The organism is Geomonas anaerohicana, from assembly GCF_016458305.1.
Lineage (GTDB): Bacteria > Desulfobacterota > Desulfuromonadia > Geobacterales > Geobacteraceae > Geomonas > Geomonas anaerohicana.
Window position 1 is genome coordinate 57,672 of record NZ_JAEMHL010000001.1, and the last position, 229,265, is coordinate 286,936.

Annotated in this window: 200 protein-coding genes, 5 tRNA genes, 1 other RNA gene and 2 pseudogenes (1 of these 208 only partly in view); 100 read left to right on the plus strand and 108 right to left on the minus strand. The window is 62.8% G+C overall.

Annotated elements, in window-relative coordinates; genetic code table 11:
* The 4 genes from corA to JFN91_RS00255 all read left to right on the plus strand — a co-directional run.
* On the plus strand, nt 1–320 hold the end of the coding sequence (gene corA / locus JFN91_RS00240) for a magnesium/cobalt transporter CorA (RefSeq protein WP_199387226.1). 634 nt of this gene lie to the left of the window's left edge; 320 of the gene's 954 nt are visible here — the last part of the coding sequence; its start codon lies off the left edge, out of view; the stop codon is at nt 318–320.
* 113 nt (nt 321–433) lie between these two features.
* A complete protein-coding gene (locus tag JFN91_RS00245) occupies nt 434–1,663 on the plus strand; it encodes an OmpP1/FadL family transporter (RefSeq protein WP_199387227.1) in 1,230 nt (409 codons plus the stop codon).
* Nucleotides 1,664–1,898: 235 nt separating this feature from the next.
* Nucleotides 1,899–2,957 (plus strand): ABC transporter substrate-binding protein, encoded by a 1,059-nt coding sequence (locus JFN91_RS00250; RefSeq protein WP_199387228.1) that lies wholly within the window; start codon nt 1,899–1,901, stop codon nt 2,955–2,957.
* On the plus strand, nt 2,954–5,851 hold the full coding sequence (locus JFN91_RS00255) for an ATP-binding protein (protein WP_199387229.1): 2,898 nt from the start codon (nt 2,954–2,956) through the stop codon (nt 5,849–5,851). Before JFN91_RS00250 ends, JFN91_RS00255 begins: the two co-directional genes overlap by 4 nt.
* Nucleotides 5,852–5,877: 26 nt before the next feature.
* On the opposite strand, the gene JFN91_RS00260 is transcribed toward JFN91_RS00255, so the two are convergent.
* The 11 genes from JFN91_RS00260 to JFN91_RS00310 all read right to left on the minus strand — a co-directional run bounded on the left by JFN91_RS00260 (nt 5,878) and on the right by JFN91_RS00310 (nt 18,365).
* A complete protein-coding gene (locus JFN91_RS00260; protein WP_199387230.1) occupies nt 5,878–6,915 on the minus strand; it encodes a cytochrome-c peroxidase in 1,038 nt (345 codons plus the stop codon).
* A 270-nt stretch (nt 6,916–7,185) separates the two neighbouring features.
* Entirely contained in the window at nt 7,186–8,595 is a 1,410-nt protein-coding gene (gltA, locus tag JFN91_RS00265; RefSeq protein ID WP_199387231.1) for an NADPH-dependent glutamate synthase, read from the minus strand.
* On the minus strand, nt 8,592–9,440 hold the full coding sequence (locus JFN91_RS00270) for a sulfide/dihydroorotate dehydrogenase-like FAD/NAD-binding protein (RefSeq protein WP_199387232.1): 849 nt from the start codon (nt 9,438–9,440) through the stop codon (nt 8,592–8,594). The genes gltA and JFN91_RS00270 overlap by 4 nt, the downstream gene beginning before the upstream one ends.
* A gap of 202 nt (nt 9,441–9,642) precedes the next feature.
* A complete protein-coding gene (locus JFN91_RS00275; protein WP_328745190.1) occupies nt 9,643–10,551 on the minus strand; it encodes a DMT family transporter in 909 nt (302 codons plus the stop codon).
* A 216-nt stretch (nt 10,552–10,767) separates the two neighbouring features.
* The gene (locus tag JFN91_RS00280; protein ID WP_199387233.1) at nt 10,768–11,610 is read right to left on the minus strand and encodes an FAD/NAD(P)-binding protein; all 843 of its coding nucleotides are present in this window, start codon (nt 11,608–11,610) and stop codon (nt 10,768–10,770) included.
* A gap of 107 nt (nt 11,611–11,717) precedes the next feature.
* A complete protein-coding gene (locus tag JFN91_RS00285; protein WP_199387234.1) occupies nt 11,718–12,728 on the minus strand; it encodes a 4Fe-4S dicluster domain-containing protein in 1,011 nt (336 codons plus the stop codon).
* 213 nt (nt 12,729–12,941) lie between these two features.
* On the minus strand, nt 12,942–13,886 hold the full coding sequence (locus JFN91_RS00290; protein WP_199387235.1) for a 4Fe-4S dicluster domain-containing protein: 945 nt from the start codon (nt 13,884–13,886) through the stop codon (nt 12,942–12,944).
* Nucleotides 13,887–14,050: 164 nt separating this feature from the next.
* Nucleotides 14,051–14,554 carry a hydrogenase iron-sulfur subunit gene (locus JFN91_RS00295; protein WP_199387236.1) on the minus strand — a complete coding sequence of 168 codons (504 nt, stop codon included), beginning with the start codon at nt 14,552–14,554 and terminating at the stop codon, nt 14,051–14,053.
* A gap of 243 nt (nt 14,555–14,797) precedes the next feature.
* Nucleotides 14,798–16,795: a CoB--CoM heterodisulfide reductase iron-sulfur subunit A family protein gene (locus JFN91_RS00300; protein WP_199387237.1), complete on the minus strand. Its 1,998-nt coding sequence runs from the start codon at nt 16,793–16,795 to the stop codon at nt 14,798–14,800.
* 35 nt (nt 16,796–16,830) lie between these two features.
* Nucleotides 16,831–17,784 (minus strand): CoB--CoM heterodisulfide reductase iron-sulfur subunit B family protein, encoded by a 954-nt coding sequence (locus JFN91_RS00305; RefSeq protein WP_199387238.1) that lies wholly within the window; start codon nt 17,782–17,784, stop codon nt 16,831–16,833.
* A complete protein-coding gene (locus tag JFN91_RS00310; protein WP_183344161.1) occupies nt 17,781–18,365 on the minus strand; it encodes a 4Fe-4S dicluster domain-containing protein in 585 nt (194 codons plus the stop codon). Before JFN91_RS00310 ends, JFN91_RS00305 begins: the two co-directional genes overlap by 4 nt.
* Before the next feature lie 579 nt (nt 18,366–18,944).
* Here JFN91_RS00310 and JFN91_RS00315 point away from each other — a divergent pair.
* The 4 genes from JFN91_RS00315 to JFN91_RS00330 all read left to right on the plus strand — a co-directional run bounded on the left by JFN91_RS00315 (nt 18,945) and on the right by JFN91_RS00330 (nt 25,357).
* Entirely contained in the window at nt 18,945–20,654 is a 1,710-nt protein-coding gene (locus tag JFN91_RS00315; protein WP_199387786.1) for an ABC transporter ATP-binding protein, read from the plus strand.
* A 155-nt stretch (nt 20,655–20,809) separates the two neighbouring features.
* A complete protein-coding gene (locus JFN91_RS00320) occupies nt 20,810–22,681 on the plus strand; it encodes an ABC transporter ATP-binding protein (protein ID WP_199387239.1) in 1,872 nt (623 codons plus the stop codon).
* A 175-nt stretch (nt 22,682–22,856) separates the two neighbouring features.
* The gene (gene selB / locus JFN91_RS00325; protein ID WP_199387240.1) at nt 22,857–24,767 is read left to right on the plus strand and encodes a selenocysteine-specific translation elongation factor; all 1,911 of its coding nucleotides are present in this window, start codon (nt 22,857–22,859) and stop codon (nt 24,765–24,767) included.
* A 164-nt stretch (nt 24,768–24,931) separates the two neighbouring features.
* The gene (locus JFN91_RS00330; protein ID WP_199387241.1) at nt 24,932–25,357 is read left to right on the plus strand and encodes an endonuclease domain-containing protein; all 426 of its coding nucleotides are present in this window, start codon (nt 24,932–24,934) and stop codon (nt 25,355–25,357) included.
* A 183-nt stretch (nt 25,358–25,540) separates the two neighbouring features.
* Here JFN91_RS00330 and JFN91_RS00335 read toward each other — a convergent pair whose 3' ends face one another.
* From JFN91_RS00335 to JFN91_RS00360, 6 genes are all read right to left on the minus strand, one after another.
* A complete protein-coding gene (locus JFN91_RS00335) occupies nt 25,541–27,493 on the minus strand; it encodes a TraB/GumN family protein (RefSeq protein WP_199387787.1) in 1,953 nt (650 codons plus the stop codon).
* Between the two features lie 118 nt (nt 27,494–27,611).
* Complete coding sequence (locus tag JFN91_RS00340) at nt 27,612–28,430, minus strand: AAA family ATPase (RefSeq protein WP_199387242.1); 819 nt, start codon at nt 28,428–28,430, stop codon at nt 27,612–27,614.
* A 134-nt stretch (nt 28,431–28,564) separates the two neighbouring features.
* Entirely contained in the window at nt 28,565–28,744 is a 180-nt protein-coding gene (locus JFN91_RS00345; RefSeq protein WP_183344170.1) for a hypothetical protein, read from the minus strand.
* Complete coding sequence (gene hemH / locus JFN91_RS00350) at nt 28,741–29,697, minus strand: ferrochelatase (protein WP_199387243.1); 957 nt, start codon at nt 29,695–29,697, stop codon at nt 28,741–28,743. The genes JFN91_RS00345 and hemH overlap by 4 nt, the downstream gene beginning before the upstream one ends.
* A gap of 224 nt (nt 29,698–29,921) precedes the next feature.
* Nucleotides 29,922–31,478, minus strand: coding sequence for a bacteriohemerythrin (locus JFN91_RS00355; RefSeq protein ID WP_199387244.1), 1,557 nt, complete (start codon nt 31,476–31,478; stop codon nt 29,922–29,924).
* 168 nt (nt 31,479–31,646) lie between these two features.
* On the minus strand, nt 31,647–31,835 hold the full coding sequence (locus JFN91_RS00360) for a hypothetical protein (RefSeq protein WP_199387245.1): 189 nt from the start codon (nt 31,833–31,835) through the stop codon (nt 31,647–31,649).
* Nucleotides 31,836–32,085: 250 nt separating this feature from the next.
* On the opposite strand from JFN91_RS00360, the gene JFN91_RS00365 reads away from it, so the two are divergent.
* The 7 genes from JFN91_RS00365 to JFN91_RS00395 all read left to right on the plus strand — a co-directional run bounded on the left by JFN91_RS00365 (nt 32,086) and on the right by JFN91_RS00395 (nt 37,729).
* Nucleotides 32,086–32,964 carry an SCO family protein gene (locus JFN91_RS00365; RefSeq protein WP_236014855.1) on the plus strand — a complete coding sequence of 293 codons (879 nt, stop codon included), beginning with the start codon at nt 32,086–32,088 and terminating at the stop codon, nt 32,962–32,964.
* Nucleotides 32,965–32,993: 29 nt separating this feature from the next.
* A complete protein-coding gene (gene ctaD / locus JFN91_RS00370) occupies nt 32,994–34,613 on the plus strand; it encodes a cytochrome c oxidase subunit I (protein WP_199387246.1) in 1,620 nt (539 codons plus the stop codon).
* Complete coding sequence (locus JFN91_RS00375) at nt 34,610–35,209, plus strand: cytochrome c oxidase subunit 3 family protein (protein ID WP_199387247.1); 600 nt, start codon at nt 34,610–34,612, stop codon at nt 35,207–35,209. The genes ctaD and JFN91_RS00375 overlap by 4 nt, the downstream gene beginning before the upstream one ends.
* A 136-nt stretch (nt 35,210–35,345) precedes the next feature.
* Entirely contained in the window at nt 35,346–35,633 is a 288-nt protein-coding gene (locus JFN91_RS00380) for a cytochrome C oxidase subunit IV family protein (protein WP_199387248.1), read from the plus strand.
* A 10-nt stretch (nt 35,634–35,643) separates the two neighbouring features.
* Nucleotides 35,644–36,546 (plus strand): cytochrome c oxidase subunit II, encoded by a 903-nt coding sequence (gene coxB / locus JFN91_RS00385; protein ID WP_199387249.1) that lies wholly within the window; start codon nt 35,644–35,646, stop codon nt 36,544–36,546.
* 65 nt (nt 36,547–36,611) lie between these two features.
* Nucleotides 36,612–37,379, plus strand: coding sequence for a protoheme IX farnesyltransferase (locus JFN91_RS00390; RefSeq protein WP_199387789.1), 768 nt, complete (start codon nt 36,612–36,614; stop codon nt 37,377–37,379).
* Nucleotides 37,380–37,537: 158 nt separating this feature from the next.
* Entirely contained in the window at nt 37,538–37,729 is a 192-nt protein-coding gene (locus JFN91_RS00395) for a hypothetical protein (protein ID WP_199387250.1), read from the plus strand.
* 9 nt (nt 37,730–37,738) lie between these two features.
* Here the strand turns inward: JFN91_RS00395 and JFN91_RS00400 are convergent, their stop codons facing one another.
* From JFN91_RS00400 to tdh, 4 genes are all read right to left on the minus strand, one after another.
* Nucleotides 37,739–38,962, minus strand: coding sequence for a TonB-dependent receptor (locus JFN91_RS00400; RefSeq protein ID WP_199387251.1), 1,224 nt, complete (start codon nt 38,960–38,962; stop codon nt 37,739–37,741).
* A 13-nt stretch (nt 38,963–38,975) separates the two neighbouring features.
* Nucleotides 38,976–39,422 carry a type 2 periplasmic-binding domain-containing protein gene (locus JFN91_RS00405; protein WP_199387252.1) on the minus strand — a complete coding sequence of 149 codons (447 nt, stop codon included), beginning with the start codon at nt 39,420–39,422 and terminating at the stop codon, nt 38,976–38,978.
* Nucleotides 39,423–39,682: 260 nt separating this feature from the next.
* Complete coding sequence (locus JFN91_RS00410; RefSeq protein ID WP_199387253.1) at nt 39,683–40,873, minus strand: glycine C-acetyltransferase; 1,191 nt, start codon at nt 40,871–40,873, stop codon at nt 39,683–39,685.
* Nucleotides 40,874–40,913: 40 nt separating this feature from the next.
* The gene (tdh, locus tag JFN91_RS00415) at nt 40,914–41,957 is read right to left on the minus strand and encodes an L-threonine 3-dehydrogenase (RefSeq protein ID WP_215907236.1); all 1,044 of its coding nucleotides are present in this window, start codon (nt 41,955–41,957) and stop codon (nt 40,914–40,916) included.
* A 331-nt stretch (nt 41,958–42,288) separates the two neighbouring features.
* Between tdh and JFN91_RS00420 the strand changes: the two genes are divergently transcribed.
* The 3 genes from JFN91_RS00420 to cmoB all read left to right on the plus strand — a co-directional run bounded on the left by JFN91_RS00420 (nt 42,289) and on the right by cmoB (nt 44,875).
* On the plus strand, nt 42,289–43,074 hold the full coding sequence (locus JFN91_RS00420) for a substrate-binding domain-containing protein (protein WP_199387254.1): 786 nt from the start codon (nt 42,289–42,291) through the stop codon (nt 43,072–43,074).
* 101 nt (nt 43,075–43,175) lie between these two features.
* The gene (gene cmoA, locus JFN91_RS00425; protein ID WP_199387255.1) at nt 43,176–43,910 is read left to right on the plus strand and encodes a carboxy-S-adenosyl-L-methionine synthase CmoA; all 735 of its coding nucleotides are present in this window, start codon (nt 43,176–43,178) and stop codon (nt 43,908–43,910) included.
* Nucleotides 43,907–44,875, plus strand: coding sequence for a tRNA 5-methoxyuridine(34)/uridine 5-oxyacetic acid(34) synthase CmoB (gene cmoB, locus JFN91_RS00430; protein ID WP_199387256.1), 969 nt, complete (start codon nt 43,907–43,909; stop codon nt 44,873–44,875). The genes cmoA and cmoB overlap by 4 nt, the downstream gene beginning before the upstream one ends.
* A gap of 613 nt (nt 44,876–45,488) precedes the next feature.
* On the opposite strand, the gene JFN91_RS00435 is transcribed toward cmoB, so the two are convergent.
* Together JFN91_RS00435 and JFN91_RS00440 are read right to left on the minus strand one after the other, a co-directional pair.
* Nucleotides 45,489–45,653: a hypothetical protein gene (locus JFN91_RS00435; RefSeq protein ID WP_199387257.1), complete on the minus strand. Its 165-nt coding sequence runs from the start codon at nt 45,651–45,653 to the stop codon at nt 45,489–45,491.
* Between the two features lie 102 nt (nt 45,654–45,755).
* A complete protein-coding gene (locus tag JFN91_RS00440) occupies nt 45,756–46,133 on the minus strand; it encodes a response regulator (RefSeq protein ID WP_199387258.1) in 378 nt (125 codons plus the stop codon).
* A gap of 180 nt (nt 46,134–46,313) precedes the next feature.
* Between JFN91_RS00440 and JFN91_RS00445 the strand changes: the two genes are divergently transcribed.
* Complete coding sequence (locus JFN91_RS00445) at nt 46,314–46,493, plus strand: hypothetical protein (protein WP_199387259.1); 180 nt, start codon at nt 46,314–46,316, stop codon at nt 46,491–46,493.
* A 106-nt stretch (nt 46,494–46,599) separates the two neighbouring features.
* Here the strand turns inward: JFN91_RS00445 and JFN91_RS00450 are convergent, their stop codons facing one another.
* Complete coding sequence (locus JFN91_RS00450; protein ID WP_236014857.1) at nt 46,600–47,514, minus strand: M28 family peptidase; 915 nt, start codon at nt 47,512–47,514, stop codon at nt 46,600–46,602.
* 277 nt (nt 47,515–47,791) lie between these two features.
* Between JFN91_RS00450 and ovoA the strand changes: the two genes are divergently transcribed.
* Together ovoA and JFN91_RS00460 are read left to right on the plus strand one after the other, a co-directional pair.
* Nucleotides 47,792–49,897: a 5-histidylcysteine sulfoxide synthase gene (gene ovoA, locus JFN91_RS00455; RefSeq protein ID WP_199387261.1), complete on the plus strand. Its 2,106-nt coding sequence runs from the start codon at nt 47,792–47,794 to the stop codon at nt 49,895–49,897.
* A complete protein-coding gene (locus tag JFN91_RS00460; protein WP_199387262.1) occupies nt 49,894–51,051 on the plus strand; it encodes a MalY/PatB family protein in 1,158 nt (385 codons plus the stop codon). The genes ovoA and JFN91_RS00460 overlap by 4 nt, the downstream gene beginning before the upstream one ends.
* 174 nt (nt 51,052–51,225) lie before the next feature.
* Here the strand turns inward: JFN91_RS00460 and JFN91_RS00465 are convergent, their stop codons facing one another.
* Nucleotides 51,226–52,269 carry a GMP reductase gene (locus tag JFN91_RS00465; protein ID WP_199387263.1) on the minus strand — a complete coding sequence of 348 codons (1,044 nt, stop codon included), beginning with the start codon at nt 52,267–52,269 and terminating at the stop codon, nt 51,226–51,228.
* Nucleotides 52,270–52,438: 169 nt separating this feature from the next.
* On the opposite strand from JFN91_RS00465, the gene JFN91_RS00470 reads away from it, so the two are divergent.
* Entirely contained in the window at nt 52,439–53,692 is a 1,254-nt protein-coding gene (locus JFN91_RS00470; RefSeq protein ID WP_199387264.1) for an MFS transporter, read from the plus strand.
* Nucleotides 53,693–53,791: 99 nt separating this feature from the next.
* Here JFN91_RS00470 and JFN91_RS00475 read toward each other — a convergent pair whose 3' ends face one another.
* From JFN91_RS00475 to JFN91_RS00485, 3 genes are all read right to left on the minus strand, one after another.
* On the minus strand, nt 53,792–54,796 hold the full coding sequence (locus JFN91_RS00475; RefSeq protein WP_199387265.1) for a tRNA dihydrouridine synthase: 1,005 nt from the start codon (nt 54,794–54,796) through the stop codon (nt 53,792–53,794).
* 224 nt (nt 54,797–55,020) lie between these two features.
* Complete coding sequence (locus JFN91_RS00480) at nt 55,021–55,533, minus strand: FKBP-type peptidyl-prolyl cis-trans isomerase (protein ID WP_199387266.1); 513 nt, start codon at nt 55,531–55,533, stop codon at nt 55,021–55,023.
* A gap of 166 nt (nt 55,534–55,699) precedes the next feature.
* A complete protein-coding gene (locus JFN91_RS00485; protein WP_199387267.1) occupies nt 55,700–56,164 on the minus strand; it encodes a hypothetical protein in 465 nt (154 codons plus the stop codon).
* A 228-nt stretch (nt 56,165–56,392) separates the two neighbouring features.
* Here JFN91_RS00485 and JFN91_RS00490 point away from each other — a divergent pair, with 228 nt between their 5' ends.
* From JFN91_RS00490 to JFN91_RS00500, 3 genes are all read left to right on the plus strand, one after another.
* Nucleotides 56,393–57,040 carry a YceH family protein gene (locus JFN91_RS00490; RefSeq protein ID WP_199387268.1) on the plus strand — a complete coding sequence of 216 codons (648 nt, stop codon included), beginning with the start codon at nt 56,393–56,395 and terminating at the stop codon, nt 57,038–57,040.
* Between the two features lie 11 nt (nt 57,041–57,051).
* A complete protein-coding gene (locus JFN91_RS00495; RefSeq protein WP_199387269.1) occupies nt 57,052–57,354 on the plus strand; it encodes a DUF2288 family protein in 303 nt (100 codons plus the stop codon).
* Between the two features lie 283 nt (nt 57,355–57,637).
* Nucleotides 57,638–58,360 (plus strand): DUF1847 domain-containing protein, encoded by a 723-nt coding sequence (locus tag JFN91_RS00500; RefSeq protein ID WP_199387270.1) that lies wholly within the window; start codon nt 57,638–57,640, stop codon nt 58,358–58,360.
* Between the two features lie 29 nt (nt 58,361–58,389).
* Here JFN91_RS00500 and JFN91_RS00505 read toward each other — a convergent pair whose 3' ends face one another.
* Complete coding sequence (locus JFN91_RS00505) at nt 58,390–58,869, minus strand: class II SORL domain-containing protein (protein WP_199387271.1); 480 nt, start codon at nt 58,867–58,869, stop codon at nt 58,390–58,392.
* Between the two features lie 235 nt (nt 58,870–59,104).
* Entirely contained in the window at nt 59,105–59,302 is a 198-nt protein-coding gene (locus JFN91_RS00510; RefSeq protein ID WP_199387272.1) for a hypothetical protein, read from the minus strand.
* Between the two features lie 227 nt (nt 59,303–59,529).
* On the opposite strand from JFN91_RS00510, the gene JFN91_RS00515 reads away from it, so the two are divergent.
* From JFN91_RS00515 to JFN91_RS00530, 4 genes are all read left to right on the plus strand, one after another.
* Nucleotides 59,530–61,512, plus strand: coding sequence for an APC family permease (locus JFN91_RS00515; RefSeq protein ID WP_199387273.1), 1,983 nt, complete (start codon nt 59,530–59,532; stop codon nt 61,510–61,512).
* 116 nt (nt 61,513–61,628) lie between these two features.
* Nucleotides 61,629–63,161: a DUF4118 domain-containing protein gene (locus tag JFN91_RS00520; RefSeq protein WP_328745221.1), complete on the plus strand. Its 1,533-nt coding sequence runs from the start codon at nt 61,629–61,631 to the stop codon at nt 63,159–63,161.
* Nucleotides 63,151–63,855 carry a response regulator gene (locus tag JFN91_RS00525; protein WP_199387275.1) on the plus strand — a complete coding sequence of 235 codons (705 nt, stop codon included), beginning with the start codon at nt 63,151–63,153 and terminating at the stop codon, nt 63,853–63,855. The genes JFN91_RS00520 and JFN91_RS00525 overlap by 11 nt, the downstream gene beginning before the upstream one ends.
* Nucleotides 63,856–64,250: 395 nt before the next feature.
* Complete coding sequence (locus JFN91_RS00530) at nt 64,251–65,069, plus strand: flagellin N-terminal helical domain-containing protein (protein WP_199387276.1); 819 nt, start codon at nt 64,251–64,253, stop codon at nt 65,067–65,069.
* Nucleotides 65,070–65,261: 192 nt separating this feature from the next.
* Here the strand turns inward: JFN91_RS00530 and thpR are convergent, their stop codons facing one another.
* Entirely contained in the window at nt 65,262–65,798 is a 537-nt protein-coding gene (thpR, locus tag JFN91_RS00535) for an RNA 2',3'-cyclic phosphodiesterase (RefSeq protein ID WP_199387277.1), read from the minus strand.
* 119 nt (nt 65,799–65,917) lie between these two features.
* On the opposite strand from thpR, the gene serS reads away from it, so the two are divergent.
* The 6 genes from serS to JFN91_RS00565 all read left to right on the plus strand — a co-directional run bounded on the left by serS (nt 65,918) and on the right by JFN91_RS00565 (nt 68,113).
* Entirely contained in the window at nt 65,918–67,186 is a 1,269-nt protein-coding gene (gene serS / locus JFN91_RS00540; protein WP_199387278.1) for a serine--tRNA ligase, read from the plus strand.
* A 5-nt stretch (nt 67,187–67,191) separates the two neighbouring features.
* Nucleotides 67,192–67,277, plus strand: a tRNA-Ser gene (locus JFN91_RS00545).
* A gap of 39 nt (nt 67,278–67,316) precedes the next feature.
* Nucleotides 67,317–67,409 (plus strand) — tRNA-Ser (locus JFN91_RS00550).
* Nucleotides 67,410–67,456: 47 nt separating this feature from the next.
* Nucleotides 67,457–67,930 carry a DUF2155 domain-containing protein gene (locus tag JFN91_RS00555; protein WP_199387279.1) on the plus strand — a complete coding sequence of 158 codons (474 nt, stop codon included), beginning with the start codon at nt 67,457–67,459 and terminating at the stop codon, nt 67,928–67,930.
* A gap of 8 nt (nt 67,931–67,938) precedes the next feature.
* Nucleotides 67,939–68,015, plus strand: a tRNA-Arg gene (locus tag JFN91_RS00560).
* Nucleotides 68,016–68,036: 21 nt separating this feature from the next.
* Nucleotides 68,037–68,113: transfer RNA gene (locus JFN91_RS00565), tRNA-Arg, on the plus strand.
* Nucleotides 68,114–68,612: 499 nt separating this feature from the next.
* Here the strand turns inward: JFN91_RS00565 and JFN91_RS00570 are convergent.
* Nucleotides 68,613–70,178 (minus strand): sigma 54-interacting transcriptional regulator, encoded by a 1,566-nt coding sequence (locus JFN91_RS00570; protein WP_199387280.1) that lies wholly within the window; start codon nt 70,176–70,178, stop codon nt 68,613–68,615.
* Nucleotides 70,179–70,408: 230 nt separating this feature from the next.
* Here JFN91_RS00570 and JFN91_RS00575 point away from each other — a divergent pair, with 230 nt between their 5' ends.
* The 7 genes from JFN91_RS00575 (at nt 70,409) to JFN91_RS00605 (ending at nt 80,202) form a co-directional block, all read left to right on the plus strand.
* Nucleotides 70,409–71,038, plus strand: coding sequence for an NAD(P)H-dependent oxidoreductase (locus tag JFN91_RS00575; protein WP_199387281.1), 630 nt, complete (start codon nt 70,409–70,411; stop codon nt 71,036–71,038).
* A 42-nt stretch (nt 71,039–71,080) separates the two neighbouring features.
* Nucleotides 71,081–72,307, plus strand: a complete 1,227-nt coding sequence (locus JFN91_RS00580; protein WP_199387282.1) for an efflux RND transporter periplasmic adaptor subunit — start codon at nt 71,081–71,083, stop codon at nt 72,305–72,307.
* A gap of 24 nt (nt 72,308–72,331) precedes the next feature.
* Nucleotides 72,332–76,756 carry an efflux RND transporter permease subunit gene (locus JFN91_RS00585; RefSeq protein ID WP_199387283.1) on the plus strand — a complete coding sequence of 1,475 codons (4,425 nt, stop codon included), beginning with the start codon at nt 72,332–72,334 and terminating at the stop codon, nt 76,754–76,756.
* 18 nt (nt 76,757–76,774) lie between these two features.
* Nucleotides 76,775–77,437 (plus strand): TetR/AcrR family transcriptional regulator, encoded by a 663-nt coding sequence (locus JFN91_RS00590; protein WP_199387284.1) that lies wholly within the window; start codon nt 76,775–76,777, stop codon nt 77,435–77,437.
* A gap of 43 nt (nt 77,438–77,480) precedes the next feature.
* Entirely contained in the window at nt 77,481–78,761 is a 1,281-nt protein-coding gene (locus JFN91_RS00595) for an alpha/beta hydrolase (RefSeq protein ID WP_199387285.1), read from the plus strand.
* 14 nt (nt 78,762–78,775) lie between these two features.
* Nucleotides 78,776–79,540 carry an MlaA family lipoprotein gene (locus JFN91_RS00600; RefSeq protein WP_199387286.1) on the plus strand — a complete coding sequence of 255 codons (765 nt, stop codon included), beginning with the start codon at nt 78,776–78,778 and terminating at the stop codon, nt 79,538–79,540.
* A 239-nt stretch (nt 79,541–79,779) separates the two neighbouring features.
* Nucleotides 79,780–80,202 (plus strand): protease inhibitor I42 family protein, encoded by a 423-nt coding sequence (locus tag JFN91_RS00605; RefSeq protein WP_199387287.1) that lies wholly within the window; start codon nt 79,780–79,782, stop codon nt 80,200–80,202.
* 181 nt (nt 80,203–80,383) lie between these two features.
* Here JFN91_RS00605 and JFN91_RS00610 read toward each other — a convergent pair whose 3' ends face one another.
* The 8 genes from JFN91_RS00610 to JFN91_RS00645 form a co-directional block, all read right to left on the minus strand.
* Nucleotides 80,384–81,070 carry a cytochrome c biogenesis CcdA family protein gene (locus JFN91_RS00610; RefSeq protein ID WP_199387288.1) on the minus strand — a complete coding sequence of 229 codons (687 nt, stop codon included), beginning with the start codon at nt 81,068–81,070 and terminating at the stop codon, nt 80,384–80,386.
* Nucleotides 81,067–81,444, minus strand: a complete 378-nt coding sequence (locus JFN91_RS00615) for a thioredoxin family protein (protein WP_199387289.1) — start codon at nt 81,442–81,444, stop codon at nt 81,067–81,069. The genes JFN91_RS00610 and JFN91_RS00615 overlap by 4 nt, the downstream gene beginning before the upstream one ends.
* The gene (locus JFN91_RS00620; RefSeq protein WP_199387290.1) at nt 81,441–81,671 is read right to left on the minus strand and encodes a thioredoxin family protein; all 231 of its coding nucleotides are present in this window, start codon (nt 81,669–81,671) and stop codon (nt 81,441–81,443) included. Before JFN91_RS00620 ends, JFN91_RS00615 begins: the two co-directional genes overlap by 4 nt.
* A gap of 120 nt (nt 81,672–81,791) precedes the next feature.
* The gene (locus tag JFN91_RS00625) at nt 81,792–82,241 is read right to left on the minus strand and encodes an arsenate reductase ArsC (RefSeq protein ID WP_199387291.1); all 450 of its coding nucleotides are present in this window, start codon (nt 82,239–82,241) and stop codon (nt 81,792–81,794) included.
* A 15-nt stretch (nt 82,242–82,256) separates the two neighbouring features.
* Nucleotides 82,257–83,315, minus strand: coding sequence for an ACR3 family arsenite efflux transporter (gene arsB / locus JFN91_RS00630; RefSeq protein ID WP_199387292.1), 1,059 nt, complete (start codon nt 83,313–83,315; stop codon nt 82,257–82,259).
* 59 nt (nt 83,316–83,374) lie between these two features.
* Nucleotides 83,375–83,656: an ArsR/SmtB family transcription factor gene (locus JFN91_RS00635; RefSeq protein ID WP_456237436.1), complete on the minus strand. Its 282-nt coding sequence runs from the start codon at nt 83,654–83,656 to the stop codon at nt 83,375–83,377.
* Between the two features lie 179 nt (nt 83,657–83,835).
* Nucleotides 83,836–84,474, minus strand: coding sequence for a hypothetical protein (locus tag JFN91_RS00640; protein ID WP_199387294.1), 639 nt, complete (start codon nt 84,472–84,474; stop codon nt 83,836–83,838).
* Nucleotides 84,475–84,569: 95 nt separating this feature from the next.
* Nucleotides 84,570–85,022 (minus strand): ankyrin repeat domain-containing protein, encoded by a 453-nt coding sequence (locus tag JFN91_RS00645; protein WP_199387295.1) that lies wholly within the window; start codon nt 85,020–85,022, stop codon nt 84,570–84,572.
* 244 nt (nt 85,023–85,266) lie between these two features.
* Between JFN91_RS00645 and JFN91_RS00650 the strand changes: the two genes are divergently transcribed.
* From JFN91_RS00650 to JFN91_RS00665, 5 genes and pseudogenes are all read left to right on the plus strand, one after another.
* Nucleotides 85,267–86,205, plus strand: coding sequence for an LpxL/LpxP family acyltransferase (locus tag JFN91_RS00650; RefSeq protein WP_199387296.1), 939 nt, complete (start codon nt 85,267–85,269; stop codon nt 86,203–86,205).
* A gap of 131 nt (nt 86,206–86,336) precedes the next feature.
* Nucleotides 86,337–86,939, plus strand: a pseudogene (locus JFN91_RS22195) (alpha/beta hydrolase); the annotation flags it as partial.
* Between the two features lie 385 nt (nt 86,940–87,324).
* Nucleotides 87,325–88,806 carry a polysaccharide deacetylase family protein gene (locus JFN91_RS00655; RefSeq protein WP_199387297.1) on the plus strand — a complete coding sequence of 494 codons (1,482 nt, stop codon included), beginning with the start codon at nt 87,325–87,327 and terminating at the stop codon, nt 88,804–88,806.
* Entirely contained in the window at nt 88,803–90,011 is a 1,209-nt protein-coding gene (locus JFN91_RS00660) for a DUF2062 domain-containing protein (RefSeq protein ID WP_199387298.1), read from the plus strand. The genes JFN91_RS00655 and JFN91_RS00660 overlap by 4 nt, the downstream gene beginning before the upstream one ends.
* A 39-nt stretch (nt 90,012–90,050) precedes the next feature.
* Nucleotides 90,051–90,767 (plus strand): pentapeptide repeat-containing protein, encoded by a 717-nt coding sequence (locus JFN91_RS00665; RefSeq protein ID WP_199387299.1) that lies wholly within the window; start codon nt 90,051–90,053, stop codon nt 90,765–90,767.
* 95 nt (nt 90,768–90,862) lie between these two features.
* On the opposite strand, the gene JFN91_RS00670 is transcribed toward JFN91_RS00665, so the two are convergent.
* From JFN91_RS00670 to fabG, 23 genes and pseudogenes are all read right to left on the minus strand, one after another.
* The gene (locus JFN91_RS00670) at nt 90,863–91,189 is read right to left on the minus strand and encodes a hypothetical protein (RefSeq protein ID WP_199387300.1); all 327 of its coding nucleotides are present in this window, start codon (nt 91,187–91,189) and stop codon (nt 90,863–90,865) included.
* A gap of 178 nt (nt 91,190–91,367) precedes the next feature.
* Complete coding sequence (locus JFN91_RS00675; RefSeq protein WP_199387301.1) at nt 91,368–92,045, minus strand: acyloxyacyl hydrolase; 678 nt, start codon at nt 92,043–92,045, stop codon at nt 91,368–91,370.
* Nucleotides 92,046–92,456: 411 nt separating this feature from the next.
* Complete coding sequence (locus JFN91_RS00680) at nt 92,457–93,527, minus strand: beta-ketoacyl synthase N-terminal-like domain-containing protein (RefSeq protein ID WP_199387302.1); 1,071 nt, start codon at nt 93,525–93,527, stop codon at nt 92,457–92,459.
* A complete protein-coding gene (locus JFN91_RS00685) occupies nt 93,524–94,705 on the minus strand; it encodes a beta-ketoacyl-[acyl-carrier-protein] synthase family protein (protein ID WP_199387303.1) in 1,182 nt (393 codons plus the stop codon). The genes JFN91_RS00680 and JFN91_RS00685 overlap by 4 nt, the downstream gene beginning before the upstream one ends.
* Nucleotides 94,702–94,965 (minus strand): annotated as a pseudogene (locus tag JFN91_RS00690) (phosphopantetheine-binding protein); the annotation flags it as partial. The pseudogene JFN91_RS00690 and the gene JFN91_RS00685, both read right to left, overlap by 4 nt.
* Before the next feature lie 16 nt (nt 94,966–94,981).
* Nucleotides 94,982–96,436 (minus strand): B12-binding domain-containing radical SAM protein, encoded by a 1,455-nt coding sequence (locus JFN91_RS00695; RefSeq protein ID WP_199387305.1) that lies wholly within the window; start codon nt 96,434–96,436, stop codon nt 94,982–94,984.
* Between the two features lie 268 nt (nt 96,437–96,704).
* A complete protein-coding gene (locus tag JFN91_RS00700) occupies nt 96,705–97,061 on the minus strand; it encodes a hypothetical protein (protein WP_199387306.1) in 357 nt (118 codons plus the stop codon).
* Nucleotides 97,062–97,123: 62 nt separating this feature from the next.
* On the minus strand, nt 97,124–97,825 hold the full coding sequence (locus tag JFN91_RS00705; RefSeq protein WP_199387307.1) for a beta-ketoacyl synthase N-terminal-like domain-containing protein: 702 nt from the start codon (nt 97,823–97,825) through the stop codon (nt 97,124–97,126).
* Complete coding sequence (locus tag JFN91_RS00710) at nt 97,822–98,949, minus strand: beta-ketoacyl-[acyl-carrier-protein] synthase family protein (RefSeq protein WP_199387308.1); 1,128 nt, start codon at nt 98,947–98,949, stop codon at nt 97,822–97,824. Before JFN91_RS00710 ends, JFN91_RS00705 begins: the two co-directional genes overlap by 4 nt.
* A complete protein-coding gene (locus JFN91_RS00715; RefSeq protein ID WP_199387309.1) occupies nt 98,946–99,407 on the minus strand; it encodes an acyl-CoA thioesterase in 462 nt (153 codons plus the stop codon). Before JFN91_RS00715 ends, JFN91_RS00710 begins: the two co-directional genes overlap by 4 nt.
* Entirely contained in the window at nt 99,404–99,787 is a 384-nt protein-coding gene (locus JFN91_RS00720; RefSeq protein WP_199387310.1) for a hypothetical protein, read from the minus strand. The genes JFN91_RS00715 and JFN91_RS00720 overlap by 4 nt, the downstream gene beginning before the upstream one ends.
* Complete coding sequence (locus JFN91_RS00725; protein ID WP_199387311.1) at nt 99,780–100,457, minus strand: DUF3261 domain-containing protein; 678 nt, start codon at nt 100,455–100,457, stop codon at nt 99,780–99,782. The genes JFN91_RS00720 and JFN91_RS00725 overlap by 8 nt, the downstream gene beginning before the upstream one ends.
* Nucleotides 100,454–102,829: an MMPL family transporter gene (locus JFN91_RS00730; RefSeq protein ID WP_199387312.1), complete on the minus strand. Its 2,376-nt coding sequence runs from the start codon at nt 102,827–102,829 to the stop codon at nt 100,454–100,456. Before JFN91_RS00730 ends, JFN91_RS00725 begins: the two co-directional genes overlap by 4 nt.
* A 1-nt stretch (nt 102,830) precedes the next feature.
* Nucleotides 102,831–103,454 (minus strand): LolA family protein, encoded by a 624-nt coding sequence (locus JFN91_RS00735; RefSeq protein WP_199387313.1) that lies wholly within the window; start codon nt 103,452–103,454, stop codon nt 102,831–102,833.
* Entirely contained in the window at nt 103,451–103,918 is a 468-nt protein-coding gene (locus JFN91_RS00740) for a hypothetical protein (protein ID WP_199387314.1), read from the minus strand. The genes JFN91_RS00735 and JFN91_RS00740 overlap by 4 nt, the downstream gene beginning before the upstream one ends.
* 2 nt (nt 103,919–103,920) lie before the next feature.
* Entirely contained in the window at nt 103,921–105,516 is a 1,596-nt protein-coding gene (locus JFN91_RS00745) for an HAL/PAL/TAL family ammonia-lyase (RefSeq protein ID WP_199387315.1), read from the minus strand.
* A gap of 417 nt (nt 105,517–105,933) precedes the next feature.
* Nucleotides 105,934–107,247, minus strand: coding sequence for a phenylacetate--CoA ligase family protein (locus tag JFN91_RS00750; RefSeq protein ID WP_199387316.1), 1,314 nt, complete (start codon nt 107,245–107,247; stop codon nt 105,934–105,936).
* A complete protein-coding gene (locus JFN91_RS00755; RefSeq protein WP_199387317.1) occupies nt 107,244–108,056 on the minus strand; it encodes a lysophospholipid acyltransferase family protein in 813 nt (270 codons plus the stop codon). The genes JFN91_RS00750 and JFN91_RS00755 overlap by 4 nt, the downstream gene beginning before the upstream one ends.
* On the minus strand, nt 108,057–108,320 hold the full coding sequence (locus JFN91_RS00760; protein WP_199387318.1) for a phosphopantetheine-binding protein: 264 nt from the start codon (nt 108,318–108,320) through the stop codon (nt 108,057–108,059). It lies immediately after the preceding gene.
* 1 nt (nt 108,321) lies between these two features.
* Nucleotides 108,322–109,551 (minus strand): beta-ketoacyl-[acyl-carrier-protein] synthase family protein, encoded by a 1,230-nt coding sequence (locus JFN91_RS00765; protein WP_199387319.1) that lies wholly within the window; start codon nt 109,549–109,551, stop codon nt 108,322–108,324.
* Nucleotides 109,542–111,026: a phytoene desaturase family protein gene (locus JFN91_RS00770; RefSeq protein WP_199387320.1), complete on the minus strand. Its 1,485-nt coding sequence runs from the start codon at nt 111,024–111,026 to the stop codon at nt 109,542–109,544. The genes JFN91_RS00765 and JFN91_RS00770 overlap by 10 nt, the downstream gene beginning before the upstream one ends.
* Entirely contained in the window at nt 111,023–112,243 is a 1,221-nt protein-coding gene (locus tag JFN91_RS22350; RefSeq protein ID WP_199387321.1) for a beta-ketoacyl-[acyl-carrier-protein] synthase family protein, read from the minus strand. Before JFN91_RS22350 ends, JFN91_RS00770 begins: the two co-directional genes overlap by 4 nt.
* Nucleotides 112,244–112,279: 36 nt before the next feature.
* On the minus strand, nt 112,280–113,008 hold the full coding sequence (gene fabG / locus JFN91_RS00780) for a 3-oxoacyl-ACP reductase FabG (protein ID WP_199387322.1): 729 nt from the start codon (nt 113,006–113,008) through the stop codon (nt 112,280–112,282).
* Between the two features lie 365 nt (nt 113,009–113,373).
* Between fabG and JFN91_RS00785 the strand changes: the two genes are divergently transcribed.
* The 7 genes from JFN91_RS00785 (at nt 113,374) to JFN91_RS00815 (ending at nt 125,391) form a co-directional block, all read left to right on the plus strand.
* Nucleotides 113,374–114,159, plus strand: coding sequence for a sensor histidine kinase (locus JFN91_RS00785; protein WP_199387323.1), 786 nt, complete (start codon nt 113,374–113,376; stop codon nt 114,157–114,159).
* Between the two features lie 295 nt (nt 114,160–114,454).
* Nucleotides 114,455–114,814, plus strand: coding sequence for a hypothetical protein (locus JFN91_RS00790; protein ID WP_199387324.1), 360 nt, complete (start codon nt 114,455–114,457; stop codon nt 114,812–114,814).
* Nucleotides 114,815–115,533: 719 nt separating this feature from the next.
* Entirely contained in the window at nt 115,534–117,588 is a 2,055-nt protein-coding gene (locus JFN91_RS00795) for a TonB-dependent receptor plug domain-containing protein (protein WP_199387325.1), read from the plus strand.
* 14 nt (nt 117,589–117,602) lie between these two features.
* Complete coding sequence (locus JFN91_RS00800; RefSeq protein WP_199387326.1) at nt 117,603–118,169, plus strand: YfiR family protein; 567 nt, start codon at nt 117,603–117,605, stop codon at nt 118,167–118,169.
* Nucleotides 118,170–120,341 carry a putative bifunctional diguanylate cyclase/phosphodiesterase gene (locus JFN91_RS00805; protein ID WP_199387327.1) on the plus strand — a complete coding sequence of 724 codons (2,172 nt, stop codon included), beginning with the start codon at nt 118,170–118,172 and terminating at the stop codon, nt 120,339–120,341. It abuts the gene before it with no gap.
* Nucleotides 120,342–120,360: 19 nt separating this feature from the next.
* Nucleotides 120,361–122,610 (plus strand): GspE/PulE family protein, encoded by a 2,250-nt coding sequence (locus JFN91_RS00810; RefSeq protein ID WP_199387328.1) that lies wholly within the window; start codon nt 120,361–120,363, stop codon nt 122,608–122,610.
* Nucleotides 122,611–122,652: 42 nt separating this feature from the next.
* On the plus strand, nt 122,653–125,391 hold the full coding sequence (locus JFN91_RS00815; protein ID WP_199387329.1) for an MASE3 domain-containing protein: 2,739 nt from the start codon (nt 122,653–122,655) through the stop codon (nt 125,389–125,391).
* 99 nt (nt 125,392–125,490) lie between these two features.
* Here JFN91_RS00815 and JFN91_RS00820 read toward each other — a convergent pair whose 3' ends face one another.
* The 10 genes from JFN91_RS00820 to JFN91_RS00865 all read right to left on the minus strand — a co-directional run bounded on the left by JFN91_RS00820 (nt 125,491) and on the right by JFN91_RS00865 (nt 136,064).
* Entirely contained in the window at nt 125,491–126,009 is a 519-nt protein-coding gene (locus JFN91_RS00820) for a c-type cytochrome (protein ID WP_199387330.1), read from the minus strand.
* Complete coding sequence (locus JFN91_RS00825; RefSeq protein ID WP_199387331.1) at nt 126,006–126,296, minus strand: hypothetical protein; 291 nt, start codon at nt 126,294–126,296, stop codon at nt 126,006–126,008. The genes JFN91_RS00820 and JFN91_RS00825 overlap by 4 nt, the downstream gene beginning before the upstream one ends.
* Nucleotides 126,297–126,303: 7 nt before the next feature.
* A complete protein-coding gene (locus tag JFN91_RS00830) occupies nt 126,304–126,585 on the minus strand; it encodes a hypothetical protein (RefSeq protein ID WP_236014859.1) in 282 nt (93 codons plus the stop codon).
* Nucleotides 126,586–126,594: 9 nt separating this feature from the next.
* The gene (gene ccoS / locus JFN91_RS00835) at nt 126,595–126,942 is read right to left on the minus strand and encodes a cbb3-type cytochrome oxidase assembly protein CcoS (protein ID WP_199387332.1); all 348 of its coding nucleotides are present in this window, start codon (nt 126,940–126,942) and stop codon (nt 126,595–126,597) included.
* Nucleotides 126,943–127,082: 140 nt separating this feature from the next.
* Nucleotides 127,083–128,072: a cbb3-type cytochrome c oxidase subunit II gene (locus tag JFN91_RS00840; RefSeq protein WP_199387333.1), complete on the minus strand. Its 990-nt coding sequence runs from the start codon at nt 128,070–128,072 to the stop codon at nt 127,083–127,085.
* Complete coding sequence (locus tag JFN91_RS00845) at nt 128,069–129,454, minus strand: cbb3-type cytochrome c oxidase subunit I (RefSeq protein ID WP_199387334.1); 1,386 nt, start codon at nt 129,452–129,454, stop codon at nt 128,069–128,071. The genes JFN91_RS00840 and JFN91_RS00845 overlap by 4 nt, the downstream gene beginning before the upstream one ends.
* 156 nt (nt 129,455–129,610) lie before the next feature.
* Entirely contained in the window at nt 129,611–130,189 is a 579-nt protein-coding gene (locus JFN91_RS00850; RefSeq protein WP_236014861.1) for a cytochrome c3 family protein, read from the minus strand.
* Nucleotides 130,186–131,241: a hypothetical protein gene (locus JFN91_RS00855; RefSeq protein ID WP_199387335.1), complete on the minus strand. Its 1,056-nt coding sequence runs from the start codon at nt 131,239–131,241 to the stop codon at nt 130,186–130,188. Before JFN91_RS00855 ends, JFN91_RS00850 begins: the two co-directional genes overlap by 4 nt.
* Nucleotides 131,228–133,099: a quinol:electron acceptor oxidoreductase subunit ActD gene (locus JFN91_RS00860; protein ID WP_328745265.1), complete on the minus strand. Its 1,872-nt coding sequence runs from the start codon at nt 133,097–133,099 to the stop codon at nt 131,228–131,230. Before JFN91_RS00860 ends, JFN91_RS00855 begins: the two co-directional genes overlap by 14 nt.
* Nucleotides 133,100–133,163: 64 nt before the next feature.
* Entirely contained in the window at nt 133,164–136,064 is a 2,901-nt protein-coding gene (locus JFN91_RS00865) for a molybdopterin-dependent oxidoreductase (RefSeq protein WP_199387337.1), read from the minus strand.
* A gap of 191 nt (nt 136,065–136,255) precedes the next feature.
* On the opposite strand from JFN91_RS00865, the gene JFN91_RS00870 reads away from it, so the two are divergent.
* A complete protein-coding gene (locus JFN91_RS00870; RefSeq protein WP_199387338.1) occupies nt 136,256–138,046 on the plus strand; it encodes a thiamine pyrophosphate-requiring protein in 1,791 nt (596 codons plus the stop codon).
* Nucleotides 138,047–138,375: 329 nt separating this feature from the next.
* The gene (locus JFN91_RS00875) at nt 138,376–139,245 is read left to right on the plus strand and encodes an ADP-polyphosphate phosphotransferase (protein ID WP_199387339.1); all 870 of its coding nucleotides are present in this window, start codon (nt 138,376–138,378) and stop codon (nt 139,243–139,245) included.
* Between the two features lie 67 nt (nt 139,246–139,312).
* Here JFN91_RS00875 and JFN91_RS00880 read toward each other — a convergent pair whose 3' ends face one another.
* A complete protein-coding gene (locus JFN91_RS00880; protein ID WP_183344353.1) occupies nt 139,313–139,489 on the minus strand; it encodes a DUF1328 family protein in 177 nt (58 codons plus the stop codon).
* Nucleotides 139,490–139,722: 233 nt separating this feature from the next.
* Nucleotides 139,723–142,452: a DNA ligase D gene (gene ligD / locus JFN91_RS00885; protein ID WP_199387340.1), complete on the minus strand. Its 2,730-nt coding sequence runs from the start codon at nt 142,450–142,452 to the stop codon at nt 139,723–139,725.
* A gap of 146 nt (nt 142,453–142,598) precedes the next feature.
* On the opposite strand from ligD, the gene JFN91_RS00890 reads away from it, so the two are divergent.
* The 9 genes from JFN91_RS00890 to JFN91_RS00930 all read left to right on the plus strand — a co-directional run bounded on the left by JFN91_RS00890 (nt 142,599) and on the right by JFN91_RS00930 (nt 157,298).
* Nucleotides 142,599–142,778: a YlxR family protein gene (locus JFN91_RS00890; protein ID WP_199387341.1), complete on the plus strand. Its 180-nt coding sequence runs from the start codon at nt 142,599–142,601 to the stop codon at nt 142,776–142,778.
* Between the two features lie 25 nt (nt 142,779–142,803).
* Nucleotides 142,804–142,971, plus strand: coding sequence for a hypothetical protein (locus JFN91_RS00895; protein WP_199387342.1), 168 nt, complete (start codon nt 142,804–142,806; stop codon nt 142,969–142,971).
* 107 nt (nt 142,972–143,078) lie between these two features.
* Complete coding sequence (locus JFN91_RS00900) at nt 143,079–143,519, plus strand: ferritin-like domain-containing protein (RefSeq protein ID WP_199387343.1); 441 nt, start codon at nt 143,079–143,081, stop codon at nt 143,517–143,519.
* A gap of 322 nt (nt 143,520–143,841) precedes the next feature.
* Nucleotides 143,842–145,737 carry a malto-oligosyltrehalose trehalohydrolase gene (treZ, locus tag JFN91_RS00905; protein WP_199387344.1) on the plus strand — a complete coding sequence of 632 codons (1,896 nt, stop codon included), beginning with the start codon at nt 143,842–143,844 and terminating at the stop codon, nt 145,735–145,737.
* The gene (locus JFN91_RS00910; RefSeq protein ID WP_199387345.1) at nt 145,724–148,168 is read left to right on the plus strand and encodes a DUF3536 domain-containing protein; all 2,445 of its coding nucleotides are present in this window, start codon (nt 145,724–145,726) and stop codon (nt 148,166–148,168) included. Before treZ ends, JFN91_RS00910 begins: the two co-directional genes overlap by 14 nt.
* A gap of 13 nt (nt 148,169–148,181) precedes the next feature.
* Nucleotides 148,182–151,142: a malto-oligosyltrehalose synthase gene (locus JFN91_RS00915; RefSeq protein WP_199387346.1), complete on the plus strand. Its 2,961-nt coding sequence runs from the start codon at nt 148,182–148,184 to the stop codon at nt 151,140–151,142.
* Nucleotides 151,143–151,318: 176 nt separating this feature from the next.
* The gene (locus JFN91_RS00920) at nt 151,319–153,298 is read left to right on the plus strand and encodes an alpha-1,4-glucan--maltose-1-phosphate maltosyltransferase (protein WP_199387347.1); all 1,980 of its coding nucleotides are present in this window, start codon (nt 151,319–151,321) and stop codon (nt 153,296–153,298) included.
* Nucleotides 153,299–153,483: 185 nt separating this feature from the next.
* Nucleotides 153,484–156,843: a maltose alpha-D-glucosyltransferase gene (gene treS, locus JFN91_RS00925; protein ID WP_199387348.1), complete on the plus strand. Its 3,360-nt coding sequence runs from the start codon at nt 153,484–153,486 to the stop codon at nt 156,841–156,843.
* The gene (locus tag JFN91_RS00930; protein ID WP_199387349.1) at nt 156,840–157,298 is read left to right on the plus strand and encodes a CHRD domain-containing protein; all 459 of its coding nucleotides are present in this window, start codon (nt 156,840–156,842) and stop codon (nt 157,296–157,298) included. Before treS ends, JFN91_RS00930 begins: the two co-directional genes overlap by 4 nt.
* Before the next feature lie 147 nt (nt 157,299–157,445).
* On the opposite strand, the gene JFN91_RS00935 is transcribed toward JFN91_RS00930, so the two are convergent.
* From JFN91_RS00935 to ku, 5 genes are all read right to left on the minus strand, one after another.
* Nucleotides 157,446–158,408, minus strand: a complete 963-nt coding sequence (locus tag JFN91_RS00935) for a YihY/virulence factor BrkB family protein (RefSeq protein ID WP_199387350.1) — start codon at nt 158,406–158,408, stop codon at nt 157,446–157,448.
* Between the two features lie 177 nt (nt 158,409–158,585).
* Nucleotides 158,586–159,659: an SDR family NAD(P)-dependent oxidoreductase gene (locus JFN91_RS00940; RefSeq protein ID WP_199387351.1), complete on the minus strand. Its 1,074-nt coding sequence runs from the start codon at nt 159,657–159,659 to the stop codon at nt 158,586–158,588.
* Between the two features lie 91 nt (nt 159,660–159,750).
* Nucleotides 159,751–160,971: a zinc-dependent alcohol dehydrogenase gene (locus JFN91_RS00945; protein WP_199387352.1), complete on the minus strand. Its 1,221-nt coding sequence runs from the start codon at nt 160,969–160,971 to the stop codon at nt 159,751–159,753.
* 39 nt (nt 160,972–161,010) lie between these two features.
* A complete protein-coding gene (locus JFN91_RS00950) occupies nt 161,011–161,739 on the minus strand; it encodes an SRPBCC family protein (protein ID WP_199387353.1) in 729 nt (242 codons plus the stop codon).
* 287 nt (nt 161,740–162,026) lie between these two features.
* On the minus strand, nt 162,027–162,803 hold the full coding sequence (gene ku / locus JFN91_RS00955; protein ID WP_199387354.1) for a non-homologous end joining protein Ku: 777 nt from the start codon (nt 162,801–162,803) through the stop codon (nt 162,027–162,029).
* Between the two features lie 261 nt (nt 162,804–163,064).
* Between ku and JFN91_RS00960 the strand changes: the two genes are divergently transcribed.
* The 6 genes from JFN91_RS00960 (at nt 163,065) to JFN91_RS00985 (ending at nt 167,121) form a co-directional block, all read left to right on the plus strand.
* Entirely contained in the window at nt 163,065–164,690 is a 1,626-nt protein-coding gene (locus JFN91_RS00960; RefSeq protein ID WP_199387355.1) for an AsmA family protein, read from the plus strand.
* A gap of 39 nt (nt 164,691–164,729) precedes the next feature.
* Complete coding sequence (locus JFN91_RS00965; protein ID WP_183344385.1) at nt 164,730–164,882, plus strand: DUF3309 family protein; 153 nt, start codon at nt 164,730–164,732, stop codon at nt 164,880–164,882.
* A gap of 28 nt (nt 164,883–164,910) precedes the next feature.
* Nucleotides 164,911–165,096, plus strand: a complete 186-nt coding sequence (locus tag JFN91_RS00970) for a DUF6496 domain-containing protein (RefSeq protein WP_199387356.1) — start codon at nt 164,911–164,913, stop codon at nt 165,094–165,096.
* A 43-nt stretch (nt 165,097–165,139) separates the two neighbouring features.
* Nucleotides 165,140–165,703: a quinol:electron acceptor oxidoreductase subunit ActD gene (locus JFN91_RS00975; RefSeq protein ID WP_199387357.1), complete on the plus strand. Its 564-nt coding sequence runs from the start codon at nt 165,140–165,142 to the stop codon at nt 165,701–165,703.
* 101 nt (nt 165,704–165,804) lie between these two features.
* The gene (locus JFN91_RS00980; protein WP_199387358.1) at nt 165,805–166,317 is read left to right on the plus strand and encodes a hemerythrin domain-containing protein; all 513 of its coding nucleotides are present in this window, start codon (nt 165,805–165,807) and stop codon (nt 166,315–166,317) included.
* A gap of 420 nt (nt 166,318–166,737) precedes the next feature.
* Complete coding sequence (locus tag JFN91_RS00985) at nt 166,738–167,121, plus strand: response regulator (protein WP_199387359.1); 384 nt, start codon at nt 166,738–166,740, stop codon at nt 167,119–167,121.
* Nucleotides 167,122–167,142: 21 nt separating this feature from the next.
* Here the strand turns inward: JFN91_RS00985 and JFN91_RS00990 are convergent, their stop codons facing one another.
* From JFN91_RS00990 to JFN91_RS01000, 3 genes are all read right to left on the minus strand, one after another.
* Nucleotides 167,143–167,994, minus strand: coding sequence for an HDOD domain-containing protein (locus JFN91_RS00990; protein ID WP_199387360.1), 852 nt, complete (start codon nt 167,992–167,994; stop codon nt 167,143–167,145).
* A gap of 38 nt (nt 167,995–168,032) precedes the next feature.
* Complete coding sequence (locus JFN91_RS00995; RefSeq protein ID WP_199387361.1) at nt 168,033–169,928, minus strand: GspE/PulE family protein; 1,896 nt, start codon at nt 169,926–169,928, stop codon at nt 168,033–168,035.
* A 115-nt stretch (nt 169,929–170,043) separates the two neighbouring features.
* The gene (locus tag JFN91_RS01000) at nt 170,044–170,235 is read right to left on the minus strand and encodes a twin-arginine translocase TatA/TatE family subunit (RefSeq protein ID WP_015718486.1); all 192 of its coding nucleotides are present in this window, start codon (nt 170,233–170,235) and stop codon (nt 170,044–170,046) included.
* 173 nt (nt 170,236–170,408) lie between these two features.
* On the opposite strand from JFN91_RS01000, the gene JFN91_RS01005 reads away from it, so the two are divergent.
* Together JFN91_RS01005 and uvrB are read left to right on the plus strand one after the other, a co-directional pair.
* Complete coding sequence (locus JFN91_RS01005; RefSeq protein WP_199387362.1) at nt 170,409–170,855, plus strand: response regulator; 447 nt, start codon at nt 170,409–170,411, stop codon at nt 170,853–170,855.
* A gap of 45 nt (nt 170,856–170,900) precedes the next feature.
* A complete protein-coding gene (gene uvrB, locus JFN91_RS01010) occupies nt 170,901–172,889 on the plus strand; it encodes an excinuclease ABC subunit UvrB (protein ID WP_199387363.1) in 1,989 nt (662 codons plus the stop codon).
* A gap of 218 nt (nt 172,890–173,107) precedes the next feature.
* On the opposite strand, the gene JFN91_RS01015 is transcribed toward uvrB, so the two are convergent.
* Nucleotides 173,108–174,562, minus strand: a complete 1,455-nt coding sequence (locus JFN91_RS01015) for a poly(A) polymerase (RefSeq protein ID WP_199387364.1) — start codon at nt 174,560–174,562, stop codon at nt 173,108–173,110.
* Nucleotides 174,563–174,667: 105 nt separating this feature from the next.
* On the opposite strand from JFN91_RS01015, the gene JFN91_RS01020 reads away from it, so the two are divergent.
* The 5 genes from JFN91_RS01020 (at nt 174,668) to JFN91_RS01040 (ending at nt 177,610) form a co-directional block, all read left to right on the plus strand.
* Nucleotides 174,668–174,970 (plus strand): nitrous oxide-stimulated promoter family protein, encoded by a 303-nt coding sequence (locus JFN91_RS01020; RefSeq protein ID WP_236014862.1) that lies wholly within the window; start codon nt 174,668–174,670, stop codon nt 174,968–174,970.
* A 139-nt stretch (nt 174,971–175,109) separates the two neighbouring features.
* Nucleotides 175,110–175,904, plus strand: a complete 795-nt coding sequence (locus tag JFN91_RS01025) for an ATP-binding protein (RefSeq protein ID WP_199387366.1) — start codon at nt 175,110–175,112, stop codon at nt 175,902–175,904.
* 148 nt (nt 175,905–176,052) lie between these two features.
* Nucleotides 176,053–176,658 (plus strand): peroxiredoxin, encoded by a 606-nt coding sequence (locus tag JFN91_RS01030; RefSeq protein WP_199387367.1) that lies wholly within the window; start codon nt 176,053–176,055, stop codon nt 176,656–176,658.
* A 166-nt stretch (nt 176,659–176,824) separates the two neighbouring features.
* Nucleotides 176,825–177,235 (plus strand): exosortase system-associated protein, TIGR04073 family, encoded by a 411-nt coding sequence (locus tag JFN91_RS01035; RefSeq protein ID WP_199387368.1) that lies wholly within the window; start codon nt 176,825–176,827, stop codon nt 177,233–177,235.
* A 3-nt stretch (nt 177,236–177,238) separates the two neighbouring features.
* On the plus strand, nt 177,239–177,610 hold the full coding sequence (locus JFN91_RS01040) for an exosortase system-associated protein, TIGR04073 family (protein WP_199387792.1): 372 nt from the start codon (nt 177,239–177,241) through the stop codon (nt 177,608–177,610).
* Between the two features lie 256 nt (nt 177,611–177,866).
* Here JFN91_RS01040 and JFN91_RS01045 read toward each other — a convergent pair whose 3' ends face one another.
* On the minus strand, nt 177,867–178,106 hold the full coding sequence (locus tag JFN91_RS01045; protein WP_199387369.1) for a hypothetical protein: 240 nt from the start codon (nt 178,104–178,106) through the stop codon (nt 177,867–177,869).
* A gap of 277 nt (nt 178,107–178,383) precedes the next feature.
* Between JFN91_RS01045 and JFN91_RS01050 the strand changes: the two genes are divergently transcribed.
* The 8 genes from JFN91_RS01050 to JFN91_RS01085 all read left to right on the plus strand — a co-directional run bounded on the left by JFN91_RS01050 (nt 178,384) and on the right by JFN91_RS01085 (nt 187,449).
* Entirely contained in the window at nt 178,384–180,873 is a 2,490-nt protein-coding gene (locus JFN91_RS01050; protein WP_199387370.1) for a TIGR03960 family B12-binding radical SAM protein, read from the plus strand.
* A gap of 218 nt (nt 180,874–181,091) precedes the next feature.
* Complete coding sequence (locus tag JFN91_RS01055; RefSeq protein WP_199387371.1) at nt 181,092–182,582, plus strand: Rne/Rng family ribonuclease; 1,491 nt, start codon at nt 181,092–181,094, stop codon at nt 182,580–182,582.
* A 20-nt stretch (nt 182,583–182,602) separates the two neighbouring features.
* Nucleotides 182,603–183,781, plus strand: coding sequence for a formate-dependent phosphoribosylglycinamide formyltransferase (gene purT / locus JFN91_RS01060; protein WP_199387372.1), 1,179 nt, complete (start codon nt 182,603–182,605; stop codon nt 183,779–183,781).
* A gap of 181 nt (nt 183,782–183,962) precedes the next feature.
* Nucleotides 183,963–184,268, plus strand: a complete 306-nt coding sequence (locus tag JFN91_RS01065; RefSeq protein WP_199387373.1) for a Rieske (2Fe-2S) protein — start codon at nt 183,963–183,965, stop codon at nt 184,266–184,268.
* A gap of 119 nt (nt 184,269–184,387) precedes the next feature.
* On the plus strand, nt 184,388–184,696 hold the full coding sequence (gene rplU, locus JFN91_RS01070) for a 50S ribosomal protein L21 (RefSeq protein WP_015718499.1): 309 nt from the start codon (nt 184,388–184,390) through the stop codon (nt 184,694–184,696).
* Between the two features lie 73 nt (nt 184,697–184,769).
* Nucleotides 184,770–185,027, plus strand: coding sequence for a 50S ribosomal protein L27 (gene rpmA, locus JFN91_RS01075; RefSeq protein WP_183344437.1), 258 nt, complete (start codon nt 184,770–184,772; stop codon nt 185,025–185,027).
* Nucleotides 185,028–185,105: 78 nt separating this feature from the next.
* Nucleotides 185,106–186,122 carry a GTPase ObgE gene (gene obgE, locus JFN91_RS01080; protein ID WP_199387374.1) on the plus strand — a complete coding sequence of 339 codons (1,017 nt, stop codon included), beginning with the start codon at nt 185,106–185,108 and terminating at the stop codon, nt 186,120–186,122.
* Nucleotides 186,123–186,513: 391 nt separating this feature from the next.
* Complete coding sequence (locus JFN91_RS01085) at nt 186,514–187,449, plus strand: HD-GYP domain-containing protein (protein WP_199387375.1); 936 nt, start codon at nt 186,514–186,516, stop codon at nt 187,447–187,449.
* A gap of 158 nt (nt 187,450–187,607) precedes the next feature.
* Here JFN91_RS01085 and JFN91_RS01090 read toward each other — a convergent pair whose 3' ends face one another.
* From JFN91_RS01090 to JFN91_RS01165, 16 genes are all read right to left on the minus strand, one after another.
* Nucleotides 187,608–189,002, minus strand: coding sequence for an NADH-quinone oxidoreductase subunit N (locus JFN91_RS01090; RefSeq protein WP_199387376.1), 1,395 nt, complete (start codon nt 189,000–189,002; stop codon nt 187,608–187,610).
* A 77-nt stretch (nt 189,003–189,079) separates the two neighbouring features.
* The gene (locus JFN91_RS01095; protein ID WP_199387377.1) at nt 189,080–190,558 is read right to left on the minus strand and encodes a complex I subunit 4 family protein; all 1,479 of its coding nucleotides are present in this window, start codon (nt 190,556–190,558) and stop codon (nt 189,080–189,082) included.
* A 35-nt stretch (nt 190,559–190,593) separates the two neighbouring features.
* Complete coding sequence (gene nuoL / locus JFN91_RS01100; RefSeq protein ID WP_199387793.1) at nt 190,594–192,468, minus strand: NADH-quinone oxidoreductase subunit L; 1,875 nt, start codon at nt 192,466–192,468, stop codon at nt 190,594–190,596.
* Between the two features lie 14 nt (nt 192,469–192,482).
* On the minus strand, nt 192,483–192,791 hold the full coding sequence (nuoK, locus tag JFN91_RS01105) for an NADH-quinone oxidoreductase subunit NuoK (protein ID WP_199387378.1): 309 nt from the start codon (nt 192,789–192,791) through the stop codon (nt 192,483–192,485).
* Nucleotides 192,788–193,273, minus strand: a complete 486-nt coding sequence (locus tag JFN91_RS01110) for an NADH-quinone oxidoreductase subunit J family protein (protein ID WP_199387379.1) — start codon at nt 193,271–193,273, stop codon at nt 192,788–192,790. Before JFN91_RS01110 ends, nuoK begins: the two co-directional genes overlap by 4 nt.
* 158 nt (nt 193,274–193,431) lie before the next feature.
* Nucleotides 193,432–193,962 carry an NADH-quinone oxidoreductase subunit NuoI gene (nuoI, locus tag JFN91_RS01115; RefSeq protein WP_199387380.1) on the minus strand — a complete coding sequence of 177 codons (531 nt, stop codon included), beginning with the start codon at nt 193,960–193,962 and terminating at the stop codon, nt 193,432–193,434.
* A 134-nt stretch (nt 193,963–194,096) separates the two neighbouring features.
* Nucleotides 194,097–194,546, minus strand: coding sequence for an ankyrin repeat domain-containing protein (locus JFN91_RS01120; RefSeq protein ID WP_199387381.1), 450 nt, complete (start codon nt 194,544–194,546; stop codon nt 194,097–194,099).
* Nucleotides 194,547–194,591: 45 nt separating this feature from the next.
* Complete coding sequence (nuoH, locus tag JFN91_RS01125) at nt 194,592–195,581, minus strand: NADH-quinone oxidoreductase subunit NuoH (protein WP_199387382.1); 990 nt, start codon at nt 195,579–195,581, stop codon at nt 194,592–194,594.
* A gap of 190 nt (nt 195,582–195,771) precedes the next feature.
* Nucleotides 195,772–197,709, minus strand: a complete 1,938-nt coding sequence (locus tag JFN91_RS01130) for a 2Fe-2S iron-sulfur cluster-binding protein (protein ID WP_199387383.1) — start codon at nt 197,707–197,709, stop codon at nt 195,772–195,774.
* 83 nt (nt 197,710–197,792) lie between these two features.
* The gene (locus JFN91_RS01135) at nt 197,793–199,055 is read right to left on the minus strand and encodes a complex I 51 kDa subunit family protein (protein ID WP_199387384.1); all 1,263 of its coding nucleotides are present in this window, start codon (nt 199,053–199,055) and stop codon (nt 197,793–197,795) included.
* 181 nt (nt 199,056–199,236) lie between these two features.
* The gene (gene nuoE / locus JFN91_RS01140) at nt 199,237–199,710 is read right to left on the minus strand and encodes an NADH-quinone oxidoreductase subunit NuoE (protein ID WP_199387385.1); all 474 of its coding nucleotides are present in this window, start codon (nt 199,708–199,710) and stop codon (nt 199,237–199,239) included.
* Nucleotides 199,711–199,731: 21 nt separating this feature from the next.
* Nucleotides 199,732–202,116 carry an NADH-quinone oxidoreductase subunit B/C/D gene (locus tag JFN91_RS01145; protein WP_199387386.1) on the minus strand — a complete coding sequence of 795 codons (2,385 nt, stop codon included), beginning with the start codon at nt 202,114–202,116 and terminating at the stop codon, nt 199,732–199,734.
* On the minus strand, nt 202,113–202,514 hold the full coding sequence (locus tag JFN91_RS01150; protein WP_199387387.1) for an NADH-quinone oxidoreductase subunit A: 402 nt from the start codon (nt 202,512–202,514) through the stop codon (nt 202,113–202,115). The genes JFN91_RS01145 and JFN91_RS01150 overlap by 4 nt, the downstream gene beginning before the upstream one ends.
* Before the next feature lie 103 nt (nt 202,515–202,617).
* Entirely contained in the window at nt 202,618–204,003 is a 1,386-nt protein-coding gene (locus JFN91_RS01155; RefSeq protein ID WP_199387794.1) for a GspE/PulE/PilB domain-containing protein, read from the minus strand.
* 193 nt (nt 204,004–204,196) lie between these two features.
* The gene (locus tag JFN91_RS01160; protein WP_199387388.1) at nt 204,197–204,652 is read right to left on the minus strand and encodes a GreA/GreB family elongation factor; all 456 of its coding nucleotides are present in this window, start codon (nt 204,650–204,652) and stop codon (nt 204,197–204,199) included.
* A 132-nt stretch (nt 204,653–204,784) separates the two neighbouring features.
* A complete protein-coding gene (locus tag JFN91_RS01165; protein WP_328745311.1) occupies nt 204,785–205,231 on the minus strand; it encodes an acyloxyacyl hydrolase in 447 nt (148 codons plus the stop codon).
* A gap of 320 nt (nt 205,232–205,551) precedes the next feature.
* On the opposite strand from JFN91_RS01165, the gene JFN91_RS01170 reads away from it, so the two are divergent.
* Complete coding sequence (locus JFN91_RS01170) at nt 205,552–205,923, plus strand: hypothetical protein (RefSeq protein ID WP_199387390.1); 372 nt, start codon at nt 205,552–205,554, stop codon at nt 205,921–205,923.
* A 70-nt stretch (nt 205,924–205,993) separates the two neighbouring features.
* Here the strand turns inward: JFN91_RS01170 and JFN91_RS01175 are convergent, their stop codons facing one another.
* Nucleotides 205,994–206,470, minus strand: coding sequence for a peroxiredoxin (locus JFN91_RS01175; protein WP_199387391.1), 477 nt, complete (start codon nt 206,468–206,470; stop codon nt 205,994–205,996).
* 131 nt (nt 206,471–206,601) lie between these two features.
* On the opposite strand from JFN91_RS01175, the gene JFN91_RS01180 reads away from it, so the two are divergent.
* A complete protein-coding gene (locus JFN91_RS01180; protein ID WP_199387392.1) occupies nt 206,602–207,132 on the plus strand; it encodes a hypothetical protein in 531 nt (176 codons plus the stop codon).
* Here JFN91_RS01180 and JFN91_RS01185 read toward each other — a convergent pair.
* Entirely contained in the window at nt 207,129–207,884 is a 756-nt protein-coding gene (locus tag JFN91_RS01185) for a four helix bundle suffix domain-containing protein (RefSeq protein WP_199387393.1), read from the minus strand. The two genes, JFN91_RS01180 and JFN91_RS01185, sit on opposite strands and share 4 nt — an antisense overlap.
* Before the next feature lie 120 nt (nt 207,885–208,004).
* Nucleotides 208,005–209,204: a protoporphyrinogen/coproporphyrinogen oxidase gene (locus tag JFN91_RS01190; RefSeq protein WP_199387394.1), complete on the minus strand. Its 1,200-nt coding sequence runs from the start codon at nt 209,202–209,204 to the stop codon at nt 208,005–208,007.
* 151 nt (nt 209,205–209,355) lie between these two features.
* Here JFN91_RS01190 and JFN91_RS01195 point away from each other — a divergent pair, with 151 nt between their 5' ends.
* Nucleotides 209,356–210,249 carry a DnaJ C-terminal domain-containing protein gene (locus JFN91_RS01195; RefSeq protein WP_199387395.1) on the plus strand — a complete coding sequence of 298 codons (894 nt, stop codon included), beginning with the start codon at nt 209,356–209,358 and terminating at the stop codon, nt 210,247–210,249.
* A gap of 81 nt (nt 210,250–210,330) precedes the next feature.
* Here JFN91_RS01195 and JFN91_RS01200 read toward each other — a convergent pair whose 3' ends face one another.
* From JFN91_RS01200 to mfd, 3 genes are all read right to left on the minus strand, one after another.
* Nucleotides 210,331–211,290 (minus strand): peptidylprolyl isomerase, encoded by a 960-nt coding sequence (locus JFN91_RS01200; protein ID WP_199387396.1) that lies wholly within the window; start codon nt 211,288–211,290, stop codon nt 210,331–210,333.
* 97 nt (nt 211,291–211,387) lie between these two features.
* Entirely contained in the window at nt 211,388–212,326 is a 939-nt protein-coding gene (locus tag JFN91_RS01205) for a peptidylprolyl isomerase (RefSeq protein WP_199387397.1), read from the minus strand.
* A gap of 57 nt (nt 212,327–212,383) precedes the next feature.
* Nucleotides 212,384–215,857, minus strand: a complete 3,474-nt coding sequence (mfd, locus tag JFN91_RS01210; RefSeq protein ID WP_199387398.1) for a transcription-repair coupling factor — start codon at nt 215,855–215,857, stop codon at nt 212,384–212,386.
* A 208-nt stretch (nt 215,858–216,065) separates the two neighbouring features.
* On the opposite strand from mfd, the gene JFN91_RS01215 reads away from it, so the two are divergent.
* The 8 genes from JFN91_RS01215 (at nt 216,066) to JFN91_RS01250 (ending at nt 223,616) form a co-directional block, all read left to right on the plus strand.
* Complete coding sequence (locus JFN91_RS01215; protein ID WP_199387399.1) at nt 216,066–216,404, plus strand: hypothetical protein; 339 nt, start codon at nt 216,066–216,068, stop codon at nt 216,402–216,404.
* Nucleotides 216,405–216,527: 123 nt separating this feature from the next.
* A tRNA-Ser gene (locus tag JFN91_RS01220) sits at nt 216,528–216,618 on the plus strand.
* A 33-nt stretch (nt 216,619–216,651) separates the two neighbouring features.
* An RNA gene (gene ffs, locus JFN91_RS01225) (signal recognition particle sRNA small type) lies at nt 216,652–216,750 on the plus strand.
* Nucleotides 216,751–216,828: 78 nt separating this feature from the next.
* Entirely contained in the window at nt 216,829–218,574 is a 1,746-nt protein-coding gene (dnaX, locus tag JFN91_RS01230; RefSeq protein WP_199387400.1) for a DNA polymerase III subunit gamma/tau, read from the plus strand.
* A 48-nt stretch (nt 218,575–218,622) separates the two neighbouring features.
* A complete protein-coding gene (locus JFN91_RS01235; protein WP_199387401.1) occupies nt 218,623–218,937 on the plus strand; it encodes a YbaB/EbfC family nucleoid-associated protein in 315 nt (104 codons plus the stop codon).
* 142 nt (nt 218,938–219,079) lie between these two features.
* Nucleotides 219,080–219,673 carry a recombination mediator RecR gene (gene recR / locus JFN91_RS01240; protein ID WP_199387402.1) on the plus strand — a complete coding sequence of 198 codons (594 nt, stop codon included), beginning with the start codon at nt 219,080–219,082 and terminating at the stop codon, nt 219,671–219,673.
* A gap of 77 nt (nt 219,674–219,750) precedes the next feature.
* A complete protein-coding gene (nifJ, locus tag JFN91_RS01245; protein WP_199387403.1) occupies nt 219,751–223,302 on the plus strand; it encodes a pyruvate:ferredoxin (flavodoxin) oxidoreductase in 3,552 nt (1,183 codons plus the stop codon).
* Nucleotides 223,303–223,415: 113 nt separating this feature from the next.
* Nucleotides 223,416–223,616 carry a cold-shock protein gene (locus tag JFN91_RS01250; RefSeq protein WP_183344507.1) on the plus strand — a complete coding sequence of 67 codons (201 nt, stop codon included), beginning with the start codon at nt 223,416–223,418 and terminating at the stop codon, nt 223,614–223,616.
* A gap of 214 nt (nt 223,617–223,830) precedes the next feature.
* Here JFN91_RS01250 and JFN91_RS01255 read toward each other — a convergent pair whose 3' ends face one another.
* A complete protein-coding gene (locus tag JFN91_RS01255; protein WP_199387404.1) occupies nt 223,831–224,499 on the minus strand; it encodes a pentapeptide repeat-containing protein in 669 nt (222 codons plus the stop codon).
* A gap of 397 nt (nt 224,500–224,896) precedes the next feature.
* Between JFN91_RS01255 and uvrA the strand changes: the two genes are divergently transcribed.
* The 3 genes from uvrA (at nt 224,897) to JFN91_RS01270 (ending at nt 228,561) form a co-directional block, all read left to right on the plus strand.
* Nucleotides 224,897–227,734, plus strand: a complete 2,838-nt coding sequence (gene uvrA / locus JFN91_RS01260; protein WP_199387405.1) for an excinuclease ABC subunit UvrA — start codon at nt 224,897–224,899, stop codon at nt 227,732–227,734.
* A 17-nt stretch (nt 227,735–227,751) separates the two neighbouring features.
* Nucleotides 227,752–227,916 carry a hypothetical protein gene (locus tag JFN91_RS01265; RefSeq protein ID WP_199387406.1) on the plus strand — a complete coding sequence of 55 codons (165 nt, stop codon included), beginning with the start codon at nt 227,752–227,754 and terminating at the stop codon, nt 227,914–227,916.
* Nucleotides 227,917–227,991: 75 nt separating this feature from the next.
* Nucleotides 227,992–228,561 (plus strand): hypothetical protein, encoded by a 570-nt coding sequence (locus JFN91_RS01270; RefSeq protein WP_199387407.1) that lies wholly within the window; start codon nt 227,992–227,994, stop codon nt 228,559–228,561.
* The last annotated feature ends 704 nt before the right edge of the window (nt 228,562–229,265 follow it).

Sequence of the window (229,265 nt, forward strand, 5' to 3'; positions counted from 1 at the left end):
ACCAGAGCGAGACCCTGAGGGAGATCGCGCGCGACGTCGAGACCCTGATGTCGCACACCACCTTCCTGTTCGACAAGATCAACTTCCTGATGGACTCCACCCAGGGCTTCATCAACATCGAGCAGAACCAGATCATCAAGATCTTCTCCATCGCCGCGGTGGTCTTCCTCCCCCCTACCCTGGTGGCCAGCATCTACGGCATGAACTTCGAGTTCCTGCCCGAGCTCAAGATGCCGCTCGGCTACCCCTGGGCCCTGCTGCTGATGCTCATCTCCGGCTTCGCGCCCTACTGGTACTTCAAGCGCAAGGGATGGTTGTAACAAGCAGTCGATACTGTATGGCCTTGTCTGCTGTATACGAATAAATGGATGATTTACTCTCTGTAAGAAAAGTGCTATAAGACTGCCTAAGTCTAATTAAATGAGGCGGTCCTATGGCAAAGAGAGCGGTCCTGGCAGCGGCGGCAGCACTGGTACTTTCCTTTTCCTTACCCGAAGCCCGGGCAACCAACGGGGACACCCTGATCGGCGTGGCTCCGGCCTCCCGCGCCATGGGCGGCGCCGGCGTCGCGGCGCCGCAGGATGCCATCAGCGCCATCTTCGCCAACCCCGCCGCGGTCTGCATGGGCCCCTACTGCCCGGGGAGCGAGTTCGTCTTCGCCTCCACCGTCTACGATCCCTCCGTCAAGGCCACGGTAAGGGTCGGCCCCACCAGCACCACCGCCAAAAGCGACATGAGGCCCTTCGTCATCCCGGCGGTCGGCATGATTACCCCCATCAGTGACCGCCTGCGCTTCGGCCTGGGCATGTTCGGCATCACCGGCATGGGGGTCGATTACCGCAACAAGGGGATCGACCTCAACCAGGGCAATCCAGGCAGCGAGGGGGACATCTACACCCAGCTGCAGATCCTCAAATTCGCACCCAACATCGCCTTCCTGGTGACGCCTGACTTTTCCATCGGCACCTCGATGCACCTGCTCTACGGTTCGCTCGACCTCGGCCAGGGAACCGCGCACAACTACGGGTTCGGGGAGCAGTTCGGGGCGCTGTATCGCCTCGGCTCCTTCTCGCTGGGGGCGAGCTACACCACGCCCGAGAAGATCTCGCACAAAAACGTCACCGACTTCGGCAGCGGTCTGCAGAAGCGGGAGTTGAGCATGGAGTCGCCGCGGACCGCATCCGCAGGTGTCGCCTGGCGTCCCAACGACGAGCTCCTGGTCGAAACCGATGTGAAGTGGCTCAACTGGCAGGATGCCGAGGGGTACAAGGATTTCGACTGGAAGAACCAGTGGGTCTACGCCCTGGGGCTGCAGTACAAGGACCCCGAAGGCCTCACCCTGCGCCTGGGGTACAACTACGGCAAGAGCCCGGTCAGGCTGCACAAGGGGTTCGACGCCGCCGGGACCATCACGGTCCAGGGGAACACGCTGCCGACCCTTTCCTACGAGTACCTGCGCATGATCGGCTTCCCCGCCATCGCGGAGCATCATTTCACCTTCGGTGTCGGATACCAGTTCTCCAGCAGGTTTGAAGGCCATGTCGGCGGGATGTGCGCCCTCGACAACAGCATGAGCGAGACCGATTCCAGCGGCACCTTCGCTTTCGGGTCCAAGGTCAGGGAAACCTCCTACGATCTGGGCCTGATCTGGCACTTCATGTAACCGCGACCAACGCCGCTCTCCCGCCGGGGGGCGGCGTTGATTTTTCCCCACCACCACCGCACCTTCCCTTTGCACCGCCTCCCCGAACTTAAACCTCAAGTGCCATCTTTATTCGCCGATACATGAACCAGATTCATACTCTGTTTAGCCCCACCTTAAACTGACTCGACCCGCTCCGGTGCCTGATTTTGGACGAAGCTTGATGCTCCGCAGCCTGTTTTGAGAGAGCACTTTCATGCTGTTGACAGTACGTTGCCACATCCTCATTCTGCTCGTCCTGGTCCTCGTGCCGTGGGATCAAGCGAACGCGGCCCCCTCCCCTTCCGGCCAGCCGGCCGTGATCGAAGTCGGCGTGCAGCCTTTGGGATACCCGGCGGCCATGATCGGGGCGGCGCTGGAGCACGACGCCATCCTGAAGCGGGAACTGGAAGCGGCCGGCTACCTCCTGAAATTCGTCCCCTTCCGCAAGGGAAGCGAGATGGTACCTCTCATGGGTAACTCGCTGAGCGCCGCCATTGTGGGCGACATGTCGACCATCGGGATGGCGCTGCGGACCGGGATATGCGTGGTGGGGGTGGCGAAGAAGACCTTCACCTCCCTGGTGGGGCGCAACATCGCTCTGCTGGCGCAGTTGAAAAGAAAGCGGGTTGCATACGCGGAGGGATCGTCGGCGCACCATACCCTGCTGCAGGCGCTGGCGAGTGTTGGCCTTCTCGAACGGGATGTCACCTTGGTCCCCATGGATATCGACGCCATGCCCGCGGCCCTCGAGTCCGGCAAGGTGGACGCCTTTTCCGCCGGGGAGCCGGCACCGACCCTGGCGCTCACCAAAAACACCGAGGCGCGGGTGCTGTTCCGGGGCGCCAGCAGCGACTTCTTCGTGATATCGGCGCAGTTGGTACGCAATGACCCGCAGGCTGCATTGGCACTTGCCGCCGGATTGGTGCGCGCGCTGAACTGGATGCGCAAAAGCAACACCAATCTGCAGCAGGCTGCGCTCTGGGCGGAAACTGACCGCACGGCGTTGAGCCCGCGCCACCGGAAACTGGCGCAAGGCCATGTCATCGAGATCACGCGCCGCGAGATTCTCGATGTGCCGGCGGCGCCCGTTATCGTCCGACTCCCGGGACACCTTCCCCTAAAGGACGAGTTCGATTTCCTGAAGCGCCAGGGGAAGCTTCCGCAGGATGCCACGTACCAGAGGGTGGAGCATGCCTTTGCCTATGACGGACTGCAGCAGGTATTGAAGTCCCCCCAGCGCTACCGGGTGGGTGAGTTCGAGTACCGGCCATGAGCGCCGCGGGCCAGAGACCAACCAGGCTGTCGGGCATCCGCGAGCGGGTCATCGCCTATTTCAGCGTGCTTTCGGTGCTAGGGTGCGGCGCCCTGATCCTGGTACTGGTGTACGGGGCTCCATGGCTGGGGATCGTCGGTATCCACGGGCTCAAGGAGGCGGAGATCGTCCATGCCCTGGAGAACGCCGCCGATCACAAGAAGCAGTCGATCCTCACCTGGCTCGCCTCGCGCCGTACCGAACTGGCGGTGGTGGCCAATTCCTACGATTTCGTCGGTGCGACCGCGGCCCTGCTGGACCAGGAAGCCGCCTCGGCGATCCCTCCCCAGGACCGGGTCCGGTTCCTGTGCCAGCATCTGTCCACCCTCAAGCGGACCTCCCCCGATTGCTATGACAGCCTGGCGCTGATAGCGCCCGACGGCAAGATTATCGCCGCCAGCGAGTCGGATCAGATCGGGAGTCGCTACCGTTACGGCGAGTTCCTGAAAGTGGCTTTCACGGTGGGAGCTGCAGAGCAGATCGGCACCGCCTGGGGGAACGGCCATCCGGTGATCCTGATCTCGCGGCAAATTGTGATCCGGGACCGGGTCGGGCGGGAAACGGGGGAGGTGCCGGCGGTCCTGGTCAGCGTAACCAGGCCGCAACAGAGCCTGGAGGCGCTGGCGCTGCTGCCGGGAGTGGCCGATGCCGAAGGGAACCAGATGATCCTGGTCGGGGCACAGGGGGAGTTGTTGGCGTCGGTGCCGGAACACAAGCCGGACCTGCCGGCACAGGACCCGCTGCTGGCAAGACTGTCACGGCAGGCAATGACCATGACCGAGTCCTCCCGGCTGGAAACCCTCGACGACGGGCGCCAGATCCTCGCCGCGTACCGCTACGTGCCCCTGGGGGTGGCGCAGGGGTGGGGGATCGCTGTGGCGATAGACCACCAAAAGGCCTTTGCGCCGCTGGTCTCCACCACTGCGCGTGCCGCAATGTTCGGTCTGGTCATGATTGCCATCGCGCTGATTCTGGCGGGTTGGGGGGGAGGACGGGTGGCCGGGCCGATCCGGGAGCTGAGAAATACCGTGCTGGCCCTGGAGCGCGGCGACCTGTCGGCGCGCACGGAGGCAAAAAGCGGGGTGCCGCAGGAGATCGCGGATCTTGCCACGGCCTTCAACAGCATGGCCAGGCGCATCGAGGACTCGCACCAGGACCTGGAGCGGGAGGTGGCCGACAGGACCAGGGAACTGCGCCAGGAGAAGGAGAACGCGCGGCGCTACCTCGATTTGGCGGGTGCCATGCTGCTCCTGCTGGGAAGCGACGGATGCATCAGGATGATCAACAGGGCGGGAACCCAGCTTTTGGGCATGGTGCAGGGAGAGCCTCTCGGTCTGAACTGGTTTGACAACTTCATTCCTCGCGAACAGAGGAAGAAGATCCGTGAGATTTTTGATGCCCTGATGCGTGGTGAACAGCAACTCCTCGAGTTCTACGAGAACCGGATCCTGACCCGCGACAAGGGGGAGCGGCTCATCTCCTGGCACAACATCCTGATGCGGGACGAGGAGGGCAACATCCAGGGCGTGTTGTGCTCCGGCGAGGACGTCACCGACAGGCGGCAGGCGGAATTGGAGCGCGGGGAACTGGAGCGGCAGCTGCTCCACACCCAGAAGCTGGAGAGCCTCGGCGTGCTGGCCGGCGGCATCGCCCACGATTTCAATAACCTGCTCATGGCCATCGGCGGCAACGTCGAACTGGTGCGCCACGTGCTGGAGCCGGACAGTCCGGCCATCAAGTACTTGGAGAACGCACACCAGGCGACCAAGAGGGCAGGGGACCTGACCAGGCAGATGCTGGCTTACTCCGGGAAGGGGGGGTACAGCGTCAAGCTGGTGGACCTGAACCGGCTGGTGGGGGAGAACGTGGACCTGATGAAGGCATCCCTGCGCAAGGGGGCCACTTTTGCGGTCCAGCTGCAGCCGGGGCTGCCGCTCCTGGAGGCGGACCCGGGGCAGATGCAGCAGGTGATCGTGAACCTGGTCACCAACGCCATCGAGGCGGCGGGGGAGGGGGGAGCGATTACGGTTGCGACCGGGCTGGCCGACTACGGCGTGGCGCAACTGGCGCACAGCCGCCTGGAGCAAAAGCCGCAGCCGGGCAGATTCCTGTCGGTCGAGGTTGCCGACGACGGTTGCGGCATGGATCAGGCCACCCGCGAGCGCATGTTCGATCCGTTCTTCTCCACCAAGTTCACCGGACGGGGGCTGGGGCTGTCAGCGGTACAGGGCATCGTCAGGGGGCATGGAGGTGCCATCTTCGTGCATAGCGAACCCGGGGGCGGCACCAGGGTGCAGGTCCTTTTCCCGCTCGCTGCAGCAGCCGTCACTAGCATGAGCGAGGTGGCACAGGCGGAGCAGGGGAGGGGGGTAGCGCGAGGCAGCGTACTGGAACGGGCAGTGGCCAGGCAGGGGGACGTCAGGGAGCTTCCTTCGGGCGGCGCCGCGGCGCCCGCGGTGGTCGAAGAGCATGAGCCTGAGGGAACGATGGTACTGATCGTGGACGACGAGGAGATGGTGCGCCTGGTATGTCGGGCCATGCTGCGCGGGCTTGGGTACCGCACCATGGTCGCCTCGGACGGCCCCGAGGCAGTGGCCCTGTTCCGTGAGCATGCCGAGGAGATCGGGGTGGTGATCATGGACCTTTCCATGCCCCAGATGGACGGCATGACCGCCGCGGAACACCTGCGCAGCATCCGCCCCGACGTGCGCATCGTCCTCTCCAGCGGTTTCAGCGCGGCAGAAGAGGCGAGGCGCCTGTCCGGACACCAGGGCGCCCAGTTCATCCAGAAGCCGTACGACCTCGTGTCCCTGAAGCAGGTGCTGGGCCAGGTCGACCCTGACCCGTCACCATAACACTCACATCCCCCGCGTCCCTGCCCTCACTTGAGCTGAGGGTGGGGCGTGTCATCGGAACTTCCCGGCAGCAGCGGGTAGGAAAGCCTGGGTTGCCTTCCGGTCAACGCCTTCAGAAAAGCAACCGTGTCCTCCACTTCGCCATCCTTCAGCTTCACTCCCAGTTGAGCAGAGCCCATAACGGTCACCGCATCGTGCAGCTTCCAGACCTTGCCGGAATGGAAATAAGGCTGGGTCACGGCAACGTTGCGCAGGGAAGGGGCCTTGAAGACGTAGCGGTCGCTCTCCGTGTTGGTGACCATGAAACGGCCGGTATCGCCGGCAGGGCGGATCTCGGTAGTCGGAGCTTCCCTGACGCCGAAGGGGTAGTAGTCGAGGCCGCCCACGTTGGTGCCGGCATGGCACGGGGCACACCCCTTGTCCATGAAGATGCGCAGTCCCCGCTTCTCCCTGGCGCTCAAGGCGGCTGCGTCACCCTTCAGGAAGCGGTCGAACGGGGAGTCCGGGGTGAGCAGGGTCGCCTCGAACACTTCGATGGCCCGCGCCATGTTGTCAAAAGTGATGGGGTCGGTGGCCCGGGGGAAGGCGGCCTTGAACAGCGGCGCGTAGCCGGGGATGCTCTTCAGGGTCTTCACCACCAGTTCAGGATTGCTGTTCATTTCGACCGCCGCCTGCACCGGCCCCTTGGCCTGGGTCTGCAGGTCCTTGGCCCGGCCGTCCCAGAACTGTGCCGCGTCGAAGACTGCATTGAACACGGTGGGGGAGTTGCGCGGCCCCTTCTGCCAGCCGTGTCCCGTTGACGTCTCCTGGAGGTCGGCTCCGCCCAGCCCCACGTTGTGGCAGGTGTTGCAGCTGATGAGTTGCGAGGAGGAAAGGCGCGGATCGAAAAAGAGCTTCTTGCCCAATTCGAGCTTCGCCGCCGTGGCCGGGTTCTCCTTGAGGGGAGGGGCCTTGGTGGGGATCGGCTTGAACAGCTTGTTGGCGCGCGACATCAGGTCATCCGCGGCAAAGGCGGTGTGGCAGAGGCAAAGCGGCACGAGCAGCAACAAAAGCATCCTTTTCATGTGGCCTCCAGTTTAGCGGTGGATTGGCAAACCATTAAAAGGTACTTAGTGCGTGGACGCTGTCAACCAGGTAGGTGGGGGAGGGACGTTGCAGAAGGGACTGGCTCCGTTAGGTGCCAGTCCCTCTCGCGGGACGCTCCTATCAGCTTAGCCGCACCCCAAGTACTAAGGGGACAGGCACTTGGCAGAGCCAGTCCCCCTCCCGGGAATGAACCAAAAGAAAGGGGGCCTTGCGGCCCCCTTCGTTGTTTCACATCATCTGCGCAGGTATCAGCGCTTGAGGTACTCGTTGATGGCGGCTGCGGCGCGCTTGCCGTCCCCCATGGCCAGGATGACGGTCGCGCCGCCCCTGACGATGTCGCCGCCGGCGAAGACGCCGGGGATGCTGGTCTGCCCCTCTTCATCTGCCACGACGTTGCCCCACTTGTTCAGCTTGAGATCAGGCGCAGTGGCGGTAAGGAGCGGATTGGCGTTGGTGCCGACCGCGTTGATGACGATGCCCGCCGGGATGTCGAATTCCGACCCTGCCACCGGCTGCGGACGGCGGCGGCCGGAATCGTCTGCCGGGCCCAGTTCCATCTTCTGGCAGCGCAGCGCCGAGACCCAGCCGTCCTCGGTGTCGACGATGGCGATGGGGGCGGTGAGCATGACGAACTCGACACCTTCCTCCTTGGCGTGCTTGATCTCCTCGATCCTGGCCGGCATCTCCGCCTCGCCACGGCGGTAGATGATCATGGCGCGCTTGGCGCCCAGCCTCCGGGCGGTCCTGACGCAGTCCATGGCGGTGTTGCCACCGCCGATGACGGCGACCTCGTCCCGCTGCAGGATCGGCGTCGCGCTGTCTTCCCTGCGCCCGGCCTCCATGAGGTTGACGCGGGTAAGGAATTCATTGGCGGCGTAAACCCCTTTCAGGTTCTCCCCGGGGATGTTGAGCATGGTCGGGAGGCCGGCGCCGTTGGCGATGAAGACGGCGTCATAATCCTCGGTCAGCTCGGCGACCGTCAGGGTCTTGCCGATGATCACGTTGCACTCGATGGTCACGCCCAGCTCGGCAAGGACCGCCACCTCGCAGTCGATGATCTCCTTGGGGAGACGGAATTCCGGGATGCCGTAACGGAGTACGCCGCCGGTGTCGTGCAGCGCCTCGAAGATGGTTACCTGGTGTCCCATCCGCGCCAGTTCACCGGCCGCGGTGAGACCGGCGGGGCCGCAGCCGACCACGGCCACCGATTTGCCGGTCGGTTCCGGCTTCGCTTCTTTGAGCAGGCGGTCCGGGTGCAGCATGGCCCAGTCGGCCACGTAGCGCTCCAGGTAGCCGATGGCGACCGCGTCGCCTTTCTTGCCGCGCACGCACAATGCCTCGCACTGGGTTTCCTGGGGGCAGACCCTGCCGCAGACGGCGGGGAGGGCGTTGTCGCCACGCAGGATCTTGGCGGCCTTGGGGAGGTCGTCGCAGGCCAGGGCGTCGATGAATTCGGGGATGGACACCCCGACCGGGCAGCCGGCGACGCAGTTCCTGGTCTTGCACTGCAGACAGCGCTGCGCCTCGGAAAGCGCCTGGTCGGCGGAGAGCCCCAGGTTCACCTCTTCGAAATTGGTGCTCCGCTCGTCAGCCGGCAGTTCCGGCATGTGCACCCTATCTATAGCCATCCTCTCTTTGGGGGACAGGTCGTTGCTCACTTTGCTACCTCCTTAGCCAATTTGCAGCCCTCGGCTGCGTGCCTTGCCGCCTCTTCCTTGCGATAGCTGGTCAGGCGGTCGGAGAGGCCGTCGAAGTCCACCAGGTGCGCGTCGAACTCGGGCCCGTCCACGCAGGCGAACTTGGTCTCGGTGCCCACCTGGACGCGGCAGCCGCCGCACATCCCAGTGCCGTCGATCATGATCGGGTTGAGGCTCACGATGGTCTCGATGCCCGGCTCGCGGGTCAGGTTGGCCACTGCTTTCATCATCGGGACCGGGCCCACGGCGAAGACCGCCTGCGGTGCACGGGCCGGGTCAGCGATCATCTCGGAAAGGGGACCGGTGACGAATCCCTTGTAGCCCAGGCTGCCGTCTTCGGTAGTGATCAGCAGGTTCTTGGAAAGCGCACCCAGTTCGTCCGCCAGGATCACGTAGCGCTCCGAGCGCCCGCCGATGATGGTGGTGATCTCGTTGCCTGCCTCGGCCAGTGCCTTCACCAGCGGGAAAAGAACGGCGGTGCCGACGCCGCCTCCGACGCAAACGACCCGGCCCCAGTTGGTGATATGGGTCTCTTTGCCCAGGGGGCCGGCCACGTCACGAATGAAGCCGCCGACCGGGGTCGAGACGATCTTCCGGGTCGAGGCGCCGATGGCCTGTATGAACAGGGTGATGGTCCCGGCGGCCGGGTCCGCGTCGCCGATGGTCAGCGGGATCCGTTCTTCGCCCTGAGCCAGCCTGACCATGACGAACTGTCCAGCCTTCCTGGCCTTGGCGATCCGGGGAGCGACCAACACCATCTTGTGGAGGTTTTCCGCGAGAATCTCGTTGCTTACAACTTCGAACATTGGGTCACCTTCTTGGAGGAGAGTATGTGCTGCAGCTGTTTTAGCGTAGTGAATACGATATCAGCTGTGAGGGAAAAAGCGCAAGGAAGTATACGGAAAGTCAGGGGTAATGAACGAATGACAATGGACCGTTGGTAAGCGTCGACTGCCCGAAGGAGGGCACCCGCCCCCGGAGGGGGAGGGCTGGGGAGGGGGAAGAGGCTTATCCCTTCACCTTGTACGTCGCGCAGATGATCCCGGCGAAGATGAGCACGATGCCGGCCACGTGGAAGGATTGCAGTCGCTCACCGAGGAAGGCGACGGCCATGATGGTGCTGAATGCTGGCATCAGGTGCACGAACTGCCCGCCGACATGGGGACCGACCTGGCGCAGGCCGTGGTTCCACGCGGTGAAGGCGACCACGGAGGCGAGGATGCCGACATACAGGACGCTGAGGATGGTAGGGAGGTTCCAGGTCATCAGGTGCCCCTGGGAGATCTCGTACCCGTAGAACGGGATCAGCAGGACCAAGCCGCACACGGTCATGGAGAACAGGAACACGAACGGGTTCAGCCCCTGCGGGTAGCGCTTGATAGCGACGGAATAGAGGCCCCAGGCGATGGCGGCCAGCAGTACCAGCAGGTCGCCGCGGTTGAAGGTCAGGGTGAGGATGCGGGACGGGTCGCCGCGCAGGATGATGGCGGCGACGCCGACCAGGGACAACGCGATGCCGGCGTGCTGGCGCAGCATGACGCGCTGCCCGTAGAAAATGCGCGCAAACATGATGATGAAGATGGGGATGGCGGAATTGACCAGCGCCGCGTTGATGGCGGTGGTCCAGTGCATGGCCGTGTAGATCAGGAAGTTGAAGAGAGTGACGCCGAACAGGCCGGAGATGCCGACCAGCGGCAGGTTCGCCCGCACGATGGGCCACTGCTCGCGCAGGCGCGGCAGCACAACCGGTAGTAGCACAATGAGAGCCACCACCCAGCGCCAGAACACAAAGCCGGCAGGGGGAATCACGTTGTTCATGGCCCTGCTGATCACGAAGTTCCCGGACCAGATCAGGGCGCTTAGGGTAAGGAGGAGGTACGGCATCGCAATACCTGCTATGGCGAAGATTTCGTCCACATCCCCTTCGCCCTCAGGGAGAGGGCTGGGGTGAGGGCGGCGCCAAAGCGGAAAGACTCTCTCATTTTGCGCACTTGGTCAAGCAAATTGAACAGGGATAAAAGGGATAAAGACGGATGGAAAACAAACCCTCCCCCCGGAGGGGGAGGGCAAGGGGGAAGCTTTACAGCAAAGGGGACAGGCACCTGCGGAGCCAGTCCCCTTCACGTAAAGAGCTTAGAACTCCTGCGACATCGCCTTCACCTGGCGCGCGGTGAAGACCGGGCCGTCCTTGCAGACATAGACATTGCCGACGTTGCAGCGGCCGCACTTGCCGACGCCGCACTTCATACGGTTTTCCAGGGTGGTGTAGATGTTGTCGTCGGTGAAACCGAGGCGCTCCAGGACCGGGAGGGTGAACTTGATCATGATCGGGGGACCGCAGACCAGCGCGATGGTGTTCTCGGCGCTCGGCGCCGCCTCTTCCAGCACGGTGGGGACGAAACCTACCTTACCGTCGAAGTCCGGACCGGCGCCGCCGGGATCCACGCACTTCACCAGGCGCACGTCGTCGCGTTCCTGCCATTCCTTCAACTCGTGCTTGTAGACCAGGTCCGCTTCGGAGCGGGCACCGTAGACGATGGTGATGTCCTTGAACTTGTCGCGCAGGTCCAGGCAGTTCCAGATCACGGTTCTAAGCGGCGGCAGGGCGATGCCGCCCGCGATGAAGACCAGGCTCTTGCCGAAAAACTCCTCGATGGGGAAAGAGTTGCCGTAGGGGCCGCGCACGCCGACGGTGTCGCCGACTTCGAGCCTTCTCAGCGATTCGGTGACTCGCCCGACGCTCCTAAAGCAGCACTCGATGTACCCCTTGCGGGTTGGCGCCGAGGCGATGCAGAAGGTCGACTCGCCGAAGCCGAAGGAAGAGTACTCGGCGAACTGGCCGGCGCGGAAGCTGAAGTTCTCCCGGACCTGCTCGTCCTGGAAGACCAGGCGCAGCGTCCTGACGTCAGGCGTCTCGTCGACGATGGCTTCGATGGTAGCGAGGTTGGGGAGGTAGATGTTATCGGATTTGCACATAGGTCGTTTCTCTCGATAAGGCGTTTAACAGGGATAAAAGGGATGCAAGGGATAAAACCAATAGGCCTTTGTTGTTATCCCTTTTATCCCCTTTATCCCTGTTCGTTTTAGTCCTGCTTGCTGTTGATGGTCTCCAGGATTTCTGCGATGTCGATGCCGACCGGGCAGGCGCGGATGCAGCGGCCGCAGCCGGTGCAAAGGGTCTTGCCGAACTTGTCGTCGTAGTACTTGAACTTGTGCATGATCCGGTTCCGGTAGCGCTTGTTCTGCACGTCGCGCGGGTTGTGGCCGGAGGCGTGGTTGGTGAACTTGGCGAAGCCACAGGCGTCCCAGTGCTTGCGCCTGACGCCGTCGTCCGTGCTCCCCTCGTCGTTGATGTCGAAGCAGTGGCAGGCCGGGCAGATGAAGGCGCAGGCGCCGCAGCCGACACAGATGTCCGCGATCTTCTCCCAGAGCGGGTCCTCGAAGTGCTCTTCCAGCCACTTCTTGATCTTTACCAGGTTGAGTTTGGCGACAGCCTGGTCGACAAACGGTTTCGGCTCGGCGCCTGCCCCTTCCGAGAAGAGGTTCTGGTGCGCAGCCACCAGGGCCTGACCCTTTTCCGTCACCGCATTACAGGCGTAGGAGCCGTCCTTGAGCGGGGTCAGGAACAGGTCGCTCCCCGCCTCGGCATCCGGAGCCAGGCCGACTGCGCGACAGAAACAGGCGTCGTCACCCTTGGTGCAGGCGATCCCGACGATGGTGCTCTTGCGGCGGCGCTCCAGGTAGAACTCGTCCTTGTAGTCCCAGGACATTACCGCGTCCAGGATGGCGGGGGAGCCGGCGTCGCAGGGAGGGGCGCCGATCAGCACCGCCTCCGGGAATTTGGAGCGGTCCACGTCGTTCACCTTCATGGCACCGTTTTCCCGCTTGTAGGAGAGGATGTCCTCGCAGATCGGGAAGAACAGCTCCTTGGAGGAGCGGCGCGGCAGCGCGTCGAGGGTGAGGTCCGAGCCTGCCGTCAGCGGTTCATAAAGCACCACCGATCCCGACAGTTTCGGTCCCACCACGAGTTTGGCTTCCTTGACCAGGAGGTCGATCAGATTGCGAAGGTTCTGTTCCGTAATGATCTGCGGCATAAAGGTCTCTTTTGTTGGCCTTTTCCCCTCGCCCTCCGGGAGAGGGGCAGGGGTGAGGGCGCTGCTGACTGTTGTAATGCTGCTGTGTTTCTAGCTCCTCCCCCCGGAGGGGGGAGGTTGGGAGGGGGGAAGCGCTGCGTAACCTAAAGCCCCCTCCCTGTCCCTCCCCCTCCGGGAGAGGGGACGTGAGGCTACGGTTTCAGCTTCTTGTATCTACTTGATGAACGACTGGTCGTCGTTTTCCTTGTACTCGTTGAGCGGTCCCTTATCCACCGGCGTGAGCCCGGCCTCGAAATCGTAGAGTTCCTTCAGTTCCTGGGCCATACGGCGGTTCAACAGGTTGAGCGGGATGTCCATTGGGCAGACGCGCTCGCACTCGGCGCAGCCGCCGCAACGGCCGGCAAGGTGCATGGCGCGCACCAGGTGCCAGGCCATGTTCCCCGCGGGACGTGGCGAACTTTCCACCGCCTGCGGCCGGTTCTTGTCGCACAGGCACTGTTCGCAGTAGCAGAAGGGGCAGACCTGGCGGCAGGCCATGCAGCGGATGCAGCGCGAGAAGTGCTCCTTCCAGAACGCCCAACGCTCCGCCTGCGGCATCGCCTCGATGCGCGCCATCTCCTGTGCTTCCTCCGGGGTCAGATCGGCAAGTTCGGCGTGCGTCCCGGCGGCCACGTCGGCGCCTTCCGGCATGTGCACGGTACACTCCCGGCACTTGCGGGCGATGTTGGCCTCCGTCAGCGTGCCGGTCCGCTCCACGCCGAAGCCGTACACGCCGGGGCAGACTACGCCGATGATGAAGAGGTCCTCGCGCTGGAGCTGCGATTCCGTCATCAGTCCGGCCAGCGCGCGCATGTCGCATCCCTTGGCGACGATGCCGACCTTGCCCTGCTTCAGCACCCCTTTCTTGGCCTTGGTGAGGTAGACCGAGAGGTTGTTGACGCAGGCGGGCGAGAAGATGAGCTTTTCCGCTTCTTCCACCGTGGTGACCAGTGCGGGGCTCGCGGTCCCTTTGCGGCGGCCGGGGAGGTAGCCCACCACGCCGACCACCGTCTCATCCTTGAGGATCTTTACCGCTTCCTTGCGGATCGCCTCGGTGATTGCCTGGTAGTAATCCGGTTCAATGCAGGTCACCTGGTTCTTGTTTGCTTTAGCGTTCATGTCTGATCCGTTGGCGCCGCGGCAGATGCCGGACGCAAGTTGTGTCGGTTGGGAGCGGAATCCTCCCCCTCCCTAACCTCCCCCTCCGGGGGAGGGGACTATGGCGCTTCTTCTTGCTCCTCCCCCCGGAGGGGGGAGGTTGGGAGGGGGCTACCCCCAGCCAATCACCCGATGCTGTCGTAAGCCTCTTTGAGCTCCGGGGTGTTGATGGCGCCGGACCACTGCTCCTCGTGCTCGAGCTCCTTGAACTCGGGCATCGGCCCCATGGTGCGCACCCGTTCGGTCAGCTCGGTCACCACGTCGACCCACTTGCCCCCTTCGGCTGCCGAAACCCAGGAGAACTGGAGCCGGTTCAGGTCGACGCCCACGAAGTCCAAGAGGGCGCGGAACGCGGCGAAACGGCGCCGGGCGTGGAAGTTGCCGGCCATGTAGTGGCAGTCGCCGGGATGGCAGCCGGAAACGAGAACCCCGTCCGCCCCTTTCTGGAAGGCGCGCAGGATGAAGACCGGATCGATCCTCCCGGTGCAGGGGAACTTGAGCACCCGGACGTTGGGCGGGTACTGCATCCGGCTGGTGCCTGCGAGGTCCGCCCCCGCGTAGGTGCACCAGGTGCAGACGAAGGCGACTATCTTTGGTTCGAAATCGTGCTTGGTAACTTCAACGTGCATGGAAACCTCAAGATCCGTTCAACGTTCGACACGCTTATAGCCCTGACGGAACGGAGTGTTTGGTGACTTGTACCGGTGCCGTAGCCGTTTCAGATCATGCCCCTCGAACGTTGAACCTTGAACGGTGAACGGGTTTTAAAGCTCTGACGGAACGGAGTGTTTGGTGACTTGTACCAGTGCAGTAGCCGTTTTAGGTTGCCGTCCCTCGAACGTTGAACGTTGAACCTTGAACGGTTTCTGCCGTTAAAGCGCCTCTATCATCGCCATGATCTGCTCGTCGGTGTAACCGTCGAGTTCGATGGACTTGGACGGGCAGGTGGCCTGGCAGGTGCCGCAGCCGCCGCAGACGCCGGGGTTCACGTAGGCAACCTTCTTCACCAGGTTCCCCTGGCGGTCCCGGATTTCCTTCTCCTCGATGGCGCCGTAGGCGCAGACCTTCTTGCAGGCGAAACAGCCGACGCAGTACTTCTCGTTCACCTTGGCGACCACCGGGTCGCGCTCGAGCTTGTCCTTGGCGAAGAGCGTCATCACCTTGGCCGCCGCGGCGGAGGCCTGGCTCACGGTATCCGGGATGTCCTTCGGACCCTGGCAGGCGCCGGCGAGATAGATCCCGGCGGTGGCGCATTCGACCGGCTTCAGCTTGGCGTGGGCCTCGGAGTAGAAGTTGTACTTGTCGTAGGAGATGCCGAGCTTCTGCGCCAGCAGGTCGGCGCCGTCCTGCGGCTGCACCGCGGTGGCCAGCACCACGAGATCGGCCTCGATCTCGACCTGGACGCCGACCTGGATGTCGCTCCCCATCACCACGATCTTGTCGCCGCGCTGGTACATGCGGGACACCATCCCCCTGATGTAGACCGCTTCCTCTTCCTCGACGGCGCGGCGCCAGAACTCGTCGTACCCCTTGCCCGGCGTCCTCGCGTCCATGAAAAAGACGTAGGCCTGCCCGTCGTGCACCTTGTGGTGGTAGAGCATGGTGTGCTTTGCCGTGTACATGCAGCAGACCTTGGAGCAGTAGGAGATCCCTTTCTCCCTGGCGCGCGAGCCGACGCACTGGATGAAGACCACCTGCTTGGGTTCCTTGCCGTCCGAGGGGCGCAGGATCTTGCCGCCGGTCGGGCCCGAGGCGGAGGCGAGGCGCTCGAAGGTCATGCCGTCGATGATGTCGGGAATGGTGCCGTAGCCGAACTCGCCGTACCCCTGGATCGGGCTCCCTTCGGGCTTTCTGTCGATGGTGTAGAGCTTGAAGCCGGTGGCCACGACGATGGCGCCCACGTCTTCGACGGTGAAGGTGTCCTGCTGCTCGTAGTCCACCGCGCCCGGCCCGCAGACCTTGGCGCAGACGCCGCACTTGCCGCTTTGGAACATGGTGCAGTTCTCGCGGTCGATCACCGGCGTGTTGGGGACCGCCTGCGGGAAGGGGACGTAGATGGCCGGGCGCATGCCGTGCCCCTGGTCGAATTCGTTGGGGATTTTCTTCTTGGGGCACTTGGTCATGCAGATGCCGCAGCCGGTGCACTTGGACTCGTCCACCGAGCGCGCCTTGTGCTTCACGGTCACCTGGAAGTTGCCGATGTAGCCGTCCACCTTCTCGATCTCGGAGTACGTGAACAGGGTGATGTTCGGGTGGTTGGCCACGTCGACCATCTTGGGGGTCATGATGCACTGGGAGCAGTCGAGGGTCGGGAAGGTCTCGGAGAGCTGGGCCATGTGCCCGCCGATGGACGGCTCACGCTCGACCAGAACCACCCTGTGCCCGGCGTCGGCGATGTCGAGGGCCGCCTGGATGCCGGCGATGCCGCCGCCTATCACAAGGGCGCGCTTGGTGACCGGCACCGTGATCGGGGCGAGCGACTTCCCTTTGCGGACCCTTTCCACCATCAGCTTCACGATGTCCTTGGCCTTGGCGGTCGCCATGTCCCGGTCCTCGTGGACCCAGGAACAGTGCTCGCGGATGTTGGCCATCTCGCACAGGTACGGGTTGAGCCCCGCCGCCTCGGCGGCCTTGCGGAAGGTCTTCTCGTGCATGCGCGGGCTGCACGCCGCGACCAGCACGCCGTCCAGCTTGTGCTCGGCAACCGCCTTCTTCAAAAGGGTCTGCCCGGGGTCCGAGCACATGTACTTGTAATCGCAGGAGAAGGCGACGCCCGGGATCTCCCCCGCGGCCTTCGCAACCTGCTCCACATCCACCGTGCGGGAGATGTTCTCACCGCAGTGGCACACAAAAACGCCGATTCTGGACATAAGCTCCTCAATCCATGCGCTGCCGCCCGGGTGGGCTACAGCAGCTGTTTATCTCTCAACAGCGGTTTCGGGTCGGTGATGACACTCTCGAAACCGAGGCTCTCCGAGGCAACACCCATCGCCAGCGCCGCCAACTGGGTGACGTAGAAGATGGGGATGTCGCGCTGGTCGGGGGCGCTGCCGCCGTGCAGCTCGGAGCCGAAGATGTTGCCGAACAGGGTGGAGTCGGGGGCGCCGTAGGCTTCCTTGATCTCCTTCTGGCGGATGTCCAGGTTACCGTGGCACAAGGGGCAGGCGACCATGATGCAGTCCGCGCCCGCGATGCGCGCCGATTCCAGGATGGCGTTGGAAAGTTTGAGCACCACGCCCGGACGGGACAGGGTGAAGTTCGCGCCGCAGCATTCCATGCGGTGGCTCCACTTGACCGGCTCGGCGCCGAGGGCGCGCAGGACGTCCTCCATGATGCTCGGGTCCTCGCAGTCATCCAGTTCCGGCACCTCGGGCGGGCGGGTCAAGAGGCAGCCGTAGTAGGGAGCGACTTTGAGCCCCATGAGCGGCTTCTTCACGCTTTCCTCGAGCTTGGCGAGGCCGAACTCGCGGGCCAGGATCTCCAGGATGTGCTTGACCGGCTTGTTGAGCGCGGCGGGGCCGTCGATGGCGACCTCGACCTGCTTTCTCTTGGTGTCGTCCTCTTTCAGATGATGCTGCGTGGTCTTCAGGCGCGAGAAGCAGGCGGCGCAGGCGACGGCCAGGTCCCCCTCGACCTCTTCCGCCAGGGAGAGGTTCTTGGCGCAGAGTGACAGCGACAAAAGCTCGTCCACGTTGTGGGCGGGGGTAGCCCCGCAGCAGAACCAGTCCGGCACTTCCTTCAGCCCCACGTTGAGCGCCTTGAACAGCGCCCGGGTGGAGATATCGTATTCGCGCCCGGAAGCGTGCAGCGAGCACCCCGGGTAATAGGAATAACTAAGACGTTTCTTGCCAGGTGTCACAGCGCCTCCCCTTTCTTGCGCATCTCCTCGATCCGCTTGAAGATCCCTTCGATCTCCGCGATGTTCTTGTTCTTGGAATGGAACATCTTCAGCTTCCCTTTAGAGATCAGCTTAGGCCCGAGCATGAGGTCCTTCAGGAACTGCCCGCTCTTCATGTTGAAGGCGGCGCCCAGGCGCAGCTCGTACTGACGGCCGTAGGTGCGGATGTTCTCGATGAAGAGCCGGTTGGCGAGCTGCACGTAGCTTTCCTTGGAAGGACCGTCGGCGTCCCAGGAAAGTTTTCTCAGCGCGTCCATGATGGCGGCGAGATCGACCTTGTTGGGGCAGCGGGTGGTGCAGGTCTCGCAGGAGGCGCAGTACCAAATGGAGCGCCCCGCCAGGATGCGCTGCCCCTGCCCCAACTGCAGCAGACGCACCACCCGGTTGGGGGGATGCTCCATGAAGGTGGACATGGGGCAGCCGGCAGAGCATTTGCCGCACTGGAAGCAGCGCCGCACGGAACTGCCGGAGAGTGCCTCCACCTTCTTCACGAACCCGATGTTCATGGTCTCGTTGGAGAGGTGCATCAACTTGTTTTTCACTGCGGACCTCGTGACTGGTTCATGGTCGGGGACCATTTTGTTAATAAACAGTTCGAAATCATACGCCCATCGAAAGCGAAAGAGCAAGTGCTTTGTGGCCGATGGGTGTCATGCTGGAGAACGTTGTTTTAAAATGATAACAATTCGTGTCATACAAAAAATTGGAATGGACTATACGCCATTTTAAAACAAAAAAGCAAGCAATTGTTTTGCGTGGAACTGCGTGAAAAAGAAGAGCTTTTGTGAAAAAGTGCGGATAAATGGGCTTTTCCGAGCATCTTCAAAGCGGCAAAATTGCCCGAAAAAGTGAAATTTTAGAACAACAAGGCCCGCGTTATCGCTAGCCTCGGAAGTGCTTGATGTAGCGTTGGAAATAGTTAAAGAATTCCGATCCGGGTCAAATCTCGCTGCACAGTGGTTTGGCCGGGTCAAAAGAGTGTGTTTACGTTTTTTTAAAACAAGCGCCGTAAATCATTGGAATCGGCAAATACTTTGACAGGAAAAACGAAATGTAATAATACTGTCGGGGCGTTATCCGTGAGGTGGGCCATCGGCGAATTGAGAAGACTATACAGCTACATGCGCAATCGCCGGGGGGCTTACCTGCTTGGGGCCCTGCTGCTGGTAGGGACCAACCTGTGCGGACTCGCCATCCCGTGGCTTCTGAAACTGGCCATCGAGGCGCTGCAGGCTCCCGCCAAGGCCGGCTACACACCCGCCCAGTACGGGGCCATGATCGCTGCGGCCGCGGTGGCACAGGGGGTCATCCGTGTCTTTTCCCGCACTACGCTCCTCAATGCCGGCCGCCGCATCGAGTACGAACTGCGCGAGGACCTTTACGCCAAGCTGCTCACCCTCGATCGCACCTACTTCTCCAACTGGCGCACCGGCGACATCCTGTCCCGGCTGGCCAACGATCTCACCAACGTCAGGATGCTGCTCGGCTTCGGCGTCCTGAGCCTGCTCAACACGGTGGTGATCTACACCGCCTCGCTGATCCTGCTGACCCGGATCTCCCCGTTTCTCACCCTGTGCTCGGTACTTCCCTTCCCGATCATGATCCTGATCGTGAAGCAGATGAGCGCCTCGATGTTCCGGATCTCCAAGCGGACCCAGGAGGCGCTGGCCCGGCTCACCACGCGCGTCGAGGAGAACGTCTCCGCCGCGGCAGTGGTACGTGCCTACTGCCGGGAGGACGGTGAGATCGCAAGTTTCGGTGCCGTGTGCGACAGCTACAGCGATGCCAGCATGGCGATGGCCAAGATCCGCGGCATGATGTTGCCGGTAATGGCGGCAACCGGCGCCATCGGCACCCTTATCATCCTTTTCGTCGGCGGCAACCAGGTCATCAGCGGCAAGCTTACCCTGGGCGGTTTTGTCGCCTTCAACGGCTACCTCGCCATGCTGGTGTGGCCCACCATCATGTTCGGCTGGATCCTGAACCTGGTGCAGCGCGGAGCCGCGTCAATGACCCGGTTGGGCGAGATCCTGAACGCCCACGCCGAGGTGGTGGAGCCGGAGCAGCCCATCGACCCGGGGGCAATCGGCGGGGAGATCGAGTACCGCAACTTCAGCTTCAGCTACGGCAGCGCGGAGATGCTGCGCGGTATCGATTTGAAGATCGCGCGCGGGGCCCGCATCGGCATCGTCGGGGTGGTGGGGAGCGGCAAATCGACCCTGGTGCGCATGATTCCACGACTCTTCCCGGTGGCTGAGGGCTCTTTGTTCATCGACGGTATCGACCTGAACCGGCTGCCGCTCAAGCGCATCCGCGAAGCGGTCGGCTTCGTCCCCCAGGAAACCTTCCTCTTCTCGCGCACCATCGCCGAGAACATCGGCTACGGCAAACCGGGGGCGACCCGGGAGGAGATCGAGCACGCCGCCAGGATTGCCGGGCTTTCCGGTGATCTGACCCGTTTCCCGCAGGGGCTGGACACGCTGGTGGGAGAGCGGGGGGTGACGCTGTCCGGGGGACAGAAACAGCGTGTCTCCATTGCCCGGGCCCTCATCAAGGAGCCGAGCATATTGATATTGGACGATCCCCTTTCCGCGGTCGACGCCGACACCGAGGAGGAGATTCTCTCCGCGCTCTCCGGCTACTACGGCAAGAGGACCGTGCTGATCGTATCGCATCGGCTGTCGCCGCTGCGCAACTGTGACCGGATCATCGTCCTGGAGCAGGGGAGCATCGTAGAAGAGGGGAGCCATGCGGAGTTGTTGGAACTCGGCGGCCGCTACGCCGCCATCCACAGGGAAGAGCAGCTGAAGGCGGAGATAGAAAGACTTTAAAGGAAAAAAGCAATTTTTAACGCAAAGACGCAAAGGCGCAAAGAGAATCAAAACCTGAAACGACTTTAGGGTTTAAACCATTAAGATTTTAGATTTTCTTAGCGTCCTTGCGGCTTTGCGTTAAATATAAGCCTTTCAGGTTTTAAGGGAGCAGCATGCACTTCGGTGGGATATACGAGGATGAAACGGTAGGTAAGGTGTACGACCGGCGCCTGATGGGGCGCTTCTTCGCCTTCATCCTGCCCTATCGCCGCATGCTGGTGACGGCACTCCTCGTGCTCCCCCTGATCGCTGCATCCAAACTCGCCCAGCCCTGGATCATCAAGGTCGCCATCGACGAACACATCGTGAAGGGGCGCATGGAAGGACTGCCGGCCCTGGCGGCGGGCTTTCTTGCCGTCATCTTCGCGGAGTCGATCCTCATGTTCGCCCAGGTCTACCTGCTGCAGTGGGTCGGCCAGCGGGTCATGTACGATATCAGGGTCAAGCTCTTCAGCCACATCCAGCGCCTCTCCACCCGCTTCTTCGACCAGACCCCGGTCGGCAGCCTTGTCTCCAGGCTGACGAGCGACATCGAGGTGCTGGGCGAGATGTTCGCCGCCGGCATCGTGACCGTGGTCGGCGACATCCTGGTGCTGGCCGGCATCGTCGGCATCATGCTCTGGATGAACGTGCGGCTCTCGCTGGTCACCTTCTCGGTGCTGCCGGTGCTGATCTGGGTCGCCTTCGCGTTCCGCAAGTGGATGCGGCTCGCCTTCCGCCAGGTGCGCGCGCGCCAGGCGAACCTCTCCGCCTTTCTCGCTGAGAGCATCGGCGGCATGGCGGTGGTCCAACTCTTCAACCGCGAGCGGGAGGAGGCCGAGGAATTCCGCCGGCTCAACGCCTCGTACGTGGAGGCCAACCTCCCCGTTATCACTTGGGATGCCGCCCTCTACGCGGTGGTCGAATCCCTCTCCTCGGTGGCCGTCGCGCTCATCATCTGGTACGGTGGCGGCGAGATCGTCAAGGGGACGCTCTCCTTCGGTTCCCTGGTCGCCTTCATCCAGTACATAGAGAAATTCTTCTCCCCGATACGCGACCTCTCCGCCAAGTACTCGATCATGCAGGGGGCGATGGCCTCGCTGGAGCGCATCTTCGCCCTTTTGGACAATAATGACCGCGAGCCCGAACCGGTACCGTCCCCGGAAGCCGCAACTGGGACGGTAAGGACTGACAGCCGACTGACTCAAGCTCTCCCTCCCCCGGAGGGGGAGGAGTTGCGGGCCAGAATGCAGGCGTGCAAAGGATCTCCCGCGCACGCGCTGCAGAGCATCTGCTTCAACGACATCTGGTTCGCCTACAAAGATCGGGATTACGTGCTGAAAGGGTTCTCGCTGCAGATGAAGCGTGGCGAGAAAGTGGCGTTGGTGGGAGAAACCGGCGGGGGCAAGACCACCGTGACCAGGCTCCTGTCCCGGCTCTACGACGTCGAGCGCGGCTCCATCACCATCGACGGCACCGACATCCGGGAATTGCAGCTCCCGGCCCTGCGCAAGCGCATCGGCGTGGTGTTGCAGGATCCCTATCTCTTCTCCGGCACTATCGCCTATAACATTTCCCTGGGGGATCCCGATGCACTCAAAAGGGTGGAGCGGGCTGCGGCGGTTGTCGGCGCGGATCGCTTCATCCGGGAACTGCCCCACGGCTATGACGAGGAGGTGCGCGAGCGCGGCGTAAACTTCTCCGCCGGCGAACGTCAGCTGATCTCCTTTGCCCGAGCGGTCGCCTTTGATCCCGAGATCCTGGTGTTGGACGAGGCCACGGCCAGCGTCGACACCGCGAGCGAGCGGCTGATCCAGCAGGGACTCGAGGGGCTGATGCAGGGACGCACCACCTTGGTGGTGGCGCACCGGCTTTCCACCATCCGCGATGCCGATCGCATCGTCGTCATCCACCGCGGCGAGAAGGCCGAAGAGGGTACCCACGCCGAACTCATGGCCGCTCAAGGGCTCTACTACCGGCTGTACCAGCTGCAGTTCAAGGATTAGCCCGTCCGTATGCTCCCTCCCCCGGAGGGGGAGGGCAGGGGAGGGGGAAGTCCCTGTGACTATCCATCCCCCCTCCCGACCTCCCCCCTCCGGGGGGAGGAGTTGTTGAAAGACCGGTTGACCTTTCATTCAAAAATTGCGATATAAGAAGCACTTTTTTTCACGGAGCACCACCATGAAGCATCTCATTCTCGGCACCGCCGGACACATAGACCATGGCAAGACCTCGCTGGTGAAGGCGCTGACCGGCGTTGATACCGATCGCCTCAAAGAGGAGAAGGCCCGCGGCATCACGATCGAACTCGGCTTCGCGCACCTGGAACTCCCGGGCGACCTGCGCTTCGGCATCGTCGACGTTCCGGGCCACGAACGCTTCGTGCGCACCATGGTGGCCGGCGTGGGCGGCATGGACCTGGTGCTGTTGGTGATTGCGGCGGACGAGGGGATCATGCCCCAGACCCGCGAGCACCTGGAGATCTGCCAGTTGCTGGGCGTGAAGCGCGGTATCGTGGTGCTCACCAAGAAGGACATGGTGGAACCGGACTGGCTCGACCTGGTTACCGAGGAGGTGCGTGACTACCTCGCGGAAAGCTTCTTGGCCGGCGCCCCCATCATCAGTGTTTCCTCCCGCACCGGCGACGGCATCGAAAACCTGAAGGCGGAACTCACCAGGATGGCGAAGGAGATCGAGCAGAAGCGGGTCGACTCCCCCTTCCGGCTCCCGGTGGACCGCGTCTTTACCGTGACCGGCTTCGGCACCGTCGTAACCGGCACGCTCCTCTCCGGTGCCGTCACCGTCGGCGACGAGGTCGAGATCCTCCCCTCCGGCATCGCCTGCCGCGTGCGCGGCGTGCAGTCTTTCGGCTCCAAGGTCGAAAAGGGCGGGGCGGGCGAGAGGCTCGCGGTGAACCTGCAAGGTGTGGATCACACCGATGTGCAGCGCGGCGACGTGGTGGTTCCCAAGGGGCTCTACAAGCCGACCAGCGCCGTCGACGTGCGCCTCAACTACCTCGCATCGATGGGCAAGGAGTTAAAGCACCGCGCCGGTGTCCGTCTGCACTCGGCCACCTACGAGGTTCCTGCCAAGGTCATCCTGTTCGATCGCGATGCGCTGCAGCCGGGCGAAAGTGCCTACGTGCAGTTGCGCCTTGAGCACCCGGTACTGCTCTTGCCGGGCGACCCGTTCGTGCTGCGTACCTATTCGCCGCAGGCAACACTGGGGGGCGGCACCGTGCTGGACCCCGCGCCGCCGCGCCGCCGCCGCCGTTCCGCAGAGGCGCTCGCACTTTTGGAGGCGGCGGAATCCGGCGTGGACCAGGAGCGGATCCGGCTGCTGGTCGAGTCGTCGCTGCTCTCCGGCATCTCCATCCAGGAGATGGTGAACCGTTCCGGGATGTCGGGTAAGCGGATCGAAGCAGCGCTGGCGCCCCTGCTTTCCAGCGGGGCGGTGCTCCAGGTGGTCAAGGAGCCGCGCATCTTTCTCAGTAAGGATGCCTTTGCGCAGTTGAAGCAGAGGCTTTCCACCGAGTTGGAGGAGTACCTCCAGGAAAACCCGATGCAGGAAGGTATCGGCAAGGAGGAGCTGAAATCCCGGATTCCCAAGCGCAGCGATGCACGCTTCTTCGGGCCGGTGCTGGCGAGCCTGGAGAAGGACGGGCTGGCACTTTCCGACCGGGAGCTGGTGAAGCTCCCCGGGCGCAAGGTCGGTGTGACCCAGGACCAGGCCAGCGTGCAGCGCGCCCTCGAAGAGGCGCTGACCAAGGCGTGGTTCGAGCCTCCTACCTTGAAGGAACTTTGCGACCTGGTGGGCGCCACCGAGAAGCAGGTGCTCGATCACGCCAACATGATGTTCCGCGAGGGGAGGGTGGCCAAGATCAAGGGAGACATCTTCTACGCCCCCGGCGCCGTCAACGAGCTGCGCGACAAGCTGGTGGCGCATCTGAAGGAGAAGGGGGAGATCACCCCGCCGGAGTTCCGTGACATCACCGGCCTGTCCAGGAAGTTCATGATCCCGCTGCTGGAGTACTTCGACCAGGAGAAGCTCACCATCCGCATGGGGGACAAGAGGGTGTTGAGGAAGGGGTAAAGAGGCAGATTGAGACTGAGATTAAGATAAAGGAAAACGAAAAGGCCCTTCGGTTCGAGGGGCCTTTTTTTTGTCCGTTGCCGGAACTGACGTCTCAGTTATGCTTCTGTGCGTTCGTCTCAGCTCCCTCCCCCGGAGGGGGAGGGTTGGGGAGGGGGAAAAGCATGGACGCAGACAATCCCATATTCGACCCGCCGCCATTGCCAACTGAACTCCTTAAGGCTGCTCGCATGCTGCGCCAGCATATGACGGACGCGGAGCAACTGCTTTGGTTTTGTTTGCGCCGTAAGCAGATGGGTGGCTTCCGGTTCCGGCGGCAGCACCCGGTTGAGAAGTTCGTGCTGGATTTCTATTGTGCGGAAGCAAGACTAGCGGTGGAGTTGGACGGTGGGCAGCACAACCAGCCTCTCAATGCCTTACGTGATCGAGGAAGAACAGATTTCCTGGAGGCGCAGGGCATTTCTCTTCTCAGGATATGGAACCACGAACTCTTTGTGAACCTGGAAGGAGTGCTGGAAAGAATTTACGAGGTGTTGCTACAGAGGGTAGGAGTTAGTTACGGCAGGAACAAAAAACTTCCCCCTCCCTAACCCTCCCCCTCCGGGGGAGGGGACTTTGTGGGCTCGGCGATTGCGGATTGGATAGCAGCTGACATCTGCAGCTGTCGCCTTCATAAGCTTGGGCGTCCACAGCTCCCTCCCCCGGAGGGGGAGGGTTGGGGAGGGGGAAGACTTCTCCTCACATGGGAAGACTTCTCCTCAACAAGACGACTCCTACCAAATGTAATCCTTGGCGATATCCCGCTTGTCCCGCCCGTAGAGGATGTGGAAGGCACGCAGCTTCTTTAGGGCGACGGGGGACAGGCTCCCCAGCGGCAGGTAGATGATCCTCTTCCCCAGCCGCGCAGCGTGCTGTTTCAGGAAACTCCTGGGGGGCTTGGCCGCGGCGTAGACCACGTCCTTCTCCAGCGAATAGTCGAGCGCAGCCATCAGCAGGTGCTCCGCCTTGCCGAGCGCATACCTGTAGTCCGGGTCGTGCCAGACGTCCACCATCCGCCGCGGCGGGTAGCTCAACAGAAACCCACCGTACTCGCAGCGCGAAATCCCCGGCCCCACGATGTTGTCGGTAGGGGGCGTGGCGTAGAAGGCCATGTCGGACTCCTGCGCGTGCTCGCCAAGCCATGTCATGCAGTACGGGTACTTCGTCCCCTCCTTGTCCTCGTCGAGGATCACTACCACGCACCCAACGCCGCTCTTCAGCCGCTTGTTCTCCCGGACGTAGATCTTCCCTTCGTGAATGTTGCGCAGCGTCTCGCGCATGTCGATCCCGTCCAGAAGCGACGAGCTGAACGGCTCGGACTTGCTCGCCTCCTCGCTCAACTGCCGGGCCCCGATCCGCTTCAGGTTGCGGCCGTATTCCTCGATGTTGAGATCTTCGGGGGGGAAGGAGCAGATGTACGGGTCATCAAACCCCTCCAGCCAGTCGCCGGGCCGCTTTTCCTTCTTCCGGTTCATCATCTTGAGCCGCGAGAGCCCCTTGGCGCGCACCTGCTCGCGCGGGCGGAACCTGATCCTCTTGGTGGCGGACCAGAGCTCGGCGGCGGAAAGGCGCAGGGTGGGGATGTCGCTCGTCTCCTTCTGCCAGGGGGAATGGGCGGCCAGCCGGAAGAAGGCGTAGGCGAAGTTGTCGTCCAGGCAGCCGCGCGCGGCGGCGAGCATCTGGAACAGGTCGGGGAGCAGCATGCGCGACAACAGCGCGTAGTTACGGGCGAAACGGAAGAAGGCCCGCTTTTGCCAGAAGTGCACCTTGTCGCCGGTCTCCTGCCGGTAGTGCCGCGCCGCTTCCAAAAAGAGCCGCAGCATGATCTTCTGCCGGTCCGGCAGTTCCCCTTCCGGACCGATGCGGTGTGCGCTTCTCTGCACCGACTCGGCCAGCGCCTCCTCTTCCGGGATGCTCTGCTTCCCGCCCAGGATCAGCTCAAAGGCGTTGAAGCTCTTTCTCAGCGAAGGACCGCCGGGTGCAGGTTCGGGGGGGAGGGGAGAGCGCCTGGTCTCGTAGAGTGCGGACAGGAACGGGTACTCGGCCAGGACCTCGTGGCAGCATTCCGGGTGCAGGTTGAAGATGGTGATCCCCTCGCGGTGGGTGCGGGTGAGGGGCTGGGCCTGCGGCGCGTCGAAATCGCGCCGGATTCGCTCCAGGTGCGCCATGCCGCAGATGAAGAGGACGCGCTCGTGCTGCTGGGAAAGCTGCCGCAGGCGGTAGGCCATGCCCCGCTCCCGGCGCAGGTCCTCCTCTCCCGGCGGGATACCACGGTACAGCTTGGCGACTTCCCGGTAGAACGGCTCCAGGCCGATGCGCTGCACGGAGTAAGAATCGGGGAGTTGTTCCGGGTGAGAGGGGTAGGAGTCGAGGTCGATGTCGACCAGGTGCAGCGGGATCTGGCGCTCCAGGGCGAGGCGCGCTCCTTCGATCAGGGGATCGGCCGGTTCGATTATGAGGAAGACGGACTGGGCGGCGACGTGGTAGGCGAGCACCGAGATTTCCGGCAGGCGCCGCACGCCGCGCAGGAACTGCTGCTCCAGTGTTTGCGGGAGCTCCAGCGCGATGCAATCAGGCTTTACCGTATCGAACGCCTCCCGCACCAGGTGGGCGAACTCCATCCGGTAGTGCAGGATGGGGAGGGCGTGGACGTTGCCGAATTGTTCCAGGTAGAGTCGGTCGGGCATAGGTATGTCCAAAGCTCCTCCCCCCGGAGGGGGGAGGCTGGGAGGGAGGATCGTAAAAGGAAAGCCTCCCCCTCCCTGACCCTCCCCCTCCGGGGGAGGGAATTTGACCTCAAAAAAGTTACTTCAAATACCGGAGCGCCTCTTCCCCGAGGATCCGTTCCACCGCGAGCGGCAGCAGTTCGCGCGGGTCTTTTTCGGTGGCCGCCATCATCTTAAGCGCATAGCGCGCGATGTTGATGCCGTCCCGCACCGAATAGGGCTCGTCCGCAGCGTGGCCGCGCTGCAGGAACTGCACGACATAGTTGAGGATGGAACTGCCGGCGAAGGGAAGATTCTCTTTCAGGATCGCCAGCTCCTCCTCCGCCTCGGGGAAGTCGATGAAGAGCTGCGGCTGCAGGCGGGAATGGATGTACTCCGGCACTTCGAAGGTGGAGGAGTCTTCGTTCATGGTCACCACGATGCGGAAGTCCGGGTGCGCCTGGATCCTGAGGCCGGTGATGATCGATTCGACGTAGCGGCGGTCATCCAGAAGCGGCGCCAGCGACGCCCAGGCCTTCTCGCTCATCCGGTTCCCCTCGTCGAGGATCAGCACGCCGCCCGAGATCATGGCCGACACCAGTGAGGAGGCGGCATACTGGATGGTCCCCTCCGGGCCGATGACCGGCGTCACGATCAGGTCCTCCGGCCGGGTGTCCATGGTGGCCTGGAACAGGTAGACCTTGCGGCCCAGTCTCTTGGCGGCGGCGTAGGCGAGGGTGGTCTTGCCGACGCCGGGCTTGCCGATCAGGCGCGGGTTGAAGGGGATGTCGCGCTCGTCGATGACCATCCAGGCAGCCAAAAGCTGCCGGAGCAGTTCCTCGTCCCCGACCCAGCGCAGCGGTAGCTCGATGGGGTTGGCGAGGGTCAGGTTGATGCCGTCAATCGTGATCCGGTCCATAAAAGCTCCAAAAAACCAAACCTGTAACAAGGAGAACGTCTGAGAAAATCTGAGTAAAGACAGAAGCTGGAGAAAACCTAAAGATTCTTGTGGGTTTTCTCAGATGTCCTCAGATTTCCTCCTTGTTAATGGTTTCAGGTGTTCATTTCGTGCCCGTACATCATGACCAGCCGGGCACGGTTCTCGCGGCAGCTCTTGCAGAGCTCGCCGGCATCCTTGAAGAATTCCTCCGCCAGCCACTCTCCCGCCTCGCCGTACAGCGAATCCGGCTCGTTCTCGTCGTACTCGGTCTTGCAGATGCTGCAGGTTTTCATGCTTTTACCGTGGTCCTTACCAGGTCGGCCAGGCAATCCAGGAACATCGGGTCGGAATTGAGCGACTCGGTCCTGACGAAGCGCTTGATGCCGTGCGCCTTGGCCTCCTCTGCGTACTGGATGTCGATCTCGTAAAGGGTCTCGATATGGTCGGAGACAAAGGAAAGCGGCACCATCAACAGGTTTTCCTTCCCTTCCCTGCCCAGGCGCTGGATGGTCGCCTCGGTGGAAGGCTCCAGCCACTTCACTTTGCTCGCTTTGGACTGGAAGCAGAGCAGGTGGCTCGCCTCCCCTACCTGTTCCATCACCAGCCGCACGGTCTCCTGGATGTGCGCCAGGTACGGGTCGCCCTCGTCGATGAAGGACTGGGGGAGCGAGTGGGCGGAAAAAACGATCTGGACGTCTTTCGGGTCGGGGAAGGACTGCAGTCCCCGGATCACCTTGGCGGCCAGCGCCTTGATGTAGAGCGGATGGTTGTAGAAACGATCGATGTAGATGATCTCGAAATCGGCGTTGGCCTCCTTGAGCACCCGCTGCAGCTCGTTAACGCTGGAGCCGGTGGTCGCCCTGGAGTAGTGCGGGTACAGCGAGAGCGCCACCACGCGCTTGATCCCTTCGCGCTTGATCGCCGCCAGGGCATCGATGGTGGAGGGGCGGGAGTAGCGCATGGCGACGAAGGAGCGGAAGCGGTCTCCCAGCAGCGCCTGCAGTCCCGAGCCCTGGGCCTCGGTCAGCTCGCGGATCGGGGACTTGCCGCCGATCTGGCGGTAAAACTCCGTGACCTCCGGTGCGCGCTTGTTGACGATGCGCCGTGCGATGAAAGGCTGCAAAAAGGCCGGCCCGATCTTGATGATGTCACGATCCGTGAACAGGTTCATGAGGAAAGGGTGCACGGCATCGAGCGAGTCGGGGCCTCCCATCTGGAGCAGCAGGAGTGCGGTTTTGTCAGACATGGCAACCTCTTGGGCGAGAATAGTGGCCCAAGAAATGTAGCAGAAAACGAGGGGAAGTAGAACCGGTTTAATTCATTGGGAAGGGGGAACAGCAAAACAAATTAACAGGGATAAAAAGGATGAAAGGGATGAACGGCAAAAACCATACGGCCTGGTTTAAAACCCCAAGCTTTTATGGTTTGTGCAGTTATCCCCTTTATCCCTTTTATCCCTGTTAAACGCCTTTACCGGATGCCGGCCTTGGTGAGGTGGGGGGCGTAGCGCTTGTCGGTCCCCTTGATGTGGTTCACCAGCCAGTTCTGCAGGAACTCGATGACGTCGTGGGTGAGCACCGTTTCGCCGGAGTTGAATTTCGCCTGCAACTCGAGTACCTGGCTCACCAGGGCCTTGTGCTGCTGGACGTGCGCGGTCTCCTCAGGGTAGCCGGATTTGCGGAAGGCCTCTTCTTCGGCGGCGAAGTGGCTGCCGGTGTACTCGATCAGACGCTGCAGCACGGACCCGATGGCCTCCTTGCTGCGTTTATGCTGCATCGCTTGGGCCAGCTCGTTCACCATGGCGAACAGCTTCTTGTGCTGATCGTCGAAGGTGTTGATGGTGGTGGCGAAGCTCTGGTCCCAGACCATGGCGTCGGAAAGCTGGAAGTGGGAGACGAGTTCGTGCAGCTCGTCCACCTGCTGCACCAGCTTGCCGGTGGCCGCCTTGGTGTTGCGGGCGCTCTCAACGTTGCTGTTCACCACGGAGGTGATCATCTGGATGTTGCCGGTGATCTCGTGGGTGGTGGCGGTCTGCTCCTCGGCGGCGGTGGCAATCTGGGAGAGTTGCATGGTCAGGTCGTTGATCATGGCCAGGATCCCGTTCAGTGCCTCGCCGGAGCGGCAGGTCTCGGCGGTGCCCTGGTTCACCTGCTCCACCCCCTCGCCCATGGCGCCGACGGCGTCCCGCGTCTCGCTCTGGATCGACTTGATCATGGTGTCGATTTCTTTCGTGGCGCGGGTGGTCCGCTCCGCCAGGGCACGTACCTCGTCCGCCACGACCGCGAAGCCGCGGCCGGTTTCACCGGCGCGTGCCGCTTCGATGGCCGCGTTCAAGGCGAGGAGGTTGGTCTGGTCGGCGATGTCCTCGATGGTGCCGGCGATGGCGCCGATCTGGTCGGAACGCTCGCCAAGTCCTGCTACCGAGGTCGAGGTGGAAGTCACCCGCTGGGCGATGTTCTCCATGAGCCGCGCGCTGTTGCGGACGATCTCGGCGCCGGCGGTGGTCTCCGCGGTCGCCTTGTGGGCGTTTTCGGCGGCGTAGATGCAGTTGCGGGCGATATCGGCGGAGGTGGCGGACATCTCCTCGCTGGCGGTGGCAATGGTGGATGCCTGCATGGCGACGTCTTCGGCGGCGGAGGCCATGGCGTCGTTGGTGGCACTCACCAGCGCGACGGAGTCGCGAACCAGGTCGGTGACGGTGAAGAACTGGTGCATGGTCTTGTTCCAATCCCCCATCATGTTGTTGAAGGCGTTGGCGATGCGGCCGACTTCACCACCGGGGATACGCTCGACGCGACGGGAGAGGGTGCCTTGGGCGGCGGCCTCCAATGCGTCGGCAATCTCCCGCAGGACTCGGGATTCGGAACGGGCCACGTACCAACTGGCCAGTCCTGAAATCAAAAAGATGAAGGTTCCTGCCCCCACCATCGTCAGGATGTTGCCGCAGTTTCCCAAAGCAATGGTAGAGGTGACCGTCGCGCAGACTGCAATCAGGTTGATCGTGATAAGGCGGGCAGTGAAAGACATGAACGATCTCCTTTTCTAGGCTTTTCACACTCAAGGAGATTATCGTCTGCACAAGACAAAAACTTTAAAGGTATCGAGTTGTTTACAATTAAAATCCGCAACCGACCCTGCCGGAACGGGAGCCGAGGGCACCGTTTGTTCTTTCTGAGATAACCGGCTGGATGGTTGCTACCAGGAAGGGCGTCCGCTTTGGTGTTGACGATCCTGCACTGCGGCGAGGTTGGCGGCAACTTCGGGGTTGTTGATGTGCCGGTTTCTCTCCCTGTGTTGAACATTTTCCGACTGTTCGATCTGCATCACGAAACCGCAGGAGAGGATGATGGCTGCCATCACGATCTTGCAAGGAAAACTCTTCATAGCCGGCCTCCTTGTTGCCGGGCAAGCATCGGAGAGCCCCCCGGCCAGTCTGCCATATGAGAAAAAGCATTGGCACAGTCTAATGTATGAGAATATTAAGTCAAGCTTAATCTTCTGGTTCAGGGTATGTCACCGGCAACACAGGAAAAAAAAGAGGGCGCAGGGGGGGCTTGGGAAATAATTGCTCCTCATGTGGACAGTGGGGAAGATTGATTTATAATGAGCACTTGTTTTTCCCATGAGAGGTGCAATGGAAGCGATGAGTATCATTGGCGTTATCCGGCGTGCGGTGTTGTTGGGGGTGGCGGTCCTGCTGCTTTACCCGGCTGCCGTGCGTGCCCATAGCGAGGAGGACGCCGCCGCTCACCACGAGGGCGCGGCCCAGACGGATGCCAAGGTGGGCCTCGATGAGCGGCTGGGCGCCAAGATCCCGCTCGACCTGGTGTTCACCGACGAGAACGGGCGTCAGCGGCGCCTGCGGGACCTGGTCACCGGCCCCACCATCATCCTCCCGGTCTATTACTCCTGTACCAACGTCTGCAACTATCTGCAGGAAGGTCTGGCCAGGGTGCTTCCCGAGATCAAGCTGGAACCGGGGAAGGAATACCGGGTCATCTCGGTCAGCTTCGACGAGCGCGAGAACCCGCAGCGGGCGCTGAAGTCGAAGCACCTGTACCAGACGGTGATGAAGGGGAAGTTCCCGGAAGGAAACTGGACCTTCCTCACCGGCGACGCGGCCAACATACGCAGTCTCACCGATGCCGCCGGGTTCCAGTTCCAGCGCAAGGGCAACGACTTCGTACACCCCGTGGTGAGCTTCGTCGTCGCGCGTGACGGCATGATCGTGCGCTACCTTTACGGCACCCATTTCCTCGCCAAGGACGTCACGCTGGCGCTCATGGAAGCGCGCCAGGGACGCGTCGGTACCACCATAAGCAAGATGGTAAGCTACTGCTTCAGCTTCGACCCCAACAGCAAGAGCTACGAGTTCAACATCCTCAGGGTGAGCGCGACGGTGATCATCATCTGCGTGGTGGGCTTCATCATCTTCCTGGTCGTGGGCGGGAAAAACGGGAGAAACGGGAACGGCAATAACGGCAATAACAAGGGAAACAACACCAACGCCTAGAACGCAGGCGCTGCATGTTTGGGGGAAAAATGAGTCACGAAACGGCAATGGCGGAAGGCGGCTTCTGGCGGGATACCGGGAGGACCGGGATCGGCGCCTGGATATTCTCGACCGACCACAAGCGGATCGGGTTGATGTACCTTTACTGCGTGTTCGGCTTCTTCCTGGTCGGCGCGTTCCTCGGGCTTTTGATCCGGCTGGAGCTGATGGCGCCGGGACCGACCATCATGACCGCGCAGACCTATAACGCGATGTTCACTGTACACGGGGTGGTGATGATCTTTCTCTTCATCATCCCCGGAATACCGGCCTCCTTCGGCAACCTGGTGCTCCCCATACAACTGGGAGCGCGGGACGTCGCTTTCCCGCGGGTGAACCTCTTCTCCTGGTGGCTATACGCCATCGGCGCCGTCATCGTGCTGGTCTCGCTTTTCACCGGCGGCGGCGCCCCCGACACCGGCTGGACCTTCTACGTTCCCTTCAGCGCCCGGACCACCACCAACGTCTCGCTGGCCGTGTTCGGCGTCTTCGTGCTCGGCTTCTCCTCCATCCTCACCGGGATCAACTTCATCACCACCATCCACCGGATGCGCGCCCCGGGCATGACCTGGACCCGGATTCCGCTCTTCGCCTGGAGCCTGTACGCGACGGCCTGGGTGCAGGTGCTGGCCACTCCGATCATCGCCATCACCCTGCTGCTCGTGGTCACCGAAAGGATCCTGGGGCTCGGCCTCTTCGACCCCACCCGCGGCGGCGACCCGGTCATGTACCAGCACATGTTCTGGATCTATTCGCACCCGGCGGTCTATATCATGATCCTGCCGGGGATGGGGGTCATCTCCGACATCATCCCGGTCTTCTCGCGAAAGCCGATCTTCGGCTACAAGATGATCGCCTTCTCGAGCCTCGCCATCGCGGCGGCCGGCTCGGCGGTGTGGGGGCACCACATGTACACCTCGGGGATGAGCGACCTGGGCGTCCTGGTCTTCTCCTTCCTGACCTTCATCGTGGCCATCCCCTCGGCCATCAAGGTGTTCAACTGGGTCTCCACCATGTACAAGGGATCCATCTCGCTGGAAGCGCCCATGCTCTTCGCGCTCTCCTTCATCCTGCTCTTCTCCATCGGCGGGCTCTCCGGCCTCATTCTGGGCGCGGCCGCCACCGACATCCACGTGCACGACACCCACTTCGTGGTCGGTCACTTCCACTACGTCATGTTCGGCGGCACCGGCTTCGCCTTCTTTGCTGCGGCCCACTACTGGTTACCCAAGTACTTCGGGCGCCGCTACCAGGAAAAGCCGGCCATCATCGGCTGGGTGTTCATGTTCATCGGCTTCAACATCCTCTACTTCACCATGCAGGTGCTGGGGATGGAGGGGATGCCGCGGCGCTACTACGATTACCTCCCGGAATTCGCCCGGTTGAACTTCGTGGCCACGGTCGGGAGCTGGATCATGCTGGCCGGGGTGGCCATCGTGGTCTGGAACCTCTGGCGCGGCCTGTTCAGGGGCGAACCGTTCACCGGCAACCCCTGGGGCGGGGCGAGTCTCGAATGGAGCATCGCGACCCCTCCACCCACGGAGAACTTCGAAGAGGACCCGGTCGTGACCCACGGGCCGTATGATTTCAAAGGGGTGGGGGTTCCATGAGTCACCTGGAAAAGGACAGTTTCGGCGCCAAGCTCGGCATGTGGTTGTTCCTGTTCACGGAGATGCTTCTCTTCGGCGGCGTCTTCATCCTCTACTCGGTCTACCTGACCCGCTACCCCAAGGAGTTCGGCTTGGGCGGCCACCAACTGGACCTGGTCTACGGGGCCACCAACACGGTGGTGCTGCTCACCAGTTCGCTGTTCGCGGCGATGTCGGTCACCGCCATCAAGACCGGGGCGAAGAAGCTGACCCTGGGGCTTCTTTCCGGCACCATCGGCTGCGCGTTCATCTTCCTGGGCATCAAGTACCTGGAGTGGAGCGCCAAATTTCACCACGGCATCTACCCCAACTCCCCGAAGCTGATCGCGGGGCCGCCGGGCGAATCCATATTCTTCGGTCTCTACTACCTCACCACCGGTCTGCACGGCATCCACGTCATCGTCGGCGCGGTGCTGATGAGCTGGACCGCCGTGATGGTGAGCAAAGAGAGAATCAATGCCGGTGACAACGTGACCCTGGAAAACGTCACCCTGTACTGGCACCTGGTCGACCTGGTCTGGATTTTCATCTTCCCGCTCTACTACTTGATTCTTTAGAGGCAAACTGGGCAAAGATTAAGATAAAGATTGAGATTGAGAAAAAACACGTGGCGAAGGCCACGGCATAGGACCGTGGCAGTTGGTATTAAACTTTATCTTAATCTTAGTCTTAATCTGATTCTTGGAGTGACGTATGACAGAAGAACACGCGGAACACATCCTCAGTTACGGAAAACTGGCCACGGTCTGGGTGACGCTCCTGGTCCTGACCGCGGCGACCATCATGGTGACCCGGGTCGAGCTGGGTGTCTGGAAGGTTTGGGCGGCGCTCGCCATCGCCAGTGTCAAGTCCGGCCTGGTCATCGCCTTCTTCATGCACATGAAGTACGAGCCGCGCCTGTTCCGGATCATCCTTTTCGTGGCGCTTTTCACCCTGGCGGGCTTCATCGGGGGAACCTTCTTCGACGTACTCTACCGTTAAAGGGGCGAACGTGGAAAATCAGCTATTGACGACGACGCAAGCAGTCGACCCGGTGTTCAAGTTCCTCTTTGGCGCCTGCACCGTGCTCCTCTTGGGGATCACCATCACCATGATCTTCTTCGTGGTGCGCTACCGCCGCTCCAAGAACCCGGAGCCGACCTCGCAGGTGGCGGGGAGCCCGCTGCTGGAGGTGGTCTGGACCCTGCTCCCCACCCTGCTGGTGATCGGCATGTTCTACTACGGCTGGACCAGCTACCTGTCGCTCAGGACCGTCCCCAAGAACGCCATGCAGGTGACGGCGGAGGCGCGCATGTGGTCCTGGAGCTTCGTCTACGACAACGGCAAGACCAGCCCGAAACTCTACGTCCCGGTCGGGAGGCCGGTACAGGTGAACCTGGTCTCCAAGGACGTGGTGCACGGCTTCTACGTCCCGGCCTTCAGGATCAAGCGCGACGTGGTGCCCGGCATGAAGAACCATGTCTGGTTCGTGGCCACCACTCCCGGCAGTTACGATCTTTTCTGTTCACAGTACTGCGGCACCGCGCACTCCTCCATGGTCAGCACGGTGGAGGCGCTGCCGCCGGAACAGTTCGCGGCGTGGCTGGGCCAGAAACCGGCCGGAGTGGGGGCGCAGGGGCAGGAACTGCTGCAGAAGTACGGCTGCCTGGGCTGTCATTCCCTGGACGGGACCCCCAAAGTGGGACCGACCTTCAAAGGGCTCTACGACAGTCAGGTCAAGGTGACCCGCGGCGGCAAACCGGAAACCGTGAAAGCGGACGAGAAGTACCTGCGTGAATCGATCGTCGACCCCGGCGCGGCAATCGTGGAAGGCTTCCCCCCGATCATGCCCAAGAGCGAGATCCCGGAGGCTGAATTGAAGGCGATAGTGGAATTCCTGGAAGGGGAAAAGTGATCGCAACCGCAGTTGGCAAAACGAGTAAAGGTCTCTACCGCCTGTTCCGTCTCCCGCTGGCGTTGATGAACGCCACCGCGGCGCTGGGTGGCTACCTGCTGTGCCGGACCGAGCCGCAACTTGTGGCGCTGCCTCTCTTTGCCGGCGTCGCCCTCTTGGCCTGTGCCGCCTCGGCCTTCAACCAGGTGCTGGAGCGCGATCTCGACGCGATCATGGATCGCACCCGGCTGCGCCCGCTCCCGGCGGGGGAACTGGGTCGGACGGGCGGCTTGACCATCGCCCTTGCCACCCTCGCCGCGGGGGTGCTGCTTCTCAACGTCATCGGCCTGCTGCCGCTGTGCCTCGCCCTCTTCACCCTTTTCTGGTATCTCCTGGTCTACACCCCGCTCAAGCGCCGTACCCCGTTCGCCCTGCTGATCGGTGCCATCTGCGGAGCTCTGCCACCTTTAATCGGCTGGAGCGCGGCCGGGGGCGCGGTCACCGATTTCAGGATCGTGCTGCTCTGCGGCATCCTGTACCTTTGGCAGGTGCCGCACTTCTGGATGCTGCAGAAAAGGCACGCCGACGACTACCGCCGGGCAGGGGTGCCGCTCTTCGTCCCCCGCGCCTTCCGTGGGCCGGAGCCGTTCCTGGTGCTCTGGCTGTTGGCCATGATCGCGGCGACGCTGATGCTCCCGGTGTTCGGTCTCATTGCGGGCGAGCATGCGCCCCTGTGGTGCATCGCCTTCTGTGTCCCGCTGTTGCTGTACCCGTTCGAGCGCTGGCAGGGCGCCGCCTTTGCCGGTGTGAACATCTTTCCGGCGCTGCTCACCCTCGCGCTGTACGGCCTTTGATCGTTGCCTCGCGCCTTTCCCCCTCGCCCTTTGGGAGAGGGTCGGGGTGAGGGCGTCGCACCAGGCAATAATTTCCCCGCGGCAGCGCCCTCACCCGGCCTGCGGCCACCCTCGCCCGGAGGGCGAGGGTAAAAAAGCATAGGATAGGAGAATGATTGATGGGAGATAAAGAGAAGTGTGAGCAGCCGGCACGGCACAAGACGCACATGTGCAAGCTGAAGAAAGATGGCAGGATGGAAGAGTTTGACCGGCACGGTGCAAAGCCGATCGTTTATTGCAACAAGTGCAAGGTGCAGGCGGACGACCCGTTGGTGGTCTGCAACCCCAGGAGCCTCAAGGCCGCCCGTTAATATCCCCGTCTAGAAGAAGACTGTCGCCTTGGTGGCGACCAGGTACCAGTTCCGCTTGGACGCGTCGGTATACTCCGACATGTTCCAGGTCCCGTCGATCAAGTGCCCCTCCACTTTGAGCACCAGGTTGCGCACCGGGTCGAAGCGAAGGGTCAGCACCTTTTCCTTCTGCCATGTCTGCCACGGTGCTCCCACGCCCAGATCCTCGAAGGTAGATCCGTCACGGTGATGCCGGTCCGCGTAAATTTCCGTGTAGTACCCCCCCAGTTCGAACCAGTCGGTGAAGCGGTAGGCGGCGCTCACGTACCAGCCGTCCGAGGCCTGCCGGGAGGTGAAGTTCTCCAGGGCCGGGTTTTGGTAGTCGGCCGACACGGTGTAGTCGTCCCTTTGGTACTCGGTGGCCAGCGTCAGGTCGTTCCAGAGGTACTCGACTCCCAGGATGTAGCGGTGCCACGAATCGAACTTCCACTTGGCGGTGACCGGGGTGGTGGCGGAGGTGACCGGATCGGTGTAGATCCCGGTGGCGGTGCCGTCGAAGGAGGTGTGCAGCCCGCTGAAAGTGGCGCGGACCCCCACCGGTGTCCTCCATTCCAGGTGGTGCACGAAAGCGGTGCTGGAGTTCACGTCGGTTGTGGTCAGCGGCGCATCCACGGTGGAAATGTAGGCCGAGTAGTTCCTGGCGGAAGCGCCGTCCAGCGGGATCGGCGTGGTCCCGACCTGGAACTGGTAGTTGACCGTGCCGGCCGATCCGGCAGGGATCGATCCGTAGATGCTCGCGCCGGTGATGGCGTTCACCGAGTCACGCTCGTAATCGTAGTACTCGTTTTGCGGCAGGAATATGAAGGTGCGCGCGGCGTCGTTGTCCCGCGACTCGTTGTAAAGCCCCAGGGGGATCTTGATCTTGCCGGCACGGAAGCCCAGCCAGTCGGTGACGCGGTAGTCGCCGAAGGCCCAGTCCAGCGTGATCTTGTCCTTGCCGTAGCTGCCGCGGTCCATGGCCAGAAGCTGCAGGCCGACACGGAGGTCGGGGTTGACCTCCTTGGAGAAGTTCACCGCGAAGTCGTTGAAGTTGAAGGAGCCCTCGCCGCTGTTGGAAACGGGGAAATTATTGTCCGGGGAGGTCTTTATGTACCCTTGCGAGGCGAAGCCGTGAATCTCGACGCCGGCGAGGTCCACAGCGTGGGCGGACCCGGTAAAGGCGAGCAGCATCATGGCGGTCAACGCTTTCTTCATATCGAGATTCCCCCTACTTGATGGCAATGGTTTTAACTGAATCACCCGGCTGCCCCGCGGCAACAAACCCGATGGCGTTGGGGGTCTTGGCGACGAAATCGATCATCTGCTGTGTGTCGGGGAATGCCGGAGGCAGGGAGGCCTTGCCCGTAGTCACCATCCTGACCCAATGCTGGTCGAACTGGGACGGCGTCTTACCCAGCATCACCTGCAGGAACTCCTTGAGCGTGCGTTCTTCTTCCAGGACCGCAATCTTGATGTGTTTCCTGTTGCCCCACTTGACCTTTTCGCCGAGGTAGATGCCCTGCAACTCGGCACGGGTGAGGGTGCTCTCGACGACGCTCTTGTTGGCGATGACGATGAAGCCGGCCGCGTGGGCGCTGGCATGCCCCCAGGCGATCAGACACAACAGCAGCAGAATCTTTGTCCCCGTGATGCAGAACCGTTTGGGGTGGAACATGCAGCACCTCCCATGGTTTCTATTCACATAAAAGAGTTTACTGGCATAAATCAGCCTTGAGACTCTATCGGCTGACATAAGAAGGACTTTAAGACAGATTGTTAAAAGGTTACTGTTGGCTGACTCAAATTAACATACAATGTCAATATTGCAATGGACAATAACGCTCGGTGATTGAGTCATGGCGGTTATGAGAGAGGAGTCAGAGGCAGGAAGTTTCCCTCCCCCTGCTGGCAAGGGGGAGGGGAGGAAAAGCATGCTCAGCCGATCACACCGAGTTCGCGGCCGATACTGGTGAAGGTCTTCAGACCCGTTTCCAGGTCATCCTGCGTGTGGGCGGCACTGATCATGACCCGGATGCGCGCCTTCCCCTGCGGCACCGTGGGGAAGCCGATGGGCATGGCGAAGATGCCGGGCTCCGCAGCGAAGAGGCGGCGCGAGAACTCCTGTGCCACGGTGGCCTCCCCCAGCATTACCGGCGTGATGGGGGTGACGCTGGCGCCGATGTCGAATCCGGCCAGGTGCATCCCTTCCTTGAAGTAGCGCGTGTTGTCCCACAGTTTCTGCACCAGCGTCGTGCTCTCCTCGAGGAGGTCCACGGCGGCCAGGCACGCGGCGGTGTCCGCCGCGGTTACCGCGCTGGAGAAGAGAAAGGGGCGCGCCTTCTGGCGGATCCAGTCGATGACCACCTTCTTGCCCGCGATGACCCCGCCCATGACGCCGAAGGCCTTGGAGAGCGTGCCGATCTCCAGGTCGAACTTGCCGTTGAGCTGGAAATGGTCCACGATGCCGCGCCCGCCGTGGCCGAGCACCCCTTCGCCGTGGGCGTCGTCCACCATGGTGATGATGCCGTGGCGCTCGCACAGTTCGAAGAGTTTGTCCAGGGGCGCCACGTCGCCGTCCATCGAGAAGACCCCGTCAGTGATGAGGAGCGCCCGCCGGTACTGGCCGATGTTCTCGGTGATGACCCGCTCGCAGTCGGCAAGGTCGCAGTGCTCGTAGACCAGGATCTTGGCCGAGGAGAGCCGGCAGCCGTCGATGATGCTGGCATGGTTCAAGCGGTCGGTGAAGATCACGTCCCCCTTGCCCACCATGGGCGGGATGGCGGCCTGGTTGGCGCAGAAGCCGGACTGAACGTAGAGGGCGTCCTCCACCCCCTTGAAGGCCGCCAGCCGTTGTTCCAGCTCGCGGTGCAATTCCAGTGTCCCGGCTATGCTGCGTACCGCCGCCGGGCCGACCCCCCACTGCTCCACCGCCTCCTGGGCCGCCTTCTTCAGGCGCGGGTGGTTGGCGAGTCCCAGGTAGTTGTTGGTGCAGAAGTTGAGCACCTTCTTGCCGTCCACGACCATCCACGGGCCGCAGGCCGAGCCGATGGTGCGGATGTTGGTCCTAAGCCCCTGCCCTTCCAGGGCGGTCATCTCTTCTGTTATCCAGGCGAATTTATCGGCCATTGTTGATTACTCCTTTGCAGTCCATTCCCCTCTCCCTGCCCTACTCTTCCACCCAGTTGAGTATGACCTTCCCCGCATTGCCGCTGCTCATCACCTCGAAGGCTTCCTCGAAGTTGGTGTAGTGCATCCGGTGCGTGATCACCGGGGTGAGATCGAGGCCGATCTTGATCAGCGATTGCATCAAGTACCAGGTCTCATACATCTCGCGGCCGTAGATCCCCTTGATGGTCAGCATGTTGAATATCACCTGGTGCCAGTCGACGGCGAGGTCGCCCGACGGGATCCCCAGCATGGCGATCTTCCCCCCGTGGCACATGTTGGCGAGCATCTCCTTGAAGGCGTCGCCGTTGCCGGACATCTCCAGGCCGACGTCGAATCCCTCCTTCATCCCCAGTTCCTTGCGCACGTCCGCGAGGGTCCGCTCCTTCACGTTGAGCGCCACCGTCGCACCCATCTTCTTGGCCAGGTCGAGACGGTACGGGTTCATGTCCGTGGTGACGATGTAGCGCGCCCCGGCGTGGCGGGCGATGGCGGTGGCCATGATCCCGATCGGCCCCGCCCCGGTGATCAGCACGTCCTCACCCAGCACCGGGAAGGCGAGGGTGGTATGGGTAGCGTTGCCGAAGGGGTCGAAAATGCTCAGGATCTCCATCGGGATGGAAGGGTCGGCATGCCAGACATTGGTCACCGGGATGCAGATGTACTCCGCGAAGGCCCCGGTGCGGTTCACCCCCACGCCGTTGGTGTCCTTGCACAGGTGCCGCCTCCCCGCCAGGCAGTTGCGGCACCTGCCGCAGACGATGTGTCCCTCGCCGGAAACGATGTCGCCGATATTGAGGTCGGCGACGTTACTTCCCATCGCCACCACCCGTCCCACGAACTCGTGCCCGATCACCATCGGCACCGGGATCGTCTTCTGGGCCCAGGCGTTCCAGTCCCAGATGTGCAGGTCGGTGCCGCAGACGGCGGTCTTGTGCACCTTGATCAAAACATCGTTGATACCCATCTCGGGGACCGGCACCTCGTCCAGCCACAGCCCCGGCTTGGGGTATTTCTTAACCAGTGCACGCATGGTCTTTTGCATGATGCAACTCCTCGACAGTAATGGCCGTTTTGGCTCATTAATGTTACCAACAACGCTTCACATGTAAATAGCAGTGAGGGAAATGATGGCAATGCCACACGAGGACTAAATCAGGTCATTCAGATAAAGACATATAGAATCATGGTGCGTGTAGCAAAGAACAAATTAGTTAAAAACAAGCAAGGCAATTAGTTTTCAAAATTACGGAGTTGATTATTAGTTAGAGTTGGACGATATTATTGCCTCGTAATTGCTGTCAAAAGTTTGCTGCCTGCAATGTAGATCGTTAATTGTGGTACTGAACCGTGAGAAGGTTGGCAGGAGGAGTGTCGTGAAACAATCGTTTCGTCTCCGATTTATAGCTGTCGCTATCTGCTTCATTGCGGGGTGTGCCGCGCTGCAAAGAGAGGGTGTAAAGCAGCCGGCGGCGCCCGAGATGATCAAGATCGGTGGTGGCGACGCTGCTTTGACCGAGGTGATCACACCGGTGAAGGAGACTTACGAGGAGGAAAACCCCTCGCTGCGCCTGGTTGCCATACAGAGCAAGCCGGGAACGGAGCTGGCGGACCTGGACAGCGGCGCCCTCGATGCCGTTGTCTCTAGCCTCGACCTGGACGCATTTCTCAAGCGTGCCGCGGAAAACGGGACGCCGATGGACGGAGAGCATTTCCGGGAGGTCCCGGTTGGCACCAACCATACCGTCGTCTTTCTCAACCAGGGCGTGAAGATCAAGAAGCTGACCAGGAAGCAGCTAAAGGGGATTTTCACCGGCAAAATCACCAACTGGAAAAAGGTCGGCGGCCCGAACCGGCGCATCGTCGTCGTCTGGTCCCCGGCCGCTGACGGGGAGAACGACGCCTTTATCCAAAAAGTGCTGGAAGGCGAAGAGGTCGTGCCCACCTTTCTCCCGGTCGCCAACGTCGAGGAGATGAGAGCGAAGGTGCTGGAGATACCCGGCGCCATCGGCATCGGTCCCAGTGTGCTGGTCTCTCGCGGCGTGCGGGTCCCCGGGAGCCTGACGGTTGCCTCTTCGGTCGTGCTGATCACCAAGGGAGAGCCTTCGCCCAAGGTGCAGAAACTGCTCGACCTCATCAAGGACGTCGCCTTCCTGCACTGAGCCCCCTTCTGCGCTTTGGTCTCAACAAGTGGTTGATGTTCGGCGGCAAACCCGCTATCTTCGTCTTTTTTACGGACACCCGTTGAAAGGACCAGAAGACAGTGACAAAGACGAAGGATGCTATTTACGCGGCGCCGCTGCAGGAAATGATCGATTTCAAGTTCGACGAGCGCGTCGTTGCCGTCTTTCCCGACATGATCCAACGCTCGGTTCCGGGCTACGGCATGATCATCTCCAACATCGGCATCCTCGCCGGCAAATATGCCCAGGCGGGAAGCCACTGCTACGATCTCGGCTGTTCCCTCGGGGCGGCCACCCTCGCCATGCGCCAGCGCATCAACCAGCCGGATTGCGACATCATTGCCGTCGACAACTCCCCCGCCATGATCGAGCGCGGCCGTGACCTCCTCGCCCGCGATACCGGATCGACCGTTCCGGTAACCATGATTTGCGCCGACCTTCAGGATGTCGCCATTGAGAACGCCTCGGTCGTGGTCCTCAACTTCACGCTGCAATTCATCCCCCCCGCGCAGCGCCTGGCGTTGATTGAACGCATTTATGCCGGGCTCAAGCCGGGCGGCATCCTCATCCTCTCCGAAAAGATCGCCTTCTCCGAACCGGATCGGCAGCATTTTCATGTAGAGCTGCATCACGATTTCAAGCGGGCCAACGGCTACAGCGATCTCGAGATCAGCCAGAAACGCTCCGCGTTGGAGAACGTGATGATCCCGGAAACCCTCGCCTGTCACCACGAGCGGCTGCAGGCTGCCGGTTTTTCCTCCTCTGAGGTCTGGTTCCAGTGCTTCAACTTCGCCTCAATGGTCGCCGTGAAATGAACTACGACGCTCTCTATTCTCAACTTGCGGCCATGGGGCAGGGGCGCTGGGCAGAGCAGTTGCAAGCGACCCTGCCGGAAAGACTCCAACTGGAGAGCCACGGCAAGCTGGCGGGGTGGCAGAGTGCCCTGGAGTCGCTGCCGGAGCTGCGCCCGTCGCTGATCGAGTTGAAAGACAAAGTCACCATCGGCTCCAGCGCCGACCTGGGCGCAATCGATCGCGACCATGTCATTGCCCAACTGCAGGCTTTTCATCCCTGGAGGAAAGGCCCCTACCATTTCTTCGGCATCGATATCGACACTGAGTGGCGCTCCGATTGGAAGTGGGAGCGCGTGGCGCCCCACATCGAGCCGCTGGCGGGGCGCAAGGTGCTGGACGTCGGCTGCGGCAACGGCTATCACGGTTGGCGCATGCGCGGCGCCGGCGCCGATTTCGTGCTCGGCATCGAGCCGTTCCTCCTTTCTGTGCAGCAGTTCCAGGTGATGCAGCGCTATCTGCGCGATTCGCAGCACCATGTCATCCCCATCGGCATCGAGGACGTCCCGGCAGATCTGGGTTGTTTCGACACGGTCTTTTCCATGGGAGTCCTTTACCATCGTCGTTCTCCCCTCGACCATCTTTTCGAGCTCAAGGGGTGCCTGCGTCCGGGGGGTGAATTGGTGCTGGAGACGCTGATCGTGGCGGGGGATCGGGATACCGTGTTCATGCCACCGGGGCGCTACGCCAAGATGCGCAATGTCTGGTTCCTGCCGTCCATTGACGCCATGACCTTGTGGCTGCAGCGTTGCGGCTTCACGCAGATCGCCTGCGTCGACACCAACCGCACCAGTCGCGACGAGCAGCGCTCCACGCCGTGGATGCAGTTCGAGTCGCTGGCCGATTTTCTCGATCCTGATGATGTGGAGAAAACCATCGAAGGGCACCCGGCACCGCTGCGGGCGGTATTCACGGCGAAGAGGCCGTAAAGTATTGAGTTGCATGTAATTAAATTGTGCCTAGAGGTAAAAGAAAGGTGGTCGTAGATAAGCGTCGGAAGGCTGCTGACAAATGAAGGCGCAAGGCGCCCAAGAGAAATGAAACGGTGATTAAATCTAACATGGCCGTAGTTAAAACAAACATGACCACTTTTAAAATAAACGTGGTCATATTTAAAATAACAGCAGGTCTTTAATTAACTACCGACGACGCTCGCGCAAATAAAAAAGCCTGTTTAGAAATAAAATAGGGTGCAATCACGATAGTCAAGGCGACTTCGGCTAAAAAGCAGGGGTGAAAAAATTAAAAGTCACCTCTGGCCTATTCTGTCGCCGCTGTTTTTAGCAAAAGCAGACCCCAAAAATTTTAAACAGGGTCCCATGTTAGAAAACGGGGACCCCATTTATTTTAAACCTACCTTTACATTAAAAAAACAGGTACAGGTGAAGCTGCAGGCGGTATTTCCTGGTTCACAAGCTCCAGCTTGGGAACCACATATGGCGCAAAGCTCCAGCTTTGCATCCGAGGGAAGTCGGAGCTTCGGAGAGCTTTGCGTTCCCAAGGCGGACCTTGGGAACGAGATCAAGGTAAATACAACGCCTCTTACCTGCGATAGCCGTACGGGCCACGCCCATAGCGGCCATCGTAGTCGCCGTAGTAGCCTCCGTGGTGATGGCCATAATAATCATCCATCGGCACGACCACGCAGGCTGACAAGAGTGACGGTAACACCACGAGTGCAATTAAATACCGGATTTTCTTTTTCATCTTCCTTCTCCTTTTTGCCCGGACACGTTGCCATTGTCTTCAGACTAAAAGGAAATTGAGGATGAATTATGGAGCAAAGAAGAAAAGAAAGAGCTTGTTGTCTTAACTTCCGCCAAGGACCTGCTTGATGGTGTCATAGATCTCCCTGGGTTCAAAAGGCTTCTTCAGTATCGCCTTGGCTCCGACTTTCAAGACGGCGTTGGTATCGCTGGGGCAATCCGAGGCGCTGCTGGTCAGCACGTTGGCGTTCTTGTTGAGCGCCATCATTTCCCTGGTGGCGTCGATGCCGTTCTTGACCGGCATGTAGACGTCCATGATCACGATGTGTGGGCGATGGGTGAGGAACATCCGTACCGCCTCGATCCCGTCTGCCGCTTCGGCGACCACGGTGAACCCGATCCCGTCCAAGATGTTCCGCAACGAGTCGCGATAAAACTTTTCGTCGTCGACTATCAGTATCCGCACGTCCTTCAGGGCCATCGGTCCTCCTTTGAATATCTGGTGGTAGTCCGGACAGTTTATAAAACTTTCATTGTCGAAGGTCAATTGGAATATATGAAGTGTTTCATGCTTTCGAGACCGTAACCTGGACGACGATTCGCCACGGCAAGCCAGACCTGCTATGGTAGGACGCGAACCAGCAGGACAAAGGAGAACGTCATGAGCGAGAAGGAAAGCTGCCCCAGCCCGAAACAACACCCGGCGCATATGTGCCAGTTGAAACACGAGGGAAGGATCGAGGAAATCGACAAGCATTCGGCCCAGCCGAAATTCCTCTGTAACCGGTGCCGCGCGAAAGCGGATTCCGAAGATTACCTCTGCAACCCGCAGCCGCTGTAACACCGCATGAAACATTTCAGTAGCCGCAAAGACAACTAAGGCGCCCCCTGCCGACTCGGGGGCGCCTTAGTTGTCTTTGCACGGTCAAGGCCTGCGGCGCTGCACCCTATTGCCGAACCAGTTCCGCCACCACGTGGTTGAGCCCCGTCACCACGCGGCTTAGCTTGTCGTAGTCAACTTTTTCAGGAGTGTCCGAGGGTTGGTGATAATGAGGGTAGCGGAAGGGGGCGGTATCGGTGATCATGATGCCGGGATAGCCGACTTGCCAGAAGGACCACTGATCGGACCAACCGATGCCGGGCAGGGTCTCCGGGGCGGCAACTCCCTCGGATGGGAAGCGGGTGTTCTTGCGGAAGGTCCCGATGGCCCGCCGCACGATATCCCGTGACTGGAAGTTGCCGACGAAGGCGATGAAGTTGCCGGTGTCCGGGTAGAAGCGAGCCAGCGGGGCCGGGTACTGCTGGCTCCCGCGCTGGTCGGAGAAGCACCCCATGGTCTCCAGGGACAGCATGGCCACGATCTTCTCGCCGCGCTCCCTGCAACGGCGGGCGTAGATCATGCTCCCCATGGTGCCCCCCTGGAAGTGCGGCGGTTCCTCGTTGGTGAAGGCCACGAAGCGCAGTGTGCGCTCCGGTTGCACGGCGGCGAAACTCCGCGCCAGTTCCAGCAGGGCCGCCACCCCGGTGGCGTTGTCGTTCGCGCCCGGCGTGCCGGGGGCGGAATCGTAGTGGGCACCGATAATGACGATTTCGTCCGGAGCCCCTTTTCCCTGCAGCACCCCCTCCAGGTTCACCACCGTTCTCCCCTCGATCAACACGCTCTGCTCGTTGACCTTGAGCCCGTACTCCCGGAGGCGGTCTCCGACGTACTGCGCCGCGTCTTCAAGTCCGTGGTAATTGGCAAGGTTTCTCTCCCCGATCTGGCCGGCCAGCACCAGAACGTGCTCGTGCAAACGATCGCTGAGCCGTTTCTCTTCCGGGGTGAGGGGAGGGAGCGGTCCCTTATGGGTTTTCCCGGGCATGCTCACCATTGAAATACCTGCGGTGCCAAGAAGGAAAAGTGTCAGCACGGCGCAGGTAGCTACCCACACTAAGGCTGTCTTTAAGTTCATAGAGCGGTTCCTTGTCGCGGGCTCAAACCAGCGAAAAGGATAATGTGACCACCCGGGATGTCAATATCGGGAAAATGTCTCAGGTGAAGGTACGGCGACTGCAGGAAAAGATCTGGTATCATTAGAGGGATCGGCTGATACAATCGCAACAACAACGTCGTGTGACAGAGGTATGCGAGGGGCAGACATGGAACTGAGAAAGACACATAGCGTCGTACTCGATGAAGGGGATCCCGAACAGAAACGCGCCGAGATACTGCAGTACTTCGAGGCAACCTTTACCATAGACGAACTGCTCTATGACACCCTGAAGGATGACGGTGCCTTCTACCTGAGGGCGGACCGGTTGCGCCACCCGCTTATTTTCTACTTCGGGCATACCGCCTCCTTCTTCGTCAACAAGCTGTTGATCGCCCGGGTCATCGAGAAGCGGATCGACCCGCGACTGGAGGCCATGTTTGCCGTCGGCGTGGACGAGATGTCCTGGGACGACCTGGATGAGACCCATTACGACTGGCCGACCCGGGCCGAGGTGAAGGCGTACCGCGATCAGGTGCGCGGGCTGGTCACCGGGTTGATCAAGACCCTGCCGCTCACCCTCCCCATTACCTGGGAGAGCCCCTTCTGGGCCATCATGATGGGGATCGAGCACGAACGGATCCACCTGGAAACGTCTTCGGTATTGATCCGCCAGCTCCCCATCGACCGGGTGCGCCGCCACGAGTTCTGGGAAATCTGCCGCGATACGGGGGGGGGGCCGGAGAACGAGCTAGTTCCTGTTCCGGGCGGGCAGGTGGTGCTGGGCAAGGAAGAAGGGCATCCCCTCTACGGGTGGGACAACGAGTACGGCCATCACGAGGCGCAGCTGCAGCCCTTCGCCGCCTCAAAATACCTGGTCTCCAACCGTGAATACCTTTCCTTCGTGGAGGCAGGAGGTTACCGGGAGGAACGCTGGTGGACGGAAGAAGGGTGGCACTGGCGTACCTTCAAACAGGCCGAGCACCCGCTGTTCTGGGTGCAGCGCCCGCACGGCTGGGGACTGCGCACCATGGTCGAGGTGATAGATCTCCCCTGGAACTGGCCGGCGGAGGTGAATTATCTCGAGGCGAAGGCGTTCTGCAACTGGCTCGCGGAAAAGACCGGGAAACGGATCCGCCTGCCCAGCGAGGACGAGTGGTATCGGATCTACGATGCCGCGGGTGTGCGGGATCCGCAGCAGTGGCGCGAGGCCCCCGGCAACATCAACCTCGCCTACTGGGCCTCGTCCTGCCCGGTGGACCGCTTCCGCTTCGGGGAACTCTTCGACGTCGTGGGCAACGTCTGGCAGTGGACCGAAACGCCTATCTACGCCTTCCACGGCTTCCGGATCCATCCCTGGTACGACGATTTTTCCACGCCGACCTTCGACACGCGCCATAACCTGATCAAGGGAGGATCCTGGATCTCCACCGGTAACGAGGCTACCCGCGAGTCGCGCTACGCCTTCCGGCGCCACTTCTTCCAGCACGCAGGCTTTCGTTACGTGGAAAGCGACAATCCGGTGCAACTGCACGAGGATCCCTACGAAACCGATGCGCTGGCCGCGCAGTACTGCGACGCCCACTACGGTCCCGAGCACTTCGGGGTTGACAACTTTGCCAAGGCTTGCGCGGATATTTGTTTGGAGGTAACATCCGGGCGCGCCAGGGGACATGCCCTCGATCTCGGCTGCGCAGTGGGACGGGCCAGCTTTGAATTGGCGCGGGGCTTTGACCGGGTAACGGGAATCGACTTCTCCAGCAGGTTCTTCCGTTTGGCGGCGCGGATGCAGGAGGAAGGGTACCTGCGCTACGCCCTTCCCGAAGAGGGCGAGATCGTCTCCTACCATGAGCTGAGCCTGGAAGAGCTGGGGCTTGCCCCCCTGCGCGACCGGGTGCAGTTCTACCAGGGGGACGCCTGCAACCTGCCGGACAAGTTCGTCGGCTATGATCTAGTCCTTGCCGCCAACATCTTGGACCGGCTCTATTCGCCGCGCCGCTTCCTGGCGTCCGTCCGCGGCCGCCTCAACCCGGGGGGGCTCCTGGTGCTGGTTTCCCCCTATACCTGGCAGGAGGAGTACACCAAGAAAGAAGAGTGGCTGGGCGGCTACCGCGAGGCGGGCGAGCCGGTGTGGACCCTGGATGCCCTCAAGGCAGAGCTGTCGCCTCATTTCCGGATGCTGGGCGAGCCGCGCGACGTTCCCTTCGTGATACGGGAGACGCGCCGCAAGTTCCAGCACGGCATTTCCGAACTGACCGTATGGGAGCTTAAATGACGCAGAAGAAGTTCGATTTCGACGAGATCATCGACCGGCGCGGCACCGCGAGCGAGAAGTGGGACAAGTATCGCGACCGCGACATCATCCCCCTGTGGGTGGCGGACATGGATTTCCGCTCCCCCCCCGCGATTATAAAAGCGCTGCACGAGCGGGTGGAACACGGCGTCTTCGGCTACACCGCACCGCCGCAGGGGCTGGTGCAGGCGGTGATCGACTCGTTGCAGGCGGAGTTCGATTGGCAGGTGCGTAAGGAGTGGATCACCTGGCTCCCCGGCCTCGTTACCGGGCTCAACGTGAGCTGCCGCGCGGTGGGGGAGGCGGGGGACGATGTCGTCACCTTCACCCCGGTCTATCCTCCCTTCATGTCGGCGCCTCCTCTTTCCGGCCGCAACGTGATCAACGTCCCCCTTGTCTGCAAGGCGGGGCGCTGGGGACTGGACCTGGAGGCGCTGGAGGCCGCGGTGACCCCGAGGACGAGGCAGCTTCTTTTGTGCAGCCCGCACAACCCGGTGGGGCGGGTCTGGACCCGCGATGAGCTGGCGGCCCTGGACGACTTCGCGGCGCGGCACGACCTGGTCATCTGCAGCGACGACATCCACGCCGGCCTGGTGCTGGAGCCGGGCGTGCGGCACATCCCGATCGCCACGCTCTCCCCGGAGACCAGCCGGCGCACCATCACGCTGATGGCGCCCAGCAAGACCTACAACGTGCCGGGGCTCGGCTGCTCCTTTGCCGTCATCTCCGACGACTCATTGCGCCGGGCCTTCAGGAAAGCGATGGGGCGCATCGTGCCGCACGTGAATTTGTTGGGCTACACCGCCGCCGAGGCGGCCTACCGTGAGGGAGAGGAGTGGCGCCAGGAACTCCTGGAGTACCTGCGCGGCAACCGGGACCTGGTGGAACGGGAATTGACCGCGCTCGGGCTACCGGTGGCGCGGGTCGAGGCGACTTACCTTTCGTGGATCGATGTGAGGGAGACGGGGATCGAAGATCCGGTGCGCTTTTTCGAGGAAGCAGGCGTCGGCCTCTCCGGCGGGAGCGACTTCGGCCTTGCCGGCTACGTGCGGCTCAACTTCGGCTGCCGTCGGGAACTGCTGCAGGAGGCGCTCAGGCGCATGAGGGTTGCGTTGGAGGGAATGCCGAGGAGGTAAAAGAGCAGAAGGGACAGGCTCCGTTAGGTGCCTGTCCCTCTAGCGGAACGCTCCGTTCCGCTTAGCCCACCTTACCCAACCCCCTCCAACCTCCCCCCGGAGGGGGGAGGTTGGAGGGGGGAAGGATGCTTGTTTGCCCCCCTCCCTAACCCTCCCCCTCCGGGGGAGGGGACGTTAACCGAATATCCGATTCTCCTGTTCCCCCACCCTGATAAAGGTGGTGCGTTTGGTCAGCTCCTTGAGCGCCGCCGCACCCACGTACGTGCAGGCGGAACGGACACCTCCCAGGATGTCGCGCACCGTCTCGTCGATGGGGCCGCGATAGGGTACTTCCACCGTCTTTCCTTCCGAGGCGCGATAATGCGCCACCCCGCCGGAATGCTTGTCCATGGCTGTCGCCGAACTCATGCCGTAAAAGAGCTTGAACTGCCTCCCGCCGCGTTCCACGATCTGGCCGCCGCTCTCGTCGTGTCCCGCGAACATCCCCCCCAGCATCACGAAGTCGGCGCCACCGCCGAAGGCCTTGGCGACGTCGCCCGGGCAGGTGCAGCCGCCGTCGGAAACGATCCTCCCCCCCAGGCCGTGTGCCGCATCCGCGCACTCGATCACCGCGGAGAGTTGCGGGTAACCCACGCCGGCCTTGACGCGGGTGGTGCAGACCGAGCCCGGGCCGATGCCGACCTTGACGATGTCCGCACCGGACAGGAGCAGCTCCTCGACCATCTCGCCGGTGACCACGTTGCCCGCCACGATGGTCTTGTCCGGGAACGTTTCGCGCACCTTCTGCACGTACTCGACGAAGCTTTCCGCATAGCCGTTGGCGACGTCGATGCAGATGAACTGGAGCTTGGGATGGTTGGCGATGATGGCGGAGCACTTTTCGTAGTCGCTGTCGGAGGTGCCGGTGCTGACCATGATGCGGTTGTAGATGTCGTCGCCGTGGTTGTGGTTGGTGAGCCAGGCGTCCCAGTCTGCGACCGTGTAGTGCTTGTGCAGCGCGGTCAGCATCCCGTGTTCCGCGAGCCGGTCGGCAACCTCGAAGGTGCCGGTGGTGTCCATGTTGGCGGCGATCACCGGGATGCCGCTCCAATCGTACTTGCTGTGCAGAAACCTGAAATGTCGCTGCAGGTCGACCTGGGCCCTGCTTTTCAGGTTGGACCTCTTGGGCCGGATCAGCACGTCACTGAATCCCAGCTTCACGTCGCTTTCAAGGAACATGTCATTTCCTCCGTTGGGGTACCTTTATTCTCTTCTCTGTCTTTTTGCAGGCTCACAGCCAGTAAAGAGAGTACCGGAAAAGAACTAGGCCACAAGTTGCATGTGATTCCGACCGCTTGTTGAGTTTGGCAAAGCGCTGTGCTAGAGTGCGCGGCGGAGGGTTGTATACATGATCGATGCACGTCAGCGCCGTCAGCGCTGGTTGATTTTTTTCATCCTGTCCCTGATCTATATCCTGGTTTACTTCTACCGCGTATCGCTTGCCGTAGTCGCCAAGGACGTCTCCCGCGACCTTAACCTTACCCCGGCGCAACTGGGCTCTCTCTCCAGCATCCTTTTCTACGTCTATGCCGCCGCCCAGATCCCGCTGGGACCGATGATCGACCGGCTCGGGAGCCGCGTGGTGATCAGCGGTTGCGGCGTGCTGACCGCCATCGGCGGCATCCTCTTCTCGCAGGCGGGAAACATGGGGCAGGCCCTTGCCGCCCGCGTCCTGATTGGGATCGGGACCGCCTCCGTTTTGATGGCGACCTTCAGTCTCTTCAGCCACTGGTTCACCAAGAAGGAATTCGGCCGCGTCTCCGGATTCATGGTCGCGGTGGGCAACATGGGCAACCTGGCCGGCACCGCGCCGCTTGCGCTGGCAGTAGCCTGGATCGGCTGGCGCAACTCCTTCCTCGCTATCGGTGTCATGCAGGCACTGGCCACGGTACTGGTTTTCCTGCTGGTGCGGGACCGGCCTTCCATGGCCGTGGAGGGGGGCGGCGAACCGGCGCCGGCGAAGATGGGGATGCTGCAGGCGTGGAAGCACGTTACCACCAACCGGGACTTCTGGCTCCTGGCGGGTCTTGCTTTCGCCTGGTACGGATGCTACCTGGCAGTGCAGGGGCTGTGGGGCGGCCCGTACCTGATGGAGGTGCTCAAACTGACGCGCGAGGAGACGGGGCGGATGCTGATGTTCACCTCGATCGGCTTCATTTGCGGCAGCCTGGTCATCGACACCGTTGCGCGCAAGCTTTTCCATTCTTACAGGAAGACCTTCCTCTGTGGGCAGATACTGTTGCTGGTCCTGATGGTGGGGTTCCAGGGGCCGATCGATCGTCTCCCCCTGCTGGTTTTGGGCGTGTATTTCTTCTGCCTGGGGCTCGCCGTGTCCAGCGGTGTCATGATCTACCCGATCAACCGCTCCATGTTCCCGGTCTCCATTGTGGGCACCGCGCTCACCTCCATCAACCTGTTCGTGCTCTTGGGGGCGGCTTCCGTGCAGCAGATCATGGGTGTGGTCATCGACGCCGTGGGCAAGACCACGCCGGAGGCGACGGTGCAGGCCTTCCACTCGGCCTTCATGGTTCCGGTGGGGATCCAGGCCGTGGCGGCGGCGTTGTTTTTCTTTGCCAGGGATTACTGGGAGAAAAGCGCGTAAGGGGGGAAAGGCAGGGGCTGGGGACTAGGGGCTAGGGGCTGGAGTAGAGGCGGCAGGCCAAAGTCCAGGTGACCTGTGAGTTGTGATTCGTGATGGTGACTAGGGGGCCAGGTCTGCTACGGCGGCGCGGAAGGCGGTGAGGTTCTTGGCCCGCTTGAGTTGTTTCAGTTCGCGCTCCAACTCGTGATCCTCGACGTTGGACACGACGCCTTTGATCTTACCCAGCACCTGCATGTCGCCGCAAAAGAGCTTTCCGTAGAGGGGGAGCAGGTCGGTCAGGTAGCGGTGCAGCATGGCCCGCCTCTCCGTGACGTCCGGCTCCGCGCAGGCCCGGCCCCGCAGCCGCTCGAAGAGCATCGGCTCCCCGATGCCGCCGCGACCGAGCATCAGTCCTGCCGCCCCGGTCTTCTCCAGCAGCTCAAGGCCGCATGCGGCGCTCCTGATGTCGCCGTTGGCGATGACGGGAATGGCGGTCTGTCTGATTACCTCAGCGGTGACGGTGTGGTCGGCAAAACCGTCGTAGGCCTGGCGCACCGTGCGCGGGTGCAGCACCAGGAAGTCGACCTTGGACCGCTCGAAGAGCGGCAGGAGCGTGAAGATCTGGCGCGGATCGTCGTAGCCGGCGCGGATCTTCACCGAGAAGGAGCCGTGGATCTCTTCGCGTAGCGCCGGGATGATCTCTTCCAGCAGTTCCGGGCGCTTCAGCATGCCGCCGCCGGTAAGTCCGCTGGTCATGCGGCCGTAGGGGCAGCCCATGTTCAGGTTGATGTGAATGGCTCCTGCCTTTTGCGCCGTCCTCGCCGCGGCGACCAGCGCATCCCTGCCATGTCCGATCAGTTGGACCACCAACGGCACCCCGTTTTCCTCAGCGGCGCATTCGCGTACGTCCCCCGGCATCAGGAGCTTTTTCTCCGACTGCGAATTGACGCGCATGAACTCGGTCCAGACTACGTCCGGGCGCACCCAGGTCGTGAACAGCTCACGCAGCGCGCGGTTGGTGAGTCCCTGCATGGGCGCGAGCATGAGCGGCTTTTCCCCCGGGTTCCAGGGGAGCACGTTGTTTGTTACGGGATTGGTGGCGGGATTTGCTTCGGTAGTCTGCATGATGTTCAGGAATGATGCTCTTTACGTGGGGAGGCGATCTCGCCTTAAATTTACTGTTGCCCCTGTTGCATAAAAAAGGGATGAGCACCATGCTCCTCCCCCCGGAGGGAGGAGGTTGGGAGGGGGGAACTACTAAAGCAAAGTGGCTTGAGCAGCCCCCTCCCTATCCCTCCCCCTCCGGGGGAGGGGACGTGGCGTCATCCCTGTAGACAGGGACCATTTATTTAGAGAATTTCGAGCAGTTCGATTTCGTAGGTGATGTCTTCGCCTGCCAGCGGATGGTTGGCGTCGACGACGATAGCGGTGTCGTTCACTTCGACCACGACTACGTCGACCGGCTCGTCATCATCGCCGGTCAGCTCCAGCTCCATGCCGACTTCCGGAACGATGTCGCCGGTCAACTGCTCGCGGCTGATGGCGAATACCTCGTCCTCGTCGTACTCGCCGAAGGCGTCTTCGGCCGGGATCAGGACTTTCTTCTTCTCGCCAGGCGCCATGCCGACCAGGGCCTCTTCGATCTGCGGGAAGAAGTCCTCGTTGCCTATGGTGAGCTCCAGCGGACCGTGGTCGCCGCAGCCGCAGTCGTCGTCTCCGCAGCCGTCATCGTCGCAGCCGCAGCCGCAATCGTCGTCATCGCAGCAACCGGCCTCTTTCACGGTGGTGTCAAAGATGGTGCCGTCTTCCAGGGTGCCGGTGTAGTTGATGCGTACTTTGTCGCCTTGCTTTGCAATTGCCATTTTTACTTGGTTCCTTCTATGGGGTTGATTTCTAGCACGTGGCTATGTCAGGGATGGTACGTGGGACGGCGCCTGCTAGTCCAGTAAAATCTCACGCGGGTCCCCTTTTTTCTTTTGGTCCTGCGCCGGAGGGCATTGCAGCACGAGCACCAACGTGCTCTCGATTTCAGGCAGCCTTGGAAAACTTTCTCACCGCGAAGCTGTAGCACTGCAGGTAGGTGAGGATCGTGAGCAGGAAGCTGTAGATGATGACGCTGAGGATGAACGGGTCTCCCGGAGCGGCCAGCGCGAAGATAAAGTAGAAGCCCATGACCGAGATTTTGGTGACGTCTGTCCACCTCTTTTTCTTGGCGAACTCCTTGGCCTCCTCCTGGGTCGGCACCTTCCCGGCCAGTGCGACGTCGCGTTCGGCCTCCTTGGAGGCAAACCTGAAGATGGGGTAGAAGAACAGCAACTGGATCACGAAGGCGTAGATCACGCCGTTCATGAAGCGATACCCCCTGTTCAACGCCTGCAGCCGCTGCTGGAAATTGATCGCGGTATAGATGAGGATGGCGATCAGCCCGAACTGCGCCACGGCAAAAATCTTGATGGTCTTGTTGATCTTCTTCAGGTCCAGGGTAGCCGCCATGTCTTCTCCTTGGGTAGAGCGCCTAGCTGCAGCGTTAACTGGGCAATACCATAACAAATAAAATGATGTTATACAACAGAAGAGTCTGGCGGTGCCGCTCCCTCTTTTTGCATTGAACCCTGCCGGGGAATCTAGTAAGTTGGAGCGACTTCACGCCCGGGCACGGTAAAAGGTCCGCTGCTCGTTGTTCTACTGACTACCAGAAGCCCCCGATAAAGGAGCCTTCCCATGGATGTGACGCTTAATGCCGTCGAACTGAGAGTGCTCGGTTCCCTGATAGAGAAGGAACTGACCACTCCCGAGTACTACCCCCTTTCCCTGAACGCGCTGGTGAACGCCTGCAACCAGAAATCGAACCGTGACCCGGTCACCAACCTGGACGAGTCCCAGGTGACAGGCGCCCTCGACAGCCTGCGCTTCAAGCAGTTTGCCCTGCTCTCCGGTGCCGGTGGCAGGGTCTCCAAGTACCGTCACGCGCTGGTGGAGAAGTTCCGCTTCACCCCCGCGGAGCTTGCCCTCTTGTGCGAGCTGATGCTGCGCGGTCCGCAGACCGTTGGTGAGCTGAGGACACGCGGCGAGCGCATGCACGCCTTCGCCGACCTGGCCGAGGTGGAGGCGGTGCTGCAGGACCTGATGGAGAGGACGCCGCCGCTGGTGACCCGCCTGCCGGTTCAGCCCGGCCGCAAAGAACCGCGCTATTGCCAACTCTTCGCCGGCGAGCCCGACCTTGCCGAACTGGCGGCAGCGGCAGAAGGCAGCCGGGGCGGCGCGGGCGGCGAGCGGATCGCGGAACTGGAGCAGGAGGTTGCCGCCTTGCGCGAGGAGGTGGCGGCCTTGCGCCAGACCATCGCCGACTTCAGAAAATCTTTCGAATAGGAGCTTTACAGATGACCACTACCAACGAGGAACTCGCCACCAAGATCGACATCGCCGACTGGCTCTCGCTCAGGGCGCACCTGGAGCGCGGCGGGGTGATCCTGGTGGACCCGCTGCTGGAACTGGCCGAGGTAGGTGCGGCGCTCGCGGCGGACGAGGTGCAGAAGGTGCAGCGCTGGCTTTCCTCGTCGCTTTTGAGCAAGCCCAGTCTCGAGCAGATACAGAAATGGGATGCCGACAAGGGGAAGATCTTCAACTGCCTGATCATCTCCCCGTACGTCCTGATTCAGGAGCCGACGCAGGCAAACCCTTAAAACCTTTAACGCAAAGGCGCAGAGGCGCCAGGGCGCAAAGATGCAAAGCTGGTAAAAGTCCCCCTTTCACAAAGGGGGATTTAGGGGGATTTGACTTAGTTGCAGGTGAGGATGCTTCAGCTACCTCGGCTAAATCCCCCCTGGGGGGGAACGCTGGGGCAAGTGCAGTGCTTCGTGGCAACATGCCACAATGTCGTATCGGTGATTTTTCGATGTTTTGCCTGCTTTGCGTCTTTGCGACTTTGCGTTAATAGTCATTGGTTCAAGCTTACAGGAGGGCGACATGGAAAAGGAGTACGCCGAGGTGACCTGCGCGAGTTGCAGCGCGGTCTGGCAGAAGAAAGGGACCACCAACTGCTGGAGCGGGGATCCCGCCACGGCGCCGCCCAGGCCGGGCAACTGCCCTGCCGACCGGCACGCCAAGGTGGTCGAGGAAACGGCGCAGCTGATGAAAGGGGAGAGCGAGGACGCCAAGATGGCGTTCGTGGCGGCCCGCGTGGAGGGACTTTGCTACCAGCCCATCCCCGGCAGCGACGCCGTCAACGCGCGCTGGACCCGCGTCGAGGACACCATCGCATTCGCCAAGCTCATGGGATACCAGAGGATCGGCATCGCCACCTGCATCGGGCTCCTCGACGAATCGGAGCGGCTGGTCGCCATCCTGAAGGCCCAGGGCTTCACCCCCTTAAGCGTCTGCTGCAAGGCGGGGAGCATCGACAAGAAGGAGTTGGGACTGGCGGAGAGCGACAAGGTGCGCCCGGGAACCTTCGAGCCGGCCTGCAACCCCATCGCCCAGGCGGAGATCTGCAACGATCTCGATACCGACATGAACATGATCGTCGGCCTGTGCGTCGGGCACGACATGCTCTTCAACAAGTACTCGAAGGCCCCGGTGACCACCCTGGTGGTGAAGGACCGCGTCACCGGCCACAACCCCGCCGCCGTCCTTTACGGCCAGAACTTCTACTACAAGCGGCTGCAAAAGGGGCCTATGGTCGTCGAATGACCCCACGCCTCCAGACTCATCGGCTGGGATCAGGTCACAGCTATGTCGAGGGTACCTTCCCACAGACCGTGGAGGTTGCACTGCTGTTTCGCCACCAGGGTCACCTTCCCGGTCGACGCGGCCTCTTTGGGGACCACAACGGTGAAGGCAACTTTCGGTACCAGGTACCCCCTCGGCTGCAGATCCACTCTTCCCGCGGGCTCATTGCCAAGGCTGAGCTCGATGAAGCCTATCCAGTGGGCCGGAATCATGCCGTGGAGCACTTCACCAACCGATACTTCCACGGTGAAAGGCGTGCCGGCCGTTACTGAGGTAGGAGCGGTGATGACAGGCGCATGGCTTTTCTCAAGCGGAGTCTTTTTCGTTGGGTCCTTTACCCTGTTGATTGTCTCGAAGAGCTTCATGTCCACCGGGGTGGGAAAATAACGCTCGGCCGCAGCAACCGTTCCAGCGAAGCCCGCGACAAAGGAGCCGGCAACTGTGGTCTTCAGAAAAGCCCGTCTGTTCATTGAAACCTCCTCATGGCATTGTCTCCAGTCTGTTAACGATTGTGCCCAATCAGAGTCTATTGGCTGGACGTGATAAGTCAATGCAGGGTTACTCAAATAGCAATAAAGGCGGGGGGGCATGTAGCGGCAAGGCGAGTTGAGAGAGAAAAAGATCATATCCTATCTGCGCCCAGTCCTGGTCCTATTAATAGAATATTGCGGATGTCCTCGCCTTTGCTTCAAAAAGGGCCTATGGTCATGGTGTAGCAGGGACGGGCCGCAGTACCCACCTGTTCTCTTCAGCAACAAACACCGGCACCTCCCTCCGTCCATAGGGGGGAGGCGCTATTGCGGTCGTGCCCACCGGGAGATCCCAGCCGCCGGTCATGGCGTCGTCCGCAAAATCCTCACCCAGGTAAAGGCCGTCTTCGGTATTGAAAAGATAGACTTTCATGTTGTCCTCCCCCCCTCTTGCGTTTCCCTGATTTCACCATAGCGCTTTGCCGATAAAGGCAGGATCAAAATGGAGCCCGAAGAGGTCACGAAGTCGTCAAGACGGGCAACCTGCCGTCTTGATACTTTCTTGATGGGGCGACGTGCATCTTGACACCCCCTTGATGCGGAAAGCGCTAGCATGGTCCCAGAGCCGGAGATGTGCCAAACGGCAAGGGAGGAAACACCATGGGACAGGAACAGCCAGCGGCAAGGCAAAACCTGGTCAGGCGACTGGCGACTGCGGTCTTCGGAGCGCCTAAATATCTGAAGGATCCCAGCCTCTTTCACAAGATGTCCCTCGTCCCGGTTCTGGCCTGGGTGGGACTCGGCGCGGACGGACTTTCCTCATCGTCCTACGGCCCCGAGGAGGCGTTCCGGGCCCTGGGCAGCCACACCTACCTGGCCATCACGCTCGGAGTATTCACGGCCCTCACCGTATTCACCATCTCCTACGCCTACTCCCGCATCATCGAGCACTTCCCGCACGGCGGCGGCGGTTACATCGTGGCGACGCACATGCTGGGGGAAAGAGCGGGGGTGGTCTCGGGGAGCGCGCTCCTGGTCGACTACGTGTTGACCATCACCGTCTCCATCGCCTCCTGCGTCGACGCCCTGTTCAGTTACATCCCCAAAGCGTGGCACGGCTACAAGGTTGAGGTGGCCTGCGTCCTCGCCGTGGTGCTGATCGTCCTGAACATCAGGGGGGTGAAGGAATCAATCGCCGTCATGGCCCCTATCTTCATGGTCTTTGTCGCGACGCACGTGCTCCTTCTGCTGGACGGCATCTTCACCCACACCGACCGCTTCGCCCCGCTTGCCGTGGGCTTCCACTCGGGACTCTCGCACGACCTCTCCACCATAGGCGTCTTCGGTATCATGATGCTCTTTCTGCGCGCCTATTCCCTCGGGGGCGGTACCTATACCGGCATCGAGGCGGTCTCCAACGGACTGCAGATCATGCGCGAGCCGCGGGTGCAGACCGGGAAGAGAACCATGATGTACATGGCGAGCTCGCTGGCGTTCACCGCCGGCCTGCTCTTTCTCTGCTACACGTTGATCGGGGTCAGGCCGGTGGAGGGAAAAACGCTGAATTCGGTGCTGGCCGACGCACTCTTCGCTGATTGGCCGCTGGGCGGGGTACTTGCCTTCGTCACCATCTTCTCGGAAGGTGCCCTGCTCCTGGTCGCAGCCCAGGCCGGGTTCGTGGACGGACCGCGGGTCATGTCCAACATGGCGGTCGACTCCTGGCTGCCGCACCGTTTCGCCGCGCTTTCGGTCCGCCTCACCATGCGCAACGGCATCGTCCTCATGGGGCTGGCCTCCATCGCGCTCCTGGTCTACACCGGCGGCAGCGTCTCGGCGCTCGTGGTCATGTACTCCATCAACGTCTTCCTGACCTTCTCCTTGTCGCAGCTGGGCATGTCGCGGTTCTACATCCAGCGCCGCCGCGAGGACGCGCAGTGGGTGCGCCACCTTTCGGTGCACCTGGTCGGCCTGGTCCTCTGCGCCACCATCCTGGCGGTCACCACGGTGGAGAAATTCGCCGAAGGGGGGTGGCTCACGCTGCTCATCACCTCGGTCGTGATCGGCATCTGCTATCTGATCCGCGGCCACTACCAGTCGGTACGCAAGGGGATGGAACAACTGGACGAGGCGCTGCTCGACTTTCCAACCACGGGCCCGGTCAACGAAGCGGCACCTTCGCGCAACGATCCCACCGCGATACAGCTCGTGTCAGCGTATTCGGGCTTCGGGGTGCACACGCTGCTGTCCATCCTCACCACCTTTCCCAAGACCTACAAGAACGTCATCTTCGTCTCGGTTGCCGTAATCGACTCGGGTTCCTTCAAGGGGGCGGAGGAGCTGGAGGCGCTGGAGAGGTCGGTGCAGGAGGGGCTGTTGAAGTACGTGACGCTGGCGCGCAGGCTCGGCTTTGCCGCCGACTACCGGCTCGCGGTGGCGACCGACGTGGTGGAGAGTGTAGTGGGCATATGCAGGGAGCTTGGCGAGGAATATCCCCGCTCCACCGTGTTCACCGGGCAGCTGACCTTCCGGCTGGAAAAGTTCTACCACCGGATGCTGCATAACGAGACCGCTTTCGCCATCCAGCGCCGCCTGCAGTGGGACGGACTCACCACGGTGATCCTGCCGATACGGGTCAGTATCTGAAGGGCGGCATGGTAACGGTTTCCAGAAAAGGCGTCAAAGTCGCTTGTGTGGACGGGTAGTTCTGCTAGATTCGAAATATGAGCAAAAGCCGGGGAGCATCCACATTAGAGAGAGCCGTGCTGCGCCGCAGGCCCCACGCCGCCTGGTACGGCGGAGCGGTCGGCTATGCAGCCTCGGCGGCACTGGTTGCGTTGGCGACACTTTTATGCGACCAGGCCCGACCGTATCTCTCGCCGGTCAACATGGTGATGGGGTACCTGCTGGTCGTGGTGCTCGCGGCGCTCTTTCTCGGGCGACGGCCGGCGCTGCTGAGCGCCTTGCTCGGCGTGCTCGCCTTCGACTTCTTTTTCGTGCCGCCCCGCCTCTCCTTCCGGATCGCGGACAAGGAATACCTGGTCACTTTCCTCGCCCTGTTCTCGGTGGGGCTCGTGATCAGTTCACTGGTGGCGAAGGCGCGGGAAAGCCTCGAGGCGCTCAGGGTGCGTGAACGGCAGACCGCGAGCCTGTATCGGCTGAGCCGCGATCTCGCCGCCGCGACGGACACGGCTTCCCTGGCAGCTGCGGCGGTCGCCAATCTCGAGGACTCGCTGGGGGGGCAGGTGGCACTGCTCCTGGGGCCGGAGGGGGCGTTGGCGCGGGCTGCGGCGAGCCAGGACTTCTCCATTGCCCCGGAGGCGTTGCAGGTGGCCGAGTGGTGCCTGCGCTCACGGCGCCTGGCCGGGGCCGGGACCGATTCCTACGGCAGTGAGCGGCTGACCTACGTGCCGCTCAAGGCGCTGGCGGAGACGCACGGGGTGCTGGTCCTGCGGCTGGAAGAGGAGGATATGCGGCTGGACATGGAACTGCAGCGGCTGCTGAGCGCCTACGCAACCCAGATTGCCATGGCCCTGGAGCGGTTGCGCCTTTTGCGGCAGGCGCAGGAGACGCGCCTTCTCAAGGAACGGGAGAACCTGGAGCGGGCCCTGCTCAACTCTATTTCCCACGACCTGCGCACGCCGCTCACCGCCATAACCGGCGCCCTGAGCGCGGTGCTGGAAGAGGGGGACAAGCTCAACAGCGGCTCGCGCGACGAGCTGCTGCAGACCGCACGCGAGGAGGCGGCGCGCCTGAACCGCTTCGTCGGCAACCTGCTGGACATGACCCGCCTCGAGGCCGGCGTGCTGCAACTGAAGAAGGAACCGTGCGACGTGCAGGACCTGATCGGGACGGCGCTGGCCACGGTGGAGCCGCGCCTGGCGGGGATCGCGGTGTCGGTGCGGCTGGCTCCAGGACTCCCCCTGGTCTCCCTGGACTTCGTGCTGATGCTCCAGGTCCTGGTGAACCTGCTGGACAACGCCCTGAAACACGCCGCAGCCGGCGGGGAGTTGGAGATCGCGGCCAGCGTGGCGGGCGAACGGCTGGTGCTGGGCGTGTCGGACCGGGGAGCGGGAGTTCCCGAGGCGGACCTGCCCCGCATCTTCGAGAAGTTCTACCGGACTCCGGTCCCCGAGGTGGTCGGGGGGACGGGACTGGGGCTTTCCATCTGCCGCGGTATCGTCGAGGCGCACGGCGGCGCGATCCGGGCGGAGAACCGGGAGGGGAAAGGACTGAGAATCGTGGTTGAGGTGCCGCTTGGTGCCGCGGCAGGAAGGAGAGCCGATGAAGGGTGAGGAAGCAAAGAGCAACCTGCCGCGGGTGCTGGTGATCGACGACGAGGTGGCCATCCAGCGCTTTCTGAAGACGGCGCTCGATACCGGCGACTATTCCGTCCATCTCGCGGACAGCGCCCACGCAGGGCTTGCCGCCGCGGTGGCGGTGCGCCCCGACGTCATCCTCCTGGACCTGGGGCTCCCCGACCTGGACGGTATCGAGGTGATCCGGCGCGTACGCGAGTGGTCCCAGCTCCCCATCATCGTCATTTCGGTGCGCGAGCGCGAGGACGAGAAGGTGCAGGCGCTCGACGCCGGTGCCGACGACTACCTCACCAAGCCCTTCGGCATCGGCGAACTGCTGGCCCGGATCAAGGTGGCGCTGCGTCGCTCGCTACAGCAGGCGCCGGAGCCGGTTTTCCAGGTGGGCGAACTCCGGGTCGACCTGCCCCACCGCAGGGTGACCGTGCGCGGGGAAGAGGTGCAGCTGACCCCGACGGAGTACGAACTGCTGCGGATGCTGGTGACCCATGCCGGCAAGGTGCTGACCCATAGCCAGATCCTCAGGCAGATCTGGGGCGTCGCCTACCTCGAGCAGCCTCACGTCCTGCGGGTCAACATCAGTAACCTCAGGCGCAAGATCGAGTCCGACGCCTCGCGTCCCCGATACATTCTCACCGAGGCGGGGGTCGGTTACCGGCTCAAGTCGGAGTAGCGTCTCCTTCATTGGTTGTGCCGCCCGGCCATCTTCATTATTTTTGACAGCGCCGCGGCGGATGCAAGGAACGTCATGACGGTTTTTTGACTTCCATCGAACAACGCCTGTCTGGGGCACCTTGGTGTCCCGCCCTGGCAACTCCCACTAAATTTTTTTTGCTGCCTTTGTCCCCGCACGATTTGTCCCGCCCACGGTAAATAACCATTTGAAATGATAACAGTTGTCTTCGCGCTGGCCGCGTCCTTGTCGCAGCCGGATGCACGCGGGGAAACGGTGCGCCCGGGCCTCCGGCGCAAAAACGGCACACATGGTGAAAACAGGGTCTCCCTATCGGCCGCAGTACAAAAAACCGGCAAGAAAGCCGGAATCAAAAACCAGAAGGGGGAAACACCATGTCAACCAGCGATATCTCTTTAACAGCAGGAATGAGAACCAACCTCCTCAACCTCCAGTCGACCAGCAAGCTCCTGAACAGAACGCAGGAGAGGTTGTCCTCGGGTAAGCAGGTGAACAGTGCACTTGATAACCCGACCAACTATTTTGCCGCACAAAATGCGAACCAGCGCGCCAGCGACCTTTCCGACCGCAAGGACGGCATGTCGGAGGCGGTGCAGACTGTCGGCGCCACCAACGCGGGCATCACGGCCATCACCGGCCTGATCAACGCAGCTAAAGGTATTGCCCAGTCCGCACTGTCCACCAGCGACACCGGTACCAGGTCCAAACTGGCAACGCAGTACGACACTATCCGGAGCCAGATCGACAACATCTCGTCCGACTCCGGGTATCGCGGTCTCAACCTGTTGAGCTCGACCAACACTCTGACGGTGAACTTCAACGAGGACGCGAGCTCCAGCCTCGACGTCGTCGGCTTCCTGGCCAACGCCAGTGGCCTGAGCCTCACCGGTGCCAGCAGCGCTTGGGCTACCAACTCGGATATCACCACCGACACGGCCAAGATGGACACCGCGATCTCCACGTTGAGGAGCAACACCCAAACCCTGGCGGCAAACCTGAACATCATCACCACCCGCCAGACCTTTACCGACAACATGATCAGCACGCTGCAAACCGGCGCCGACAACCTGACTCTGGCCGATATGAACCAGGAAGGCGCCAACATGCTGATGCTGCAGACTCGCCAGAGCTTGGGTACCACCTCGCTCTCCATGTCTTCGCAGGCAGCGCAGTCCGTACTTAAACTCTTCTAAACCTCAACCCGGCCCGGGGGGGATCTCCTCTCCGGGCCGACCCTTATCCCTCCCCCGCAGTGGTGAACGACTGACCCACCGGCGCCCCTGAATCCGTCCCTTCGACAAAAAATTGACCACGACCTTCCCCGGCGTGCCCTGCACAAACGGCGGCCCCGGCCATATTCCTTGCCGTCATCCGATAATTCTCTTTCAACTGCAGCGGTAGATTTCTTCCTTGCGGTGAGTGGCTCCCTTGGGAGTCAGGACGCTGGAGAAGAGGATGAACTCTTCAACGCTGAAGGGGGGAAAGCTGAGGGTGCGGTGGGTCGCCTCGAATCGCGCCACTTCGGCGGAGGCGTTTTCCTTGATGCGGGCCAGGGTGATGTGCGGAGAGAAGCCGCGTTGCTCGGGGGGGATGCCGGCCCCGGTCACGGCGCTTTCTACCTGCAGTTGCAGGGCAAGTAGCGGCCGGGACTCCTCCATTCCGACCCAGAGCACCCTGGGGTGGCCGTGCGGCGGGAAGTGCCCCACCCCGCGCAGGGTGAGCGGAAAGGGGGTGAAGCTGACGGCGGCGAGGTTCTTCTTCAGTGCCGCGCCGGCCTGGGGCAGGACGTCCCCTAGAAAGCGCAGGGTCAGGTGGATCTGGTCGGGGGGCACCCAGCGCAGGCCGGGCATTGAGGCGTTAAACGATGACAGAGCAGCCTTGATGTCCTCAGGTAAGTCGACGGCTATGAACAGTCTGGCCATGGTTTTGCTCCTGTCAGTGGCTGCGCGGATAATGTCGGCGCTCGAAAAAAAGAGTTGACTAAGGCAAATTTGAATGTTAGACAGTATAGCTTTGGTGATCTGAAAGTAAAGGCGCATCCATGCTCGACGCTAGATACTTACGCGAAAACCTGGAGACTGTAGAAGCCCGGTTGAAGACCAGGGGCGAGGGAGTCAATATCGCCCGCTTCAAGGAGCTTGACGGTAGCCGCCGGGAACTGCTTCAGCAGAGCGAGACGCTGAAAGCGTTACGCAACAAGGTCACCGAAGAGATCGCCCGCCTGAAGGACAAGAGCCAGGCGGACGACAAGAAGGCGCAGATGCGCGAGGTCTCCCAGCAGATCAAGGGGATCGACGAGCAGCTGAAGAGCGTGGAAGAGGAGCTGCAGGCCTTCCTCCTCACCGTTCCCAACATCCCCAACGAGACCACCCCGGTAGGCAAGTCCGAAGCGGACAACGTCGTGGTGCGCCTGGAAGGGGAGATTCAGAACTACTCTTTCGAGCCGAAACCGCACTGGGAGATCGGCGAGAACCTGGGCATTCTCGACTTCGAGCGGGGCGCCAAGCTCACCGGAGCACGCTTTACACTGTACAAGGGGCTCGGCGCACGGCTGGAGAGGGCGCTGATCAACTTCATGCTCGACCTCCATACCGGCGAGCATAAATATATTGAAATGCTGCCGCCCTTTATGGTAAACAGGGACAGCATGACCGGCACGGGCCAACTGCCCAAGTTTGAGGAAGATCTCTTCCACCTGGAAGGGGTCGATTTTTTTCTCATCCCCACGGCTGAGGTTCCGGTCACCAACATACATCGCGGCGAGATCCTCAAGGGATCGGACCTGCCGATTTCGTACTGTGCCTACACCCCCTGCTTCCGCAAGGAGGCCGGTTCATACGGCAAGGACACGCGCGGCCTGATCAGGCAGCATCAGTTCAACAAGGTCGAGCTGGTCAAGTTCACCACCCCCGAGCAATCCTACCAGGAGTTGCAGAAGCTACTCGGCAATGCCGAGGAGGTGCTGCGCAGGCTGCAGATACCTTACCGGGTCGTCGAGCTTTGCACCGGTGACATAGGTTTTTCGGCCGCCAAGACCTTCGACATCGAGGTATGGTTGCCGGGTCAGAACTGCTACCGGGAGATTTCCTCCTGCAGCTGTTTTGAAGATTTTCAGGCGCGTCGGGCCGGAATCCGTTTCCGCCCGGACGAGAAGGCAAAGCCGGAATTTGTCCACACGCTGAACGGCTCGGGCCTCGCAGTCGGAAGAACCGTGGTTGCGGTGCTGGAGAACTACCAGCAGGCGGACGGTTCGGTGCTGATCCCCGAGGTGCTCAGGCCCTACATGGGCGGAGCGGAGCGCATCAGCTAGGCTTTGGAGGAATGGCCGAGTGGTTGAAGGCGGCGGTCTTGAAAACCGTTGAACGAAAGTTCCGTGGGTTCGAATCCTACTTCCTCCGCCATTGATTTAGCGCAGCACACATAGCAGTAGAGGTTGAAACGGAGAGCTGGCCGAGTAGGTCGAAGGCGCACGCCTGCTAAGCGTGTATACTGGGAAACCGGTATCGAGGGTTCGAATCCCTCGCTCTCCGCCACTTTTTTTGCAGTACGCAGTGCGGTTCTTGCAGCGCCGGAGGTTCTGTTGAAGCGGTTGATGAAACTGACGGTTTTGTCTCTCATCGCTCTCGGGTTCGCAGCAGGTTGCAACGAGAAGGAAAAAACGGAGCAGGCGGCGGTTGCACCTAAGGTGACCGAGGCTCCCTCCACGGTAGTAGTACCGGAGCAGGTGAAGGGCAAGTGGAAGGCGGTGCAGATCGAGGTCGCCGACAAGAACGCCCACCTGAAGAAGGTGTACACCCTGGACATAGGTTCCGATTTCAAGCTTCCTGGATCGGACCTGACGCTCAAGGTGGAAACGTTTTTACCGCATTTCGTGATGGAAGGGACCACCCTTACTTCCCAGTCCAATGATTTGGTGAATCCCGCGGCACAACTGGTGATCCGGGAGCAGGGGAAGGAGATTTACAAGGGGTGGTTGTTTTCGCTCTACCCGACCACACATGCGTTTCAGCATCCGCAGTACGGTTTCACACTGGTCGATTACAAGGCCAGTTGATATAGCATGCGCTCGTAGCTCAGCTGGATAGAGCAACGGACTACGAATCCGTAGGTCGGGAGTTCGAATCTCTCCGAGCGCGCCATAAAAAGTAGCACCGCAGTTTGCGCCCGTAGCTCAGCTGGATAGAGCACAAGACTACGAATCTTGGGGCCAGGAGTTCGAATCTCTTCGGGCGCGCCATATTGAAAAACAAAACAGCCTCTCCAGATTCACTGGAGGGGCTGTTTTGTTTCGTGTGGTCTCTGAGCCTGAGGTCGGTGATGATATGGCATGAAACAGTTTGAAAGGCGACTACTTCCTTTCCCCCTTCCGCTCCCAGCCCAAAGATGGGGGTCTGCTTCTCTCCACAGCTTCTTTTCTCGTTCCTGCCATTGGTACGAAACGATCGTACCCCGCCTCTCTCCTCTTTGTCGCGAGTCTCCCCTTGGGGATTGTGTCATCGGCGTCTAGAAGCCAATTGTGGGGCTTTGACTGCCGTTCGCGAGCGGAAAACGCGAGACGTTTCGGCGTCTTCATCGGATCTGCGGAGGAAGTCGCACACATGGGCTTGAGGACAGGGTTCTCAGCGCTTCGCCCTCTTCTGTAAGTGTGTGGTGATTATTTGGTCTATCCCGGATTGGATGCTGGGATCGTTAAGAAGGCTGCCAGGGCAACCTGACATCGTTTACGACAGCGATGCTTAATTCCCATGGGTGCTCTTGTCCCGCTGCCGGCGGCGGTAGCTGATTCCGAGTTTGTCCAGGCGCCAGCGCAGGGTGTTCGGATTCATTCCGAGCAGTTCGGCGGCGCCGCCGGAACCGTGGATCTTCCCGTTGCTGAGCTTCATGGCTTCGATGATATGTGCGGACATCGCCTGGTCCAGTGTGGAAGGGGGGGGAGGCGAGGCGTCGCCGACGGCAACCATTTTTGTCTCTCTTGTTCGATTGGGGCCTATTAGGTCAAACGCCAGCGGGCCTCCCCGATGCCGGATCAGCTCGCGCTCGACCAGGTTTTCCAACTCACGGACGTTGCCGGGCCAATCGTATTCCATGAGCCGCAGCAGCGCCCCGGGCGCCACCGAGGGGGGGATGGACATGCCGAACTCCCTGCTTTTCACCGCCAGGAAATAGCGGACCAATGCGGGAATATCCTCTTTGCGCTGCCGCACCGGCGGCACGATGATCGGGAAGCCGCTCAGCCGGTACCACAGGTCCTCGCGGAAGGCGCCTTCCGTTATCATGCTCTGCAGGTTGCGGTGCGTGGCCGCGATCACCCTGATGTTGACGGGGATGGCCCTCTTGCCTCCCACCCTCTCCACCTCGTGGTTTTGCAGCACCCGCAACAGCCGCACTTGGGCCGACAGTGGCAGCTCGCCGATCTCATCCAGGAAAATAGTCCCCCCGTCGGCGCGCTCGAATCTTCCCCTGCTCTCGGCAAGGGCTCCGGTGAACGCTCCTCGCTCGTGGCCGAACAGCTCGCTGTCGATGAGGCTGTCGGGAAGCGCGCCGCAATTGACTTTTATGAGGGGCCCTTGCTTGCGCGGCGACGAGAAGTGGATGGCATTGGCTATCAATTCCTTGCCGGTCCCCGTTTCGCCGAGCAGCAGCACCGTGTTATTGAGCGGCGCCACCTGGCGCACCATCTCCATCACGTTGCGCAGCCCGGTGTTCGCTCCGATGACGTCTTCCGCAGCGCCGCCGTACAGCTCACGGTTCAGGAAGCGCTTGTCGTCGAGCAGCACCGCCTGGTAGCGCAGCACTTCCTCGTGGGCGAGGGCGTTGGCCAGCGCTATTGCGAACGGCTTGGCGATCCCACCAATCAGCTCGACCTGCTCCGCCGTGTATTTCCCTTCCCCCCCCGCGCGCAGTACCAACCCGCCCAGGAGTTCCCCCTTGATCCTCAAGGGGACCATGAGGTCGGTAATACCTTTGTAGTAATTCATCATTGGCGCTAAGGCCCGGAAGATCTCGTCATGTTCGGGATCCACGATAAAAGGTGCGGAGAAATTGCGAGCAGCGACCTTTTCCAGCAGCCCTTCCGGAAGCGGCAGGATCTCTTCCGGCACGGTGACATGACAACTGTTCTCGAAGGCGTTGGCTATGCGCCTTACCGCTCCCAGCCGTTCGTCGAGGATGAAGAGGGTGAGCAGATCCACCGGGACCTGGTGTCTCAGGTAGTCGAATGCGCTGCTCATAGACTCATTGATATCGAGGCTGCTGCAGATTCTTAGCGTTATCTCTTTGATGAACTCGTCGCTGCTGCTCATTGTTGTCTTTCCCTTCCTCGCCTCTTCACCGCATCCCGTCGCTTGCATGGATCTCGAACTACCAAATGCTGTAATCCTGCCTTTTTTCACAACATACCGCAATAGTTTTTGCGGCATCTTGTGAACACGACTTGTGCGCCATGTCCTAACATGTCGAAATCATTTGATAACTGTGGCTGGCATGGTCGTCGCTATGAGAATGACAAGAAATCCAACGGAAAGGGTTACTCATGGCCACCATTCTCTATGTCACCGCGAACGTAAAAGCCGAGGCCGCATCGCGCAGTCTTCTGCTCGGCGCCGAGTTCCTGGAGGAGTACCTGCGCCTGAACCCGCGGGACGAACTCCAGGTGCTCGATGTGTACCGAGACAGCATCCAGCGCGTCGACCAGGACGTCCTCAGCGCCTGGGCGCGCGTCGAGCGGGGTGAGGACCACGCGCTGCTCTCGGACGAAGAGCGGCACAAGATCAACCGCATCTGGCGCATCGCAGACCAGTTTCTCAGGTGCGACAAGTATGTCTTCGTCACCCACAGCCTGAACCTGTGGCTGCCGGCTGAGTTCAAGATGTACGTCGATGCCACCTGCGTTCTCGACCGTACTTATCGGCTGACACCTAACGGCAGCGAAGGGATGCTGCGCGGCCTCCCGAGGAAGTCCCTGCACTTGCACGCCGCTGCGGCATACAGCTTGGCCGGGGAGCGTGACCAGAGCGTGACCTATCTCCGCTCGGTGCTCAACGTGCTCGGTGTGGCATCTCAGGAGACGGTTCTGCTCAAGGGTGATGACCCGGAATCGGGTTCCTGGGAGGAATACGAATCCGTCCGCACCACATTGCTGGGACTGGCGCGCACCTTTTAACCTTCAACGATGAAGAAAATAACAAGGAAAAGGAGCATCACAATGAAATTTAGATTCGAGACTGCAGTGACGGCCGTTTGCCTGTCGGCAGTGGGAATTTCGCTGGCGGCATGCAGTGGCGAGCAACACAACAAGGAAACCAAAGGGGATGCCGTGCCGGTGGTGGTGGGGCGGGTCAAGAAGGTCCAGGAGCGAGAGACCATCTCGGTGAGCGGGACGGTCGCAACCCCCAATGCACCGGCGACGCTTTCCTTCCTGGTATCCGGGAAGGTGGTCTTCGTAGGACCGCGCGAGGGTGAGTTCGTGAAGAAGGGGCAGGTCCTGGCCAGGATCGATCCCACCGATTTCAACCTTTCCGTCAAAGGCGCCGCCGCCCAGCTGGCCAGCACCGAGGCCGCACTGGAAAAGGCGATGAACTCGGCGCGGCCGGAGCATCTGGAGCAGGCGCGCATCGGGTATGAGCGGGCCGAGGACGAGTACCGGCGCATGAAGATGCTCTACGACTCCAAGAGCCTGGCGCCCAACGACTTCCAGAAGTACAAAGCGGCCTACGAGCACGCCAGACAGGAGTACGACCAGGCCAAGGCCGGCGGCCAGAAGGAGGACAAGGCCCTGGCGAGGGCAGGGTACAACCAGGCGGCGGCCCACCTCGACGTCGCCAAAAAGGCGCTTGGAGATGCGACGCTGTACGCGCCCATGGACGGGTACATCGCCAAACGTGCCGTGGAGCCGGGCGACACCGCTGCGGCCGGGCGTCTCGTCTTCGAGATGGTCCGCATGGACCCGGTCGAGGTGAGCGTGGGCGTACCGGAGACCGACGTGCACCTGGTCAGCATCGGCCAGAAGGCCGACATCGCCGTACCGGCCCTCCCCGGGAAGTCCTTTCAGGGGACAGTGCGCGTCATCAACGTTTCCGCTGACTCGAATACCCGCACCTACATGACCAGGATCAGCGTCCCCAACCCGGAGCATGCCCTCAGGGTGGGGATGGTGTCGGAGGCGACCATCCGTGGCAACCGCACCGTGTCCATGGTGACGCTCCCCGGCGACGCGGTGGTGCGCGACCCGCAGGGGGCGACACAGGTATACGTCTACTACCCCGACCAGAAGCGCGTCTACACCAAACGTGTGGAAATCGGCGCAGCGGTCAACAAGGACATCGAGATCAAGAGCGGTCTTGACGACAACGAACTGATCGTCCTCGCCGGGCAGGCAAAGCTCAGAAACGGCGCGGTGGTGTCGGCAACGGAACAGACGGCTCGGAAATAGACCGGCAAACGAGAGGAATAGAGTATGACACCGATAAAGTTTTCCCTTCGCTATCCACCCGTCACCCTGATACTGACGGCGATGGTCGTGTTCATCGGCATCCACGCCTTTCTGAAAATGCAGCGGACCGAGGATCCTACCATCACCATAAGGACCGGGCTCGTGGCCGCCATGTATCCCGGCGCGACGTCCGAGCAGGTGGAAAAACAGGTAACCAAGACCCTTGAAAAACACATCTTCAAGTTCCCCGAAGTCCGCAAGGAGAAGACCTACTCCACGAGCCGGCCCGGCGTCGCCATCATCAACGTGGAGCTTGAGGACACCGTGAAGAACTCGGACCAGTTCTGGGCCAAGCTGCGCCACGAGATGAACCTGGTGCGCACGACCGAGCTCCCCGCCGGGGTGATGGGGCCGGTGGTCGATTCCGACTTCGGCGACACGGTGGCCATGCTGGTGGCGGTGCACGGCAAGAGGTACGGCTACCGCGAACTCAGGGACTACGCCGACAAGATCCACGACGAGATGCGCACGGTCCGGGAAGTGGGCAAGCTGGTGACCTACGGCAACCAGTCGGAAGAGATCCGGATCACCGGGAGCCTTGAGAGGATCGCACAGTACTTCACGGATACCCGCCAGATCGTGAACGCGCTCAGGGAGAGAAACGCCATCCAAAGCGCCGGGCATTTCGAGGCCGAGCGCTCGAAGGCGCCGTTGAGGACCACCGGCATCTTCAATACCGAGGACGAGATCCGCAACGTCCTGGTCGATGTCTCCAAGGACGGCCATCCCCTCTACATCAAGGATTTCGCCAAGGTGGAGCGGCGCTACCAGGACCCGACCTTCATGGTCCGCTACGACGGCGACCCCTGTCTGCTGCTGTCCGTGGAGATGCAGAAGGGCAAGAACATCGTGGAACTGGGGGAACAGCTGGATACGGTGTTCAAACGCCTCAAGGTGCTCCTCCCTCCCGACGTGAAGCTGGACCTGGTCGCCAACCAGCCGGAGGTGGTCAAGGAGCGGACCGAGTCGCTGAGCCACGAATTCCTGCTGGCGATCATCTCGGTGGTCCTGGTCACCATCGTGCTGCTCCCCTTGAGGGTCGCCGTGATCGCCGCTCTGGCCATACCGGTGACCCTGTGCGGCACGCTCGGTGTCATGAACGCCTTCGGCATCGCCCTGCACCAGGTTTCTATCGCCGGCCTCATCATGGTGCTCGGCATCGTGGTGGACGACGCCATCGTGATCGCGGACAACTACGTCGAGCTTTTGGACCACAAGGTGCCCAAGGCGGAGGCGGCCTGGCGCTGCGCCAGCGACGTGCTGGTGCCGGTACTCACCGCCACCATCACCATCATAGCCTCGTTCCTGCCGCTGCTGATCATCACCGGTTCGGTGGGCGAGTTCATCATGGCGCTCCCGCTCACCGTGGCCATAGCCCTCGCGGTCTCCTTCGTCGTGGCGGTCTTCCTGACCCCGCTTCTGTGCCGGTTCTTCATCCAGAAGGGGCTGCACGACCACGACGCCGCGCCGGAGCACGGCAAGCAGAAGAAGAGTCTGCTCGACCGGCTCCAGGACAACTACGGCGTGTGGATCGGCATATTCATCAAGCGCAAGTGGCTCGGCTTCACTCTCGGGGGATGCGCCTTCGTCTTCGGGGTGCTGCTGTTTGCCGCGGTGCCGCAGCAGTTCTTCCCTTCGGCGGAGCGCAACCAGTTCGGGATCGACGTCTGGATGCCGCAGGGTACCAGGATCGAGGCGACGGACGAGGTCCTTAGAAAGATCGAAAAGAGCCTGGGAGCCCACAAGGGCGTCACCCACTACGCCACCTTCGTCGGCCAAAGCGCCCCGAGGTTCTACTACAACGTAAACCCGCAGCAGCCCGACGCCGCTTACGGCCAGTTCATCGTCAACACCGCCTCCGTGAAGGACACCACGCGTCTTGTGAAGGAACTGCGTGCCGATTTGGCCAAGGTTGCTCCGGAGGCGATGGTCATCGTGAAAGAGTTGCAGCAGGGGGCCCAGATGGAGGCGCCTATCGAGGTGCGCATAGCCGGAGACGACATCTCCGAGCTGAAGCGGTTGGGGGAGAAGGTGCAAGGAATCCTGGAGAGCATTCCCGACACCGAGTACGTCTTCAGGGACTACCTCAACGACTCCTACATGGTGGACGTCAAGGTGAACGACGAACTGGCCAACCGTCTGGGGCTCACCGACGCATCGGTGTCCCAGACCCTCGCGGGCGCCTTCGACGGCTCCGCGGTCAGCACCTTCTGGGAAGGGGACCGGGCTATCGACATCAAGCTGAGGCTCGACGCCGCGTCGCGTTCATCCTTCGGCGACATCGAGAACACCTATCTCAATTCCGACCTTACCCGCGCCAGGGTGCCGCTGCGCGCCGTCGCCACGCTGGCGCCCGAATGGCAGACCAGCAGGATCGTGCGTAGAAACGGCGTGCACACCATGACCATCCGGGCCTTCCAGAAGCCGGGGGGCTATGCTTCCAAAATCCTGGAGCAGGCGATGCCGCGCATCAAGGCCTTGGAGCTCCCCACCGGGTACCGGATCTACTACGGCGGCGAAAAGGACAACCAGGAAGAGACCTTCCCGCAGATGGTGTCCGCTCTTGCCATCAGCCTGGTGGCCATCTTCCTGGTCCTCTTGGTGCAGTTCAGGACCATTTCCGACCCGCTGGTGGTGATGGCCTCGATCCCGCTGACCCTGTTCGGGGCGATTTTAGGGCTCGTGATCACCCACAACCCCTTCGGCTTCACCGCGTTCATGGGGCTCATCAGTCTGTGCGGCATCGTGGTCAGAAACGGGATCATCCTGGTCGACTACTGCAACGAACGGGTCGCCGAGGGGGAAAGCCTCGAGAATGCCGCGCGGGAGGCGGGTGCCAGGCGGCTGCGCCCCATCTTCCTCACCACGATGGCGGCGGCCGTGGGGGTTACCCCCATGATCCTGTCCCGGTCGAGCCTTTGGAGCCCGCTGGCGAGCGTCATCGCCTTCGGCCTCATCTTCTCCATGTTCTTCACGCTTCTGGTGGTACCGGTGATCTACGTGGCGGTGAAGACGCGGGCCGCCCGGCGCGCCTTAGGCAAACAGGCCGCCGTCGCAGCCGCGCTCGTTGGCATGGTGCTGCTCGCCGGGGGGAGGGAAGCAAGCGCCGAGCCGGTGCGGCAGTCCCTGACGCTGTCCCAGGCCGTCGAGCTCGCCCTGAAGCAGAACTCGGTGCTCAAGATCGGCCGGGACAAGGTCGCGGAAAGCGACCACAAGATCGCGTCGGTACGGTCCCTGTACTTCCCGCAGCTCACCAACAACACGAAGTACATGGCCGTGTCCGACAAGCAGCAGATCTCCATACCGGCGGGGAGTCTCGGCAGCGCGGGCGGCGATCAGTTCCCCAACAAGGAGGTGAAGCTAAGCCAGAGCAAGTCCACCATGCTGTACAGCGAGACCATGCTGGCGCAGCCGACCACGCAGCTCTTCAAGATCGGTGCGGCCAACGACATCGCCAAGGCGGAGCGCGGTATCGCCAAGGCGGAACTCTCCAGGTCCGAGAACGAAACGGTCCTTGCCGTGCACGAGCTGTACTACGCGCTGCTCGTGGCCGACAAGGAGCGCGCCGCCGCCCGCGCCTCGCTCGACGCGGCGCAGGAAAACCTGCGCGAGGCCGAGGACGGGGTGAAGGCGGGCAACGTGCTCGAGGTGGCCCTGACAGGGGCGAGGGCGGATCTGCTGCAGAACCGGCAGGCGCTCCTGATTGCCGAGAACCGCGCCGCCGACGTGACCTCGGAGTTGTGTGACCTCCTGGGGCTGCCGAGCGACACAGCGCTTGAGGCCACCGAGGCAGGGCTTCCCGAACTGGCCAAACCGGTGAAGGAACAGGCCTATGACGAGGCCCGCTCAGGCAACGGCGAACTGCTCGCCGCACGCGGCACCCTGGAAAAATCGCGCCACGCGGTACGCGCCGCCCGCTACGAATACATCCCCGACCTGACCATCTACGCCAAACACGGCTACCAGGACGGCGCGCCCTTCCTGGAAAAGAACATAGGGATCGTGGGCGCGGAGCTCACCTGGAACATCTTCGACTGGGGCAAACGCAAGGCGGACCTCGGGCAGCGTCTGGCCCAGCAGTCCCAGGCCGAGGAGAACCTGGCGCGGATCGACAAACGGATCGGCATCGAGATCGACAAGGCGCTGCGCAAGCTGGAGCGTGCGCAACAGATGGTGGAGGTCGCCCGTGAGGCACTTGCCCTGCGCCGGGAAAACGCGCGCCTGAGCGAGAACCGGTTGCAGGCCGGCACCGTGACCGCGGCAAGGCATGCCGAAGCCGTGGCTGCTCTGAAAAGGGCGGAGATGGACGAGTTGCAGGCTGCGCTGGCATACCGGCTGGCCCAGGCCGAGCTGGACCGGATCAGGGGCGTGCTCGCCACCAGCCGGTAGCAGCGGCGGATTGCCATCATGAAAATCATCGAGGAGAAACAGTACATGGACAATGCCAAGCGCTGCGCGCTCATCGAGGCCGCGATCCAGGTGGTGGCACACCACGGCTTTCACGGCGCTCCCATCGGGTTCATCGCCGGGGTTGCCAAGGTAGCGGTAGGGACGGTCTACCTGCACTTCGAGGACAAGGACCACCTCATGCTAGACGCCTACCGGGCACTGGAACAGCGCTGCCTGGCGGCGGTGATGCAGAACTATCCCCCCCGAGGCGACATCCGGCAGCGGTTTTCGTCCCTGGCGCTGGGGGTGATCCGCTACTTCAAGCTCTTTCCGGAGGAGTTTCTGTTCGCGGATCAGTTCCTGAGCTCGCCTTACCGCAAGGCGGTGTCGCCGAACTACCTGCCGGACGGCGAGGTCGAACGGATCCTGCAGTTCTTCAGCCAGGGGGTAGAAGAAGGGGTATTCAAGGCGATGCCGCCGACGATGCTGCTGGCGCTCGCCTGCGGCCCCCTGATCGAGGTGGTGCGCGCCCACGCAGTCGGTTTTTTGTACCTGGACGAGGAGCGCATCGCGCGCACGGTCGACTCATGCTGGGATGCCATCGCACAAGAGAAGGCGCCGGCGCGCGCAGGCGTCGCGACGGCGGAAGGGGATGCGGCTCAGCTGCCGGCGTTCGCGTGATGACAGTGACGGCTCAAAAGCGGTTGTGAAACAGGTGGACGAAATGGAAAGGATACGGAAGTACATCATGGTCGGGTTGCTCCTGTTGCTCCCGGCCGGCGCTCTGGCGCAAGAAGCGGGTTACGCCTATCCGCTTGAAGACTCGTACGCGGCGACCATCCTAGGAACCCCCAAGAGTCTAAAGGCCGAGTCCACGGGCAAGGTCCCCATCAAGACCCTGATCCTGGAGACCGACCGGGATAAGCCAGAGGCCTTCTTCTACGACCGGGGGCTGCGCTACACGGTAGTGTTCCAGGACCACAAGGCGCCCCTGGTCTTCCTCATCGCAGGGACCGGCGGGGGGAGCAAAACCGGCAAGATGCTCGCCCTGATCGGGAACCTGTACCGGGCCGGGTACCACGTAGTCGGGCTTCCCTCGCCGACCTTCCCGAACTTCATCATCGACGCCTCCACCACCCACGTCCCCGGGAACCTCCCCGACGATGCCGCCGACCTCTACCGCGTCATGGAGCGGATCTGGGCACGGACCAAGGGGGAGGTCGAGGTTTCCGGCTTCCTCCTGGCCGGCTACAGCCTGGGAGGGACCGAGGCCGCCTTCGTCATGAAACTGGACGAGGAGAAAAAGGTGTTCGGCTTCCGCAGGGCGATGCTGATCAACCCGGCGGTCAGCCTTTACGACTCGGTGGCCCGAATAGAGGGGCTCCTGGACCGGATACCGGGAGGCCCGAGGAGGATCGGGGCTTTCTACAACAGGGTCATGGAGAAGGTGACCGATTTCTACCGCAAGGGGGACTTTGTCGCCGTCGACGACGACTTCCTCTTCGCCGGTTACAACGCCCACCTCTTAAGCCCCGACGAAGGGGGAGGGATCATCGGCGTCTCGTTCCGCATCAGTTCCGCGGGGATGATCTTCACCTCCGACGTCATGACCCACGGCGGTTACATCGTCCCGAGGAACCGCGAACTCAAAAACGGCGATTCCCTGCAGGACTACTTCTGGACCTCGCTGCACATCTCTTTTCTGGATTACTTCGACGAGTACTTCTTCCCTTACTTCCGCAACAAGCGTCCCGGGCTGAACAAGGAGGCGCTCATCGAAGAACAGAGCCTCAGGAGCATCGAAAGCTACCTTGCCTCTACCGACAAGGTCGGGGTGATCACCAACGAGGACGACTTCATCCTCGCCCCGGGCGACCTCGACTACCTGCGTCGGATCTTCGGCCCCCGCCTCAAGGTTTACCCCCGCGGCGGGCACCTAGGCAATCTTGAATACCGCGACAACATGGCCTTTCTGATCGACAGGCTCGGCTCGTCGGCCTGGTAGGGAAGGGGGACGCCATGATCAGCAACGCCGCGAAATTAATTACCGCCACCGCTTTTCTTATCGCCCTATCCGGCTGCGCTGCGAGAAGCGCGAATCTTCCGGGAGAGGAACCGCCCATGCACACGGTAAGTGAGTTCCGCGACGACGAGAACGTCTCGCGGACCAGCGACCCCTGGGAAGGCCTAAACAAAGGGATCTACAAGTTCAACTACCAGGCCGACCGGTTCGTGCTGCTTCCGCTCGTTACCGGTTACGAAACCGTCGTCCCGGGGTTCGCCCGGACCGGCGTCAGCAACTTTTTCAGCAACCTGCGCGAGATCCGGACCTTCTACAACTGCGTCCTCCAGGCCAAGGGGAAGAAGTCCATGGTGACCCTGGGGCGCTTCCTGACCAACTCGACCATCGGGATCGGGGGGGTCTTCGACCCGGCCACCGCTTTGGGCATGAGGCGGGAGGTCGAGGACTTCGACCGCACCCTGGAGACCTGGGGGGTGGGCAACGGCCCGTACCTGGTGCTCCCCATCCTCGGTCCGAACACGGCACGCAGCGCGGGCGGCTTCGCCGTCGACGCCGGGGTGCGCTGGGCGACCATGAGTGTTGTGGACCCGTTCGGCGGGACCGGAGCCCGCACCGCGATAGAGGAGGGGGTAACGGGGCTGGAGACGGTGGACCTGCGCCACCGGGAGACGTTTCGCTATTACGACAGCGACTACCCGTTCGAATACTACATGGTGCGCTACCTGTTCAGCCAGGAGCGCGAGTTGAAGATCCTCAGGTGATGGCGAGTACCGGCATCCCCCGGATCGATAGTGAAATGAGAATTGCAGGGAGGACAAATGACTGTGAAAAACAGACCCGGCTCCCAATTCGCGGCCCACGGCTTCGAAAAGGGTGAGGACAGGCGGTGCGAGGCGGCAAAGCTGAACGCCGGCGCAGTGTTTCTCGCGCACCCTCCACGGCCGCTGCGTTGCCGCCGGCTTCCGAATGATCGCAGTACATGCCTCTAGAAAGGAACCGTATGAAGAACATCGTCCTCCCAGTCATTGCCACCGTCATCACCATGTCGGGGTGCGGATGCACGTCCCTTATGATGTGCAAGAAGGAATCGGGAGCGCAATCAGTCTCACTGACCGAGGCGGACTCCGGCAAAACCTTACGTATCGGCCAAGATGCGACACTTAGAGTCTGTCTCCCAGGGAACAGGTCCACCGGATTCGTTTGGGAAGTGGTGAATTCATCAATACTCAGCCAGCAGGGCGAACCCGATGCCGTTCCCAACAGTAGCGCCATTGGAGCCGGCGCGACGTACATCTACTCCTTTCGCGCAGTCAGGCCGGGTACCGCAACCCTGAAGATGGTGTATCGGCGCCCATGGGAAATCGGCGCGGCTCCGCTGAGATCATTCGAAATCGCCGTCATTGTGACGTCGTATACCGGTTAAGTTGCCGAGGGGAGAGGAACAGCCATGAAATTTACCAGGGATGTGGAGACGGAAGGGCCTCTCTTTGGCCGTAACACTCAAAATCTTGTGGCGCTGGTCAGAGCATCCCCACACGGGATTATCGCCCTGCGGGCGGTGCTACAGATGCTGGTACGCCCCTTTTGTCGCGAGGGCAACGGGGCTAGAAAGCTTGTAATAGCAAAAATATCGCAACTGCAGCGACCAGCGCCCCTGCCGCACGTCTCGTCCATAGGGAAAAAGCGACCATACCCTTTGCCTTTATGAAGGAGTCGACGAAGCCGGTGAAAGTCCCTGCCACCAGCATGAGGAGGCAGTGGCCAAAGGCATAGGTGAACAGGAGCGACACGCCGTAAAGGAGGCCTCCCTTGGCGGCCACCACCGTCAGGAGGATCACCAGGACGGGCGTCGCGCAGGGTGAGGAAACGACACCAAAGAAGAGACCCAGGAGGAACGCTCCGAGTATCCCTCCCCGCTTCGGCCGATAGTCGACAACGGAGAAGAAGTTCAGCTCGTAGAGCCCCAGGAGCTGCCCTCCCATGGCAAGCGCCACCGCTGCGGCGGCCACGTACCACCATCCCCCGAGCGTCCCGAACATGGTGCCGAAGACACCGGCGGCCGCACCGAAGGCGGTAAAGGTCAACGACAGCCCCAGCACGAAAGCAAGGGAATACCTGAAGGCGCGCCCCCGGTCACCGTCGGCGTATCCGCCGACAAAACCGACCACCAGAGGGATGGTCGCCAAGACGCACGGCGAGGCGGAGGACAACACCCCGGCCAGGAAGACCATCCCGAAGGCGATCAGCGGATAGGCGGCGATGATCTGCTCCGCGTTGTCGAGGAAACTCACTTCACCCCCAGCGCTTTCAACTCCCTGACGAGGTCCGCTTTTTCCATTGAGCCGACATGTCTTTTCACTTCGCGCCCCTTGGCGTCAAAGAACACCTGGGTCGGAATCATCTGGACCTTGAACCTTTCGGCAGCGGCATTGTCGGCATGCACGTCGATGAATAGCACCGATGCCCGCCCTCTGTATTCCGCCCCCAGGCTCTCCAGGATCGGCGCCATCTTCTTGCATGGGATGCACGTGCGTGCACCCAGGTCGATCACGGCAGGTTTGCCGGAGGCAAGTGCCTGGCGGATAGCTGCGCCGGAGGCGGAGGGAAGCTCGGCATGGGCGGGAATTGCGAACAGCAGTACGGTAGCTGCGAGCAGTCGCATCATGACAACAGCCCCATGATTTCCACTACCGACGCCACCTTGCCGGAGAACTTTACCTCACCGTCGATGACCAGCGCGGGAGTAGTCATCACCCCGTACTTCATGATGGATGGCACGTCTTCGACCTTCAGCACCTCCGCTGCGGCACCGCTCTCCTCGACGGCCTTCTTCGTGTTCTCGTACAGGGTCTTGCATTTGGCGCACCCGGTGCCCAGCACTTCGATTTTCATGCTCTTTCTCCTTACTATAAAGCTGGAGCTTTTCCCTGGAGGCTCTGCTCCTGTTTCTCGGCGGCACAGATCTTGATCTCCCAGAGTAGTCCTGGACGTGCCGCTCCATCCGTAACCTCTCTATTCCTGGATTGATTCCTGGCTTACCAGGGGGATCCAGCGCTTTACCGTGGCGCGTATCGCGTCGCGTATTTCCCCGATCCGCGCAAGCTTTTCCCCGGCCGTACCCTGCAAAACCGACGGATCGGGAAAGCCCCAGTGCAGCCGCTTCACAGCACCCGGGAAGGTCGGGCAGCGCTCGGCGCTCGTCTCGTCACAGACGGTGACCACGTAGTCGAAGCGAATCCCTCTCTCGATAAATCCGGCAACGTCCTTGGTCCGATTCCCCGAGATGTCGATGCCCACTTCCTGCATCGACTGCACCACCAGCGGGTTCAGGTTCCCCGGCTCGATGCCGGCGCTCTCAACTTTGAACGAATTACCACCAAGTTGTTTCAAAAACGCCTCGGCCATCTGGCTCCTGGCGCTATTGTGTATGCAGACGAACAGGACCCTTACTTTCTTTGCCATTTGCGTTCCTTCCTCCTAAATCGCACCGGTTCGGGCAAAGTACCTGCGCTGGAACCAGAACGCGACATTGACAAGGGCAATCATCACCGGTACCTCCACCAAGGGGCCTATGACGGCGGCGAACGCGGCGCCTGAATTTAGGCCGAAAACTGCCACGGCGACCGCTATCGCCAGTTCGAAGTTGTTGCTGGCCGCGGTGAACGCGAGGGTCGTGGTCTTGGAGTAGTCGGCTCCCAGCCTCTTACCCATCCAGAAGGACACCAGGAACATGAAGATGAAGTAAATGAGGAGCGGGACGGCAATGCGGACCACGTCCAGCGGGAGTTGGACAATGAGGCTCCCTTTCAGGCTGAACATGACGACGATGGTGAAAAGAAGGGCCACCAGGGTGACCGGCCCTATCTTCGGGACAAATTCACGGTGATAGCGCTCCTTGCCCATGACCTTCACGCCGATGAGTCTCGTGACCGCACCGGCGATACACGGAATGCCGAGGTAGATGAAGACGCTCTTGGCGATCTGCTCGATGCTGACATCGACCACGCTGCCGGAGAGACCGACGAGCGGGGGAAGAACCGTGATGAAGAACCAGGCATAGACGCTGTAGAAGAGGACCTGGAAGATACTGTTGAAGGCGACGAGACCGGCAGCGTATTCGGTGTTCCCTTTCGCCAGTTCGTTCCAGACGATGACCATGGCGATGCACCGGGCCAGGCCGATCATGATCAGGCCCACCATGTATTCCGGCTTGTCCGGCAGGAACACCACGGCCAGGACGAACATGAGGACTGGTCCTATCAGCCAGTTCTGCACCAGGGATAGCCCCAGCACGCGCTTGTTGTGGAACACCTCTGGCATCTCCTCGTACTTCACCTTGGCGAAAGGGGGATACATCATGAGAATGAGACCGGCGGCAATGGGCATGTTCGTCGTGCCTACCTGGAAGGAGTTGATGAATCCCTCCACTCCCGGGATGAGGTACCCTGCCGCCACACCGACGAGCATGGCAAGAAAGATCCAGAGGGTGAGGTAGCGGTCGAGGAATGACAGCTTCTTGGAAAGGCCGGCAGACATGAATAACTCCTAGAACGGTTCTTTTCATCCGAATGGACGGATATATTGGGATAAAAAAATCAGGCGCAGTGAGCACCTTCGGAAAAGGAAGCGAGCCGCTTGATGTCTTCCTCTATCACCGTGATCTCGGCCAGGCGCTCTTTGAGCACAGCGGCGAGCTGATGCTTCATGTCGTCGTCCGTGGCCACGGTATAAAAGATCCAGACCCCTTCCCTGCGGTCGTTGACCCATCCGGCGTTCTTGAGATAAGAAAGGTGCCTGGAGACCGTCGACTGCGGAAGCTGTAACGTTGCGGTGACGTCACAGACGCAGAGTTCCCCTGAGGTGAGGAGGAGTGCCAATATGCGGAGGCGGGTTTCATCGGCCAAAGCTCTGAAATATTGAACTGTCTTTTTCATGCCGGCAAATATATTCGGATAGGCGGATATGTCAACCTAAAAACTTGTCACCTAACCCTTTTGGTCGTTTTCCCCATTGAATAAGACCGAGGCTGTAAAGCCTCGGTCTTATTTATTTCACGTTACTGGAGTTCTTTCGCGACTGCAGCGTCATTGAGCAGCAGCTCGAGTTTCTTCTTGTACGCTGCCGGAACGGCTTCCTTGGCGTGGCCGGGCGGGTTCATGAAGCTGCCGCCGAGGTCGTCTTCACCTTTCAGCTGCTTCTCGGCAAGAACTGCACCCTCCCGGTCCATCTCGGTGAGCTGCACGTCGTAATTGAGGCCGGTGTTGGTGTAGGTGCTGGACATCCACTCCCGGATGACGAGCAGCATGAGCCGGTCGGCGCTGGCGCCTTTCAGTTTGTCCTTAACCTGCGCATCGGCCTCGTTGGTCGGGACGGTGACCGGCGTGCAGGAGAACCCTTTCTTCTTCAGGGAACCGCAGACCACCAGGGACATGTCGTCTGCTAACGGCTTGCCGCTTTCGGTGGTGACGTTGAAGGGGTTGCCGAATCCACCGCGCAGGGTGCCGACGTAGTTGGGCTCTTTCTCAGCAGAGACCACGTACGGGCGCCGATCGACAGCGGCAACGGCTACCGACTTGTTCCCGGAAGCTTCCACGTGGAGGTTCGTGTCGTGGTAACGGTAGCTCTGTCCGACCACGCAGCCACTCAGTGCGACTGACAGAGCAAGCAACGAAACTTTGCTCAGCACCTTCATCATGTCTCTCTCCTTATCCTAGCTCCTGGGGAAGTTGTCGGCGGGGGCGGAGCTTTGGCCCCAACCGGCCGGCGGGCATGCCCCGCGCTGAGAAACGGCTACTTCCTGTGCTTCAAAAGTGCGATGACCTTGTCGAATTGATACTCCTCGGCATAGTCCAGCGCTTTCTTCCCTCTTCGGTCCACCACCGACGGGTCGGCGTTCTTGGCGAGCAGTGCCTTTACCGCGTCATCGCGGCCGTAGGATGCTGCCAGGATCAGGGGCGTGGTGCCCGGCAGGTAGTTGCCGTAGGTTTCCTTGGTTTTGACATTGGGATCGGCGCCGTTGGCCAGCAGCCATTCGGTTACCGGGAAGTTGCCGTAGTAGACCGCCCACAAAAGGGGAGTCCAGCCCCACTTGTCGACGCCGTTGACGTCCTGCCCCTTGCTGGCGAACTCTTTCACTGCCTGCAGGTCGCCGTCCACTGCGGCACGAGACATGCCGCCCCCGGCGCAACCGGACTGGAACAGCGCCGCCATGACCAAAATCGCTAAAATCACAAACCGTTTCATACGCCCTCCTTGGCCTTAAAGGTTTCAAATCGAGGATATTAACATCTCGCTTCGTCAAATCAATGAAAATCTTAACTTATGGAGGGGATCTTCCCTGTGATCCCGGATTTGCCCCGGTGCAGCAAATGAACGGTTTCCCTGGCGGCGCCGGATGTGCTATAGAAAATCGCCCTCTTTGCTGCCGCGGCAGCATATCAGCCGCACCTGCGGCTTTACGGGACAATCTCCAGAAGAGTCGAACCAGATGAATCAAGACACCCTACAGAACGTGAAAAAGTGGAGCAGCAAGAGCATCGGCTCCGGCTTCCAGCACTGGATCTTCTACACCCTGATCCGGTTGGGCGGACGGGGTGCGGCGTACCTGCTCCTGCGCTGCGTGGTGTTCTACTACGTGCTCTTTTCCCCGGCGGTACGCCGACGCTGCTTCCCCTACCTCTCGCGTCGGTTCCCGCAGCGGCAAGGGGTGGGCCGCCTCATCGACTGTTACCGCCTGAGTCTCGGCATCGGCGAGGTCCTGGTGGACCGGGCTGCGCTGGGGATACTCGGCACCGGCGGGATCACCGTCGACCAGGTCGATCTGGCGCGCCTCGAGGAACTGGTCGGGCAGGGAAAGGGGCTGATCCTGGTCACCTCGCACGTCGGTGCCTGGCAGGGGGCGATGGCGGTGCTCAAGTTCCTGGCCACGCCGGTCAACCTCCTCATTCATCGCCAGGAGGGGGATCTGGACCGCCACTTCTTCGAGCACGGCGGCGACAGCCCCTTCCGCATCATCGATCCCGCCGGCTACCTCGGCGGGACGCTGGAGATGATGGGGGCCCTCAAGAAGGGAGAGATCGTCTGCATCATGGGGGACCGGGCCATGGGGAGCGAAAGCGGGACCATCAAAGGGCGCTTCCTCGGCGGTGAGGTCGCCTTTCCGTACAGCCCCTACAAGCTGGCCGCGGCGACCGGCGCACCCATTGCCTTCATCTTCCCCACCAAGACCGGCGCCGCGAGCTATGCCCTCAACCTTGCCAAGGTGCTGAGTGTGCCGCACCTCGGCGGGCGCTCGGGAGAGCCGTACCGCCCCTTCGTGAAGGAGTACGTTGCGGAGTTGGAGCGCTTCACCGCAGAGCACCCGTACCAGTTTTTCAACTTTTTCGACATGTGGGATGACGACGGCGAGACCACGGCAAAGCGGTAGCAGAACCGGGAGCGGGGCGTTGACATACCGGGGTGACGTGGAAAGCTAATAGCTGCCGCAAATTCCACTGCCCGGTCGCCCGAGGCAAAATTGATCTGCTTTGGCGGCCGGTGTCTCAAAGGGTCACGCGCATGCCGGCTGCCGCGACACCACGCCCCCCGACGCCTTGCCACCGTTTCCGGCCGCGCTCCCACCGCTTCCGTCCCCGGTACCTCCTCTTCGTCTGCGCTCTGCTCTCGCTCGTAGGCTGCGCCATCCTGAACCGTTACATCCTGGTCCCCAAACAGAACCTCACCGTGACCCCGGCGCAGTATCACATCCCGTACCAGGAGGTGTGGTTCAAGACCCGCGACGGCGTCGAGTTGAACGGGTGGTTCCTGCCGGGGAAGCCGGGGCGGCCGCTGGTGCTCCTCTTCCATGGCAACGCCGGCAACCTTTCCGACAACATGGGTTGCCTCAGGCTTTTGCACAGTAGCGGGCTGCCCCTGTTCATCTTCGACTACCGCGGCTTCGGCAGAAGCAACGGCGAGGCGTTCAAGGAAAACGACTTCTACCGGGACGCGCGCGGCGCACTCGCCTACTTGCAGAGCAAGGGATGGAGTAGGGATCGCATTATCTTCTTCGGGCAGTCGTTGGGCGCTGCGGTGGCGCTGCAGATGGCGCTGGAAGGAAAGCCGGCCGGGCTGGTCATGGAAGGTTCCTTCACCTCCATGGAAGACATGGTGAAGCACGTCTCGCGGCTGGCCTACTTCACCGTAGGCTGGTGGGGGATCAGGCTTTCCTTCGACAACTTCCACAAGATTCCCCGAGCCGGGGTGCCGCTGCTGCTGATTCACGGCGACCGCGATCCGGTGACCCCGGTGGAAATGTCGCGGCGCCTGTACCTGCGTGCCGGATTCCCCAAGATGCTGCACATCGTCGCCGGCGGTGGTCACTGCGACGCCTACGAAGTCGCCCCGGCCTCCTACCTCGCCGCCTGGCAGAGCTATCTCCTTGCCATACCAGCCGCCGGGACCGCAGCGAGGCCTCCCGACCGCTCCGGACTGCGTTTGACTTTGCTACGCTTTTCCGTCATCATGCCTTGCCGATTCGACCCCACCCAGGCCAAGGATCCGTTCCATGATATGCCCGCTGTCCCCGGCGCACCTGGTGGCGCTGACCGCTTTCCAGATCGCAACCCTGTTACTTTTCATCGACCCTATCTGGGCCGCGTTGCCGCTCGCCCTTTTCATCCTGCTGTGCCTGTTGACGCCGTTTTTCCCCCGTCTCAGCTTTTTTCTTCCCATCCTGAGCCGCGGTGCCAAAGGTGCCCGGGGCGTGGCCCTCACCTTTGACGACGGTCCCGATCCGCAGGTAACCCCCAAGGTGCTGGAACTTCTGGGCCGGCACGGCATCAACGCGACCTTCTTCGTCACCGGACGGCGTGCGGAGCGCTACCCCGAACTGATCGAGGCGATTCTGGCCGCGGGGCACGCGGTGGCGAACCACTCTTTGAACCACGACCCCTTCCTCATGCTGAAGACAACGGAGACCTTGCGCAGCGAGGTGGCGGGGGCACAGCAGGTGCTGCGGCGCTTCGGCATCCAGCCGCTCGCCTTCCGGCCGCCGGTGGGGATCACCAACTCTCGCCTGTGGCGGGTCCTGCTGGAAAACGGGATGTTCTGTGTCAATTTCAGCTGCCGCGCGGGGGACATGGGAAACCGCAGGATAGCCGGCCTGGCACGGAAGATCCTCGCCAAGGTGAAGCCAGGCGACATCGTCCTGCTGCACGACGTGGCGCCGCCCAAAGGGGAACCGGCGCAGCTGCTGGCCGAATTTTCCCGGCTGATCGAGGGGATCAAAGGGAAAGATCTGGAGATCGTGCCGCTGGCGCGCCTGATCGGCAGGGAGGTCATGCAGCGGGAAGGCGCCTCCCCCGATCCCGCGGAACTCTTCTACGACGGGCTGGCAGCCGGGTACGACGACGAGCAGTTTCACTCCAACGTTTCCATGTCACGCACCATGGAGCAGCAGCTCTTCGCAGCCCGCGTCCCGACACTCTTCAGCGGGCGCGGCCGGGTGCTGGAGATCGGCGCCGGAACCGGGATCTTCACCCTGGAAATCGCACGCAACTGCTCCGAGGTGGTGGCGGTCGACATCTCCGCCAAGATGCTGCAGCTCCTCGAGCACAAGGCCAAGGCGGAGGGGATCAACAACGTGAGCATCGTGAAGGGGAATGTCGAGGAACTGCCTCTGTCGGGGCCCTACTCGGTGGTCTGTGCGTTCTCCGCGCTGGAATACCTGAAGGACCTGCCGGGACTTCTCAAGCAGCTCTCCCCCGAGGTCGAGCCGGGGGGGACCATCTACTTCATCACCGCCCGCACCTCGTTGTTCAGGCTGTTCACCCAGATCGGCAATGCCATGCGCCAGGGGATGTGGCTGCAATCGCGCAGCCGCGGCCGGATGGAGCGGATGCTCCGGGAAGCGGGCTTTGAGCCGGTAAGCATCACTCCGCACCTTTTGAAGTGCGTCATCAACGGCGGCATGCTGCTGGAGGTGGTGGCGCGCAAGCCGGAGAGCACCGCGGCTCAGGTGACGGCAGCAGCGGGGGGCACGCCGTGAGCGAGGTGAATGAGGGCCGGGATAAATGGCCCAGGACCCTGGTATTGGTGCCGGTCTACAACCATGCCGCCACCCTGCGCGGCGTGGTGCAGAAGGCGCTCGACCAGGGGCTGGAAGTGCTGGTGGTCGACGACGGCAGTACCGACGGAAGCCTGGACCGGGTCGCGGATCTTCCCATCCTCCGGCACCGGCTCCCCTGCAACAAAGGGAAGGGAGGCGCCATCCTCGCTGGTGCGGAGCTGGCGCGCGCGGCCGGGTACGAGGCCCTGCTCACCATCGACGCCGACGGCCAGCACGATCCTGCCGATGCCCCCTGCATCCTGGACGTCGGGAGCAGCGCATGGCCCTGCATCGTGATGGGGGCGCGGGAGATGGAGACCGACAACGTGCCTCGTTCCAGCGTGTTCGGCCGCAGTTTCTCCAACTTCTGGGTGCGGATCGAATGCGGGCGGACCCTGCCCGATACACAGAGCGGTTATCGGCTCTACCCGGTGGCGTTCCTGGAGGGGGCCCGGTTCATCACCCGGCGCTACACCTTCGAGATCGAGGTGCTGGTGCGGGGCTGCTGGGCCGGACTGCCGCTTCTGTCCGCGCCGGTCTCCGTGTACTACCCGCCGGGGGACGAGCGGGTGTCGCACTTCCACAAGTTCAAGGACAACCTCCGGCTCACCTGCCTGCACACGTTCCTTGTGACCCGTTCGCTGATACCGTGGCCGCACCGCAGGCTGTTCAAGGGTGACAGCGACGCGCGGAATCTGCCCAGCATCTTAAGGCCGGCGGAGTTCTTCAAGGCGCTGTGCCGGGAGCACTGCAGCAACATGGAGCTTGCCGCCGCAGTTTGGCTCGGGATCTTCATCGGTTCCCTCCCCATCATCCCGTTCGGCATCGCCGCCACCGTGTACGCCGCGCATCGGCTGCACCTGAACAAGCTGGCCGCCGTCGGTGCGGGGAACCTGTGCATCGCCCCATTCGTTCCCTTGGCCTGCATTGAGGTCGGCCATTACCTGCGCTACGGCAGCTTCTGGTACGACTTCAATCGCCACACCTTACTGAATGAGGTACACCATCGGCTGTGGGAGTGGCTGCTCGGCTCGCTGCTGATCGGCCCGCTCTTGGGTGCGGTCGGTGCGGCGGCCACCTTCTTGCTGGTGCGGGCGCTGCGCGGGCGCAGGAACGCCGCCGCGCCAGCGCCGGAAGGTGAGTGAGTGCGAGCTACGCACAAATATGAACAATGAGGTGAATCTATGAAAAAAGTTGTGCAGATGATTGCTGCCACCGTGGTGCTTGCCACGCAAACTGCGCCCTCTTGGGCTGTCGAAGCCATCATCGTCGAGCGCGCCAAAGCACAGCGTCAATGCCCCCAGTGTGATTTCAGCGCCGGACGACTCTCCGGCATGGACTTAGGCGGCATCAATTTTGAGTTTTCGAAATTTCAGCAGGCAGATCTAAGCAACACGGTGCTGGAACAGGCCAACCTTGACGGGGGAGATTTCACCGAGACCAACTTGAGTGGGGCAAGGTGCACCGGTGCTTATATCCACCATTGCACTTTTGAAGCAGCCAATTTAACCGGCGCGGACATGCGCAGAACCAATGTGCAGAAGTGCAATTTTAAACGGGCCAACCTCACACGCGCCAACTTTACGGGTGCAATGGTCGGTGCAGCTGAGTTCGAGAATACAACAATGAAAGAAGCTGTTTTTGCCTTCGCTGACCTCTCGCGAATCGACTTTACCAGCCAGGATCTGACAGCAGCGAATTTTCACGGTGCGGTATTTCATAACGCGCGCCTGAAGGGGGCTAAGATGACAGGGGCGGATTTCACCGGTGCTGACCTGTCGCGTGCGAACTTCGGCGTCGTGACGGACTTTAACGGGAAGGACACGCCTGCTTTAGTGAAGTGTTCTGATCTTACTGGAGCCGGAGCTATAATCGATGCTACGACTAAATGTGCTAAATAGTACCTGCGTTTCCCTGTCCAGATAGGAAGGGCGACAAAAGGCCACACCTTCGGGGTGTGGCCTTTTGTCACATCAGTTTCGTCTACGATCCGACATTATGGCGCTTCTCTGACGGCTGTTCCCTTCACCGTGAAGCTGTAGCCATTCAATACGTAGGCCCAGAACCACCTTTCTTCGACCACGGGGTCGTTGAGGCAGGTAGCGCCGACCTTGCTGATGGCGTCGTTGTAGGCCGCGTTGAAGCGGTGGTTCTGGTTGATGGGGATGAACTGGAACAGCATGATGCCGGTGGAGCTTCCCTCCGTCGGACCGATGACCTTGGCATTGGTCATGTTACATTTTCTGAATGAAAGAGGATCACTCGTACATCCTGCCACCATCAGTGCGGACATAGCCGCCGCAACAAGTAACATTCTTTTCATAGAGGCCTCCTGTACTCTGGGTTAACTCCGGTCAGTAGACATGCTGGTCCTGCCTTTTCCCCCCTTTCAGAGAATACTTTCATTTCATTTGCAGTAGTACCACATGAGTAGGTCAAGTCAAACAGAGTGGGACCAGCAGGTACAGCTATAGCGGGGATTTGAGGAGAGGGGAATGGGATCAGAACATCCGGCCGACCTGGAGCACCACGGAATTGACGCCGCGGTTTTCGTGGTAGAGCTCGCCGTTGGAGAGATGGTGCAGGCGGACGGCGCCGAAGATGTTCTTGCCGTCCTGCTGAGGCAGTTCGAGGCCGAGGCCGAGCAGGGGGTTGAAGTTGAAATGGAGACCCTGCCCCTCGACCCGGAACTGGGTGTAGATGATGCCGATACCGGCTTCACCGTAGGGGAGCACTTTTCCCGTCAGGCCGAAGGGGTATTTGACGGCCAGCATGTTGACCGAGGCCATGATGTCACTTTTGGGGGTGAGGGTGCTGCCGATGGCCGCTTCCACTTTGAATCGCAGCGTGTTGGGGCAGTTGTCCATACGCCAGGCGGAGCCGTAGTCGTAGATGGCGAAACCGCGCGCCATGGCGAAGGTCCGGGAGGGGCCGGGGTCGTAGACGTAGCCGTAATCCAGGGCGAAACCGTGCTGGTCGGGGAGGCGGTCGTCGGCGAATGCCTTCTTTGGTGCAGCGGCTTCGGCAGGTGTCGGTGCTGTTGGTTGGGAGAGTGCCGGTTGCGAGGCAGGCGGCGCTGTGGCATCGGCTGCTCGTGACGGCAGCGGTGCGAGGGCGGCGCAGGTCAGGAGCAGCAGGAGGGCGGATTTAAAGAGCGGCTTGGGCAGGGCAGGTTTCATTTTTGCTCCCTTCGAGTTGGGTCGCGGTATGGCAAATCCCCCCTGCCCCCCCTTTCACAAGGGGGGAACGCTAGGGCAGGTGCAGTGTCATGGGGCTTGAGGGGACTGGCTCCGCCAGGTGCCTGTCCCCTTTGATCTCGTTCCCAAGGTCCACCTTGGGAACGCAAAGCCTTTCCGAAGCTCCAGCTTCCCTCGGATGCAAAGCTGGAGCTTTGCGCCATATTGGGTTCCCAAGCTGGAGCTTGGGAACCAGGGAAAGGAGGGGGACTGGCTCAGCCAGGTGCCTGTCCCCTTAGTGCTTGTGTAGCTGGCTGAGCTGAAAGAAGCGTTTCCGCTGAAGGCAAATCCCCCCTGTCCCCCCTTCGCGAAAGGGGGGGACGTAGGGCAACGTCCTCGGCATTCCAGCGGCGGTCAGCAGGACATGACAACGGTGGCGTATTCGCTGGGACCGGCAAGCCTTAGCGAGCAGATGCGGGATACGTCGCCCTTTCCGGGTGCAAAGAGACTCGGTCCCGCGGGGCTCGCAAAAGCTCGCCCGCTTTTAAGCGCCAGTGCGGCGGCGGCAAGGTCGAACGCGGCTGCCGCGGGCATGCAGCCGTAGAGGGGCGTGTAGCAGGCCGCCTTCCCCCCGGCCGGCACGGCGTCCAGATAGCGTCGAGCCAGCTCGCTGCGGCCATCGGCACCCAGGAGCAGCAGGGCGTCGTCCGGGAGTGACAGCTCACCGCCGAAAATGTTGCCGGTCGCGACGCTGTCGATGCCGCAGTAGGCGGGGCCGCCCTCGTCGCGGGTGAGGACCAGGAAGGCGGCACCCTCGCCGATAATGGAACTCTCGGACCCGGCGTCGAAGGGGACCATGGAGACGGCGTGCCGCGGGCCGCACCGGCGGTGCTGCAGGTAGGCGACCAGCTCGGACACCTCGTCGATGGCACCGAAGAGGACGGCGTCGACCCTCCCCTCGGCGAGCCACTGACGGGCGCTCACCAGTGCGGAGGGGACCGACATGTCGAACTGGCTCACCGTGAGGCTCGGCCCCCTGATGCCCAGGGTGATGGCGACGTTGGCCGCGGCGGCGTTGTGCACCGAGTTGGCAAAATGGGTCGGGGAGGCGCAGTTGTCGCCCCCGGAGATGAGCGAGTCGAGAAAGGCGTAGGTGGTGGCGGTGGCGCCGTAGCCGCTGGCGATGACGAGCCCGATGCGGCCGAGGTCGGCGCCGAGCATCTCCGCGTCCTTGAGCGCAAGGTAGCTCCCCAAGAGGGCGAGCTTCGAGTAGTGGTCCACCCGGCGCAGGGCTCGCTTCGGGACGAACTCCTCCAGCCCCGCCGTGTCGGCGCGGTAGGCGGGAACGGTCTGCACTCCCTCACCCGTAGCCACATCGATGGATCCCACTGTCACCCGGCCCTCTGCGAGGGCGTTCTGGAAAGATTCCACCCCGGTGCCGAATGCTCCGGCAACGCCTATCCCCTTGACCAAAAGCCGCGTCACGCTGCATCCCCCTTCCCGAACAGGAGTACCGAGTTGCTCCCGCCAAAGGCCAGAGACTGGGACAGGGCGAATCCTCCCGCAACCTCCCGGTTGCTACGCAGCGGTTCCCCGGCGAGCTCCGGGTCGGCGTTTTCGAAGCCGGCGCTGGCCGGGATGAGGCCGCGCTCCAGGCAGGCGACGGTGAAGACCGCCTCGATGCCGCCCGCGGCCCCGAGTGTGTGCCCGGTGTACCCCTTGGTGGAGTGGTAGGGGACGCCGGGGAAAAGCTCGGCCAGCACCCGGCTCTCGACCCGGTCGTTGTCGGGGGTGCCGGTGCCGTGCGCGTTGACGAAGGAGACCTGGTCGGCGGCAACGGCACAGCAGGAAAGGGCCTCGGCCACTGCCTGGCGCAACCCGACCCCGTCCGGTTGCGGCGCAGTGAGATGGTAGGCGTCGCAGGCCGAGCCGTAGCCCATAACGAAGGAGCGGGCGCGTGCGCCACGGCGGACGCGGACCTGTTCCGATTCCAGCACCAGCATGCCGGCGCCCTCGCCGAGGTTGAGCCCCTTACGGTCGCGGTCGAACGGCTTGCAGGGGGAGTCGTCGGTGATCATGAGTGATATGAAGCCGTGGTAGGTGATGCGTCCCAACTCGTCCGCGCCACCGGCGATGGTGACGTCGCAGATCCCCCCGCGGATCCAGGAGGCGGCGAGCCCCACCGCGTCGGTCCCGGAGGCGCAGGCGTTGACCACGGTCTGGCAGGGGCCGGAGCATTTGAAGGCACGGGCGATGACGGCGGCGGGATTGCTGTTCAGGATGCGCTCCATGGGGAACAGGTCCGGTTCTTCCCCGGCGCGGTGGGCGCGGCAGAACCCCTCGTCGTTCAACGCGCTGCCGACGGTGGTGCCGACGCAGACGCCGACCCGCAGCCCGCGCAGTTCCTCCGGGGAGAAACCGGCGTCGGCGAACGCCTCGCGCGCGGCCTGCACGGCAAGGGCGCTGGTGCGCAGCAGTTCCGGCGGCTCACGGTAGTCGCGTACCTCGAACACGGGGAACGGGGTCGGGTGACTGCTTACGAAACGGGTCGGGTGAGCGGGGGCACGCCGCCCGGCGTAGAGGGAGTCCAGGCACTCGGGCACGGTCCCGCCCGCGGCGCAGATGCAGCCCAGGCCGGTTATGGCGACGGGCCAGGTGGTCATGCGGCGGTGCGCGCCTCGATGTAGGCGGCCAGGGAGTCAACCGACTGAAACGCCTTGCGCCCTTCCTCCATGTCCTTGATCTCCACGCCGAAATGCTTCTGCACGATGACAACGAGCTCGACCGCGTCCAGCGAGTCCAGCCCCAGCCCCTCCCCGAAAAGCGGCGCGCTGTCGCTGATCTCCTCCGGGGTGACCTCCTCGAGGTTCAGGTCCTTGACCAGTATCTGCTTCAGTTTTTCCTTGGTATCCATGGCACGGCTCCTTGTGGTTTCTTTATTATTTTGTGCCCGGCGCCGCCTCGAAGCGCTCGGTCTTCCTGGTGAATTTCAGGAAACTGGAGAGGTTCCCCAAGAAACGCAGCCAGCTGTCCGGCGAGCGCCAGAGCATGGTGAGGTAGCCCCAGAGCACCTTGTGGCGCTTGAAGTGGTTACGGTAGAACTCCTGGAACAGCTCTTCCAGGCGCTCGCGGGTCATCCCCTTGGTGACGAAGAGGAAGTTCATGCAATCCATCTTCTCCCAATCCTCCTGGAACTCTCCCAGCTCGTGGATCTTCTCGTACACCGGCGAGCCGGGGAACGGGGTGAACTTGGCCAGGTTGAAGTCGTCGATGGGGAGGGAGAAGACGTAATCCATGCTCTTGCGGATGCTCTGCTCGGTCTCTCCGGGAAGCCCGATCATCAAGAGCCCCTTGGTGCGCATGCCGGCATCCTTGATCATGCGGATCTTCTGCGCCAGGTGGTCCAGGTCGGCATTCTGGCGGTGCTGGGCCAGCAACTCCTCGTCGCCGGTCTCGATCCCCAGGCTCATCATCCAGCAGCCGGCACCCTTCATGCGAGTCAGCAGTTCCGGATCGATGTGCTCGGCGCGCACCGCGCAGTTGAAGGTCATGCCCAGGGGGCGGTCGGTCATCAGCGTGGTGAACTTTTCGACCCGTTCCCGGTTAAAGGTGAACTGGTCGTCGTAGAAGTTGATGTGCCGAATGCCGAAGCGCTCCTTGAGGTAGCGCAGGTGCTCGTAGAGGTACTCGGCCGAGTTGTAGCGGAAGCTGCGCCGGAACACGGAGCGGTCGCAGTAGCTGCAGGCGTAGGGGCAGCCACGGCTGGAGATGCAGCTCGTGTTGGGCGTCTTCGGGTAATTGAAGATGGGGAGCCGGTACGACGCCGGGAATCCCGCCAGCTTCTCGTAGGCCGGGAAGGGGAGCTCGTCCAGCACCAGGGGGCGATCGCGATAGCCGGTCCAGACCGCGTCGGCGCCGTCGCGGTAGATGATGCCGCCCACGGAGGCAGGGTCATCCCATCCCTTTAGGAGAAGCTCGGCCATGGTCTCCTCCCCCTCGCCCACTACCGCGTAATCCATGGCGGGGAAGTTGGGGAAGAGGCCGGTCTTGAGCGCCGACACGTGGGGGCCGCCGAACACGGTACGGATGCCGGGGAGCACCCGGCGCGCCATCTCGGCGATGCGGACGCCGTCCAGGAAGCTGGAGGTGGTGCAGCTAAGTCCCAGCATGGCAGGACGCTCCGCCAAGAGGTAATCTCGGATGACGCGGTCCGAGTCGGGGCGGGCGTAGCAGTCCACGATGTCGGCCCGGATGCCGCGCTGCTCCAGGTAGGCGGCGATGCTGGCGAGTCCCAGGGGAGGCATGATGTTGGCGACGCGGGAGATGTCGCGCCCCGCCGCGTCGGCGCGGTACCCTAAGGGATGTACCAGCAGTATTTTGCGGTGGTCTAGCATGTGGTTCCTTGTACGTCGTTCCCTACCGATTACGTTTTGCTGAAACCCTTTACCAACCTTCAACAACAGGATCTGGAGCAGAGTAAAAAGGATCCAGAATATCGGAAACCGTTGCGGCTTTCCGAAAAGTTGCCGGAGTAATTCCCAAAATGGATCCGGATTAACGCGAACCAGAGCTGGAATTTGATAAACCGTTGCAGCTTTCCCAGAAACAGGCTGCAGTTTTCCACAAAACGGATCCGGATTAAAGGGAACCTGAGCCGGAATTTCATAAACCGTTGCAGCTTTCCCAGAAACGGCGGCAGTTTTCCCCAAAGCGGATCTGGATTAACGCGAACCAGAGCCGGAATTTGATAAACCGTTGCAGCTTTCCCAGAAACAGGCTGCAGTTTTCCCCAAAGCGGATCCGGATTAAAGGGAACCTGAGCCGGAATTTCATAAACTGTTGTAGCTTTCCCAATAACGGCTGCAATGTTCCCCATAACTGATCCGGATTAAAGGGAACCTGAGCCGGAATTTCATAAACCGATGCAGCTTTCCCAAAAACGGCTGCAATGTTCCCCATAAAGGATCCAGATTGAAGCGAACCGGGACCGGAATTTCCTAAACCGTTGCGGCTTTCCAAAAAGCTGCTGCAGTTTTTCCCAAATCGGGTCCGGATTTAAAAGTTGTCGGTTCGAATTTGCCCTACCCGTTAACGGCCGCGGCGATGAGTTCGGCCATGCTTTCGACCCGGACGCCGTTGCATTCGATGCCGCCGTCCGCCGCCATGCTGATGCTGCCGTAGCAGTGCTCGCCGGGAGCATCGCCCAGTACCAGGAAAGCGGCGCCGGGGAAAAAGTGCTTAACATCGGCTAACGGCTCCGGGGGAGCCAGGTCGCAGACGCCAGCCAAGACCACCGGCTCCTCCTTGAGGGCAAGCTGGTCCAGCGCCATGGTGAGCGCGCCCAATCCGGCGCTTTGCGTTTCGTTCACCGCCAGCAGCGAGCCGGTGAGGCCGAACTGGATGGCGGCGTCCCCCAGGAAGCAGTTGGCGAGGGTGTAGGCGAACAGGTTCGGGCTCGCCAGCCCGCCCCCTTCCAGCAGCACGGTGCGCTGGTAATCGAGGTCGGTGGCGAGGCAGCCGAGCCTGGTCCCGGCGACGACGCCGAAGGGGCGCTTCTCGCTCCACGACTCCAGCTCCGCGTCGCGCAGTGCGAAGGCAAGGGCGGCCAGGCCAAGCTTGGCGTAGTCGGACATGCGCCCGAAGCGCTGGTTGGGTTCGGCGAAAACGTCCCGGCGCGCAAGCGCGGGGAGGGGGAGGTCGGCGAAGATCAGTTCGCTCCCTTGCGAGCCCATGCCGCAGCCGGTGCCGGTGACCCAGCCGATGCCGTTCAGGTAGGCGCTCATGCGTCCCCCCGGCCGAGGATGACGGCGGCGTTCACCCCGCCGAACCCGGAATTGGTGCTGAGCACGAAATCCCCCCTGATGTCCTGCGCCGCGTCGCTCACGAGTCCCACCCCTTCCGGGTCCGGTTCGATGAGCCCGACCGTCGGGGGGAGCACCCCGGCCTCCAGGCACTTCAGTGCCAAGGCTGCTTCGATGCCGCCGGCCGCGCCCAGGGTGTGGCCGATGGCCCCCTTGACCGAGTGCACCGGCAGGTTGCGGCCGGGAAAGAGGGCGCGCAGGGCGGTCATTTCCATCTGGTCGTTGTACGGCGTCGCCGTGCCGTGCGCGCTCACCGCTGCGATGGCGTCCGTGGTGAGGCCGGCGCGGGCAAGGGCCTGGCGCACGGTCTGTATCAGGCCGCAGGCGTCGCGGGCGGGGGCCGTGATGTGGGTGGCGTCGTTGGCGGCGCCCCAACCGGCCACCACGCCCAGCACCTTGCGTTCCTCGCGCCGGGCCCGCTCGCGGCTCATCAGGAGCAGCGCCGCCCCTCCTTCTCCCAACGTCAGCCCGTCCCGGTTGCGATCGAAGGGACGACAGCGGGTAGGGGAGAGGGCCTGCAGCGCGGAGAAGCCCGAAAAAACGAATTCGCTGACCAGGTCGAGGCAGATGACCAGCGCCGCCTCGCAGCGGCCCAGCGCGATCAGCTGCGCGGCGCGGGCGAGGGCCAGCGTGGAGGAGGCGCAGGCGGCGTTCACGTTGAGCGCCGGGCCGGTGGTGCCGCAGCGCCCGGCGACGCGCGACAGCACGCGCTCCATGGGCAGCTCGGCGGGATCCACCGCCTCGCCCCGCTGCAGCCGCTCCATCAGGTCGACCGGCCCCTTGGTGCTGGCAAGCAGCAGGCGGCAGTCGGCCGGAACGGCGGGAAAGCCCTCCATCAGGCGCTCCAGCAGGGGGTACAGCAGCGAGTCCTCACCTGCCGCAAGGCCCGGCACGCAGCAGGCGTTGGGCGAGAGGTAGCGGGCAGTCCCGAAACGCTCTACCGGCGCCACGGCGCTTTTTCCCGCCATGATCCCGTCGAAGAGCGGGTCGAGCCCGGTGCCCAGCCCGGTCACCGTCTGCGCCGCGGTTATGCAGACCTCGATCACGACAGCGCTCCTTGCTGCCAGCGCCCCAGGAACTCCTCGATGAAGGGAGGCGGCACCAGCATGATCTCCTGGTTCGTGTCCAGCATCATCTGCACCGTGTAGCCGGTGCAGGTCACCTCGCCCGCCTGGTTGCGGATGACGAACTCGAAGTTGAGCCGCGCCGCGGTGGTGAAGTGCAGGATCCCCTCCACGGTGAAGCGCTCCGGGAAGGCGAGCGGGCGGAAGTAGTCCACGTGCATCTTCTTGATCGGCGTCAGGATGCCGCGCTGGTAGCAGTCGAGGTAGCCCAGGCCGTACTTCTCCCCGAAGGCGACGCGCGCGTCCTCGAAGTAGCTCGGGTAGCGGCCGTGCCAGACGATGTTGAGCGGATCGACCTCCTCGAAGCGGACCTGGCGCTCGACGGTGATCCGCAGCGGGGGCGGCCCCCCGGCCACCGGTGTGAAGTAGGCGCGGGTCATGGGGATTCCTCCGGGGCGAGCTCCAGCAGCATGGTGGCGACGGTCACCTCTCCCACGGTGAGCCGCGCGTCGCAGAGTTCTTTCCCCTGCACGGTGCGGGGGCGGCAGACGATGCTCAACTCCTGGCCCGGGCGCACCGGGTTCAGGAACTTGGCGTCCTGCACGGCGACCAGGCGCTGGGGAGATTGCTGCACCGCACCGACCAGGGAGACCACGGCGTGGATCTCGACGATGGCCGGGAGGATCGGGAATCCCGGGAAGTGCCCGTCGAAACCGGCGAAGCCGGCGTCGAAACGGTAGCGCCCCAGGCACCCACCTTCGCTGTCGCTCTCCGTCCCGAGACGGCTGGCGGCTATTTCCTTGGCGATGATGCTATTCATTGCTTGGCTCCACGCTGTCGATCCAAAGGGTGAGTCGGTAGCCGGCCCGATCGTCGTCGAGTACGATGCCGCCGGGAAAAAGGATGCCGTCGCGCCGCTGGTAGCGGTAGTAGCGCACCCGCCAGGACTGGTCTGCGCCGCGGCACGACTTCTCCAGGAGCTGCGATTCGGCGCCGCCGAAGGTGAAGCGGAGGGTGGCGCCCGCCTCCTGGCGGGTCGCCTGGTAGCTCCGGCTGGCGACGGTGAGGCGATCATCCGGTGCGGGCGCCGGCGCCAGGAAGATGCGGCGCACCGAGAGCGCCACCGCGTCGGCAAAGCCGGGGTAGCGCGCGAGGTCGGGCATGACGAAGTTGGCCCGGCTGCCGTCCCGGAGCACGGTGATGTCGTACAGCTTCACCCCCATCTCGTTCATCGCCACCAGGCGGGCCTCGCCGGCTTTCGTGTCCAGGCTCAGCATCGCCTCCACCGGGACGCGCATGCCGTGCCACTCGAAGAGGGCGCTGTGGCGCAGCACGAGGGGGCCGCGCTGCCGGCTCCAGAGGCCGTTGGCCAGTTCCGTCGCCGAGCGCGGCACGGTCGGGACCAGCTCGGTCGTCTCGAAGGGGACCGAGGAGCAACCGGCGACAAGGAGCAGGAGCGCTGTCGACAGCAAAAGGGCGATCCGCTTCATGGCGTGTCCTCGCGGCGCAGCGCCGGTATCACAAACAGCGCCGCGGGTATCCCGGTGCCCACCCCGAGCAGGACGGAGACCCCGATGGACTGCATGGAGGGGTGGCGCGCCAGGGCGAGCGCCCCGAGACCGGCCAGGGTGGTGAGCCCGGAGACCAGCACGGCGAGGCTGGAGGTTTCATCGCCGCCGTCTTCGAGCCTGCTCACCATGAAGATGCCGTAGTCGACGCAGAGGCCGATGATCAGGATGGTGGCGGCGATGTTGAAGATGTTGAACTGGAGCCCCAGGAGCCCCATGATGCCGAGCATGCACACCACGCCGGTCACCACGGGCACCAGCACCAGGGCAATGCGCGACGGTGCGCGGAACACGGCTGCCACCAGCAGGAACACCAGCACCCCGGTAATGGCCAGGTACCGGGTGAAATCGCGGATGATGCTCCCTCCCATGGTGGCGCCGAAGCGGCTTTCGGAGACCACGTGCACCCCGGGCAGGGCGCCCAGTTCTCGCGAGAGGCGCTCGACCAGTTCCGGGCGGTCCGGCACCAGGGTGAGTACCCGGACCGAGCCGGCGTTCTCCAGTACCAGTGCGTCCACCAGTTCGGAAAGCCCCGCCGCACGCAACCCGTCAACGTTCAGGGGAGCGGGGGGCGCTTTCAGCGTGGCGAGGAACGGGGCGAAGGCCGCGCCGGTAAAGCCGAAGGCGGCTCCCTCGCGGGCCAAGTCGCGCTCCAGGCGCGCTGCCCGGCCGTCCTGCCAAAAGGAGACCCAGCGGGCCCGGTTCTCGCGCTGTTGCGCTTCGCTCGGCAAGAGCGGCGCCAGAGAGACCAGCTCCCCCGGGGGAAGGGTCGGGGCGAGCCGTTCGAAGACGCGCCGGTTCAGCTCCAGCGCGCTCTCCAGGTCCTTCCCTTCGGCAAAGATGAGCGCCTTTCCCTGCAGGTCGCCCCAGGTCCGGTTCAGTTCCACCTCTGCCCGCTTCAGCTCGGCCGGGACCAGGTTCACCGCCTGCAGGCTGCCGTTGAAGCGCACCGTGGTGGCGCCGAAGGCGCAGACCGCCAAGAGCACGCACCAGACGACCAGCACCACCCGGCGCGGCGGGCGCAGCGTCTTCATGCCGCCGAAGGGGAGGCTTCCCCCCGGGGCGGGGCGCACCAGGTGCGGCAGCACCACCAGCGAGAAGAGGAGCGCGGCCGCGATGCCGGTCATGCTGTACACGGCGAGCTGACGCTGTCCCGGGAGCACCGAGAGGAGCATCACCCCGAAGGACAAGAGCGTCGCCAGGGCGCCCGAGAGGACCGGCCGCGCCACCTCGGCGGTGATCAGGGCCGGGTCCTTGCCCCCCTTGCGGCAGGCGAAGTAGATCATGGTGGCGTACTCGTCCACCATGCCCAGAAGTACCCCGCCAAAGCCGAGGGTGACGGCGAAGACCTTGGGGGCCCACAGGGCCATGGCGCCGGAGGCGATGGCGAGCACCGAGGACGGCACCAGGAACACGAACAGGGCGCTCATGCTCCTCAGGAAAACGAGGTAGATGGCGAACACCGCCACGACGCTCAACGTCAGGACCAGGTACAGGTCTCGCTTTACGGCATCGGCGTTGGCCAGCGTGTAGCGGTGCCCGGAGAGGACGGTGGCGCTGAAGCCGGCCGGCACCGTTTTCTTAACCGCGGTGTCGACCCGGTCCATGAGCTGGCGCGAGGCGGCCGAATCGGTCATGGGGACCGTTGTGTCCACCGTGATCAGCGCGCTGCTGCCGTCCGCGGAGACGAAATGGTTCTGCACCAGGCGCATGTTGGGGACCAGGTTCAGAAAGCGCAGCCGCTCCAGGACCAGGTCCGAGAAGGAAAGGGGGTCGGCCTGCAGCTTCCCCTTGAGCGCCCACCCCTCCGGCGCGAAGAGCTGCTCGTACCCTTCCCGCAGGCGGTCGCGCACCTTTTCCGGCGCGGTGGCCGCCTCCAGCCGCTTCAAGTCGGCCTCGCCGCACAGGTTCGGCAGCGCGCTGCCTAAAAAGCCGAAGAACTCAGGCCCCAGTTGGGCCGGGCCGGTACTCACCTTGCCCACCTTCGCCTCGCGCAGCCCTTGCGCCAGGCTGTCGGCGGTGGCGACGAGGGCGGCGCTGTCGCCCGGTGTCTGCGTCTTCAGGCTCACCACCAGCTTCCGGGTGAAGGGGGCGAGCTGCAGCAGGCGGAAATCGGTGGCCGCGCTGGACCCGTCGTCAGGGAGCATGGCGACGATGTCGTCCTGAAGCCTCAGCCGCGACGAGGCGAACAGGGAGAGCGCCACCAGCAGCAGGGTCGCCCCGTACAGGACACGGCGCCGGCCGGCGAAGTAGCGGTACAGCCGGCCGAAGAGGTTCAGAGAGGGATCGCCCATTCTAGAAGATGTCCGCCGGCAGCGTCTTGTTCACCACCGTGTTCAGGAAGCGGATCCTGGTGAAGTCACCGTCCTTTTCGTGCAGTTCAACGTTCTTCACGTAGCGGCCGTCGGCGCTGAAACCGATCAGGAGGTGATGCAGAAAACCCGCGGTGGCGGCGGAGCGCGGCTCGAGCCGCAACAGCGCCGGGGACTCCTGCAGCACGGTGACGCGGTACTCCTTCTTGATCCAGGCGAAATCGGAGCGGGCCCAGGCGAAGAGCTGCTCGGAGACCAGCTTCATGATCGGCTCCTGGCTGATCTGGAAACTTTCGGTGCGGCCGGTCCGCTCGTGCCAGCGCTTGCCCCGATCCCCCTTGAGCACGAAGCCGGAGGCAACCGGCGCGGTCAGCTCCCAGCGCAACTGGTCGGGACGGGCGAAGTAGAGGTGCCCCTTGGAGGTCATCGGGTTCTTGAACATGCTCAGGTGCTTTTCCTGCACGAAATCGCTGGAGAGGGTGCGCACGGAACCGGCGTTCTTCTCGAGCGTTTCCAGGAGCTGCGGCGACGGCTGGGTCTCGGCGTGGAGCGGCAGCGCGCAGAGCAGCAGGCAGAGCAGGCAGAGCGGGAGCAACAGCCGCATCATGCCGCCTCCCCGGCCGCGTCGCCCACGATCCAGAGTTTCAGCGTGCCGCTGGCGACCACCGCGCCGTCGCGTTCCACCTCGCCCTCGGCGACCGCGAATCCTTCGAAGCTCCCCACAGTGCGGATGCGCACCAAGAGCCTTTCCCCGACCCGGGCGGTCCCGGTGAGGCGCAGCTTGCGCAGTCCCACCAGGTATCCCTTGGAGATTTCCTTCCCCTGCAGCAGGTCGTCGTACCCCTTGATGACGGCGTACCCCTGCGCCAGGAGCTCGACCAGCGCCACCCCGTCCAGGGTGCCGTCTGCCGCGGCCAGAAGGCTGTCGGCCGGGAAAAGCGCCTCGACCTCGCCCGCCTGATCGGCGTAGCTCAGCAGTCGCTCGACGAGCTGCATGGGGGGGCGGTGCGGGATGAGAAGCCGCGCCGGCATGGGGAGGGTCAGGTCGGTGGTCATGGCAGCAGCACCCATTTTCAGCCCTCTTGGCCCAGGTACGGGGCCAGGTCGTCCAGGAGTTGGCTGGAAAAGAGGAGCTTCCGGAAGCGGACCAGGTCCTCGTGGAAGACGCGTTCGTTGTCGTACACGGAGAACTCCCCGTTCAGGATGGCGTAGAGCTTGCCGGTCCCGGCGCCCAGGCGTTCGGCGTTTCTGAAGGAGAGCGCCTGCAGGTCGGCGAGGACCTCGAGGGTGAGCACGTGCTTCGCGTTACTGACCGACTTGAAGGCCTTGCGCGCCGCCACCGTTCCCATGCTGACCACGTCCTGGTTGGAGGCGTTGCAGGATATGGAGTTGGTGGAAACCGGGTTGGCCAGCTGGCGGTTCTCGGCCGTGGTCGAGGTGGCCAAGTACTGGCTCCCCATGAAGCCCATGGTGAGGCCGGGCGTCCCCGGGATCAGGAACTCCGGCAGCCCCTCGTTGATGCTGCGGTCCAGGAACTTGTTGATGCGCCGCTCGGACAGGGTGCACATGGTCGCCATGGCCATGCAGAGCGAATCCATGGCGAAGCCGATGCTCTGGCCGTGGAAGTTGCCGCCGTGGATCACCTTTTTTTGCTCGGGGATGACGATCGGGTTGTCGTTGGAGGAGTTGGCCTCGATGGTCACGGTGCGCTCGGCCGCGTCGATGGCCTCCAGCACCGGGGCCAAGACCTGCGGAGTGCAGCGCACCGAGTAGACGTCCTGCACGTTGACGCTGGTCTCGTAGACCGGCCCGTCCGTCTCGTGGCCGCGGATGCGCTCGTGCATCTCTTTTCTGAGGGTGATGTTGCCGGAGCCGGCGTAGAGGGCGCGGATGGCGCGGGCCACGTCCAGCTGGCTGGGGTGCGGCTTGACCAGGTGCAGGTCCTCGTCGAAGGCGTCGTCGATGCCGCCGAAGATCTCCAGCGCGAAGGCGCCGGTGAACAGGGAGAGGTTCAAAAGCTTGCGGGCGCCGAACAGGGCGAAGGCGGCCACCGCGGTCATGGCGGAGGTGCCGTTCATGAGGGCGATCCCCTCCTTGAAGCTGAGCGAGAAGGGGGTGATGCCGAGGCGGGCGAAAAGCGCGCCGGTGTCGTGCAGTTCGTTCTGGTAGTAGGATTTCCCCTCGCCGATGATGGTGAGGGCCAGGTGCGCCAGGTGGATCAGGTCGCCCGACGCCCCGACAGAGCCGCACTCGGGGATGTAGGGGGCGATGCCGCGGTTGACCAGCTCCTTCATGAACTCGAGGAGCTCGACGCGCACGCCCGAGTACCCCTTGACCAGGGTGTTCAGGCGCACCGCCATGACGGCGTTGGCGATGTACGGCTTCAGCGGATCGCCCAGGCCGGCCGCGTGGCTGCGGATCAGGTTCACCTGGAGCGTCTCGATCTCGGCGTCCTCGATGATCTTGTTGCACATGGGGCCGAAGGAGGTGTTGACGCCGTAGATGATGCGGCGCGCGGCGACCTCCTCCTCGAGGAAGGCGCGGCTGGCGCGGCAGCGCTCGAGGGCGGCCGGGTCGAGGACCACTTCGCGGTCGCCGACGCCGATGGCGACGATGTCCGCGACGGTCAAGTCGGCGCCGTTCAGGGTTACTGTGGGACGCTTAAGCATGCTTATCCTTTCCAGTTGGTGTTGCCGCCTCGCCTCGAGTTCATCCGGGAATTCCGGTGCAGGCGTCGAATATTGGCCACGAAGTGCTGCTCGCGAACCCACGTCCTCCCCTTTGCGAAGGGGAGACAGAGGGGATTTGTTACTGGTTTCCTCAGCACCTTGCCATGACCGTATTGCCTGAAAGGCAAATCCCCCCCGTCCCCCCTTCGCAAAGGGGGGAGCGCGACGGTCCCGGCATTCCCTGGTTCCCAAGCTCCAGCTCGGGAACCCAATCCCGCGCATAGCTCCAGCTTTGCATCCGAGGGAAGCTGGAGCTTCGGAGAGGCATTGCGTTCCCAAGGTGGACCTTGGGAACGAGATCAAGCGTCACCGCCCCCGGAGGGGGAGGGACAGGGAGGGGGAGAGATGAACCTCGCCTTACGCCGGTGGGGTGCGGCGGTCGAAGAAGAGGACCGGCTTTCTCTTGTCCTCCTGCACGGTCACCCTGAGAACCTCCTCGGGGGAGACCAGCACCACCTCGGGGGAAACCCGGATGGCGGCGGCGATCTTCTTGGCCACCTGCGCCGCGGTGAGGGAGGGATCGGCGGCCCCCACCACTACGCGGATGCAGTCGGAGAGGGCGAACTCGCTCTCCGCCTCGATGTAGAAGCCCTGCACCCCGCTCATCCCCTGCAGCACGGTGGCGATTGCCGGGGGGTAGACGGTGGTGCCGCGATACTTGAGCATCTGGGACTTTCTGCCTACCACCGGGCCGATGCGGGGCGTGTTGCGGCCGCAGGCACAGGGCTCGCGGTGCAGCGTGGCGATGTCCCCGGTGCGGAAACGCAAGAGCGGCATGGCGGAGACGCCGAGCGGCGTGGCGATCACCTCGCCCGGGGTCCCGTCCGGGACCGGGTGTCCCTCCTCGTCCACGATCTCCACCGCGATCAGGTCCGGGTGGAGGTGCCCCCCCAGGCCGGCTTCGCAGTCGGTGAAGGAGGTGGCCATCTCGGTGCTGGCGTAGGTGCCGAAGATTTGGCAGCCCCAGGCCTGGAACAGGCGCTCCCCCAGCGGAGAGAGGGCGAAGTCGGGGGTGCGCACCGGCTCGCCGATGCAGATGAGCCGGGTGACGCCGACCTCGGCCGGCGACAAACCCTCCTGCTCCAGCTTCTTGGCCAGGGCGAGCAAGAGGGTGGGCACCGCGATGATGGCGCTCGGGCGACAGTTTTTGATCAGCTCGACCAGGAGCGCCGTGCTGCTGGAGCCGCCGCGGATCACGGTGGCGCCGATCCTGGTGAGCCCCATGAAGTAGGCGAGCCCGGCCATGAAGCAGCGGTCGATGGCGGCGGCAACCAGGACGCGGTCGGAACTGGTGATGCCCACGCCCCGGAACGAGATCTCCTCGTTGTAGGCGAGCCGCTCCAGGTCGGCGTTACTCTGCAGCATGGCGATCGGCTTGCCGGTGGTGCCGGAGGTGAGGCAGACGTCGGTGACTTCGTCCTGCGCCACGGCCAGGAAGTCGGCGTGGCACTCTTCCAGGTGGCGCTTCTCGGTCAAGGGGAGCCGGGCCAGGTCGGCAAGGGTTCTGATCTCACCGGGCTCGATGGCCAGGTCGCGCAGCATGGTGCGGTAGAAGGGGGAGTGCTGCGCGCAGTGCTGCACATGGCGGCGCAACAACTCCTCCTGCCTGGCGGCGATGGCCGCGGCGTCCATGCGGGCCAGCTCCAGCCCCCTGTCGGCGTCCCAGGTCATTGCGATTTCCTCATGTCGCCGGTCTCCCCCTGCATCTCGGCCAGCGCCCGCGTCATCCGCTCGCGCACCTCGCGGCGCAGCCCCAGGTGGCCGTTATGCCCCGGGAACGAGGCGGGGTCCATCGGCGGCAGCACCTTGAGCCGCACCCGGGACGGGTAGAGCGCGAAGCGCCCCGGCGGCAGCAGGTTGTCGGTCCCGGTGATGACCAGCGGCACGATGGGAACCCCGGTCTCCTTGGCGAGCCGGAAAGCCCCCGAATAGAAGGGCTGCAGCCTGCCGGTCCGCGAGCGGTGCCCTTCGGGGTAGAAGATCACCACCCCTTTCTTGGCGAAGGTCGCGCTGCAGGTTGCCACCACGTCCTCCCACGGTGCGCTTTCCACGTCCAGGTACTGGGCCAGGCGCATGAAGAGCGTGTACCAGTACATCTTGAAAGGCCACGCCCCCACCGCGAAGACGATGTCGTGGAAGGGGAGCGTGGACATGTAGTAGCTGTCGAAGAAGGAGAGGTGGTTTATCACCAGGATGCAGGGGCGCCTGATGCTCTCCGTCCCCGTACTGGAAAAGCGGACGAACGGGGCGGTGATGACGACCATGCCGTAGCCGTGGATGCTGATCAGGTGCCGTGTGATGCGGCCCAGATCCCAGCCGGTGACCAGCTTCCACAGGATCAGGCAGAGCGGGGACGCAACGATACCGGCGGCGGTCCAGAGAACCATCAGGGGGTAGAAGGTCAGGTTGAGAAGCAGCGTCCGGAGCAGCCAGAACCTGCCGCTTTTCTCCCGGTGCCGTGCGGTTTTCTGCGGCGTCACCTACCGGTCACCCTCCAGTTGGCGTTTCTTGGCGATGACGAACTCGTGGATGTCGCCCAGGGTGCGGATCTTGCGGATCGCCTCCTCCTCGCGCACCTTCATGCTGAAGGCGGTCTCCAGCACGATCACCAGGTCGACCACGTCCAGGCTGTCCAGCCCCATGTCCTCGAACAGGGTGGTCTCCGGGGTCATCGCCGCGAGGTCGTACTCGAACTCCTCCGCCAGGGCACTGTTGATCTTCGCTACGATTTCCTGATCGGTCATACTAGACATATCTCCTCAAAATTATGGATGAATTGACGCCACCCAAGGCGAAATTGTTCTTGATCACGGTGTCGACCCGGCGCCGGGCGACCTCCCTTTGGTGCAGCACCCCGGCGCAGGCGGAATCGACCTGGTCCAGGTTCAGGGTCGGCACCAGCACCCCGCGGCGCAGCATCTCCACGCAGGCGGCCAGCTCCAGGGCGCCACTGGCGGCCATGGTGTGGCCGAGGTGCCCCTTAAGGCTGCTGACCGGTGTCTGCGCGCCGAACACCTCGGCGATGGCCGCGCACTCGGCGATGTCCCCCTGCTCGGTGGCGGTGGCGTGGGCGTTGACGTAGTCGACCTCGCCGGGCTCGATGCCGGCGTCGGCGAGGGCGAGGCGCATGCACTGGGCGATGCAGGCCGTGTCGGGGTTGGCGATGCTGCCGGGGTCGGAGTTGGTGGCGAACCCGGTCACTTCGGCCAGGATCTCGGCGCCGCGCGCCAAGGCCGAATCGAGCGATTCCAAGAGCAGGATGCCGCTCCCCTCGCCGCAGACGATACCGTCGCGCCTCGCGTCGAAAGGACGCGGCGTCTGGTGGGGCGTGTCGTTGAAGCCTGCCGAAGCGGCGTTGATGATGTCGAAGGTGCCCGAGGTGAGCGGGTGGAACTCGTCGGCGCCGCCGCAGAGCATGAACTCCTGCTTGCCCAGGCCGATCATCTCGGCGCCGTAGCCGATGGCGTGGGTCGAGGTCGAGCAGGCGGCGGCAGGCGCCAGCACCCTCCCGGTGACCCCCAGTACCTGCGCCACGTTGGAGGCGCAGCTGTGGTTCATGATGTGGAAGAAGAGCGTCGACTTCATCCGCTCCAGGCTGTGATCGGCGTTGAACTCGCGGAAGAACTCTTCCATGGTCTGCGGGCTGCCGGTGGTGGAGCCGATGGAGACCCCGAGCTGGCCGCCGGAGAGCTGTTCCGGGGCGAGCCCGGCCATGGCGACGGCATCCTGGGCGGCGAGGGTGGCGAAGACGGACATGCTGGACATGGAGCGGCGGAACTTGCGCGGGATCTCCATCGGATCGACCCCGGTGACCAGGGCGGCGACCCGGGTGCGCATGCCGGTGATCTCCGCCAGCGCCGGGAGCTCGACCACGCCGCTTCTGCCGGCCAAAAGCCCGTCCATGAGGTTGTCGATGCCACGCCCGAACGGGGAGACCGTGCCGACCCCGGTGATGACCACTCTTCTCAGCAACATCCCTTCAATTCCTTTCTGATGCGGTCGTGCCCGAGCAGGGTGCCGCAGGTGACCAGCCCCGAGAGTACCGCCCCCATGACCCCGGGGGACGCCACCGCCTGCCCCGACAGGAACAGGCCGGGGACCCGGGTGGCCGGTTGCGGGTTGTACTGCCCCACCATGTGTTTGACGCCGTAGAGCCCGCCCAGGGGCGTGGCGCAGTAGTCGCGCACCGTGAGGGGTGTGGATGCCTCGATGCTCCCGATATGGCCGGAGAGTTCGGGGTAGACGCGTGCGATCTGCGTCGTCAGGCGCTCCAGCGCCTCTTCCTTGTACCCTGCGTAGCCGGTGGGACGCTTGCCCCGCCGCGACTCCCATGCTGCGGCCTCGCTGTAGAGGGCGGGGCAGATGCCGATGAAGCCCGCCGGGACCGGGTCGCCGTCACGGTAGGCGGCGCTCAGGTAGAGCGCGCCGTTGCCAACCGTCCGCCCCCCGAGTTCGTCCATGGCGGCGGTGTCGGGGACGTAGAACCGGTTGCTCCCGGAGAGGCCGGGCATGGGCTTATCGCAGGTGGCGAAGCAGAGTACGGCGGAGACGGTCTCCTCCAGGGAGGCGAGCCGCTTGCGGTAGACCGGGCGGAAAGCCCCTTCCGGCACCAGGTCGAGCAGCAGCTGCGGGTGCACCGTGGCGATGGCCGCGGTACAGGGGACCAGCTCACCATCGGCCAGGCGCACGCCGCTCACCGCCCCGCCGGGGGAGAGTTCGATGCCGGTTGCCTGCCGCGAGCAGAGCACCGTTACGCCCAGTTCGGCGAGCCGCGCGTCGAAGGCGCGCGCCAGACTCAGGCCGCCGCCGCGGATGCCGCGGACCGATTGATAGTAGCTCCCGGCAATGGCGGCGTGCAGGGTGAAGGGGACCTCGCGGCTGGAGACACCATATAAAAGGGAGTGCACCGAAAGCAAGCTTTTTAAGAGCTCGTTGCCGGTGAGGCGGTCCAGCACCTCGCGCAGGCTCGGGCCGATGACCCGCTGCAGAAGCGACTCCTGGCTCAGCTCCGCCTCCAGGTTCAGGTAGGGCATGGCGTTACAGGCGGCGGCCACCTGGTCCAGGTAGCTGTCGATCGCCTCCCGCTCAGCGGGGAAACTCGCGACCAGTTGCTCGCGCAGGTTGGCGAAGCCGATGGGGAAGCTGAACTCGAAGGCGGGGTCGTCGCAGCGGAAGAGGTCGAAGCCCTGCTCGTCGAAGCAGAAGGTCTCGATCCGGTCGCCGACCCCCAGGTAGCTCAGGAACAGCTCCAGCGGCTCCCCGGGACCGAGCCCGCCGGTGTAGTGGAAGCCGGTGTCGAAGTGGACGCCGTGGCGCGAGAAGCCGCGCAACAGGGGCGCGGTGCGGGGCGCCTGCTCGATGAGCGCCACCTTCTGGCCGCTGCGGGCCAGGGTGAGGGCACAGGTGATACCGGAGACGCCGGCACCGATGACGGCGTACTGGTAGCTCACCGGGCGAACCTCAGCACCAGGCAGGAGTTGGTGCCGCCGAAGCCGGCCGAGTTGCACAGGACGTGCTCCGGGGTGGCGTTGAGGGTCTCGGTGACGATGTTGAGTCGGGCCGAGTCCTCGTCGGGGGTGGCGAAGTTCAGGTTCTTGGCGATGAACCCCTCGCGCGCCATGATGGTGCTGTACACCACCTGCGAGGCGCCCGACATCCAGAGCTCATGCCCGGTCATACCCTTGAGCGAGGAGACCGGCGGGGTGGCCGGGCCGAAAACGGCGGAGATGTTGCGGGCCTCGGCTGCGTCGCCGGCCGGGGTCGAGGTGGCGTGGGCGCAGACGTAGCCGATGTCGGCGGTGGAGAGTCCGGCGAGGGCGACGGATTGCCGCATGGCGCGCTGCAGACCGTCGCTGCTCGGGACCGAGATGTGGTTGCCGTCGGAGGAGAAGGCGTAACCGGCGATCTCGCCGAGGATGGTGGCGCCGCGGGCGACCGCCAGGTCGTAGCGCTCCAGCACCAGGGCGGCCGCGCCGCCGCTGGGGACCAGGCCGTCGCGCCCGGCGTCGAAGGGGCGCGAGGCGCCGGCGGGGTCGTCCAGGCGCAGGGAGAAGGCACCCAGCCCGTCGAAGCTGCACATGGACTGCCAGTTGATCTCCTGGGCGCCGCCGCAGATGACCCGCTCCTGCCGTCCCATGGCGATCAGGTCCGCCGCCTGTCCCACCGCGTGGCCGCCGCTGGAGCAGGCCGAGCTGATGGTCCAGCAGGCGCCGCGGCACTTGAGCAGGGTGTTGAGGTTCATGGTGATGCAGGAGGTCATGGAGCGGAAGACGTGTCCGCTGCCGATCAGCTGGGTGTCGCCGCGCTCGCGCAAAAGCTCCACCTGTTCCACGGCGGTGAGACAGCTGGAATCGCAGCCGAAGATGAGTCCCGTCTCCGGGCTCTGCACCAGCTCTTCCGGCAGGCCCGCCATGGTGAGGGCGTCCCAGGCGGCGGCGAAGGCGTGCACCGCGAAGTCGGGCATGGTCTTCGCCTGCTTCCTGGAGAGGGGGGCGCGCTGCTCCCACTCGCCGATGCGCCCGGTGAGCGGGCTGCGAAAGCCCAGCCGCGCGCGTTCCTCGTCGAGCACGATGCCGGAGCGCCCGGACCTGAGCGCATGCGCGACCTCGGGGATGCTGCTCCCCAGGCAGGAAACGATCCCGATCCCGGTTATGGCCACTTTATGCACGGTTACCTCAACTGCTGTCGTTCTGTCGAAACGCCGCTACAGGTAGATGCCGCCGTTGACGGCGATCACCTGTCCGGTAATGTAGGATGCCTTGTCCGAGGCGAGGAAGGAGACCACCTCGGCCACCTCCTCGGGGGTGCCGATGCGACCGAGCGGGATCATCGGGACGATCTTCTCCTTGGGGAGTGCGGCCACCATGTCGGTCTCGATGAAGCCGGGGGCGACCGCGTTCACCAGCACCTTGCGCTTGGCGGTCTCCAGTGCGAGCGCCTTGGTGGCGCCGATGAGGCCCGCCTTGGCGGCGGAGTAGTTCACCTGTCCCGCCACGCCGCTTTGCCCGGAGGTGGAGGCGATGTTGATCACCCGGCCGCTGCGCCTCTTGAGCATGCCGACCAGCACCAGCTTGGTCACCAGGAAGAAGCCGTCCAGGTGCACGGAGAGGACATCCTTCCACTCGTCCTCGCCCATCCAGACCATGAGGGTGTCCTTGGCGTGGCCGGCGTTGTTGACCAGCACCTCCGGGGACTCGTTCTCGAGCAGCGGCCCGAGCGTCTCCTTGACCGCGGCGGGGTCGGCGACGTCGCAGCAGACCAGCCGGCAGGAGGCCCCGGCGGCCTCGACCTGGCGCGCCACCTCGGCGGCGGCCGCATGGTCGGAGCGGTAGTTGAGCCAGATATCGAAGCCGTCGCGTGCGAGGGTGAGGGCGATGGCCGCTCCGATCCCTTTGCTTGCTCCGGTCACCAGTGCGATCTTTCGAGATGACATAAGCCGTAAACCCGCCTTCAGCGTTGAAATTCGAGGTGTTGCGTGGGCAGCCTTTTATACAAGAGATTGGGCTAGCGGGCAATATAAAAGGGAGTGTCTAGCCACACATTATCCTTGTCTTTCAGGCCTAAATATCGCCACTGTCATAGCCCTGCCAGCTCCTTCTCTCGCGTACTCAATGAAAAACCTAAATCCAATTATTTTGGTTGCAGTTAATCTGGTAATTAGTTAATGTGCAGACGCAATTTAAAACTTTCATATGTATGGCGGTGGATATGGGCACGACAATAATTGAAAAGGTGGGTAATGAGCCACGCGGCGTAGCAACGCTGTCATCGGCAGCCCATGTGTCGGCACCGTCGGATATGGATAGACAGCGCCTGCTGCTGGAACTGGAACTGCACCAGACGGAACTGGAGTTGCAGAACCAGGAACTGCAGGCGGCGTGGGAAAGGGCGGATGAACGGGCGCACAGCCTGGAACTTGCCGTGAAAGAACTGGAATCGTTCAGCTATGCTGTGTCGCACGACCTCAGGGCGCCGCTGCGCCACATCAACGGCTACCTGAGCATCCTGGCGCACGACTTCGTCTCCTACCTGCCCGAGGAGGCGCAGCGTCTGCTGGAGCGCTCCTGCCGGGCTACCAGGGACATGAGCCGACTCATCGACGATCTGCTCGATCTGGCCAAGGTGAGCCGCATCAAGATCAAGAGCAGGATGGTCAACCTTTCCAGCCTGGCCCATGCCGTCATCGACCGCCTCACGGAAGGGAATTCAGGGCGGCAGGTCGAGGTCGTGATTGCCGAGGGACTCTTCGTCCAGGGCGACCCGGCCCTGCTGGGTCAGTTGATGTGGAATCTGCTGGAAAACGCCTGGAAGTACACCTCCACCACCGAGGCGGCCAAGATAGAAGTCGGCCGGGTCATTGTCGACGACAAGCTGATCATCTTCGTGAAAGACAACGGCGTGGGTTTCGACAGCATCTACAAGGACAACCTCTTTGATGTCTTCCAGAGGCTGCACGGCAGGGAGTTCGAGGGCAACGGCATCGGGCTGGCCACGGTCAAGCACATCATCGAGCGGCACCAGGGAAGGATCTGGGCCGAATCGGAAAAGGGAGAGGGCGCCATCTTCTTCTTTACCCTCCCCTAGAAAGAACACGCAACACCGGCCGCACTCAAAGGGACCACGACTATGTCGGGTCCCTTTTTTATTGGCTCACATAGCGACAGGAGGGGACTGGCTCCGCCAGGTACCTGTCCCCCTTGGGGTTGGATGAGGTGGATGAGCGGAAGAGAGCGTTCCGCTAGCGGGACAGGCACCTTACGGAGCCGGTCCCTTCCGCGCACCTCTCTGAGAGAGGCATCTCCTTATTGAAGTCTGATGAGTTTTCTTCTATACTGGCGCGATTGTTCACCGCACAAACTGCACAAGGAGGAGATAAATCATGAATGTCGCGATAGTTCATAAAGCAAATGTGAATGACGAGGTGCTTGACGGCCTGGCCAGAGAGCTCCCTTCCATCATTTCGGAATTGCTGGAGATCCGCGGCGGGAAGATGGCGATCCTCAAGCCGGAGCAGATCTCGCTGCAGTTCTCCCAGGCAAGCAGCCGCGATATCGGCGCCGATATCCGCCTGATCGTGCTGGCCAGAAGCCTCGGCCCCCGCACCGCGCGGGAGAACAAACTTGCCGCCACCATCCTGGAGAAAGTAGTGGCCCTGGTGACCGGTCTTGGCGCTGCCTGTTCCATCACGGTGCGTCTCTACCTTACCGAAATCGGTGCGGCGGAGTACCTGCCGGAGTAGTTGCCGGAATAACACACATAGAAACTCGACGATAAAGGGTCAGCCTGAAAAGGCTGACCCTTTTTCTTTTTGAGGCGCAACCGCGAATATCTGGAAGAAACTGCGAGTGACAAGGGCTGCGAAAAAAAAGACAGAAGTCGTGACCCTGGAAATTGATTGTCTCAAGAATATAAACATGTTGCTGATAACCTTCGTGGGTTAATTGCCGCGGCTTCGCGGGCAGCTGGGCGAATAATCATCCGCCCATGCCTTGCCCCATCTCTTGCCGCATGCTCTGTCCCATCTCTTATCCCCCTCCTTTCAACGTGCGCGGGCACAATAAATGATCCAATCCCTAACTTTAAGAGCGCATCGACCGATGAGAAGAATGTGATAGTGGCGGCGAAGGAAGAAGCACGACAGGCTCTGCCCCCAAATTGCATTGCGTGGACAGTGTGATACGCTTCCGAAAGACGCGACAGCAAGTCATAATGCACAGTTAGCACAATATAGTTGCAATAGTTTAATGATTATTGTTTCTCGTTTTGCCAGTGCTTGTTGTAACTGGCTGGTTGATAAACGTATTAATCGTTGACAATAATAATAAAATATTAAATGATCCGTTACCCGTCAGCAGTTTACTCGGGACTGATCGAGTTACTGCCGCGCCTTCTTCCACAGGCTCGTTGTCCCAACCAGCGGCACAGGTGTAGAAGAAGCAGAAATGCTGGAGGAAGACGATGAGAAGATCCCGTCCCAGGCCGAGGCTGGCCCTGGCCGGCGCACTGCTGCTGTCGCTGCTGTGCGCGACGGCGGCGCTCGCCCAGGATGCCGCTGCGGAGCCGGCGCCGTCCGACCTCGAATCGATGGATCTCGAGCAGCTCACCAACCTCAAGGTGGAGAAGGTTTACGGGGTCTCCAAGTTCGAGCAGGTGGTGACCGAGGCGCCCGCCTCCGTAACCGTGATCACCTCCGACGAGATCAGGCGCTACGGCTGGCGCACCATGGCCGACGTCCTGAACGCGACCCGCGGCTTCTTCACCACCTACGACAGGAACTACAGCTACATAGGGACCCGCGGCTTCAACCGCCCCGGCGACTACAACACCCGCCTGCTGCTCCTGGTGGACGGGCACCGCATCAACGACGCCATCTACGAGTCGGCGGCCATCGGCACCGAGTTCATCCTGGACATGGCGCTCATCGACCGCATCGAGATCATCCGCGGACCGAGCTCCTCGCTCTACGGCGCCGGCGCATTCTTCGGCGTGATCAACGTCATCAGCAAGTCCGCCAAGCAGATCGACGGGGTCGAGGTGGGCGGTGGCTGGGGCAGCCAGCAGACCGGCTCCGGGCGCATCACCTACGGCAAGCTCTTCAACGGCGGCGAGTTAGTCGTCTCCGGTTCCGGCTATTCCAGCCGCGGCAACGACCGCCTCTTCTTCCCTGCATTCAACGATCCCGCCACCAACAACGGCATCGCGTCCAACATGGACCGGGAACGCAGCTACTCGCTGTTCCTCTCCGGGCACCTGCAGGACCTCACCTTGACCGGTGCCCTGGTTTCGAGGGACAAGAGGGTCCCCACCGCCTCCTTCGGCACCATCTTCAACGACCCGCGCACCAACTCCAACGACCGCAGGAGCTTCCTCGACCTGCGCTACGACAAGGCCATCGACGGCACCGGCGTGACCGCCCGGCTCTTCTACGACGAATACCGCTTCACCGGCAACTTCGCCTACGACAAGACCGGCGACGATCCTGTCTTCTACCCGGCGACCTACGTCAACCGCGACGACCACCTGGCGCGCTGGTGGGGCGCCGAACTGCAGGCAAGCCGCCAACTGCTGCCGCGCCTGCAGCTGACCGGCGGGATGATGTTCCGCGACAACTTCCAGATCGACCTCCCCAACTACGACCTGGTGCCGGGGGGGCGCCGGCTGGACAACAGCCACGACAACCTCTTCTATGCCCTGTTCGGCCAGGCCGAGCTGCGCATCCTGGAGACGCTGATCCTGAACGCCGGGATCCGCTACGATCACTACGAGACCTTCGGCGGCGCCACCAGTCCGCGCCTGGCCTTGATCTACACCCCGGTCGAGGGGACGGTCTTCAAGCTGGTCTACGGCCAGGCCTTCCGCGCACCCAACGCCTACGAGCTGTACTACAACGACGTCTTCAACGGCTACGCCACCAGCCCGACGCTCAGGCCCGAGACCGTGCGCAGCTACGAGGCGATCTACGAGCAGTACTACGGCGACGTGGTGCGCACCAGCGCGAGCCTGTTCTACAACCAGATCGACCACCTGATCAGCTACCAGGACGTGTCGCCCACCCAGGTCGCCTTCGCCAACGTGGAGCGGGTCAAGGCGGTCGGGGGCGAGTTCGAAATCGAGGGGCAGTGGAACAGCGGCTTCGCCGCGCGCAGCAGCTACGGATTCGTCGCCGCGAGGGACCGGGAGACCGACCATAGTCTCGACTATTCTCCGCGCCACCTGGTCAAGCTGAACCTGACCGCCCCCCTGTACCTGAAGAAGGTCTTCGCCGGCATCGAGTTACAGGGGGTGAGCCGGCGCGAGTTCACCCACAACGGCGCCCAGGTCGCCTCCCCGGGATACCTGGTCACCAACGCCACCCTTTCATCGACGGCGCTGCTGCCGGGGCTGGAGGCCTCCTTCTCCATCTACAACCTCCTGGACCGGCGCCTGCAGGATCCGGCCACCACGGACCACGTGCAGAGCCTGATCCCGCAGGACGGCAGGACCTACCGGTTCCTGTTCAGCTACCGGTTCTAGGGAGAGGGGTGCCGATGCCAGTTCTGTCACGGATACGGAGGTGCTGCCTGGGGTTTTTGCTCCCGGCCCTCCTCTGCCTGCTCCTCGCCCACCCGGGCCCACTGGGGGCGGATGCCCCCCAGGAGTACCAGGTGAAGAGCGCCATGGTCTACAACATGGCCAAGTACATCGAGTGGCCCGCCGATGCCTTCTCCGGAACCGGGGCGCCGCTCGTGGTCTGCTGCCTTGGGCGCGGTCCCTTCACGGCGGCCCTGGAGCAGTACCGCGGCAAGACGGTGCTGGGGCACCCCCTGCAGGTCAGGCGGGTGCAGCCGGGGGAGGAGTTGGGTATATGTCACCTGCTGGTGGTGAGCGGCGTGGAGAAGCGCTACCTGGCCGGCATCCTGGACCAGGCGCGCAGGAGGTCGCTGTTGACGGTGAGCGATCAACCGGACTTCGCCAGGCTGGGGGGGATCATCGGCCTGGTGGAGATCGAGGGGAGGGTCCGCTTCGAGATCAACGTCAAGGCGGCGCAGCAGTCCCGTTTCAAGATCAGTTCCCAGCTTTTGAAGCTGGCCAGGATCGTACGCGAGGGTGATTAGATGAGACGACCGGGCGAAAAGTTCATCAGGAACCTCCCATTGCAGCGCAAACTGATGCTGATCATCATGAGCTGCTGCACGGCCACGCTTTTCGTCTCCTCCCTCTTTTACGTGACCCGCGAGGCCAAGGTCCTGTACCGGGACCAGCAGGAGTACCTGGTCTCGCTGGCGGACATGATCGCCAAAAACAGCGCCTCGGCGCTGGTCTTCAACGACCTGAAGTCGGTGCAGGACACCATCAGGCCCCTCACGGCAAAAAGCAACATCCTCGCCATCTACATCCTCAACCAGGAGGGGCGCCTGTTCGCGCGCTACCATGCCGCCGAAGCGGAGCACGCGGCGCTGCCGCTGGAATACCTGCCCGACTGGGCCTCGGCGGACGACGTGGCGCGGGCGGTGCAGCAGGTGACCGGGGAGGCCTACACCAGCTCCTTTTTGTCCGGCTACGCGACCGTGGTGCAGCCGATCCGACTGGAGCGCGAGCAGGTCGGCACGGTGGTCATCCAGGCCAATGCCAAGGGGTTCCTGCACAGCCTGCGCTGGACCATCCTGGTGGCGCTGGGGTTCATGGCGGTCACCTTCCTGGTGTTCTGCCTGTTCTCGGCCCGGCTGCAGCTGATGATCTCGGCGCCGCTTCTGGGGCTGCTCGCCGCCATGAAGGAGATCTCGGCCGGCAAGAACTTTGCCCTGCGCGTGGCCAAGCCGTGCGACGACGAGATCGGCATGCTCTACGACGGCTTCAACGACATGCTGCACGAGATCGAGGAGCGCGACCAGATCCTCAGGCAGCGCCAGGCGCACCTGCAGCAACTGGCGCACTACGATCCCCTGACCCGGCTCCCCAACCGCACCCTGTTCTACGACCGCCTGGGCCAGGCGCTGTTCCACGCCGAGCGCTCCCATGAGGCGGTGGCGGTCATCTTCATCGACCTGGACCACTTCAAGGACATCAACGACACCCTGGGGCACCGCACCGGAGACCTCTTGCTGATCGAGGTGGCGGGCCGGCTCGGGACGGTGGTGCGCAGCTGCGACACGGTGGCGCGCCTGGGGGGAGACGAGTTCACCATCTTCTGCCAGAACGTCGCCACCCCCGAGAACGCGGCCCTGGTGGCGCAGAAGCTGGTGACGCTCTTCGCCACCCCCTTCCGCCTGGGTGCCAGCGAAATCCGGGTCACCGCAAGCGTCGGGGTCACCCTCTATCCGCACGACGGCAAGAGCGTGGACGAGCTGCTCATGAACGCCGACATCGCCATGTACCACGCCAAGGGGTGCGGCAAGAACGTCTACTCGCTCTTCGACAAGAAGATGAACGAGCACGCCAGCGAGCGGGTCACCCTGCTGGCCGACCTGCGCCAGGCCATCGAGCACGGCGAGTTCGTGCTGCACTACCAGCCCAAGGTGGACCTGCTCACCGGCAAGGTGACCAGCGTCGAGGCCCTGGTACGCTGGATGCACCCGCGGCTGGGCATGCTCGCCCCGGACAAGTTCATTCGCCTGGCCGAAGAAGGGGGGATGATCGCGGAGCTGACCGAGTGGGTCATGCGCACCGCCTGCCTGCAGGCCAGGGCGTGGCAGGAGGCGAACCTGGCGCCGGTCCGGGTGGCGGTCAACCTCTCCCCGTTCCACTTCCAGCGCCAGGACGTGAAGCAGTCGGTCTGCGCCGTGCTGGGGGCGACCGGGCTCGACCCGACCCTTTTGGAGATCGAGATCACCGAGAGCGCCCTGATGCAGAACGACGAGTACACCTGCCGGGTGCTGAGCGAGCTGCGCGACATGGGGATCATCATCTCCGTGGACGACTTCGGCACCGGCTACTCGTCACTGTCGTACCTGCACCGCTTCCCGATCAACACCCTGAAGATCGACCGGACCTTCATCCTCAACATGATGAAGAGTTCCGAGGACCAGGCCATCGTGACCGCCATCATCGCCATGGCCAAGAGCCTCAAGATGCAGATCGTGGCGGAAGGGGTGGAATCGGTGGACCAGCTGGAAACGCTGAAGGACCAGGGGTGTCACGAGATCCAGGGCTTCCTGGTGTCGCGCCCGGTGAACGCGGAGCGCGTGGCCCGCTTCTTCACCGACGAGGATCACCTGCAGTTGCATACCGCTGCCGCCGAGACCCTTGAGGGTGGAGTCGCCCGGCAACTGGTGCGGGGCGCGGAGTAGCGCCCGCCGAGGAGGGACGATGAACGAATTGACCATAAAACTGAAGACCGGGGACGAGATCAAGGGGGTACTGACCCGTTCCTTCAAGTATCAGGATACCGACGTCGAGGTGTTGACCGAGGAGAGCAGGGAGACGCTGGTGTTCTCCCTGGACGAGATCTGCTACATCCGCTTCCTGAGCCCCCCCGCCGGCATAGGGCCCGGCGGCAACGACTCGCTCGAAGAGGTGCAGACCATCGCCGGCGAGACCTTCCGGGTCCACGTGCCGGTGAACGGCAAGTTCCTGAAGGGGTTCCTGGGGCTCCTGCCCGGTCCGGGCGAGAGTTACCAGACCTTCTTTTTTACCGATTCCGGCGTGCGTTACCGCCAGGACGCCCGCTACACCGGCCAGATCCTCCAGGACCAGGGCTACGTCTCCACCGACAAGCTGGAGGCGGCGCTCAAGCTGCAGGAGGAACAGGCGCACCGCGACCAGGACGCGGCCATCCTCCTGGCCGACGCGGTCGACGAGGGAGATATGCACGAGCAGGCACAAAAGCACGAGATGCACCATACCCGGGTGGGGGACATCCTGGTCGAGTCGGGGCTGGTGACCCGCGAGCAGGTCGAGGCCGCCTTCAAGAGCCAGAAGGGGAAGAAGCTGCAGGTGGGTGAACTGCTGATCATGAAGGGGCTGATCACCGAGGAGCAGCTTTTGTCCGCGCTGGCCACCAAGTTCCGGCTCCGCTTCGTGGACCTGGAGACGGTGATTCCCGGCGAAGCAGCGCTGAGCGCTATTTCCGAGGGGCTCGCCACCCGGCTCAAGGTATTCCCGATCTCGCTGGAGGGGAGAAAGCTGGTGGTGGCAACCTGCGCCCCCACCGACCTCACCATCGGGGACAACCTGAGGTTCTCCACCAACTTCGTCCCGGAACTGGTGGTGGCCTCCTCGCACCAGATCATGGCGGCCATCGACAAGTACTACCGCAACCGGATCGAGACGGTGGACACCCTGCTGAACTCCATGAAGGGGGAGGCGGAGACGGTGACCATAGAGGAAGAGACCGACGAGACCCGCCTGCTCTTCGAGCCCGACTCCAAGATCATCTCCCTGGTGAACCGGATCCTGGTCGACGCCTACCGGCGCGGCGCCTCGGACATCCACTTCGAGCCGGGCAACGGCAACGAGCCGCTCAACATCCGCTACCGCATCGACGGCGAATGCATCCACGCCCACAAGGTCGCCGCCTCCTACAAGGGGGCCATCACGGTGCGCATCAAGATCATGGCCGACCTGAACATAGCCGAGCGGCGCCGCCCGCAAAGCGGCAAGATCCTGCTGCGCTACCGGCAGCAGATGCTGGAGTACCGGGTCGAGATCACCCCCATGGTCGGCGGGCGCGAAGCCGCGGTATTGAGGCTCCTGGCGGCCTCCAAGCCGCTCCCCCTGCCGGGGCTGGGGCTTTTGCCGCACAACCTGGTGCGCTTCGTGGACATCCTGGAGAAGCCGCATGGCATCATCCTCTGCGTCGGCCCCACCGGCTCGGGCAAGACCACCACGCTGCACTCGGCCCTTGGGCACATCAACACCCAGGAACGCAAGATCTGGACCGCGGAGGACCCGGTCGAGATCACCCAGGCGGGGCTGTGCCAGGTGCAGGTCAACGCCAAGATCGGCTTCACCTTCGCCGAGGCGCTGCGCTCGTTTCTGCGCGCCGACCCCGACGTGATCATGATCGGCGAGATGCGCGACGCCGAGACCTCCAAGATCGCCATCGAGGCTTCGCTCACCGGCCACCTGGTCTTCTCCACCCTGCACACCAACTCGGCGCCCGAGGCGGCGGTGCGCCTGATCGAGATGGGGATGGACCCCTTCAACTTCTCGGACGCGCTTTTGGGCATCGTGGCGCAGCGCCTGGCCAAGAGACTCTGCCCGAACTGCAAAAAGCCGGCGCACGGCCAGCGTGAGCACTACGACGACACGGTGGCCGCCCTGCGCCAGATCGCCGGCGACCGCGAAGGGGTGATCCCCGACTTCAAGGAAGCCAACTTCATGAAGGCGGTGGGGTGCGAGGAGTGCGCCGGCACCGGCTACAAGGGGCGCATCGCCCTGCACGAGCTCATGATCGGGACCGAGAAGGTCAAGACCGCCATCAGGCGCGGGGTGGGCATGGACGAGCTGCGCTCCCTGGCCATGGACGAGGGGATGTGGACCCTCAAGATGGACGGCCTGATGAAGGTGCTGCAGGGGGATACCGACCTGGAGCAGATCCTCAAGGTCTGCATGTAGCAACGGCGGCATGACAAGCGAAGCACGCGGAGGGATGCGAAGATGCCCCACGGTGAGGTGCGTTCGAGTTGGCAGTTGGCGCTGCCGGTGCTGGCCATAGCGGCGGGGATCCCGTTCCTGCTCCTGGAGCTGTTCGGCTCCACGCTGTACGTGGTGCTGGACGTCCCCGCCTACCTCACCTTCCACAACACCGTGGAAATATTCAGCGTCATGGTCTCCCTCTCCATCTTCGGGGTGGGGTGGTTCTCCTACAACCAGAGCCGCGACCGGCACACCCTCTTCCTCGCCGTCGCCTTTTTGGGCATCGGTCTCATGGACTTCATGCACACCCTGGCCTACACCGGGATGCCCCCCCTGATCACCCCCAATACCCCCAACAAGTCGACCCAGTTCTGGATCGCCGTGCGCCTCTTCTCTGCCGCCTCCTTCCTGGCCAGCGCTTTTGTCGACGAAAGGTGCAGATGCCGGTGGCTGGGAAGGCTGCCGCTCCTGGCCGGGGTGCTGTGCATCACCGCGATTTCCTTCTGGGTCATTGTCTTTCGCCCCGACCTGGTGCCGGATACCTTCGTGGCGGGGGTGGGGCTCACGCCGTTCAAGAAGGGGTCCGAGCTGGTCATCATCGCCCTGTTGGTGCTGGCCGCCATCGCCTACCTGAAGCGGCTCACCGCCTCGCGGGACCGCATCTACCTGTACTACCTGAGCGCCTTCATCCTCTGCATCGTGAGCGAGCTCACCTTCACCGTCTACAAAAGCGTCTTCGACAGCTACAACGTGCTGGGGCACCTGTACAAGCTGTTCGCCTTCATGCTGATCTACCGCGGCATCTTTGCCGCCGCCATCAAGCGCCCCTACCGGCAGCTGCACCAGGCCCTGGGCGAGTTGCGCCACACCAACGACCTGCTGGTTGCCATCATGGACTCGATTCCCCACTGCATCTTCTGGAAGGATTGCCGCAGCGTCTATCTCGGCTGCAACCGGGAGTTCGCCAGGAGCGCGGGGCTCGCCGATCCTGCCGAGATCGTGGGCAAGTGCGACTACGACCTCCCCTGGAGCCGCGAAGAGTCCGAGGGGTACCGGGCCGACGACCGTGAGGTCATGTCGAAGAACCAGGCCAAGATGCACATCATCGAGAACCTGACCCAGGTCGACGGCAGCGTGATCTGGATCGATACCAGCAAGATGCCGCTTACCGACGAGGACGGCGCGGTGCGGGGGGTGCTCGGCATCTACGAGGACATCACGGAGAGAAAGCTGGCCGAGGAGCGGCTCTCGGAAACGCTGCAGTTCAACGAGGAGATCGTCAACAGCGCCCGCGAGGGGATCATCGTCTACGACCGCGAGCTGCGCTACCTGGTCTGGAACCCGTACATGGAGGAGATCAGCGGGACGCCTGCGAGCGAGGTCCTGGGCAGGCGCCCTGCGGAGGTCTTCCCGTGGCTCGCGGATACCGACCAGGTGCGCCGCCTGGAGCTGCTTGTGGCCGGCGGCGCACCCACCATGGTCGAATTCTGCGGTAGGCACGTGAGCGGGAGAGCGCTGTGGCTCTCGGACGCCTCGGCCCCGTTGAAAAGCAGCTCCGGCGAAATTATCGGGGTCATCGGCACGGTGCGCGACATCACCGAGCGGCGCGTCATCGAGGAGCAGTTGCGCCAGGCCCAGAAGCTGGAGTCGGTCGGGCGGCTGGCGGGCGGAGTGGCGCACGATTTCAACAACAAGCTCACGGTGATCATGGGGTGCGCCGAGCTGGCTGCGCGGCAGACCCGGGAGGCCTCGCTGCTGGAGCACCTGCGCCTGATCGTCAAGGCCGCCGAGCAGTCGCGGGACATCACCAGGCAGCTGCTCGCCTTCTCGCGCCAGCAGGTCGTCACGCCACGGATCGTTCAGGTCAACGCCATGCTGGTGGAGCTGAAGAAGTCGCTGGGGCGGCTGATCGGCGAAGACGTCTCCATCGTACTGGCGCCCGGGGAGCAGCTCTGGAACATCTGTATCGACCCCGTGCAGCTGGACCAGATCGTCATGAACCTGGTGGTGAACGCGCGCGACGCCATGCCCCAGGGGGGGACCATCACCATCGAGACCGCCAATGAGCAGTTCGCGGCGCCCCCTCCCCTGTACCCGGAGGCGGCGCCGGGGGCGTACGTACGGATCACCTGTCGCGATACGGGGGTGGGGATGGATAGCGAGACCCGCGCCCACGTCTTCGAGCCCTTCTACACCACCAAGGAGCAGGGGAAAGGGACCGGGCTCGGCCTGGCTACCGTGTACGGCATCGTCAGGCAAAACGGAGGCTTCATCGGCCTGGAGACGGCGCCCGGTTCGGGGAGCGTGTTCAGCATCTGGCTGCCGAGGTGCGTCGGGGGGGATGAGGACCAGGAGCCGCAGCGCCCTGCGACGCCGGAACGGGGAGCGGGAACGGTGTTGCTGGTCGAGGACGAGGACATGGTGCGTGAGTTGACGGCGAGCATCCTGGAGTCAATCGGGTACCGCTGCCTCGCCACGGCCGACCCGCGGGAGGCGCTGGAGGTGGCGGCGAACCCGGAGGTGGTCATCGACCTGGTGCTCACCGACGTGGTGATGCCCGGCATGCGGGGACCGGAGATGATGCAGCGGATGCGGCTCCAGCGCCCGGAGATGAAGTGCATCTACATGTCCGGGTTCACCGATGACATCCTGGCGGAAGCGGACGGGAACTGGGAGGGGGGGGCCTTCCTGAAGAAGCCGTTCCAGATGGAAGAGCTGGCGCGGCTGGTTCAGTCGGTGCTCGGCGCGCAACCCCGGTGATATCAGCGGGCCAAACGTTCCCCCCTTGTTAAAGGGGGGGCAGGGGGGATTTAGCCGAGCTAGCCCCGGCAATGAGGGGCGCGGGGTGCCGGGGCGGGGTCAGCGGGGGGCATTGAGCGAGCCGGGGGAGTTGAGGGAGCGCAGGTAATGGACCAGCGGCCAGCGGTGGGCGGCCGGGACCACGCGTTCCAGCACCGGTTCATGGCCGGCCCCGGTCAGCATGGCGCGCAGCAGTTCCCCGTCGCGGTAGGCGGCAACTTTCGGGAGGCGCAGGTCGGCGGGGCGGGGGACATAGCTGTTGCCGACGGGGCCGTCTCCCGCTCCCGACACCCCGTGGCAGAACGTGCAGTAGTAGCCGTAGTAGACCGCGCCCTGCGCCACGGCAGCCGGGGTCGCCGGGACCGGGTTGGCCAGTCCGGCGGCATCGGCCTCGCCGGGAGCACGGTCCGGCGAGGGGGTGACGCTCACCGCGCCCGCTGCCGGCGCCGGGAGCACCATCTGGAACTCCCGCACGTGGTGCTGCACGGTCATGCGCGGCCCCCGGACCAGGATGTACCCGAAGAGCACCGTCCCCAAGAGAGGGGGCGCCAGCACCATGAAGAGCGTAAGCTTCCTCATCTGTCTCCCCCCCCTTTTCCGCTTTGCGTCATCGGTGGCAGCGGCACTGCCTCCGGCAGCGGCCGGATCTGCCGCTGTACCTTCCCGCGCGGCTCCTCGCTGGAATAGATCGACTCCGCCGGCGCGTCCGGAAGCTGTCCGAAGTCCCAGCGCCGGGGCGCGTCCTGGACCAGGAGGTACACCAGCCAGCCGAACCCCATGATGGAGCCGCTGAAGGCGATCAGGATGACCCACTCCCAGGGGGAGCGCAGTTCCTGGTGCTCGTCGTAGTCGGGCTTTTGTTCCATGGTCGCCTCACCAGTTGGGGGGGATGGCGTGGTTGTGCGTGACCTCGAACAAGGTGAACGCGATGCAGACCCCGAAGAGGATGATGATCACCCAGGGCATGAAGCTGCGCAGCCAGCGCAGGAAGTTCAGTGGGCCGCGCACCTTGATCGTTTCGCTCTGTTTCTCGACGCCGCGCGGCAGCCAGAGAGCCTGGTAGGTGAGCGCCGCGAGCAGCACCAGCGCCGCGCCCGCCAAGAGCGCGATCACCAGCCACTGGTTTTGCAGCACGTACAGGTAGAGCATCAGCATGGCTGCCCCCTAACCACGATCCCTCGGCATGTTCAGCTTCCCCCTCCCTTGCCCTCCCCCTCCGGGGGAGGGGACGATGAACCTGAAGTCCCCAGCTTCGCTATCGCCGTATCCCGCCTGGCTCCTCCCCCCGGAGGGGGGAGGTCGGGAGGGGGGCTTTAGCGTCTTTGCTCCGGTTGCCGGCGCCTGGTCCTCCGGAATGCCGCTATCCAGCGCCAGGTAGCGTGCCCGTTCCTGGTCCGCGAACTGTCCCGCCCGTACCCCCCACAGGAAGAAGACGATCAGCATCCCGCACATCAACAGCGGAAAGCAGATCCAGATGATCAAGAAAGCCGGTGTATCCAACGCGCTGGTCATAATCTCTCTCCGTCTTCTCTTTGCGTTTTCTCTCTGTCCGGCTTCGCCGTGTGCACCTCCCCCCGGAGGGGGGAGGCCGGGAGGGGGGCTGTCGTCAACACCTTTCCCCCTCCCCAACCCTCCCCCTCCGGGGGAGGGAGTTACGGCGCCTGGTTCACCGCCGGCGGCGGGTACGGGTTCTGCCAGTTCCCCTCGTAGGAGGCGTCGATGCCGCGCGGCTCCGTGTTGGCGTCGGTATAGCCCAGAAACGACACCGCCAGGTAGTTGGCCAGGTCCCAGATCTTCTCGCTCTCCAGGTGCTTCTTGAAGTAGGGCATGGCGGTGCCGGTGATGCCGTTCATGATCTGGTAGTAGAAGATGCCGCCGATGTACCGGTTCTCCACCAGGTGGCGCCTGAGGATGGTGAAGTTGAGCGGGGGCGGCCCCAGGAAGGGCTGCGCCGGGCCGTTGCCGTCGCCGATCGGGCTGTGGCAATTGATGCAGAGCTGCTGGTAGATCCTCTTGCCGCGCTGCAGCGCCGCCTGCGTGGCCGGGTAGGGGTTGGGCATCCGGCGCCAGACCTCGGGGACCTGGGCGTGCAGCCACTCGATGTTGCGGTCCACCCCCCCCGCGTAGGCGGCCTGCGCCTGGCGCTTCCACTCGCGTTGGCGTTTTTGCCGCACGTCGGCATCCTTCCCCCCGAGCGACTGCACGTAGGCGGCCAGTGCCGTGATCTCGTGCCTGGTCAGGAAGTCCCAGGCCGGCATCACCGAGACGGGCGTGGTGTAGCGCGGGTTGGTGAAGTGGGCCATGTTCCAGTCGTCGCTGTGTTCCCCCCCTTCCTGGGACAGGTCCGGGCCGGTGCGCTCGCTCCCCAGGATGGCAGGTTCGATGCCGGCGTAGTCGCCCGCCCGGGCAATGCGCTCCGCCCCGACGTCCCAGTCACTGACCCGGATGAAGAGCGAATGGCAGTAACTGCAGCCGTTTTTCACGTAGAGCCGGTGCCCTTCCCGCTCAAGGGGGGAAAGCGGCCGCCAGATATCGCTGGGGGTGTCCTTCATGGTCATGGAGGGAAGTCCGACGATGATAAAGGTGGAGGCCCAGAAGACCAGCAGCGCGCCGACGATGAGAAAGGCCGGTGTCATCTTCATGCCGCCTCCTCGCCGCGCAGCAGGGGCTCTTCTGCCCGCGCCGGACGCAGGGTGAGGTACAGGTTGGCCAGGCCGACCAGGGAGCCGGTGAGGATGAAGATTCCCAGCGCGGCCCGCATCACCATGAAGGGAGAAAGCTGCGGCAGCACCCGTAGCACAGTCTCGCCGTTATGCCAGGCGCTTCCCTGCACCAGCCCCGCCATGGTCAGCACGACGAAGAACCCGGTCAGGCCGAAGGTGATCAGGCCGAACTGCAGGTTGATCAGCTTGTTGGAATAGACCGGGCGCCGGCTCACCAGCGGCAGCACGTGCCACATGGCCCCCAGCGCGATGTAGCCGCCGAAGCCGAGCATGGCGATGTGGGCGTGCCCGATGGTCCAGTTGTTGAAATGGGTCACCCGCTGCAGGAAGGGGAGCGACTGCAGCGGGCCCTGGATGCAGGTGATGATGTACCAGACGACCCCCCCCATGACGAGCCGTGCCGGCGGGTCGTTCCAGACCCTCCCCCCGAAGCCGCGCGCGGTGAGCCAGAGGTTGATCACCACGATGGAGACCGGGAGGACCATGGAGACGGAGTCGACCACGGACACCGTCTTGAGCCAGTTGGGGATGGGGGACTGCAGCACGTGGTGCCCGCCGATGTGGCTGTAGAGCGCGATCAGGAACCAGAAGCCCAGAAGCGACAGGGTGTGCGAGTTGAGCGGGGTGCGGGTGACGCGGGGGATGACGAAGTAGGCGGCGCCGGTGGCCAGCGGCGTGATCAGGAGCCCGGGGAGGTTGTGCCCCCAGAACCAGAGGAACAGGGAGTCGATCAGCCCCGGCATGGCCCCGGTCGCGGGGTGCCACATCACGTTCCCCAGGGGATAGTTGCTGGCGGTCCAGAGGAAGGTGGCCATGAAGTACCAGATGGAGACGTAGAGCTGCGGCTCGCGGCGGTTCACGATGGTGAGCGCCGTGTTGACGATGAGGCAGGCGACGGCGATCACCAGCGAGACGTCGGCGAGCCAGACGTACTCGTTGTACTCGCGTCCCTGGGTGTAGCCGAAGGCGAAGCCCAGGGGGCCGCTCAGGACGGTGAGGTTCCAGAAGGCGAAGGCGATCCAGGCCAGCGGCTCCGACCAGAGCCTGGTCTTGAGCAGGGCCGGGAGGTAGTAGAGGCCGACGCCGACCAGCATGGTGCCGGTGAAGCCGTAGAGCATGGTGTTCACGTGCACCGGGCGCTCCCGTCCGAACACCAGGGGGGCCACGTGGGGCAGGAACTCCGGCGCCACCAGGTGGATGGCGGAGAACATGCCGTAGACGGCGCCCACCACGAACCAGACCGCGCCCGCGACCATGAAGGCAAGCGCCGCACTCTGGGGTTTGTGGAAAGACTTGGTCATTGACGTTTCCTCGATCGTTTGTGCCCCCGGATGGGAGGGGATTTTTCACTCCCTCCCCCGGAGGGGGAGGGCTGGGGAGGGGGAAAGGCATCGGCCATGCTGCGGCACCCCCCTCCCGACCTCCCCCCTCCGGGGGGAGGAGGTAACGGCGCAGGTTTACCTATGGCAGACGAAACAGTCGTGGGTGACGCGGTTGGCCTTGTGGCACCGGATGCAAAAGCCCATCTCGAACTTGACCGCGCCCGCCACCCGGTCCATCTGGCGGATGTCGCCGTGGCAATGGCTGCAGTCGATGCCGCGCCGCAGGTGCATGGAGTGGTCGAAATAGACGAACTCCGGCAGCCAGTTCACCCGCTGCCAGACGACCGGCTGGTTCTGGGCCACCAGTTCCCGCAGCCGGGCGATGTACGGATAGGTGCGGATGATGCGCGAGTGGCAGAGCAGGCAGGTCTGCAGTGGCGGAATGCCGGCCCGCGAGGAGCGCGTGGCACTGTCGTGGCACATGAAGCAGCTGACGTGCTTGAGGCCGGCGTGCACCCGGTGGCTGAACGGGATGGGCTGGCGCGGGCCGAGCCCCACCGGGTAGAGCCGGTCCAGGTAGATGAGCGCGGCCAGGGCGGCGCACAGGATGACCCCGGCGGCGACGGCGTTGCCCCACAGCGGCATCCCGCGCGGAGGCCCCCCCTCTTCCGGCGCTTTCCTGGGCGCCCTATCCGGTCCGGCTGCCGGCGTCATGGCCGCCCCCGGTCCACCCGACGCATCCAGGTCATGCCGAGCCCCAGCACCCCGGCGAAGCCGGCGGCCAGGGAAAGTTCATGCAGCCCGAGCCGGGGCGCCGGGTCGAAGGTGGGCGCCACCAGCCACCAGCGCTCCAGCCACAGCCCGGACAGCACCAGGAGGGAAATGATGCACAGGATGCGGCGGTTCTTCTTGGCGCGGATGGGGAGCAGCAGCACCAGCGGCCCGAAGTAGACCAGGGCCAGCAGGAGGATGCTCACCGGTTGCCACTGCGCGCCGTGCAGGCGCGGGACGATGAAGCGGACCTCGCGCGGCAGGTTCTCGTACCAAAACGGCAACAGGTGCGCGTACATGAGATAGGTGGTCATCAGGCTGAAGGCCACCATCAGCTTGCCCAGGTCGTGGAGCAGGTCCGGTTCCACGTCCGGGCGGCGGGCGGCGAGCAGGGCCCAGCAGGTGATGCCGATGTAGAGCCCGGACATGAAGAAGTAGCCGCCGGCGAGGTTACTATGCCAGTACGGGTCGAGCGCCATGACCAGGTCGAAGCCGAGCAGGGAGAACACCAGGCAGTACACCAGCACCAGGACCGTGCCGCTCGCCTTGCCGTCCCCGTCCCGGCGCTTCTTCAGGTGGTACAGCGCCATGCCCCAGAAAACGATCAGCGCTGCCAGGTCCCGCCCCATCACGAAGTCGGGATGCAGCCAGATCCCCTGGTGGTAGTGGATCCCCTGCCAGGGCGCCCAGAGAGCGTTACCGACCCACAGCAGCACCAGGGCGGCCAGCGAGGGGAGCGCAAAGGAGATGCCTGCCGTGGCGATCCGTTCCGCGCCCAGGTGCCAGCGGCCGTTGCAGGCCGCCACCAACGGCGGCCAGACCGCGATGCCCCCCGCCAGCGAGGTGAAGAACAGGAAGTTCACCAACAGCGAGCGCCACGCCCTGCGCTCCTCGGGCCCGTTCAGGAGCACGACCCAGACCGCGATCCCGGCGACGGCGAGGATAAGCCAGAGCGGCAGCCAGAGCTTGGTCGGGGGGTGCTCACTGGTGGACATGGAATTCCTCCGGGCGGGCCGGCAAGAGCCGCTCCTGCAGCTGCCGGACCTGGTCGGGACCGCAGCTCACCAGCAGGCCGAACTTGTCGCGCGAAAAGCGCGGGTCGTAGAAGGGGAGCGTCTCCAGGCGGAACAGGCGGGCCAGCAGCGCGAGCCCGAAGAGGTTGGCGAGGCTCCCGATGAGGATGGTCCCCTCGAAGCTGACCACGCAGAACGGGATCCAGGACAGGGGCGGCTTGCCGCCCACGATCAGGCTGTTCACCAGCGCGGTGCCGCCGGCCAGCCAGAACCCGCCGGTCAGGCCGGCCACGGCGCCCGCCAGGGTGATCAAGCGCACCGGGCTCTTCTTCAGCTTCAGGACCTCGGTCAACTGCTCGAGCTTCACCGGCGAGAAGGTTTCCATCACCTCGAAGCCGCTGTCGCAGCAAAGCTTGGCGGCGCTGACGAGGCTGCCGGCGCTGGAGAAGACGGCGAGCACGGTGGGGCGGTGCTGGGGCAGCCTCTGGGCGACCCGGTGCAGGCAGGGCTCGGTCGGGGGGAGTTCCTCCTCGGCGATCTGCCCCTTCAGTTCGCTGAGCGGCACGGTGGGGAGGCCCCTCGTGAACAGGACGAAGAAGAGGAAGAAGAAGCCGAAGGATCCGGCGGTGATGGTCAGCTCGACCCAGGTGGGGAGGTAGCGCCCGAAGTTGTGGGGGAGGAAATCGTGCGCCTGCGCGGTGTAGATGATCATCAGGCGCTCGTACCACATGCCGACGTTGACCAAGAGCGAGATGACGAAGAGCGGCAGGTAGTGGGTGCGCAGGCGCCGGAACACGAAAAGCCAGGGAACCAGCACGTTGCAGATCACGCAGAGCCAGTACATCCACGCTACCGGACCGAACATGAGCCACTTGTGGTTCTGCCACTCGACCGGGTCACCGGAGTACCAGGCGATGAAGGCCTCCACGGCGTAGGCGTAGCCGACGATGGTGGCGGTAAGAACGATGGTTTTGGCCAGCATCTCGAAGTGGTGCATCTGGACCAGGCGCTCCAGGTGCAGCAGCCTGCGCATCGGGATCAGCAGGGTGAGCACCATGGCGAGCCCGGAATGGATGGCGCCGGCCACGAAGTAGGGGGGGAAGATGGCGCTGTGCCACCCCGGCAGAAGGCTCATGGCGAAGTCCCAGGAGACCACCGAGTGCACCGAAACCACCAGCGGCGTCGCCAAGGCGGCGAAGAAGAGGTAGGAGCGGCCGTAGTGGTGCCACTGGCTCCCGGAGCCGGACCACCCGAGCGACAGGGCGCGGTAGAGGCGGCTTTTCAGGCGTATCGGGCCCAGTTGTGCGCGGTAGCGGTCACGTGCTGCCGCCAGGTCCGGGATCATGCCGACGTACCAGAAGATGAGGCTCACGGTGAGGTAGGTGGAGACGGCGAGGACGTCCCAGACCAGTGGGCTCACGAAGTTGGGCCAGAGCTCGCGCTGCGACGGGTAAGGAACGATGTAGTAGGCGGCCCAGAGCCGGCCCAGGTGGATGAGCGGGAAGAGGCCGGCGGTCATCACCGCGAAGATGGTCATGGCCTCCGCCGAGCGCGACACCGCGTCGCGCCACTTGGCGCGCAGCAGGTACAGGATGGCGGAGATGAGGGTCCCGGAGTGTGCGATACCGACCCAGAAGACGAAGTTGGTGATGTAGATCGCCCAGCCGACGGGGCGGTTCAGTCCCGTCACCCCCATGCCCGCCTGGGTCTGGTACATCAGGCAGAGCCCCCCGAGACCCGCCAGTCCCGCCAGGGAGACCACGGCAAGGTAGAACGCGAAGCCGGGTTTCTCCATGGCGTTCAGGACGTCGTCGTTGATTTGGCCGTAGCTCGGCGGCACAGGTGCTCTCCTTTGCCGGAAGGGGACTGGCTCCGCAGGTGCCTGTCCCCCTGCGGGGTCCGACTCAGACCAGGTCATTCTCTACCCTGCGTAGAAACGTCACGGCAGGCTTGGTGTTCAGCTCGTGCAGCAGGTGGTAGCGGCGCGGGTCGCCGCGGGTGATCCTGGTGACCTGGGCGCCGGGGTCGAGCAGGTCGCCGAAGGTGAAGACACCGGCCGGGCAGGTCTGGGCGCAGGCCGTCACCACCTCGCCGTCGCGCAGCTTGCGCCCCTCCCGCGCCGCGCGATACTCGGCCTGCCGGATGCGCTGCACGCAGAAGGTGCACTTCTCCATGACGCCGCGCTGGCGCACGGTCACCTCGGGGTTCAACTGCAGGTCCAGCGGCTTTCTCCATTCCAGGTTGATCCAGTTGAAGCGACGCACCTTGTAGGGGCAGTTGTTGGAGCAGTAGCGGGTGCCGATGCAGCGGTTGTAGATCTGGGCATTCAGCCCCTCCTCGTTGTGCACTGCGGCGAAGACGGGACAGACCGGCTCGCACGGGGCGGCGTCGCAATGCTGGCAGTGCAGCGGCAGCCAGGCGTAGCGCCAGGGACTGCCGGGGATGCGGTAGGGGGGGACGCGCAGCCATGCCATCTCCCGGCCGTCCGCCACCAACTCCGGGCCGATCACCGGGACGTTGTTCTCGGCGTAGCAGGCGACGGTGCAGGCGCCGCAGCCGATGCAGCGCTGCAGGTCGATCACCATGGCCCAGCGGTGCTTGACGTGTTCGTGCTTCGGGTACAGGTCGCGGTCGGCGTGGTACCCCTCGGGGAGCGGGAGGTCGAACTCCTCCTTGGACGGGTTGGCCGCGCGCAGCACCGAAAGCGGCACCGACTGGAGCAGGTCGCGGTGCAACTGCTCCCGGCGCAGCGCGGTCTTGATGGGGCGGGGGGCGTCTGCGGCGACGCGGCTGACCCGGCAGGGGGTGAAAAAACCAGCCCGCTGCACGGCGTCGAGCAGGAGGAAGGCGTTGGAGCCCACCCCCCTCGCGTTCTTGCCCAGGGCGCTGTGCCCCTGACCGAGTCCGATGGCCGCGCTGTGTTCGTCAATTTCCGTGGTGATGCGGACCGGCGCCCGCAGCGATCCGGCGACGGTGGCGAGTTGCACCAGATCCCCTGCCTCGATGCCCAGCGCCGCTGCTTTCCTGGGATGCAGGTCGATCCAGTTGCCCCAGACGATGAAGGTTACCGGGTCGGGCGCCTCCTGCAGCCAGCCGCGGTTGGCCAGGTGCCCGTCGTAGAGCATGATCGAGGCCCAGGGCCACAGCTCCACGTCCTCGACCCGTACAGGTCCCGAGGTGCGCTGCGCCTGGAAGGAGAGTCCGGCCAAGCGCGGGGCGGGCGCCGTGCCCGGAGGCGGTGTGGTTTCCTGCCACGCCCCTCCCGTCCTGAGCGCGGCCTGCCAGCCACGCTCCGCCTGATCGCTCCCGCCGCCGAAACCGCGCTTCTCCTTGAGCCACTGCAGCAGGTCGGCCGGCGTCGTGCCCCGCGCGGTCCGAAGCGGCCTGCCGGCCTGCCGCGCCAGCGCGATGAGGACCTCGCCGGCGTTGCGGGTATCGTAGAGGCGCCCCATCACCGGCTGCATCAGGCCGTCCACCCCCGGTTCCGGCTGGTATTCGCCCCACGACTCGAGCGGCGTGTCGGTGGGGAGCACCCAGCGCGCCAGTTCCGCCGTCTCGTCCAACTGCGATCCCAGGTACACCACCATCCCGGCCCGCTCCAGCCGCTCTGCCGCTGCTGTCCTGGAGTAGGCGGGGTTGGCGCCGAGTACGAAGAGGACGTCCTGCGGGCCCAGGGAGGAAAGAAACAGCTCCAGCTCCGTCTCCCGGGCGCTGCTGCTGAGGGCATGGGGGCGGGAGAAATCGACCGTAGTGCCGATCGCTCCGACGGCGTAGTTGAGCAGGGCGATGCAGAGGGCGGTGTCGGTGGCGGCCGGGCCGCCGCCGTACTGGGGACCCGCGAGCGCCACGGGGCGGCGCGCCGACGTGAACCCGCGGGCCACCGTCAGCAGGAGCTCCTGGTCCAGCGCGGGGAGGGGGGATGAGTTGAACAGGGCGTCCAGCGCCGGCCGGACTGACCTGAGATCGTTCCTGTTCCAGTCCCGGTCCATGATCACCCTGAGCAGGGCCGCGGCTACCACCGGGAGCTGGCGGGGGGAAACCTGGACGAAGTGGTCCGCATTGCTGGCAGTCATGGAGAGACGCGGCCCCAGGTAGGCCATCCGGGTCGGCGAGGCGCCGTCACGGTAGGCACGGCCGTCGGAGAACTGCCGTGCCTGGCGCACCGGCGATCCCCACGTTTCCAGGAAATCGGCGGCAAAGCTCACGATGAAGTCGCTCCCTTCCAGGTCGTAGCGGGGGATGATGGGGAGTCCGAAGAGCTGCTGGTGGGCGGCGCGGAGGGCTTCGTAGTCGAAGGGTTCGTAGAAGAGGAGCCGGTCCGAACCGAAGGCGGCGGCAAAGGAATGTAGCACCTCGGCCTGGGCTCCGGTCTGCAGGGTGGACAGCAGCGCCACCCTTCCTCCCGAGCCGAGCCGGGTGGCGATGGAATCCAGCGCCTCCTGCCAACTCTTGGGCCGCAGCTTCCTGCCGCTGCGGTAGAGCGGCGTGGTGATCCGGTCCGGGTCGTAGAGCCCCTGCAGCGCGGATTGTCCGCGCGCGCAGAGCGTGCCCCGGTTCACCGGGTGCCCCGGGTTCCCCTCCGCCTTGGTGGCGCGGCCATCCCGGTTGGCGATGTGCATGCCGCAGCCGGCAGGGCATTCCCGGCAGGTCGTGGCGAAATAGGTCCAGTTGCCAGGGGTGATCTGCTCCGGCGGGATCACCTTGGGGATCAGACGGTTGACCAGCTTGCGCGGCTGATCGGTCGCCAGCGCGATGCTGCTGCCCCCCGTGATCCACAAGAAGGTGCGTCTGGACATCTCGGACATCGGCACGCCCCCGGAACATTCTCATCGCTTCAATGAGAGCGAAGATGAAAAAAGATTAACCTGTTGTATCAAGGCCGCCGGTCTTGTCAAGCGGGCTCCCAAAAGGCAGGCCCGGCGGTTGACAAAGAAAGTCGGGTTCCTAGACTGTTAGGGGGATTAGAAAAATTAAATCTAATGAACGGGGAGGTCTCATGACAACAGCCAGTGATTACCTGGTGCAGCGGCTTTACGAATGGGGGGTGCGCAAGGTCTACGGCTACCCCGGCGACGGTATCAACGGCGTGATGGGCGCCTTGAACCGGGACAAGGAGAAGGTGGCTTTCATCCAGACCCGCCACGAAGAGGAGGCCGCCTTCATGGCCTGCGCGCACGCCAAGTTCACCGGCGAGGTCGGGGTCTGCATCGCGACTTCCGGGCCGGGCGCCATCCACCTGTTGAACGGGCTCTACGACGCGAAGCTCGACCATCAACCGGTGGTCGCCATCGTGGGCCAGCAGACCACAACGGCGCTGGGCGCGGACTACCAGCAGGAGGTGGATCTTCTGTCGCTGTTCAAGGACGTGGCCCACCATTACGTTCATATGGCCACCAGCGCCGAGCAGGTGAGGCAGCTGGTCGACCGTGCCATCCGCATCGCCCTGGCCGAGCGCACCGTCACCTGCGTCATCTTCCCGACCGACGTGCAGGAGATGGACGCGGTCCCGTCGCCGGTGCGCAAGCACGGCTCCACCTTCACCGGGCTGGGCTTCACCCGACCGGAGATCGTGCCGGCTCGTGACGACCTGAGACGTGCCGCCGACGTCCTCAATGCGGGCAAGAAGGTGGCCATGCTGGTCGGCGCTGGCGCGCTGGGCGCGGGCGAGGAGGTCGCCATCGCGGCCGAGAAGCTGGGCGCGGGGGTGGCCAAGGCGCTTTTGGGCAAAGCGGTGCTCCCCGACGCGCTCCCCTACGTTACCGGGTCCATTGGGCTATTGGGCACCAAGCCCAGCTGGGAGCTGATGAAGGAATGCGACACGCTGCTCATGATCGGCAGCGGCTTCCCTTATGCCGAGTTCCTCCCCAAGGAGGGGCAGGCGCGCGGGGTGCAGATCGACATCAGCGCGAGGATGCTGGGGCTGCGCTACCCCATGGAAGTGAACCTGCAAGGCGACGCCAAGCTTACCCTCCGGGCGCTGATCCCGCTGCTCGAGCAGAAACAGGACAGCACCTGGCGTGACTCCATCGAAAAGGGCGTCAGCGAATGGTGGGAAGTGCTGGAGGCCCGCGCCAAGCTCGAGGCCAAGCCGATCAACCCTCAGCGCCTGTTCTGGGAACTCTCGGCCCAGCTTCCCGACAACTGCATCTTGACCTGCGATTCCGGGTCCTCCGCCAACTGGTACGCGCGGGACCTCAAGGTGAGGACAGGGATGATGGCGTCCCTTTCCGGCGGGCTGGCCACCATGTGTCCCGGTGTCCCCTACGCCGTCGCCGCGAAGATGAACTACCCGGACCGGCCGGTCATCGCCATGGTGGGGGACGGCGCCATGCAGATGCAGGGCATTAATGGACTGGTGAACATCGCCAAGTACTGGCAGGAATGGAGCAACCCGCAGCTGGTGGTGCTGGTGCTGAACAACGGCGACCTGAACCAGGTGACCTGGGAGCAGCGCGTCATGAACGGCGATGCCAAGTTCAGCGCCTCACAGGACATACCGCAGTTCCCGTACGCAGGCTACGCCGAGATGCTGGGACTGGAAGGGATCCGGCTGGAGGACCCCGAGCAGATCCGCTCCGCCTGGAGGACGGCGCTTTCCGCCAACCGGCCGGTGGTGATCGATGCCCGATGCGATCCGGACGTGCCGCCGCTGCCGCCGCACATCACCTTCGACCAGGCCAAGGGGTTCCTGTCCTCGCTCTTCAAGGGCGACCCCAACCTGGGCGGCATCATCACCCAGTCGGCCAAGCAGATGATGTCGACGCTGCTGACCAGGAGTGAGAAGTAAGGGGGCAATAGGGGGGAGGACGTGAGGTCGTCAGGTGCTGCGCTTCGTGAATTGCAGAGCGGTTTTTCCAGGAGTCAGAAACCTTTGCACTAAAATCACCATCAAAGGGACCGCCCATAAGGCGGTCCCTTTGTATTGTTACCTCCCCCTCCCTTGAGGGGGGCGGGGGTGTGTGAAGCCGCAAGGTATGGGAAATAATGGCGCAAGGGGAGGGGGGACTACGGGCATTCCCCTCCCTGCGAGCCAATGAGGAGCGCGGCTTTAGACTCTCATTGAAAAGCTGGCAATCTGCGTTAGCCTCAACAGGTGTCATGACAAAGGAGGCGCACATGAAGATCTCGACCGAGCAGTTCCGGGTGAAGCCGAAGGACGAGGTGGACCTGAAGAAACGGCCTACCTCGGTCCCACCATTTTACCGCTCCAAGGAAGAGTACCAGGAGCTTCTGTGCGAACAGATCGAACGGCTGAGCGCCCTGCAGGGGCTGCTCTACGCCAACAACAGCTGGTCGATCCTGCTCATCTTCCAGGCCATGGACGCGGCGGGCAAGGACAGCATGATCAAGCACGTGCTCTCCGGGATCAACCCCCAGGGGTGCGAGGTCTACTCGTTCAAGCATCCAAGCCCGGAGGAACTGGACCACGATTTTCTCTGGCGCAGCATGCGCCGCCTGCCGGAACGCGGCCGCATCGGCATTTTCAACCGCTCCTACTACGAAGAGGTGCTCATCGTCCGGGTGCACCCGGAGATCCTGGCGGCGGAGAACCTCCCGGACAAGTTGGCCAACCACAAGAACATCTGGCGCGACCGCTTCCGTTCCATGAACGACCTGGAAGCGCACCTGACCCGGAACGGCACCCGTATCATCAAGTTCTTCCTGCACGTCTCCAAGGAGGAACAGCGCAAACGCTTCCTGGAGCGGATCGACAACCCGGAGAAGAACTGGAAGTTCAACCAGGACGACATCGAGGAGCGCAAACTCTGGAAGCAGTACATGAAGGCCTACGAGGAATGCCTTATCGCCACCAGCAGCAAGGAGGCGCCGTGGTACGTGGTCCCCGCGGACGACAAGAAGAACGCGAGGCTCGTCGTGGCCCAGGTGGTCGTGAACCTGCTGGAAGAACTGAAGATGAGCTACCCGGAAACGTCCGAGGAGAAGCGCCGGGAACTGCTGGCCATAAGAGACGAGTTGGTGAAATAAGAAGTGGTGGTTTCGGCTAAACAAAAGGCGGCTTGCGCCGCCTTGATTGAAAGTCCTGCCAAAGTAGCTATCGTGTGATGCTCCGTCCTGCCAGAAGGCCTGCCACCAGCATAACCACTGCAACCACCAGGAACAGGTAGAAGAGCAGTTTGGCGATACCGGCTGCCGCTGTTGCAATACCACCGAATCCGAACACTGCGGCTATTACGGCGATAATGAAGAAGATGATGGCCCAACGTAACATGATCGTTCACCTCCCCTTACCCTCATTAACTTCCTTAAACAAAGTGTATCATGGGAGGCGCCCAGTTTTATATCTTGTATTTTTTTAATTTTATCGGGCCGTTTGCCGCTGGCGCACCAGGGTGCCGGCTCCCCTCCGTGAACACCACCCTCACCTGCCCTTCGGGCACCCTCTCCCAGAGGGAGAGGGAACCGGTGGAAGATCCTGCCTAATCGGGTTCTCCATGGTTCCGCCTACCGCCGCTCCAGGTTTTCGATGCACTGCTCCAGGTCGATTCCCGGCCCCAGCACCCCCGCGAACAGGTCCCCCAGGTGTTCCAGCCGCCGCGGCATGGTGGCGATGGTGAACTGGCTTGGGTCGAGACCCCGTTGCACCTCCTCCCACTTGAGCGGGGCCGAGACGGTTGCCCCTGGCCTGGGGCGGATGCTGTAGGGGGCGGCCAGGGTCTGACCCGGCTTGTTCTGCAGGAAGTCGAGGTAGACCTTTTTCTGGCGCAGCTTCGGGCTGCGCAGGATGCTGGTGAACTCGGGGACCTTGTGGTGCACCAACGTGGCGATGACCCGGGCGAACTCGCCTGCGGCGTCGTAGTCGTACTTGGCGCCCAGCGGCACGTAGATATGGATGCCGGTTGCGCCGGAGGTCTTGGGGAAGCTGACCGCGCCGGCCCGCTCCAGCACCTCCCGGACCGCCAGCGCGGTCTCGATCACCTTGGCGAACGGGATGTCCTCCGGGTCGAGGTCGATCACGAAGTAGTCAGGGTAGTCGAGGTTCTGCAGGCGTGACAGCCAGGGGTTGATCTCGATGCAGCCGAGGTTGGCCATGTACACCAGCGTCGCCTCGTCCTGGCAGACGAAGAACTTGATGTTCTTGTCCACGTGCTTGGAGTAGATCTCCCGGGTGGTGATCCATGACGGCGGCAGTTCCCCGGCCTCTTTTTGGAAAAAGCCGGGCTCGGTGATGCCGTTGGGGGTGCGGTACAGGGACTCCGGGCGGTCGACCAGGTGGGGAAGCATGGCGTGGGCCATGGTGCGGTAGTAGTTGATGACGTCTCCCTTGGTGTACCCCTGGTCCGGCCAAAACACCTTGTCCAGGTTGGAAAGCTCCAGCCGGTGGCCGTCCAGGATCAGCAGCTCTTCCTGTCCTTTCTTGCCGCTAGTCCCTTTCTTGCCGGATGAGCGCTTCGGGACGGAAGGGGGCGACGGGGGCGCAGCCCGCTCCGGAACCGGGGGTGGCGTGGACCCGACCAGTTCGCGCACCACGCTCCTGGGATCCTTGTCCTCCCTCAGTCCCAGGTAGATGGGCTGGCGCATCACGTTCTCGTCGGTCCACTCGGAAAACTCCACCTCGCAAACCAGTTCCGGCTTCACCCACGTAATCGGCATGTCCGACTTGACCGGCTGCTGGAAGGGAGAGCTGTCCTGCACCAGCGGCTGCAGCAGTTCGTACATCTCCTTGAGACCGGCGTCGTCGAAGCCTCCGCCGGCGAAACCGATGCAGACCAGCCGGTCGTCCTCGTACACGCCGAGCACCAGCGCGCCCAGCCCTTTCCGGCTGCGGCGCGGCTGGGTGAAGCCGCAGATGACTGCCTCCTGCTGGAAGCGCACCTTGATCTTCAGCCACTCCTTGCTTCTTTTTCCGGACTGATACAGGCTCGCGGCGCGTTTGGCCAGGATCCCCTCCAGGTTGTTCTGGCGCGCCAGCTCGAAGAACTCCTTGCCGGATTCCATGATGTGGTCGCTGTAGCGGATGTCGGGCAGGTCGGGCAGCAGGGCGCGCAGCCTTTCCTTGCGGGCGAGGAGCGGCTGGTTGCGCAGGTCTTCGCCGTTCAAGTAGAGGAGGTCGAAGACGAAGTAGGCGATGTTGCCGCGGCCGGTGCGCTGGTAGTTCTGCAGTAGTTGGAAGTAGGAGCGGCCGGTTTCGTCCAGCACCACCACCTCGCCGTCCAGGACGGCTTGTATGCCGAGGGAGGCGAGAGCCGCCACCACGGTGTGGAACTTCTTGTTGAAAGAGAGGTTGTTGCGCGAGTAGAGGGCGACGTTGTGGCCGGAGACCTCGGCGATGGTGCGGTAGCCGTCCAGCTTGATTTCGAAGAGCCAGTCCGGGTCGTCAAAGGGCTCGGCGGCGGAGGTGGCCAGCATGGGGGGGCCGGCTGACACCGTGGACCCAGTGGACCCGGTGGACGCGGTGGACCCTGTGGACCCGGGAGAGTTGGTGAAGTTGGTGGGGGTGGTTGAGGTGGTTGGGGTGGAAATTTCTGCGGGCGGAGTTGGGGCGGTGCTGGCGGCTTGCCCCTCCCCCCGGAGGGGGGAGGCCGGGTGGGGGGAAGCCGGTGTAGCGGCCGCACCTTCTTCAGCACGCTGCGCCTGCACCGGCATGCGCTGCGGCATCCTCCCGGCGCGGACGTCCTCGATGGTGGCGTTGCTCACCACGGAACGCTCCTGCAGGGTCACGTCTTCGCTGCCGGCATACTGGTCCTTTTTCTTAATCAAGAGCCACGAGTTCCCCTTGTCGCCCTTGATGCGCACCAGGGCGTACTCGCCGTTCAGCTTCTCGCCGTGCAGGACGAACTTCAGGTCCCCCTTCTGCAACCCCTCGCGCAAAAGCTTGAGACTCTGATCCGGTTCTTCGCTCGCGGCGGCGTGAAAGGTGCCGGTATCCCAGATGATCACCTCGCCGGCACCGTAGTTCCCTTTCGGAATCACCCCCTCGAAATCACCGTACTCGTACGGGTGGTCCTCCACCATCATGGCCAGACGCTTAACGGACGGATCGAGCGACGGCCCCTTGGGGATCGCCCAACTTTTCAGCACGCCATCGATCTCCAGACGAAAATCGTAGTGCAGGTGGGAGGCGGCATGCTTGTGGACCACGAAGCGCAGAGCCCGCTCGGAACGGCCCCCTTTCCCCGGCGGTTCAGGCGTTTTGCTCAGATCCCGCTTGCGGTGATACTGCTCCAGTCCCATGAGAAAACCTCCTTTGGCTGCACATGAGTCTATCACAGCAGCATGAACCGGGAGATTGACAAAAGAAGTCGGGCGGCTAGATTATTAGGCGTTGCCAATTTTGGCCCATTAAAAGCCCGGACAGGGCACCAGAAAGGAGAAGAAGCATGAAGGTCCAGGACATCAAGGAAATCGCCCAGAGGATGGACATCTCCTGCGGCAAGCTGAAAAAAGGCGAACTGATTCGCCTGATCCAAAGCAAGGAAGGGAATATCGCGTGTTTCGATTCGGGGCAGTCGTCCCGGTGCGGCCAAGGGGGCTGCCTCTGGGCGGAGGACTGCAACTGACCACCATCCGGAAAGGAGGCGCCACATGGACTTCGACTACACCAAGTACATCTACCTGCCGGACTGCAAGGACGGCTGCGGCGCCATAACGGACTGGTTGAGCAGCAGGAAGATGGCGCGCGAGGCGGGGGAGAACCACCACAAGTCGACGGGTCATGACTGGGTACTGATCGAGAAGATGCGGGAGGAATAAAGGTCGTCATGTTATCGGCTTCATGCTGACTGAGGGGGGGAGAGCGGTTTTCCCGCGGGACACGCCCCGCGTGCAAACAAATACCAACAGCTGATCCGGAGGAAAGCATGAACAGAGACGATATTCTCGACCAATTGGAAAAACTGATCCAGCTCGACGTGGATGCCACCCACGCCTATGACCAGGCCATCAAGAACGTGAACGAGGTGACCATCAAGGACAAGCTGATCCAGTTCCAGGCGGACCACCGCAAGCACATCGACCTCCTCTCCGCGAAGATGCTGGAGCTCGGGGGGACCCCGCCGGAGCTGAGCTCCGACTTCAAAGGGTTCCTGATCTCCGGCTTCACGGCTCTGCGCAGCCTGACCGGCTCGAAAGGGGCGCTGGAGGCGATGGAGAGCAACGAGCGCCTCACCACCAGCCGCTACGAAGAGGCCTCGCAGCTCGACTTCCCGGTGGACATCTCGGCCATCGTGCGCGCCAACTACGCCGATGAACAGCGCCACCTCTCCTTCATCCGCGAAGCGATCCCCACCCTGCGCAAGTAGAAGGAAGGCAATGGACAAATGACAATGGACGGTTGACAACGAATGCCGCCGGTGCCGTACTCGCAACGGTGCCGGCGGCTTTGTGCTGCCCGCACGATGGTTATGGAGTCGCATCGGCGGGGGCGTCACAGGTCAGCCCGGATCCAATCGGATTCGGGCTCTTTTTTTCATTAGGAGCGCGCCGGACGGTACTCATCTTCTGCAAAACAGCCTCTCGCAAGGCGTTGACATGAACAATCGCTAATGTATCTTTGGTGAGTGTTTTTTTATGTGAGCGGCGGCGGTTTCATGAGAGAGGCGGTCACGGCTGGCGGAGGTGGGTATGGTGGCAGGTGGCTGGCGCGTCGAGCTGGGGGCTACGGTCTTGAAGGAGGGGGGGACGCAGTTCCGGGTCTGGGCCCCCAAGTCGAAGACGGTGAACGTCCTCATCCTGTCCGGCAAGGCGACCGGGACGGTGGCCATGCAGCCGGAGGGAAAGGGCTACTACTCCATCACCGTGCCCGGTGTGGCCGACGGCGACCGCTACCTGTACCAGCTCGAGTCCGGCAACACCTTCCCCGACCCGGTGTCGCGCTTCCAGCCCGACGGCGTGCACGAGGCCTCCCAGGTGGTCGATCCTGAGCAGTTCCTCTGGACCGAGGAGGGGTGGCGTGGCATCCCGCTGGAACAGTACCGCATCTACGAGATCCACGTCGGCACCTTCACCCGGGAGGGGACTTTCGAGGCGGTGATCCAGCACCTCGACTACCTGGTCGACCTGGGCATCACGGCAGTTGAGCTGATGCCGGTTTCCCAGTGTCCCGGCAAGCGCAACTGGGGCTACGACGGCGTGTACCACTTCGCCCCGCAGAGCAACTACGGCGGACCGGAAGGGCTGAGAAGGCTGGTGAACGCCTGCCACAGGAAAGGGCTCGCCGTGGTGCTGGACGTGGTCTACAACCACTTCGGCCCGGAAGGATGCTACCTGGACGACTTCGGCCCCTATTTCACCAGCAAGTACCGCACCCCCTGGGGGCGGGCCATGAACCTGGACGACGCCGACAGCGACCCGGTCCTGGAATACTTCCTCTCCAACGCAGCCTACTGGCTCACCGAATTCCGCTTCGACGCGCTGCGCCTGGATGCGGTGGACTGGATCTTCGACCAGACTCCCAAGCCACTGCTGCGCCGCCTGGCTGACGAGATCCGCCAGCACCGGGAGCGGCTGGGGCGGGACTTCTGCCTTTTCGCCGAGAACGACACCAACGACGTGCGCCTGATCAATTCGCCGGAGAAGTGCGGCTTCGGTCTCGACGCCCAGTGGTGCGACAACTTCCACCACGCCTTGCGGTCACTGTTAACCAATGAGATAACGGGGTATTACGAGGATTTCGGGCAGTTCAGCCAGTTGCAGAAGGCGTTCCAGGAGGCTTTCGTCTACACCGGGGAGTACTCCAGGTACCGCCGGCGGCGCCACGGGGGGCCGACCGAGAACCACCCGGGATCGCAGTTCGTGGTCTTCTCGCAGAACCACGACCAGGTCGGCAACCGCAAGTGCGGCGACCGGTTGAGCGCGACGCTCCCCCTGAACCAGCTCTTGCTGGCAGCCGCTTCCGTGATTCTCTCCCCCTACCTGCCGCTGCTCTTCATGGGCGAGGAGTACGGCGAGCGCGCCCCTTTCCACTATTTCATCGACCACACCGATCCGGAACTCGTGGAGTTGGTGCGCAAGGGGAAGCACGAGGAACACGCCTCGGGGGTGTGCGAGGGAGATATCCCCGATCCCGCCGCGGAGTCGACCTTCGAAGAGTCGATCATCGACGTGGCGAGTCCGAAGGAAGGGGAGCAGGCGGTGATCCTTGCCTTCTACAAGAAGCTCTTCGCGCTGCGCACCACCCTCCCGGCGCTGCAGGTGTTCCAGCGGGATGCCATGGCCATCTCCGGGCTCCCCGAACAGAAAATTCTCTTCCTGCGGAGGTGGAGCGGCGGCAACGCGGTGCTCTGCCTGTTCAGTTTCAGCAACATTCAGCAGGAGGTACCCCTTGCGCTGCCGCCGGGCAGCTGGGAGCGGGTGCTTGACTCGTCCGGGCAGCAGTGGCGCGGCCCGGGTGAGGAAGCGCCGGAGCGTGTAGAGGGGGGCGAGGCGGACGGCAGCCAAAGGACCATGATCAGGATCAACCCGTTCAGCGTGGTGGTCTACAGCACCAATCTTTCAGGAGGAGACCATGGAGCAAGCTAAGGAGCGTTTCGTCTGTATCCACGGGCACTTTTACCAGCCTCCCCGCGAAAACCCGTGGCTCGAGGCGGTGGAGATACAGGACTCCGCCTTTCCCTATCATGACTGGAACGAGCGCATCACGGCCGAGTGCTACGCCTCCAACTCGGCGTCGCGCATCCTGGACGGCGACAGCCGCGTCATGGATATCACCAGCAATTACGCCAAGATCAGCTTCAACTTCGGCCCCACCGTCCTCTCCTGGATGGAACTCGCCGCGCCCAATATCTACAACGCCATCCTGGCGGCGGACAAGCAGAGCATGGAGTGGCGCTCCGGGCACGGTTCGGCCATCGCCCAGGTCTACAACCACATGATCATGCCGCTGGCCGACGCGCGCGACAAGCGCACCCAGGTGGTGTGGGGCATCGCGGACTTCCAGAAACGCTTCGGCCGCTTCCCGGAGGGGATGTGGCTCGCGGAGACTGCGGTCGACCTGGAGACCCTGGGCATACTCGCCGAGCAGGGGATCAAGTACACCGTGCTTGCCCCGCACCAGGCCGAGGCCTACCGCGCGCTGGGGACCGAGGAGTGGACCGAGACCGAGATCGACCCGACCCGGGCCTACCTCTGCAAGCTCCCCTCAGGGCGCTCCATCACCCTCTTTTTCTATGATGGCCCCATCTCCCGGGCGGTCGCCTTCGAGAACCTCCTCGATAGCGGCGAAGCCCTCGCCGGCCGGCTGGTGGGCGGATTCACGGAGGACCGGGACTGGTCGCAGTTGATGCACATCGCCACCGACGGCGAGACCTACGGCCACCACCAGAAGTTCGGCGACATGGCGCTGGCCGCATGCCTGAACCACATCGAGGGGAACAACCTGGCGCGGCTCACCAACTACGGCGAATACCTGGAACTGTGCCCGCCGGCAATGGAGGTGAGGATCCGCGAACGCACTTCCTGGAGCTGCGCCCACGGCGTCGAGCGTTGGAACAGCGACTGCGGCTGCTCGGGGGGCATCCAGGGGTGGAACCAGCAGTGGCGCACCCCGCTGCGCGCCTCGCTGGACTGGCTGCGGGACCGCCTGGCCAAAGCCTACGAGCAGAAGGGGCGCGAGCTCTTCAAGGATCCGTGGCAGGCCAGAGACGCCTACATCGAGGTGATCCTGGACCGCGGCATGGAGCAGTCGGAGCGCTTCCTGGCGCAGCACGCCGCCCGCGAGCTATCCAAGGACGAAAAGATCATGGCGCTCAAGCTGTTGGAGATGCAGCGCAACGCCATGCTCATGTACACGAGCTGCGGCTGGTTCTTCGACGAGCTTTCCGGCCTGGAAACGGTGCAGGTGATCGATTATGCGAGCCGCGCCTTGCAGCTCGCCGAGGGGATCGTGGAGGGCAACGTGGAAAAGGCCTTCCTGGACCGCCTCAAGGAGGCGAAGAGCAACATCCCCGACCACCACGACGGGCTCTGGATCTACCAGAACTTCGTGCTCCCGATCCGGCTCGACCTGGTCAAGGTGGGGGCCCACTACGCCTTCAGCTCCCTTTACGAGGAGTACGATGAGCACTCCCAGATCTACTGCTATGCCATCGCAAAGGAGGAGTACACCAAGTTTTCCACCCCTGACGCGGTGATGGCGATGGGGCGCATCCACATGGCAAGCGAGATCACCGAGGAAGAAGCCTGCCTCACCTTCTGCGTCATGCGCATCGGCAGCCACGACTTCAAGGGGGGCGTGAAAGAAGAATGCGACCCGGGCGCGTACGCGGCCATGCGCGAGGAGATGAGCGGCGCCTTCGACAAGGGGCTCTACACCGACCTGGTCACCCTGATGGACAAGCACTTCGGCACCCACAGCTTCTCGTTGATCAACCTCTTCAGCGACGAGCAGCGCAAGATCATCAACCAGATCATCAGGCAGAACATGGAAGAGGAGATCGCCAGCTACCAGGAGATGTACGAGCGCAGCCGGCCGCTCATGGAGTTCGTCAAGGAGACACGAGTCCCGGTGCCGCAGATCTTTATGGCCGTGGCGCAGCCCGCGCTTAACGAGGCGCTCCGGCATGCCATGAGCGAGGACGAGGTCGACGCGGACCAGGTGCGCAGGATCGTGGGGCAGATCGGGTCCTGGGGCGTGGCGATCGAGGAGCCGGGGACCGAGTACTTCATGAGGCGCCATCTCGAGGAGATGTCGGGGCAACTGGTACAGGATCCGTCCGACCTGAAGCTGATCGCCCGGATGCAGAAGTACATGGACCTTTTGAACGAGATTCCCATCAACGTGGTGCTCTGGCAGATGCAGAACGACTACTACCAGCTCGCCAAGACCGTGTACCCCGAGTATCTCACCCGTTCCGCCGGGGGCGAGGAAGGGGCCGGCATCTGGCTGGATGCATTCAGGAAGCTCGGGGAGACCCTGCGCTTCAACCTGGGGGCGGTGCTGCCGCAAGCCTAGACCGGGGGGAAGCATGGGAGCACCGAACCTGCCCAACGCGCGCATTCCCAGCGCCACCTACCGGCTGCAGTTCAATGCCGGTTTCACCTTCGCCGATGCCACCAGGATCATTGGCTACCTGCACGATCTCGGCATCAGCGACGTGTACGCCTCCTCCTACCTCGCCGCCAAGGAGGGGAGCGTACACGGTTACGACGTGGTGAACCAGACCATCCTGAACAAGGAGGTCGGGGACGAGCAAAGCTACCAGACCATGGTGGACGAACTCTCCCGCCGCGGCATGGGGCACATCCTCGATTTCGTCCCCAACCACATGTGCATCGAGAGCGGGGACAACATCTGGTGGATGGACGTGCTGGAAAACGGCATGAGTTCCCCCTACGCGAACTTCTTCGATATCGACTGGGAGCCGGTGAAAAAGGAATTGACCGGCAAGGTGCTGCTGCCGCTATTGGGAGACCAGTACGGCAAGGTGCTGGAAGGGGGGGGCTTGCCGCTTCTCTTCCGCGAGGGTGCCTTCTACGTCCAGTGCTATTCCCTGCAGATCCCGATCGAGCCGCGCAGCTACCTCCGCATTCTCCAGCACCGCCTGGACAGCCTGAAAGAGAAGTTCCCGCCGGATGCCGAGCCGGTCCAGGAACTATTGAGTATCGAGACCGCGCTGCAGCACCTGCCGCTGGCCACCGAGCGGGACCCGGAGCAGATAGGCGAGCGCCACCGGGAGAAGGAGATCATCAAGAAACGGCTCTGGCAGCTGTGCCAGGACGCCCCGGAGGTGGCGGCGTTCATCGAGGAGAACGTCAGGATCTTCAACGGCAGCAAGGGGGACCCCAACTCTTTCGACCTCCTGGACCAACTGCTGCGCGAGCAGGTGTACCGTCTTTCCTACTGGCGGGTCGCCACCGAGGAAATCAACTACCGGCGCTTCTTCGACATCAACGCCCTGGCCGCCATCCGCATGGAGGACCAGGCGGTGTACGACCTCACCCACGCCCTGCTCTTCAGGCTGATCCGCGAGGGAAAGGTGACCGGGGTGCGCATCGACCACGTCGACGGCCTCTACGATCCGGTCTCCTACCTGCAGAACCTGCAAAAAAGCGCCTACATCCAGTTGTGCGGCTGCGAACCGAGTGGAGAGGGGGGCAACGGGGCCGAGGCGGAGTATTTCACCGAACTTGAGCGCGACCCTTCCTACCAGCCGCTCTACGCCGTGGTGGAGAAGATCCTGATGAAAGGGGAGCAACTCCCGGAACAGTGGCCGGTGGCGGGCAGTACCGGGTACGAGTTCCTGAACAGCGTGAACGGCATTTTCGTGGACACCGAGGCCGCCAAGCAGTTCGATCGCATCTACGACCGTTTCATAGAGCGCGCCTCGGACTTCACCGAGATCGTCTACCAGAAGAAGAAGCTGGTGATGCAGGTCTCGCTCTCGGGCGAGGTCAACATGCTGGCGCACCAGTTGAACAACATCGCCGAGCAGGACCGGCTCACCCGCGACTTCACCCTAAACAGCCTGGTGCGCGCCATCAGCGAGGTCATCGCCTGCTTCCCGGTGTACCGCACCTACGCCAATTCCGCCTCGGTGCGCGACAAGGACGTGCAGTACATCGAGGCGGCGGTTTCCAAGGCGAAACGCTGGAACCCCGCCATCAGCGGCTCCGTGTTCGATTTCCTGCGCGACGTGCTCCTTTTGAAGGCACCGGAGCGCGCCAGCGAGGAGAGCCGCCGCGCCTGGCTCTATTTCGCCATGCGCTTTCAGCAGATCACCGGGCCGGTCATGGCCAAGGGACTGGAGGACACCGCCTTCTACGTCTACCACCGGCTCATTTCCTTGAACGACGTCGGCGGCATGCCGGGCAAATTCGGCACCACGCGGGAGGCGTTCCACGGTCAGAACCTGGAGCGCAACAAGAACTTCCCCCACGCCATGATTGCCACTTCGACCCACGACTCCAAGCGCGGCGAGGACGTACGCACCAGGATCGACGCCCTCTCGGAGCTGCCGGAACTCTGGCAGAAATCGGCGGTGCGCTGGAGCCGGATCAACAAGGGACGGGGCAGCCTGATTGACAACCAGCGCGTCCCGGACCGCAACGAGGAATACCTGATCTACCAGACCCTGCTGGGAGCGTGGCCTGCGGGCGAGCTGGACCAGGCCGGGTACGACGCCTTCAGGGGGCGGATCAAGGATTACCTGGTCAAGGCGCTGCGCGAAGCTAAGGTCAACAGCAGTTGGGTGAGCCCCAACTTCGCCTACGAGGACGCGGTGGTCGGCTTCGTGGACGGGATCCTGGAGCAGTCGCCAGGCAACCCGTTCCTGCGCGAGTTCCGGCCGCTGCAACGGCGGCTCTCCCGCTGCGGGCTGTTCAGCTCGCTGTCCCAGACGCTCTTGAAGATGACTGCACCCGGCGTCCCAGATTTCTACCAGGGGACGGAGCTGATCGAGTTCACCCTGGTCGACCCGGACAACCGGCGCCAGGTCGACTACGACGCGAGGATCGCGGCGCTGCGGGAGCTCCGGGCGCGCGAGGCGGAGATCGGGGCGCAGGCCCTGTGCCGCGAGCTCCTGGAACAGGGTGACAACGGCAGGAGCAAGCTCTTCCTCATCTACCGGGTGCTCAACTACCGCAGGGAGAACCGGGAGCGGTTCGATTTCGGGGAGTACTTGCCGCTCGAGGCCAAGGGGGTGCGGGAGCGGCACGTCTGCGCCTTTGCCAGGCAGGGGAGCACAAGCACCCTGATCGTGGCGGCGGCGCGGCTGGTGGCCACCTTGATCACGGAGCCGGAGAGCAGCCCGCTGGGCGAGGCGGTGTGGCAGGATACCGTGCTGATGCTGCCGGAGGGGGCCGGGGAGCGGTTCCGCAACGTTGTCAACGACCAGTCGGTAGAGGCGGAGCGAAAGGATGGCCGCAGCGCCATTCCCCTCTCGGCCCTGTTCGCGGAAATCGGCGTCGCGCTGCTGGAGCCGGTGTAGCTGCTCCCTCACCCCTGCCCCTCTCCCGGAGGGGGAGGGGGAATGGACGGTGTGATCCCCTCTCCCTCTGGGAGAGGGTGCCCGAAGGGCGGGTGAGGGCGATGCCACCGGAGGCCCTGTTCCCCCCTCCCCAGCCCTCCCCCTCCGGGGGAGGGAGCTTTTACAGAGGTGAGCCTATGGAAGGGAGAGCCCGGATAGCGATCGAGGCCGTGCACCCGCAGATCGACTGCGGCAGGTTCGCCGTGCAGCGGGTGACCGGCGACGAGATGGTGGTGCAGGCCGACGTATTCAGCGACGGCCACGACGAGGTCGTGGCGCTGCTTTTGTACCGCAGGATGGGAGAAGACGATTGGCAGGAAAAGGAGATGCGCCGCCTGGACAACGACCGCTGGGAGGGGAGCTTCGTCCTGGGCGAGCCGGGCTTTTACCAGTACACCCTGATGGGGTGGGTGGACCACTTCCGGACCTGGCAGAGGGATCTGCAAAAGAGGTTCGAGGCGGGCCAGGACGTGGCGGTGGACCTGAGAATCGGCGCCAAGATCCTGGAGCAGGCAATGGGCGAGGCCAACCAGGAGGACGCGGCGCGGCTGCGCGAGGCGGTGGCGGCGCTCTCCGCGGAACAGGAACAGGACGGTGCGGTGGCGCTGGGGCTGGACACCCGTCTCTCCGACCTGGTCAGCACCTGCTGCGCCCGCGGGCTCGCCACCCGCTACCACAAGGAGCTGGTGGTCCGGGTGGACCGCAAGAAGGCGCTCTTCAGCAGCTGGTACGAACTGTTCCCGCGCTCGCTCGGTAAAGAGGGGCGCCACGGCACGCTGCGCGACTGCATCGATCTCCTCCCGGACATAGAGGAGCTAGGCTTCGACGTCCTCTACCTCCCCCCGATCCACCCCATCGGCTCAAGCAAGCGCAAAGGTAAGGCCAACGCCGTCGAGGCGCAGCCGGGCGATCCCGGCAGCCCCTGGGCCATCGGCTCGGAACAGGGGGGGCACAAGGCGGTGCACCCGGAACTGGGGACACTGGACGATTTCCGGGACCTGGTGCGCGAGGCTGAAAAGCGGGACATCGAGATCGCCCTCGACCTCGCCTTCCAGTGCTCGCCGGACCATCCCTACCTGAAGGAACACCCGGAGTGGTTCAAGTGGCGCCCGGACGGCACCGTGCAGTACGCGGAGAATCCGCCCAAGAAGTACCAGGACATCGTCCCCATCAACTTCGAGACGCCGCAGTGGGAGGAACTCTGGGAGGAATTGAGGTCGATCGTCTTCTTCTGGATGGACCAGGGGGTGCGCATCTTCCGGGTGGACAACCCGCACACAAAACCGTTCCCGATGTGGGAATGGCTCATCGAGCAGGCCAAAGAGAAGTGTCAGGACATCATCTTCCTGGCAGAGGCGTTCACCCGTCCGAAGATCATGGCGCGGCTGGCCAAGGTCGGCTTTACCCAGTCCTACAGCTACTTCTCCTGGCGCAACAGCAAGGGGGAGCTGACCGAGTACCTGACCGAGTTGACCCGCGGTGACACCAGGGAGTTCATGCGCCCGAACTTCTGGCCCAACACGCCCGACATCCTGACCGAGTACCTGCAGTTCGGCGGGCGTCCCGCTTTCATGATCCGGCTCGCGCTGGCCGCCACCCTTTCCTCGAACTATGGCATCTACGGACCGGTGTACGAACTCTGCGTGGGGAAACCGGAAAAGCCGGGATCGGAGGAGTACCTGGACGCCGAGAAGTACGAGATGCGCCAGTGGGACCGCAAGGGGACCGGCAACATCCGGGAGCTGATCGTCACCCTGAACCGGATTCGCCGCGACCACGTCGCGCTGCAGCAGACCAACAACGTGACCTTCCTCTCTTCCGACGACGACAGCGTCATCTTCTACGCCAAGATCGCCAAGCAGAAGAAGGGTTCGCTCCTGGTCGCGGTGAACCTGGATCCGTTCCGGGTGCGCACGGCGCGCCTCAAACTGCCGCTGGAGCTGTTCGGGGTACTGCCGGGGCAGTCCTACCTGTTGCACGACCTGATCGGCGGCGATCATTCGATCTGGCAGGGCGAGACCACCACCGTGCGGCTCGACCCGCAGGTAAACCCCGCCTGCATCTACCGGATCAGCACCTGGCAGCGCCGGGAATCGGATTTCGACTACTACTTCTAGTGCCCTATCCAGAAGGTGAGGAGGGCCGTAGCCGCAAAATGATAGCAAGACGACTAAACAATCCCCTCCCCCGGAGGGGGAGGGCTAGGGAGGGGGGCTCTTGTGGGATGTGGCCACAGCGTCCCCCCTCCCAGCCTCCCCCCTCCGGGGGGAGGAGTGCTTGCGGCAGTGCTTAGGGGGCAACCATGCCATTTCGCAACGAGAAGAACCCGCTCTGGTTCAAGGACGCCGTCATCTACGAGGTGCACATCAGGAGCTTTTGCGACTCCAACGGGGACGGCATCGGGGATTTCCGCGGCCTTTTGCAGAAGCTCCCGTATCTGCGCGACCTGGGCATCACCGCGGTCTGGGTGCTCCCCTTCTACCCCTCACCGCTCAGGGACGACGGTTACGACATCGCCGACTACCGCAGCGTGCACCCGGACTACGGCACGCTGCGCGACTTCCAGGAGTTCCTCAAGGGGGCGCACGCCCTGGGGATGCGGGTCATCACCGAGTTGGTACTGAACCACACCTCGGACCAGCACCCCTGGTTCCAGAAGTCCCGCAACGCCAAGCCCGGCTCCCCCTGGCGCGACTTCTACGTCTGGAGCGACACCCCGGACAAGTACCTGGACGCCCGCATCATCTTCAAGGACTTCGAGGTCTCCAACTGGACCCGCGACCCGGTCGCCAAGAGCTACTACTGGCACCGCTTCTACTCGCACCAGCCGGACCTGAACTACGACAACCCGCGGGTGCACGAGGCGATGTTCCGGGTCATCGACTTCTGGTTCGGCATGGGGGTGGACGGCCTGAGGCTGGACGCGGTCCCCTACCTGTACGAGCGCGAGGGGACCAACTGCGAGAACCTACCGGAGACCTACGAGTTCCTGAAGAAACTGCGCGCCTACATCGACGCCAAGTACTCTGACAAGATGCTGCTCGCCGAGGCGAACCAGTGGCCCGAGGATGCCGCCTCCTATTTCGGCGGGGGCGCCGCCTGCCAGATGGCGTTCCACTTCCCGCTCATGCCCCGCATGTTCATGGCACTGCAGATGGAGGACTCCTTCCCCATCGTCAACATCATGCAGCAGACTCCGACCATCCCGCAGCAGTGCCAGTGGGCCATGTTCCTGAGAAACCACGACGAGCTCACCCTGGAGATGGTGACCGACGAGGAGCGGGACTACATGTACCGCATCTACGCCCGGGACCCGCGCGCCCGCATCAACCTGGGCATCCGGCGCCGGCTGGCGCCGCTCATGGGGGACGACCGGCGCAAGATCGAGCTGATGAACGTGCTTCTCTTCACCATGCCCGGCACTCCCATCATCTACTACGGCGACGAGATCGGCATGGGGGACAACTACTACCTCGGCGACAGAAACGGAGTGCGCACCCCGATGCAGTGGAGCCCGGACCGCAACGCCGGCTTCTCGCCCGCCAATCCGCAGAAGCTCTATCTGCCGGCCATCATCGACCCGGAGTACCACTACGAGGCGCGCAACGTCGAGAACCAGGCCAAGAACCCGTCCTCCCTGCTCTGGTGGATGAAGCGCATGATCGACCTGAGGAAGCGCTTCCGGGCCTTCGGCTGGGGGACGCTGGAGTTCATCACCCTGGACAACCCCAAGGTGCTCGCCATGCTGCGCCAGTACGAGGATCAGACCATCCTGGTGCTGATCAACCTGTCCCGGGCCACCCAGTTCGTACAGGTGAACCAGCCCCGCTTTGTCGGGTTTTACCCCGAGGAGATGTTCAGCCGCAACCGCTTCCCCGCCATCAAGGACTCCGCCTACGGCGTCATCATGGGGCCGTACGACTACCACCTGCTTCTTCTGACCGACGGCCGCGAGATGACCAAGCCGCGCCAGGAAGGGGTGCTGGAGGAGATCGCGGTTACCGGTAGCTGGGAGAACGTGCTGAGGGCCGCCGGGCTGCGCCAGTTGGAGCAATCGGTACTGCCGGACTACCTCAGGAAATCGCGCTGGTTCCAGGGCAAGAGCCGCATCATGGTGCGCTTCTCGGTGCTGGACCGGCTCCCGGTGCCCATCGACAGTTCCTCCGTCATCATCACCTTCCTGGAGGTGACCTACAGCGAAGGGGCTGCCGAGGTGTACCTGCTGCCGCTGCATTACCTTCCCATGGATGGCGGAGGCGAAGCGCTGCTGGGCGACGCACCGGAGGCGGTGATCTGCCTGCTCAAGGTTGGCGACCGCCCGGGAGTGCTCTACGACGGGCTGCACAACTCCCACCTGCGCTGGATCCTCTTCGAGTTGATCTGGCGCCGCAAGACGCTGCGCGGCGACAGTGGCAGGCTCTGGGGGCGCCCGGCTTCCGGCATGACCGCGCTCATGGAAGGGAAGCAGCCTCCGTTCCCTTCTCAGGTGGCGAAATCGGAGCAGAGCAACAGCTCGGTGCTCTTCGAGAAGAGTTTCTTCTTCAAGCTGTATCGGCGCATGGAGGAAGGGGCCCATCCCGAGGTGGAGATCGGGACCTTCCTGGACCGGGTCCACTTCCCGCACGTGGCGCCCCTGGCCGGCGCGCTGGAGTACCGGCGCAGCAACGGCGAGAGCTTCGCCCTGGGACTTTTGCAGGGGTTCGTCCCCAACCAGGGGGACGCCTGGACCTTCACCCTGGGCCAAGTCGGGCAGTTCGTGGACCGGGTCCTCGCCCAGCGCGAGGAGGCCAGGAAGTCGCGGGTGGAACCGCACCCGGGCAACGAGTCGAGCGGCTACACCACCGCCCTTTTGGAGCTGATCCAGGGGGTCTATCCGGAGATGGTGGCCCTGATCGGCAGGAGAACGGCCGAATTCCACCTGGCGCTCTCCTCCCGAAACGACGATCCCGATTTTGCCCCGGAACCGTTCGCGCTCCTGTACCAGCGCTCGGTGTACCAGTCCATGCGCAGCCGCTGCAAGAAGGTCTTCGACCTGTTGCGCAAGAACATGGCCCGCATCCCGCAGCATATCGCCGGTGACGCGGAGGGGTTGCTCGCCATGGAGAACGACGTGCTGGCGGTGTTCCAGAAGTTCATGGTGCGCAAATTCGGCGCCATGAAGACCCGCGTCCACGGCGACTACCATCTCGGGCAACTGCTCTACACCGGCGACAACTTCCTCATCATCGACCTCGAAGGTGAGCCGGTCAAATCGCTCAGTGAGCGCAGGATCAAGCAGTCGCCGCTGCGCGACGTGGCGGGGATGATGCGTTCCTTCCACTACGCAGCGCATGCGGTCATCATGCAGCGCACCCAGGTGCGCGACGAGGATATCGCCTACCTGCTCCCCTGGGTGCAGGCCTGGTACCGTTACAGCGCCACTGTTTTCCTGCAGGCCTACAAGGAGGGGGTGGCTGGAGCCCGCTTCATGCCGACCGCGCTGGACGAGATCGAAATCATGTTGCAGACCTTCATGCTGGACAAGGCGATCTATGAACTGGGTTACGAGCTCAACAACCGTCCGGAGTGGGTATCGATTCCGCTGTCGGGCATTCTCGACCTCCTGGCCGTGGGGCCGGCTGCCGCCAGGCCGGAGGGCGCGGAAAAGGGGAGAACGTCATGAGGAAGTGGCAGATGTCGATGGTGGTGATGGCCGTGCTGGCGGCCCTGCCGGCGGGGGCGGAGCAGAGGATCTTTAGGGCCAAGCTTTCGGGGCAACAGGAGGTTCCCTCGGTGAAAACCCCGGCGCGCGGGGACATCAAGATGATCTACGCGGACGGCGAGATGAGTTACGAGCTGAACGTGAGCAGAATAACCAGCCCGGTTGCGGCCCACATCCACCACGGCAAGCCGGGGCAGAACGGTCCCCCGCTGGTCGGACTGTTCGGTGGACCGACGAAGATGGGCAAATTCAAGGGGATCCTTTCCGAGGGGCTCATCACCAACGAGAACTTGATTGGAGAGCTGGAGGGTAAAACCGTTGAGGACCTGGTACGTCTTATCGATGCCGGAGAGACTTACGTGGACGTGCCGACGGCGACCTACCCCATGGGCGAGATACGGGGGCAGATCAAATAATTTCGTTCTAGCTGAGCCTGTTGCCCCGGCGTCCCCTCCCCCGGAGGGGGAGGGACAGGGAGGGGGATCACCGGCCGTCAGAGCCCTCCCCCCTCCCAACCTCCCCCCTCCGGGGGGAGGAGCTGTCACCGCTACCCCGGAGTACCACTACGATTTTGCCGCCTCTTCCTTCGCCTTCTGCTGCGACTCCGCCTTTGAATGGGTGCCGCGCTCCGCGGCATGTTCCCCTTCCACCTTTTCACCCGGCTCCTTCCCTTCCTCCGAGCTGTGCTCGATCACCGCGTTGATGACGGCACCCGCCAGGATGATCAATCCGCTCAGGTAGAGCCACAGCAGGAGCACGATGACCGCGCCAATGCTGCCGTAGGTTTTGTCGTAGGAGCCGAAGTTGTTGATGTAGTAGGAAAAGCCAAACGACATCACGACCCAGCAGGGGATGGCCACCACGGCCCCCGGGCTGATCCATTTCCACGCATGCTCCACGTCAGGCGTGAAGTAGTAGATGACGGCGACGGCGAGGACCAGGAGAAAGAGGGTGACCGGGATCAGGCCGATCACGAAGCCGACCTTGAAGGCGACACCGAAGTTGATCAGCCCGGCGATGAAGTCGGCGATCTTTACCCCGAACATGAGCAGGGCCATCGCGCACAAAATGAGCAGGGAAAGGCCCACCACCAGCCCTATCGCGGTCAGGCGCACCTTCCAGAACGGGCGCCCCTCCTTGACGTCGTACAGGTTGTTCATGGCGTCCATGACCGACACGATGGCGTTCGAAGAAGCCCACAGCGCCAGCAGGATGCCGAACGACAGCAGCCCCTGCTTCTTGTTCATGAACAGCGCCCGGATGTTGCTCTCGATCAGGGAGAAGGCCTCCGATGGCAGGAATTTGGCGGCGTTGGCCAGCATGTAGTCCATCAGGTGCGGGATGGGGAGGTAGCCGATCAGTGTGGTGAGAAAGAGCAGGAACGGGAACGAGGCGAACAGGAAGTAATAGGCCATGGCGGCGGCGTGTTCGGGGCAGTCCTCGTCGCTGAACTTGCGGTAGACCTTCTTGGCCAGGTCCATGTAGCTGGCGTCACCCAACTTGAAGTAGCTGCGCAGTGAGCACATGGTCGACTCCTTTTCAGTGTTGAAAGCCTCGCTGTTCAGTGCAGCGCTCCTCCCCCCGGAGGGGGGAGGCCGGGAGCGGGGAAGACTTTGTCAGCTGGTGATCCCCCTCCCTGTCCCTCCCCCTCCGGGGGAGGGGACGAAAGGGCAGCGCCACTTACGGTTCGCCGGGCGGCGACCTCATTGTCTCCTGCGATGGACGCTTGCCATGTATGGGGAATCTGCCGGCTGCTCGTTGTTCGCCTCGATGGCCCGATCGCTGGGGCGGGTGAGCAAGGACGGGGCCAGCTTGGAGCGGCTGTCCCAGCCGGGGTGCTGCTCGTTGTCGGCCGCAGCTGCCGGCGCGGGGAGCATCCGTGCCGCAACACCAGCGGCGAAGGATGTGACCTCGGGGAACAGGGCGTTGGCCGCGTGCAGCAGGCGTGCGGGCCAATTGATGATCAGGCGGGCTTGGCCGTAGCGGCAGGCTTCGATGATCTTATGCGCGGCAGCCGGCGCCGCAGTGGAGAGTGCCGGGTTGGCGCCCGAGATGGCGAACCAGGCGAACTCCTTTTTGTGCTGCCCCTTGAAATTGGCGTTGATGTGGGAACCGGTGCGCATCAGCCCCGGGGCTACCGTGGTGACGTAGATGCCGTCCTTGGCTAACTCGGCGCGGAAGCCGTCCGAGAGGCCGGTCAGGGCGAACTTGCCCATGGTGTAGGCCAGAAGGTGCGGCACGGCCACCAGCCCCCCTATCGAGGAGACGTTGACGATGCGCCCGCTTTTACGCCGCTGCATGTGCGGGGCCACGGCGCGGATCATGTGGTAGGGCCCCCAGGCGTGCACGTCCATCGACTCCTGGAAATCTTTCAACTCCAGGTTCTCGAACGGGGCCACCTGGATCACGCCCGCCACGTTGATCAGGATGTCGATCCTGCCGCGCAACTCGATCACGGCGGCCACCGCCTCCTCGACCTGCTGGCGCACCCCCACGTCACAGGGGAAGGTGATCACGTCGCCGCCGGAGCGTGCCAGTTCGGCGCGGGCCCGCTCCAGTTCGTCAGGCCTGCGCGCCAACAGCACCAGCCGCGCGCCTTCCTTTACCAACTGCCGGCCGATCTCCAGGCCGAGCCCGCGAGACCCTCCCGCGATCACGACGGTTTTGCCGAGGAAGTCGATGCGGCGCGCGTTGCGGCGCATGCTCCAAAGAAAAAAAGCGGCCCCGGCTCCCAACATGGCCAGGGCCAGCGCATTGCGTCGATCTTCAGATTTCATGGGCGCTCCTTGTTAGCTCTTCGTGCCCCCCCTCCCGTCAAGGGAGGGGGGGCAACCGAAGCGTTGCCGGACGCTGACGCGGCGTTGCGGCTCAGACCACTCCCGTCTCTTCGGAACCCGGCCTGGCCGAAGATCCCGAATGCTGAGGGTTCAACACGATTTTGATGCAGGAATCCTGCTTGTTCAGGAAGGTCTTGTAGGCGCCCGGCGCCTGTTCCAGCGGCAGCCGGTGCGTGATGATCGATGACGGGTTCAGCTGCTGCTCCTCTACCAGTTTGACCAGGTGCGGCAGGTACTTGTGCACGTGGGCCTGCCCCGCGTGTAGCGTGAGCCCCTTGGCGAAGATGGCGCCCATCGGGAACTTGTCGACGAAGCCGCTGTAGACCCCTACGATGGAGAGCGTCCCCCCCTTGCGGCAGGCCTTGGTCAGCTGGCGCAGCGCGGCGGCCCGGTCATTTTCCAGCCGGAGGGTCTGCTTTACCGAATCGTAGATTCCCTCTATGCCGGTGCCGACCGCTTCCAGTCCCACTGCGTCGATGCAGGAGTCGGGGCCGCGCCCGCCGGTCATGTTCTGCAGCGCCTCGGCAACGTCCACTTCCTCGTAGTTGAGCACCTCAGCCCGGCACTGGGAGCGGGCCATCTGCAGACGATCCGGGAACCGGTCGATGCCGATGACGCGCTCTGCGCCGAGATGCCGCGCCGACATCATGGCCATGAGCCCCACCGGTCCACAGCCCCAGACGGCGACGGTATCGCCGGGGTTGATGTTGCAGTTGTCGGCGGCCTGGTAGCCGGTCGGGCAGATATCGGTCAGGAGCACCACCTGCTCGTAGGGGATGCCATCCGGGATCTTCTCCAGCCCGACGTCGGCGAAGGGAACCCGGACGTACTCGGCCTGGCCGCCGGAGAAGCCGCCGTACATGTGCGAGTAACCGAAGATGCCGCCGCCGGTGTCGCCGTAAAGGTGTTCCAGCATCCAGGAATTGGGGTTGGAGTTGTCGCACAGAGACCAGAGCTCGTGCTTACAGTACCAGCAGACGCCGCAGGAGATCGGGAAGGGGACGATGACCCGGTCGCCGACATGGAAGCGGGTGACGCCGCTCCCCACCTCGACGATCTCCCCGACGAACTCGTGCCCCATGATGTCCCCTTTCTTCATGGTGGGGACGTAGCCGTTATACAGGTGCAGGTCGGAGCCGCAGATACAGGTGAGCGCGACCTTGACGATGACATCCCCCTTGCTGACGATCTGCGGGTCCGCTACCTCGTCCACCCGCACATCGTGCTTGCCGTGCCAGCATACCGCCCTCATATACCCTCCTTGTCCGCCGCGTGCCGGGCGGGATAGCGTTTATTCGACCGTACGCCGTGCCGTCGTTTCCTCTCCCACTTCCAGGATCTGCTTGAGCCTTTTCAGGTCTTCCTCGAGCTGCTGGGCGTTGATCCCCTGGGCGAGTTTGGCCGCTACCTTCCCCGCACCGCCGCCGGGGGGATAGTAGTCGATGCTCACCTTCACCTCGGTCCCCCGGTGTCCCGGCGCATCCTTGAACTCGACGCTCCCCTTGTTGGGTACGTCCGCCTCGCCCACCGAATGCCAGCTGATCTGCTGGCCCGGCACGTCCTCCATCATCTCGGCCTCCCACTCGGCACTGATGCCGCCGGGTCCGGCCGCCTTCCAGTGCGAGGTGCGCGCCCCGGTCACCTGAACCGACTCCAGGTGCCTCATGAAACGGGGCAGGTTCTCGAGGTTGCGCCAGAATTCGTACACCTCCTGCGGCGGCAGGCCGATGGTGACCGCCTTGGTTATGGTCAAGGCCGAATTGTGCGTGTGCACGGTGTCGACCCCCATTGCGTCGTAGATACCGCAGTGCCCGGTCTGGCCCCGGTACAGGAACATCCCTCCTGCGATCATCATCGCCAGGCCCGAGGCGTAGTTCCTCTTGCTGATGCACCTGAGCCCTGATACCGCCAGGGCGGCACCGCCAACGACGGACGCCTTCCGCTCGGCGGGACCCACATTTACCCGCTTCTCCCTTCGCCATTCTCTCGACTGGCCGCGTTCGGTTTCACTCGGTTCCATGCCTTATCCTCCCTTGGAAGCTGTTACCGCTGGCTCTTATTAAGGTTCCTGGTTTTAGAATTAGAAGAAACTAACATACTAAGGCGGGATTGCAACGGGCGGTGGGGGAAATATGGGAGTCCTGGGAGTCCTGGGAGTGATGGGAGTGATGGGAGTGATGGGAGTGAAGGGAGTGACTGATGGGAAGAAGAGGACTGCGAGCTTGATAGGGGGACGACGGTGGCGGGGCCCCCTCCCCCGGAGGGGGAGGGCTGGGGAGGGGGACGGGGCTCGGCAACAGGCGCCCGTTACGCTGCCTCTTTGCGCTTCTGCTTCAGGCTCTCCTTCAAGAGGGCCATCATGTCGGCAACCTTGGGCGGCGGAGCTGCCTTGGCCGGGGCGGGCTGACGACCCTGCGCCTTCTCTTCGATGAGCTTTTTCAAGTCGTCGATGTACTCGTCCTTGTACTTCGCCGGGTCGAACTTCACGGTCAGCTGGTCGATCAGGGACAACGCGAGGCTCACCTCCTGCTCCCGCACCTGCTCGTTGCCTGGCAGCTTAAGATCGGAGGCGTCGCGCACCTCCGCGGCGTACCGGATCTGGTTCAACACCAGCAGGTCGTCCAGTGGGCGGACGATGCCGAGGCTGCCGCGGTTTCTCAGCACGTAGTAGGCAACACCGACCTTGCCCGAACGCTTCAGCGCTTCCCTGAGCAACGCATACGCCTTCGGCCCGCTCTTGTCCGGCTCCAGGTAGTACGGCTTTTCAAAGTAACGCGTGTCTATCTCCTTCTCGTCAATGAAATCGACGATGTCAATCAGGTGCGTCTTCTCCAGGCTCGCGTTCTCGAAGTCCTGGTCGGTCAGTACTATGTATTCACCGTCGCTGTACTCATAGCCCTTGACGATCTCCTCGTAGGGGACTTCCTTGTTGTCGGTCTTGCAGACCCGCAGGTACTTGATCGGGCAGAGGTCGTTCTTGCGCAACATGTCCAGATCGAGCGAGTTGCTCTGCGAGCCGCTGTAAAGTTTCACCGGGATGTTCACCAAGCCGAAGCTTATCGAACCCGACCACATCGCTCTCATCGTTAACCTCCTCGGTCGCAGACCTTTCGTTGCCGGCATTTTTGTTCTGGCACAGCTCGCATTTTACCATCATTGCCGCAGCACGCCCATTCACATTCATGGGAGTGGGCCGGTCAAAGGCGACCACCGCCGTACTGATTTTTGCGGTGGCGACAGGGGTTAAAGCGCCTGCCGCGATTGACAAAGTAGACGCACCGCATACATTTATTAGCGTGTTTTCATCATAGCATCTGGCGACTACCGTAACCCCCGGAGATCGTTATGGTTGAACCGAACGAGCCGGTGCCGCAGGGCACCCGTCGTATGCCGGCAGTACCGAAGGTCCTGCTCTGGATCGTGGGGATCGTCGTCTCCCTGGTGCTGATCGTCTTCATCGCCAGCTTCTTCATCGACGAACCGTTGCGACGCACCACGGAACGGCGCATGAACCAGAGCCTCAAGGGGTACAAGGTACGGCTCCCCAAGCTGCACTTCAGCCTGATCGGCCTTTCCATCACATTGAAAGGGTTGACCATTTCCCAGGAGGCACATCCCCAGCCGCCGGTGGCGGAGCTCCCTTACCTCAGGGCCAGCGTGCAATGGCGAGAGATCCTGTCCGGCAAGCTGGTCGGGGATATGACGCTGAACGGCCCCAAGGTCCACGTCAACCTGCTGCAGCTCAAAGCCGAGGCGGCCAGCAAGGTCCCCATGAAACAAAAGGGGTGGCAACAGGCGTTCGAAGCAATCTATCCCCTGAAGATCAATCTCCTGAAGATCAGCGACGGCAGCCTCACCTATATCGATGAGGACCCCAAGCGGCCGTTGAAACTCAGCAACCTGAGCCTGTCCGCCGACAACATCCGCAACATACATCTGCCCGACAAGGTGTACCCCTCCGAGTTCCGCCTGGAGACCGACATCTTCGGCAGCGGGCATGGCACCGTGGAAGGAAGGGCAAACTTCCTGGCGGAACCGACGCCCGCGGTGAAGGCCGCCATCGAACTGGCCAAGGTCCCCATCGCCTACTTCGCGCCGATGGCGGCCCGCACCAACGTCAGGATCGAGGGTGGCGTCCTGAGCGCGAGCGGCAACGTGGAGTACGGCCGCAAGGTGCAGACGGCACGGTTTAAAAAGCTGAGCATCAACGGCGTCAAGCTGGACTACATCCACACACCGGAGACCGCCCGCGCAGAATCCAGGAGGGCCCAGAAGGTCAAGAAGGCGGCCAAGGAGGTCAGCAACAAGCCCGACCTCATCCTCACCATCGAGCACTTCAGCCTGACCGAGTCCAACGTCGGTTTCATCAACAGCTACGGGGGCAAAAAAGTCCGCCTGTTCCTGTCGGACGCAAACCTCTACCTGGACAACTTCTCCAACCAGTTCTCCAAGGGGCCTGCCAAGGCGAGGCTCTCCGGCAAATTCATGGGGAGCGGCGCCACCCAGGCCACCGCGACCTTCCGCCCCGAGGACAAGGGGCCCGACCTCGATCTCTACCTCAAGATCGACAACACCCAACTTGCGTCATTGAACGACCTCCTGCGCACCTACGGCAACTTCGACGTCACCGCCGGCACGTTCTCGCTGGTGACGGAACTGCACGTCAAGAACAACAGGGTGAACGGTTACATCAAGCCCTTCTTCAAGGACATGAAGGTCTACGACCGGCGCCAGGACAAGAACAAGGGGTTCTTCCACAAGGTGTACGAGATGCTGGTGGGGGGGATAGCGAAGCTGCTTGAAAACAGGCCCCATGAACAGGTGGCCACCAAGGCCGACATCTCGGGCCCGCTGCAAAACCCGAAGACCAGCACCTGGCAGGTCGTGGTGGAACTGATCAAAAATGCCTTCTTCAAGGCGATCCTCCCCACCTTCGAGCGGAACGTCGACGCGCTGGGGAAACACAAGTGACGCAAACGCAGCAGATTTCCAGGGGAAAAGGAGGAAGCCATGAGGTTGATTCTGCTTATCATCGTGATCTTGCTGCTCATCGGTTCACTACCTACCTGGCCCTACAGTGCCGGGTGGGGTTACTACCCAAGCGGCGGCTTGGGACTGGTCCTGCTCATCCTGCTGATCCTGGTACTCCTGGGACGCATCTAGCAGCGTAGCGGGACGGGGAGGAAGCGTGATGGCCAAGTACGGGAAGAAGGCGCAGGAGACGGTGCGCGAGGTGATGGACATGTTCAAAAAGGGAGAACTGAAGAGCGGTGGCAGCGGCAAAAAGGTCACCGACCGCAAGCAGGCCGTAGCCATCGGTCTTTCGGAGGCGCGCGAGAAGGGAGCCAAGGTGCCTGAGCCTCCGAAGAAGAAGTAAGCGGGCACCGCAATCCGGCAGTACCAGAAAAAGGAGGCCTGACATGGCAAAGAACACGGCAGTTTTCGGCATCTACCGCAGCCGCGACAGCGTTGAACAGGCAGTCGACTCGCTGCGCGCGGCGGACTTCCGTAACACCGACATCTCGGTCCTGTTCTCCGAGAACGTCGGCACCAAGGACTTCGCCCACGAGAAACACACCAAGGTACCGGAAGGCTCGACCGCGGGTGCGGGTACCGGTGCGGTCATCGGCGGGGCCCTCGGGTGGCTCTCCGGCATCGGCGCTCTGGCAATCCCGGGTGTCGGTCCTTTCATCGCAGCAGGCCCGATCGTCGCGGCGCTGGCAGGCGTGGGCGCAGGCGGGGTGATCGGCGGCATCGCCGGGGCGCTCATCGGCATGGGCATCCCCGAGTACGAGGCCAAGCGCTATGAAGGCCGCGTCAAGGAAGGGGGCATCCTCCTTTCGGTGCACTGCGACAACGCGGACTGGAAAAAGCGCGCCATCGAGGTCCTGAAGCAGACCGGCGCCACCGACATCGGGTCCGAGGGCGAGTCCAAGGCGGACTTCGCCAGTTCCGACAAGCCAAAGCCGAGGGGGATGGCCTAGGAGCACTGTGAAAAACGGGTAGTTGCAACGCAGGGGCGAACGCAAGTTCGCCCCTACATGTATCGGCGCCGGACATCGCGGCGCCCTAAAGGAGAAACCAGATGCCTACCAGCCAGAAACCGAGCGAATCGCACAGCCGGGCGGAGATGACCATCTTCGACGTGCTGAAACAGGACCACGAAAAGGCACGCTATCTTTTCGACAAGGCGGAGAAGGCGGGCAAGAAGGATATCGCGTCACTGCAGAAGCTTTTCTCCCAGTTGGAGGAAGAACTCGAACTGCACATGGAAGGGGAGGAGCGATTCTTCTACAGCGTCCTGGAGCAGAACGAAGAGATGCGCGACAAGGTGCTGCAGGCGTTCGAGGAGCACCAGGTGGCCAAGACCCTGCTGGGGACCTTCCAGTCGCTGGCGGTGGATGACGAGCGCTGGATGGCCAAGCTCCAGGTCCTCAGCGAGATCGTCGAACACCACATGCAGGAAGAGGAGAAAGAGGTCTTCAAGCTGGCCCGCAAAGCCTTGGGCAAGGAACAGCAGCACGAAATAGCCCTGGCCTTCCAAAGAAGCAAGCGGGAGGGGCGGAAACCCTCACGGGGAGCACCGGTTGAGGGATAGCATCGACCACGGCAGATAACAAGGGCGCCGCGCCAGTATGAACTCGCTGTCGCGGCGCCTTTTTTTGTTTGACTTTCGAAATTTCCTACTTGTGTATATGTTAATGTATGATATAAAATTATCCCTAGCTCAGAGGGGGTTGTGACACTGTCATAGCCCAAGCCCTTGCTCTCAAAGGGGCCATGTTATAAGCGCTGTGAGCTGGGCGTTGTCGGTGAAATAGCTACCTTTGAGTGCCGACCGGTAAGCAGAGATTTGGGACTGCCAGAGGAGATGGAAACGGAGCTATAGCGGAAAGTGCTTGTGTAAATATAAAAATTAATGTTAAATGCGCTTTAATTTTAATGACGGTGGCACCGTCGAATGACGGCCCCGGTTTGACAGTAAAAAGGACCCTGAACCGCAGTAGTGGGAGGCGCTATGCAAGAAGCTGAGATTTTGCTGGTCGAAGATAACAGCAATTGCGAAGAACTCGCCTTGCGGGCCCTGAAGAAAGCGGGCTACGACAAGGTGGCGGTTGCGCGCGACGGGGCTGAAGCGTTGGGGATGCTCCTGGGAGAAGGGAATACCTGGGGCGAGCACCATGAACCCAATTTCGTACTGCTGGATATGAAGCTGCCCAAGATCGACGGGGTCGGGGTGCTGCAGCGGCTGCGCAGCGATGATCGCACCAAGGCGCTCAAGGTGTTCGCACTCTCCTCCTCGGAAGATCCCAAGGACATAGAACAGTGCAGGAGTCTGGGCGTGCTCGCCGTTCTGCCCAAACCGCTCAACCCGGAGCTGCTCAAGCGGTGGCTGCACTAACACTGCGCCGCTTCAGGATACTTATTGGCCTGAAATGGGGACAGCGAGCGCGTCCTCGATGACGATCTCCAGTTCTGCCAGGGCGGTCTCCTTGAGACCCAGCACCTGTGCCTCGCCCGACGCGAAGAGCAGGACCGACGGGTCGCGGTTCATCCCGATGCCCAACTTGCGGCAGGCCAGGTTCGCCAACCGCACCATGGCCAAAAGCACGTTGCCCTGGTCCCAGCGCTCCAGCTGGTGCCCGGCCACGATGTCGCAGTAGATCTGCGGCATCTGCCACTGCACCATGAGCTGGTATCCCTGCTCCACGTGCAGCGTCGAAAGCACCTCCCTTAACACCGCCTGGCTGGTCACCGCGTTAAAGTGCTGCTCGCGGCACACCTCCTCCATACACTTCAGCAGGAACAGTTTGCCCAAGTCGTGCAGCAGCCCGCCGAGAAAGGCCTCCTGGGCCTGCGCCGCGAATCCCACCTTTTGCGCCAACCACTTACTGCCGACCGCACAACAAAAGGAATGTTTCCAGAGCGTCTGCATCACGGCATTGTAGCGCGTGTCGTTGGAGCGGTACAGGTCCTGTTGCGTCGTTGCCATGGCCAGGTTGGCCACCTCGTTGGCCCCCAGCCTGATGATCGCCTCCCGGATGGTGCTGACCTTGGTGAGGCCGGCGTAGAAAGCGGAGTTGGCAGCCCTGAGGACGCCGGTGGCAATGCCGGGGTCGGCGTTCAACAGCTGGTGCACCTCCTTGATGTCGAAATCAGGACGGGCCAAAGCCTGCTGCAGCCTGACGGCTACCGCGTGGAAGACCGGGATGCTGAGGCGTCCCTCCGCGAGCCGTGCCTTGATGACCTCAACTATTGAGGCTTGCTGGTTCATATCAGCTGCTCTCCTTGCCGTGTGCATCGCTGTTTCCCTCAATAGCCCAGGAGGCGCCGCAGTTCCATGAGCGGCCGGGGCGACCCGATCCGGGGGAGGTCGCGCAGCACCTCCTGGAGGGAAATCAGCCCGTTGGCTGCCTTCACCAGGCCGTCCTCGAATAGGGTCACCAGACCCGAGGTGTCCATGCTCAGCCTGCGGATCTCGGCTGAGGACCTGTTTTGCAGGATCGCCTCCTTCACGGGCTCGTTCAGGACCAGGAGTTCGAAAACGGCGCTTCTCCCCTTGAACCCGGTGAAGCGGCAGTTGGTGCAGCCCCGACCGGCCCGGAAGGTGGCCCCGGCCAAGTCCTTGGCGGACATCCCCATACGGCCGTACTCAGCCGGTGCGGGGATGTAGGGCTCCGCGCAGTCGTTGCAGACCAGGCGCAGCAGGCGTTGGGCGACCACGCAGACTACCGTGGAAGAGATCAGGAACGACTCGATCTGCATGTTCATCAGGCGCAAAAGACCGCCGATGCTGTCTTCGGTGTGGAAAGTGGTGAGCACCTTGTGGCCGGTGAGCGCTGCCTGGATGGCGGTCTCTGCCGAGAAATTGTCCCGGATCTCGCCCAGCACGATCACGTCCGGATCCTGGCGCACCATGTGGCGCAGGGTCTCGTCGAAGGTCACGCCGATCTTCTGGTTGATGGAGCACTGGGCCACCCCCTCGATGACGTACTCCACGGGGTCCTCGGCGGTGATGATGCTGGTGTTGATGTTGTTCAGGTGGCTGACGCAGCCGTACAGGGTCGAGGTCTTGCCGCTACCGGTCGGGCCGGTGATGATCATGACCCCGGACGGCGTTTCCAGGGCGTCCTCCATGAACTGCTTGAGCATGCGCGGGGCCATGCCGATCTGTGAAACCTCGAGGATGGCCTCCTTCTTGTTCAGAAGGCGCAGCACGATCTTCTCTCCGAAGATGGTGATGTAGAAGGAGACGCGCATGTCGAGGTTGAAGCCGTGCAGCCGGCTCTCGTAGATGATGCGCCCGTCCTGGTGGCGCCTTTTCTCGGCGATGTCGGCCTGCGCCATCACCTTGATGCGCGAGGAGAGCTGCGGCGCGAGGTCGAGCGACAGTTCCATGTGCGGCATCATGACGCCGTCGTGGCGCAGCCGTATGCGCAGCCGGTCGCGGAGCGGCTCGATGTGGATATCGCTGGCACCCATGGTCATGGCGTCGTCAAAGAGCTTGTTGATCATCCCCACCACGGTGCTCTCGTCGGGCACCGCGGCATCGTCGCCGGCGGTCTTCTGGGCGGCCGCGATGGCGGAGAGGATGGCGATACGGGTGGCGATGGCCGGCTTCACGTTCCTGCCGAAGATCTTCTCCGCGGAGAGGCGCGAGTACTTTTCGAGGGGATTGGCGAAGGCGACCAGCGTGGCCCCCTCGTCGTCGACGGCGTACGGGACGAAGAGTTCGTCCCGGAACACCTCGAAGGGGGCCTTGGCGAACAGCTTGCGGTCCAGCTTGCGGAACTCCAGCTCCGCCATGGGGAAGCCGAGCTGGAAGGAGAGCACCTCGGTCAGCCTGCGCTCCTCGATGAATCCCTTCTCGACGATGATGTCGCCGAGCATCTTGCGCGGGGTTCCCCCTTCCTTCTGCAGGTTGAGCGCGGTGAGCAGCTCGCTCTGCTTCAGGTAGCCGAGCTCGACCAGCAGGTCGCCGATCCGGATGGAGAGGCTGTTTTCGCGCAAGGTCCGCACCACGTCCTCGCGCCGGATGTACTCCAGTTCCTGGAGCACGTCGATCAGCGTCTTGGAGGACTGCAGCTTGCCATGCACACGTTGGGCGTAGAGGAGCTGCTGTTGACTGATGACGCCGGTGGCGACCAGCAACTCGACGATCTGCCCGGCGCCATGCGGGGCTGAGGCGTCTTTGTGATGTTTTCTCATGATCCTTCCGCCGTGACTGCCTGACCTGCCGTTATGCCGCACAAAAAACAAAAGGTCCCCGCAAGCTGCAGCGGGGACCTCGGAAACGACGAGACGCAAAACTAATTAGCTGGAGCTAGCTCCCTTTCTTATCGTCATCGGGGCGGCCGGCTTTAATCTCAATTTCATCCTTGCCGCTGGAAGCCTTCTTGAAGTTCCTGATGCTCTTGCCGAGCGCGCCGCCGATCTCCGGGAGCCGGCCGGCACCGAACACGACGAGCACGATCACCAGGATAATAATGAGCTCCGGCATGCCGAATCCAAACATGTGACCTCCCTTTGCTGAGTTGCGTAAGATGCTGCAGTATCGCACAGGGGCGTCGAAAAAATCAACAGTTCCGATTAAAGCCGGCCTAAGAGTAAAATTATTAAAAAATTATTGTAAACACGTTGGAAATTTGTTAACTTTCTCTCCCTATCTCTCTAACAAGGAGGACTCAGATGAACAAGATGATCCTGCTGGTCGAGGACAATCCTGATGACGAGGCTCTGACCCTTAGGGCGATACGCAAGCACATGCCGTATGGCATCGTGGTGGCGCGCGATGGCGCCGAGGCGCTGGACCACCTGTTCGGCACCGGGCGTAACGGGGCAGAGGCGACACCGACACCGCTCCTGGTGTTGCTCGACCTGAAGCTCCCCAAGGTCAACGGGCTGGAGGTGCTGCGCCGCATGAGGGAGGAGGCGAAGACCCGCTCCATCCCCGTGATCGTGTTCACCTCCTCCACCGAGGAGCAGGACATCCTGGATAGCTACCGTCTGGGCGCCAACAGCTACATCCGAAAGCCCGTGGACTACAACCAGTTCTGCGAAAACATGAAGCAGGTGATGAACTACTGGCTGAGCGTGAACCAGCTCCCGCCGCACCGGACCTGCGCCGCGGCCTGACACCCCTGTTGCCAAGGCGCACCTCATCCTGTTAATATCCTGCGCATGGACAAATTCGAACTGGTTACTGGTTTCCAGGCGCGGGGCGATCAGCCTCGCGCCATCGAAGAGCTTTCCGAAGGGGTGCTGCGCGGCGACCAGCACCAGGTCCTGCTCGGGGTCACCGGCTCCGGCAAGACCTTCACCATGGCGCAGGTGATCGCCAAGTGCAACCGCCCCGCCCTGGTGCTCGCCCCCAACAAGACCCTGGCGGCCCAGCTCTACGGCGAGTTCAAGGAACTCTTCCCCAACAACGCCGTCGAGTACTTCGTTTCCTACTACGACTACTACCAGCCCGAAGCCTACATCCCCTCCTCGGACACCTTCATCGAGAAAGACTCCTCGATCAACGACGAGATCGACAAGTTCCGCCATGCCGCAACAAGGAGCCTGTTGACCCGGCGCGACGTGATCATCGTCGCCTCGGTTTCCTGCATTTACGGCATCGGTTCGCCCGAATCGTACCAAGAGATGCAGATCCGGGTGCGCGAGGGGGACGACCTCGGTCGCGACGAGCTTTTGAAGCGCCTGGTGGAGATCCAGTACGAAAGAAACGACGTGGACTTCCACCGCGGCAGCTTCCGGGTGCGCGGCGACACGGTCGAGGTGTTCCCGGCGCACGACGACGAACGGGCGATCAGGATCGAGTTCTGGGGCGATACCGTGGAGGCCATCTCCGAGATCGATCCCCTGCGCGGCGTGCAGTTGCAGAAACTGCCCCGCTTCGCCATCTACCCGGCGTCGCACTACGTGGCGAGCCGCCAGACCCTGGAGCGGGCCGTGGAGCAGATCCGGCTCGAGCTCGAGGAGCGCATCCGCTACTTCAAGGAGCAGAACATGCTCCTGGAGGCGCAGCGCATCGAGCAGCGCACCTTCTTCGACATCGAGATGATGGAGCAGATGGGCTTTTGCCAGGGGATCGAGAACTACTCCCGGCATTTCGACGGCCGCCGGGCGGGGGAGCCTCCCTACACCCTGATCGACTACTTCCCCGACGACTTCCTGCTGGTGGTGGACGAGTCCCACATCACCGTGTCGCAGGTGGGGGGGATGTACCGCGGCGACCGCAGCCGCAAGGAAACCCTGGTCAACTTCGGTTTCCGGCTCCCCTCGGCCCTGGACAACCGGCCGCTCACCTTCCAGGAGTTCAGCAGGAAACTGAACCAGGCCATCTACGTTTCCGCGACCCCCGCAGAGTACGAGCTGAAGATGTCGGGGGGCGTCGTGGTCGAACAGCTGATCCGGCCCACCGGGCTCATCGATCCAATCATCGAGGTGCGCCCCGCGGCGGGGCAGGTGGACGACCTGCTGCACGAGGTGCGTCTCACCGCCGAGAGGGACGAGCGCGTCCTGGTGACCACCCTCACCAAGAGGATGGCGGAGGAGCTTACCGACTACTACCGCGAGCTCGGCATCCGGGTGCGCTACCTGCACTCCGACATCGACACCTTCCAGCGCATGGAGATCCTGCGTGACCTGCGGTTGGGAGAATTCGACGTGCTGGTAGGCATCAACCTGCTGCGCGAGGGTCTGGACCTCCCCGAGGTTTCGCTGGTCGCCATCCTCGACGCCGACAAGGAAGGCTTCCTGCGCTCCACCCGCTCGCTGATCCAGACCTGCGGCCGTGCGGCGAGGAACGTGTCCGGCCGGGTGCTGATGTACGCTGACAAGATAACTGGATCGATGAAGGACGCCATCGACGAAACCATCAGGCGCCGTGAGCTGCAGCAGGCGTACAACGTGGAACACGGCATCACGCCCGAGAGTGTCAAGAGGCTGATCGCCAACGTGTTGCAGGCACCCGAGGAGAAGGACTATGTCACGGTCCCGGTGAAGGGGGAGGATTTCCTCAACCCGAAAGACCTGGAGAAGACGCTGAAGCGGCTGAAGAAGGAGATGCTGGCCGCGGCCAAGGCCCAGGAGTTCGAGCGGGCGGCGGAGCTGCGCGACAAGATCAAGAGGCTGGAAGTAGCTGAAATTACGAAAGGCAGTTGACGGTAGGCAACGTGGCCAGCGAACAATCCCGGTTCCCGAAGGGCGGGTGAGGGCGGTGCTCGCAAGGAAGTCCCCTCACCCTGGCCCTCTCCCGGAGGGAGAGGGGATTGTGGACGGCTGCGGCGGAAAAAGCAAAAAGCCCCTCGTTCCGGTGTTACGGATGAGGGGCTTTTTCTGCTCCCGCCCCCGGAGGGGGAGGGTTGGGGAGGGGGACGGCCTTATTCCGGCGCTCCCCCAGGCTTTCTGCGCCGTCTTTTCCGACGCCGTTTTTTCTTGGGACCCTCGGCGGCCGCCGCCTCGCCTTTCGGTAGGGGCGCGGACTCCACTCCCTCCGCCTGCTGCGCGGCGAAACGCTCCCACCAGTCGGCCAGCGACCGCTTGGGCGGGGTGAGCTGTTCCATGAAACGCAGGTACTGCAACGCGTCGCGGAAGGCGAGCCGCGCCACCACGCCGCGGCCGTTTCGCCCCGGAGTCTTCTGGAAGCGATGCTGCATGTTGAGGATGTCACGTACCGCCACCAGCACCCGGTTCGGTACCGAGACGGTCGGAGCGAGTTCACCGGCGAAAGCGGCCACCGCGGCATCGGTCGCCTGCTGCGGGGGAAGCCCCTCGTCGCGGAACTGGGCCACCTTCTCCTCCAGGTACTCCCCGAACATCAACGCAATCAACAGCGGAGGGGTGACCGGTATTCCCTGTCCGATCTGGTCGTCGGCCCATTCCAGCGCCTTGCCGACGCGGGCGTGGGGATAGCAGTCCGACTCGCGGGACAGCCAGGCGTCGAAGTGGGGGAAGAGCGGCTCGAACAGCCCGCTGTGGCGCATCATCTGGTAGGTGCGTTCACCGGCGCCCATGAGGAGCAGCTTCAGCACCTCCTCGTAGAGGCGCGGTGGAGTTGCCTTGTTGATGGTGCCGCACAGGGCCTCGATGGCGGCCTCGGTACGCGCTTCGATGTTGAAGCCGAGCATGGAAGCGAACCGGATGGCGCGGATCATGCGCACCGGGTCTTCGGTGAAGCGGACCATGGGGTCGCCGATGGTGCGGATCAGGCCGTTTCGCAAATCCTCCATCCCACCGACGTGGTCGATGATGGAGAAATCGGCAATGTTATAGAACAGGGCGTTGACGGTGAAGTCGCGACGTACCGCGTCCTCTTCGGGAGTGCCGAAGACGTTGTCCCTGAGCACCATGCCGTCCTCGCTCTTCAGGATGGGCGGGCCGTGGTGGTGCCGGCGGCGTCTCCGGTCGCGGTCATCTGCGAGCTGTTCTGCCTCGGATGGGGCCTCGGCTGGCTCTTCGGGCAATGCCTCGGTCATTTCTTCTGGGACGGCCTCCGCTTCTTGGGCGGCCTCAGCGGCGTCGACGGTGGAGCGGAAGGTGGCGACTTCTATAATCTCGTCGTGGAAGTGGATGTGGGCGAGGCGGAAGCGGCGCCCGATCAGGCGGCAGTTGCGGAACAGCTTCTTCAGCTGATTGGGCGTGGCGTCGGTGACGACGTCGAAATCCTTGGGCTCGCGGCCCAGGAGCAGGTCCCTGACGCCGCCGCCTACCAGGTAGGCGATGAAGCCGTGCTCCCTGAGCTTGTAGAGCACCTTTACGCCGTTGGGGCTGAGCAGCGAGCGGGAGATGGAATGTTCCCCGCGCGGGATGATGACTTTTTCCATGTTAGTGTTCATTCGCGGGAAAGTAGCATAAAACCGCCACAAAGGCAAAGGGTGCCGAGTTGATTTTATTGACTTTCGTCATGACTTATGTGGATTTCTTCTGCTATGGTGGCGAGCATGGAAAAGCAAGCGAAACAGGAAAAAGACATTCGGATTCTGGAAACCTTCATCGGCTGCTATTGCCGGAGCAAGCACAAAAGCCCCAAAGGCGTGCTTTGTGAGGAGTGCTCCGAACTGTTGGCTTATGCCAAGCTGAAGCGTGAAAAATGCCCGCTCGATCCCAAGCCGACCTGCAAGCATTGTCGCGTACACTGCTACGGCAAGGTGCAGCGTGCCAAGGTCCGCGAGATCATGGCCTATTCTGGCAAGCACCTCATCCTGCGCGGCCGCCTCGATCTGCTCTGGCACTACTTTTTTTAGAAAACGTTCTACGTTCTAGGTTCTACGTTCAACGTTAGAACCGGACGGTAGAGGTTACCTATTCAGCGGCGGTCAACGGTTTTGACTTTAACTTAGAACATAGAACGTAGAACTTAGAACGGATTTTAGGAGGTTTTTGATGATCAGAAAGATTGTGCACATAGACCAGGACAAGTGCGACGGCTGCGGACTTTGCGTTCCCTCTTGCGCGGAAGGCGCCATCAAGATCGTTGACGGCAAGGCGCAGATCGCTGCGGACAACCTGTGCGACGGCTTGGGCGCCTGCCTGGGCGAGTGCCCCCAGGACGCCATCACCATCATCGAGCGCGAGGCGGAAGAGTTTGACGAGGTCGCTGTCGAAAAGCATCTGAGCGCTCACGGTGCTGCGCCGGCTGCACACGGTCACGGCCACGGGCATGGGCATGGGCATGGGCATGGGCATGGGCATGGGCATGGGCATGGGCATGGGCATGGGCATGGGCACGGCGGGGGCTGCCCCGGCTCCCGCGTTCAGAGCTTCGCACCGGCTCCGTCCGCTCCGGCAGCCCCGGCGGGAGCGATCCAGAGCCAACTGGCGCAGTGGCCGGTACAGCTGCACCTGGTCCCGGTAACGGCACCGTACTTCAAGGATGCTGAGCTGCTCATCACTGCGGACTGCGTTCCCTTCGCCTACGCCAACTACCACCAGGACTTCCTGGCCGGCAAGGCAGTAGTGGTCGGCTGCCCCAAGCTGGACGATAACAATGCCTACCTGGCCAAGCTGACCGAGCTGTTCCGCGTCTCCGGCATCAAGGGCATTACCGTCCTCAGAATGGAAGTCCCCTGCTGCGGCGGCATCGTAATGGCGGCGCGCCAGGCCCTGGCAGCCTCCGGCATGGAGATCCCGTTCCGTGAGGTAACTATCAGTATTCGCGGAGAAATAGTGGAGCGCTAACAGGCGCTGCGCAGGAGGAAGTCGGACCTTCCAAAAGGCTTAAAGGACAAATAGGACGCTTTTTATCTTTTTTGATTGACAGGGGATTGGACCGCTGGTACAGTTGCTCCCATTAGAATCCCAATCAGCCGAAAGGAGAACAGAACCTATGAGTCTTACTACCTTGGTAACTAAGGAAGCACCCGATTTTACGGCACAGGCGGTACTGCCCGATAACTCCTTCGCAGAGCTCACTCTGTCCAAATATCGCGGCAAGTACGTCGTCCTCTTTTTCTACCCGCTCGACTTCACCTTCGTTTGCCCCTCCGAGATCCTTGCCTTCGACAAGAGGGTGGCGGAATTCAAAGAGAAAAACTGCGAAGTGATCGGTGTTTCGGTAGACTCCAGGTTCACTCACCTGGCCTGGAAGAACACCACGGTAGAAAACGGCGGCATCGGCAACGTTCAGTACCCGCTGGTCGAGGACCTCGACAAGTCCATCGCCAGGAGCTACGGCATCCTTCTGAACGAGTCGGTCGCGTTGCGCGGGCTCTTCCTTATCGATACCAAGGGCGTTATTCGCCACGCCGTGATCAACGACCTGCCGCTGGGCCGCAGCGTCGGCGAAGCTCTCAGGATGCTGGACGCGCTCCAGTTTGTCGAGACCCACGGCGGTGAAGTATGCCCGGCCAACTGGCAGGAAGGCGAGGAGTCGATGAAGGCTTCCGCCAGCGGCGTCGCCGAATATCTCGCCAAGAAGCACGGCAAGAAGTAATTATCCACACCTGACACTGAATGAAGAAAAGGCGCGGTTTTTCCAACCGCGCCTTTTTTTGTTACTGTTCTCTACAATGACAGAGGTAGTGCTGTCTTGCCAATGAAAGCCATCTATGCTACAAGAACATAGCATTTACCGACATGTAGCTCAAAAAGGAGTCGACATGCGTATCAAGGCGGCCTTGTTATCTCTGTTGCTGCTCATGGTTTTTGCCACCTCTTCGTTTGCTTTGGAAGGTCAGCAACCAGAGGCAATAGCTGAGAAGATGGCGTTCAAGCTGGTTCGCGGCGTGACCAACACGGTGACCTCGGTGGTCGAGGTGCCCAAACAGTCCTACCTGATGGTGCGGGACCGCGGCGGCATCGGCTACGTGGTCGGCCCCCTCAAAGGCATGGGCATGGCCTTCTACCGCCTGCTGACCGGCCTGACCGAGACCGTGTTCTTCGCGGTGCCCCAGCCCGGCTACTACGATCCTATGATTACCCCGGAATACGTCTGGCAGGGGTGGGAGGAAAAAAGGGTCGAACCGAGAGGACAGAGCGAGGCACAACCAGTTCCGGTCAAGGGAGAGTAGATGATGCAGAAGAGGTTTGTAGTTCTGGCCATACTGGCGCTGGCCCTGGTGCTGACGGCAGAAAAAGGGCGTGCCGCCGATATGCAGACCATCGATACCGCCTCGCCGCAAGAGGTGGTGGACGGCATGGCCAACAAGCTGGTTCGGGGTGTTGCCAACATCGCGACCGGGTGGTTGGAACTCCCGAAGCAGATTTACATCACCTGCAAGGAAGAAGGGGCGGCCAAGTGTGTCACCGTCGGTCCCCTCAAAGGAATAGGCATGACACTGGTACGCACGGCATCGGGCGTCGGTGAGACAGCCACCTTCTTCCTGGCGTACCCCGGTTTCTACGACCCGCTTCTCGATCCGGCCTACGCCTGGCAAAAGGAGTAGACGAACCGGGCACCGCTTCCCTGAAACGCAAAAAAGATCCAAGGCACGTTCCGCAGCCGGAACCCTTGGATCTTTTTTTATGCTTTCGTCACCAAGGCGAGGGCGGGATGGCAGTTTCCCCTCGCCCTCCGGGAGAGGGGCAGGGGTGAGGGTGTTGCGGGGGAGGGGGACTTACCGTAGTCGCATCGCAAATAAGGCAATAAAAAAAGGCCGCATCGTGAGATGCGGCCTTTCGCAATTACCCGTTAAGGGGAAATTACTTTGCAGCCGGAGCAGCCGGAGCGGCCGGAGCAGCTTCTTTCTTCTCTTCTTTCTTAGCAGCGGCTTTCTTAGCAGCTTTTTTCTTCTTCGGAGCAGCTTTCTTAGCCGGAGCTTTCTCTTCTTTCTTAGCCTCTGCAGCCGGAGCAGCAGCCGGAGCAGCGTCAGCAGCGAAAACAACACCAGCGAAAGCAACAGCAACGAGAGCAGCAACTACGGAGGACAGAACTTTTTTCATGGTAAATCTCCTTGTACAAAATGGGTTGGTATCTCACATAGAGCAGGTTGCGTGCCAATCTCTCATTATAAGTGTAAACACTTGAAAAACCGTGCCGCGCCCCCGGGAGCGTCCGGGCGTCTCATGATAATGCCGCCGCATATGCTCCAATGTGTACCGCAAATGGGGTAAAGTTTGTGAGAGGGGATGCCGCTATGAAGGGTATATTGCTTGCCAGCGCTTGGAATATTTTGTTATTATGGCCGGTCACGGCTGAGCCGGGCTATCTGGGGGATTTTTGAGCAATAACATACTTTTGTCAGTGGAAAAACCCGCCCGCTACATGGGCGGGGAGATGGGAACAGTTGCCGACCGGGAAGGAGCGCTCCGCTTTGTGCTCGCCTTCCCTGACGTATATGAGATAGGGATGAGTCATCTCGGGCTGCAGGTACTGTACGGCGTCCTGAAAGGAGTGCCGTGGGTCATGCCCGAACGCGCCTATGCGCCGTGGCCCGACCTCGAGGAGTCGCTGCGCGCCGAGGGCAAGCCCCTGGTCACGCTGGAGGCGGGAACGCCCCTGGCCCAGGCCGACATCCTCGGTTTCACCCTGCAGTACGAGCTTTCCTACACCAACATCCTGAACATGCTGGATCTCTCCGGCATACCGCTGCTCGCCTGTGACCGGCCCGAGGGATATCCGCTGGTCATCGCCGGCGGCCCCTGCGCCTACAATCCGGAACCGCTGGCCGACTTCTTCGACGCCTTCCTGATCGGCGACGGCGAGGAAGCGGTGATCGAACTGGCCGACTGCGTGCGGACCGCGAAAGAGCAGGGCATTGCCAAGGCGGAACTGCTGGAGCGCCTGGCCCGCATCGAGGGGGTCTACGTCCCCTCCCTGTTCGAGGTGATCTATCACGAGGACGGCAGGGTCGCTGCCATCACTCCCAGGAAGGAGTGGTATCAGAGCGTGCGCAGGCGCTTCGTCGCCGACCTGGAGACCGCCTACTACCCGACCTCTCCTATCGTCCCGTTCCTGAAGACGGTGCACGACCGGGTCAGCGTGGAGATTTCCCGTGGCTGCACGCGGGGTTGCAGGTTCTGCCAGGCAGGATATATTTATCGGCCTGTGCGCGAGCGCAGCCCCGAGCGTGTCTTTGAAATCATGGAAGAGGCGCTGCACAACACCGGGTACGACGAGATTTCGCTTCTCTCCCTCTCCACCGGTGACTACGGTTGCCTGACGCCCCTGCTCAAAGGGCTCATGGACCGTTACTCGGCCCAGAAAAAGGCGGTGTCGCTCCCCTCGATGCGGGTCGGAAGTCTCAGCGACGAGATGGCGGAGGAGATCCGCCGGGTGCGCAAGACCGGCTTTACGCTGGCCCCCGAAGCGGGGAGCGAGCGGCTCCGGAGCGTGATCAACAAGGGAATCACCGAGACAGCGCTCCTCGAGAACGCCGGCTCGGTCTACCGCAACGGCTGGCGCCTCATCAAGCTCTACTTCATGATCGGCCTGCCGACGGAGACCATGGAGGATGTGGACGGGATCGTGGAACTGTCCCGCGAGGTGAAGCGGCAGGGAAAATTTGCCGGTAACGGTGGCGACGTCAACGTCTCCGTGTCGAGTTTCGTGCCCAAGCCGCACACCCCGTTCCAGTGGGAGCCGCAGATCAGCGAAGCCGAGATCGTGGAAAAGCAGCGCTACCTGCGCGACGCCCTCAAGAAAAAGAAGCTGATCATGAAGTGGCAGGATGCCTCTCTCTCCGGCATGGAGGGTGTCTTCGCCCGCGGTGACCGCAGGCTTGCCAAGCTCCTCATCGAGGCGCATCGCCTTGGCTGCCGTTTCGACGGCTGGTGGGAGCACTTCGACCGCCTGAAATGGGCGCAGGCCTTTGAGAACTGCGGCATCGATCCCACCTTCTACCTCAGGCGCCGCGAGCTGGATGAGGTGCTGCCCTGGGATCACATCGACTGCGGCGTGACCAAGTCCTTCCTGATCAAGGAGCGCGAGGCATCGCTCGTCGGCGCCGCCACTCCTGACTGCCGCTTCGATCGCTGCACCGGCTGCGGGGTCTGCGACTTCAAGGAGATAAAGCTGCGGCTCAACGAGCCGGTGCCCTTCGGCACCTACGCCAGCCAGGCCATGGTCCCGGAGCCGACCGAAGACGCGCAGAGGATCCGGATCCGTTTCGAGAAGGTCGGCCGGATGCGTTTCCTGAGCCACCTGGAGATGCTGACCCTGTTCACCAGGGCGGTGGGGCGCTCCGGCATCCCGATCCGCTTCTCTCAGGGATTCCATCCCCACCCGAAGTTCTCCTTCGCCACCGCGCTCTCCGTCGGCATCGAGTCGTACGCGGAGTACATGGATTTCGAGGTTGATGCCGGATATACGGCAGCCCAGTTGCAGGAAGCGCTGAACGCGACCCTCCCGGAGGGGGTAAAGGTGTTGGAGGCCGACGAGATCCCGCTGCGCGCACCGGCGCTGTCGGTGATCATGGACAAGGTGCGCTACCGCGTGACACTCCCCGAGGAATTGGCGGTCGACCTGGAAGCGAAGGCGGCAGCCTTCCTTGCCCTCGAGTCGTCGCCGGTCAAGCGTGAGAAGAAGGGGAAAGCGACCGAGTTCGACCTGCGTCACGAGCTGGTCGAGCTGAAGGTCGAGGGGCGGGCGCTGGAGTTGGTGGCGGGGCGCGGCAAGCTGCTCGAGTTTGCCAGTGCCATCCTCGGCGTCCCCGCCGACGCCCTCAAAGAGGCGCGGCTGGAGAAGCTGGAAGTCGTGTTTAAACCGTAACGGAGGTTCAACGTGCAACGTTCGCCCGGGGCGGTGCCGGTCGGCAGGGCACGGTGACGGCGGGTGCATCGGCTCCGGCGTTGACGACTGATTGCTCCTGGGTGCTGGTGCCGTCGGGATGCATGCGGCGCCAGCAGGAATGATGTCGAACGTTGAACCTTGAACGTTGAACATCTTTTTGATCTGTTTTTGAATTTTATATACAGGAAGGGGTTAGCATGGGAAACGAGTTGGTCATCAACACCACCTCCCACGAAACCCGCATCGCGCTCATCGAAAACGGCACCATAGCGGAGCTGTACGTCGAGAGGAGCAGGGTGAAGGGGATCATCGGCAACATCTACAAGGGAAGGGTGGTCCGGGTGCTGCCTGGCATGCAGGCGGCGTTCGTGGACATCGGGCTGGAAAAGGCAGCCTTCCTCTACGTGGCGGACGTGTTCGACGCCATGGACGAGTACGACAGCTACATGGAACCGGAGGAGGGGGAGGAGCCGGTGCCGCACCCGCTGCACCCGATCGAGGAGCTGCTGCAGGAAGGGCAGGAACTCCTGGTGCAGATCTCCAAGGAGCCGATCGGCACCAAGGGGGCGCGCATCACCGCCCACATCTCGCTGCCGGGACGGCACCTGGTCTATATGCCGACCGTGGACCACGTCGGCATCTCCCGCCGCATCGAGGACGAGGTCGAGCGCGAGCGCCTGAAGGAGATCGTGGACCGCATCAAGCCGGTCGGCGGCGGCTTCATAGTCAGGACGGTCTCAGAAGGAAAAAGCGAGGAGGACCTGGTCGCCGACCTGCACTACCTCACCAAGCTCTGGGACGAGATCGCCAAGAAGAAGGACAAGGCGGGCGCCCCCACCCTGATCCATTCCGACCTGGACGTGACCCAGAAGGTGGTGCGCGACATCCTCACCGAGTCGGTCGAGCGCATCGTGGTGGATTCCAAACCCGAGCACGACAAGATCGTCCAGTTCATCAGCACCTTCATGCCCAAGATGAAATACTCCATCGAGCTCTACGACGAGGAGGAGCCGATCTTCGACCACTTCGGCCTCGAGGTGGAGATCAGCCGCGCGCTGGGGCGCAAGGTCTGGCTAAAATCGGGCGGTTACATCATCATCGAGCAGACCGAGGCGCTCACCGCCATCGACGTCAACACCGGTCGTTACGTCGGCAAACACAACCTCGAAGACACCATCCTCAAGACCAACCTGGAAGCGGTCAAGGAGATCGCCTACCAGCTGCGCCTGCGCAACCTGGGCGGCATCATCATCATCGACTTCATCGACATGGAGAAGGAGGTGAACCGCGAGAAGGTCTACGGTGCGCTGGAGGAGGCGCTCAAGAGCGACAAGTCCAAGACCAACATCCTGAAGATCTCGGAGCTCGGCCTGGTCGAGATGACCAGGAAGCGGGTGCGCGAAAGCCTCGGGCGCATGATGTGCGAGCCCTGCCCGTACTGCGAGGGGCGCGGCTACGTGAAGTCCAAGATCACCGTCTGCCACGAGATCTTCCGCGAACTGCGCCGCGAGATGCTCGATATCCGCGGCACCAAGGTCATGCTCACCGTGCACCCGCAGGTGGCCGACCTCCTCTACGACGAGGAGCGTCGCGGCCTCGAGGAGCTGGAGAAGAACTTCAAGAAGCGGATCACGGTGCGCGCCAAGCCCGGCTTCCACCAGGAACAGTTCGAAGTAGCAGTCAGCTAATTTACTATCCAGGAGAAAAGATGATTGGCACGCCGCTGAAAAATGGTGCGACGAGGATGATGCTGTTGGGCTCGGGTGAGCTCGGCAAGGAAGTGGCCATCGAGGCCCAGAGGTTCGGGATCGAGGTGGTCGCGGTGGACCGCTACGCCGATGCGCCGGCGATGCAGGTCGCGCACAGAAGCCATGTCATCGACATGCTGAACCGTGAGCAGTTGGACCGGGTGGTGCGCCTGGAGCAGCCTACGTTCATCGTGCCGGAGATCGAGGCGATCAACACCGAGTACCTTCTGGAGCTGGAGAAGGAAGGCTTCAACGTCATTCCGACGGCGCGTGCCGCGAACCTGACCATGAACCGTGAGGGGATCCGCCGCCTCGCCGCCGAGGAACTGGGACTTCCTACCGCCGCTTACCGCTTTGCCACCAGCATGGAGGAGTTCGGTGCGGCCGTTGCCGAAATCGGTCTCCCCTGCGTGGTGAAGCCGATCATGAGCTCGTCGGGCAAAGGGCAGAGCGTCCTGCGCGACGCGGCGGACATGGAGCGCTGCTTCAGGTACGCCATCGAGGGGGCGCGCGGCGCCTCCAACAAGGTCATCGTCGAGCAGTTCATCCCGTTCGACTACGAGATCACCCTGCTCACCGTGCGCCACGTGGGCGGCACAAGCTTCTGCCCCCCGATCGGCCACCGCCAGATCGACGGCGACTACCACGAATCGTGGCAGCCGACCCCGATGACGCCGGCGGTGCTGGCCGAGGCACAGCGCCAGGCGGAGGCGGTGACCGGCGCCCTGGGCGGGCGCGGCATCTTCGGGTGCGAGTTCTTCGTCACCGGCGACAAGGTCTGGTTCTCCGAGGTTTCCCCCAGGCCGCACGACACCGGGATGGTGACCATGATCTCCCAGAACCTGTCCGAGTTCGAGCTGCACGTGCGTGCCATCCTCGGGCTGCCCGTACCGGAGGTGGTGAGCCAGGGATGTGCTGCATCCCACGTCATCCTGGCCGAGGACTCCGCCGCCGAGGTGGCTTTCGAAGGGGTTGCCGAGGCGCTGGCCGTTGCCGGCAGCAAGCTGCGCCTCTTTGGCAAGCCCGATACCAGGAAGGGGCGCCGCATGGGTGTGGCGCTCGCATTCGGTGCCGACTGCGACGAGGCACGCGCCAAGGCCGAAGAGTCGGCGCACTGCGTGAAAATCGTCAAGCGTTAATGTGTGTTGGTGCTCCTCCCCCCGGAGGGGGAAGGTTGGGAGGGGGGCTGTAGTTGTTGGCCAGAAGGAAATTCCCCCTCCCTGTCCCTCCCCCTCCGGGGGCGGGGACGTGACTGGACTGGCGGTAGCAAAATTGACTGATTGGATACAGCGGGACCACATCTAAAACCGGAGGTGTTCCATGGTATTTGCCGCGAAAGTTTCCGAGATTCCTGAATTTGGCAAGAAACTGGTCGAAGTCGGCGGAGTGCAGGTCCTCCTGGTCAAGACCAAGGGGACGGTCTACGCCTGCGAGCACGAGTGTCCGCACCAGGGGGCGCCGCTGCAGGGGGCGCTGATCAAGGAGGCCGGCAAGCTCTCCTGCCAGCGTCACGGTTACCGTTTCGACCTCGTGACCGGCGTCTGCGCCGAGCACACGGAATGCGTCCCGCTGAAGATCTACCCGGTCGAGATTCGCGGCGACGAGGTGTTCGTGAACCTCGATTAGCCTCTGTCGCTCTCTCAGCAGAAAAATCGGGAGTGGCAGAAAAAAACCTTGACTCAAAATACTTTTCAAGATAAGTTTGACCGCTCAATTGTAAATCCAGAGTAAAGGTGGTGAAGTACATGTACGCAGTAGTCAAAACCGGAGGGAAGCAATATAAAGTTTCCGAAGGCGACTTTCTCAAAGTCGAAAAGCTGGAGGGTGCGGTAGGTGATACCGTCGAAATCTCCGACGTCCTGATGGTTGGCGGCGATAAGGTTGTTATCGGAACACCTTTAGTGCCCAGCGCCTCTGTTGTCGGCAAGATTGTCGAGCAGGGCAAAGACAAGAAGATTCTGGTCTTCAAGTCCAAGCGCCGGAAAAACTCCAGGAAACTTAACGGGCACCGTCAACTCAGGACTATTCTGTTGATTGAGAAGATTAACGCCTAGGTAATATTCAAACGGCGGTGCGGCAGCCGGGATTCGTTGGGATCAGGGCCGCTACCGGCAGAAGGAGCAGAAAATGGCACACAAGAAAGGCGTCGGTAGTTCCAGGAACGGTCGCGACTCCGACGGCCAAAGACTTGGTTGCAAGAAGTTTGGCGGCGAAGCCGTCAAAGCTGGCAACATCATCTACCGTCAGCACGGCACCAAGATCCACCCGGGCAACAACGTGGGCCTTGGCAAGGATTACACGCTGTACGCTCTGATCGAGGGCGTGGTGAAGTTCGAGCGTCTGGGCAAGGACCGCAAGAAGGTCTCCGTCTACCCGGCCAACTAGCCAACGCAGTAGAAACAAAGTGTGAAAGCCCGGAGCCGCAAGGTCCGGGCTTTTGCCGTTTGCACAGGAAAATAGTTAATGAGTTTCATTGATGAAGTAAAAATATATGTGAAGTCCGGCGACGGCGGCGCAGGGTGCGTCTCGTTCCGGCGTGAGAAGTTCATTCCGCTGGGCGGGCCCGACGGCGGCGACGGCGGCAAGGGTGGCGACGTGGTTTTCAAGGTGTCGCCGCATCTCTCCACGCTGCTCGACCTGCGCCAGCATCCGCACCAGAAGGCCGGCCGCGGCAGAAACGGCATGGGAAGCGACCGCCACGGCGCCAACGGCGATGCGAAGGAGATCCTGGTGCCGCGGGGGACCGTGATCAAGGACGCTGAGACCGATGAGATCCTGGCCGATCTCACCGAGCCCGACTCCTGCATCGTGCTCCTCAAGGGGGGACGCGGCGGGCAGGGCAACGCCCGCTTCAAGACCGCGACCCACAAGGCGCCCAAGTTCGCCCAGCCGGGTGAGCCGGGCGAGGAGCGGTGGATCCGCCTCGAACTGAAGCTGATGGCCGACGTCGGCCTTTTGGGAATGCCGAGCGTGGGCAAGTCCTCGCTGATCAGCAAGATCTCCGCGGCGCGCCCGAAGATCGCCGAGTACCATTTCACCACGCTCAAGCCGAACCTCGGCGTGGTCAAGTACAAGAACTACCGCAGCTTCGTAATGGCCGACATCCCGGGCCTCATCGAGGGGGCGAGCGAAGGGGCCGGGCTCGGCCACCGTTTCCTCAAGCACCTGGAGCGCACCGGGCAGTTGTTGCATCTGCTCGATCTTTCCTGGATGCCCGACCGCGATCCCATCGCCGAGTACGAGGCGATCAACCGCGAACTGGCGCTCTTCAACCCGGAACTGGCCGAGAAGCGGCAGACCGTGGTGGTCAACAAGATCGACCTGCCGCACGTCAAGGAGAACCTGAAAGAGGTGCTTCCCTACTTCGAGGAGCGCGGCATCAAGGTTTTCCCGATTTCCGCCGCGACCGGTGAGGGGATACCGGAACTTCTCGACGACATCGCCCTGAACCTTTGGGGAGAGCCGGACGAGACCTGGTAAAAACTGAATAAACAAGCGTGAAGAGGGGGAGGGCCGACAGGTCGCTCCCCCTTTTTTGTTTTTCTGGTTTCCTGGTTCCCAAGCTCCAGCTTGGGAACCCCATATGGCGCAGAGCTCCAGCTTTGCATCCGAGGGAAGTTGGAGCTTCGGAGAGGCTTTGCGTTCCCAAGGCGGACCTTGGGAACGAGATCATGGGGAATACCAACACGGATCGCTAACACAGCCTTTTTTGGCCGGAGATCTCGGTGGCAAGGAGGAATTCCTGAGGCGGTAATCCAGAAAAGACATGATAGACTAACGTTTGTATTTTTTAATAATGGCACAGGCAGACGATCCGAATGTTCCAGTAACATTGCTGCGGCGCGGTTCCCACTTCTTCAGGAGGTAGGGCATGTACCGAATGATCCAGCTGGAATCCCTGATACCGGAAACACTGCCGGGTGTCGCCCTCTTCATCAAGCACGGCGAGAACCACGTGCTGTATAAGGACCCCAAGCTCTCATTCACGCAAAGTGACAAGGAACGGCTGCTGGACAACAATGTGAAGCACCTCTTCGTCAAGGCCGCGGAAATGTCGACCTATAACCAGTACGTGGAGGCGAACCTTCCGTTGCTGCTGGGCGATGACACTATCGAGCCGGAACTCAAACAGACCATGCTGTACCAGGCGTCCGTCAACTACGTGCAGGAAATCTTCGATAGCCCAGCCATTGCCATCAGGCAGAACGTCGACCGCTGCCGTAACCTCATCAAGCACATCCTGAACGACGTGATGAGTTCTGACGGGGTGATGCCCGCCCTGAGCAGCCTGGTCGACCACAACGCCTATACCTACGTGCATTCAGTCCAGGTCGCTACTTACTCGATATCGCTGCATATCAAGGAGTTCGACCTGGGCAAGGACGAGTTGATGGACGTCGGCATGGGATCACTGTTCCACGACTACGGCAAGGTTTACGTGCCCAAGGAACTGCTGGACAAGCCGGGAAAGCTTTCGGCGACTGAGTTCATGGAAGTAAAGAAACATCCCGTCTACGGCTACAGCACCTTGAAGGGCCTGGAGATCTTCACGCCGGTAGCACTGGGCATCGTAAAGCATCACCACGAAAAAGAGAACGGAAGCGGCTACCCCGATGGGCTCTCAAGCTACGATATCGCCAGGAGTTCCAAAATAACCGCCATCGCCGACGTCTTCAGCGCCCTGACCACAAACAGGTCCTACCGCCAGGCCCTTACCAAGGAGAAGGCGCTCGACATCATGTACGGCGAGATGGATGGGTCCTTTGATCTTCAATACCTGAAAACCTTCCGGGATAGCCTGCAGTAGTCACAACAGCCAGGCAACGTGGAACAAAGAAAAAGGCACCTGCCCGGGGACGGGCACGGTGCCTTTCTTCTTTTATCCCCCCTCCCCTTGCGGGAGGGGGCTAGGGGGTGGGGTAAGGTGCAATCACCTCAGCACGTTGCGGCTTCACGGAATGAAAATCAGTGCAGCGCCGCCTCGATCGCCCCCAGCAGCGGCCCGGGGTAGACCCCGATCACAAGGATCGAGAGAGATGCGCAGCAGAGGGCGATGCCTTCGGCAAGCGAGACCGGCTTGGGCGCGGGAACTTGGCCACGGTGCATGTAGAGCTGTGCCACCACCCTGAGGTAGAAATAGGCGGATGCAGCGGCGCTCAGTATGCCGATGATGGCGAGAGAGATGGCCCCGCCCTTTATTGCGGCATAGAAGATGAAGAACTTGCCGATAAAACCCGCCGCCGGCGGAATCCCTGCCAGGGAGATCATGGCGAGGGCCAGCACGCCCCCGCGGAGGGGAGCCGCGAAGCCAAGCCCTGCGTAGTCAGTGATGAGCTCTCTCTCCTGCTCGACCGAGAGGGAGGAGATGGCGCCGAAGGCGGCGAGGTTCATGGCGGTGTAGACCGCCCCATAGAGCAGGACGGCGGCGTAGCCGTCACGGCTGCCGCTCAAGAGGGCGAGGGTAAGGTAGCCCATGTGGGCCACCGACGAATAGGCCAGCATCCTCTTGATGTTCTGCTGCTTCAGCGCAGCCAGGTTGCCCAGCACCATGGAGAGCACGGACAAGGCCGCCAGCGGGACGCGCAGTTCCTGCATCGGCGGGAACAGGGCCAGCAACATCAGCAGCAAAGCGGCGGCGGCAACCTTGGAGCTGGTGGAGAGGAAGGCTGAGACAGGCGCGGGGGCGCCCTGATAGACGTCCGGTGTCCAGAGGTGTCCGGGCACGAGGGAGAGCTTGAAGGCCATGCCCACCAGGATGACACCCCATCCGGCGGAGATAATGGCCCTGTTGTCGGGGCGGGCGAGGGCCCCGGAGAGTTGCAGGGTCCCGCTGCCGGTGAAGAGCAGGGCGAAGCCGAAGGCCGTGAAAGCCGCGGCGACCGCGCCCAGAAGCAGGTACTTAAGCCCCGCCTCGCCCGACTCGGCCCGGTTTAGGTCCATGCTCACCAGGATGTAGAAGGCGAAGGAAACCGACTCCAGCGCGAGGAACAGGATCAGCATGTTGGTGGCGCAGGGAAGCACGCAGGTGGCGAACAGGGCGAAGAGTACCGTGGCGGGGAACTCCTCCCCCTTGATGCCGCGGCGTTCGTTGTAGCTGTGGGAGAGGAGCAGCGTGATTGCCGCAGCAGAGCAGAAGAGCGGGATAAGGAATCGCGCCAGCGGCGTGAAAGCGAGGCCCGCGACCGCCTGGGTGGATGTCGGTGTAGAGAGCGCCGCCCACACGCCGGCCGCCGCCGACGCAGTGACCCCAATGGCCGTAAGGCTCGCCGACAAGAGCACCGGTCCGCACAGCAGCACAAACAGCGCCGCGCACGCGGTGATGACAATCGGCATAATGGAATATAAATCAACAAGCGTCATCAGATGCTCCAGGGTTAAAAAGCCGAAATCCCATAACTCTCAGAATTTCCATCCCTCCCAGAATTCCCATAAACCAGCTATGGCCTAACCAAAACCTCCAACGGTGCCTTGAAAAGCTCCAGCACCGGCCCCGGGTGCACGCCCAGGGCAACCACAACCAGCGCCAAAACCGCCAACACCCCCGCCTCTCTCAGCGACAGGTCCTTCAACTCCAGCGGCGTCTTCTCTTTGCCGAAGACCACCTCCTGCACCAGTCGCACCGTGTAGACCAGGGTGAGTATGGTGCCTAGGAAGGCAATGGCGGCTGCCAGCGGCGCGACCCTGAAGGTCCCGACCAGGATGATCAGTTCGCTGACGAAGTTGTTCAGCCCCGGCACCCCGGCGGACGCCATGTTGAAGACCAGGAAGAAGAAGGAAAAGACCGGAATCTTGCCCCAAGTACCGCCGTAGCTGGAAAGATCGCGGCTGTCCGCACGCTCCTCCAGCATGCCCACCACGACGAACAGCGCGCCGGTGGTGACGGCATGGTTCACCATCTGCAGCAGCGCACCGGAGACCGCGACGGGGCTCCAGGCGGCGATGCCGAGGGCGACGAAGCCCATGTGACTGACGCTGGAATAGGCTAGCATCCTCTTCATGTCGCGCTGTGCAAATGCGATCCAGGCGAAGTAGCCAATGCCGAGCACGGCCACCACGAAGATCAGCGGCGTGAGGGCCCGCGATGCCTCCGGGAAGAGCGGGAAGGCGATGCGGATCAGGCCGTAGGCGGCGGTCTTGGAGAGGAGGCTGCCGAGCATCAGCGTGCCGGCTACCGGCGCGTCGCAGTAGGCGTCCGGCTGCCAGGTGTGCAGCGGGAACAGCGGGAACTTGATGGCGAAGGAGAGCAGGAACGCGGCGAACAGCCACAGGCCGATGTCATACGGGATGGTGGTGCGCACCAGTTCGGGGAGCGCGAAGGTGTAGTTCGTTGTCTGCGCGCCATGCATCAGGTAGAGCGCGATGATCGCCAGCAGCATGAGCAGCGAACCGACGAAGGTGTAGAGGAAGAACTTGATGGTGGAGTACACGGGGCGGCCGCTCCCCCAGACGCCGATCAGAAGCAGCATCGGGATCAGCATCGCCTCCCAGAAAAGGTAGAAGAGGAACAGGTCCAGGCTCAGGAACAGTCCCTGGACGGCGCCCTGCAGGGCAAGCAGAAGCGCGAAGAACAGCCCGGCGCGCTCCTTCACCTGCCACGCGGAAAGCACGGCGATCAAGGTGATGAAGGCGGTCAGGATGGTCATCACCAGGCTGATCCCGTCCATGCCGAGGGTGTAACGGATCCCGAAGCGCTCGATCCACGCTGCATCCTGGTACAGGAAGAATCCGGCAGGCGCTCCCGCGGCCTTCTCGCCCGTCAGCGCGAGCGGCCACAGGCACAGTGCCAGTTCCGCCAGGGTGAAAGCGAGCGCCACACCGCGCACCGCCGCATCGCTGCGCCGGAGGGCGAAGACCAGCAGCGCCCCGCAGAGCGGGAGGAAGATCAGCAGCGTGAGTATCGGGATGAGAGAAGTCATCGGCAGTTCCCGTTGGCGCGCAGGCGCCGGTTACGTTACAGCGCGAGCCAGGCGAGGTAGCACAAAATCAAGGCTCCCCCGGCGGCGAAACTGATGAGATAGACGGCGACCTTTCCGGTGCTCCAGCGCCCGAACAGGCGGCCGACACCGCCAACACCGGCGCTGAGACCGTCCACGGAGGCATCGATCACACCGCGGTCCACCCGCTCGGACAAGAAACCGGCACAGGCCTGGTAAGGGCGGATCAGGACCAGGTGGTACAGCTTGTCGAAGTACCACCCCTGGGCCAGGAAAGCGAACAGCCCGGACGGCTGTGCCTGCGCCTCCCGCATCCGCTCGGCCCGCCCCTTGCCATACCGGAAATACGCCACCAGCAGTCCGAGCAGTGCCACGATCCCGGCCACGACCTGCAGCACGATTTCCTGTTCGTGCGAACCGGTCGGGAGGTCGGTTACAGGGAGCGTCGCAAAGAACCCGCTCAGGTAGCCGCCGCCAAGGTAAGAGGGGAGGTCGAGCAGGCCGCCGAACAGACCCAGGATGGCGAGCGGGATTAGCACGACTTGCATCACGGTGAGGCCCGAACTGCGGTGCACGTGCCCGTTGCCCCCGCCAAAGACCAGGAACATCAGGCGGAAACTGTAGAAGGCGGTGATCAGGGCCGTGAGCAGGCCAAGCAGGTACAGGGCCTGGTACAGCACGCCCCCCTTGAGCCACACCGCCAGCAGTATGCTGTCCTTGCTGAAGAAGCCGCCGGTGAGAGGGATGCCGGCGAGGCAGGCCGCGCCGGTCAGGAAGCTCCAGAAGGTGACGGGGAGCGAGCGCCTCAGGCCGCCCATCTTGTAGATGTCCTGCTCGTGGTGCATCGCCGCGATGACGCAGCCGGCGCCGAGGAAGAGCAGCGCCTTGAAGAAGGCGTGTACCAGCAGGTGGAAGGTGGCCGCGGTTACCGCCCCGGCGCCGACGCCGAGCATCATGTAGCCGATCTGGCTGATGGTCGAGTAGGCCAGCACCCGTTTCAGGTCGCGTTGCGCCAGCGCGCAGGTGGCGCCGTAAAAGGCGGTCAACCCGCCCGTCACCGAGATGGCGGCGAGGGCAGCGTGTGAGCTGCCGATCAGCGGCAACAGGCGCGCCAGCAGGTAGACGCCGGCGGTGACCATGGTGGCGGCGTGGATCATGGCGGAGACCGGGGTCGGGCCGGCCATGGCGTCCGGGAGCCAGACCATGAGGGGCATCTGCGCCGACTTGCCCATGGCGGCGATCAGGAACAGGATGCCCAGCATGGTGATGACGGAGCCGGGCATGAGGAAGCCCATCCCATTTGCCTTGGTGATGGAGAGGGTGCCGAAAAGTTGGAACAGCCACGCCAGCGCGATCATCAGCGCCACATCGCCAATCCTGGTAGTGATGAATGCTTTCCTGCCGGCGTCAGCGTTGTTGGGATCCGAGTACCAGAAGCCGATCAGCAGGTACGAGCAGAAGCCAACCCCTTCCCAGCCGAGATACAGCAGCGGCAGGGTCTCCCCGAGGACCAGGGTCAGCATGGCGAACACGAACAGGTTCAGCAGGGCGAAGTAACGCGCATAGTCCTCGTCATCGCGCATGTAAAAGACGGAATAGACGTGGATCAGGCCGCAGACGAAGCCGATCATGACCACCATGGAGAGCGAGAGGGGATCGAGGTAGAGCGAGATCGGGATGGCAAGGTCGAAGCTGGCGAACCAGTCGGCAAGGGTGATCACCTGCGGACCGGTATAGGCTGCGGCAGCCAACACGGCGCAGGCGAAACTCCCCCAGACCGTGGCGCAGGCGAGCACCTCCACCAGCGCGCGCGGCAGCTTACGGCCGGCGACGGCGCAGGTGAGTCCGCCCAGGAGCGGTAACAGGAGCATGAATGTCAGGTAGATAGGCAGCATCGTGATCCTTGTCAGCCTTTCATCGAATCGAACTGGTCCGTGTTGACCGTCTGCTTGCGCCGGTGCAGGTACACGACCATGGCGAGCGCAAGCGAGACTTCAGCGGAGGTCAGGGCCATCAGCATCAGGGAGAACAGCTGCCCATCGGCGATGCCCCAGTGGGCGGAGCCGCCGACGAAGGTGAGCATGACGGCGTTCAGCATGATTTCGATGCCGATCAGCATCATGATGACGTTGGCGCGCCAGGCGACCACGCAGCCAAGGCCCATGGCGAACATCAGCGATGCCACGATCAGCACGTGGGAAAGCGGTACGCTCATCTGCGCCTCCCGAGGTAGAGTGCGCCCACCAGCGCGAAGAGAAGCTGCATGGAAACCACCTCCACGGCAACCCCGTACTGCTTGAACAGCGCGAAAGCGAACTGGCGCACCGGGATCTCCGTGAACCCCGGCGGCACCGCCTGCAGGCGGGAACAGAGCAGGACCACCAGCGCACCGACCACGGCGCCCGCCAAGAGCAGGGCCGGAAGCCAGTTCTTGAAGTGAGGTTTGGCGAGCTTCTCAGGCGACTCCAATTCCAGCATCATAATGACGAACAGGAAGAGCACCATGATGGCACCGGCGTAGATAATCACCTCGAAGGCGGCGATGAGCGGCGCCCCCAAAAGGTAGAACATCAGGGCCAGCGCGAAGAACGAGGTCACCAGGTACACGATGGAGCGCACCGCCTGCCGGGCCGTAATGGCGAGCAGGGTCCCAATGAGGAGTACCGCCGCCAGTATGTAGAATAGGGTCGCTTCCATTTCGCTCCGTGCTTACTGTGTGTCCGTCTGTGCTGTGCCCCCTCCCCCGGAGGGGGAGGGCAGGGGAGGGGGAAGTTTAGTTGCCAACAGTTCCCCCCCTCCCAACCTCCCCCCTCCGGGGGGAGGAGCATGCCGCTCGCCTGCGGGAGGCCTTCGTGCTACGGCAACAGGCTCCTCGGATCTGCCGGTGCCTGTTCACCGGCGCCGTGACCGCGGGGCTGCACCACGCCGGTCCCGGCATGGCGGTAGAAATTGTAATTGGGATCCTTGCCGGTGCCGTCGATGAGCAGGTCCTCCTTTTCGTAGACCATGTCGATGACCTGGCGCTTGCAATGGAACATCTCGGGCGACATCTGGATGGCCAGCGTCGGGCAGGCCTCGGCGCACATGCCGCACAGGATGCAGCGCGAGAAGTTGATGCGGAACCACGCGGCGTAGCGCAGGCCGTTCTCTCCTTCCGCCGCGGCCATCGAGATGCAGTCGACGGGGCAGGCCCCGGAGCACAGATAGCACGCGACGCAGCGCTCGGCGCCGTCGGGATCGCGGGTCAGAACGATGCTGCCACGGAAACGCTCGGGCATGGCCCTGCGCTCCTCGGGGAACTGCACCGTAACCGGCTTCCGGAAGATGTGCCGGAAGGTGATGGAAAGGCCGGTCAGGATCTCTTTTATGTCGTTCAGTATGGGCATCTGTTCCTGCTCGAAGTGTCGTTGGTGCCGTAGTAGATGCCGGCAAAATGGTTTCAGTTGGCCGCTGCGTCAATGGCTCGATGGCGCGGCCGGGGCCCGGCAGGCAGCACGGGGCTGCCTGCCGGAAGGAGGTGTTAGTTGGGCCGTAGTGACTTCATCAAGACGTCGAGGGTTTGTCTGTGCAGGTTGTTCTCTGCGTAAGCCAGGGCGGTGGTTCCGGAGTAGGACATTGCCAGCGGGTCGGCCCCGCTGTCGACCAGCATCTGCGTGGTCTGGGTGCATCCGTAGTTTGCTGCCAGCATGAGAGGCGTGTGGCCGTCACGGTCGCGGGCGTCGACCTCGGCTCCTTTTTGCAACAGCAGGCGTACCACGTCTGCGTTGCCGTGCGCCGCCGCGAAGTGCAGCGCGGTTTTACCCTTGTCGCTTCTGGCGGCGAGGTTGGCGCCCCGTTCCATCAGGTCGGCCACCTCGGCCAGGTTGCCGGCCTTCGCTGCGTCCATGAGAGCGGTGTGGCCGTTTTTGTCCACCGCATCCACCTGTGCCCTGAACCCTGCCCCCAACTCGACTTCCACGGTTGTTGTCATCGCAGTTCCTCCTTTGTGAGAATACATTGCCCAGTACAACGCCTCTTATCGTAAAGCCAGCCACCACCCGGTGACTAGAATATTGAGAAGAGCTAGCGGTGTCAGGAACTTCCAGCCCAGGTGCATGAGCTGGTCGTAGCGAAGGCGTGGGAGGGTTCCCCTGACCCAGATGAACAGGAACGAGAATAACCCGACCTTGATGAAGAACCACAAGATCGGCGGCAGCAGCGGCCCGCGCCATCCGCCCAGGAAGAAGAGCGAAGCAAGCGAGCTCAGCGAGATGATGTTGATGTACTCCCCGACGAAGAAGAGACCGAAGCGCATCCCGGAATACTCGGTGTGGAACCCCGCCACCAGTTCCCCTTCCGCTTCGGGAAGGTCGAAGGGGATCCTGCGGCACTCGGCCAGGATGCTGACCAGGAAAATCACGAAAGCGACCGGCTGGTACACGATGAAGGGCATATCGGCCTGCGCGTTGACGATGTCGGCGAGGCTCAGCGACTTGGCTAGCATGACCACTGGGACCAGCGACAGCCCCATGGAAAGTTCATAAGAGATCAGCTGGGACAGGCCGCGTATGCTTCCAAGCAGCGCGTACTTGGAGTTGGATGCCCACCCGCCCAGCGCCACGCCGTACACCGCGACGGAGGAAAGCGCCATGAAGAAGAGCACCCCGACGTTCAGGTCGGCGATCTGCAGGTTGACTTGGCGCCCGAATATCTGCAGCGGAGCCCCTACCGGGATGATGGCGAAAGTAAGTATGGCCGGGATTGCCGCCATCGCCGGGGCCATCGAGAAGAGCAGCCGGTCGGCGGCCTTGGGGATCATGTCCTCCTTGGTGATCATCTTGATCACGTCGGCCAGGGGCTGCAAAAGTCCGAAGGGCCCGACGCGGTTGGGGCCGATCCGGTCCTGGAGAAAGCCCAGGATGCGCCGCTCCGCCAGCACCAGATACGCCGCGCCGGTCAGGATGATGGCGTAGAGCAGCACGATCTTCCCCAGCATCAGCGCTATGTCGGTGGCAGTCCAGGTCATAAGGTTCCTCCCGCCGTGGCGGGAACATGCGGACGTTCTTCGCCCGATTATAATATTGTTTCCTCTGCGTCACGTCCCCGCCCCCGGAGGGGGAGGGACAGGGAGGGGGATGTGCTGCAGCCTTGAAGGCCCCCCTCCCGACCTCCCCCCTCCGGGGGGAGGAGCTATGCCAACCTGTAGGGGCGAATAATCATTCGCCCAATCCCATCTCGAAAATCCGTACCCCCTCGCCCTCCGGGTCGAGGTTCCTCAGCGCTCTCCATTTGCCGCTGAAAGGCTCCAGCGCCTCTCCCCCCAGCCTCTCGATCAACTGCGCCATCACCTGCCAGGCATCGCGTTCGGCGCCGCCGGGGACATCCTTGCGGTGCACCCGGGGCGGATGCAGGCTGACGGCCTCGGTGGCGCTGCCGTAGTACTTCGGGTCGAGCCCCTTGAGCGGCAATCCGGCAACCCTGCTGCGCTCGAACCGCTGCGCCCTTCCCTCGTAGTTGATGGCGGTGCCGTCGGACTCGGCCCAGGTGGTCGTGGGGAGGAAGATTGGTGCTTTCGCCTCCACCGCCCCCCGGCGCCAGTCCGCGTTTGCCAGGACCTCCAGGTCGGAGAGCAGCATTTCCGGCACATCCGCCTCGAAGCAGACCACCCCCTGCACCTGCCGGGCCGCCACCAGTTCCGCCAAGGGGACGGCAGCGTGTTGCTGTGCGAGGAGCGCGGCCGCAAACCCGTTCGGGCCCGGCTGCAGCATGACCAGCTTCGCCCCGCTGGAGGCCATTTCGGCCAGGAGATCGGGATCTTTGCTGCCGGCGCCGCAGATGATCACCCCTTTGCCGCCCCCCTCGAAGGGAACCTGGTCCAGGGTCTCCACCGCGGTGTACTTGAAAGGGAGTACCTTCATCGCCGGTAGCATGTCCCCGGCGACCAGAAAGATCTGGGCCCCGGCCAGGAAGGCTTTGCGCACTGCCAGGGCCAGCATCGGGCCCTCCTCCATCAGGTCGAGGGCGTGCAAGGAGATCCACTGCGCCTGTTCGATGTCCTTTACGTATGCCGCGTTCTCCTCGTGGAGCAGCTTCGCCGCCGCCAGGCTCCCCTGCTGCTGGCCGGCGTCGTCGAAGTAGCAAACCTTCGCCCCGCCTGCGACCTCGGCCAGTTGTGCCAGCAGGATCATCCCTTCCAGCGAGAGCCTGGTGGAACCGACCAAGGCGAGCTTGTCGGCGCCGTTTTTACGCACGAACTCCGCTATCGACTTGGCTGCAGCATCGACGGCGACGTCGTAGCCGCAGGTGGCGCCATCCAGTCGGGGCTCCCGCGGACGTTGCGGGTCGTTCAGGTACGACTTGTCGAAGCGGGCGCGGTCGCAGATGAACCAGCCATTCACCTGGTCGTTGCGGCGCCCGACGATCTTGATGGTCTCGCGCTGGAAGTTCTGCGGCGAGGTGTTGCACCCGACCGAGCAGTGCTGGCAGATCGATGGCGCGAACTGGTAGTCCCAGTAGCGGGCCCGGAAACGCCCGGTTTTGTCGGTGAAGACGCCGGTCGGGCAGATGTCGACCAGGTTGCCGGAGAAGGGGGACTCCAGCGGTCCCTCCTGGAACCGGCCGAAGTAGACCCGGCCCGCGCTCCCCATGACCCCGAAGTCGGTGCCGCCGGCGTAGTCCCGGTAGAAACGGACACAGCGGTAGCACTCGATGCAGCGGTTCATCTCGTGGTGGATCCCCTCGCCCAGGTACTGGTTTTGGAAGGTGCGCTTCTTCCCCTGGTAACGGCGGCGGCTGTGCCCCCCGGCGATGGTGAAGTCCTGCAGCAGGCACTCCCCCCCCTCATCGCAGACGGGGCAGTCGTGCGGGTGGTTCAGCATGAGCCACTCGATGACCAAGGCGCGCATCTTGAGCGCCTCGGGGTCGGTGGTGGAGACCACCATGCCGTCCTGGGCCGGCAGCGCGCAGGACATCTGGATCCCCTTCACCGGGCCGTCCAAGAGCTTCACCGCGCAGAGCCTGCAGGCGGCGGCGATGGCCAGGGCCGGGTGGTAGCAAAAGTGCGGGATGGTGATCCCGACGCTACGGGCCGCTTCCAGAACGCTGGTCCCCGGCGCGACCTCCACCGGTATGTCATCGATGATCAGCTTGGGCATCTTCCTCTTTATCCTTGTATCATCTGCCCATGCTCCCCCTCGCCCTCCGGGAGAGGGGCAGGGGTGAGGGCGCAGCTGCGAACTTACTTAAGCGGGCACTTCTTCTTGACGATATGCTCCCGCACCTCGTCCTCGAAATCCCGCAGCAGGCCGTCCAGCGGGGCCATGGCGCCGGGGGCGAGGGCGCAGAAGGTGTAGTTCAGGTACTTCACGTGCTCGCGCAGGATGGTGATGTCGTCTTCCTCGCCGCGCCCGTTCTCGATGCGGGTCAGGATCTCCTTCACGTAGGGAAGCCCCTCGCGGCACGGGGTGCACCAGCCGCACGATTCGCGGGCGAAGAAGTTGATCAGGTTCAGGGTCGCCTCCACCAGGCAATGCCCCTCGTCGAAGACGATAATGCCGCCCGAGCCGAGGCGGGAACCGGCCTTGACCACGGTGTCGTAATCCATGGGGAGGTTCCAGTGCTCCGGCTTCAGGAACTGGGTCGAGGCCCCGCCCGGGATGCAGGCCTTGAACTTCTTGCCGTCGCGCATGCCGCCGCAGGCGCCGTCGATGATGTCACCAAGCGTGGTGCCGATGGGAAGCTCGATGCAGGCGCGGTTCTTGACCGATCCGCTCACGCAGAAGAGCTTGCTGCCGGCACCTTCGGGGTTGAGCGCCAGTCCCTTGAACCAGGCGGCGCCGTTGGCGACGATGGCGGGGACATTGGCGAGGGTCTCCACGTTATTGACCACGGTCGGCCCCTGCCAGAGCCCCTTCACTGCCGGGAACGGGGGCTTGGAGCGCGGGTTGGGGCGCTTCCCTTCCAGCGCGTTGATCAGCGCCGTCTCCTCCCCGCAGATGTAGCGGCCGGCGGAGAGGTGCAGGTCCAGTTCGATGGAGTGCTCGCTCCCGAGGATATGCTCGCCGAGCAGGCCCGCCTTCTTCGCCTCTTCGATGCCGCGCGCCAGGTTGGCCGCGGCTTTCTCGTACCCTTTCCTGATGAAGATGAAGGCATGCCGGACGCCGAGCGCGTAGCAGGCAAGGGTCATCCCCTCGATGAGGCTGTACGGGTTGTGCTCCAGGAGCACCCGGTCCTTGTAGGTTCCCGGCTCCATCTCGTCGCAGTTGCAGATGAGCCAGCGCGGCCCGGGGAGGTCGCGGGGGACGAAGGACCACTTCCGGCCGGTGGCAAAGCCGGCGCCGCCGCGTCCACGCAGCCCCGAGTCGAGCACCGCCTGCTGCACGTCGTTGGGGCTCATCCCGGAGAAGGCCTTTTTCAGCCCCTCGAAGCCACCCTCCTCGCGGTACTCGTCGAAGGTGACCACGCGGTTGGGGCGGTTATGTCGGAAAAGAGGAAGGTCCATGGTTCCTTGTCGTTGTCTGTTCTTCACTCTGAGGCAGCGCCCTCATCCGCCCCTTCGGGGCACCTTCTCCCGGAGGGAGAAGGGATGCGGCTCCCTCCCCCGGAGGGGGAGGGTTGGGGAGGGGGAGTTCGCGCCTGCGTTAGCCCCCCTCCCGACCTCCCCCCTCCGGGGGGAGGAGGTGTTACGGTTTGTGCCGCTCCGCTTCCAATATCTCGTCCACCAGCTCCGGGGTGAGCCTGCCGTAGGGAACCCCGCCCACCGACATGGCCGGGCTGTCGCCGCACATCCCCATGCAGCAGCAGGGGACCAGCGTGAACATGCCGTCTGCCGTGGTGCCGCCCAGCCCGACGCCGAGCTTGTCCTTTAGGTATTGGATGATCTTGTCGCAGTCCGCGCACCAGCAGGAGATGGAGTCGCAGACGTGGATCACCTTCTTCCCCACCGGGCGGCGGTAGATCATTTCGTAGAAGGTGGCCAGTTCCTCAACCTGCAACGGTGAAAGGCCCAAGAGCGCCGCGGCCTCCTGCACCGCCTCGTCGGTCAGCCACCCGTAGTGGGCCTGCAGCTCCTTCATCACGTCCACCGCCGCCTCGCGGGCGGTGATGGCGGAGGCGACGCGCGCCTGGAGCGATGTTTTCAGTGTCTCGGGTATCATCCCCGGTGCTCTCCTTGCTAATTACCGGTCCAGGTCCGCCAGCACGAAATCCAGCGAGCCCAGAATGGCCAGGAAGTCCGACACCAGCCAGCCGCGACTCAACTGCGGCAGCGACTGGATGTGCGGGAAGGTCGCGGTCCTGATGCGCATCCGGTAGGCGGTGTGCAGGCCATCGGAAACGGCGAAGTAGCCGTACTCTCCCTTGGGGGCCTCGATCGGTGCGTAGCACTCCCCTTTCGGGGGGGACATGCCGCGCGTGGCGTTGACGAAGTGGTGGATCAGCGACTCGATGTCCTCAAGGGCGTCGCGCTTCTGGGGCAGCGTGTAGCGGTAATCGGCGGAGATCCAGCGCCCTCCCGGCATTCCCTCGGCCGCCTGCTTCACGATGGAGAGCGACTGCCGCATCTCCTCCATGCGCACCAGGTAGCGCGCATAGCAGTCGCCGCCTTCGGCGGTGGCCACCTCGAAATCGAAGCGGTCGTAACTGCAGTAGGGCATGACCTTGCGCAAGTCCCACGCGAAGCCGCAGGCCCGAAGCATCGGCCCGGTCAGCCCCCACTCGATCGCCTCGTCCTTGGTGATGGCGGAGACGCCCTTGAGCCGCGCGGTGAAGATGGGGTTGCCGGTCAGCAGTTTCTCGTATTCCGCCAGTCGCGGCGGGAACCAGTCCAGGAAGGCCTGCACCTTGGCCAGCCAACCCTCGGGAAGGTCGTCCGCCACGCCGCCGATCCTGAACCAGGCGGGGTGCATGCGCCCGCCGGTCACCGATTCCACGATGTCGAAGATCTTTTCGCGGTCGGTAAAGGTGTAGAAGACCGGCGTCATGGCGCCGATGTCGGCGGCGAAGGTCCCCAGCCAGACCAGGTGGTTGGCGATCCGGAACAGTTCGCAGAGCATGACCCGGATGTATTGGGCCCGCTCCGGCACCTCGATGCCGCACAGCTTTTCCACCGAATTGACGTAGGCGAGGTTGTTCTGCACGCCGGACAGGTAATCGACCCGGTCGGTGTAGGGGATGTACTGGTGCCAGTTCTGGCGCTCCCCGACCTTCTCGGCGGCCCGGTGGTGGTAGCCGATCTCGGTATCCATGTCGACGATCTCCTCGCCGGAGAGCTTGAGGACGAAACGGACCACGCCGTGGGTGCCGGGGTGCTGGGGGCCGAGGTTCAGGATCAGTGTCTCGTCGTCGACCCGGTCGAAGAAGTCGCTGGCCGGCAGCGCCTTGCGGCCGCGCGCTTCCTCCGCGGTATAGGGGGGCATCTCGGTGGCACGCGAAGGATGCTCCTTCCTGAGCGGGTGCCCCTGCCAGTCCGGGGGCATCAGGATCCTGGAGAGGTTGGGATGCCCGGCGAAGCGGATGCCGAACATGTCGTAGGCCTCGCGCTCGTACCAGTTGGCGACGGGGAAAACGGAGGTGACGCTGGGAGTCTCGGGGTACTCGCCGTCGAGTTCGGTCTTGATCCGGATCCTGCCGGGGGTGTCGAAGCAGGTGAGATGGTAGTTCACGGTGAAGTCGCGGAAGCGGTCCCGGTCGCGGCGGCAGGACTCGTCGACGCAGGCGATGTCCTCCAGGCGCCGGAAAGGCGAGGACTTCCTCTCTTTCAGGTGCTTCAGCAGGTCGGGCACCAGCCGGGCCGGCGCGCGGTAGGTGAGCATGTCGCCCGCCGCCTCGTCTCTGCGCACTTGGCCGTTGAAGGCCGCCTGCAGCTCCTCCTCCAGGCCGAACTCGGGATAGGGGAGGCGGGGCTGCTTGGGGCGCCAGAGTTCATCCGAGCGCGGCGCGGCGAAGTGGGGGTGCTGCATGGACGTACCGCGGATCGGGGTCCCGTTCATGCCGGGACCGCGCGTATCGCGGGACTTGGTGACACCGTCGACGAGGATGGGGGCGACGGTCCCCTGGGTGCCGCCCTGCATGCGCAGCACCGGGCGGGTAGGACGCTCCTCGCTCCGGATCTTTTGCTGCAGCAGCATGAGCCCTTCCAGGAAGGATTCCGGGCGCGGCGGACAGCCGGGGATGTACAGGTCGACCGGCAGGATCTGGTTCACCCCCTGCACCACGGAATAGACGTCGTACATGCCGCCTGAGTTGGCACAGCTCCCCATGGAGATGACCCACTTGGGCTCGGCCATCTGGTCGTAGAGCCGCAGGATGCTGGGCGCCATCTTCTTGAAGACCGTCCCCGCGATCACCATGAGGTCGGCCTCGCGCGGGGTGCCGCGCAAAACCTCGGCGCCGAAGCGCGAGACGTCGTAGCGCGAGGTGAAGGAAGCCATCATTTCCACGAAGCAGCAGGAAAGACCGAAGAACATCGGCCAGAGTGAGTTCGCCCTCCCCCAGTTGATCAGGTCGTCCAAGGAGGTGAGGAGGACGTTTTGCGGTATGTTTTCGTCGTCCCTCTCAGTCAATGTTTACCTCGCATGCGCATGGCGGAAGGGCCCCATTCCAGGCCCCCCTTCATCCATAGCCAGATCAGCCCCAACATCAGGATGACGACGAAGGCGGTGATGTGCACCAGCCCCGGAATCCCGAGCAGGTCCCATGCGGTGGCCCAGGTCAGGATAAAGGAGCCTTCGACGTCGAATACGATGAAGAAAATGGCGATGAGGTAGAAAGGAACTTGTGAGGCATGACGGGCGGCCCCGGTCGGGACCACCCCGGATTCGTAGGGTATGTGTTTATCGGCGGAATCACGGCCCGAGCCGAGGAAGTAGGCTGCCGCCAGCAGGACGCCAATCAGCCCCACCGCGATGGCGGTGTAGATGGCAAGGGGGATGAACTCGACCTGCTGTGCGGTGACTGGCATACCGGCCTTTCAATGAGAATCACAGGGGATTTTAGTACCCGTATAATCTAGCGTAGCGCCGTCGAAAGTCAATTAGCCCGCGTGAGGGGATGTGATCATTAGATCATGTCATCATAATCTTGCTCTTAAGGATCAGGATTTCGAAAGCCATGGCGGCTTTGGCAATTAATTTTTGTACCTCGGGGAGTTTTTCGTCCAGGGGTGCGCTTCCCCCACCGACGTAGAGGACCGCGACCACCCGCCCCATCATCAATAGCGGCACCAGCAGGTTGTTGAAAGGCGTGCCCCCCTTCAATGCTTCCATGATGGCCTGGTTGCCGGGGGTCGGCGGCATCGGCCCAAGGAAGAAACTCTTGCTCTGGTTCACCACGCTCAGCACCGACGGTTCGTTCAGGGAAAGCTCCAACCCCTCGAACTCGGGAACCGGCTTGTTGTCCACCCGTGCCATCCAGCCGGTGGCGGAGCCGCCGCGCAGCAGGAAGAAGGCGACCCGCCTGAACTGGGGACCCAGGTGGCCCGTGATCAGTTCGGCGATCCAGTCGCGGTCATCCGCCTCGGCCAGCCCGACCAGGACGCTCTCCAGCGAGTAGTCCTGCTCCGGTTCCTCCAACTCTTCCTGGTACAGTTCGGCCAATACCGTCGGCTCCGGTACGGTAGCCGCTGGTGCGGTGGACGGTTGGCCGGCGGGGGGCTCAGGTGCCGGAGTTGCCTCTGGTGCTGGAGCAGGGGGGGCTGCCGGAGCTGCTGCGGCTACGGCGGGAGCCGGGGATGCCGGAGGGGAGAGAGGGGGCTGAGCAGCGGGAGTTGCCGCGGCCGCGGCGGCAGGTGCCGTCCCGCCTTGGTCCAGCACCTCCATGCTCAATTCCTCGAGCATGGGGAGATCGAGAACCTCGTCTTCCAGGTCGGTGGGCCATTCCTCCAGCGTAGCCTTGGGCATCTCCGGCACAGGGGCGGCAGTCACCACCCGAGCCGCGGGCGCAGCGGGTTGCGGGGCGGCGGAATGGGTGGCGTGGTGCTTGGCCCTGCCCCTGCTGCCCCCCTCGACGCTGATGTAGCGCACCTCGCGCTTGATCCCGTAGTACTTCTCCATGGCGGTGACGATGCGCAGTTCCGCCGCGACCACCGGGACAATGATATAGCCTGTGGCGAAGGCGATCTCGTCGATGGCGTGCAGGTCGGTGGGGTCGACCATGGCCAGGGTGACTTTGCGGTTATTGAGCGCAATGGGGACGACTTTGTACTTCTTGACGTAGTCGAACGGGATGAGCTTTATGATGTGCTGGGGGATATCGAGCAGTTCCGCGGGAGCGGCGTAGGCGACTCCGATTTTCTGACTCAGGAACTCCGCCAGGTCCAGCTCGTCCAGGTAGCCCATTTCGACCAGGTTGGTGCCGAAACGCCCGCCGAATATGGCCTGTCCTTTAAGAGTTTCATCCAACTGGGCCGCAGTGATCTTCCCTGCCTGGACCAGCATTTCCCCTAAGCGCATTTTGTTCAAGCTACCCTCCGCCAATACATCAAATTACACGTGCAACTCATTGAACCGGCGCCACACTGACACGGGGCCGGTCGCAGCTGACTCGGTCGACCTGCCGGACCGGCGGGAAAACGACCTTGTTAATCAGGCGCTAATTTAGAGCTGCAGCAGGACAATGTCAATAGCAAACGCCGGGTTGCGGGGCTCAGCTGAGGTCTGTGATTTCATAGCTATTGCCCCCGAGTTCCACCTCGTCTCCCAATGATTTCCCGATCAGTTGGCCGCCCAGCGGAGAGGCTGCGGTGATAACCAGGATCTCCTCTCCATCTAGCTGCAGTTTCAGGCCTCCTTCCTGCGGGCCGATGAAGAAGGTCTTGGTGGTCCCTTCCTCGTCCAGGAGCGTCACCAGCGCGGTCAGGCGGATGCTGTCACCCTCCCCGAAGGGCTGCAGGATGAGGTGCCGGTAGGTCTGCAGGGCGTGCTTCAACTCCTGGGCCCGGTTTGCCTGCCCCTGGGCTACGTAGGACGCCTCGAGGCTGAGCGTGTCGTACTTGTTGTCGGGGATGTTTTCTTCGTGGATGGCGGCTTCGTGGGCGGCTTTGGCGGCCTTGGACAAAACCGCCAGGTCGTGCGCCAGTCTGTCGATGATAAGCCGGTGCAAACGGCTCTTTCTGGTGGTAACGATGGGGAACCTTCCTAAGCTGAAAATACTGCCGGGGCCGTTTCGGAAGGGCCCCGGTCTTTGGTGGGACGATACTATAACGCGGCGGGGGATCTGTCAAAAGGAAGATGGTCACCTGCCCGGATACCAATTGACCCCGAAGAGATGCATGTTCAGGCCGGGGTTGATCCCGCCGTTCAACCCCGCGTTGGACATGTGTTGGAAGCGATAGGAAAGGGCGAAGGCCGGGGTGAAGTGATAGATGACGCCGGCGTGGGAGATGAACTGCTGGATGCCGTTGTAGTCTCTCCCGCCGAACCGGTCGCGGCTGAGGATGGCGATGCTGACACCCAGGTCGAGTTCCAAGGAGTTGGGATTGCCGATGTCGAAGGCCGGGCCAAGGGAGCCGACGAAACCGCGATCGTCCCCGCTGGAAAGTGTGCCGGCCGTGAGGGCGACTTCGGTGGAGACGCCCCAGCCCCCCTTGCTACGCAGGCTCCAGGGGAGTTGGTAGCTGGCAAAGCCTTCCATAATTTCCGCGCCGTGATCCTTGCCATCGGCCGAGAATCCACCTCGCACGCCAAAAGGACCCCAGCTGCTGGCCGACGCGGAACCTGCTGCCCCCAAAGACAGAGCCAATACGATCAAAATGAGGCGGAGGATTGTTCTCATGGCATGCTCCAAGGTTGGGGGTTGTTAACGATATATCATTTAAGCGGGTATTTTTTTAAATTCAAGCAGCTGGCAGCTACAGCGCCGTTTTACGCATCGCTTTCCAGTCACGGCTTCGGCCCGCGCTTTTGCACTGCCGCTTGCGTAAAAATGGAGCCGGATGTACTATTTATTAGGCGTCATCAGGCAGTAAGAGGCAGGCTTGTAACAAGCCCAAGGAGGTGGCCATGAAAGGATACCAACTGGTAAAGGAGATCAGAGAGGCGAAGGGCGCTCACCCCGATCGGGTATTCATCAAGTGGTGGCGCAATGAGGAGGACTTCATTGACTTCGACCTGCTAGACAGGTTCCTGCAGAACTTAAAAGAGAGTGAGAAGATCGACGGCTTTGAGTTGATCAACGAAGATGAAATGTGGCGTACTTTGGAGGCTCGCTGTCAGGGTCGGGTGTCCAGGGAGAAAAGAGATGGTGACTGGGTGTTGCACTGGACGCCGCCGCCCAACAGGAACGTCGAGGAGGCTCAGACTGAGTACCCGTACACTCCAGAGTCAATGGTGAAGATCCTGGATTCAGAAACCAACTACAACTACGTCGATTGACCGGCCGGACCGAGGTCGCCGGGGCAGGGGAAAAAGAGAGGGGCGAAGCAATTCGCCCCTTTTCTTTTGCCTAGCGTCCTTTCGCAAGCATCTTGAAGAAATCGAGCACCTTGTCCGGGTGTTCCGACGCCTTGGCCACCTTGGGCCAGTGTTTGATGACGGTCCCCTCCGGTGAGATGACGACGGTAGAGCGGATGGTCCCCATGGTGGTCTTGCCGTACTGCACCTTCTCGCCGAAGGCGCCGTAGCTTTTCATGACCGAGACGTCCGGGTCGGAGAGGAGGGTGAAGGGGAGCTTGAAATCGGCGATGAACTTGTCGTGGGACTTCATGGAGTCCTTGGAAACTCCGACCAGCACCGCGCCGAGCTGCTCGAAGAGCGGGTGCAACTTCGCGAAGCCGACCGCCTCGGCCGTGCATCCCGGGGTGTTGTCCCTGGGGTAAAAGAACAGCACCAGGATCCTGCCCCGGTAGTCTGCCAGCGTGTGCTCTTTCCCATCGCTCCCCTGCAATTTGAAGTCGGGTGCTTTTTGTCCTTCCAGAAACATGATGGCCTCCTTGGATGTGCTTCTCATTAGCCGATAAACCATAGCAGAATGGCGGTAGTTGGCAAGAGGAATGACGCTGTTGTATCCGGCTCCGATTCGGGTTATGCTGCCGCTGGTTTGCCGGAGGGGATATGAACGGGATGATGCAGATAGCGGTGGACCCGGAGCGGTGGCATCACTTTGCCGGGGTACTGCTGGTGATTGCGCTAGCGGTATTGCAGGCGCGGGTGGGAAGGGCCGGAGCCTTCTGGCAGATCTGTTGGGCGCTGCCGGGGACGTTGTTGCACGAGCTGTCCCACCTGGTCGTTGCCGCCGTCACCGGCGGGAGGCCGGTCGGGTTCACCATCATACCCAGGCGGGACGGTCCCGGCCGGTGGGTGCTGGGGGCGGTCACTATCAGCAACCCGGGGGCGGTGTCTGCGCTTCCCTCAGCTATGGCCCCACTTTTGCTGAACATCGCAGCCTACTACCTGTACTTGGGGTGGAGCACGTGGTTTCCGGCGGACCTGCCGCATACCTTGTTGATGTATGTCCTCATTTATGTCTTCAGCTACAGCTCGATACCGTCCGGTCAGGACTTCAAGGTCGCACTTACCAGTCCGGCGGGGGTGCTGCTCTATGGCGGGGCAGTGGGGGTGTGTTGGTGGCGCTGGGGGCTTTAGGGGCGGGTGCGGCTTTTGGTTCGGGTGCGGTAGAGGCGTTCGGTGAAGCCGCCCTCTCTTTCAAAAGCCTCAGCCTGGGCCGTCAGTTGGCGCTCCAGCAGCGAGCACGCCACCGCTATGAGGGTAAGCGCGGCATTGGCTGCCGCCTCGGCATAGCTGCTGGTGGACCCGGTGGACCCGGTGGACCCTGTGGACCCTGTGGACCCGGTGGACCCGGTGGACCCGGTGGACCCGGTGGACCCGGTGGACCCGGCTGCTGTCGTGGCTTGGTGTCCACTTCGTCGTCCATGTGGTCCACTGGGTCCACACAGTCCATGTCCACCGGGTTTTTGTCCACTTTGTCCACCCCTGCAAACTTCCACCACCCAGCGCGCCACCTCGTCGGCGCTTTTGCAGCGCCGGGCAACCAGCTCGGCGCGGCGCGGGTCGGACCGGTCCCATCGCGGCAGCCTGCGCTGGCGCAGAAAGTCCTGGTAGTCCAAACGCAGTTCCTCCAGGCTGGCGCGGGCCACGTTGGTCAGCTTCATCTCGGTCTTCTTGCTGGTTCCTGAAGCCTGGCTCCCTTCGGCGATGTTCTGCACACCGCTGCGGGCAGCTTGCACCATCTGGTCGTGGGTCCGGCTGCGCTTGTCGATGTAGCGGTCGCAAAAGCGGACGGTAACGTCATACACCAGCTGGGCCAGTTGAAAACTTTTCAGCTGCCGGTATCCGCCGTGGCTCTGCAGCAGCTTTCCAGCATCGACGTCGCCCATGGCACCCCTCCTGCGGCCAGCAGGCATTTTACCATACCCCCTGCCGCATCCCCCCACGCAGCAAGAAAAAAGCCCGCCCCACTGACGTGGGCGGGCTTTCAACTGGTATGGACGCCGTTCTTACAGCGAGGCGGTAAGCCTCTCAAACTCCTTCTTAGAGCGCACAATGCAGTCCTCGACGGCCATGCCGGCGAAATAGTTGCCGGTGACGTAAAGGTTACTCCCGGCTACCAGACGGTCGATCTGGTCGGTGAGGGCCTTGTGCCCGACCACCGGGGAGGGGAGCTGGCTTTCGCGCTGCACCACCTGCTCCAGGTCCCCTGGCTGCACCTGCAGCACGGAGGCGATGCGTTTCAGTTTGGCCTCCGGGGACACCTTGCCCGCCTTGTAATGGAAGCTGAAGCCGCGGTAGCTGTCATGGAGGACTGTGTCGCGGGAAACTGCAGAGTAGAACTCTTCGCCGATCGGGATCAGGCCGGCCAGCAGCGGGAGCTTCAGCTTGCTCTTCTGCACCGCCACCCCCACACTCTCGATAGTCTCCAGCTTGACCTGGTTGAGAACCTTGGCCAGTTCCGGCGCGATCTCAGCGGCAAGCTTGGCGCTGGCTGGCGGCGGTGCTGCCAAGGCAAGCCGCGGCGCTTGGTACGTGGTCCCGTCCGCCAACTCCACGGTGTAGCCACCAGCATCCTTGGCGATGCGCGCTACCTCGGCGCCGGTCTGCACCGTGACCCGATCCGCGACGGCAAGCTTGTCGATGACGCTGTTCAACCCGCCCTGCAGGGTAAAGCTCTTGATAACGTCCTTTCTCCTGGGGCGCTTGTTGAAGAGCATGTCGGCGGGGAAGTCGTCGGCGCGCTGGGAGATGACGGCGTTGAATGCGGGGCCGAAGACCCGGTCGTAGTTGCTGCGGCCGACGATGCTGCCGTAGTACGAGGCGACGCTGGCGCCGTCCTTTTTCAGGGTGAACAGCTTCCATGCGGAAAAGGCGAGCTCCGGGAAGGAAAGCTGCGAGGGGATGCTCTTCACCTCGTTGTTCACCAGCATCTTGAACGACACCTTTTCCCGGGGGAGGATGCTCCCCATCAGGCCGTGTCGCTCCATCAGCTCCAGCAGTCCGCCGTAGGAGTTGTAGCAGGTGTGGGCGCCCAGCTCCAGCCAGAATCCGGCTGCGCTCCCCTCGAAACGATGCGAATGAAAGCAGCCGCCAGGGCGATCGCTCTTCTCGAGGACCAGCGTGTTCAGCCCCTTGGCAGCTGCATGGCTTGCGAAACTGAGACCGCTGATCCCTGCACCTATGACGATGGCGTCGAATTGCTTCATCTGGCAGCTCCTGTTTTTAAGGGTCGTTAATTCCAGCCTATATAAGCGCGCCTGCCGCGGGTTGTCAAGGTTTACAACATGTTGACAACGACTGGGTCAGCTATTACATTCTGTGGAGCAAAAAAGAAGCAAATGTGAAAGGGAATTTAACATGGCGCAGAGAGATTATTACGAAGTACTGGGACTCAAGAAAGGCGCCTCGGCCGAAGAAATCAAGCGGGCCTACCGCAAACTTGCGGTCAAGTATCACCCGGACAAGAACCCTGGGGATAAAGAGGCCGAGGAGCGCTTCAAGGAGATCAACGAGGCCTACGCGGTCCTCTCCGACCCGAAAAAGAAAGAGCAGTTCGACCAGTTCGGCTCGACCAACTTCCACCAGCGATTCTCCCAGGAGGACATCTTCAGGGGCTTCAACGTCGACGACCTGTTCCGCGACCAGGGCTTCGGCACCGACGACATCTTCTCCCGCATCTTCGGCGACGCGGTGCGGCGCCAGCGCGGCGGCCGCGGTCGCCCCACGGCCGCCAAGGGGGAGGATTTCTCCATGGAGATCCAGGTCACCTTCCGGGACGCCTACGACGGCGCGGAGAAGCGGGTGGCCTTCATGCGCGACGGCGCCCGCGAGGAGCTGTCGGTCAAGATCCCGGCCGGTATCGAGAGCGGCGCGAGGCTCAGGGTGGCCGGGCGCGGTGCGCCGGGGCACATGGGCGGTCCGGCCGGCGACCTCTACCTCTCGGTGTCGGTGGGGACCGATCCCCTCTTCCAGCGCGAGGGGGCGAACATCGTGCTCAACCACGAGGTGCGCTTCTCCCAGGCGGTGCTCGGCGGCCACATCGAGGTGCCGACCATGGAGGGGACCAAGAGGCTCAAGATTCCGGCCGGCATCCAGTCCGGCACCAAGGTGCGCCTGAAGGGGCTGGGTTTCCCGGTGCTCGGGGCGCAGACACGCGGCGACATGTACGTGAGGATCGCGGTGCACGTGCCGGAAAAACCGACCACGCGCCAGCGCGAACTGGTCGAGCAGTTGGCCGCCGAAGGGCTCTGACCTTACCGCAGCGCTCAATAAAAAAATCCCCCTCGCCCGGTGACGGTGAGGGGGATTTTTTCGTTCTGTGCAAGGGGACGCCTAGGGCTGCTTCACGTCGATGTTGGCGGCGTTGCGCAGGTCCTTGACCCATTGGTTGAAGCGCTCTTCGGATTTTTTCCGGTACAGCTGCTCCTCGATGGACTCCTTCACTTCCTCGAAAGAACGACCCTTCTCCTGGCTCTTCTGTTCCAGCTTGATGATGTGCAGTCCGGCGGGGCTTGCTACCACCGAACTCACCTCGCCGGGCTTCATGGCGGCGACGGTGTCCCCGATCTCGGCCAGCATATCGCTCCTCTTGAAGGTGCCCAGGTCGCCGCCATCCTTGGCAGCCGCAGGGTCCTGCGAGTACTTCTTCGCCAGTTCGACGAAGTCCTCGCCGCCGCGCGTCTTGGCCAGCACTTCGTCGGCCAGCTTCCGGGTCTTGGCGGTCTCCTCGGCGCTTGCCTTGGGGTCGAGCTTGAAGAAGATGTGCCGGGCATGGAAGGTTTCGTTACCGCCGTAGTCGGCCCGGTGCGCGTCGTAGTATTCATGCATCTCGCGCTCGCCCACCTGGATCTTGGAGCGGACCTCCTGGCTCATGAGCCGCATGCGCTCCAGTTGCTCCTTGAGCTGCACCTTGTACTGCGGTACGGTGAGCCCCTGGCCTGCCAGCGCCTTCTCCAGCCCTGCCTGGTCCAGGTTGTTCTGTTTCTTGACGTCCTCGATGGCCAGGCGCACGTCCTCGTCGCTGACCTTGATGTCGAGTTCGCGGATCTTCTGCTCGACCAGTTTGCGGTCCACCAGGCGGTTCAGGGCGGTGCTCCTGGTCACGGTCCTTTCGGCAGCGGGGAGCTTTTCCGCCTCCTTCTGCACCTGCGCGTATTCCTTGTCGACGTCGGCGCTGGTGATCACATCGTCGTTGACGATGGCGGCGATGCTGCTGATCGGTTTGGTGGTGGCAAGGCTGGGGGTAACTGCGAGAAGGGCCAGCATGCTGCAGGCCGTGATGATCTTTACCATATGCTCTCTCTGTGGCCGCCGGGGCGGCGCTTGTGCACAAACGGCCGGGACTAGCCCGGCCGTTTGTCTGTTTCTGCTGCTGCCTGAATAATTGCGCTTACTTGGCTTTTGCCGGCTGTGCTGCCTCGCCCGGATGGGCCGCGCCACCCTTGGCGCCTTCACTGCCGAGTTCCTTCAGTGCGTCTTCCTTGATGGAGACCTTGGCCTGCTTCTTCAGGTCTTCCTTCAGCGTCTTGAAGGTCTCCTGCTGCTTGGCCGGGGCCAGGGCTGCCTTGATCTCGTCCTTCACCTCGTCGAGAGTGCGGGCGCCGGCCGGACGGGAGCCGGTCTTCTTGATGATGTGGTAGCCGAACTGGGTCTTCACGATCCCGGAGACCTCGCCGTCCTTCAGGCCGAAGGCCACTTTCTCGAAGTCGGGGATCATGGAGCCTTTGCTGAACCAGCCCAGGTCGCCGCCCTTCTGGGCCGCGCCGTCGATGGAGTTCTTCTTGGCCAGCTCCTCGAAGCTTGCACCACCCTTGAGCTGCTTCTCGATCTCTTTCGCCTGCGCCTCGGACTTGACCAGGATGTGGCTGGCCCTGATCTGGGCGTCGGACTTGAACTTGTCCTTGTTCTTGTTGTAGTAGTCCTGCATCTCGGCGTCGCTCACCTTGGCGGACTCCTCGATCTTCTTCTTGAGGAAGGCCTCGACGATGACGCGCTTCTTCAGGTCCTCGAGTTTCGCGGCCACTTCCGGGCTCTTGTCGATACCATCCTTGGAGGCCTGCTGCAGGATCAGCTCGCGCACCACCATGGTGTCGATCATTTCCTTCTTCCCCTCCGGGGTCTCGGTCATCGGCTTGAGCTGGGGCGGCAGGGCGGCCTGCTCCTTGTAGAAGTCCTTGTCGGTGATGTTGGCGCCGTTCACCTCGGCGAGAACGATCCCCTTGCCCGGGCCTTCCTGTTTCGCCCCGGTGGCCCCCTCCTGCTTTTTGCAGCCGGTGACGGCAACGCTGAGCGCGATGAAAAGTATTGCGGCGGTTTTGCTGAAGTGCACGATGGGCTCCTTTTCTTATTAGCGTAAATTTATTCGAATCCGGGGAACGCTAGCATATCAGACTAGGCATTTCAAGACATTTCTGGCTTCCGCCAGCACCCCGTCGAACGAGCCGTCGCCGACCCGCACGTAAAGCCGGAAGTCCGGCGTAAACCTGTATTTTCCTTTCTCTTTCCGCAGCAGCCCGGTGATGGCATCCGGCGAGACCGGCGTCCTCTCGTGGAAGGCGAGCGAGAGCTCGTTGCCGGAGTACTCGATCTCCTTCACCAGGAGCCGTTTCAGGGCGACACGCAGGCGCATCACCTCCAGGAGGTAGAGCGCCGCCACCGGCAGCGGTCCGAAGCGGTCCGCCAGCTCCTCGCGGATGTCGTCGACCTCGGCCTCGTCGGCGGGCTGGGTCAGCTTCTTGTAAATAAGCAGGCGCTGGTTCGGGTCGCGGACGTAATCCTCCGGGATGAAGGCCGGCACCTTGAGCTTGATCTCCGGCTCCACCCGCTCCGGGAGCGCCTCCCCCTTCAGGGTGCGCACCGCCTCGTCGAGGAGTTCCGTGTAGAGCTCGAAGCCGACCGCGGCGATGTCGCCGCTTTGGCGCGCCCCCAACAGGTCGCCGGCGCCGCGGATCTCCAGGTCGTGGGTAGCGATCCTGAAGCCCGCCCCCAGCTCGGTCAGCTCCTGGATGATCTTCAGCCGCTCGCGCGCGTCGGAGGAGATGGAGCCCTCCCCGGGGATGAGCAGGTAGGCGTAGGCGCGGGTCTTGGAGCGGCCGACCCTGCCGCGCAGCTGGTAGAGCTGGGACAGTCCGAAGGTGTCGGCGCGGTTCACGATCAGCGTGTTGGCGGTGGGGATGTCCAGGCCGCTCTCGATGATGGTGGTGCACAGAAGGAGGTTCGCCTCGCCGTGCATGAAGGAGAGCATGACCTGCTCCAGCTCCTTCTCCGCCATCTGTCCGTGCCCGACGGCGATCTTCGCCTCCGGGACGATGCGCCGCAACTCCTCGGCCATGGCGCCGATACTCTGCACCCGGTTGTGCACGAAGAAGACCTGGCCGCCGCGGCGCAACTCGCGCAGCACCGCCTCGCGGATCAGCTCGTCCGAGGAACGGGAGACGAAGGTCTTGATGGCGAGCCGGTCCACCGGCGGGGTGTCGATGATGGAGAGGTCCCGGATCCCCATGAGCGACATGTACAGGGTGCGCGGGATGGGGGTCGCGGTGAGGGTGAGGATGTCCACCACGGCCCGGAACTGCTTGAGCCGCTCCTTGTGGGCCACGCCGAAGCGCTGCTCCTCGTCCACGATCAGAAGCCCCAGGTCCTTGAAGACAATGTCCTTTTGCAAGAGGCGATGGGTGCCGATGACGATGTCGATCTCCCCCTTCTTCACCCCCTCCAGGATCTGCTTCTGCTGCTGCGGGGTGCGAAAGCGCGACAGCATCTCCACCCGCACCGGGTAATCCTTGAGCCGTGCCGCAAAGCTCTCGGCATGCTGCTGGGCGAGCACGGTGGTCGGCACCAGGATGGCCACCTGCTTGCCGTCCAGGGTCGCCTTGAAGGCGGCGCGCATGGCCACCTCGGTCTTGCCGTAGCCGACGTCGCCGCAGACCAGGCGGTCCATGGGGCGCGGGCTCTCCATGTCGGCGATGACCTGGTCGATGGCGGCGGCTTGGTCCGGGGTTTCCTCGAAGGCGAAGGAGGCCTCGAAGGCACGGTACATGTCGTCGGCCGGGGAGTAGCGGTATCCTTCCTGGACCTCGCGGGCGGCGTGGATCTTCAACAGTTCCGCCGCCATCTCCTGGATCTCGGCGCGGGCCTTGGCCTTGGCCTTTTCCCAGCCGGCGCCGCCCAGGCGGTCCAGTCGCGGTTCGATCCCCTCCGCCCCCACGTAGCGCTGCACCAGGTTGATGCGGTCCACCGGCAGGTAGAGCTTGTCGCCACCGGCGTACTCGAGGAGCAGGAAATCCCCCTCCATGCCGGTGAGGCTTAAGTGCTGCAGCCCGCGGTACAGGGCCACGCCGAAGTCGATGTGCACCATGTGGTCGCCCGGCTTCAGTTCGGCCAGCGAGGTAAGGAGCTGCTTCTTTTTCGCCTCGGACAGGCCGCGCCGCTTCACCCTCTTGCCGAAGATCTCCTCCTCGGCAATGACCACCAGGCGTTCCTCTTCCAGCCGGAAGCCGCGCGATATCTCGCCGATCAGGATCTCGACCCGGCCGGCGGGGCGGGCCGCGGCGGTGAGGAAGGAGTCCTGGGAGTGTTCCAGCGGGAGGCGGTAGTGGGACAGAAGCTCGTAGAGCCTGCGGGCCTGCCCGGCCTGGTGGCAGGGGATCAGCACGCGGTTGCCCGCCGCGATCCAGGTCACCATCTTCTCGGTCAGGGGGGCCAGCACCCGCTCCCCCTCCGGGTTGGTGTCCAGTCTCAGGTCCTGGTTGCCGGAACAGGCGACCCTAAGCTTCTCGCCCCCTTCCCCCTCGATCTCCAGGCGCGGGAACTCCAGGCGGCGCCCGCCGGAGAGGGCGCGCTCCAAGTCCTGCGCCGAGAGGTAGAGCTCGCCGGGGTCGCAGACGATGGCATCGCGCAATTCGGCGCGCTTGAAGGCGCTGTCCAGGTCCTCGCCGAAGCGCTGCAGCGCATCGGCTATGGCGTCGGGATCGACCAGTACGCGGACGGCGTCGGCACCGACGTAGTCGAGTATGGTCTCCAGATTGGGGTGGAACAGGGGCTGCAGGAACTCGACGCCCGGGGGGTAGATGGCATGCTGCAGCTGCTCCAGGAGCTCGCGACGCCGGTCGGCGCCGATACCCAGGTGGTCGCAGCGGCGCTTGAGCCTGGGGGCGAGATCCTTCACCACCTGCTCGGAGAGGATCACCTCGCGCGATGGGAGCAGCACCAGTTCCTCGAGCGGCTCCAGGGAGCGCTGCGAGACGGGATCAAAGAGACGCATGGTCTCGACCTCGTCGCCGAAGAACTCGATGCGGATCGGCTGCTCCCGGTCGGGGGGGAAGATGTCCAGTATGCCGCCGCGCACCGAGAAGGTGCCGCGGTCCTCGACCAGGGGGACGTGGGAGTAGCCGAGCTTGACCAGCTTTTCCACCAGGCCGTCGCGCTCCAGCTCCTCGCCCGCGACGAGATACTGGCAGACCCCGCCCAGGGTGTCGCGGGGGATGACCCGCTGCAGGGCGCTCGCCACCGGGAGTACCACCGCCCGGGCCGCGCCGTCCAACAGGCGCACCAAGGCGTTCAGGCGCTCTCCCACCAGGTCCGGGTGCGGCGAGGCGGCATCGAAGGGGGTGACGTCCCAGGCGGGGAAGGGGAGCACGCTCTCCGGCCGGGCGGTGAAGAAGCGCAACTCGCGGGCGACTTCGTCGGCGCTCTCCTGGTCGGCGGTCAGCACAACCAGCGTCGGCGCGCCGTTGTCCGCCAGCCGCGACAAAAGGAAAGCCGGCGCCGATCCCTCCAGCCCGGTCACGCTCACCTGGCAGGTGGGGAAGGTCAGTTTCTCGTTGAGCTGTTTCAGGTACTGCGCTTCGGGCATGGTCATCGTGTCGGGGCGGGACCTTTCGCTTTGGTGGGTGGAACTCTCTGGCACCGGTTGAGCATAGCAAAAACGGGGCCGATTATCCAGATACTTGGCGGGCAAAGTTTTTGCGCCGACCCCAAATAAATGTAAAGAAAAAAGCGGAGCCGCCGAAGAGGCTCTTGAAGCCTGAGGAGAGAAAGGTGTGAGCAGCTTAATTAAGGGTGAGCTTATGAAACAAGAAGATGTTCTCCACTCCGACGTAATAAATTACTTCAGCTCGGAGTTTGCTGCACTAGAGGAGCGCCTCAAATCGGGCCGTCTGGAAGACTACCGTGAGCGCGTGCTGGTCAGCCGCAAGATCTCGGAGGCCGTGCACCTGCTCTCCCCCTACGTGCGCAGCGATCCCCGGGCCAGGCACCTGGTCAAGAACGCCGAGGCGCTCAGGAAAGAGCTCCTCTCGGTGCGCTCCATCATCGCCAAGCAGCTCTTGCAAAAAGACAAGCAGTCCCTTCTACAGGCCATCCTCATGCGTAAAAAAGGGCGCCGGCCCGACGAGCTGGCCGGTTGACCGCAGCGCCCTGGTGCCGGGTCCGGCCCACCGTTGCTGCTGGGCCTCCCGGCGTTTTACGTTCCAATGAAGAATTCGCTTTACAATTAATGCGGCGTGTATTATATATCTCCTCCTTGTTGTGGAGAGATGTCCGAGTGGTTGAAGGAGCACGCCTGGAAAGCGTGTGTACGTTAATAGCGTACCGAGGGTTCGAATCCCTCTCTCTCCGCCATATTTATATTTACCCTTTGCGGATAGACCTGATAGCTGGGTCCCGCGCAACGGAAGGTTATGAACCCCGTCAGGTCCGGAAGGAAGCAGCGGCAGTAACCGCCCCCGTGTGCCGCGGGGTAGCCCAGCTATCAGCTCTTTCCGCAACCCCCCGCCCGCCCCACGCCCCGCACGAATCATGAACCACGTGAAGCCATAGAGGTACGCCGCCTTGTCCTATCTTGTTCTTGCTAGAAAATGGCGCCCCCAGACCTTCAGCGACCTGGTCGGCCAGGAGCACGTCAGCCAGACCCTCAAAAACGCCATCGACGGCGGCAGGGTTGCGCACGCCTTTCTCTTTACCGGCGCCCGCGGCGTGGGCAAGACCAGTTCGGCGCGCATCCTCGCCAAGGCCCTCAACTGTGAGAGCGGCCTGACCGTCGAGCCCTGCAACACCTGTTCTACCTGCCTGGAGATCACCGACGGCAACTCGGTGGACGTCTTCGAGATCGACGGCGCCTCCAACACCGGCGTCGACGACATCCGGGAACTCAGGGACAACATCAAGTACCTCCCCTCGCGCTCGCGCTACAAGATCTTCATCATCGACGAAGTGCACATGCTGACCACCAACGCCTTCAACGCGCTGTTGAAGACGCTGGAGGAGCCGCCGCCGCACGTCAAGTTCATCTTCGCCACCACGGAACCGCACAAGGTCCCCATCACCATCCTGTCGCGCTGCCAGCGCTTCGACTTCAAGCGGATCGCGCTGCCGCGCATCGTCTCCAGGCTGCGTTTCATCGTGGACCAGGAGGGGGTGCAGGTCTCGGACGAGGCGCTCGCGGTGGTGGCCAGGAAGGGCGACGGCAGCATGCGCGACTCCCTCTCCACGCTGGACCAGGTGCTCGCCTTCTGCGGCAACAGCGTCTCGGACGAGGACGTCGCTGCGCTGTTAGGCGTGGTGGACCGTCGCCTGATCATGGACGGTTGCCGCAGCGTGCTCGAGGCGGACGTCAAGGGTGCGCTCGGCATCGTGGCCCAGGTCGATTCCTTCGGCTACAGCATGCGCCAGTTCTGCCAGGAACTGATCAGCCAGTTCCGCAGCATCTCCATCCTGAAGGCCGTGGGTGACGCAGGCGACCTCCTGGAGCTCTCCGACGCGGAGCAGGGTGAGCTGAAGGCGCTGGGTGGGCAGGCCTCGGTCCAGGACCTGCAGCGCCACCTGGCCATCCTGCTCAAGGCCGAGGCGGAGATGGCCCATGCCGGCTTCCCGCGCCTGATCCTGGAAATGGCGCTGATGAAGATGGCGACCCTCGCCCCGGCCATCCCGGTGCAGGAGTTGCTGGCACGTCTGGACTCCCTGGAAAAGGGTGGCGCGCTGCCGCAGCGCAGCGATGCCCCGCGGCCGTCCGCCCCGGCACCGCGTCCGGCACCGCAGCAGCACGCCGCACCTCACCGCCCCGCGGCGGCTCCCGTTGCGGCAGCGCCGGTGGCGGCAGCACCGCAGGCCCCGGCCGCGGCCGCGGCAGTGCAGCCGGCACCGTCCGCCTTCGTCTCCGGCGGCGACCTCTGGGGTAGCTTCGTGCAGGCGGTCAAGGCGAAGAAGCCGATGCTCGGCGGTGCGCTGGAGGAGGTCTACCCGGTCCGGGTGGCCCAGGGCGTGCTGGAAATCGGCTGCCTGCAGGGCTCCTTCCAGCTGACCAGGCTGCAGGACCCGGAGCAGATCAACGAACTGAAGAGCCTCGCCCAGGGGCATTTCGGCGTACCCACTCAGATCAAGGTGGTCGCGCTGAACGGCCCGCCCACCGACGCCGCCCCGACCCTGTCGGAAAAAAAAAGCCTTGAAGACGCCGAGCGCAGGGCACACCTGAGGCGCGAGGCGGAGGAACATCCGCTGGTGGCGGCGGCGGTCGAGCTCTTCGACGGCGAGATCTCCGAGGTGCAGGAACTTCCGCAAAAAGAAGGGGCAAAATCATAACAATGTTCCGCGGTACGCTGCGACAATAAAGGAAAATTGGAGGATACGATGTCTAAAGGTTTGGCGCAGATCATGAAGCAAGCGCAGATGATGCAGCAGAAGATGGGCAAGCTGCAGGAGCAGGCGGCGGAAAGGACCGCCGAGGTCACCTCCGGCGGTGGCGCGGTAACGGCGGTTGTCAACGGCAAGAACCAGGTGCTCTCGCTGGTCATCAAGAAGGAAGCCGTCGATCCGGAAGACGTGGAAATGCTGCAGGATCTGGTCATCACCGCCATCAACGAGGCCCTCAAGAAGGTGCACCAGGAGATGAGCGAAGAGATGAGCAAGATCACCGGCGGGCTGAGCATCCCGGGCCTTTTCTAGGGGGACGGCGCCTAGCGCAGGATACGGATCAAATAGAGGGTGCATGCCGCTTTGGTGTGCACCCTTTAATTATCCAATTCTACGATCAAATTTTTTTTGGTAAAAATAACCAGTAAAAACTTGTTTTATCCATGGTGGGAATATGCTACATTTTTCGGGCTCGCTGACCAGGCTGGTGGGAGAATTGAAGAAATTGCCTGGTGTCGGTGAAAAAAGTGCCTTGCGGCTTGCCTTTCACCTGCTTAAATATCCCGGTAATATCGAGGCGTTAGCAGAGAGCCTCATGCAGGTGAAGGAAAAGGTCCGTTTTTGCTCCCTCTGTTTTGCCATTACCGAGGACGATCCCTGCTGGATCTGCTCGGGGGAGCGCGACGGCGCCACACTCTGCGTGGTGGAGGAGCCGCAAGACCTGCTGGCCCTTGAGAGAAGCCGCGCTTTCCGCGGCCGCTACCACGTGCTGCAGGGGGCTCTTTCACCGTTAAACGGCGTTACACCGCGTGACCTGAGGATCGCCGAGCTGATGCAGCGGTTGGAGGGGGGCGAGGTGCGCGAGGTGCTGATCGCCACCAACTTCACGGTTGAGGGGGAGGCGACTGCGCTCTACCTGACCAGGATGATCAAGCCGCTCGGGATCAAGGTCACGCGTCTGGCGCACGGCATCCCCATCGGCAGCGACCTGGAATACGTGGATGCGGCGACCGTGCAGCGGGCGGTGGAGGGGCGTTCGGAGCTTTAGGGCCCTTCCGCAAGTGCGAACTAGAACGATCTTTTACCGTAAAGCTCAATTGGATTTTCAAACACAGGAGGAAATCAATGTCCCGCAGAATGGTAACAATCGACGGTAACACCGCTGCCGCACACGTGGCACACGCCACCAACGAGGTGATCGCCATCTACCCGATCACCCCTTCCTCGGTAATGGGGGAGATCTCGGACGAGAAGAGCGCCCGGGGCGAGAAGAACATCTGGGGCACCGTCCCCTCCGTCTCCGAACTGCAGTCCGAAGGTGGCGCTTCCGGTGCCGTCCACGGCGCGCTCCAGGCCGGCGCCCTGACCACCACCTTCACCGCCAGCCAGGGCCTTTTGCTCATGATCCCGAACATGTTCAAGATCGCGGGCGAGCTCACCTCGACCGTGTTCCACATCTCGGCGCGCGCCATCTCGGCCGCCGCGCTGAACATCTTCGGCGACCACTCCGACGTCATGTCGGCGCGTTCCACCGGCTGGGGCATGATCTGTTCCAACAACGTGCAGGAGGTCATGGACTTCGCGCTGATCTCCCAGGCCGCCACCCTGCGCGCCCGCGTTCCCTTCATGCACTACTTCGACGGCTTCAGGACCTCCCACGAGGTGCAGAAGGTCGAGGAGCTAACCTTCGACGACATGCGCTTCATGATCAGTGACGAGCTGGTCCAGGCGCACCGCGCCCGCGCGCTGACCCCGGACCGTCCGGTGCTGCGCGGCACCGCCCAGAACCCGGACGTCTACTTCCAGGGTCGCGAGACCGTCAACGCCTACTACCCGAAGGCGCTGCAGATCGTGCAGGAGGAGATGGACAAGTTCGCCGGCCTCACCGGCCGCAAGTACTCCGTCGCCGAGTATGTCGGCGCCCCGGACGCCGAGCGCGTCATCATCGTAATGGGCAGCGCCGCCGACACCGTCCAGGAGACCCTGGAGACCCTGAACGCCGCCGGCGAGAAAGTGGGTCTGGTCAAGGTGCGCCTGTTCAGGCCGTTCCCGGTCGACGCCGTCGCCGCCTGCCTCCCGGCTAGCGTCAAGAAGATCGCCGTGCTCGACCGCACCAAGGAGCCGGGCTCCCTGGGCGAGCCGCTCTACCTCGACGTGAGGACCGCCATCGGCGAGGCCATGGCTGACGGCAAGAGCTCGTTCAAGTCCTACCCGATCATCGTGGGCGGCCGCTTCGGCCTCGGTTCCAAGGAGTTCACCCCGGGCATGGCCAAGGGCGTGTTCGACAACCTGAAAGCCGACAAGCCCAAGAACCACTTCGTGGTCGGCATCAAGGAAGACGTCACCAACTGCTCGCTCGACTTCGACCCGGCATTCGTGAACCCCTCCGCCGGCACCTACTCCGCCATGTTCTTCGGCCTGGGCTCCGACGGCACCGTCGGCGCCAACAAGAACTCCATCAAGATCATCGGCGAGAACACCGACAACAACGTCCAGGCCTACTTCGTCTACGACTCCAAGAAGGCCGGTACCGTCACCGTGTCGCACCTGCGCTTCGGCAAGGGCGAGATCCGCTCCCCGTACCTGATCGACCAGGCGGACTTCGTGGCCTGCCACAACTTCTCCTTCCTCGAGAAGTACGACATGCTCTCCCGCGCCAAGGTCGGCGGCACCTTCCTGCTCTGCTCGCTTACCGACGACAAGGAAGCGGTCTGGAACGCCATGCCGGTCGAGGTGCAGCAGCAGATCATCGACAAGAAGCTCAAGTTCTACGTGATCAACGCCATTGCCCTCGGCGAGAAGCTCGGCCTGGGCGCCAGGATCAACGTGATCATGCAGACCGCCTTCTTCAAGATCTCGGGCATCATGCCGCTCGACGCCGCCATCGCCTCCATCAAGGACGCCATCAAGAAGTCCTACGGCAAGTCCGGTGAGAAGGTGGTCGAGATGAACAACAAGGCGGTCGACGCCGCCCTGGAGAACATCTTCGAGATCACCGTGCCGGCTACCGCGACCAGCAAGATCAAGAAGCCTGCCGTCGTGGGCGCCCACGCACCGCAGTTCGTGCAGGAAGTCACCGCGCAGCTCATCGCCGGCCGCGGCGACGACGTGCCGGTCTCCATGCTCCCGGCCGACGGCACCTTCCCGACCGCGACCTCGCAGTACGAGAAGCGCAACATCGCCGTCGACATTCCGGTCTGGGACGAGAGCCTCTGCATCCAGTGCGGCATCTGCTCCTTCGTCTGCCCGCACGCCACCATCAGGATGAAGGTGTACGATGCCGACAAGCTCGCCGGCGCACCGGAGACCTTCAAGTCCACCGACGCCCGCGGCAACGAGTTCAAGGGGATGAAGTGCACCATCCAGGTCGCCCCGGAAGACTGCACCGGCTGCGCCGCCTGCGTGGCCAACTGCCCGGCCAAGTCCAAGGAAGATCCCAAGCACAAAGCGATCAACATGAAGTTCCAGGCGCCGCTCAGGGCATCCGAGGCCGCCAACTACGACTTCTTCCTCAACATCCCGGAGACCGACCCGACCCTGGTCAAACTCGACACCCTCAAGGGTAGCCAGCTGGTGCGCCCGCTCTTCGAATACTCCGGCGCCTGCGCCGGCTGCGGCGAGACCCCGTACCTGAAGCTCATGTCCCAGCTCTTCGGCGACCGCGCCCTGATCGCCAACGCGACCGGCTGCACCTCGATCTACGGCGGCAACCTGCCGACCACCCCGTGGGCGAAGAACGCCGACGGCCGCGGCCCGGCCTGGTCCAACTCCCTGTTCGAGGACAACGCCGAGTTCGGCTTCGGCATGAGGCTCGCCGTTGACAAGTTCAACCAGGCCGCCCTCGAGCTGATCGACACCCTCTCCCTCCCGGCCGACCTGGTCGCCGAGATCAAGGGTGCCGACCAGAAGACCCAGGCCGGCATCGAGGCGCAGCGGGCCCGCGTGGCCAAGCTGAAGGAGATCCTGAGCGCTTCCGGCGACGCCGCCGCGAAGAAGCTCCTCTCCATCGCCGATTACCTGGTCAAGAAATCGGTCTGGATCGTCGGTGGCGACGGCTGGGCCTATGACATCGGCTACGGCGGCCTGGACCACGTTATCGCCTCCGGCAAGAACGTGAACCTCCTGGTGCTCGACACCGAGGTGTACTCCAACACCGGCGGCCAGGCCTCCAAGTCCACCCCGATGGGCGCCGTGGCCCAGTTCGCCGCAGGCGGCAAGCCGCAGGCCAAGAAGGACCTGGCCATGATCGCCATGGCCTACGGCAACGTCTACGTCGCCAAGGTCTCTCTCTCCAACCCGGCCCAGGTGGTCAAGGCGTTCATGGAAGCCGAGGCGTACGACGGCCCGTCCCTGATCCTGGCCTACAGCCACTGCATCGCCCACGGCATCGACATGGCCACCGCCGTCGAGACCCAGAAGCGCGCCGTCGCCTCCGGCCACTGGCCGCTGGTCCGCTACAACCCGGACCTCGCCGAGCAGGGCAAGAACCCGCTCATCCTGGACAGCAAGGATCCGAGCATCTCTCTCGAGGAGTACGCCTACGGTGAGAACCGCTACCGCGTACTGAAGAAGAACAACCCGGAAGCGGCCGCGACTCTCATGGCCCGTTCCGCCGAACTCACTGCCCGCCGCTTCGATCTGTACAAGCGGATGGCGGAAATGGACTTCGGCAAATAGAAAAGAAATCTAACTAAAGCGCTTGACAGGGACCATACCCGTGCATAAAATCTTTACCTGTGCCGGGGATGGTCCCGCAATCACGTAAAAGAGTAGTAACAGGAGAAGTCGTAATGGCAAAAGGTGTAGTGAAGTGGTTCAATGACAGCAAGGGTTTTGGTTTCATCGAGCAGGAGAACGGCGAGGATGTGTTCGTACACTTTTCCGCGATCCAGAGCGAAGGGTTCAAATCCTTGACCGAGGGCGATTCCGTAACTTTTGACGTGCAGCAGGGACCGAAAGGCCTCCAGGCAGCCAACGTAGTAAGGGTTTAAAGTCAATCCTTTAAACGACAAAAAGCCCCCGGGGAAACCCGGGGGCTTTTTTTTGTGGTTTATGCCACATCATGGGCGTTCTAGCCCCCCCTCCCTGGACGGGAGGGGGCTGGGGGGTGGGTGAAGCCGCAAGCAGCAGAAGTGATGGCACCTTCCCCCACCCCCTGACCCCCTCCCGCAAGGGGCGGGGGGGGGGCAAGCCGCACGCGTCCAATTATTCTATGCAGTTCCCTACCGATCCGCCGCGGCAGATGGTCTTGTCGGTCCACAGGGCGCCGTCCAGTTTGGCGCCGGCGAGCCTGGTGCCCCTGAGGCGGGCCTGGTTCAGCGACGCGCCGCGCAGGTTGGCGCCGGTGAGATCGGCCAACTCCAGGTCGGTCTCGGAGAGGTCGGCGCGCTCCAGGTTGACCGACTGCAGGTTGGCACGGTTGAACTTGGCGCCGGACAGGTCGTAGCCGGTCAGGTTGAGGCCGCTCAGGTCGGCGCCGGCGAAGTCGCGGCTGCCCGCCAGTACCCCCTGGACCTCGGCCTGCGTCATGCGGCGCTCCAGCACTTTGGTCTTCACAGCCACGGCGCCCTTCCCCTTGCCGTTACCCTTCTTGGCAACCTTTCCCCTTTTCCCTTTCTTCTTCAATTTCGCCGTGCCGCTCTTCTTCCCGGAGCCCTTCTTGGAGACCTGTGCGGACGGCTTGCCCGACTCCACCTCCTTGGCAAGTGCGGCAAGCTTCGCCTCGGCGGCCTTCAACGTCTGCGCCTCGGCCGCGTTTTCCTTGGCCGGCTCGGGCGCGGGGGCAGCGGCCTGGGCGTGGAGCCAGGGGACACCGGCGAAAAGCCAGGCTGCCAGGGTGATGGGTGCGATATGCGCTGCAAGATGGCGGTTCATGGGCGCCTCCGTGTTCATTTCTTTCCGGACCTCCGGAACAAGGCTCTGTAGCCTAGGTGATATAGATGATCTTCCTCTGCTGGGTTCACACTCCCCTCTCCCTCTGGGAGAGGGCTAGGGTGAGGGGATTTTTGCTTGGAAGCACCTCCCTCACCCGCCCTTCGGGCACCCTCTCCCAGGGGGAGAGGGTACACTGGGGAAGGGGGGGCACGGAAGATCGCAGCTGATCATGTCTTCTTATCGGCAGCATTTCGCAAAACCTGAAGGGTCTCTGTCTTGCGGTAGCGGGGCGGTTCTCATTATACTGAAGCTGTCGGCTGCACAATGAACGAGGCATGTGCTATATTTTACTGCTGCGCGCCTGACCGGCGTTTGAGCAACATACAACGGGAGCATCATGGCAACGGACAAGATCATCGTAAAAGGTGCCTGCGAGCACAACCTGAAATGCATCGACGTCGAGATCCCGAGGGACCAGCTGGTGGTGATCACCGGCATCTCCGGGTCCGGGAAATCGACCCTCGCCTTCGACACCATCTACGCCGAGGGGCAAAGGCGCTACGTGGAGTCGCTCTCCGCCTACGCGCGCCAGTTCCTGGAGCAGATGGAGAAGCCGGACGTGGAGTCGATCGAGGGGCTTTCCCCTGCGATCTCCATCGAACAGAAGACTACCAGCAAGAACCCGCGCTCGACGGTGGGGACGGTCACCGAAATCTACGACTACCTGCGCCTTTTGTTCGCCCGGGTCGGGCAGCCGCATTGCTACAACTGCGGGCGCCTGATCTCGTCGCAGACCGTGTCGCAGATGGTGGACCAGATCGCCGCGCTCCCCCAGGGGGCCAAGCTTACCCTGCTCTCGCCCATCGTGCGCGGCCGCAAGGGTGAATATAAGAAGGAACTGGCCCAACTGAGAAAGGACGGCTTCGTCCGCGTGGTCATCGACGGCGAGACCCACGACCTAGGGGAGGAGATCACCCTCGACAAGAAGAAAAAGCACGACATCGACATCGTGGTGGACCGCCTGGTGGTGAAGCCGGGCTTCGAGAAGAGGTTGGCCGACTCGCTGGAAACGGCGCTCTCCCACGCCGAGGGGATCGTCAAGGTGGCTCTCTCCGAAGACGAGGCCCGGGAGATCAAGGCCGAGACGCTGCTCTTCTCGGAATCCGCCGCCTGCATCGACTGCGGCATCTCCTATCCCGAAATGACCCCGCGCATGTTCTCCTTCAACAACCCCTACGGCGCCTGCCCGGACTGCACCGGCCTGGGCACAAGGATGTATCTCGACCCGGAGCTGGTGGTGCCCGAACCGGAACTCTCCCTGGCGGAGGGGGCCATCGCGCCGTGGCAGACCCGCTTCTCCGGCTGGTACCAGTTGACCCTGGAGGCGCTCGCCAAGGCCTACGGCTTCAGCATGAACGTCCCGTTCAAGAGCCTCTCCAAGAAAGCGAAGGAGGTCATCCTGCACGGTTCCGGCGGTGAAGCCGTCGACTTCTGGTGGGTCGACGACGCCGGCAAGCGGCACACCTATAGGAAGCCCTTCGAGGGGGTGCTCAACAACCTGGAGCGGCGCCACCGTGAGAGCGAATCCGAGACGGTGCGCGAGGAGCTGGAAAAGTACATGGACGTAATGCCCTGCCCCTCCTGCAACGGCGCGCGTCTGAAGAAGGAGGCGCTCTTCGTCCTGGTGGGGAACCAGAACATCCAGCAGGTGACCGCCCTCTCCATCAAGGACAGCCTTGCCTTTTTCGAGTCGCTCGCCCTCACCGACAAGGAAGAGGACATCGCACGCAGGATCCTGAAGGAGATCCGGGAGCGCCTCAACTTCCTGGTCAACGTGGGGCTCGACTACCTCTCGCTGGACCGCTCCTCCGGGACCCTTTCCGGCGGCGAGGGGCAGAGGATCAGGCTGGCGACCCAGATCGGCTCCTCGCTGGTGGGCGTCCTCTACATCCTGGACGAGCCTTCCATCGGCCTGCACCAGCGCGACAACGGGCGGCTCTTGTCTACCTTGCGCCACCTGCGCGACATCGGCAACACGGTGCTGGTGGTCGAGCATGACGAGGAGACCATCACCGAGGCGGACTGGGTCATCGACATGGGACCGGGCGCCGGCGTGCACGGCGGCGAGGTGGTGGCCGAGGGGACCCCGGCGCAGATCATGGCCAACCCCCACTCGCTGACCGGGCGCTACCTTTCCGGCGCGCTCACCATCGCCGTACCGAAAAAGCGCAGGAAGGGACACCGCTTCCTCAACATCGAGGGGGCCAGTGAGAACAACCTGAAGAACGTCAGCGTCGACGTCCCCCTTGGGGTGATGACCTGCATCACCGGCGTCTCCGGCTCGGGCAAGTCCTCGCTCATCATCGACACGCTCTACAAGACGCTGAACCAGCGCCTCTACAAGAGCCGCGAGAAGGCGGGGGCGGTGCGGGCCATCCACGGCACCGAGGTGCTGGACAAGGTGATCAACATCGACCAGTCCCCCATCGGGCGCACGCCGCGCTCCAACCCCGCCACCTACACCGGCCTCTTCACCGAGATCCGTGAGATCTTCGCCCAGCTCCCCGAGTCCAAGATGCGCGGCTACAAGCCGGGGCGCTACTCCTTCAACGTCAAGGGTGGGCGCTGCGAGGCCTGCTCCGGGGACGGCATCATCAAGATCGAGATGCACTTTCTCCCCGACGTCTACGTGCAGTGCGAGGTCTGCAAGGGGGCGCGCTACAACCGGGAAACCCTGGAGGTGAAGTTCAAGGGGCGCTCCATCGCCGAGGTGCTGGACATGACCGTCTCCCAGGCCCTGGTCTTTCTGGAGCACATCCCGCGCACCAGGGCCAAGCTGCAGACCCTGGAGGAGGTGGGCCTTGGCTACATCAAGCTGGGGCAGTCCGCCACGACGCTATCCGGCGGCGAGGCACAGCGCGTGAAGCTCGCCAAGGAACTCTCCAAGCGCGCCACCGGGCGCACCATCTACATCCTGGACGAGCCGACCACCGGCCTGCACTTTGCCGACATCGCCAAGCTGTTGGAGGTGCTGCACAAGCTGGTGGATGCGGGCAACACCATCGTGGTCATCGAGCACAACCTCGACGTCATCAAGACGGCGGACTGGATCATCGACCTGGGGCCGGAAGGGGGCGACCGCGGCGGTGAGATCATCGCCGTGGGGACGCCGGAGCAGGTGGCACGGGTGGAGCGCTCCTACACCGGGCAGTATCTGAAGAAGATGCAGCTGTAGGCAAAAGAGGTCGGGCCATGGCCGGCAATGGAAAATGCGGTCACGACGACAACGGGCAACAGGGATGCGCGGCCTGCCGCGGCGAGGAGATCTTCGCCTACTGGTGCCAGTCCTGCCAGCGATCGGTCCCGGAGAAGCGCTGCCCGTACTGCGGATTGAAGGCGCAGAAAAAGAAGGATTGACGGGCGGGACTTGCCGCCGGACTGCGTTATACTCTGCTCATTGTGGTCTGGGGACATACGAGAAAGGATAGCCCCATGTGCGCGAAATCAATCACGAAAGCGATTCTGTTCCTGCTCCTGGTGACGCAAGTCGGCTGCGCCAACCTGCTGCCGCGCAGCAAGGCAGTCACCGAATCCCCCTGGGATGAGTACGAGGCGGCCAAGGCATCCTATGACAACATCATCGTAGGGAAGACCACCGTGGAGGACCTGCAGAAGCTCGGCTTCGACATCAAGGCCTCCCCGAACATCAAGATCCTCAACTACCTCGACATCGCGGCCATGTTGCAGGGGATGCCCTCTAAGGACCTCGACCCGGGGCTGCAGGCCTGCCTGAGGGCGAGGTCAGACTGCCGCGCCTACGTCTTCGAACCCAAAAGGAGCTACACCAAGCGGGTCGGCAACTTCTGGCTCGACATCTTCAACTTCAAGCGCAGAACCCACGAGACGGGGTGGCGCTTCAGGGCGCTGGTGGTCTTCGTGAACCATCACGTCGCCTACAAGCTCTCCAGCGGCGAGCCCAAGAACGACCAGATGACCGACCAGGTCAATCCGCTGGGCCCGTTCCAGGCGCCGGCCGACATCTTCACCAAGGCACTCTTCTAGTTCATGGGACGGGGGCGACTCCGTTTGGCCTGCTGCGCCGCTGCGCAGCGGGCCTTTTTTACTCGCATCTACCGCGCAGAGAGGGCAGCAGAAGGGACTGGCTCCGTCAGGTGCCAGTCCCTCTGGCGGAACGCTCCATTCCGCTCAACCACCTTACCCAAGCCCGTCCACTATTAACTAATCACCCCCCGCTCCTTCCCGTAGCAGCCTCGCAATAAGCTATTCACCGCCGTGCGTAAATCCGATGCCATCATCTTTAAGCCCGACGAGCCCTCCGCGAAGCCGTTGCTGCCCGACTTTACGCTACGTCGCGCGATCATAAGCAAGTTGACACCGCAGTTAAGCTAACGCAGCCGAAAATAAGCAAAAGCAGGTCGCAGTTAAGCTAACGCGGGTCGTAGTTAAATTAACTAAGGGTGCAGTTAAACTTCGCGCCGCAATTCATTAAATGCCCCGCCCGATCCGTTGGTTAAAGACGGGGACAAATAACCAAAAAATGGGCCGAGGTAAGAAAAAGTGGAGTGCAAATTACCATGGAAACGTCTGCTGCAGCAAAAAGACGAGGGCAGAAGAGCTGACCTTCCTGATTTGAATGCTGAAGTCGAGCCTCCTTCCGGTGCCAACTGTCTTTTTTAAGCAACTACGACCCTTATTTTGCTTAACTATGACCGTATATTAGAAAAAGCAGGTCTGCTTTCGCTTAA

Excerpts from the sequence above, each read along its gene's own strand:
- JFN91_RS00570 (WP_199387280.1), bottom strand. The coding sequence starts at position 70,178 with ATGAGCAGCAGCGACGAGTTCATCAAAGAGATAACGCTAAGAATCTGC.
- treZ (WP_199387344.1), top strand. The coding sequence starts at position 143,842 with ATGGTGGCAGGTGGCTGGCGCGTCGAGCTGGGGGCTACGGTCTTGAAG.
- JFN91_RS00720 (WP_199387310.1), bottom strand. The coding sequence starts at position 99,787 with ATGAATAGCATCATCGCCAAGGAAATAGCCGCCAGCCGTCTCGGGACG.
- JFN91_RS01270 (WP_199387407.1), top strand. The coding sequence starts at position 227,992 with ATGTGCGCGAAATCAATCACGAAAGCGATTCTGTTCCTGCTCCTGGTG.
- JFN91_RS00260 (WP_199387230.1), bottom strand. The coding sequence starts at position 6,915 with ATGAAAAGGATGCTTTTGTTGCTGCTCGTGCCGCTTTGCCTCTGCCAC.
- JFN91_RS00735 (WP_199387313.1), bottom strand. The coding sequence starts at position 103,454 with ATGATGCGGCTGTTGCTCCCGCTCTGCCTGCTCTGCCTGCTGCTCTGC.
- JFN91_RS00615 (WP_199387289.1), bottom strand. The coding sequence starts at position 81,444 with ATGATGCGACTGCTCGCAGCTACCGTACTGCTGTTCGCAATTCCCGCC.
- JFN91_RS01180 (WP_199387392.1), top strand. The coding sequence starts at position 206,602 with ATGAACGGGATGATGCAGATAGCGGTGGACCCGGAGCGGTGGCATCAC.
- JFN91_RS00745 (WP_199387315.1), bottom strand. The coding sequence starts at position 105,516 with ATGCTTAAGCGTCCCACAGTAACCCTGAACGGCGCCGACTTGACCGTC.
- JFN91_RS00500 (WP_199387270.1), top strand. The coding sequence starts at position 57,638 with ATGGAAAAGGAGTACGCCGAGGTGACCTGCGCGAGTTGCAGCGCGGTC.
- ccoS (WP_199387332.1), bottom strand. The coding sequence starts at position 126,942 with ATGACCAGCGCGTTGGATACACCGGCTTTCTTGATCATCTGGATCTGC.
- JFN91_RS00715 (WP_199387309.1), bottom strand. The coding sequence starts at position 99,407 with ATGACCCGCGCCTACTTCACACCGGTGGCCGGGGGGCCGCCCCCGCTG.
- JFN91_RS00985 (WP_199387359.1), top strand. The coding sequence starts at position 166,738 with ATGCAAGAAGCTGAGATTTTGCTGGTCGAAGATAACAGCAATTGCGAA.
- JFN91_RS00940 (WP_199387351.1), bottom strand. The coding sequence starts at position 159,659 with ATGAAATCTGAAGATCGACGCAATGCGCTGGCCCTGGCCATGTTGGGA.
- JFN91_RS00270 (WP_199387232.1), bottom strand. The coding sequence starts at position 9,440 with ATGTTCGAAGTTGTAAGCAACGAGATTCTCGCGGAAAACCTCCACAAG.
- rplU (WP_015718499.1), top strand. The coding sequence starts at position 184,388 with ATGTACGCAGTAGTCAAAACCGGAGGGAAGCAATATAAAGTTTCCGAA.
- JFN91_RS00435 (WP_199387257.1), bottom strand. The coding sequence starts at position 45,653 with ATGAAAAAGAAAATCCGGTATTTAATTGCACTCGTGGTGTTACCGTCA.
- nuoH (WP_199387382.1), bottom strand. The coding sequence starts at position 195,581 with ATGACCTGGACTGCCACCGACATAGCGCTGATGCTGGGGAAGATCGTG.
- JFN91_RS00295 (WP_199387236.1), bottom strand. The coding sequence starts at position 14,554 with ATGCACGTTGAAGTTACCAAGCACGATTTCGAACCAAAGATAGTCGCC.
- JFN91_RS00575 (WP_199387281.1), top strand. The coding sequence starts at position 70,409 with ATGGCCACCATTCTCTATGTCACCGCGAACGTAAAAGCCGAGGCCGCA.
- JFN91_RS00970 (WP_199387356.1), top strand. The coding sequence starts at position 164,911 with ATGGCCAAGTACGGGAAGAAGGCGCAGGAGACGGTGCGCGAGGTGATG.
- JFN91_RS00650 (WP_199387296.1), top strand. The coding sequence starts at position 85,267 with ATGAATCAAGACACCCTACAGAACGTGAAAAAGTGGAGCAGCAAGAGC.
- JFN91_RS00345 (WP_183344170.1), bottom strand. The coding sequence starts at position 28,744 with ATGAAAACCTGCAGCATCTGCAAGACCGAGTACGACGAGAACGAGCCG.
- JFN91_RS00965 (WP_183344385.1), top strand. The coding sequence starts at position 164,730 with ATGAGGTTGATTCTGCTTATCATCGTGATCTTGCTGCTCATCGGTTCA.
- JFN91_RS00340 (WP_199387242.1), bottom strand. The coding sequence starts at position 28,430 with ATGGACCGGATCACGATTGACGGCATCAACCTGACCCTCGCCAACCCC.
- JFN91_RS00675 (WP_199387301.1), bottom strand. The coding sequence starts at position 92,045 with ATGAAACCTGCCCTGCCCAAGCCGCTCTTTAAATCCGCCCTCCTGCTG.
- JFN91_RS00950 (WP_199387353.1), bottom strand. The coding sequence starts at position 161,739 with ATGGAACCGAGTGAAACCGAACGCGGCCAGTCGAGAGAATGGCGAAGG.
- JFN91_RS00375 (WP_199387247.1), top strand. The coding sequence starts at position 34,610 with ATGAGTCACCTGGAAAAGGACAGTTTCGGCGCCAAGCTCGGCATGTGG.
- JFN91_RS01265 (WP_199387406.1), top strand. The coding sequence starts at position 227,752 with ATGGCCGGCAATGGAAAATGCGGTCACGACGACAACGGGCAACAGGGA.
- ctaD (WP_199387246.1), top strand. The coding sequence starts at position 32,994 with ATGAGTCACGAAACGGCAATGGCGGAAGGCGGCTTCTGGCGGGATACC.
- JFN91_RS00250 (WP_199387228.1), top strand. The coding sequence starts at position 1,899 with ATGCTGTTGACAGTACGTTGCCACATCCTCATTCTGCTCGTCCTGGTC.
- JFN91_RS01025 (WP_199387366.1), top strand. The coding sequence starts at position 175,110 with ATGATCAGAAAGATTGTGCACATAGACCAGGACAAGTGCGACGGCTGC.
- JFN91_RS00620 (WP_199387290.1), bottom strand. The coding sequence starts at position 81,671 with ATGAAAATCGAAGTGCTGGGCACCGGGTGCGCCAAATGCAAGACCCTG.
- JFN91_RS01235 (WP_199387401.1), top strand. The coding sequence starts at position 218,623 with ATGTCTAAAGGTTTGGCGCAGATCATGAAGCAAGCGCAGATGATGCAG.
- JFN91_RS01065 (WP_199387373.1), top strand. The coding sequence starts at position 183,963 with ATGGTATTTGCCGCGAAAGTTTCCGAGATTCCTGAATTTGGCAAGAAA.
- JFN91_RS01035 (WP_199387368.1), top strand. The coding sequence starts at position 176,825 with ATGCGTATCAAGGCGGCCTTGTTATCTCTGTTGCTGCTCATGGTTTTT.
- JFN91_RS01040 (WP_199387792.1), top strand. The coding sequence starts at position 177,239 with ATGCAGAAGAGGTTTGTAGTTCTGGCCATACTGGCGCTGGCCCTGGTG.
- nuoE (WP_199387385.1), bottom strand. The coding sequence starts at position 199,710 with ATGATACCCGAGACACTGAAAACATCGCTCCAGGCGCGCGTCGCCTCC.
- JFN91_RS00405 (WP_199387252.1), bottom strand. The coding sequence starts at position 39,422 with ATGTTCCACCCCAAACGGTTCTGCATCACGGGGACAAAGATTCTGCTG.
- recR (WP_199387402.1), top strand. The coding sequence starts at position 219,080 with ATGCTACATTTTTCGGGCTCGCTGACCAGGCTGGTGGGAGAATTGAAG.
- obgE (WP_199387374.1), top strand. The coding sequence starts at position 185,106 with ATGAGTTTCATTGATGAAGTAAAAATATATGTGAAGTCCGGCGACGGC.
- JFN91_RS01000 (WP_015718486.1), bottom strand. The coding sequence starts at position 170,235 with ATGTTTGGATTCGGCATGCCGGAGCTCATTATTATCCTGGTGATCGTG.
- JFN91_RS00600 (WP_199387286.1), top strand. The coding sequence starts at position 78,776 with ATGATCAGCAACGCCGCGAAATTAATTACCGCCACCGCTTTTCTTATC.
- JFN91_RS00585 (WP_199387283.1), top strand. The coding sequence starts at position 72,332 with ATGACACCGATAAAGTTTTCCCTTCGCTATCCACCCGTCACCCTGATA.
- thpR (WP_199387277.1), bottom strand. The coding sequence starts at position 65,798 with ATGGCCAGACTGTTCATAGCCGTCGACTTACCTGAGGACATCAAGGCT.
- JFN91_RS00790 (WP_199387324.1), top strand. The coding sequence starts at position 114,455 with ATGAATGTCGCGATAGTTCATAAAGCAAATGTGAATGACGAGGTGCTT.
- JFN91_RS00625 (WP_199387291.1), bottom strand. The coding sequence starts at position 82,241 with ATGGCAAAGAAAGTAAGGGTCCTGTTCGTCTGCATACACAATAGCGCC.
- JFN91_RS00820 (WP_199387330.1), bottom strand. The coding sequence starts at position 126,009 with ATGAGGAAGCTTACGCTCTTCATGGTGCTGGCGCCCCCTCTCTTGGGG.
- JFN91_RS00445 (WP_199387259.1), top strand. The coding sequence starts at position 46,314 with ATGAGCGAGAAGGAAAGCTGCCCCAGCCCGAAACAACACCCGGCGCAT.
- arsB (WP_199387292.1), bottom strand. The coding sequence starts at position 83,315 with ATGTCTGCCGGCCTTTCCAAGAAGCTGTCATTCCTCGACCGCTACCTC.
- nifJ (WP_199387403.1), top strand. The coding sequence starts at position 219,751 with ATGTCCCGCAGAATGGTAACAATCGACGGTAACACCGCTGCCGCACAC.
- JFN91_RS00830 (WP_236014859.1), bottom strand. The coding sequence starts at position 126,585 with ATGCTGATGCTCTACCTGTACGTGCTGCAAAACCAGTGGCTGGTGATC.
- JFN91_RS00725 (WP_199387311.1), bottom strand. The coding sequence starts at position 100,457 with ATGAAGCGGATCGCCCTTTTGCTGTCGACAGCGCTCCTGCTCCTTGTC.
- JFN91_RS00850 (WP_236014861.1), bottom strand. The coding sequence starts at position 130,189 with ATGACGCCGGCAGCCGGACCGGATAGGGCGCCCAGGAAAGCGCCGGAA.
- JFN91_RS00475 (WP_199387265.1), bottom strand. The coding sequence starts at position 54,796 with ATGCAGACTACCGAAGCAAATCCCGCCACCAATCCCGTAACAAACAAC.
- JFN91_RS01095 (WP_199387377.1), bottom strand. The coding sequence starts at position 190,558 with ATGACTTCTCTCATCCCGATACTCACGCTGCTGATCTTCCTCCCGCTC.
- JFN91_RS01055 (WP_199387371.1), top strand. The coding sequence starts at position 181,092 with ATGGGAAACGAGTTGGTCATCAACACCACCTCCCACGAAACCCGCATC.
- JFN91_RS00580 (WP_199387282.1), top strand. The coding sequence starts at position 71,081 with ATGAAATTTAGATTCGAGACTGCAGTGACGGCCGTTTGCCTGTCGGCA.
- JFN91_RS00740 (WP_199387314.1), bottom strand. The coding sequence starts at position 103,918 with ATGGGTGCTGCTGCCATGACCACCGACCTGACCCTCCCCATGCCGGCG.
- JFN91_RS00495 (WP_199387269.1), top strand. The coding sequence starts at position 57,052 with ATGACCACTACCAACGAGGAACTCGCCACCAAGATCGACATCGCCGAC.
- JFN91_RS00800 (WP_199387326.1), top strand. The coding sequence starts at position 117,603 with ATGCCAGTTCTGTCACGGATACGGAGGTGCTGCCTGGGGTTTTTGCTC.
- JFN91_RS00890 (WP_199387341.1), top strand. The coding sequence starts at position 142,599 with ATGAAGGTCCAGGACATCAAGGAAATCGCCCAGAGGATGGACATCTCC.
- JFN91_RS00460 (WP_199387262.1), top strand. The coding sequence starts at position 49,894 with ATGACGCAGAAGAAGTTCGATTTCGACGAGATCATCGACCGGCGCGGC.
- JFN91_RS01190 (WP_199387394.1), bottom strand. The coding sequence starts at position 209,204 with ATGAAGCAATTCGACGCCATCGTCATAGGTGCAGGGATCAGCGGTCTC.
- selB (WP_199387240.1), top strand. The coding sequence starts at position 22,857 with ATGAAGCATCTCATTCTCGGCACCGCCGGACACATAGACCATGGCAAG.
- JFN91_RS00450 (WP_236014857.1), bottom strand. The coding sequence starts at position 47,514 with ATGCCCGGGAAAACCCATAAGGGACCGCTCCCTCCCCTCACCCCGGAA.
- JFN91_RS00640 (WP_199387294.1), bottom strand. The coding sequence starts at position 84,474 with ATGATGAAGGTGCTGAGCAAAGTTTCGTTGCTTGCTCTGTCAGTCGCA.
- JFN91_RS01120 (WP_199387381.1), bottom strand. The coding sequence starts at position 194,546 with ATGACAACAACCGTGGAAGTCGAGTTGGGGGCAGGGTTCAGGGCACAG.
- JFN91_RS00825 (WP_199387331.1), bottom strand. The coding sequence starts at position 126,296 with ATGGAACAAAAGCCCGACTACGACGAGCACCAGGAACTGCGCTCCCCC.
- JFN91_RS00485 (WP_199387267.1), bottom strand. The coding sequence starts at position 56,164 with ATGGCGGCTACCCTGGACCTGAAGAAGATCAACAAGACCATCAAGATT.
- JFN91_RS00605 (WP_199387287.1), top strand. The coding sequence starts at position 79,780 with ATGAAGAACATCGTCCTCCCAGTCATTGCCACCGTCATCACCATGTCG.
- JFN91_RS01020 (WP_236014862.1), top strand. The coding sequence starts at position 174,668 with ATGGAAAAGCAAGCGAAACAGGAAAAAGACATTCGGATTCTGGAAACC.
- JFN91_RS00440 (WP_199387258.1), bottom strand. The coding sequence starts at position 46,133 with ATGGCCCTGAAGGACGTGCGGATACTGATAGTCGACGACGAAAAGTTT.
- JFN91_RS00915 (WP_199387346.1), top strand. The coding sequence starts at position 148,182 with ATGGGAGCACCGAACCTGCCCAACGCGCGCATTCCCAGCGCCACCTAC.
- JFN91_RS01185 (WP_199387393.1), bottom strand. The coding sequence starts at position 207,884 with ATGGGCGACGTCGATGCTGGAAAGCTGCTGCAGAGCCACGGCGGATAC.
- JFN91_RS00290 (WP_199387235.1), bottom strand. The coding sequence starts at position 13,886 with ATGAACGCTAAAGCAAACAAGAACCAGGTGACCTGCATTGAACCGGAT.
- purT (WP_199387372.1), top strand. The coding sequence starts at position 182,603 with ATGATTGGCACGCCGCTGAAAAATGGTGCGACGAGGATGATGCTGTTG.
- uvrB (WP_199387363.1), top strand. The coding sequence starts at position 170,901 with ATGGACAAATTCGAACTGGTTACTGGTTTCCAGGCGCGGGGCGATCAG.
- JFN91_RS00480 (WP_199387266.1), bottom strand. The coding sequence starts at position 55,533 with ATGGCAATTGCAAAGCAAGGCGACAAAGTACGCATCAACTACACCGGC.
- JFN91_RS00695 (WP_199387305.1), bottom strand. The coding sequence starts at position 96,436 with ATGCTAGACCACCGCAAAATACTGCTGGTACATCCCTTAGGGTACCGC.
- JFN91_RS01085 (WP_199387375.1), top strand. The coding sequence starts at position 186,514 with ATGTACCGAATGATCCAGCTGGAATCCCTGATACCGGAAACACTGCCG.
- JFN91_RS00655 (WP_199387297.1), top strand. The coding sequence starts at position 87,325 with ATGATATGCCCGCTGTCCCCGGCGCACCTGGTGGCGCTGACCGCTTTC.
- JFN91_RS01250 (WP_183344507.1), top strand. The coding sequence starts at position 223,416 with ATGGCAAAAGGTGTAGTGAAGTGGTTCAATGACAGCAAGGGTTTTGGT.
- JFN91_RS00470 (WP_199387264.1), top strand. The coding sequence starts at position 52,439 with ATGATCGATGCACGTCAGCGCCGTCAGCGCTGGTTGATTTTTTTCATC.
- JFN91_RS00365 (WP_236014855.1), top strand. The coding sequence starts at position 32,086 with ATGGAAGCGATGAGTATCATTGGCGTTATCCGGCGTGCGGTGTTGTTG.
- JFN91_RS00530 (WP_199387276.1), top strand. The coding sequence starts at position 64,251 with ATGTCAACCAGCGATATCTCTTTAACAGCAGGAATGAGAACCAACCTC.
- JFN91_RS01045 (WP_199387369.1), bottom strand. The coding sequence starts at position 178,106 with ATGAAAAAAGTTCTGTCCTCCGTAGTTGCTGCTCTCGTTGCTGTTGCT.
- JFN91_RS00685 (WP_199387303.1), bottom strand. The coding sequence starts at position 94,705 with ATGACCACCTGGCCCGTCGCCATAACCGGCCTGGGCTGCATCTGCGCC.
- JFN91_RS00730 (WP_199387312.1), bottom strand. The coding sequence starts at position 102,829 with ATGGGCGATCCCTCTCTGAACCTCTTCGGCCGGCTGTACCGCTACTTC.
- JFN91_RS00670 (WP_199387300.1), bottom strand. The coding sequence starts at position 91,189 with ATGAAAAGAATGTTACTTGTTGCGGCGGCTATGTCCGCACTGATGGTG.
- JFN91_RS00525 (WP_199387275.1), top strand. The coding sequence starts at position 63,151 with ATGAAGGGTGAGGAAGCAAAGAGCAACCTGCCGCGGGTGCTGGTGATC.
- JFN91_RS00930 (WP_199387349.1), top strand. The coding sequence starts at position 156,840 with ATGAGGAAGTGGCAGATGTCGATGGTGGTGATGGCCGTGCTGGCGGCC.
- JFN91_RS01215 (WP_199387399.1), top strand. The coding sequence starts at position 216,066 with ATGAAACAAGAAGATGTTCTCCACTCCGACGTAATAAATTACTTCAGC.
- JFN91_RS00995 (WP_199387361.1), bottom strand. The coding sequence starts at position 169,928 with ATGAGAAAACATCACAAAGACGCCTCAGCCCCGCATGGCGCCGGGCAG.
- JFN91_RS00785 (WP_199387323.1), top strand. The coding sequence starts at position 113,374 with ATGGATAGACAGCGCCTGCTGCTGGAACTGGAACTGCACCAGACGGAA.
- JFN91_RS01005 (WP_199387362.1), top strand. The coding sequence starts at position 170,409 with ATGAACAAGATGATCCTGCTGGTCGAGGACAATCCTGATGACGAGGCT.
- ovoA (WP_199387261.1), top strand. The coding sequence starts at position 47,792 with ATGGAACTGAGAAAGACACATAGCGTCGTACTCGATGAAGGGGATCCC.
- JFN91_RS00380 (WP_199387248.1), top strand. The coding sequence starts at position 35,346 with ATGACAGAAGAACACGCGGAACACATCCTCAGTTACGGAAAACTGGCC.
- JFN91_RS00315 (WP_199387786.1), top strand. The coding sequence starts at position 18,945 with ATGCGCAATCGCCGGGGGGCTTACCTGCTTGGGGCCCTGCTGCTGGTA.
- JFN91_RS00880 (WP_183344353.1), bottom strand. The coding sequence starts at position 139,489 with ATGTTACGTTGGGCCATCATCTTCTTCATTATCGCCGTAATAGCCGCA.
- JFN91_RS00990 (WP_199387360.1), bottom strand. The coding sequence starts at position 167,994 with ATGAACCAGCAAGCCTCAATAGTTGAGGTCATCAAGGCACGGCTCGCG.
- JFN91_RS00815 (WP_199387329.1), top strand. The coding sequence starts at position 122,653 with ATGCCCCACGGTGAGGTGCGTTCGAGTTGGCAGTTGGCGCTGCCGGTG.
- JFN91_RS00765 (WP_199387319.1), bottom strand. The coding sequence starts at position 109,551 with ATGTTGCTGAGAAGAGTGGTCATCACCGGGGTCGGCACGGTCTCCCCG.
- JFN91_RS00595 (WP_199387285.1), top strand. The coding sequence starts at position 77,481 with ATGGAAAGGATACGGAAGTACATCATGGTCGGGTTGCTCCTGTTGCTC.
- JFN91_RS01175 (WP_199387391.1), bottom strand. The coding sequence starts at position 206,470 with ATGTTTCTGGAAGGACAAAAAGCACCCGACTTCAAATTGCAGGGGAGC.
- tdh (WP_215907236.1), bottom strand. The coding sequence starts at position 41,957 with ATGCAAAAGACCATGCGTGCACTGGTTAAGAAATACCCCAAGCCGGGG.
- JFN91_RS01200 (WP_199387396.1), bottom strand. The coding sequence starts at position 211,290 with ATGGTAAAGATCATCACGGCCTGCAGCATGCTGGCCCTTCTCGCAGTT.
- JFN91_RS00705 (WP_199387307.1), bottom strand. The coding sequence starts at position 97,825 with ATGAGCGCCTACCTGAACGGCATCGGCTGGGTCACCGGCACCGGCTGC.
- JFN91_RS00795 (WP_199387325.1), top strand. The coding sequence starts at position 115,534 with ATGAGAAGATCCCGTCCCAGGCCGAGGCTGGCCCTGGCCGGCGCACTG.
- JFN91_RS01155 (WP_199387794.1), bottom strand. The coding sequence starts at position 204,003 with ATGCGCTTAGGGGAAATGCTGGTCCAGGCAGGGAAGATCACTGCGGCC.
- JFN91_RS00335 (WP_199387787.1), bottom strand. The coding sequence starts at position 27,493 with ATGCCCGACCGACTCTACCTGGAACAATTCGGCAACGTCCACGCCCTC.
- JFN91_RS00840 (WP_199387333.1), bottom strand. The coding sequence starts at position 128,072 with ATGAAGATGACACCGGCCTTTCTCATCGTCGGCGCGCTGCTGGTCTTC.
- JFN91_RS00505 (WP_199387271.1), bottom strand. The coding sequence starts at position 58,869 with ATGAACAGACGGGCTTTTCTGAAGACCACAGTTGCCGGCTCCTTTGTC.
- JFN91_RS01150 (WP_199387387.1), bottom strand. The coding sequence starts at position 202,514 with ATGCCAGTCACCGCACAGCAGGTCGAGTTCATCCCCCTTGCCATCTAC.
- JFN91_RS01135 (WP_199387384.1), bottom strand. The coding sequence starts at position 199,055 with ATGGACCTTCCTCTTTTCCGACATAACCGCCCCAACCGCGTGGTCACC.
- rpmA (WP_183344437.1), top strand. The coding sequence starts at position 184,770 with ATGGCACACAAGAAAGGCGTCGGTAGTTCCAGGAACGGTCGCGACTCC.
- JFN91_RS01130 (WP_199387383.1), bottom strand. The coding sequence starts at position 197,709 with ATGCCCAAGCTGATCATCGATGACATACCGGTGGAGGTCGCGCCGGGG.
- treS (WP_199387348.1), top strand. The coding sequence starts at position 153,484 with ATGCCATTTCGCAACGAGAAGAACCCGCTCTGGTTCAAGGACGCCGTC.
- JFN91_RS00645 (WP_199387295.1), bottom strand. The coding sequence starts at position 85,022 with ATGAAACGGTTTGTGATTTTAGCGATTTTGGTCATGGCGGCGCTGTTC.
- JFN91_RS00875 (WP_199387339.1), top strand. The coding sequence starts at position 138,376 with ATGAAGATCTCGACCGAGCAGTTCCGGGTGAAGCCGAAGGACGAGGTG.
- mfd (WP_199387398.1), bottom strand. The coding sequence starts at position 215,857 with ATGACCATGCCCGAAGCGCAGTACCTGAAACAGCTCAACGAGAAACTG.
- JFN91_RS00910 (WP_199387345.1), top strand. The coding sequence starts at position 145,724 with ATGGAGCAAGCTAAGGAGCGTTTCGTCTGTATCCACGGGCACTTTTAC.
- JFN91_RS00805 (WP_199387327.1), top strand. The coding sequence starts at position 118,170 with ATGAGACGACCGGGCGAAAAGTTCATCAGGAACCTCCCATTGCAGCGC.
- JFN91_RS00960 (WP_199387355.1), top strand. The coding sequence starts at position 163,065 with ATGGTTGAACCGAACGAGCCGGTGCCGCAGGGCACCCGTCGTATGCCG.
- JFN91_RS00390 (WP_199387789.1), top strand. The coding sequence starts at position 36,612 with ATGAACGCCACCGCGGCGCTGGGTGGCTACCTGCTGTGCCGGACCGAG.
- JFN91_RS00400 (WP_199387251.1), bottom strand. The coding sequence starts at position 38,962 with ATGAAGAAAGCGTTGACCGCCATGATGCTGCTCGCCTTTACCGGGTCC.
- ligD (WP_199387340.1), bottom strand. The coding sequence starts at position 142,452 with ATGGGACTGGAGCAGTATCACCGCAAGCGGGATCTGAGCAAAACGCCT.
- JFN91_RS00810 (WP_199387328.1), top strand. The coding sequence starts at position 120,361 with ATGAACGAATTGACCATAAAACTGAAGACCGGGGACGAGATCAAGGGG.
- JFN91_RS00510 (WP_199387272.1), bottom strand. The coding sequence starts at position 59,302 with ATGAAAGTCTATCTTTTCAATACCGAAGACGGCCTTTACCTGGGTGAG.
- JFN91_RS01015 (WP_199387364.1), bottom strand. The coding sequence starts at position 174,562 with ATGAACACTAACATGGAAAAAGTCATCATCCCGCGCGGGGAACATTCC.
- ku (WP_199387354.1), bottom strand. The coding sequence starts at position 162,803 with ATGAGAGCGATGTGGTCGGGTTCGATAAGCTTCGGCTTGGTGAACATC.
- nuoI (WP_199387380.1), bottom strand. The coding sequence starts at position 193,962 with ATGCCCATACTGAACGACATAAAAGAGATCCTGACCGGCCTTTCCATC.
- JFN91_RS00515 (WP_199387273.1), top strand. The coding sequence starts at position 59,530 with ATGGGACAGGAACAGCCAGCGGCAAGGCAAAACCTGGTCAGGCGACTG.
- JFN91_RS00855 (WP_199387335.1), bottom strand. The coding sequence starts at position 131,241 with ATGTCCACCAGTGAGCACCCCCCGACCAAGCTCTGGCTGCCGCTCTGG.
- JFN91_RS00490 (WP_199387268.1), top strand. The coding sequence starts at position 56,393 with ATGGATGTGACGCTTAATGCCGTCGAACTGAGAGTGCTCGGTTCCCTG.
- JFN91_RS00870 (WP_199387338.1), top strand. The coding sequence starts at position 136,256 with ATGACAACAGCCAGTGATTACCTGGTGCAGCGGCTTTACGAATGGGGG.
- hemH (WP_199387243.1), bottom strand. The coding sequence starts at position 29,697 with ATGTCTGACAAAACCGCACTCCTGCTGCTCCAGATGGGAGGCCCCGAC.
- nuoK (WP_199387378.1), bottom strand. The coding sequence starts at position 192,791 with ATGAGCGTACCGCTTTCCCACGTGCTGATCGTGGCATCGCTGATGTTC.
- JFN91_RS00410 (WP_199387253.1), bottom strand. The coding sequence starts at position 40,873 with ATGGCCGATAAATTCGCCTGGATAACAGAAGAGATGACCGCCCTGGAA.
- JFN91_RS00300 (WP_199387237.1), bottom strand. The coding sequence starts at position 16,795 with ATGTCCAGAATCGGCGTTTTTGTGTGCCACTGCGGTGAGAACATCTCC.
- fabG (WP_199387322.1), bottom strand. The coding sequence starts at position 113,008 with ATGTCATCTCGAAAGATCGCACTGGTGACCGGAGCAAGCAAAGGGATC.
- JFN91_RS00935 (WP_199387350.1), bottom strand. The coding sequence starts at position 158,408 with ATGTGCTCACTGCGCAGCTACTTCAAGTTGGGTGACGCCAGCTACATG.
- JFN91_RS01255 (WP_199387404.1), bottom strand. The coding sequence starts at position 224,499 with ATGAACCGCCATCTTGCAGCGCATATCGCACCCATCACCCTGGCAGCC.
- JFN91_RS00280 (WP_199387233.1), bottom strand. The coding sequence starts at position 11,610 with ATGTGCAAATCCGATAACATCTACCTCCCCAACCTCGCTACCATCGAA.
- JFN91_RS00980 (WP_199387358.1), top strand. The coding sequence starts at position 165,805 with ATGCCTACCAGCCAGAAACCGAGCGAATCGCACAGCCGGGCGGAGATG.
- JFN91_RS00750 (WP_199387316.1), bottom strand. The coding sequence starts at position 107,247 with ATGACCTGGGACGCCGACAGGGGGCTGGAGCTGGCCCGCATGGACGCC.
- JFN91_RS00945 (WP_199387352.1), bottom strand. The coding sequence starts at position 160,971 with ATGAGGGCGGTATGCTGGCACGGCAAGCACGATGTGCGGGTGGACGAG.
- JFN91_RS00330 (WP_199387241.1), top strand. The coding sequence starts at position 24,932 with ATGGACGCAGACAATCCCATATTCGACCCGCCGCCATTGCCAACTGAA.
- JFN91_RS00245 (WP_199387227.1), top strand. The coding sequence starts at position 434 with ATGGCAAAGAGAGCGGTCCTGGCAGCGGCGGCAGCACTGGTACTTTCC.
- JFN91_RS00355 (WP_199387244.1), bottom strand. The coding sequence starts at position 31,478 with ATGTCTTTCACTGCCCGCCTTATCACGATCAACCTGATTGCAGTCTGC.
- JFN91_RS00285 (WP_199387234.1), bottom strand. The coding sequence starts at position 12,728 with ATGCCGCAGATCATTACGGAACAGAACCTTCGCAATCTGATCGACCTC.
- uvrA (WP_199387405.1), top strand. The coding sequence starts at position 224,897 with ATGGCAACGGACAAGATCATCGTAAAAGGTGCCTGCGAGCACAACCTG.
- JFN91_RS00920 (WP_199387347.1), top strand. The coding sequence starts at position 151,319 with ATGGAAGGGAGAGCCCGGATAGCGATCGAGGCCGTGCACCCGCAGATC.
- JFN91_RS00360 (WP_199387245.1), bottom strand. The coding sequence starts at position 31,835 with ATGAAGAGTTTTCCTTGCAAGATCGTGATGGCAGCCATCATCCTCTCC.
- JFN91_RS00665 (WP_199387299.1), top strand. The coding sequence starts at position 90,051 with ATGAAAAAAGTTGTGCAGATGATTGCTGCCACCGTGGTGCTTGCCACG.
- JFN91_RS00865 (WP_199387337.1), bottom strand. The coding sequence starts at position 136,064 with ATGTCCGAGATGTCCAGACGCACCTTCTTGTGGATCACGGGGGGCAGC.
- JFN91_RS01195 (WP_199387395.1), top strand. The coding sequence starts at position 209,356 with ATGGCGCAGAGAGATTATTACGAAGTACTGGGACTCAAGAAAGGCGCC.
- cmoB (WP_199387256.1), top strand. The coding sequence starts at position 43,907 with ATGAACTACGACGCTCTCTATTCTCAACTTGCGGCCATGGGGCAGGGG.
- JFN91_RS00760 (WP_199387318.1), bottom strand. The coding sequence starts at position 108,320 with ATGACCGATCAGGAAATCGTAGCGAAGATCAACAGTGCCCTGGCGGAG.
- JFN91_RS00900 (WP_199387343.1), top strand. The coding sequence starts at position 143,079 with ATGAACAGAGACGATATTCTCGACCAATTGGAAAAACTGATCCAGCTC.
- JFN91_RS01170 (WP_199387390.1), top strand. The coding sequence starts at position 205,552 with ATGAAAGGATACCAACTGGTAAAGGAGATCAGAGAGGCGAAGGGCGCT.
- JFN91_RS01030 (WP_199387367.1), top strand. The coding sequence starts at position 176,053 with ATGAGTCTTACTACCTTGGTAACTAAGGAAGCACCCGATTTTACGGCA.
- JFN91_RS00255 (WP_199387229.1), top strand. The coding sequence starts at position 2,954 with ATGAGCGCCGCGGGCCAGAGACCAACCAGGCTGTCGGGCATCCGCGAG.
- JFN91_RS00465 (WP_199387263.1), bottom strand. The coding sequence starts at position 52,269 with ATGTTCCTTGAAAGCGACGTGAAGCTGGGATTCAGTGACGTGCTGATC.
- serS (WP_199387278.1), top strand. The coding sequence starts at position 65,918 with ATGCTCGACGCTAGATACTTACGCGAAAACCTGGAGACTGTAGAAGCC.
- JFN91_RS00845 (WP_199387334.1), bottom strand. The coding sequence starts at position 129,454 with ATGACCAAGTCTTTCCACAAACCCCAGAGTGCGGCGCTTGCCTTCATG.
- JFN91_RS00975 (WP_199387357.1), top strand. The coding sequence starts at position 165,140 with ATGGCAAAGAACACGGCAGTTTTCGGCATCTACCGCAGCCGCGACAGC.
- JFN91_RS00590 (WP_199387284.1), top strand. The coding sequence starts at position 76,775 with ATGAAAATCATCGAGGAGAAACAGTACATGGACAATGCCAAGCGCTGC.
- JFN91_RS01110 (WP_199387379.1), bottom strand. The coding sequence starts at position 193,273 with ATGGAAGCGACCCTATTCTACATACTGGCGGCGGTACTCCTCATTGGG.
- JFN91_RS01090 (WP_199387376.1), bottom strand. The coding sequence starts at position 189,002 with ATGACGCTTGTTGATTTATATTCCATTATGCCGATTGTCATCACCGCG.
- JFN91_RS00895 (WP_199387342.1), top strand. The coding sequence starts at position 142,804 with ATGGACTTCGACTACACCAAGTACATCTACCTGCCGGACTGCAAGGAC.
- JFN91_RS00395 (WP_199387250.1), top strand. The coding sequence starts at position 37,538 with ATGGGAGATAAAGAGAAGTGTGAGCAGCCGGCACGGCACAAGACGCAC.
- JFN91_RS00320 (WP_199387239.1), top strand. The coding sequence starts at position 20,810 with ATGCACTTCGGTGGGATATACGAGGATGAAACGGTAGGTAAGGTGTAC.